Raw genomic sequence first — 230,686 nt, 5'->3', positions numbered from 1 at the left:
TCCGGCTGTAATTCAAAAAAAAGTTCTTCTGTTTCAAATTTATCCTGGTAGCGCTGAAAGAATTCCGAGAGATCCTCGGGAAGCCGCATAGTCTCCCGGTGGTAGAAGCCGGCATCGCTCAGGGCCAGGCCCACTTTGATATGGGGGAGATTTTTGGGTAGGTTGGCGGACATTTCAAAAATCTTTCACCGCAAAGACGCAGAGAACGCAAAGAAAACATTTTGTAGCAGTTTAGTTCTTTGCAAAAGTATTATTAAATCCCTCCCAACTTCCCTTTTTCAAAGGGAGGAGAAACACTTCCCCCTTTGGAAAAGGGGGATTGAGGGGGATTTTGGCTTTTATAGCGCTTTGCTTAGGCATATTTTTCAAAACCTAAAGTGTTACAAAGTTTCAAATTTAATATGTATCCTCTGCGTCCGGCTAAACTTTTTCTTTGACTAACTTGCGCACGTTTTTGGGGAAATAATCGAGGCCTTTCTGCTTTATCAACTGCTTGAGTTCAGAGTCGCTCCGATTAGTTTGCCAAAACTGGTTGAGTTTTTCTGTTTTTCCTAATTCGCCCAAGGTCTTCAGATACAGGAGCCTGGCCGTCCCATGCATGGAATGCATACGCTTTATGTATTGATACGTCTCGGCGTATTGTCCTTGTCCGGCGCGATTCCGGGCCAGATGATAGAAGACAAGGTCGTCATGCCCGAGGTCTAAAGCCAGTTCCAGGGCAGCAAACTCCTTGTCCGGCTGTTCAATTTCCCGGTAGCGGTCAGCTATATCCAGGTAATCTTGAATCGTTCCTTCATCTTTCCGAATCCGTTCCAGGGCCGGGATCAATTCCTCAGGGACCTCATTTTCTTCCTCGCCATCAAAAAGAGTCTTATAGACCAAGAGTTCCGTGCGCATAGTTCACCTCATCCAGGACAAGATTCGAACTTATAATTTTATTTTGTAACTACTCAGGTTCAAAGTTCCAAGGTTCACAGTTCAAGGTTAGAGAGCGACGAAAAATATGAAAAGCGCAAAGTAGCCAACCGTGAACCTGACAACCAGAGTACTTACTTTATTTTTAGCATGGAATGAGTATAAAGGAAAGCTACAAACTGAAAGCTGAACGCTGAGGGCCGAACGCTTATATTTAGAATGGAGGCGGCGACCGGATTTGAACCGGTGAATAACGGTTTTGCAGACCGCTGCCTTGCCACTTGGCTACGCCGCCGGAGGGGTCTCATGTTTCGAATTTAGGATTTATTTCTAACACATGGGTAGGGGTTTGACAAGGGTAAAGTAGGTGAACAGCTACGGAGAAAGGCCGTTGGGATGATTAGAGTTGAAAAATAAGGGGGGGTCACCTATAATGCCACTGATCTTCTGGCAGGTTTAGTGGAGGCAGAGAAGTTTATGTATTGGCCGGATATAATTATACTCGCAATTATAGCTTTTTTTACCGTCAAAAGTGCGATTCGCGGCATTATAAGAGAAATTTCTTCGGTTGTAGCCCTGTTAGCCGGTTTCGTCCTTGCCAGCGCTTACTATATAAGGATGGGAAATCTTCTCTCCGGGTTGATTACAAATGCCGGCATCAGGCATCTGTTAAGTTTCGCAGGCATCTTCCTCCTGGTCTATCTGATATTCATCCTGCTCGGTATGGCCGGCAAAAAGATAATGAAGATCTCATTACTGGGCTGGTTTGACCGTACGGCCGGCGCGCTCCTGGGGTTTGTCAAGGGGATCTTTATCGTCTGCTTGATATTGATACTGATTACCGTCTTTCTTCCCCAAAAGGGCCTCTTTATACAGAAATCGAAATCATATAAGTATCTGAAACACCCCATGGAGATAATGCTTTGCCTGGTTCCCCATACCCTGAAGGAAAGCTTTCGCGAAAAGCAGCAGGCCTTGTTTAAGTCATTCGATACCAAAGAAAAACAGAAAAGGGTGATAAAAGGTAATCCGCCGGCCAATAAGAAATAACCCGCTCATCCCCAATGCGTGATAATAAAAAAATCAAAGAAAACTTTTTCAGATTAGTCCAGATCATGGATCGGCTTCGTGCCCCGGAAGGCTGCCCCTGGGACCGGAAACAATCCGCAGAGACAGTAAAAAACTATCTCCTGGAAGAGACTTATGAAGTGGTAGCGGCGGTTGAGGACGATAACCCCGGTCAGGTCTGTGAAGAACTGGGCGACCTGCTCTTTCTTATTATATTCTTATCTTTGATGTATGAAGAACCGGAAGCCTTTAACATAAATGATGTGATGGAATCTATTGCAGCCAAGCTAATCCGTCGGCATCCCCATGTATTCGGCGCCGAAAGGGTTGCCGGTGCCGAAGAAGTCAGAGACCGGTGGCATAAGATCAAGCGGGAGGAGGCTAGGCAGCGAGGTGAGAATGGGTCATTTTTTGCTTCGGTGCCCCGTAATCTTCCTGCATTGCTTCGCGCCCAGCGTATCGGCGCCCGGGCCGCCCGGACCGGTTTTGACTGGGAGAATGCGGACAGCGTCTGGGAAAAACTGGATGAAGAACTGTCGGAACTAAAAGAGGCCTGCAATAGAAATAACCCGGCGCACATCAGGGATGAAATGGGCGATGTCCTTTTTACCCTTGTTAATTTAAGCAGACATCTCCATATAAATGCGGAAGAGGCCTTGCGACTTACGGTAGATAGATTTATCAGGCGATTTGATGAGATGCGGGGCACACTGGAAAAAGACGGCCGGCCGCTGGAAGAATTCACCCTGGAGGAGATGGATGCCGTCTGGGAAAAGGTCAAAAATAGCGTTTAGCGAATAGCGTATAGCGGGTAGCGAGTGGTATGATCGCTATATCCTAAACGCTAATCGCTATTCGCTATACGCTGCCTTCTTGGTCCAAACAGGGCCGTGCCGATACGCACTATGGTAGCCCCTTCCTCTATGGCTACCTCAAAATCCCCGGTCATACCCATAGATACCTCTTCAATGCGGATGTTGGGAATATTCCTGACCTGGATTTCCTCCCCCAGCTCCTTAAGACGGCGGAAATAAGGCCGCGCCTTTTCCGGGTCGGCAAAGAAAGGAGGCATGGTCATAAGCCCGCGCACAGAAAGATTGGGCAGCACGGCTACTTTCTCCAGAAAAGGCAAAAGGGCATCCGGGACAATCCCGCCCTTGTTTTCTTCTCCGCTCAAATTGACCTCAATCAGAACGGGCATAATCCGGGGAACGGCCGCTGCCCGCCGGTTAAGCTCCATGGCCAGGTTTTCGTTATCCAGAGAGTGGATGAGGTCAAAAAGCCGGACTGCATACCTGGCCTTGTTGGTCTGCAGGCGGCCGATGAAATGCCAGGATACCCCAAGGCCGACCTCTTCGATCTTGGTCCGTGCCTCCTGGATATAATTTTCTCCGAAAAGTGTAAGTCCGCAAGAAACAGCCTCTCTTATCCCAGCCGCCGGCACGGCTTTGGTAGCCGCCAGCAGCTTGACAGTAGATGGGTCGCGCCCGGTCAGGCTAGCCGCCTCATAAATCCTTTTTTGGACCGCGTCAATGTTTTCTGAAAGCATATCTTCCGTCATCCTACACGCTACTCGCTACCCTGGGCCGGATTATATCCACGGCCTGCATGGCCTCGATTAATTCAGATAAAGGCAGCCCGACCACATTGGTATATGATCCCTCTATCTTCTCTACCATGAAAGCGCCGATACCCTGGACGGCATAGGCCCCGGCCTTATCCATAGGTTCTCCCGTGACTACATAACTTGCAACCTCGGCCGTAGTCAATCTCTTTATCTTTACGCGGCTCTGAACCGCCTTTTTATATGCCGCGCCTTTCTCGTGGTGCAACAGACAGAAGGCCGTGATAACCTCGTGCCAGCGGCCGGAAAGGCGGCCCAGCATGGAAATCGCCTCTTTCTCAGTCTTTGGTTTACCCAGGACTTCATGGCCTATAATGACAATAGTGTCCGCAGCCACCACCCAGCTCTGGGGATGACTACAAGAAACCGCCCGGGCCTTGGCCTCTGCCATCTCCAGGGCATAGCGGGCCGGGTCGCCATCCACGAATGGGGCCTCTTCGACGTGGCTGACTACCACCTCAAACTTAAGCCCCAAGGTCCGCAAAAAATCCTGACGCCGGGGCGAACCCGAGGCCAGAATCACCGGGCCGGTAGTTTGAAAAGGGCTTGGGCGTTTTTTCGTGTCCATTGAGCGACCTCTACGAGGGGACATCCCTTAATATCGGCTATCTTTTGGCCTACATGGATGACATAGGCCGGCTCATTTCGCTTCCCCCGATAAGGTACCGGCGCCAGAAATGGGGCGTCGGTTTCAATGAGCAAACGATCCATAGGGACATTTTTTACCACATCCTGCAAGATGGTAGCCTTGGGAAAAGTAACAACACCGGCGATGGAGATATAGAAGCCCATATCCAGACACTTCCCGGCAAAGGTATAATCACCGGAGAAACAGTGGAATACACCGCCCACATCTTCTGCTTTTTCTTCCCTCAAGATACGGATGGTCTCATCATGGGCATCACGGTCATGGATAATCAGCGGCAGCCTTAACTCCTTTGCCAATTGTATCTGCTGCCTGAAACATATCTCCTGCTCCCGCCGCGGGGAATATTCCTTAAAAAAATCAAGTCCTATCTCACCAATGGCCACTACACGCGGATTTTTAGTCAGATGTCTTAGGCCATCGTAAGTCTCGTTGGTTACCCCTTTCGCATCATGGGGGTGTATGCCTGTAGCGGCAAATACGCCTTCATACTGTTCGGCAATAGCCACTGCCTGCCCTGAGCTGGGGAGATTAATGCCAATGGTAATTATCTGTCTGACCCGGGCCGCATGGGCCCTGGAGACTACCTGTGCCCGGTCTGAGGCAGAATCATACATGTCCAGGTGGGCGTGGGTGTCGATATACATGCGCCTTAATCCCCCATGATCCGCAAGACTACAATGCCCAGCTCGTATAGGGCATAAAGAGGCACGGCCATAAGCATCATGTTAAACACATCGGGCGTAGGAGTGGCGACAGCCGCCACAATGGTGACTATAAATATAGCGTAGCGGCGGTAGCGCTGGAAAAAGCCGGCTCCGCAGAGTCCTATCCTGCCACAGAAGACCATGCCTAAAGGCAACTCAAACATGATCCCAAAGGCCAGAATAAAGACAAAACAGAAGGTAAGGAAGCGGTCGAGGGAAATAGCCGCCTTAACGTGCGCGGTCTGATAACCAAGGAGGAATTTGACACCAAAGGGAAGGGTGACAAAATAGCAAAAGGCGGCCCCGGCATAGAATAAAAGGATGCCTGTAAGCACAAATACCAGCCCTGTTTTCCTGGTCAGCCCATAAGGTTTCGCTACAGCGCGCCAGAGCATTACCATAATAAAGGGGACAAGCGCAAAGATACTGATGGCGAAGGAAAGTTTAATCAACGCCATAAAAGGCTCGGAAACTGAAAAAAAAGCCAGTTCTTGATGGAGGTGGTCCTGGAGGGCGGCGAGTATCCGGCCGGAAAGAAAGTAAGCGCCTATGGTAGCGGCCGCCAGGGCCGTAATTATCCACAGTATGCTGCGGCGCAATACAGTTAAAAATTGTAGTAACTTTTCTTGTTCCATCAGGCCTATGCCGTTAGCCGCAGAGGAAAAAATGAAAATCTGGAAATCAAGAAATCAGAAACAAAAGATTTTTTCATGAGTTCCTGAGTTCCAAATTTTATTCTTTTTGCAGTCTTTGCGCCTTTGCGTGAAAATATGCCCCCTGCGAACGGTTTTATTTGTATTAGAGGTGCTTACGAATAAAATTGACGGCGTTTTTAAATAATATAAGCCCCTGGCCTTCTTCAGGCAGTTTCTCCCGTGTCCAGCGAGGATGGTTGGTATAATGCAGATAGGCCTCAGGATGGGGCATAAGCCCGAAGAGTCTCCCGGTAGGATCGCAAATACCGGCGATGGCATCTGTGGAACCATTAGGATTCCAGGGGTATTCCATGGTCGGCTCATCACCCTCTGCCCGTGTATATTGGAGAACCACCAACCCTTCCGTATGTAATCTTTCTAATACAGAGGCGTCCCGGGTAATGAATTTCCCCTCGCCATGCCGTACCGGTAAGTAGAGGCGGTCAACGCCCTTTGTAAGCACGCAAGGAGAATGGCTATTCACCCGTAGATAGGCCCAGCGATCTTCAAAGCGGCCGGAGTCATTATAGGTCAACGTTACCTTGCGTTCCGTATAGTGGACGTCAAAGCCAGGCAGAAGGCCCAGCTTGACCATCAACTGGAACCCGTTGCAAACGCCGAAGACAAGTTTGCCTGCATTAATAAAACGAAGCAGTTGTTCCAGAAGGCGCTCTCCGCTGTCCCGGACCATGGCGTAGCGAAAACGATTGGCACCGGCCTGGGCGGCGCCGAGATCATCTCCATCCAGGAAACCGCCGGGCAGATTCAAAAAGTGGTAGTTATCAAGGCGCTTGACACCATAAATAAGATCGCTGATATGGACAATGTCAACTTCGTCCGCACCGGCCAGGCGGCAGGCATGGGCCATCTCCATCTCACAATTTGTGCCATTGCCGGAAATAACAATAGAACGCACTTTTTTTACCATCTGTCCTCCAAAGCGAGGCCATTATAGTCCAAGGGGGTAAAAAATCAAGCTATTCAAACGTGGACTTTTCCCCACATTTTTATGGAAGCCATTGTTCCTGAGCGTAACTTGCTGGAGCAGTGGGGCACCCTTCGAGGGCGAGCAGGAAGGGGAAAACCAGCCCCGTAGAGGCTGGAAGGGGCAACCCTTCCCCACCTGCGAGTCCCGAAAGGGTCACTGCGCAAGCCGTGAAGCGAAGGAATGACGGCTTCCTTTTAGTTCGGTTCACCCAGAGCACGCGGCGCCACGTTGACAAAACTATCAGCCGTCAGCGGCCGGTTTGCGGGTGGCGTATGAAATCTTAAATCTCTACGAGGAGGACATGGATGTAACGCGGATCGATGGGGATGCGGGTATCAAGAAGGCCCATTTCTTCTTCTATGCGTTTATGGCAGACCTCAAGATAGCGGGTAATACGCCCCCGCTCTTCGGGTGCAGGAGAAAAAAACGGCCCCAGCAGGGTCTTTTCCATCTCTTCTTTTATGTCCGGTGAGAGCTTTCGCCCCTTTTCTTTGCTGCCTTCCGCCCAAAGCCTGGGGAAAAGGGTGTGGAGTTCCTCAACCGTAAGGGGCCAAAGACGCGGAGTATTACTTAATAGCTTCTGGGACACGACAGTAAACAGTATTACACTCCAGGTGAGGTCTATGGCCATCTGAATATTGCATGTGGCCAGGGGCAGGTCCTTTATCAGGCCATAATCGGTAAAGCGTTCTTTCATCAACCTGCCGATGAATCCAGCCTCTTCCAGCCTCTCCTTAGTCTCCTCCACCTCACGTAGCGCACCAAAGTCACGATAATCATCGTCTCTATCCATTCTGTCTTCGCCAAATGGGTCGTAATAGAGCGGATGCCTCCGTAATCCCCCGGCCAAAAACCATCGCCAGGGTTCATCTGCCGGAGAAAGGTCCTTCTCCACATAGCCCTTATTGACCATAAATACGGCCTTCTTCTTCAAGGCTATAGTCTGCGCATAGCCGAAGCGAAATATCTCGGTTAGGGGCGTGGCCTCAAGGAGCTGCCGGGCCTGTTCGGGTTGCCCCTGACTGATATATTCCAGGCCGATATTAAGGTAGCGGGAGGCCTTCTGGAGCCCCCGCCTAATATCCTTCATCTCATCAAAGTCAAGCACATCGGCCATGACCACATGGTTGCATACATGGGCCCACTCGCGCTTGATGCGGTCCAGAAGCTCCTGATCTCCTATGAGTTCAAGGACCTTTAGTAGAAAAGTGGGCCGTTCGGGGACAGTCAGTGGATATACAGGCGCCGGAGTTTTGGACTCAATATCGGATTCGATCAGAGATGGATGTACAACCGGCCTTACCCGGGAGGGGTCGGGTATGGAAGGCGGTTTGTATATATCCAGGGCCTCGTGAAAGGTGGGGACACCATGCTCTGCCAGTCTGGCCTGCCGCCATTTATAGGCAGCCTCTTCACTCTCCACTTCAACATCCCAGATCATGGATTCCATGAGATCAAAGTAAAGCTTTGGATTTATCTCCCGGGCAATCTCCACGATCCTACCCAGCGTCTCCTGAACGCCGGGCTTCTTAAAGCGAATAAAGTAATAATTATCCACGGTAAAGGGTGGGAAGGCGTCAATCTCTTCAAGCCTGTCTTCCTCCGTGCCGACCTTAAAGGCGTCGGCAAAATATTTAAACAGACTCACCAGTAAGGCAAATTCCACGGTATTAAGCCACGCGGCTACCTTGTCCTCGCTGCAGGCAAAGAGGAGGCGCAGCCACTCAAAAATCTTATCGGGTCTAAGGCGGTCCTTTTGCCACCAATCAATATCCAGGATAAGGTGCAGTTGCTCAGGAGTGGTCAGACTAATGAGCGGGAGGGCATCTGTGGCCCCGATCTCTTTTATCGTAAAAAATAACTCTTCCGGCGGGAAAAGGGCCATGACTTTTTCTGGGTGGCTCGTCAGCAATATCAGGGCCTGTCTTTCCTTCGCGGAGGCGCGCATTATAACGTCAATCCGATCCGGCAAAGGCAACTGATCCAGAAAACGGCCTGTTTCGCCGGCATCCAGCTTCAGCAAGTCAGCCGGTGATTTTTTTGTATATGACTGCTCTTCCATAACGTAAAAACCCTTTCGGGCCATCAGCCCTCAGCGGTCAGCATTCAGCTTAATATCTTGTTTATTATAGGTTTTTTGCTGGCGGCTGATGGCTGATAGCTAAGTGCTTATAATCTCAATAGCTAACATCGAAGGCATTCTTGATAAGTTCAAACTGCGGCTGGCCACCTGCAAATTGGATGGCCACCACGTCGAAGCGGGCTCGTTGTCTGAAAAGCCCGTTCTTATTTATAAACGCCAGGGCCGTCCTGGACAACTGTCTTTTTTTGTGGGCAGTAATAGCCTCCTTGGGATCTCCATACCTAAGGGAGCCACGGGATTTAACCTCTATGAACACCAGCGCCCCATCTTCTTCCGCAATAATGTCCACCTCTCCCATGCTGTCCCGGTAGTTTCTGGCCAAAATAACATACCCGGTTTTTTTGAGGAATGTCACGGCTAAGTCCTCTCCCTTTTTGCCGGCGAGGATCTTATCCAACCACATACTCCTTTACACCGCGAAAGCTCCGCCGGTGTATGGGGCAGCAGCCATGTTTCTTAATGGCCTGGCGGTGTTCTCTGGTGCCATAGCCCTTGTTCCGGCCAAAGTTATACACCGGATATTGCTCATGGTACTTATCCATAAGCGCATCCCGATATACCTTGGCAATGATGGAGGCCGCAGCAATAGATACGCTTCGGGAATCCCCCTGGACTATGGTTTTTTGGGGAATGACGGCGGGCATAGGCACAATGCCGTCCACCAGGAGATAATCCGGCCTGGGATTGAGCTGAGCCACGGCTATTTGCATAGCCTTAAGCGTGGCTTGAAGGATATTAATCTGATCGATCTCTTCTGACTCTACGGCGCCGATGCCTATAGATATGGCCTGGCTACGGATAAGATCATCGCAACTGGCTCGCTGGCGGGCAGAAAGGACTTTAGAGTCATTGATCCCCGTAAATTCACCGGTAGGAGGCAGAATAACAGCGGCAGCCACCACCGGTCCTGCCAGTGGCCCCCGCCCGACCTCATCTACCCCGGCTACAAACCTCACACCTTGAAGGTGAAGTTTTCTCTCCCAGAATAGACGTTCGCCTCCTTCAAATTCGGGCGAGGCAAGCTCCCACATAACTATCCCTACCTCTTTTCCTTAATGCGAGCCGCCTTTCCGGACAATTTGCGGAGATAGTAAAGTTTCGCCCGGCGTACCTGGCCGTGAGAGATGACCTCAATACGATCAATACGTGGTGAATGTAAAAGGAAAGTCCTCTCTACTCCCACGCCATAGGAAACCTTCCTCACAGTAAAGGTAGTATCAGCAAGGCCCCCGCGCATACGGATAACTATCCCCTCAAAGACCTGAATGCGCTCTTTTTCTTCGCCTTCTTTTATCTTGACGTGGACCTTTACTTTATCCCCTGGTCTAAAATCAGGCAGATCGCCCCGCATCTGTTCACGTTCAATCAGTTCCATTACATCCATAAAGTACCTCCCTATCCTCTGTCACCCAAAAATCTATCTACTATAATAGCCGCAGCGCTGCGCACAGAAAGGTGATTGTAGGTTGCGCATTTTTGCACAGGCTTTAAAACATAATCGGCTTGTTCTATTACCTCTCCGGCTAATCCCCAGGCCGTGCCGAAGATCAACAATAGCGGGCGATCACCCGCTAACAGCCTCCGCGCCTCTTCTATACCAAGCGCCGGCCCTCTTTCCCTGGCGCCTGTAGCCAGGACAACGGGTTCCTTGCCGGTTCCGGCCTGAATACTTTCCCGTGCCTGTTTGATGGAATCGCTAACCCGTACCAAATTAAGGGCATCTACCCGGTCCTTATTGTACATGCCACCCCAGCCGAAAAGCCAATGGTCAAGTACCCGCCCTATAAAAACCTGTTGTTCTTTGACCGGGGTTATAACATGGAAGGCGCCCAGATCATAAGTCTTCGCCAGCCGCGCTAAATCATGTAAGTCTAAATTGGTTACGGCTGAGGCAATAACAGAGCCCTTTTTATTATACACAGGATAGTGGACAAGCGCTATGTCCACCCGAACCTTATTTTGCATCAGCCGGCCTTCAGTTTGCGCTCTCTTTCAATCTCTTCCAGCAAACGGCGGTCCTCAACAGGAAGGGCTGTGGTCTTCAACAAATCCGGCCTCTTGAGCAGGGTATGCTTCAGGGCCTCTTTGCGGCGCCAGAGAGCGATCTTTTCATGATCTCCGGACAATAAAACAGACGGAACCTCCAATCCCTGCCATACCTGCGGCCTGGTAAACTGGGGATACTTCAGAAGGCCGTCCATAAAAGAATCTCTGGCCGCCGAATCCGGCGAACCCAGTACACCCGGCAACAGCCGGGTTATCGATTCAATAAGCACCAGTGCGGCTAATTCTCCCCCGGAAAGGACATAGTCGCCGATGGATATCTCGTCATCTACAAAATGAAGAAGCCGTTCATCAATGCCTTCATAACGCCCACAAATAATGAATAGGTGACTATGCGCGCTCATTTCTCCGGCTACGGCCTGTGTATAAAGCCGGCCTTGCGGGCTGAGCAGAACCACCCGGGTTCCGACATCTTCAGCCTTAATGGCCCGGATGGCCCGGTAGATCGGTTCGGGCTTCATCACCATCCCCTCACCACCGCCATAGGGACGATCATCCGTAATCTGATGTTTGTCTGTGGTGTAATCCCGCAGATTTATAACTCTGACGGTGACCTTGCCTTCCTTGACGGCCTTGCCCAGAATACCTTCGGCCAGGACTGAAGATGGCAGTTGTGGGAATATGGTCAAGATATCAAATATCATTCATATTCAACAAATCTTCCAGCAGGCGGATCGTCATGATCTTATTCGTCAGGTCTATATTAACCACTACGTCCTCGATAGCCGGGATAAGATATTCTTTTGATCCATTTTCGACTACATAGACGTCATTACTGCCGGTCGGAAAAATGGCCTTTATCTTTCCCAGGACAGACCCATCTTCTAATCGGACCGTCAACCCTATAATCTGGTGCCAGTAGTATTCGTCAGCCGGTAACTCTTCAAGCCACTTTCCTGGACAATAGACCTCTGAATCAATAAATGACTCCGCCTTTGTGCGGGAATCCACTCCCGATAGACCGAGAAGGATAACTTTCCCTTTCACGCCGGCAGATTCCACCCTAAGCTCTTGAAGTCCACCAGCTTTATCTTTCAACCAGACGGCTTTTAATGCCTTGAAGCTATCGGGCGATTCGGTGTAGGACAAGACCTTCAACACTCCTCTGACACCGTGAGCGCCAACTACTTTTCCGATGAGGATGTAATCCTCATCCCTTAGCCTGCTACTCAATGATCTCGAGGACTGACCTCTTCCTTAACTTGGTCGAGGCAGCGCTTAAGATAGTACGCATAGATCGGGCAGTGCGTCCCTGTTTGCCAATAACCTTTCCCAGGTCCTCCTTGGCTACCTTCAATTCGATGACGGAAGTCTGCTCGCCCTCTATCTCATTAACTTCCACTGCATCCGGATTATCGACCAAAGCGCGTGCAATATACCTGATCAATTCCTTCATCTCTCCAACCCTCCCTATCGTTAGGCTCGCTCGACGATCGTACCCTGCAAAAATATTCTATACAGTATCCGTCCAAAGTGGAAGTTATTTTTTTAACAAGCCGCCGCTGATAAGTAAGCTCCTTACTGTGTCTGTAGGCTTGGCCCCTTTCTGCAGCCAGGCGGCCAGCTTTTGCTCGTCCACCTGGACGACATGGGGCGTCTGCTTGGGGTCATAAGTGCCTATTCTATCAATAAATTTACCATCTCGCGGCGATTCTGAGTTTGCTACTACCAGACGATAAAAGGGGCTTTTTTTGTCTCCCCGCCGCGCCAATCGGATTCTAACTGCCATACTATTTTTTACCTCCTCGGTTGTTGGTTTTTACTATCCCGAAAACAGATTTTGTATATTTCTCAGTCCACCCTTTTTGAGTTTTTTCATCATCTTTTGCATGTGAACAAAGTTTTTCAGCAACTTATTTACATCTTGCACCGAGGTGCCGCTGCCCTGGGCGATGCGTCGCCTGCGGCTTCCGTTTATGATTGTATAATTGCATCGTTCCACCTTGGTCATGGAATTTATAATAGCCTCTATCCTGACCAACTCGCTCTCGTCCGGACGCAATCCTTGCAATGATTTGATCTTGTTTAGTCCGGGAATCATGCCGATAATTTGTTCCAGAGTCCCCATCTTTTTTATCTGCTGTAGTTGATCCCGGAAGTCCTCCAGGGTGAAAGACTCTTTTCTGATCTTTTTCTCAAGTTCTACGGCCTTCTTGGCATCAAGAGTGGCTTGGGCCTTCTCAATAAGAGTCAGGACATCACCCATCCCCAGTATGCGGGAGGCCATGCGATCCGGATAGAAAGGCTCTAAGGCATCTAATTTTTCACCCACTCCAACAAATTTAATCGGCTTCTGAGTAACCGCTTTTATAGACAGGGCCGCTCCTCCGCGGGCGTCGCCATCCATTTTAGTGAGAATTATACCCGTTAGCCCCAGGGTCTGGTTAAACTTCTCGGCTATATTAACCGCATCCTGACCGGTCATGGCATCGGCTACCAGAATAATTTCCGAAGGATCAATGGCCGCCTCGATGCCTTTCAGTTCATCCATGAGTACCGTATCAATGTGCAGGCGCCCTGCTGTATCTATGATGACGGTATCATAGGCCTTCTCCCTGGCCAGAGTCATAGCCCTCTGGCAAATATCCAGGGGCTTCATATCCGGCACAGACGGATAAGCGGGCATGTTCAAATCATTGGCCAATTTTTGCAACTGGTCGATAGCCGCCGGCCTATATATATCGGCCGGCACCAGATAAGGGCGCCTCCCCTTCCCCCGCAGGTGTAGGGCCAGCTTACCCGCCGTGGTGGTCTTGCCCGAACCCTGCAGACCAACCAGCATGATAGACACCGGCCATTTCCCCGAAAAATTAATGTCTTGTTTCTGCCCCCCCATCAGGGCGGTCAATTCCTCCTGAACTATCTTAATAAGGTGCTGCCCCGGGGTAAGACTGTCCAATACCTCCTGTCCGACAGCTCGTTCATGGACTGTATTGACAAAATCTTTAACGACTTTATAGTTTACATCAGCCTCTAAGAGGGCAAGGCGCACTTCACGAAGGCCGTCCTGAATATTCTGCTCTGTTAATTTGCCGTAGCCCCGAAGCTTCTTGAAAACGAGGTTAAGGCGTTCGGTTAAGCTTTCAAACAAAACACTACTCCCTGAAGATTTGAAACATAAAAAGGTATTTATAAAATTTCTTTTGACAACCGTCAAGCAAATTATGTTTACAATTTCTTCATATAATAGTAAGTCCGAATCCTAACCATCAAAAGAAAGAACAAAAAAACATTGCTAAGTAGAATAAACTTATTATAATTTTTGTTTTATGTTTTATAACGGTAATTACATACCAAAAATCATGTTGGTAGGCTTTTTAGGCCTGAGGCCTAAAGAAAGGATGATATAGCATGGCACGAGTTACGGTGGAAGATTGTTTAAAAAAGGTTAATAGTCGATTTGTCCTGGTTAATCTGGCAAAAAAAAGGGTTCAACAGCTTCGTAGCGGCGCACAGCCCCTGGTTCAATCCAGAAATAAGGAAATCGTCGTGGCCTTACGGGAGATAGCGGCAGGGAAGGTCACGCCTGAAAATGTAGATGAATTGGGAAAGGTTGAAAAAGGGCTGCAGGTAGAAGGGGAGGTTAAAGAGTAGAATAGTTATAGATATGATCAAGCGCGATTATTACGAGGCACTTAATGTTCCGCGGGATGCTTCTGAGGAGGAGATAAAAAGGAGCTATCGCCGCCTGGCTATGGAGTATCATCCAGACCGAAACCCTGGAGATAACGAGGCGGAAGAGCGTTTCAAGGAGGCGGCTGAGGCCTACGAAGTCCTTATGGATCCCCAGAAAAGGGAAATTTACAATCATTATGGACATGAAGGGCTACAGGGCGCCGGATTTAGGGGATTCAGCGGTTTTGATGATATATTTGCCAGTTTCAGCGATATATTTGAGGAATTCTTCGGCTTCGGGACTACGAGGCACGGTCGAACCGCTTCCAGACCGGGGGCCGACCTGCGCTATGATCTGAATATTTCATTTGCCGATGCAGCCTTCGGCAGAGAAACAGAGATAGAAATAAGCAGACTGGAAACCTGTTCGGCCTGCGGAGGCAGCGGGTGTAAAGAGAATTCTCGTCCCGGCACCTGTCCAACCTGCCGAGGAAGAGGGCAGGTCGTACGCGCAGAAGGTTTCTTCCGTATCAGTACCACCTGCCCGCACTGCCGCGGCGTAGGGACTATCATCACTAATCCCTGTGAAAATTGCGCCGGTAGCGGGCAGACACGAGTCAAAAAGAAAGTGGTTATTAAGATCCCCCCTGGTGTGGACACCGGATCAAGGCTTCGATTGCGGGGAGAAGGGGAAAGCGGAGAAAGAGGCGGCCCGCCCGGTGATCTTTATGTAGTTTTACATGTTGAGCCTCATGATTTTTTTGAACGGAAAGGCTATGATATTTATTGTCATGTACCTATTCCCTTCACTCAGGCGGCCTTGGGCGACAAGATCGAAGTTACTACCCTGAAAGGAACTAAAAAAGTTACTATCCCTGAGGGCATGCAATCAGGCGAAGCCATCGTCTTAAAGGGCGAAGGCATACCCTTTTTGCAAGGGCACGGGAAAGGGGATCAGATAATAGAGGTGATTGTCAACACACCGGTATCCCTTACCGCCCGTCAGAAAGAAATTTTATGCGAATTTGCCGAAATCGAGGCAGAAAAACACGCCGGTTTTTTTAAGAAAATATTCCGTAAGTAAGGTAAGGACTTTCAGGCCATGCAATCCCTAAGCCATTTTGATGCCCAGGGGAAGGCGGTTATGGTGGAGGTCGGCCATAAAGAGACCACCTATCGTTACGCCCGGGCCAGCGGTTCAGTACTGGTAAACGCCGAAACCCTACAGTTAATTAAGGAAGGGCGGGCTGATAAAGGGGATGTCCTGGGAATAGCCCGTGTGGCCGGCATCATGGCCGCCAAAAAGACCAGCGAACTCATCCCCCTCTGCCATCCAATACTCATCAGCAGTGTAAACATTACCTTTTCCCTGGATGAAACAAATAATAAGGTGTTAATCGAGGCCACAGTCAACAGCCAGGGCAAGACGGGCGTGGAGATGGAGGCCCTGACCGCCGTTTCTGTAGCCGCTCTCACCATCTACGATATGTGTAAGTCAAAGGATAGAGGAATAATCATCACGGACATCTGCCTCCAGGAAAAAGAGGGCGGGAAGAGCGGTCACTACAAGAGACCGGTCACGGGATAGGGCCGGGTGATCTGACCACACTGGAAGGCTAAAATCAGATTGGTACACGGATAACGCAGTATTACTATGAAGATACTGACTGCTGAGGTTATTGAAACACTGAAGGGCAGAGGTCTCCTGCCGTCTTTACCGGAAGGACCCCCTATTCCTTTACCTGCCGTCAATAAGGTGGAGCTATATCTCTCCTTCCACTGCAACGACCGCTGTGCGCACTGCGTTACGACCTCGGGACCGGAGAGGCAGGAGACGCTGAGTCCCGATGATGCAATAACGGTTATAAAACACGTAGCACAATTCTCTGTGTTGAGACAGCTTGACAGGCTCTTTGGAAAAGGGGAGTTTCGCTGCGCACTACCGCAGCAATTTCTAGACCTGGAGGCGAGAAAAGTACCACCCAAAAGACTGAGCGAATCGCTTAAAACCGCCTATGTGGATTGTTTACAGGGCAATGGCTGCAACTCACAATGGATTACCGGTTCTTTATCTTTTAATCTCAACTTTGGTCGGCCATCCATCCGAATAAGCGGCGGAGAATTCTTCATGTGGCCTGCCAGGACGAATGGTAAAGAACTGTCCGATAACCAGAGATTGGACTTCCAGGGACAATTGTTGAGGGAAATACGCACCTTATTGCCAGATTACGACGTATGGATCCTGACCAACGGCCGGTTTGCGGTCAGTCGGGAACATGCCGACAAAGTTATCGAGGCCTGGGCCGGACATGCAAACTCTCCAAACGCCGGAGGGAAGACACGCATCTGCATCTCTGTGGACGTATTCCACCGACCTCCGCCAGGCAGTTCCGTAGAGGAGATGTTGGACAGAATATGGGCGGCAACCCGGAAGTATGGCTTAAGCGCCCCTTTTCTGTATGGAATTCCAAATGACTGGATCGGCTACTTGGGCAGGGTATTTGGAAATTTCAAGGTGGGAAGGATGGAAAAACATACAGTTAAAAATGTATCCGGAAGTTCTTTCAACCCGGTCATGGATCTGATGGTAGATCCGTTGGATCTGGTCGGCGCCGACGGCTGCCGGGAGGTTAAGGGATTTTATCTGCGGCACAGTTCCGGGGTCTTGATCGCCAACAACATCTACATAGCCCCATCCGGCCATATGGTATATTGTTGCGCCTGTCTGGGCAGCTATGGGGATTTTGTACGTGAACCAAAACGCTGTCTGGAAAATATGGTCAGGGATCCGATCTCTTTGATGCTGCGCCGCGCCGAGACGGCCATCTCCCTTCTTAATACTGCCGTTGAGCTTGATCCTACAATCAAGGTGCTCGGCACCGGAGAATACCCCGCGGTTACCGGGTCAACCTGTTATCAGCTTATGACCGGGGAAAGACTACCCTGATGAGTTCTCCAGAACGCGCCCATATAGATGTTGCATTACTTACAAGCAGGCTTAAAACCACTCCTTTCGCACAAGGAGAGATTCAGTATCTACCAACCACCGGTTCCACAAATGATGTGGCGAGAGACCTGGCAGAAAAAGGCGCTCCGGAGGGGACCATAGTTATTGCCGAAAGCCAGACCAGGGGTCGGGGGCGTCTAGGCCGGACGTGGTATTCACCTCCCGGCGCCGGCCTCTATTTTTCTATCGTCCTCCGGCCCCGGCTCGATCCATCCGACCTCCCCAAAATTACGCTGCTGGCGGGAACAGCCATTGCCGAATCTATAGAAGAAACCACCGGCCTTCACCCAGTTATCAAGTGGCCTAACGACCTCCTGTTGGCAGGTAAAAAGGTAGCCGGCATACTGACAGAGCTTTACGGCGATATGGCCTCACCTTATGTCATCCTCGGGATTGGCATAAATATTCACACGCGCCGGGAAGATTTCCTCCCTGAATTGCAAGAAACCGCCACCTCTCTGGCCTTGTCCGGCGGGCAAAATATCTCGCGTACAAGGCTCCTGCAGGCCGTGCTTGAGCATCTGGGGAGGGGGTATGAATCATTCAAAAAGGGGGCGTTTCAGCCCATCCTGGACGCCTGGCGTAAGAGATGCGTTATTATCGGCGCCCGTGTCAGGATACTATCTGGAGAAAAAGAACTGGAAGGGACCATTGTCGATGTGGATGTGGCGGGCGCTTTGCTTCTTAGGGATCAGACCGGACAGATCCAGCGTATCTTATCCGGTGAAGTGATAAGGTGGGAAAAATAAGCTATTGCAAGCCCCGGCGCATCTTCGAACCGTAAGGGACCTGGCGACCTGAGAATTTATGAAAGAGGCGGGAGATTCTCCCGCCTCTTTTTTGCAAATATGGAGGGTATCAGGTTAGGCCAACTGGGCCATCAATTTCTCTGAGACTACATTGATGGGCGGCGCACCATCCACGGCAACTACCTTTGGCCCCGGCACCTTCTTGAAATAGTTGACTGCCGCCATGGTGCCGCTGTTGGTATCGTAATAAATATCATGCCTCTTATCAATAGCGGCCGTATCCTGGTCATCGGCCCGAGTCTTCAACTCACCCCCGCAGACCCGGCAGACCAATTTCCCATCTTTTTCTACCGGCTTGATGGCATCAATATGGACATGGTTCGGATGGTTGTTGTCATTAACGCAGAGCCTTCTGCCCATAATCCTTTCCGCAGCTGTCTTGCGGTCCAGGCCAATCTCCACGACATAGTCAAGCTTGATGCCGGCCTCATTAAGCGCCTTGTGCAGGGCCTCGGCCTGGACAACGTTACGCGGGAAGCCGTCCAGAAGCCATCCCTTTTTACAATCATCCTCCTTAAGCCGGTTGAGGATCATGGGGATGGTGATGTCATCCGGCACCAGATCTCCCCGGTCGATGTATGCCTTGGCCTTTTTCCCCAGCTCTGTGCCCCCGCCTATATTCTTTCTGAATATGGCGCCCGATTCAATGTGGGGGAGATTGTACTTCTTCTGAACAATTGCCCCCTGCGTTCCCTTGCCACTTCCATTTGGACCAAAAATTAAGATGTTCATGAAAATCCTCCTTTTGGAAAAATTATTTCTCACTTCAAAAATCCGGTAGTGTCGGTCGTCCGTTGTCAGTGGTCAATTGTGTCTGTATATCCAGATAGTTAGACGAAGCGTTGAAACGTTAGCGCCTTCGTTGCTACCTGGTAGAACCGGTTGACTTCTTTTATTTTTATAACAAACAACTGACAACAATCAATGGACACCACCAAAAATTGAAGATTTGAAAAATCACCGGTAGAACTATAGCAGAAAGTTATTGATTATTTCCAGAAGAAAATGAATATCCATTCAAAAAAATTGCCCCTCTTCTCTATCACTGGCTGGAAAGCTTTCTATACCCGTCCAGGCCTTTCCGCCTTTGTCCTTGACAATCATATCTAACTCATATAAAGCAGAAAAAGTTTTCTTAATTTCCACTTTTCTTAATGACTGAAGTGGCCGATATAGTAATAGATACAAGGGCCTTTGTGCTCTCAGGGAGGAGGATGCATGTACAAAATCCTTCATAAATATTATTTGCTTTGTCTGTCTCTTCTTCTCGTAATCACTCTGTGCTGGGGCTGCGCCGGGCTAAAGGAAAAACATCTGGCCGAACCGATGAATAGCCAGCCACAGGGCAGACTCGTTCTGTTTTTGAATGGCCCGCCGCAGACCGGTCTGAATCTCACCTTTAGCCTCAGCAGCGTTGGCGTCTTCAGCGAAGAAGGCGGTTGGGAAGAGTTGCCGCTTAAACTTCAGCCGATAAACTCCCGGGGTATAATCGGACGCCAGATCATCCTCGCGGAAAGCAAACTTGTGGCCAGGGCCTATGAAAAGCTGCGCTTTACCTTTGATCGGGCACAGGTCATTAAGGAAAATAAGGCCGCAGACCTTTCCATCCCTTCCGAAGGCCTGGAGATGGATTTTAACTTCAGGATAGTCAAAGGGCAGGATACTTCAGTTTTTATCAACTGGGATGTAGAGGGGTCTATAGCGGATAATTATCTGTTTATCCCCGCATTTGCGCTAAAGACAGAGATTCGCGGGGTAAGAAGTCAACTGGCTTATGTAACCAATGAAGGGTCAGACAATTTAACGGTTATAAACAGAGAATGGGACGAGGTCGTTTCTACCATAGCGGTAGGAAAGGCGCCATGCGGTCTGGCCGCCGGTACAAAAAAGACCAGGCTAAGGGTATATGTGGCCAATTCCGGGTCGAATAACATTACGGTCATCGATCCGACCCTAAACCAGGTCGAGCAGACCATTCCTATATCATTTGGGAGACACCCCCGGGCTATCGCCGCAGCGCAGACCCGGTCAGGCAAGGAATGTCTGTTTGTGGCCAATTATGCCTCTAACAATGTTTCCATAATAGATACGGATAATTACGAAGAGATCGAACAGGTCAGGGTAGGCGTCGGCCCTATAGCCATAATCACTGACCCCCCCACGGACACCATATATAATATGAAAGGGCTGACGGCCGGTCAGTTGAATCGCTGGAGGGATTATCGGGATCAACACCTGCATATATATGTAGCCAACAGTAAGACCAACACCGTATCCGTTATCATTTTTAACACCTCTACACTGGCCGTGCAAGACACCTATACCTTAACCGTGGGCTGGAATCCGACGGCCCTGGACGTAGATGTAGAGCGGGGTAAGGTCTATGTAGCTAACAATGCCTCTGATACGATCTCAATCATCGATGCCTTAAAAATCATGGATGGCTCCACCTCGGATGCGGTTACTACCTTGACCAATGTGGGTACGGGCGGGGTGGACATTGCGGTTGACGCTTATTTTATGCGGCTATATCTTTTAAAGAATCGCCCAGGTGAATTGCTCTTTCTTAAGACCCCGGTGGAGGACATAGCTGCATCCTTGAAGTCTATCATGACGCCCATAACAGGAGTGATCGATGTGAGTGGGGTTCACCAATCCATGGCCTTGGACCCCGAGAGTAGAAAGTTTTATGTCGTGGATCGTGAAGATGGCATAGTTCACGTTATAGATAAGACTAGCCGGCGATTGATCAAGAATATTCCCGTGGGTAGCAAGCCTTATGAGATTACGATGGTTCCTTTTTGATAGGCTGAGGATAAGGGTTGGATGTTAAACTCTTAAAGGTGATGACCAGCAAAATGCCTGCCCTACAAAGGTTGTGGAGGGTAGTTATAGCATTGGCCGTGCTTATAACTTATCCTGGCCCATCTGCCTGGGCGGTAGGTATAGGCGGCACGGCCGATATTCGTTATAACTCAACTAAACAAAAAAGGGATGGCGCCAAAATAAGCGACGGCTATACCTTTTCTCAGAATTATTATCTAAATCTGGCCGATGAAATTACGCCTGCGCTTACCTATACTCTCAATTTCCGGGCCAATCACAACAAGACTTCTACCACCCAGGACAGCTTAACCACAAAAACTTACAGCCAGGGCGCTGAGCCACAGATTGAATTCAGCCTGCATAACCCTTATTATAATGCCAGCGCCGGCTATCAACGTACAGAGACCTGGAGCGGCGCATCTTTGGCGGATGAGATACGAAAGACCGGCGATTATACCTATGCCCGCTTTGATATATCTCCACGTGATTTGCCGACCCTGGCCTTGCAGTGGGGCCATAAACGGGATTTTGATTATCTTTCGCCCACGCGCCTCGATACCACCACCGACACCTATCTTCTGAATACAAGTTATAATTACGCCCCCTTCAGGCTTTACTACAATTATTACCTTACCCAGACCACAGATGACGCCCCTTCAGGCGATATCTATCGCACCGAGAGGGAGGCGCATACACATAATGGCCGGCTGGATTACGGCCAATCATTTTTTGACGGCAAGCTTCCAATTAACGCCAGTTACCAGGCCAATTATAACCGGAATATTACGGATATTTTTTCCACAGCCGCGGTGGTTACCGTAGAGCGAACGCCTTTTCTGGGGCTTCATAAACGTGATACGGCTTCACCTCCAACGCCAACGACACTTACGCTCGAGACGCAAAATGCCCTTATCGATGGGGACAAAAGTACGGCTATAACTGCTATTGATGTTGGGGTCACTGGGTTGCCAAACACTGACCCCAACTCACATCTCTATCACAACATAGGGCTGGAATTAACCAGTACCAAATCAGTGAAGAACCTTCGCATTTACACAAACATAGCTAAGACCACCGCTTTTAGTGATACACTGACCTTTACTGTTTACTCGGGCACCACGGCATCGAACTGGACAGCGATAACCGGCGCCGCTTCTCCGGCTCCGAGCACCTCGGCGACAGAGGACGTTTATTTTTACGAGGTAAGCTTTACGCCTACGACCGCCAGATTTTTCAAGATCGTCAATACCTCAGAAACAGGTACCACTGCTAACGTATACATCACGGAGATAGAGGCCTATGGTGATGAGACGGAAAAGACCGATATTACCGACCGGTTCGACCAGGGCCTGAATTTTAACACCAGCTTGAAGGCCAGGCCTGATTTGTCGGTTTCATTCAGTTTTTACCTGACGCGCAATGATGAAGAACCATCATCCCTTCCCGAGGCGGCGAGTAATCTTTTTTCAACCATTTTCAGCAAGACCCAAAAAGGGGGGGAAGGCGCATCCAGCGGAACTACTACGCGGAGCTGGGGTCCTTCCGTTAACTGGCAGCCCTATACAAAGCTTATGACCTCTTTGCGTTTCCAAAGGCAGGACTCGTGGGATACGGAGGGGACCACCGATTCGGCATCCAATACGTACGCTTTTTCTCTTAATTCTCCGCTTCTTGATACGTTGGATGCCACATTTTCCGCGACACGCAGTGAGCAGTACAGTTTTTCCGAGAAACAGACTATAAGCGACTCCCTTCTCCTCAGTACGCTGGCTAAATTGTACGACGGCGTCAATATGGTTACAGACCTGAATTATACTACCTCAGAATCCTTTCAGACTAATCTCACTACAGATACCCTTTCTCTTAACGGTAATATAAATGCTATACTGACGCGCAGGCTAAGTGGAACATTTACGTATGGTTTTAGCTGGCCTTCGCCTGGTACGGCCTCCAACCAGCAGTCCCTGGTCTTGACTTATCGCCCCAGTGCGCTATTAAATTTTATGGCCTCGCTTCAGACTGCCGATACAGGAACTGCCCGTACTTTTGGCCAGAATTACAGTATAGATTGGCTCCCGGTTCCCGTACTTAATTTTAATCTGAGCGCCCAAGAGACGGACTCAGGGGACACAAAAAACCAGACCCTTACCTTCCAGAATAGGTGGCAGATAAACAAGTATATGGATTTTCAGTTTAATTACTCCCTTGGGCGTGTTAAATCATCGTCTGAAACGGATACCCATACCTGGGGATTATCCTTTACCGGACGGTTCTGAAAGGAGAAGGCATTATTGTTGACAGTGATACGTAAAACTGATAAAAATCAAATTTGGACAGCCGTTCTGTTGTCTTGTTTGTGCTTAACGCTTGTATTTTTGTCTGCCTGCGCGCCCGGCCGAAAGACTTATTTGCGTTCAGGCGTTGATATTCGTCAGATTACAAAGGTAGCGGTTATGCCTTTTGAGAATCTGACAAACGATCCCTATGCAGGTAAAAAGGTGCAAGATCTCATGATTACAGAACTTTTGTATAGGGGTCGTGTAGATGTTATCGAGCCCGGCGAGGTACTAAATGCTATACGGAGCGCCGGTATTACCTCCATCAGTGCCTTGCATATTGAAAATATAAAGATTATTGGACAGCGGTTGCGGGTCCCGGCGGTGGTGGTGGGTTCAGTCCATGCCTTTGGAGTGGTGCGGGGTGTTACGATATCCTATCCTGAGGTAACTATTCACTGTATTGTGGTGGAAACTACTTCGGGAGCAATTATTGCTTCGACCCAGTACACGTCGGGCGGAACCAGCTTCTGGGGCAGGCATTTCAAGGCTGAAGGGCCTACCTTGGGCGAGACAGCCGAGGATGCGGTAAAGATTATAGTAAGGAGTCTGTTTTTACCATGAAGCGACGGGGGGCTTATCACTTTATAATTTGTCTTTTACTGGCGTTCACCCTTTTTGGTTGTGCCCGTGCGCCTAAGCCGAGTTTTTATATACGCCAGGACTTTGACTTTAGCTTTATAAAAAAGGTGGCCGTATTGCCCTTTGATAATCTTACCAATGAGAAGTTCTCTTCTGAAAGGATCAGAAGACTGGTAATTAATGAACTTCTGGCCTCAGGTTTGATGGATGTGGTCGTAGCCGGCGATCTTTCGGCTACCCTTAAGGCGGTCAAAGTGGAATCGGTAACAGCACTGCCTCCGCAGCAGATCAAGGAAATTGGCAGGGCATTAAATGCACAGGCCGTTCTTACAGGCTCGGTCGAAAGGTATGAGGAACCAAAAGGTGGATCCTTTGCCGCTCCTGAAATTTCCATCTCCTTAGTTATGGCGGAGACCGACTCTGGGTCCATTGTATGGTCAGTAAGCGCTTCTACCGGTGGGGCGGGTTTTGGGACCCGCCATTTTGGGGCGCGTGCAGATACGATCAGCGAGGCCTCTGAAAAGGTAGTTAAAAAGACAATCCGGACACTGTATCCATGAGAGGTAAAATTCGAAATACGAATATCGAAATTCGAAACAAAATATTGATGGTAGGGCGGGACCTGCCCTATAGTCTCTTTAATCTAGACGCTTCTAGATAGTTATGAAACAGCCCTATGCGGAAAATACTGCCTTTTCTCTTAACCTTCCTTATTTTTTTACCCTCCTGTGCCGGACGGGCGGCATTTGATAGCGATGCCCGGCTGCCGCTGGCCCGAAAAGCTATAGCGCTGATGCCTTTTGAGAACCTTTCTGATAAGAAAGAGGCCGTGGAAACGGTTATGCCCTATATACGGCAGTGGTTTAAAGATGCCGGGGCTGAAATAGTGCCTGATGAAGTAGTAGAAAGATTTCTGTTGCGGCATGAAATTAGAAGCACCGGGCGTTTCTCAGATAAAATTATTCATAGTATGGATCGCGGGCTTGGGGCCGCTTATATTCTGCTGGGAAGCGTAAATTTATGCTCTGATGACCCGTTACTATCCATCTCTACCCGCCTGGTATCCGTGCCGGATGGGAATATTGTCTGGGGCGGATATGCCGGCCGCAGTGGGGAGGAATTTAAAACGGTCCTTGGCCTGGGTAAGATTACGACACTGGCCGGGCTCTCCCCTATAGTAATTGAGGAACTTTTTTCTCCTCTTAAGCGGTTTACACCGCCGGATAAGGCGGAACAAGAGAAATGGCGTTTCCGGGTGGCGGTAATGCCCTTTGGGAACCTGAGCCCGCGCAGGGATGCCGGGGTTATCGCCACGTACCTATTCCTTGCGGGCATAGCGCAAAAAACGGGTTGGGCGACCGTTGAATATGGCCAGGTCTGGAATACCTTGGTTTCAGAGAATTATCCGTATCGGGGAGAACTGGACTATGATACGTTGCAGGCGCTGGGCAAGAAACTTGAAGTCGATGGCATCCTGCTCGGAACAGTTGAAAAATATACCGAAGATCTGGGCGCCAAAGGACAGGTTATCCCGGAGGCAGCTATCAGCCTGCGTCTTTTATATGTTCCTAATAAGACCATCATCTGGGCGGATCGACTGGGAGCTACGGGCGAAGACGATATCTTAGTCCTGGATTGGGGGCGAATAAGAACGGCCGATAAGGTTGCCGAAAAGGTAATCAAAAAATTGGTACAGCGTTTGCCTTATATTGAGGTTAGGTAGTGTCCATCCGGAAACTACTGTTCCCGGCTTCACGCTTTCAGCGATCAGCAATTAGCTGTCAGCAAAAATCTAAGACAAACAACACATTAAGCTGAATGCTGACGGCTTAGTAAAGGGCCAAATTTGGGGAGTTAGATATGTCACTGTTTATATTGTTACGAAACTATATGATTATCGGGGTGCTTTTGTTGCTTGCGGCCTGTAGCGGGTTTATGATCTCAGGTGAAAAACCCGTGGCCTGGGTGGACGGCGTGCCGGTAACTGAGGGGGATTTAAAAGAGGCGTTAAAGATAACGCATCGCACTGAGGCCGTACGGCCGGATGAGCATCTCGACCTTATGGATTATGTTAATAAATTGATCGATGAACGCCTGATTGTCCAGGAGGCCTATCGTATGGGGCTGGATAAGGATCCATGGGTGCAAAATAAGATGCACGAATATAAACTCAGGGAATCAGTGGTACGCCTCTATAAAGAAGAGGTTCAGGACAGGGTTTGGGTAAGCGATGACGAGATGCGGCGATTTTACAATGAGCAGATGGAGGAGACGCATCTTCGCCAGCTAACGGTGGGAACTGAGGAAAAGGCCCTGAATATACGGGACCAGATCGAAGCCGGTTCTGATATGGCCGCTCTCGCCCGGGAGCATTCTATCGATATGTTTAAAGATAAGGGAGGAGACCGGGGTTTTTTACGCCGGTGGCAACTCCCGGAATCAGTTAGAGATATAGCCTTCTCTCTTAAGGCCGGCCAGATAACACCCGTAATTAAAACTCCCTCCGGCTATCAAATAATAAAAATTGAGGAGAAGAAGCCGGCACCGGAGAAAAGTTTAGAGGAGATACGGCAGGTTGCAGAAAAACATTTTCGCAAGAAGAAAGAAGAGACGCTAAGTCAGGAAGTTTTAAAGAGATATCACAAGCAGGCCGATATAGTCATAAGCGAAGATTTGTTGGCAGAATTGCCGGCTTCTATTGACGCCGCAAGGGATGAAAAGTGGGCCAAAGATGAACGGCCTATAGTAAAAATTGGAGAAGAAATATTGACGGTTGGCCAGTTTTATCAACAGCTCAAAGATATACCGGAGTCTAAACTGGTTGCGGATAATCCGCAGGCCTTAAAGAGAAAGCTTGTAGATAACTGGATCGACCGCAAACTTGTGGATATAGTTGCTTTAAATCGGCATTATGAGCAAGATGCAGATTTCGGTCGCATGCTTAAGTATTACGAAGAATACCTACTAAAGAAGTTGTTTGCCCAGAAGGTTATATACCCACAGATAAAGGTTTCAGACGAACTCCTCAGGGATTATTACGATAAACACCGTGACAAGTATCTCAAGCCGGTTCAGTACCGGATAAGGCAGATTACTGTAAGTGATGAGGCGCAGTCCCGGGCCATCCTGGAACAACTGCGCGGGGGAGCTGATTTTGCCTGGCTGGCAAAAAATAAGTCCGAAGACGGCCTGGCTGAGAAGGGAGGAGACAGGGGCTGGATTTCGGAAGATAAATTATCTTTTTTATCTAAGGCTGTTTCTGCCTTGAAGGTTGGAGAGAACAGCGATGTGCTTTCAGAGGGCGGCGCGTATTATATCGTAAAACTGGAGGCCAGGTCCGATGTTGACTACGAGGACTTTGAACAAATAAAGGACGTCGTGCAAAGGGATTATGTCAAGGAAAACTATGAGAAATTATGGACGGATTACGCCAGAGAGTTAAGACAGGATGCTGAAGTCAGGATAAATGATCCCTTTATCCGGGAATTGACAGAACGATTCCTGCCTACTGCAAAATCTTCTACTCTTGACAAGTAATGAAGGCTGATGATATGGTGCAGCGCATGAAAAATTCGAAGCACGTCCGCCTGCGGCGAAGCTGCCTTTGGTGTGGGACTCGGAAAATAAAATTTAACGCCATAGGCATTGCAGTACTTGTAGTAGCGATCGCCCTTATCGTTTTAAGTTGTGCTGAAAGTCCGGCCAGACCGCAGCGAGGGTTTGCTCCGAAGGCGTGCCTGGACTGTCATGGCAAGAAATTTGATGATCTCAAAAAACCTTATGTCCATGGTCCGGCGCTCAAAAAAGACTGCGAAGTATGCCATGACCGCCATGGCAAGATACCCATCAGGACATTCAAGAAACCGGGCGCCGCGTTGTGTTATACCTGCCATGCCGCGGAAAAACTGGGGATAAGTGAAAAAGTTGCGGTTCATACCCCTATAAAAGAAGGCAAATGCATACCCTGTCATGCCCCACACGCCGGCGACAATAAACTCTTCTTAAAAAAACAGGGTAATAGCCTTTGCTTTGATTGCCACCAAGAGGCGCTATTTAAAGGCGCTAAGGTCCATGCCCCGGTAGAAAAAGGATGCTTGACCTGCCACAGACCGCATGCCTCACCCCAGGCCGATCATCTTGTAAAACCAGAGACAGAGCTTTGCCTTGGTTGTCATAACTCAGGGAGCGCCTCTTTCCGGGCAGCGCATCAGAATTATCCGGTGGAAAAGGCGCATTGTACGGGATGCCATGACCCGCATGCCACAGCCCATCCTAAGTTACTAAGGCCTTCTATACATAAGCCTCTGGCGGAAAAAAGGTGTGGTTCCTGCCACCATCCATCTGCAGATAAAGAGCCGCTAAAGGCGGTGGCTCAGGATGGCGCTCTTTGCTATTCCTGCCACGAGCAGGTCGCCAAGCGATTTGAACAGGTCTGCCGGCATAAGCCCATACAAGAGGGTAAGTGTCTGGTCTGCCATAGTCCCCATGCCACGGATTTTGTTCCCCAGTTGGTTAAGGATGTCAACTCTCTTTGTTTTACCTGTCATAAAGAGAAGGCAGGTTCTTTGAAGGCAGGTGTGCCCCATGCGCCACTCAAAAAGCAGGGTTGTACGGCCTGTCATGATGCGCATGCCGCGGCTAATAAGCAATTGCTCAAATCGGAAAAAAAGAAGCTCTGTCTCGGGTGTCATAAGAAGACGGAGGAAGAGCTAAGCGCAGCTTATGTACATAAACCTCTCGCATCTGATCAGTGCACGGCCTGCCACAACGCCCATGGATCCAATTATAAGGGAATGCTGGGCGTATCCCCGGAAGCCCTGTGCTACAGCTGTCATAAGGAGGCCAGAGATAAATTTTATAAGGCATACGTTCATACGCCCGTGAGTAAAAAGAATTGTACAGGATGTCATAAGCCGCACGGAGCGAATTATAAGTCTCTTCTCAAGCATTCCAAGACTGATATTTGTTTCTCCTGTCATGTAGAAATGAAGAAGATAGGTATAGAAGGCAAGGGTCACCCGCCGTTTATGAGAAGAGAATGCCAGGGCTGTCATGACTCCCATGCCAGTAATTATCCTATGCAGCAGATGATCCCACCTTCTGAACTCTGTCTGAAGTGTCATAAGAATTTCGTGGCCAAAGGAAAAGATGCCCAGGCCGTACATCAACCCATAAAGGAAGGGAACTGCATTAGCTGCCATAGCCCGCACGGTACAAAGCTTGCCAGTTTGCTCCTCAACCAAACCGGCGAGCTGTGTCTGTCCTGCCATGGCCAGCTAAAGGAGGCGCTGCGTTCGGCCCGGGGGCATATGCCGGTCAAGCAAGGCAATTGTCGCGGCTGCCATCTACCCCATTACGGAGAAGAAAAAGGACTTTTGGCCAACCGTGATCCATTCCTCTGTCTCCAGTGCCATGCCGCCGATAAACCTACTAATATCAAGGCGCATCAAGGGTTGCTCCAAAATACCAGCTTATGTCTGGAGTGTCATGAACCACATATAGCCGCTAAGGGAAGTTTGTTGAAGAAAAATGAGCACAGTCCTTTTGCCAAGAGAGATTGCAGGCTGTGCCATAAATAAAATAAGTGATAAACCCCGTATTTAATATGGGACGAATGGCGAAATTTCCGCGATACCCGGAAAGCTTATGAGATGGAGAGATGTTAACAATATGAGGGTTAAGTTTGCGATATTGCCTTTGTTGGCCTTTTTTGTCTGGACACTAACAGGTGAAGCGCTGGCGGCAAGGCCTTCGGCTGATACCTGTTATAGCTGCCATAGCCAGTTAAAAAAGCAATTTGCGCAGAAAACCATACATGATCCTGTGGCCAAGGGCCAGTGCATGGCCTGTCACAATCCTCACGCCGCGAACCAGGATAAGTTTTTAAAGGATGACATAAATAAGCTCTGCTATAGTTGCCATAAAGGATTGGCACAGGAACTGGGGCGCGGGTACGTTCATTCCGTTCTTTTGCATGATAAATGCACGCGTTGTCACAGTCCCCATGCCTCTGCACACAGAAATCTACTGGCCAAAGAAGCAAATAGCTTATGCCTGGACTGCCATGAGGGCGTAAAAAAGCAGCTTGCCTTTTCCTATTCCATACCGCCCTTCCGGGAGAAAAAGTGCCTTTCTTGTCACCAGCCCCATGTCTCCAGGGAGGAAGGGTTGGTAAGGAAAAATATAAATCGTCTTTGCCAGGATTGTCATGGTATTAAGTGCAAGAGTAAGGGGGTTTCTCTGGCCTTTGCCCTCCAGAATGCCGACTGCACTAGCTGTCATAATCCCCATGCCTCAAACAAGAAAGGGGTTTTCAACCCTATAGCCCATCAGTCTTTCGTCGATCAAAAGTGTGAGGCATGCCACGATACGATTGTAGCAAATAAGCCCCTTACAACAAAGTTGACCGGCCGGACATTATGCCTTGATTGCCATGGTAATAAGAAGGATATGCTGTCTAAGATATATGTTCACGCCGGAGGAGGTAAGGCCTGCACCACCTGTCATAATCCTCATGCCTCGCAGGATAAAGGCCTTATCTGGAAGAAAGAGAAATGGCTCTGCATCTCCTGCCATGCCGACACGGACCGGCGTGAGAAGGCATCCATCGAGAAACAAAAGGGCATCCGCTGTACGGCTATCAAGGAGGGAAAATGTTCCCATTGTCATGATCCACACGCCGCAAATATGCCCCGCTACTTTAAAGGCGACGGAGTTGATATCTGTATGAGTTGCCATAAAAAAGAGCACAGCTTATCGCATCCCCTCAGGGAAAAATCTATAGATCCGCGGACTAACCAGCCGACTTATTGCACTACCTGTCACGGGATGCACACTGCTGAAAACAAATTTATGCTCTATTTCGACCGCAAAAAGGAACTGTGCATAGAGTGCCATAAAAGAGATTAAGGAGCTTGCGGTATGGCTTTGATGTTTGGCAGGATCAGGCTTTTATTAATTATCCTTGGGTCGTATAGCATTATATCGGTTTTTTTTGCACCTGATCTTTGTTTTGCCCAGCAAAAGACCCCCTTTTCCCTCCAGGTTAGTTTTACACAACTGGAAGGCATGGGCAAATTTAAGCAGATACAGGGACTTTTCTGGTCACAGGCCAAAAATAGACTGCTTGTGGCTGATACCGGCAATAACCGCCTGCTTTTCTTTGGCGACAGTGAGGGTAAATTCCGGTTCCTGTCTGAATTTAAATCCGACAAAATGGCGTTACCCATTAGCGCTGTAGAGACCAGCCGGGGGACGATTATAGTCAGCGAGCGGGGCGCTCAGGGTCTTATCAGTTATAATCCTGAGACCGGCGAGAGACGCAGCATTCTTACGGATGGATTTCCCGATGCTTCATCCTTTTGGCCTACTCGCCTGGCCTTAGATGATAAGGACAATCTCTATGTCGTGGATCAAGGGAACCAGAGAATTTACATTTTTGATGGCAATTTAACGTATAAGCTCCACATAAATCCTCCTGAACCGCCGTTCACGGGATTCTCAGCGGTAGCAGTTGCTAAGGACGGTAACATAATTGCGCTTGAGGCCCAGCGCGGTATAGTCTATCTCTTTGATAAAGAAGGGAAGATTATCCGCCAAGTTAGTAAGCGCGGGGATCTTCGCGGAGAAACTGAATTTCCGGTGGACATAGCTGTGGATGGACAGGGGCGCATTTACGTCCTGGATTCTCACCGGCATCAAATCGTACTCCTGGACCGAAACGGGAACTGGCAGGGAGAGATAGGCGAAAAGGGGTGGAAGGAGGGGAAGTTCATATTCCCTTGTCGGGTAGAAGTGGCTTCTGATTATCGGCTGTTTATAGTTGACGCCGATAATAATCGCCTACAGGTCTTTATCCCGGCCGGCCGGTCGGAGCAATAGTTAGTGTTCATCCGGAAACTACTGTTTCCGGCTTCACGCTTTCAGCGATCAGCAATTAGCTATCAGCAAAAACCTAAGACAAACAACATATTAAGCTGAACGCTGATGGCTGAGTGCTGGCTGCTCGTCCGGAATTTTTTGGTTTCCGGGTGCCAATCAGGTTAAATATAACGGTTTTCCGAGTCATAAGATAATAAACTTAGAACCCCTCACCGTGGTTTTTAGTTTGGCCACGTGAGGGGTTTTATACTAATACGGAGGACATGGAATAATGGATACGTTCAAAAAAATCGGGATGTTTGCAGTTCCACTCATTGCGGGAGGGATTTTGTTGGCTGGCGGATGTCAGAAAAAGGAAGACATAAAAACGGCGCAAGAGAAGCCGGCAATGCCTTCTGAACCGTCTATGCACGAACCTGCTCCAGACGGGCAAGCGCAGATGCCCCCGGCCATGGGAAAACAGTTCCCGAAGGAGATGCTTGAAGCTATCCAGAAGGGGGAACAAAAACCGGAGGCAAGACCGGTTACGAAAGGCCACGCACCGGTGGTTGTCCCCCGGGAGGTACAGGGCAAATGGAAGGCGGTGGTGATAGCCGTGGTTAACAAACAAACGAACGAAAAAAAGGATTATGTGGTGGGGATTAATAAGGATTTCACGCTTCCTAATAGTAAGATAAAAATTAAGGTGTTAAATTTTCTGCCTAATTTTTCCATGTCTCCCCAGGGGATAACATCACTTTCTAATGAATCCAAAAATCCGGCTGCGCAGATAATCATTTACGAAGACAATAAGAACGTTTTTGAGGGCTGGCTGTTCGAAAAGTTTCCCCAGGTACATCCTTTCCAACACAAGGTATATGCCATCGTGCTGAAGAATCAAATGCCGATTTAGATGTGTTAGCCACGAATACACACGAATGTACACAAATTATACAAATAAAACCGCTTCGATGAAGATGCTATAAAAGGGTTTCTATCTATTGAAGCTCCCCGCAGCAAGCTGCGGGGAATGCGCTCGCTATGCATGTTCGAGTTTATTTGTGTCAATTCGTGGCAAGCAGTTCTTAGTGATTGCGGTGACAGGTACGACAAGAGCCTGAAGAGGACATATTTTCGTCGTAAGCGAAGCGGAGGATGCTCGGATAGGGCGAACCGTGGGCACGGTGACAGGACAGGCACATTACCACCTCATTGCCTGACGAGACGTTCACTTCTGACGGATTTTTTGCGCGTTCGATATCCAGTCTGGCAACAGGCACAGCCGGGTTATATTCCGTATAACCGGAGAATTCCCCGTCCGGGATGGGGATGTCTGTCGGGTGTCTTAACCAGGGGCCCTTGCCCCCGATGCCGGCCGCACCGTGAAAGTTACCTGTACCGCCGCCCAGGGCATCGCTGCCATGGCATTGACCGCATAAGTAGCTTATACTTTTTGGATTACGCCAGTTATCAGACCCCTGATATTCGTTATGCTTATCAGCGGCAGTCTTGTATTCCCATTTGTAGCCGTCTTCGTTCATTTCCCTTCCGGTAACTCCAAACAGAAACCGGTAACTTGTTGCTACCGTCTTTCCATCGGACGGTTTGGCAGAGTTGTAGGCATGGTGGGCTCCCTTCATGGCTTCGCGTGGTGAGATATTGGTACGGTCGCCATGGCAGCCATATTTACCGGCACATGTGAGCCGGACGCTGGTGAAGTTCGAGGAGGGGTTGTTTAGTCCCGGCGCATTAATAGTATCCGGCCCTATATCCGTAAACCCATCCACATTATGGCCATGGCGGCTACCGTGAAGGCCGACATAATAAAAATTGCCACCGGCTAAGTCCGTCCCGGTATTGTGATAAACATAAGGGGTTGATCCGGCCTTGCCGGTATTGCCTGCCTGTATGGCCGTGTGGCACCGGGTGCAATGCCCTGAACCTTGATCATCCTGTGTGCCTTTCATAACTACGGCCTTGTAGGAGGCATGGCAGTTGTCACAATTGGTATCTAAAGCCATTGCACCGGGACTTACCCATGTGAAATAAGTCCATAGCGCAGGTATTATCAACCAGCGGGATGCCGTTTTCACTATCGTCCTTATTTATGGATTAGCCTGTTGATTAACGCTTCTATTTTCTTATCGGCATTCCGCTGTTTTTCTTTAGCGCATAGCTTTAAGTCCCCTTTTCGGCTATAAGGTTAGCTAAGTCTGCAAGACGACAGGAATAACCCCATTCGTTGTCGTACCAGCAGACGACTTTGGCCAGGTTGCCTCCCAGCACCTGTGTGAATTCGGCATCGATTATGCTTGAATGGGGATCACCCTTAAAATCAGAGGAAACCAGGAAATCCTCCGAATAAGACATGATGCCCTTCAACGGACCGTTAGCCGCGTCTTTTAGGGCCTTCCTCAGGTCATCTGTAGTGATGTTTTTTTCCAGTAGCGCCACGAAATCTACCACGGATACGGTAGGCGTAGGGACCCTTAATGAATATCCGTCGAATTTGCCTTTGAGTTCCGGTATTACAAGCGCTACGGCTTTTGCTGCTCCAGTTGAGGTGGGAATTATATTGCAGGCCGCAGCGCGCGCCCTTCGCAGGTCTTTATGCGGCAGATCGAGGATGCGTTGATCGTTGGTATAGGCATGTACAGTGGTCATAAAACCTTTAACAATGCCAAATTGACTGTTGACGACCCTTGCCGGGGGAGCGAGACAGTTAGTAGTACAAGAAGCATTAGAGATAATATGGTGGAGGACCGGGTCGTAAGCCTCCTCGTTAACTCCCATAACAATGGTGATATCTTCTTCCTTGGCCGGAGCGCTTATGATTACTTTTTTGGCCCCTGCTTCCCTGTGCATATTGGCCTTGGGCCCGGTGCGAAAGAGGCCGGTGCATTCTATAACGATGTCAACCTCGACCTCATGCCATGGTATCTGGGCTGGATCCCGTTCTGAAAAATTACGAATTCTCCAATCACCAACGACCATTTCTCCGTCGCGGATCTCTGCCGGAACATTAAATATTCCATAATTGGTATCATATTTGAGCAGGTGGACGTTGGTAGGCGCATCAAACAGATCGTTAATAGCCACTACCTGCAAATTTTCCGGGTGTCTTTCCAGTATAGCCTTTAACGCCTGGCGGCCAATGCGGCCAAACCCGTTTATACCTATTCTTGCCTTTCTCATAGCTCTTCTCCCCTTTTTAATCGTCAAAAAGTCTATATTCATAAGCAGCCAGAAGTTCGTAATCTGCTTTAAGGGCCTGATGTAGGCGGGCATTCTCAATGGCGATGGCGCTGAGGTTAGCAATGACCGTCAAAAATTCTGTTTCTTCAGGGGCAAAATCCCTGCACGTAGCGGAATAGACACGTAGTACGCCTATAGCTCGATCTTCAATCATAAGGGGTATTACCATTACCGAGGCAATGCCTTCTTCCCTTGCTTTTTCCGGATATTGGAATCGTGGATCGGTGCACGCATCACGGATAGTAACGCTCTTGCCGGCCAGGGCTTCCTGGTCAAGGCCACTTTTTTCTATTTCTACTGCACCCTTACGTAGATAGCCCTTACTCAACCCATAAGAGGCCCCTAAAAGCAGCCGTTTACCTTGCTTATCAAGGAGTCTTATAGAACAGGCCTTGGCTTCTATGGCCAAAGTAACTTGTTCCGCTATCTTTGCCAGGACCGTGGCCGGATCCAGGCTGGAATTTATTACCATGGCCACCTCGTACAGGGACCGGTAATAGTCCTTTTCTTTGCTTTTCATAAAAATGCCTCCCTCCTCTTAGTGAGCTTTTTTTCCCATAGAAATGTCCTATAATTTTGTATTATCGGGGAAAAATATCTTTTTGTAAATGTAAAGATTTGAAGTAAAGAATCTTGAAATGTGCGTCTTGTTGTTTAAGACGTGAGGACTATGATCTTAAAAAGGACAGGGTTCTTACTTATTCCTCAATCGTACCTATGGACTGAAGCGCGATCCGGGCCTCTTTAAAAAGGGGATTGACCTTAATCGCCTTTTGCCATTTTCTCCTAGCCTCGGCTATGTCACCCATTTTTTCATAAACTAGGCCCAAATGATAGTAGATTTCGTGGTCTTTTTTCATCCGGCGCTGGGCCTCTCTAAGATGGTGGATGGCCTGAGGATAATCGTTTTTGAGATAATAAATCCGCCCGATTGTCTTCCAATAGAGGCTGTTTTGGTGATCGAGTTCGAGCGCTTTTTGACATAATGTACGGGCAATTTCCAGGTCGTTTTTTAGTTCAGCATAAAGCATGCCCAACCAACTGAAGGAGAAGGCGTCAGCAGGGTTGCTCTTAACCGCCTTTTTAAATGCAGCCATGGCGTCTTTTTTTAGATTCAAGCCGAGATAAGCTTCTCCCAGGTATCGGTATATATACCCCTTGGCATCCGGGCATTGCGCTGCCTTTTGAAAATAACCAACGGCCTCCGCCCCTCTTTTTTGTTCTTGTAATAACTTCCCCATCTGAAAAAGGATGTCAAAATGATTTCCGTTCAATGAAGTCGCCTGTTGCAGGGCCAAAAAGGCCTTATCCGGTATGCCGGTTTTGAGATAGGCCAACCCCAGGTTGTATTGGGCCATAAAATTATCTTTTTCCATAGATAGGGTCTTTTCAAAACAGGAAATGGCCTTTTTATACCATTTAAGCCGGGCATGGCAAACGCCCAGGCTATTTAAGAGATTGACGTCTTGCGGATCGAGGGATAGTCCCTTTTTATATTCCATTATGGCGCCGTGGATATGGCCTGCGTTGAAGAGCGTATCCCCGCTTATATTGAGACTTACGGCGTCAAAGGCGGTAATGGTGTCCGGGCCAAAGAAATCAGTATGCACAAGCGCCTTGTAGGCGTTAAAAGCGACTTCCTTTTTTTCGTAGTCGAGCATCGGATAACCGGCCAGGCCCATAGTTACGGTCTTGCCGCAGTCTTCCTTTATCTGAGATTTCAAATTCTGTCCTGCAAGAAGGGCCTCTTCCGGGCTGATATCCGGCAGGTAAACAAAGAAGGAGTTCTCGGTACACGGCAGGATTGACTGCCCCGGCGATAAGCCGGAGTTTACCTTCTCCACAAGTTGAGCATGGTCCTCTTTGCCGTTTTGGTCATCATATCTTGCCAATATCAGGGAAAATCTCTTCGTTTTTTCCCACTTCCTTCTCAGCTTATCCGTAACCCGATGAATATGTACCGCCATTTTAAGGCTAGAGGTCTCTTCAAGCTCCCGGGAAAAACAGAGAGGATAATCGAACCTGCTTTGGGCCACGGCCAGAGTCTCTTTACCCTTCCCGATAATAAGATCATATAATTTTCCCGGCGGCAGATTCCGGCATTTTTCGTTGCTACTTATTGGATAGGACAGAAACCCTATAGCCGCCTTGATTCCATCCTTAAGGCGTCTTTTATTAAAGAGTTCAAATATGGCCAGACTTATATTACGGCCTCTCTCCTCATCACAAAAAGGCACGATCAGGGCTAAGGTCGATTTGTCTCTGCGAAACAGGCATGAAAGATCAAAGCCCTTCAGCTCATTTTTTATAGCCGGGATAATATCCGCCCAGAATCCCATTTGACGTCCCGGCTTAGGGCTCATGTTAGGGCGGCGCTTTAGTGGCCGACTGGAGAGTATTTTTATAAAAATTATCACAAAATGGGGCGGCGAGCCGGGCAGATCCGGAAAGCTCTCTGTTTCGGAGACAGGCTTAGTATCCCTGCTCTTCAGGTCTGTAGTTATAAGCTGGATAAGGGTATCTTTTAAAAGCTCCGGGGCCAGTGCGCCGCTTTCCGTATCTGTAAAATAGGTCTTATATACCTGGATTTTTTCCAGGATTAATTGGCTGAGCTTCGACCATTGGCTGGATAGCATATTTTTTTTAAATGTCCCGGGCGTATCTTTAAATATAGCTATGCCGAGAGGCTCATTTTGCCATATAAAAGGCAAGAATACTGAGTTGTTTTTTCCAAAGGGGGGTGTGGGGGGATTCTGGGGAATTGTTTCCATTTTGCTTTCGGTAATCAGGGGGCTAAGAAGATCCGGTGCACAGTTCGCAGGCAAAAGGAGTACATCTTGGGTCTGAAAGAGAAGGGTTAAGTCTTTCTTTATATACTCCTGGAAAAGGAATATATCCTGTGGTTCCAATGAAGTTATGGAGAGCCTTTTTACCATGTTGGCTTACTCCGAAAGGACTGTTTTGACGGCTTCGACAATATGGGGAATTTCTTCCGTACTCACTGTGCGCAGGTCCATGATAAATTGATCGTTTTCAATGCGGCCGATGACCGGGCGGGAAAGGCTTCGCATCCTGGCCTCCAGTTCTGTTACGGAGAATCCCTTTGGCTGGACGGCTACGGCCCGGCTGGGCAATTTCTGAAGCGGCAGGGCCCCGCCGCCTACCTGGGAGTCAACATCTATAACCTGCAACGAAAGATGATCCACGGCTACCTTCGTCAGGCGACGGTAAAGCTGCAATGCCTTTCTGTTGATCTCAGCGATGGGCATGGTCAATAAACGTAGTGTAGGTATCTGCTTGACGGCCCCTTCCTCGTCAAGGTACAGCCTTAAGGTAGCTTCCAGGCCGGCCAGCGTTAACTTATCGATTCTTAGCGCCCTATTCAGGGGATTGCTTCGGACCTGCCTGATAAATTTATCCCGGCCCAGGATGATACCGGCCTGGGGCCCTCCCAGTAACTTGTCCCCGCTGAAGGTCACTATATCTGCCCCGGCCTGGAGCGCCTCTTGGACGGTGGGCTCTTTAAGCAGCCCGTAGCGGGAAAGATCAACAAAACATCCGCTCCCCAGGTCCTCCACCACCGGAAGACCATGTCTTTTACCCAGCGCGACCAGATCTGCTAGTGGAACTTCAGAAGTGAACCCTATTATATGGAAGTTACTGGTGTGGACCTTCATTAGAAAGGCCGTATTCTCAGTTATAGCCCGTTCATAGTCTGCCGGATGGGTTCGGTTGGTCGTGCCCACTTCGACCAGCTGTGCCCCGCTTCGGGCCATTATATCCGGTATGCGGAAAGAGCCCCCTATCTCTACCAACTGCCCGCGGGAGACAATAACCTCCTTGCCTCTGGCCAGGGTATCCAGCACCAGAAGCACGGCCGCCGCGTTATTATTGACCACGAGGGCGGCCTCAGCGCCGGTTAACTGACGCAGTATCTCTTCCACATGCACATACCGGCTGCCACGCTGCCCGGCAGACAGGTCAAATTCCAGATTTGAATAACCGGCAGCGATGGCGTTCATCTGGCCAACCGCTACGTCCGCTAATAATGACCGCCCGAGGTTGGTATGGATGACCACTCCCGTGGCGTTTATAAGAGGGCGGAGACTGGGCCGGCCAGCATGGCCTAAAAATTTCTTCAACGATTCCGTGATATTGTCCAGAGAGGTATCCACATGGGATGATTGACTGTTCGCGGCCAGGAGTTGGCCGCGTATCCCTTCCAATACCTGGCGGATAGTCGATACCACCAGGCGGCGGGGATATTTTTCAAGCAATGATTGTGTCTCTGGAAGAGATAATATTTCATCCACGGAGGGGATGTTGCGCAGCGGATTATTTGTATCTTCCCTGGATGGCATGTTTTAATAGAATAGGCTTACATCGCATGTTTAATATTCTTATTTCTGTTCAAGCTGGCCGACCTTATTAACATAAGAGCTTATCCTGTCTCGATCTTCGGCTTTCAGGTCTATAAATTGTAATCCGGCCATCACTATCTTTTTATCCTTTTCCGTCCCCAGGCTTGACCATACCACCTGGCAATCCGTTTCAATAGGAAGGCTTTCGCCCGGAAGATTGAAACGGACCGCGCATCTTGTCCCCACAGACACCGGTTCATCGACTCTTACCAGTAACCCCCCGCCTCCTATGTTGACGGCATAAGCCTTGGTGAAATCCCGGCCGGATTTGAATTGAATGTCCAGGGGCTTCTCCGCCCGTTGATCCTGGCGGCCGGAAAATGCACTAATTCTAGCAGTCGTTTCGCGCAGGCGTTTTACCAAGGCCCTGAATACCATGCGCATATCCTGCGACAGTTTATTATATTCATGGTCCAGGAGATCACGGTCCACGATACCCAGAGAGACGTTCCCCCTGGCTATGGCCGAGGCGGAGCGCGGCGTTTTATCGACAAAGCTCATTTCTCCAAAGACGTCACCTTCTTTTAAGGTCTCTACGATAACCTTTTGCCCCCGGCAATATTTTGAGATTTCAACCTGGCCGGATAAAATCACATAGATCCAATCCCCGTAACTTCCTTCTTTGAATATATAGTCTCCGTCTTTAAACTGCATTTCATTCACAATGGAAAGCATTGGCTTCTTTTGCTCCTTTGAGGATTAAAGGCCAAGGCACCTATCCTTAACGTAAAAGATTATTTAGTAGCCCTATAAATGGGAATATTTCTTCGTTGAGTTGGTACGTTACTCATTTTACATAGGTATGTCAAGATGTTATCGGGCATGTTCGTTTAAAAATTGGAGATCCGGGCTTGATTCGGACTCAAAAACATACTATGCTGGCCTCAAATAGAGACATCAGACTAAACAGAACTGATAAGAGAGGCGTTTGTTGGAAATGAAGCATTTGATCCGTGCTGTCCAGATAAACGTTCCTTTTGTCCTGCTAAAGAACAAATACCTGCCGGTGGTCTTAAAGAACCGTATCAATCCGGAGATCGGTGTAGATAGCCGAGCCTTGGATGAATTTTCTCCGGCTCAGTTTACAGAGATAGCACGCCTCCTGCGTCAGGAAGACCTTTCTGTTACCCTGCATGCCCCTTTTATGGATATGGTGCCGGGTTCACCCGATCCACTTATGCGAAAAGCTACTATAAGGCGGCTACGTCAGGCATTTGAACTACTGCCGGTATTTGAGCCGCTCAGTGTGGTCTGCCACACCGGCTTTAACAGTCAAAGCTATCAAAACCAAGTTGATTCCTGGTTGGAAAGGAGTGTTGAGTCCTGGCTGCCTTTAATAGATCTGGCCCGGAGTGCAGGAACAAAGGTGATGCTGGAAAATGTTTATGAGGAAACTCCAGACCTCCACGTAGCCCTGTTGTCACAGCTTAACTCGCCCCACGCCGGCTTTTGCTTTGATATAGGGCACTGGCATGTGTTTGGCCGCACGGATATTGCGGTCTGGCTGGGAAAACTGCGGCCTTATCTGGGACAGCTTCACCTGCATGACAATTTAGGGGACACCGATTCCCATCTGGCCCTCGGTCGTGGCAATATAGATTTTAGCTCAGTTTTTTCCTGCCTGAAGAATTGTTCCCCCAGACCGATAGTTACCCTTGAACCCCATCGTGAGGAAGATGTTTTTAAGAGTGTAGAAGCCCTTAATGCTTTGTGGCCCTGGTAATAACGCCCCCTTTCCCTTCAGGCGGCAAATCAGGTCTATAAAGCCCTTGTAACACGGGATGCAATCTGGTAAGTTACGCAAGATTCGAAACTTATTTCTATGGGGCGATAGCACGGGCCGGCGCTGCATAAAATGGCACTAAACAGGGTTGAAATTGACCTCTCAGCCGTAAGGCATAATTTCAGAGAGGCAAAACGGCTGGTCAAACCAGAAGTGGCAGTTTTCCCTGTAGTAAAATCAGATGCCTATGGACATGGTCTTATTCCGGTTGCACAGGCCCTTCAAGAGCAAGGCGCTGATGGCTTCTTCGTATCCATAATGGAGGAGGCCGTAACTTTAAGGCAAGCAGGCGTCTGGGCTCCTATTATCCTGCACCTGCCGGAATCAAAGCGGGACGCATTTGAGATTGTTGAGTTCAATATCTCTCCTGTGGTCTATAACTTTGAGCTTATAGATGCCCTTTCCAGAGAATCCCAAAATAGAGACAGGGTAGCAGGCATTTACATAAAAGTTGATACGGGTATGGGGCGTCTGGGTGTAGGCATAACTGATTTGCCTGCTATCCTTTCTTACGTTCGTGGGAAGGAAGGCATCAAGGTCTTGGGGCTTATGTCGCATCTATCCTGTGCGGACAGCAGTAATGATAGGGATTACACTTTGAGTCAATTAGAACACTTTAATGAGGCTATTAATATCGGCAGGGGTTTAGGGTTTGAGCTTCCTCAAAATCATATTGCCAATTCGGCAGGGCTGATGGCCTACCCGGCGGCACGGATGAATCTGGTACGACCGGGTATCATGATCTATGGCGCATATCCCGGTAAGGACATGCAAGGCGTAGCGGCGCTAAGGCCGGTAATGACCTTTAAAAGTAAGGTGATCCAGGTTAAAAAAATACCGGCAGGCGCCTCGATTAGTTATGGCCGGAGGTACGTTACACCCGAGGCAAAGACTATTGCTGTAGTGCCGGTAGGCTATGATGCCGGATACAGCCGCTCTATTTCCAACCGGGGAGAGGTGCTGATACGTCGGAAACGGGCGCCCGTGCTCGGCACGGTGTGTATGTGTCTGACCATGATTGATGTGAGCCACATTAAAGGCGCAGCTGTAGATGATGAGGTGGTCATTTTTGGAAGACAGGGTGATCAGGTTATCTCTGTAGATGAGGTGGCGGACCGAGCCGGGACTATCAGTTATGACCTTCTCTGTGCCGTAGGCAGCCGTAATCCGCGCTTTACAGTCAATCCTTGACAACACAGTCGAACGGTTTATAAATTTAAAGACATTAATGGATTAGAGATGCGAAAAAGACTGCAACTAGTAGTTTTAAATAGTATAAAGGCCTTTTTTGATCGGCAGGGAATAGAATATAAAGATGTTCCCGGCTTTCAGCTCGAAAGGCCCAAAACAGAGACCCACGGCGATTATTCGTCGAATGTAGCCTTAGTAATGGCCGGTTCTCTCAAAAAGAGCCCGAGCGATGTTGCTCAGGCGCTGTCTGAAGAGATAGGGAAAAGCGCTGATTTTTTGTCGAAAGTAGAGGTAGCGGGCCCGGGGTTCATTAATTTTTTCGTAAAAGATAGCTGCTGGCGGGAGGCATTAGCGGAGATTGACCGGGAGCGTAAAAATTATGGGCGATCTAAAATAGGCCAGGGACGAAAAGTACAGGTGGAATTTGTCAGCGCCAACCCTACCGGCCCTCTGCATATAGGGCACGGACGAGGAGCAGCCGTAGGAGACAGCCTGGCCAATCTCCTGGATGCGGCCGGATTCCAGGTGGCAAGGGAATATTACATAAATGATATCGGCACTCAGATGGAGACCTTGGGGGCCTCTACCTATCTGCGTTACCGGGAGCTTTTAGGGGAGAAAATCGAATTCCCGGCCAACCATTATCAGGGCGATTATATAAAGGATATCGCTCAGGTCATTATTGAGCGGGAAGGTCAACGCTTTCTAAACGAATCTACAGGGCCGGCCATACCATATTTTACCCGGGAGGCACAGCAGGTTATTCTGGAGGGTATCAAGCGGGATCTTACGGATTTCAACGTCCTTCACGATCACTGGTTTAGTGAGAAGAGCCTTTTTGACACCGGTACGGTGGATAGGGCCATAGATATACTCAGAGAGAGAGACTTTCTTTATGAAGCGGAGGGGGCGTTATGGTTTAAAGCCTCGGCCCTCGGTGATGAAAAAGACCGGGTAGTGGTACGCGGGAAGGGGGCTACTACCTACTTTGCCTCAGATATTGCCTATCATCTCAATAAATTTGAGAGGGGTTTTGACCTCATAATCGATATATGGGGAGCTGACCACCACGGTTATGTCCCGCGGCTTAAAGCCGCGGTGGAGGCCCTCGGTCAGCCTAAAGAAAAGGTGCATATTATCTTGGTGCAGTTGGTAAATCTGATGCGCGGCGGCAGCCCGGTGGCTATGTCCACCCGCTCGGGTGAATTTGTTACGCTGCGGGAAGTCATCGATGAGGTAGGCAAGGACGCAGCCCGCTTCATATTCCTGACCCGGCGGTCAAACAGCCACCTGGATTTCGACCTTGACCTGGCCAAGAGCCAGAGTCAGGAAAACCCGGTTTATTATGTGCAATATGCCCATGCCCGCATATCCAGCGTTTTTGAGATGGCGGCAGAAAAAGGCATTGAGATATGGCCTGTAGCTAAAGTGGATACGTCGCTTTTGACTGCTCCGGAAGAGCTTCGCTTACTGAAACTACTCTCTTTTTATCCTGAAGTAATCGAGGACAGCGCTACAACTCTTGAGCCGCACCGCATAGCCTTTTATCTGGGCGATCTGGCCGCGGGGCTGCACAATTTTTATAATAAACACCGCATTGTAAGTGACACCGAGCCGCTTACGCAGGCTCGATTGGCCGTGATCCAGGGAGTACAGCAAGTATTGAAAAACGGCCTCAGGATACTGGGCGTCTCGGCGCCGGATAAGATGTGATGGATTTCCATCCGGAAACGCTAGGTTTCCGGATGGAGCAATCAGCACTCAGCAATCAGCGTTCAGCTTAATTTGTTGTTTATCTCAGATTCTTGCCGACGGCTGACAACTGACAACTGATCGCTGAAAGCTTATTTTCTCTGTGTGTTCCTGTAGGTTAGGTGGGGTAAATATGGCTTCTAAAGGGAAGAAAGACCGACGTATATATCAGTTTGAGATCAGCCGGGGCGGGTTAGTAACCATAGGTATAGCTGCCCTTGGCGTCCTTCTCTGGATGTTTATCTTTGGCATATGGGTAGGCCGGGATCTGTTTAGCAGTGTTAACAAAGAACTTGAGGCCATGACCTCGCCACCTGCGACTCAAAGCGGACAGCAACCTGAGGAACATAAACCCCTGACGCCGGTTACCACTCAACAAGGAGAGGCTCTTTTAGGGCAGGAGATGAACCGGGGCGGTCAACCCGTGCCAGGCCTTGAGGAGCCTGGCAACCTTCAGGCAGAAGGGGCAACGGGCGCTGGAAAAACAAGGCCATCCCCTAATGTTTTTTATACGTTACAGGTGGCCTCTCTTCGCGACGCAGCTAAGGCCGAAGAATTGAAGGCCGTGTGGGAAAAGAAAGGGTATGAGGTCTTTATTATCAAGGGTGAGATACCACGGGCCGGTGTATGGTACCGTGTACAGATCGGGCGGTTTAGTGCCGTAAGCGACGCCAATAGCGCTGCCGACCGTATAGCAGAGAAGGAAAACACTAGGCTGTTCATAACCACAGTTTCCATTCCGGCTCCCCTTGGCGAAGCTGCCAAAGCAGCAAAGGAATAATAGATGATCCGCAAAGCCCGCATATCTGATGTCGCCAATATCCATCAATTTCTTAGCACGTTTGCCAAACAAGGCGATCTATTGGGTCGATCGTTGAGCGAGCTTTACGATAACCTGCGCGATTTCTACGTTTATCAGGATGGCGACCATGGGCCGGTCATAGCTAGCTGTGCTTTGCATATCTGCTGGGAAGACCTTGCAGAGATCAGATCTCTGGCCGTAGTTGAGGATTTTCAGAGGCGTGGAATAGGGAGAAGCCTGGTGGAGGCCTGCGTCAGCGAGGCCATTACCCTGGGTATTTACAGGATATTTACCCTGACAAACCGGCCGGATTTCTTTATGCACCTTGGATTTATAAAGATTGATAAAGCGACGTTGCCGCAAAAGATCTGGAGCGATTGCATAAAATGTTACAAGTTCCCTCAATGTGATGAGGTGGCGTTGCTGTTACAGGTATAGCTATCAGCATGAAGCCGGTCCACCGTTCACTGTTGACCGTTTACCGAAAGAAAATGTCGGACAACAGTTAACGGATAACAAATAACAAACATACTGATAGCCTGAATCCGGAAACGGTAGTTTCCGGATGAAAACTAAATAGAAAATGATTATTTATTCGGTGTAAAGATGATAGGCAGTCTATTAGCCAGGGTATTTGGCACTAAAAATGAGCGGGAAGTAAATAGATTAAGCTTAACGCTCAGCCATATAAACAGTCTTGAGCCGTCCGTGCAGGCCTTGAGCGACGATGCGCTACGGGGGAAGACGGAAGAATTCAAAAGTCGCCTGGCAAACGGGGAATCTCTCGATGATCTCTTGCCGGAGGCCTTTGCCGCAGTCCGGGAAGCTTCCAGGCGGGTCCTGGGGCAGCGCCACTTTGACGTACAGATTATGGGCGGCATGGTCCTACACCAAGGTAAGATTGCGGAGATGAAAACGGGCGAAGGGAAGACTCTGGTGGCCACCTTGCCGGTCTATCTCAACGCCCTTACCGGAAGGGGCGTACACGTGGTGACCGTGAATGATTATCTGGCCAGACGCGACGCCGAATGGATGGGTGGGATTTATAAATTTCTGGGACTTTCGGTCGGGGTAATAGTACACGGGTTGAACGATGCCGAACGCAAGCAGGCCTATTTTTCGGACATTACTTATGGCACTAACAATGAATTCGGGTTTGACTATCTCCGTGATAACATGAAGTTTAGCGTCGATGATTTTGTGCAGCGTGATTTTTATTACGCCTTGGTGGACGAGGTCGATAGTATCCTTATAGATGAGGCCCGTACTCCGCTTATCATTTCCGGACCGGCGGAAGAGTCCACAGAACTTTATTATCGTGTAGATAAGATTATCCCAAAATTCCGATCAGAACAAGACTACGTGGTGGAGGAAAAGACGCGCACCGTGGTCCTGACCGAGGAGGGTGTGGCCAAGGCGGAAAAATTGCTCAAGATAGACAATCTATATGATCCTAAAAATATTGAGATATTGCACCATGTGAACCAGGCCCTGCGGGCCCATACCCTTTTCAAGAAAGACGTTGATTATATAGTCAAAGATGGCGAAGTTGTTATTGTGGATGAGTTTACGGGCCGACTCATGCCCGGTCGCCGCTACAGTGAAGGTCTGCACCAGGCCCTGGAAGCCAAGGAAGAAGTTAAAATTGAGAGTGAGAACCAGACCCTGGCCTCCGTTACCTTTCAGAATTATTTCCGCATGTATGAGAAACTGGCCGGCATGACCGGTACGGCAGATACTGAAGCGGTGGAGTTTCAGAAGATCTACAATCTTGAGGTAGTCATTATCCCCTCCAATATGCCTATGATCCGCACCGATTATCCGGATGCTATCTATAAGACAGAGAATGAAAAGTTCAAGGCTGTCTCACGTGAAATAAAAGAACTCCATGCCAAGGGGCAGCCAGTGCTGGTGGGAACTATATCGATTGAGAAATCAGAACGCTTGAGCAGCCTCTTACGCAAGGAAGGCATCAGGCATTCCGTGCTCAACGCCAAACACCATGAAAAGGAGGCGGAGATCGTGTCCCGGGCCGGGCAGCAAGGGGCCGTAACCCTCTCCACGAATATGGCCGGCCGGGGTACGGATATTGTCCTCGGCGAGGGTGTGCCTGAGTTAGGCGGGTTGCATATTGTGGGCACCGAGAGACACGAGGCCAGGCGTATTGATAATCAGCTTCGCGGCCGGGCCGGACGTCAGGGCGACCAAGGTTCTTCGCGGTTTTATCTTTCTTTAGAAGATGACCTGTTGCGCATATTCGGTTCGGAACGTATCTCCTCTATCATGGACAAACTGGGTATGGAAGAAGACCAACCCATTGAACACACCCTGGTTTCTAAAGCCATCGAAAATGCGCAAAAGAGGGTAGAGGCCCAGAATTTCGAGATCAGAAAACGTCTCCTGGAATATGACGACGTCATGAACCAGCAAAGAGAGGTTATATACAGACAGAGGCGCGAAATTTTGGGCAGCGATAACCTGCAGGAATATATCGGAGAAATGATCGAAGATATTGTTTCGGTTATGGTGGATGCCGTGGCGGACGAAAAGAGCCTGCCGGAAGAGTGGGATTTAAAGGGATTGGCTGACCGGTGTTACAGCCAGTTTTCTATTCACCTATCCTTTGCCCCTGAAGAAGTCCGTAATTTTAACCGGGGCAGCCTGGAAGATCTGCTGCTGGCCAGAGTAAAAGAGGCGTATGCAGCCAGGGAAAGAGAGTTCGGTACGGAAGCGTTTCGATCCCTGGAGCGTTTTATTACCTTACAGACCGTAGATAGTCTCTGGAAAGATCACCTGCTCAACATGGATCACCTGAAAGAGGGGATAGGACTCCGTGGTTACGGACAGAAAGACCCGTTACAGGAATATAAGAAGGAAGGGTACGAGATGTTTATGGCCATGGTGGAACGCATCAAAGAAGAAGCGGTCTCTACCCTCTTCCGCGTTCAGTTGGCCAGGGAGTCGGATTTAGAGACTTATCAGCGTCCCAAAAGGCAGGAGTTCTCTTTAACCCGTGGCGACGAAGGTGAAGAAGAGAAAGAACCTGTACGGCGGCAGGCCGAAAAAATCGGGCGCAATCAACCCTGCCCGTGCGGCAGCGGCAAAAAATATAAAAAGTGCTGTGGGAAAAAATAACCAGCAGATAAAAGGTTTTTTATTTTCGGCTACCGGGGCCTCCATCAAAAAGCCGGGGCGTTTGGACGTAGGGCTGATTTATGCCGAGAAGCCGGCCGTGGCGGCGGGCGTATTTACCAGAAATCGCGTCAAGGCTGCGCCGGTCATCATAAGTCGGGAGCGCCTGCGTCGGGGAGCGGCTCAGGCCATCCTTGTAAACAGCGGGAACGCTAATGCCTGTACCGGAGAGCAGGGGCTGGAGGATGCCCGGGAGTCAGCGCGTGTTCTGGCAAAACATTTGGAGATAAAAGAAAAACTGGCGCTGGTGGCCTCGACCGGCGTTATTGGTCAGTTCCTGCCTATGGAGAGGATTAAAGGGGCCATTCCCCGCTTGGCGCAGTCCCTTGCGCCGAACCGCCTGGCTGAGGTCAGCCGGGCTATCCTGACTACAGATAAGATGCCTAAGACAGCCTTTCGCGAAGGTAATATCGATGGCGTTCCCATCCGTATGGCGGCTATAGCCAAAGGGGCAGGGATGATTATGCCGCAGATGGCGACCATGCTCTGTTTTGTCATGACCGACGCCGCCATAAGGGCCGATGCCCTGAGGGCATCTTTGCAGTGCGCGGTTTCGCTGTCTTTTAACCGGATCACGGTAGATGGAGATATGAGCACTAACGATTCGGTGATAATCCTGACCAGTGGCGAAGCCAATAATAAGCGTATAGATATTGACGATTCTGCGGGCAGAAGCGTCTTTGAAAAGCTGCTGGGCGAGCTTCTTATAGACCTGGCCAGGATGATCGTACGGGATGGCGAGGGAGCCACAAAGCTGGTGGAGGTTCGTGTCACCGGCGCCGGCACTGTTGGCGAGGCCCGTAAGGCCGCTTACGCCGTGGCTAATTCCAGCCTGGTAAAGACAGCGCTGTTTGGGGAAGACGCTAACTGGGGGCGAATTATGGCCGCTCTGGGAAGGTCCGGTGTCCCCATGGATCCGGGGAGGGTGAGCGTTGCTATAAACACGTTCCCCCTGGTTAAAAACGGCCTGGGCTGCGGACCGGAGGCAGAAATGGCGGCTACCGGGGCTATGCGTCAGGAGGAATTTATCCTGCACATAGACATGGGCAGAGGTTCTTGTGATTTTAACGTCTGGACATGCGACCTGTCAGCGGATTATGTGCGTATAAATGCCTCATATCGCAGCTGATCCGTCTAGAAATGGGAGCCGTCATTCCTTCACTTCACGGCTTGCGCGAGTGACCCTTTCGGGACTCGCAGGCGGGGAAGGGTTGCCCCTTCCAGCCTCTAAAGGGCTGGTTTTCCCCTTCCTGCTCGCCCTCGAAGTGTGCCCCACTGCTCCAGCAAGTTACGCTCAGGAATAATGGCTTCCATAAAAATGTGGGAAAAATCCAAAATTGATTTTAATTGCAAAGGCGTCATTTTTGTGTTAAAAAGCAACGTTTTAAATACACACACCCTCTGATTAACCTTGGTGTCCGCCTCGGGCGGGGTTAACGGTGAGATGCGGGGGGTGGTGGAACTAACCAGGGAACAGGAGGAATATTATGTCTTATGTTACCATGAAACAATTATTAGAAGCCGGGGTCCACTTTGGTCACCAGACCAGGCGGTGGAATCCCAAGATGAAACCTTACATTTTTGGCACTAGAAACGGCATTTATATTATTGACCTGCAAAAGACCGTGCAATTATTCAAGACTGCTTACGATTTTATTGTGCAGGCGGCGACTGGGGGGAAACCTGTTTTATTTGTGGGGACAAAGAAACAGGCCCAGGAGTCTATTGCAGAAGAGGCCAGCCGCTGCGGTATGTTTTATGTGAACAGTCGCTGGTTGGGCGGCACCCTGACTAATTTCCAGACTATCCGTAAAAGCATCGACCGCCTTAAGACCCTGGAAGCCATGAAAGAGGATGGAAGTATCCATCGCTTTAAAAAGAAAGAAATCCTTCAAATGGAGAAGGAGATTGTTAAATTAGAAAAATCACTGGGGGGTATTAAAGAGATGGGAAAATTGCCCGGGGCCCTCTTTGTGGTTGATCCCAGGAAGGAGTATATCGCCATAACCGAGGCCCGAAAGCTGGGTATTCCTGTTGTTGCTATAGTCGATACTAATTGTGATCCCGACGGGATTGATTACCTGATACCCGGAAATGATGATGCGATAAGGGCTATCAGACTTCTTACCTCACGAATGGCCGATGCCTGCTTAGAAGGCAAGGGGCGTTTAGAGGAGGCCCTTCAGGCCGTAACTGATAAGACTGCGGCGGAGACCGAGCCGGTAGGGTTGACAGGGGATACTGGGCCACAAGAAGAATTGTTACCGGCCTCGGCAGAGGATGAAGGTTAATTTTCGAGATGTCGTAACAAGTTAGCGTCTTGGAAAAGCACGGTAAATCTCATTGAAAAATGAAAAGTACAAAATGCAAATTTTGCAATTTTAAATTTAAATTTTGTATTAAAGTTTAGTCAATCCTTTCAAGGGGCTAAACTGATACGAGATGTCTAGTTTTAAGGGGGTAAGTATAGTGGAAATTTCGGCAAATACTATAAAGGAATTACGCGATAAGACCAATGCGGGCATTATGGATTGTAAGTTAGCCCTTAAGGAATGTCAGGGAGATATGGAAAAGGCAATTGCCTACCTTCGCAAAAAGGGATTGGCCGTGGCCGTTAAACGCGCGGGCCGGGCGATGACCGAAGGATCTGTTCGGGCGTATATCCATGCCGGCGGCAAGATAGGCGTGTTGGTAGAGGTCAACTGTGAAACAGATTTTGTGGCCAAGACAGACCAATTCCAGGAATTTGTTAAGAATATAGCCATGCATGTCGCTGCGGCCAATCCGATTTATCTACGCAGAGAGGATGTCCATGCCGCGGTAATAGAAAAAGAGAAGGAGATTTACCGGGCCCAGGCTGTTGAAACCGGAAAGCCGGAGAAGATCCTGGACAAGATAGTTGAAGGGCGACTAGAAAAATATTATGGTGAAATCTGCCTCTTGGAGCAGAAATATGTACGCGATCCCGACCTTACCATTCAGGATGTCTTAAATGAGTTAATAACCAAGACCGGAGAAAACGTATCTGTTCGGCGTTTTACGCGGTATCAGCTCGGTGAAAATGGTGAATAGGTCTGATGACCCCCAAGTATAAACGAGTCTTGCTAAAATTAAGCGGTGAGGCCCTGTTGGGCGGTCAATCATTTGGCATAAGCCACGATGTCCTGACTTTTATTTCCGAAGAGATTAAAGAGATAATGGGACTGGGCGTACAACTGGCGGTGGTCATTGGCGGCGGCAATATCTTTCGGGGCATAGCCGGTGCTTCCCAGGGTATGGATAGGGCTTCTGCCGACTATATGGGCATGTTGGCTACGGTGATAAATGCCTTGGCCCTGCAGGATGCCCTGGAAAAAAAAGGCGTCCAGACCCGGGTGCAAACCGCTATTGAGATGCGGGAAGTAGCCGAACCCTACATAAGACGGCGCTCGATCCGGCATCTGGAAAAAGGAAGGGTGGTTATATTTGGAGCCGGTACCGGTAACCCCTATTTTACCACGGACACCACCGCCGCCCTCCGCGCCATGGAGATTCACGCCGATGTTATTCTTAAGGCCACGCGAGTGGACGGGGTCTATGATCGGGACCCTCTTAAAGATAAAAATGCCAGGATGTTTCGCAACTTGACCTACCTGGATGTATTGCAGAGAAAATTACGCGTTATGGATGCCACGGCTATTTCTTTAGCTATGGATCATCAAAAGCCTATAATAATCTTTAATATTCAAAAAAAGGGAAATATTAAAAAAGCTATTCTTGGAAAACCGGTCGGAACAACAGTGCAGGGCGCCGAACCATGAAGGACGAAGTCTTAAAAGATTTAAAGGCTAAAATGGAAAAGACCATTGAGGTTTTTAAACATGAGCTGGCCAGGATGCGTACCGGAAGGGCATCTGTTTCCCTCTTTGACGGCATTAAAGTGGACTATTATGGCTCCATGTTGCCGCTTAGCCAGGTGGCCTCTCTTACTGTGCCGGAACCCAGGCTTATTACTATTCAGCCCTGGGATACCAATGCCCTGGCCAATATTGAGCGGGCCATACTTAAATCAGAACTGGGGTTGACACCGGCAAATGACGGGAAAATTATACGGATAGCCATACCGCCTCTTACAGAAGAACGGCGGAAAGAGATCGTTAAATTGGTTAAAAAAACCACCGAGGAATACCGGGTTATCCTTCGGAATATACGCCGCGATGCCAATGAAGAACTTAAGGGTTTAAAAAAAGAAAAGATAATTTCAGAGGATGAAGCCTTTGCCGTGCAGGAAGAGGTACAAAAGATAACAGATAATTATATTAAAAAAGTGGAGCAGCTTTACGCTGAAAAGGAGAAAGAGATATTGGCGTTTTAATAAATAGCCATTTAAGTGTATTTTCTCTCCCTGGAAATTATCCGGTCATTCCCTAAGTTATCTCTCGATGTAGGGGTCGCAGACTTTGCCTCATTCAGATAGTCCGTTGTTAGATCCAAAAAAATTGCCCCGGCACTTAGCCATAATCATGGATGGAAATGGACGCTGGGCGAAATTGCGTTCTTTTCCCCGTATTGCCGGGCACCGGCAAGGTGTTGAATCTGTGCGCGAGGTAGTCCGGACTTGTCGGGAGATAGGGATTAAGTTTCTTACCTTATATGCCTTTTCTCAGGAAAACTGGCAACGCCCGCCAGGTGAAGTCAATGCCCTTATGGGTCTCCTTTCTGATTACTTAGAAAAAGAACTGGCGGAGATGCTCGCCAACGGGATATCGCTAAGGGCTATCGGGGAGATAAAAAGGCTCCCCCGGCCAGTTTATGAGGTCTTATTGCGTACGGTTAAACAAACAGAGTCTAATCAGGATATGGTTCTCACCCTGGCATTAAGTTACAGCGGCCGTGATGAGATCGTGCGTGCCGTGCGGGAGATCGCGCGCAGGGTAAACCAGGGTGCCCTGCTACCGGATGAAATAAGCGAAGGATATATAAGCCAGACCCTGGATACCGCCGCCGCCGGACTGCCTGATCCGGACTTCCTTATAAGAACAAGCGGAGAATACCGCTTAAGCAATTTTCTCCTCTGGCAAATGGCCTATACGGAAAATTATATCACCGACGTCTTATGGCCGGACTTTCGTAGAGAGGACCTCATAAGGGCCCTTCTGGATTACCAGGAAAGAGAGCGGCGTTTTGGCCTGACCAGTGAACAAATTAAGGGTAGCTATGCAGCACCTTAAACGTATAATAACCGCCCTGATTGCTACGCCCCTTCTAATAGCCGTTATATGGTATGGGCCCAGGTCTGTTTTTTTGTTGGTGATTTTGGCCACTGTGGCGATTAGTTTGCTGGAGTACTACGCCCTGGCCAGGAGAACCGATCTCTCCCTCCCGGTTTATTTCGGCATGTTGTTAGGCAGCCTCATCGTCCTTTCCAGTTATAATTTTTCCTTCCCCTGCACCCTGGCAGTGCTTTTTTTAATCACGGCCTTGAGTCTTGCATACTATTTGTTCAATTATGAGCCTCATCCCAGGGTCATTTATTCAATGGGCGTCTTCATTGCCGGTCTGGTATATGTGGCCTTTTCCCTATCCCACCTGGTTTTTATAAGACATCTGGCCCTGGGACGTATCTGGATTTTATTTCTTTTGGCTGTAGTCTTTGCAGGTGATGCCGGCGCTTACTGCGTAGGTGTTCCCTTGGGACGTCATAAGCTTTATCCGCGTGTAAGTCCGGGAAAGACCATAGAGGGGGCTATCGGGGGGCTGGCGGCCAGTATCGGGGCGGCCTATCTCATGAGCATCCATTTTTTCCCTTGGATAACTGTGAGACAGGTTATTTTTCTGGCCCTTTCCCTGGGAATTACCGCTCAAATTGGAGACCTTGTGGAGTCCATGTTTAAACGTTCTGCCCAGGTGAAAGATTCAGGCAAACTCTTTCCAGGGCATGGGGGGATGCTGGATCGCATAGATGGGGTTATTCTGGCCGCACCCGTCCTGTTTTATGAGCTGGTGTTTTTCATCCGGCCCTAATTTGCAGTAAAGGTATGCCACATTGAAAAGATTATCTATCCTGGGTTCTACCGGGTCCATTGGGCGCAACGTGTTGGAAGTGGCAGCGCGTTTTCCGGAACGTTTCCAGGTAGCCGGACTTTCTGCCGGCAAGAACATCGGATTGTTGATAGAACAGATTGAACGCTTTAGGCCGCGCTTGGTTTCTGTCCAGGATGAGAGACTGGCTGTGGAGTTAAAGGCCCGAATGCCAGCGGGGCTGGGCGTGGAGGTTGCTTCCGGTATAAACGGATGTAGAGAAGTGGCTACGCTGCCGGAAGTTGATATGGTTGTCTCGGCTATGGTGGGTGCCGCCGGTCTCGTGCCCACTTACGAGGCCATCTGTGCGGGGAAGAATATTGCCCTGGCCAATAAAGAGGTCCTGGTTACCGCCGGTTCGCTGATTATGAAAGCAGCCAAGGATAAGGGCGTCTCCATTAACCCTGTTGATAGTGAGCATGGCGCTATTTTCCAGTCCCTGTTAGGACACCGTAAAGAAGATGTCAGGAGGATTATACTCACAGCCTCAGGCGGACCGTTCTTGCATTATTCTTATGAGATGTTGCATAATATAACCCCGGCCGAGGCCTTAAAACATCCCAACTGGCAAATGGGCAGGAAGATAACGATTGACTCTGCCTCCTTAATGAACAAGGGACTGGAGGTTATAGAGGCTAAATGGCTTTTTGATCTCTCCGTCGAGCAGATAGTCGTGCAAATACACCCACAGAGTATAGTGCATTCTATGGTGGAGTATATAGATGGTTCTATAATTGCTCAACTGGGCATACCGGACATGCGTATTCCGATTGCCTATGCCCTTTCCGCCCCGGAGCGGATCGATATGGGGCTTCCCCGGCTGGATCTTCCATCAGTAAATAACCTGACTTTTTTAGAACCGGATATGGACAAATTTCCATGCCTGCGGCTGGCGTATGCGGCTTGTAAGCAGGGAGGGACCCTGCCCGTTGTCCTTAATGCGGCCAATGAGGTAGCGGTAGATGCCTTTCTCGAAGGCCGCATAAGATTCACGGATATTGCCCGTGTCGTGGAAGGCACGATGTATGGTTCGGAAGCCTCAGCAGTTAATTCACTGGAAGACGTCATGGCAGCGGATCATTTGGCCAGAATCCAGGCCGAAGAAGAGGTTAAAACGTATTCATGCAGAGAGCATAGGTTATAATGTAGGAGCAGCGGCTCACACGCCTGCAATGGCAAGAGGAACCCTGTTAGGCTACCGGGAAATCAAGTTAAATAAATTCTCTGTGTACTCTGTGGTTAGGTTTTGAAATACCGTGTGTAGGGAAAGAGGATAGATGACGACTGTTTTTACCGTGATAATAGTCCTGGGCGTATTGATCCTGGTGCATGAACTGGGGCATTTCTTGCTGGCCAAAGTCTTTAAGGTCAGGGTAGAAAAATTTTCTTTGGGTTTTGGCCCCAGGATATGGGGCAAGGTAGTTGGTGAAACGGAATATCGTATATCAGCCGTGCCCCTTGGTGGTTATGTTAAACTTTTTGGTGAAAACCCGGGGGAAACCGTTGAAGCCGATGAAGAGGCTAGGTCTTTTATCCATAAAAAATTGTGGCAACGGGGTCTTATTGTAGCGGCAGGGCCTTTTTCTAATCTTATTTTTGCCTTTTTCATATTTTTTGTCACTTTTATGGCCTTTGGGCAACCTACACTACCGGCGACTATAGGTGGCGTGCAAGACGGGCTGCCGGCACAGGAGGCCGGCCTTAGGCCCGGCGACCGGATCACCCACATCAATGGCCGTCACGTAAAAGAGTGGGATGAACTTGCCGGGATGGTACGCAAGGGCGGTAAACAGCCGCTGGATATTTATGCGGTGCGCGACGGCAAGGCCTTCAGGGTACAGATAACACCGGTTATAACTGCGCATCGCAACATATTTGGTGAGGAAGTTACGGTTCCGGTGATCGGGATATCGGCCTCTGATCACATTATTATGGACAGGATGAATCCCCTCGAAGCGTTTGTAGCCGGAATCGACCGGACCGGGAAAATTGTCTATATAACATATCTAAGTATAATAAAACTGGTACAGCGGATTGTGCCCATATCCACCTTGGGGGGACCTATTCTTATTGCTCAATTAGCCGGTGAGCAGGCACAGGCAGGGGTGGTTCCTCTTCTCTTCTTTGTGGCCTTATTGAGCATCAATCTGGGTGTTCTAAACTTATTGCCTATACCTATACTGGATGGTGGACATCTTCTTTTCCTGGGCATTGAGCTGGTCCTGGGGCGTCCGGTCAGCCTCAAAAAAAGAGAGATTGCTCAGCAAGTCGGGCTGGTTATTCTTATTTCCCTTATGGCCGTGGTCTTTTACAATGATATCCTTCGCCTCCTGGTAAAAGGGTGAATAGGGCAGGTAATATTTGAAGATTCTGGCTGTCGATACGTCTACTCATACCGGTAGCGTAGCCCTCACGGATAACGGAGCGGTGCTGGCTGAATACAGCCTCTTCAGCAAAGAGACGCACAGCCGGCGTTTATTGCAGGCGGTAGAGCATCTTTTGGCCCAAACCGGATTAGCCCTTAACGATATTGATGGTCTGGCCGTGACTATAGGGCCGGGCAGCTTTACAGGTATCCGGATTGGCCTGGCTACTTTCAAGGGACTGGCCCTGGCCACCGGGAAACCGGTCGTGGGCATATCAAGCCTGGATGCGCTGGCCGCAAACCTTCCCGTGGCTGACCGCCCGGTGTTTCCCGTTATTGATGCCCGAAAGAAAGAGGTTTTTACGGCTGCTTATTACCCAAATGAGGATGGCCGGCTGATAAAGACCTCCCCTGAGTTAGCCCTTTCGCCGCAGGACCTTGTCGTACGGATAAAAGAACGGGTGATACTGGTTGGAGATGGCGCCCGGTCTTACGGCGAATTCTTTGAAAAGGAGCTTGGTGACAAGGCATTCTTTGCTCCCGGCCCCTTTTCTTTTATCCGGGCTTCTAATGTGGCTTTCCTGGCGGCAGAGAAGTTTAAGGCCGGAGAGCAGGCCGATATTATTACCATGGTTCCTGCATATATCCGGCCATCCGAGGCCGAGCTAAAATGGGCCGGAAAAGATGGGGACATATCCTGATCAGCTTTAAGGCATAAAACAAATATGCTAAAATCGATGATAATCAGTTGACAAATCAGATGGTTATTTCTTATAGTGAACAAAGTCTGACGCGCAAGGGATGGTAATAAGATATGGAAGAAAAAGACAAGGCGTTGATGGCCCTTTGGATAGACAAAGATGAAGAGCTTAAGAGGGCGGCAAAAGAACATCAATCTCTGGAGAGAAAACTGGAGGAGTTTAATCAGAGGCCCTATCTAACCACAGAAGAAACCATGGAGAAGAAGCGTATTCAGAAGTTGAAACTAGCCGAGAAGGATAAAATAATGGCCATATTGGCCAAGTATCGGTAGGTGATTACTATGAAACTGACAGGCGCACAGATTTTGATCGAATGTTTGAAAAAGGAAGGCGTGGATCTGATCTTTGGATTTCCGGGTGGGGCGGTAATAGACATCTATGACGAACTCATGAAGTCTTCTATCCGTCACGTACTGGTAAGGCATGAGCAGGCTGCGGTACATGCCGCTGATGCCTATGCCCGTGTAACCGGCAAAGTGGGTGTAGTTCTCGTCACCTCCGGGCCGGGAGCTACAAACACGGTTACCGGCATTGCATCAGCTTATGGGGACTCCATCCCCGTGGTGGTTATGACCGGTCAGGTGCCTACCAAGCTCATTGGTAATGACGCCTTTCAGGAGGTGGATATCGTCGGCATTACCCGGCCATGTACTAAACACAATTATCTGGTGAAGAGTGTTAAGGATGTGGCCCAGACCGTGAGAGAGGCCTTTCACCTGGCCAGATCAGGACGGCCCGGCCCGGTGTTAATGGATTTGCCAAAGGACGTAATGGTTGATAGGACTGAATTTAAGTATCCGGAAACAATCAGTATGCGTACCTACAATCCAACCTATGGGGCACATGTGGGCCAGATAGAAAAGGCCGGCAAGTTAATCGTTCAATCCAGTCGCCCTGTGCTTTACGTCGGCGGCGGGATCATAGCCTCCAATGCGGCAGCCGAGTTGACCGGGCTGGCCACTCTCGCGCAGATACCGACTACTGCTACTTTGATGGGTTTGGGCGGGTTTCCGGGCACGCATCCGCTGTGGATGGGGATGCTGGGAATGCATGGCACCTATTGTTCGAATATGGCTGTGGCGAATTGTGACCTCCTTATCGCGGTAGGGGCCCGCTTTGACGACCGGGTTACCGGTAAGCTGGATGCCTTTGCTTCCCATGCCAAGATTATTCATATTGATATTGATCCCACCTCCATCAGCAAAAATGTCAGGGTGGATGTGCCGATAGTGGCTGACTGCAAAAACGCCCTTGGAAAGCTCGTCACTTTCCTCAAAAGGGAAAAGGATATAAACTGGAAAGAAAAACATGAAGAGTGGCTGGCCCAGGTGCGTGATTGGGATAAAAAACATCCCCTTTCCTATAAGGAAGAAAAGGGAGTGATAAAACCGCAATATGTAGTAGAAAAACTTTATGAACTCACGAAGGGCAAGGCGATTATTACCACAGAAGTCGGTCAAAACCAGATGTGGGCCGCGCAATTTTATAAGTTTGCCGAGCCGCGTTCACTTATGACCTCGGGTGGTCTGGGAGTTATGGGATATGGATTCCCGGCCGCCATCGGGGCCCAGTTGGCAGCGCCGGATCGGATAGTCATAGACATAGCCGGAGACGGTAGTATTCAGATGAACATCCAGGAGATGGCCACGGCTATGGAACAGCGGTTGCCGGTAAAAATTGCTATCCTAAATAATCAATATCTGGGTATGGTGCGCCAATGGCAAGAACTATTTTATGGAAAACGGTATGCAGCCACCTCAATGGCTACCGCACCTGATTTCGTTAAATTGGCTGAGGCTTATGGCGCGGTGGGGCTCCGGGCCACCAAACCCGAAGAGGTAGTGCCGGTTATTAAAAAGGCCTTGAAGACCCCAAACCTTGTGATTATGGAGTTTGTCATTCCGCATGAAGAAAAGGTTTATCCCATGGTGCCGGCCGGTAAGGCAACTACCGAAATGCTCTTAGTTTAACAGTGCAGAAATTCCCAATTTCGGACGCAGATGAACGTAGATTATCAAAATGTTAACTATAGAAAATATTTCCTGCGGGTATCCGCGAAAATCTGCGTCCTAGTTAAAAAAACGGGAGATTACTCATGAAACATACATTTTCGGTTCTGGTTGAAAATAAGCCCGGCGTTCTTTCGCGAGTGGCAGGGCTCTTTAGCGGCCGGGGTTTTAACATCGAGAGCCTTTGCGTGGCTGAAACTCTGGACTCGGAGTTATCCCTTATAACGTTAGTGACCCGGGGTGACGAACAAATTATTGAGCAGATCAACAAGCAGTTGAATAAATTGATCAATGTGCTCAAGGTAGTGGATGTAAGTGAAGGGGATTTTGTAGAACGGGAGATGGTTCTGGTTAAAGTTAAGGCAGAAGGAAATACTCGTGCCGAGGTTCTGCGCATGGCGGATATCTTTCGGGGCAAGATTGTGGATGTCAGCCCGAGGGAATATACTATTGAACTCACCGGTGATGAAAACAAGATAAAGGCGGTACTGGAATTGTTAAGACCGCTGGGGATAAAAGAGGTGGCCCGTACCGGAACCATTGCCATGCCACGCAGCAAAAAGATGCCGTAGTTATACTGAACGGCATTAGTTTTCATCCGGAAGCCCAAAAATTCCGGATGGAGCAATCAGCACTCAGCTATCAGCGTTCAGCTTAATATGTTGTTTGTCTTAGGTTTTTGCTGACAGCTAATCGCTGATCGCTGAAAGCGTGAAGCCGGAAACGTTAGTTTCCGGATGAACACTAGATAAGGGAGGAAGTTGGATGCGGATTTATTATGACAAAGATGCGGACCTGAAAAAGTTTAAAAACAAAAAAATAGCCGTCATCGGCTATGGCAGCCAGGGGCACGCCCAGGCCCAGAACCTGCGCGATAGCGGGCTTAACGTTATAGTGGGGCAAAGGCCGGGTTCGGCTAATTACGATCTGGCGGTAAGACATGGATTTAAACCGGTTAGCGCTTCCGAAGCCAGTAAAGAGGCGGATGTTATTCAGATACTAACCCAGGACCACATCCAGGCCATGCTTTACGAAAAGGATGTCCTGCCTCACCTTAAAAAAGGAAAAACCCTGGTTTTTTCTCATGGGTTTAATATCCACTATGGGCAGATTACGCCTTCCAAGGATATTGATGTGGTTATGGTTGCGCCTAAGGGCCCGGGACATCTCGTCCGCTCGGAGTATGAAAAAGGGGCTGGTGTTCCTGCTCTGGTGGCTATTCATCAGGACGTCAGTGGTAAGGCGATGGAAACAGCCCTGACTTACGCCAGAGGTATAGGCGCCACACGGGCCGGAGTTATCGAGACCACCTTTAAAGAAGAGACAGAGACCGATCTTTTTGGGGAGCAGGTCGTCCTCTGTGGCGGAGTAACAGAACTCGTAAAAGCCGGATTTGAGACCCTGGTCGAGGCCGGCTATCAGCCGGAGATTGCCTATTTTGAGTGTCTGCACGAGTTGAAATTAATCGTTGATCTTTTCTATCAGGGGGGTATCCGCTACATGCGCTATTCGGTCAGTGACACTGCCGAATACGGCGACTTGACCCGCGGCAAAAGAATCGTTACCGATGAGACGCGGCGGGAAATGAAGCGCATCCTTGAGGAGATACAAAACGGCTCCTTTGCCCGGGACTGGATACTGGAGAACAAGGCCAACCGGCCGGTATTCAATGCGTTACGGCGCAGGGAGGCAGAACACCCTATAGAAGAAGTCGGCGAACGCCTGCGGGCCATGATGAGCTGGCTGCAGGAAAAGAAGAAGAAATAGGCATTAGCTGATGTTGCAGCCCGGAATACCTGTGGCCAAAGAAGGTTATCCGTTCATTTTTATCGCCGCCTTTACGGCGCTGCTGGCAGCGCTATTAAATTGGGTTATCGTCTCGGTATTTTTTTGGGCGGCAGGCATCTTTATCCTGTATTTTTTCCGGGATCCGGAGAGGGTGGTCCCAGACGATCCGCGCGCCGTGGTCTCTCCGGCAGACGGCAAGGTCATACTGATTGAAAAGGTGACCGATGAACGGTTCTTACATGGGCAGGTTTTGAAGATCAGTATTTTTATGAATATCTTCAACGTCCATGTCAATCGCATACCGTATGACGGCGTGGTGGAGGAGATACGATATCAGGCCGGGCAATTTCTGGCCGCTGATCAGGCTCGGGCCAGTTTTGAGAATGAAAATAACGCTGTTTTTCTCGAGGTAGAGGATGACCGGCGCATGGTCGTCGTTCAGGTGGCCGGTGTGCTGGCCCGGCGCATTGTCTGCTGGGCGGAAAATGGCGATAAGGTAAGGAAAGGGATGCGGTTTGGCATGATCCGTTTTGGGTCACGTCTTGATATTTATCTACCTTTAAGCACCCAGATAGAAGTAGAGATAGACCAGCGCGTTGTGGCTGGTCAGACTGTTTTGGGGTATCTGACATGATTAGGAGAAGGAAAAAGAAGAGGGATAAGAGGAGACGGGGCATCTATATCCTGCCCAATCTTTTTACGACGGCCAGCCTGTTTAGCGGGTTTTATAGCATTATTTCCGCTATTGGAGGCCATTATTACACGGCCGCCGTGGCCATCCTTATCTCCTGTGTCTTTGACATGCTGGACGGCAGAATCGCCCGTTTGACCAGGACAACCAGCCGGTTTGGGCTGGAATACGATTCCCTTTCGGATCTTGTGGCCTTTGGCGTAGCCCCGGCCATTCTGGCATTTCTCTGGGCGTTGCAGCCTTATCGCCGCCTGGGCTGGCTGGCGGCCTTTCTTTATGTGGCAACGTGCGCATTGCGGCTGGCCCGGTTTAACACCCAGGTTAACAACATTGACAGCCGCTATTTTAACGGCCTTCCCTGTCCGAGCGCCGCCGCCCTGGTAGCTACGAGTGTTTTACTGCATCACGAATTATCAGGCAGTACGGGAACGTTTCAGCATCCGGGTGTGCTCATAATGATATATATCCTTTCTTATCTTATGGTCAGCACTGTACCCTATCATAGTCTTAAAAGTTCGCAACTCTTTCAGAAAAAACCTTTTCATGTCCTGGTAGCGGCCATCCTGCTCATAATGGTTATAGCTATGGAGCCCCATATCACCCTGTTTATATTGACGGCGCTCTATGTTGCTTCTGGGCCTGTCCTTTTTGTAGCCCTTTACCGCCGCCGGAAAGCGGAAAAACTCCTGGCCGAACAAGGCCAAACCCACCAGGCAGGGTAGATAATAGTGATGGGGCAGGGGGCAAAATTCAGAATACAGGACAGAAGACGTCAGAACGTTCGGCGTTCGAAACGTTCAACAACTGGATGACTCGAACAACTTGAACGTGTCGAACAGTTCGAACGCAGATGATGACTGAAAGTTATTAGTCAATAGCACAGTACAAGAGGTTAGGTTAATTTTGATTTTTCTAACTCTGCGTGGTTTGTGGTGAATAAATAACTGAGAGCCGAAGGCTAATAGCTGATTTTTTGGCAATACGGTAAGATCATGAAGGATAAGATTTTTATTTTTGATACGACCTTGCGAGATGGTGAGCAATCGCCCGGCGCCAGTATGAATATCAGCGAGAAGGTGCGCGTAGCGCATCAACTGGAAAAATTAAATGTGGATATCATAGAGGCGGGCTTTCCCGTGTCTTCCAGGGGCGATTTTGAAGCCGTAAAAGCCGTGGCCAAGGAGGTAAAAAATATCCAGGTGGCGGCCCTGGCCCGGGCCAATACCAAAGACATCGACCGGGCTGCAGAGGCCCTTAAAGCAGCCAAGTACCCATGTATCCATATATTTCTTGCCACTTCGGATATCCATCTTAAGTATAAGCTGAAAAAGAGCCGGGAAGAAGTGTTAAAAATGGCGGCAGAGGCGGTAAAGTACGCCCGGCGTTTTACGGACAGCGTGGAGTTTTCCGCCGAAGATGCCTCGCGTAGTGACCTGGACTTTGTCTGCAAGGTCTTTGCCTCGGTGATAAAGTCAGGGGCTACGGTTCTCAATTTCCCGGACACCGTCGGATATGCTGTACCGGATGAATTCGGGCAAAAGATTAAATATGTCATGGAGCATACCACGGGTATAGAGAAGGCCCGGTTAAGTGTGCATTGCCATAATGATCTCGGTCTGGCGGTAGCCAATTCCCTGTCCGCTATAGCCCATGGGGCGCGTCAGGTAGAGGTGACCATAAACGGCATAGGCGAGAGGGCCGGCAATGCCGCTTTGGAAGAAGTGGTCATGGCTATCCGGACGCGGGCGGATGCCCTGAAAGTGCAAACGGATATAGTTACCGAGCACATCTGTGCCTCCAGCCGGCTCGTTACCATGATTACCGGCATACCCGTTCAGCCCAACAAGGCCATAGTGGGGGCGAATGCCTTTGCGCACGAGGCCGGGATACATCAGGACGGTGTGTTAAAGGAACGGACCACCTACGAGATTATGAATCCCTGTGCCATTGGCTTGGCTAAGAGCAGCCTGGTGATGGGGAAACACTCCGGCCGGCATGCCTTTAAGCAGAAACTGAAAGAGCTTGGCTATAAGCTGGGAGAGGCCGACATAGACCGGGTTTTCGAAAGATTTAAGGACCTGTCAGATAAGAAGAAGACGGTCTTCGATGACGATATCGAGGCCCTGATTACGGACGAGATATTTCGAGGTAAAGATAAGTACCAATTGGTCTATCTGGGAGTAGTTACCGGAACTGAGGCTGTTCCTACGGCTACAGTTCAGATTGACATTGACGGGGAGCTTCAGCAGGAGGCCGAGTTCGGGGTTGGCCCGATTGATGCGACTTTTAATGCCATTACCAAGATAACCAGTGTTAAGGCAAAGCTGCTCCGTTTTTCGGTGAACTCCATCACCGGGGGCACGGATGCCCAGGGAGAGGTTACCGTGCGGCTGGAGGAAGATGGTCAGGTGGTTATTGGCCAAGGGGCAGATGCAGACATTATTATAGCCAGCGCCAAGGCCTATTTGAACGCCTTAAACAGACTGGAATATCTCAAGAGAAATCCGGTCAAGTCGCTTTATTAAGACTGCCAACAAGGCGCCAAGACACAAAAGAATTATCGTAACAATTTAGCGTTTTGAAAAGGCATGATAAAAAGTGCGAAGAAACATATCAAATCTGGAAATCAGGAACTCAGGGAAGTGCAAACCCAAATAAAGAGGGTCTATCTTTTCCTGATTTTCTGAGTTCCAGATTAATAGCCTTTTCTGAATGTAGGACTGTTTAACACACCTAAAGTGTTACGAATAATCTTAGTCTTGGTGTCTTAGTGGCTGAATAGTTACAAATTCCGGCTACAAAGGGCAGGTCATAACTTGATCTGTCCTTTTTATTAAAGGAAGGCGGTATAGGGATATGGGTATGACTATTACAGAGAAGATACTGGCCCAGGGGGCGGGACTGGCTGAGGTCAAACCAGGCCAGCTCATTGAGGTCCAAATCGATATGGCCTTGGGTAATGACATTACGGCCCCTCTGGCTATTGATATAGTGCGATCAGCCGGGGTTAAATCCGTATTCGACCGGGAGAAGATAGCCATGGTTCCCGATCACTTTGTGCCGAACAAGGATATAAAGGCCGCCACTCAGGTCAAAATCCTGCGCGATTTTGCCAAGGAGTTCGGCATAGTAAATTACTTTGAGCTGGGCGAGATGGGGGTTGAGCACGCCCTTTTGCCGGAAAAAGGGCTGGTTTTGCCCGGGGATATCGTTATCGGTGCGGATAGCCATACCTGCACCTATGGCGCACTGGGGGCCTTTGCCACGGGCGTGGGAAGCACCGATCTGGCGGCTGCGATGATTACCGGCAAGGTCTGGCTCAAGGTCCCGGAGTCCATGAAATTCATTTATCATGGGAAACTCCCGCCTTTTGTCTGTGGCAAGGACCTTATTTTATATACCATCGGGCAGATCGGCGTGGATGGCGCCCTTTACCGTGCCATGGAATTTACCGGAGAAGCCATAGACAATCTGCCCATGGCTGACCGTTTTACTATGGCTAATATGGCCATTGAGGCGGGCGGCAAAAACGGGATCATAGCGCCGGATAAGGGCACAGAGGCGTACGTGCGTGGCCGCAGCCGGAGAAAGCACCGGTTTTATGCCAGTGATAAAGATGCCACGTATGTCGAGACTATTGAGTACGACGTCTCAAAGATTGAGCCGCAGGTAGCTTTCCCGCATCTGCCGTCAAATACCAGGGGCATTTCCCATGTGGGAAATGTGCCCATCGATCAGGCGGTAATCGGTTCTTGCACCAATGGCCGTTTGGAGGATCTGGAGGTTGCAGCCCATGTTCTTCGAGGGCGGAAGGTTGCTCCGCATGTACGCCTGATCGTTATTCCGGCTACGCCTCTGATTTACAGGCAGGCCATGCATAAAGGGCTTTTCGATATCTTCCTGGAGGCGGGCGGCATCATAAGTCCGCCTACCTGCGGTCCTTGCTTAGGCGGGCACATGGGCATTCTGGCTAAGGGCGAACGGGCCATAGCCACAACTAACCGGAATTTCGTCGGCCGCATGGGCCATCCGGAGAGCGAGGTCTATCTGGCCAATCCGGCGGTAACCGCGGCATCGGCTGTTTTGGGCCGCATAGGCGGGCCGGAAGAACTCGGGGTAATACCAAAAGATTAACCACAGAGCACACAGAGAGATAAAAAAGAGTTAGGATTCAAAATACAGAAGGAATTAAAAAGATTGGATCCTCCGGTATCGAGTCTTCTGACTCATGAATTCTGTCTCCTACATTCTGTGGCTGAGGAGAAAAAATGAAACTAACAGGCAAGGTCTGGAAATTCGGCGATAATATTGACACCGATGTGATTATACCGGCCAGACATCTGACTACGTTTGACCCCAGAGAATTGGCCAGGCATTGTATGGAAGATAAAGATCCATCGTTTGCACAGAAAGTAAAGCCTGGGGATATTATAGTGGCCGGAAGAAACTTCGGCTGCGGGTCTTCGCGGGAGCACGCCCCCATTGCCCTTAAAGGTTGTGGCCTGAGCTGTGTGGTAGCCAGGAGCTTTGCCCGCATCTTTTTCCGGAACGCATTCAATATGGGGCTTCTAATTTTCGAATGTCCGGAAGTGGTTGACGCCGTAGAGGAAGGCGATACCATAGAGATAGATGTGGCTTCGGGGAAAATCTCTATCGCGGGGAAGGGGCTTTCATTTGCGGCCCAGCCGATTCCTCCCTTTATGCAGGAATTGCTGAGAGATGGCGGCCTCATTTCGCATATTATGAAGAAGGTGAAAAAGGCTTAATTTTTCACCGCAGAGCACGCAGAGAAAAGTTTTTAAAGTACTTTCTGCGGCTGAATCAAAAGGAGATAGATACCTATTATGGGAACCAGAAACTATAACATTGCAATTATTCCGGGGGACGGCACCGGTCCTGAGGTTGTTGCCCAAGGGATCAAAGTCCTTAAGGCGGCTGGGGACTTGTATGGCATGGCGTTCCATTTTACGGAGTTTGATTTTGGTGGAGAGCGTTATCTGCGTACCGGCGAGACCCTGCCGGATACGGCTATTGAGGAGTTAAAAGGCTTTCAGGCCATCTATCTGGGCGCTATCGGGCACCCGGGGGTCAAGCCCGGCATCCTGGAAAAGGGTATTTTACTTAAACTCCGTTTTGCCCTGGATCAGTACATAAACCTCCGGCCGGTTATCCTCTATCCGGGGGTGGATACGCCCCTTAAAGATAAAAGACCGGAGGATATTGATTTCCTGGTGGTGCGCGAAAATACGGAAGGGCTTTATGCCGGCGCCGGCGGGGTGCTGAGAAAGGGGACGCCGGATGAGGTGGCCGTACAGGAGTCCATAAATACCAGGAAGGGCGTAGAACGCTGCATCCGCTTTGCCTTTGACTCTTGCCGGCATCGCAACAAGCGCCGCAAATTGACCCTGTGCGGCAAGACAAACGTGCTTACTTTTGCCTTCGATCTATGGGAGCGGACCTTCCATGAGGTAGCTAAAGAATATCCGGATATTCAAACGGATTATGCCCATGTAGATGCTATCTGTATGTGGATGGTCAAGAACCCGGAATGGTTTGATGTCATTGTAACTGATAATATGTTTGGTGATATAATTACTGATCTGGGGGCCATGATCCAGGGCGGCATGGGCATTGCCGCAGGCGGAAACATAAATCCCGGCGGTGTATCCATGTTTGAGCCTATCGGCGGCTCAGCGCCCAAATACACCGGGAAGAATGTCATTAATCCATTGGCGGCTATAGCGGCCGGGCAGATGATGGTGGATAATCTGGGCGAAGAGAAGGCAGCGCGGGCTATAGAAATTGGCATTAAGGAGATCGTGACAAGGCTGAAGAGCCTGGCTGCCGGCAAGATGGGTTATACTACTACCGAGGTGGGCGATCTGGTTGTGTCGGCCTTGCCGAAGCCGTAAAAGCGTTTAGCCCTCAGCCGTCAGCGATCCGCAAGATAAAAAACAATAATTATCGCAACAAGTTAGCGTTTTGAAAATGGATGATAAAAAGTGCAAAGAAACATATCAAATCTGGAAATCAGGAACTCAGGGAAGTACAAACCCAAATAAAGAGGGTTTATCTTTTCCTGATTTTCTGAGTTCCAGATTAATAGCCTTTTCTGAATGTAGGACTGTTTCAAACACCTAAAGTGTTACTAATTAACTATGGAGACTTTTTTGTTTTTACTGAAAGCTGATCGCTTAGAATTATTGCAAAAGGAGTGACGACCATGGGCAAAAAGGCTAAATACAACGTAGCGGTGGCCGGGGCCACCGGGGCGGTTGGTCAGTGTATGATTAAGGTGCTGGAGGAGAGAAAATTCCCAGTGGATGAAGTTCGTCTCCTGGCCTCAGAACGGTCTGTAGGTAAGGAGTTGACCTTTCAGGGGCATAAGGTACCGGTGGACCGGTTGACCAGGGATTCCTTTAAAGGGATAGATATCGCCCTATTTTCCGCAGGGGCGGCACGGAGTTTAGAATTTGCCCCGGCGGCTGCGGCATCCGGGGCGGTGGTGGTGGATAACTCAAGCGCCTTTCGCATGGACCCGGATGTTCCCCTGGTGGTACCGGAGGTCAATCCCGGTGATGTTGGCCTGTACACGAAAAAAGGCATTATTGCCAATCCAAATTGTTCGACCATCCAGATGGTGGTGGCCCTTAAGCCAATCCATGATGTAGCCGGGATTAAACGTATCGTAGTGTCAACCTACCAGGCGGTATCCGGGACCGGGCAGAAGGCTATTGCGGAGCTGGAAGAACAAGTGCGCGCTTATGTAGCCGGAAAGGAAATGCCCCGGTCGGTATATCCGCACCAGATCGCCTTTAACTGTCTTCCGCATATCGACTCTTTCCTGCCCAATGGCTATACCAAAGAAGAAATGAAGATGGTCAACGAGACCAGAAAGATCATAGGTGATGATTCCATCCGGGTGACGGCCACTACAGTCCGCGTGCCTGTCTTCTGGGGACATTCAGAGTCTGTAAATATCGAGACGGAAAAAAAGATCACGGCGGACAACGTCAAAGAGCTTCTGAAAAAAACCCCTGGTGTAGTAGTAATTGACGATCCTGCCCAAAATCTGTATCCTTTAGCTATATATGCTGCCGGGCGTGATGAGACCTTTGTAGGCCGGATTCGCGAGGACGAGTCGATTGCCAATGGAATTAATATGTGGGTTGTCGCTGATAACATCCGTAAGGGGGCAGCTACAAATGCAGTGCAGATAGCGGAGATATTGATTGAAAAATATTTGTAGGAGGGACTGATCTTAAGTCGCCGGATAAGTTTTAGTTAGTACCCCTAGAGCGCCAAAGGAGGCATGGTTATGGCACTTCCAGCTGCGGACAAAGTTTTGGCCCAAAGGCCATCTTATGTGATCGGGAGACTTGGCAAGGGAAACAAGGTATGCCTGTTAAACTCTAAGGACATCTTAAGGGTGCTTAAAGATAAAAAGGCTATTGTTATGGCCTGTAACACGCGCATCAAACATGTCATCCCCGGGATTATGCGGGCGGCCGAAGAGTTGGACGCTGTGGTGGCTTTTGAGCTGGCCAAGAGCGAGGGCCATATAGACGGCGGTTATACCGGTCAGGACCCTGAGACCTATTTTACTACGGTTACCGGCTATGCAGAAGAGAGAAATTTTACCCGGCCTTTTTTCATCCATGGCGACCATATCACCGTCAAAAACACCTCGGATAAAGAGATCGAATCGGCCCGCCGGCTCATTGCAGCAGAACTGGCCGCCGGATACACCTCATTTGCTGTAGATGCCTCTTTTAATGAATTGCCGGATAACATCCGTATTACTGCCGAACTGGCCCGGCCCATTATTGACCAGGGTATCGGTCTTGAGGTGGAGGTGGGGGAGATAAAGTCTGCCGGCCAGGAGGCCATGTTGACCACGATGGAAGAGGCCGTAGCCTTTATTTCCGGCCTTAAGGCCACTGGTGTGCGCCCGGATATGCTGGCTATTAACAATGGCTCCAAGCATGGTAATTATCTGGAAGGAGAGAAGATATTTATCGATCTGGAGCGCACCGGTCATATCTACGAGGCCGTTAAAGGGGACGGGGTAGTAATTGCTCAGCATGGGATTACCGGCACTCCGCTGCATCTGATGGGCCGTTTTGCTGATTATGGTATTCGCAAGGGCAACGTGGGCACCCAGTGGCAGAATGTTGCCCATAAAGGACTGCCAGCCGGTCTAATGGAGGAAATGAGGGCCTGGGCCAGAGAGAATAACAAAGATATAAAGATGGCCACCAAGCCATTTAAACAAAAGATAGATAATATACCGTCCGAAAATAAGAAGATGATCGAAGATATGGCTTACGAAGAGGCCAAAGAGCTTATAACCGCATTCCGGGCGGTAGGTACGGCCTCCATAGTCATCGAAGGGCTTTCATAAAGAAGTAGTGTCCGTGGTCCGTTTTTATAGTGAACGTCATTTGTCACTGGTAAAAGAGCTCAATCTTCCAAACTCAACCAATGACTGATGACCAGTGACGGTATCAAACGGACACTACCCATGAAGAGGCATAATTGCGTATTATTGCCGGTACGGCTAAAGGACGGAACCTAGCGCCGATAAAAGGAAAAGGGATCCGGCCTACCAGCGACAAGATTCGGCAGGCTATTTTTAATATCCTGAACCAGGACTGGGATGAAGCCCGGGTGTTGGACCTCTTTGCCGGTACGGGTGCCTTGGGTGTTGAAGCCTTAAGCCGCGGGGCGTCAGAGGCAGTTTTTATTGACCACCATCCCTATGCCATTGAGACCATCAAAAAGAATCTCTTGCTCTGCGGTTTTTCCGAAAAAGGACGAGTCTTCCAGAAAAATCCGCTACATGGCCTGGGATTTCTGGAAAAGCCCGGACTCCTTTTTGATGTAATCTTTATGGACCCTCCTTACGGCCAAGGCATGGCCCGGAAAACGCTGGAGTTGCTGGCCCGGGGTAATTTAATGAAACCGGATGGGGTAGTGGTGGTGGAATGCGATAAGGCAGAGGTTTTATCTTCCCCTGCCGGTTTTCAGATACAGGATGAAAAAAGAGTTTATGGCCGAACTGCGGTCTATTTTTTTGAGAAAGAAGGAAAAAAAATTACCACAGAGAACACAGAGAAATGATTTAGGGTATTAATAAGTTCAAAGTGCAAAGTTTAAAGTTCACGGTTCAAAGTTCAGGGTTAAAAAACCGTGAACGTGGAACTCGGAACCGTGAACTTCTTTGGTTGCGGCTATGCCGCCCTGTGTACTCTGTGGTTAATCTTTTGATGTGGACGGGGGGAAGCAGGTGGGTAAGCATAGAATCGTGGGAGAGGTCGTTGCCGTCTATCCCGGGACGTTTGATCCTATAACTAACGGTCACATTGATGTAGTCAACCGGGCACTCAATATGTTTGACCGGGTTATTATTGCCGTAGCCGTAAACCCGACTAAAAAGCCCCTCTTTACAATTGAAGAACGCGTGGAGATAATCCGGGAGACTATTAATGAAAATCCACGGATAGAGATCGATACCTTTACCGGTCTCCTCGTAGATTATGTAGCCAACTGTCAGGCCAATGTTATTGTGCGCGGGCTGCGGGCTGTCTCGGATTTCGATTATGAATTTCAGATGGCCCTGATGAATCGCCGGCTCAACCGTAATATTGAAACTGTCTTTCTCATGACCGGGTTCCGCTGGATCTTTATCAGCTCTACCATGATCAGGGAAGTAGCAAGCTTGGGGGGATCAGTAGAAGGGTTAGTCCCGGATGTGGCTTGCCGCCGGTTGAAGGAGAAATTTAAGATATCCTAAATATTTTCCATCCAGAAAACCTAGGTTTTCTGGATGGAGCAGTCAGCACTCAGCTATCGGCATGAAGCCGGTCCACCGTTCACTGTTGACCGTTTACCGAAAGAAAATGTCGGACAACGGTTAACGGATAACAAACATGCTGACGGCTGACAGCGGATCTCTGAAAGCGTGAAGACGGAAACGATAGTTTCCGGATGAGCACTAACTATAAGATATCTTGTATTGCTCCAGATGCAGGTCTGAGTGGGACTGAATAGTAATTTGTTTCTTTATTTTCCGCTCAAGAAGTTCGATCTGTCTCGCTTCTTCGTTTAGAAACATCTCACTTATATCCGGATGAACGGAGATAGTGACACCCGGGGCTATTACATCAGCGGATTCTCTTTCAATCTTTCTGAATATCTCATAACAGATAGTTCGTCTTGATTTCAGAAATCCCTCGCCGTCACAGTAGAAGCAAGGTTCACAAAGAAGCCGGCCCAGGCTTTCCCGTGTCCTTTTGCGTGTCATTTCAATCAATCCTAACTCGGACATTTTCAATATAGTGGTCTTGCTTTTGTCTTTGCGGAGGGCTTCACGCAGGGCATTAAAGACCTCTTCACGATGCTTTTCCCTTTTCATATCAATAAAATCGATGATGATTAAGCCTCCTATATTACGCAGTCGCAGCTGATAGGCAACCTCTTTTACTGCCTCCAGATTGGTTTTGAGGATGGTTTCTTCCAGGTTTCTTTTTCCCACAAAACGTCCGGTGTTAATGTCGATAGCCGTCAGGGCCTCCGTCATTTCGATTACTATATAACCGCCGGATTTCAGCCAGACCTTTTTTTCCAGTGCCCGGGCCATTTCTACTTCAATACCATAGGCATCGAAGATGGGCGTGATGTTTGTATAAAGCTCTATAGAGGGTTTCAGATGGGAAGCAAATGTTTCCATGAAAGTAAGCACTCTCTGGTGCTCTTCCGGTGAATCAATAATCAAGCGATCTACTTCCTTTGCGAAGAGATCACGTGCGGCCCTCAGGGTAATATCCAGATCTTCGTATATGAGCGAGGGAACCGATGCGGAAGCGGTCCTTTTCTGAAGATTACCCCACATTCTAATTAGAAAATCCATCTCGACCTGTAGCTTGGCGACATCCACACCCTCGCTGGCTGTACGGGCTATAAAACCGACGCCAGCCGGATTAACGGCCTCAATGATGTCTTTGAGGCGTTTTCGCTCCTCCTCGTCTTCGATACGACGGGATACGCCGACATGCTCGGTCATGGGCATGAGCACTAAATTACGGCCGGCCAAGGTAACATAGGAAGTCAGCCGGGCCCCCTTGGTCCCTAAAGGCTCTTTGGATGCCTGGACTATTATATCTTGACCTTCGTGTAAAAGGTCTTCGATGTTCAACGAGGCCGGCGGGTGATATTCTGTATCTTTTTCCGGCAATTCTCCCGCCGTTTCACTCTCTGTATCTCGAGAAAGCATCATCATCTCGTACTCGGTTACCTGATTATAGATATCGGCTGCATGGATAAAGGCTGTCCGCTCCAGCCCTATATCCACAAAGGCAGCCTGCATCCCCGGCAAGACCCGAGTAACCCGGCCTTTATATATGTTACCGATAATACTTTTTTCCAGGCTGCGTTCCACATAGAACTCGACAACTAGGCCGCCTTCCAACAGGGCAACGCGGGTCTCATAAGGTGAGGCATTTATAATGAGTTCTGCAGGCATAAAGAATTTCCTTCCGCTACGGGATTATCCGGCAATTTCAGTATATGAAGATTCTTTAGTTCTTCTTCGGAAAGATTGAAGATAGACTCCACTATTTCTGTCGGCTTAGCCCCGACTTTTTGATGGTTCGCTAGGGATAGGGCGATAGTCCGGGCATCGATATATTGCAGGGTCTTCACCAGCGGTTTTATATCCACCCGCCGTGTGCTATCTTTTCTTTTCTGTTCTATCGGGAAGCTTTCCGCTGAGAGGAAGCGCTGTATCGGACCGGTCGTAAAGACGGCATTATCTGACCGTATCCGGTAATAGCTTGTTTCGGCAGTGGCAATTGTAAGCGCTTTTCCCGCGCCGTAGATAATAAGGCCCTCCGGCATCTCTTTTTGCAGACGAGAAGCCAGATCGTCCGGTCTAATCGGCCCCACCGTCGTTACGTCTGCATATTCAGCCACACTCTCCGTCCCAACCGGCAGGGCAGAGCTAAAAGACATCTTCGGCATGGGATGAAATCCCTTAGAATAGGCCGGATTAATGCCGGCCCTCTTCAGCGCCCGGCTGAAAATGCGCGTTATTTCCAGATGGCTAAGGAACCGCGCCAGTTCCAGTTTACCGTAGTAAATCCTTATGCGCGTTGTCTCTGTGGATTCCAGGCGTTTTGACGGGGTGAAACTATCCTGAAACGGCTCTGCAAGCCGGAGAACTCTCCCTTTCCCGTCGCAGACGCCGCAAAGGACACACCCATCCTTCCGGCAATCCGCTGTTGTTTCACCATGGACAGCCTTCTCTTTTTCTTTTATCAGGAATTCCTTATCTACGAGAGAGTCTATATGTTCCCAGGGCAATATTTCGTTAATGCCCCGTTTTCTTATATAAGATTCCAGCTCCAGGCCGGTTTCGGCTGCGGCCTGTTGCCAGAGAGAAAACCGGAATTGATCTCCCCAGCCATCGAGCCGGCAACCAAGCCGGTATGCGCGTTCTATAAGGGCTGCCAACCGGCGGTCACCCCTGGAGAAGACGCCCTCCAGCAAACTTTGCCGCGGGTCATGCCACTTGACCTGAATCCTCCGGTTTTGCAGGGCGTTTTTGATATAATCCAGCCGCTGCCAGCTCTCTTCGATGCCTATCTGGGCCTCCCATTGGAACGGGGTATGCGCCTTGGGGACAAAGGTAGAGATGCCCACGTTGACCTGGCAGCGCCTGCCGGTGTGGCGACCACAGGCCAACACCCGTTTGGCCAAGTCAGCTATGCCATCGAGATCTTCATAAGTTTCGGTCGGTAGCCCAATCATGAAATAGAGTTTTAAAAGGTTCCACCCGGCCTGAAACGCCTCCCTGGCCGTGGCCAGGAGGTCTTCTTCCGAGATATCCTTATTAATGACGGCCCTAAGCCTGGCGGTGCCGGACTCCGGGGCAAGTGTAAAACCTGTTTTACGGACCCGTTTTATCTCGGCCATGATCTCAGGGGTAAGGGTTCCCACGCGCAGGGAGGGAAGAGATATGGCCACCTGTTCACTGGAATAGCGATTCATAAGGGCCTTTATAAGCGCCTCCAGATTTACATAATCTCCCGTGCTGAGCGAGAGAAGGGAAAGCTCCTCATGGCCGGTGGCAGCTAGGGTCTCTTCGGCGATCCGGAGAATAGTCTTAGGATGCCTTTCGCGGACAGGGCGGTAGGTAATGCCCGCCTGGCAGAAACGGCAGCCGCGCGCACAGCCGCGTGATATCTCCAGGCTGATACGGTCATGGACCGGTTTTGTATGCGGGATCACGGGTCTCACAGGATACCGGGCCTGGTCGAGATCGCTCACTATCCGGCGTGAGACTTTTGCATAGCCCGCCCTGAGTGATTCGATAGCACAGATATTTCCTTCCGGGCCATAGGACATCTTGAAATAAGACGGTATATAGACGCCTTCAATCCGGGCCAATAATTCTAAAAGCTTATCTTTGCCATCTGCGCCTTCTTTCCAGCGGGAATAAGCATCGGCTATTTCAATTATGGCCTCCTCACCATCACCGATCAGGATGGCATCAAAGAAATCGGCCACCGGTTCTGGATTTACCGCGCATGACCCGCCGGCGATGACCAGTGGATAATTTTCATCTCTCTCCCGGGCATAGAAGGGGATGCCGGCTGTGTCTAATACGGTAAGCACATTCGTATAACAAAGCTCATAGGGCAGCGTGAACCCTAAGATGTCGAATTCCCGGAGCGGCCTTTGTGATTCAAGAGAAAGTAACGGATAATCCTCGCGGCGGAGCAGTTCCTCCAGATCAAGGTCCGGGGCAAAGGCCCGTTCGGCCAGGAAGTCCGCATGGTTGTTTACGATGTGATAAAGGATGGATAATCCCAGGTGGGACATGCCTATTTCATACAGATCCGGAAAGATAAGGGCCAGGCGCACCCTGGCCTTCTGCCAGTCTTTGCGGACGGCATTTATCTCAGTGCCCAGGTAACGGCCGGGTTTTCTCACCTGTGTCAGGAAGGGGTAGGACAAATCAGGATTCCTTTTTAATAGCTATCAGCGGTCAGCCAGCAGCTTAGGGCTGATAACTGAAAGCTTATATTAAATTTTTTATTTAGCTCTGCGCTCTTTGCGCCTTTGCGGTGAATGTTGTGATAAGGTATCAGAAAATGGCCGGTTTAGCAACAAAATGCACTGAGGGCTGGTGGTGGGGGGTTAAGGGGGATTTGAAAGAACCGGAGGAAGTGCCTGAACATGCATAGCGAGCGCATTCCCCGCTATTTGCGGCGGGGTTAGCGAGCGAATACGATGCATTTTACCTTGCATACGGAGATTCCCCGCAGCTTGCTGCGGGGAGCTTCAATAGTTCTCCTTTGCAGAGCTGAAAGCTGATAGCTGACGGCTGATTGCTTAGTTTTTTGAGGTGTGGCAGACATTACAGCCGCTCAGGGCCGTCGAAAGTGTGGCGCTCTTATAATCCCAGCGGATCATCTTGTAATTCGGCGATCCATGGGCACGGTGACAGGAAAGGCAGATAACCATGCTTGTGCTGTCAACGGTTGAAGTCGATGTCGATGGCGTGGACAGTGCTACCGGCGTTGTAGTCGAGTAACTTGTATAATCATCGTATTCTGATCCGGCGTAGCCGCCTTCTACCCCACTAAATGCAAAATCCGTAGGGTGCCTGAACCACGGCGAAGAAGAACCAACCTGTGTGGAACCTCCGAGATTTGCGTGCCCGTGAAAATTTCCGTGACAGGTGCCGCATAAGTAACTGATGCCGTCCGTCGTGGTTCCGGGTGTGGCCCCGCCCTTGTATCCATTGTGATGGGTGGAATCGGCCGTCTGTTCCCATTTATAACCAGTAGCATTTAACTCTACACCGTTTACGCCCCTTAGAAACCGGTAACTTTTGCCTGTACTGGTGCCATCTATGGCGCTGTCATCAGCATGATGCGCCCCTTTCATGGCCTCTACGACGGTATCCGCCGTTGCACCTTGGGTGCGATCGCCATGACAGCCATACACACCGGCGCAGTTAAGCTGAGTGGCCCATGAGGCCGGCCCGGTTCCGTAGCCACTGGGCGTGCCAGCACTTGCCTTGAAGCCCGGAGGTGCATCCATCGGCGAGCCTTCCTGAGCCTTAATTCCATACACATTGTGACCATATTTATCGCCAGTATTCACAGCCCAATAAAAATTACCCCCCGCCAGAGGAGAAGCAGGGGCGGCGCTATTCAGAACTACGGGGGTATTACTTACAATGGTATTGGCCGTACTGGAAAAATGACAACCAACGCAGTCATAAGACAGCAGACACGGGTTTGGGCTGGAATCCCCTGTCAACCCGCCGCTCCCGGAAGAATATTCCTGGGCCATGGACGCGCCGCCCTGGCTGTTGTGCATGGTATGACAGTTGTAACAGACGCCGGTGACCTTGGCGTGGGATAGATTTGGGATTACTACGATCAATGCCGCAATATATATAATGATTATTTGTAGTATTTTTACGTTATGCCGCTTGAGTTCCATGGAACGGACCGTCTCTTGAATATTTATTTTAAAATTTCCCAAACCCTATATAGAGCGATAATCTTGCCATTGTCTCCCCTCTTTAGATAGGTTTGAACCAGCTTGTGTCGTGCTGATGGCACACATAGCACGGATTGGAGCCCTTGTGGCCGCTGTCGATGGTGTGACAGCGCTGGCAGACCGTGAACCAGCCGTCTCGATCATTCCAGGTATCAAAGGTCACGACGCTTGAGCCGTTTATTTCCTTGCGGATGAGCATGCGGTTGGGGCTGCCATGGGCCTCGTGGCAATCAGTACAGGAAAGGACATAATTCTTGTCTGCTGTGTAGGGAGCCTTTCTTTTCGTGGCGTCCATACTGGCATCGGCCTGCCCGTGCGGGGATGTAGTCCAGTTCGGGCTCCTGATGTACGGCTGTGCACCGACGGTTGCGAACTGGGATTTCTGCGAGCTTGTCATCTGGCCGGTGCTGTAAGAGGCATTGTGGCAGTCCGTACAAAACGTCACATAATCCGGCATATTGGATCCGTCCAAGGTAACCGTACCGTCAGGCTCATAGGTCGTTGCGGAACCGGAAGAGTAAGGGGCCTGATAGACGTAGTTGCTCATCCGTTCGTTCGTGGCGGCGCCGTACACATTCCAGTCACCGTCATGCGTGGTGGGCCGGGATAGCGGAGACGTGCCTGCGCTCCCCGACGGGTAGCTATGCCTCTGCGCCCTGTGCGGATTGTGGCACCCGGAGCACGGATTCACCTTGGGGTTTGTGGCGCCGAATCCCCACTTGCTCTTCAAAAACGTTCTCACTGCCGTCAGCTGATGCGAAGAGCCCGTGGTGGAGCCGCAGGTTGATTGGGGCACGCCGCCTTCTGTGATAAAGCTGAACGCCTGTGCGATGCTGCTTGGACAGGTAAGACTGGTGTCCCCTCCGAATTTGTAACTGAAGGTGTATTGGTTGGGCATGCCTACCTGGCTGGAACTGCCGGCGTGGCAGCTGAGACAGAGCCCGGTATCCTGATCAGTATACAGGGTGGTGAAGACCAGCCATTTATCAGGCCCGCCGGTAGGGTCTGGTTCCACACCCTCAATACTGGCGTGCTGCTCATGGCAGTGGGCGCAGTGCCCCTTGGTATAGACGGAGGAAGTGCTCGTTCGGCTTACACCGTAAGAGGTATTCCCGTGGGCTGAATCAAGATAAGTCCCGGCATATACCGGATTTGTGGTCAAGAAGATACATATTGCAAGTGTGATTAAGGTATCTTTCATCTGATTAGATAAAGCCCCTCAGAGTTTGAACCTTACCATTTATTTTATCGGCAGATTGTGCCTATAACATTAGTTTTAAAAATGTTTTTCCAAAATCCATTTGAACCGGTCATTACTTTTTGCCTTGAGCCTTCCAGCTTTCAGCTTTGAACTATCACCCAGCTCTTATTTGCCTGCTTCCCCTTCCGTGCCGGTTTCCATGCGTTCACTCTTTTTAGGCTCTGTCTCGCTTATCGGCACCGGCGGTATGGATGTTACGCCCTTACTTTCTACGGCTCCGGCCGGCTCCGGCGCCTTAACCTGTTCTCCGGGGACCTCGACCCCTTCCGGCCCTACCGGTTCTACTTCCTCTGCCGCTTTTTCCGGTAAAACCTGCTCTATAACCTGTAACACCTGCACACGGTTATTAAACAAATCGGCTATAAAAACCCGACCGGTTTCATCCACCGTGATGTCCTTGGGATATTGCAGCCATCCCTCTCCCCATCCTAAGCCGCCAAATTCAAATATAAACCCGCCCTTGCGGTCATAAGCCGTCACCACATGGCGCATGTAATCGACGATAAAAAAAATCCCGGTCCGTTTGTCCAGCCCGATGCCCTGCGGCCGGCTCATCTTGCCGGTGCTGCCGCCCTTCTGACCGAATTTAAAGAGGAAATTACGGTCGGCATCATAGACATAGACATGGCTGGTCTCTTCACTTAACAGATATAAGCGGTCGTCCGGGCCGATCAGGACATCATTGACCGCCACCCTCTTCTTCTGGCCTTCCCCCTCTTCCTCCTGAAAAAAAGTCCCCTGAAAATTACCGAAACTGTCCAGGATGACGACTGCCGGGCTGTAAGTGCCGATAACAAATATTTCCCCGCGGCTATTTTCAGCTAATCGATACGGGATAAATTCCTCCGCCCCTATAAACCCGCTAAAATATATGTCCCGCATCCATTTAAGACAAGGGTCAAAGAGCGAGATACGGCCGCGCCGGTTATTCGGTCCCGCCCCCTGCGCTACCCATAGATAGCCGCGGGCGTCTATCATCACCCCCTGCGGGCTCTCAATGCCGTAGTTCTTATCTAATGTAAATAAGGGGAAAAAACTGGCATTGTAGATCAAAATGCGGCCCCGGCCTTCAATAATATAAACCTCGCGCTTAACAGGGTCCACATAGACATAAGAGGGATAGGAAATAAATTTTCCCTCTTCGTCCTGTGTAATCTGGCCTACATAGACTATCTTGTCCTTTGGAAAAGGTCCGGCCTGGGCGTAACTAAGAGAGGAAGAAAAATGAGGGATAAAAAAGAGAAAATTTAGCCACAAGGACACAAAGACACAAAGAAAAAGATAATTCTCGCTTTTTCTGGAGGCATTCATTCCCTTGTGTCCTGTCCCCCTGTAGCCGTCCGTCTCTGACGGGCAAGAAGGCTGATAGCTGACGGCAGATTAGTGTTCATCCGAAAACTACCGTTTCCGAATGAAAGCTCTCAGCGGTCAGCATTCAGCCGTCAGCATGTTTGTTATCCGTTAACCGTTGTTCGACATTTTCTTTCGGTAAACGGTCAACAGTGAACGGTGGACCGGCTTCATGCCGATAGCTGAATGCTGACCGCTCCATCCGAAAATTTTGACTTTTCGGATGGGAACTAATTAATATTCTTTTTGAGGTACCCTGTCAAGCTTCGTCCGCATAGCCACAAATACCACGCCTATGGCCAGCGCTATAAGACAAAGATCGGCAAGGGCCAGCACATAGTTTCCCGTGACCAGGTAACCGTCCTTCTTAAGTAAAAGATAAAAAAGCGAAAAGATGGTGGTAATCATCATGAATGAGGCCGGGATCAGGGTGATAAGGCCGACTTTTTTACCCTGGCGCATAAACCAGATACTAACCGCTATAAGCGTCAGCCCGGCCAGGAGCTGGTTGGCCGTGCCAAAAACCGGCCACAGGATAAAAAACGCCTGTTTATAGGCCAGGGCATACATTATGACCACGGACAGTCCGGCATTAAAGAGATACGACCTTAAAAGCCGGGGGACTCGCTTAAATATAACCCCCCATAACTCCTCGAAAAGATAGCGGTTCAACCGCACCGCCGTATCCAGGGTAGTGGCCAGGAATCCCTCTACCAGCAGGATACCGAAGATAGTCCCCAGATAAACCGGCATGTTTAGAGAACCATGCATGATCCGGCCGGTGGCCAGGGCAAAGGCCAGCACGGGGTTGCTGCGCGCGCCGGGGTCATCCGGGAAGACGATGCGTAGATAATCGCTATGGGTCAGGCTGCTGGCTACCACCACCAGGACAATGACCGCCAGAAGTCCTTCCAGCAGCATAGCGCCATAGCCTATCTTTTTAGCGTCACTCTCAGAGGCGCACTGTTTGGAAGTGGTGCCGCCGCACACCAGGGCATGAAACCCGGATATGGCCCCGCAGGCCACGGTGATGAAAAGAACCGGCCACATCAAACCAAGTTTTGCTGCGCCCATCTCCACGTTTATTAACGGCGCGCCGACGGCCAGGCCTGAAAACCCTCCTATGGCGATAGCCACGGTAAGAAGCACGATCCCGGCATAAAGGATGAAAGAGTTAATATAGTCCCGTGGCTGAAGGATGATCCAGACCGGAACTCCCGCGGCTACCAGGGCATACAAGGAAAGAATGAGCATCCAGTGGTCAGGCGAAAGGCTCAAAGGATATTTAAAGCCTGTCAGCACGGAAAAAAGGCATACGGAAGAGGCCAATACGGCAGCCAGGCCTGGCTTAATCTTTTTCTTATAAAGCAGATACCCGATTGCAGGGGCCATGAAGGTAATAACGATAACTGAGGTAGAGGCAATACCCCCGATAGCCCCTTGCACCGTCCCTGTTCCTGCATCCGTCACCGTGCGCAGAATGGTCTGGTTTTTATCCAACCCGATCACATCAAGGTCAACTACCGAGGTCAAGGCCGTGGCCGTGAGTCTGAGAAAGGCGCCGGTCACCAGGAAGACCATAGTAAGAGTAAAAAGAATAAACAGCACAAAACCGGCATTACCCATGGATATGCGGGCCACTTCCGCCATAGAGCGCCCCTTTTCGCGCATACTGACAAAGAGGGCCGTATAATCATGCACGGCGCCGAAGAAAACTGTACCGGCCACGATCCATACCCAGGCCGGGGCAAAACCATAAACTAAGGCCACCACCGGGCCGATAACAGGGCCGGCCCCGGCTATGGAGGCGAAATGATGGGAGAATACAACGGAAGGTTTTGTAGGCACATAGTCTATACCGTTATAATAGGCAACTGCCGGCGGCTCATTTTCATCGCTGGCGCCAAGAATGCGTTCAATGCGTCCGGCATAGAACCTGTAAGCCAGAAAAAAAGCTATAAGACTGATTAGAAGATAAAATAAGACGTTCACCCGTGCCTTGCCCCCCTTTAAAATGGGTTATCCTGTTTCAAAAATGCGTACAAGATAGCCCTAACTTCCCTTTTTGCCAATATAAAATTGATTTTCTCCTTTCACCGCAAAGGCGCAAAGGGCGCAAAGAAAAAAAACATATTTTTAGGTTCTTTCTCATTTCAAGTGGGTAATCCAAACATCTCCGAGCGATTCTATTGTCTGTCATCCCCGAATGCCTTTATCCCCGATACAGGCACTCGGGGACGGATACGGGTTTAAAAACCAGATTCCCGCTCAAAAGCGTTGCGGGAATGACAAAAAATGGAGTTTTGTAAGAGGCTCACTTAAATGAATCTGGAAATCAAGAAATCAGGAATAGAACGCATTTTTCTTCATGAGTTTCTGAGTTCCAAATCTAAGAACCTGTAGCATTTCGGGCTGTTGAAAGCTAGCAGATATTTCAGTCCACCGGCATCCTTACCGATAATAAACGATATGTATGCCCCAGGAGTTGGCCACAGGAACATGCTAAGGTTATTGGCACATATAGGTATAATCCTCCTCCTGTCACTGGCTAGTTTTAATTGCAGCCCTTCAGACGAGAGGGCCAATCCCATTGCAGGCCCATCAGCGAAGGCCGATGAGAATAATCCCCCCTCGTCCCCCTTTAGTAAGGGGGGGAATATGTTAGGTTCCCCTTTGGGAAAGGGGGATACAGGGGGATTTTCAAATGAAATATCCAAACGTGACGGAAAACAATCCAAGGCCGACAGCAAACTCCGCATACGTCTGAGGCGCGATGCGAAGGGAAAGTATTCCTGGGAGATAACTGGTGATGATGTAAGGCAAATAATAGATGCGGACCGGCGATTGAGGAAAAAAATCGGGACCGGCGGGGGGGAGGATTAACCATAGAGCACACAGAGAAAATAAGAATATCAATAAATTGAGAGTTTCTTGCAAAAGCCTCCATTCTGTCATTCCCGTAGCGATTCTGAGCGGTAATCTGGTTCTAACTGCCTTAAAAACCATATCCCCGATAGAGGCATTCGGGGATGACAAGCAGTTTTGCAAGCGCCTCTCTTGTGTCATTTTAGTTGGTTGAGAGAGTATTCTTAAATCTCTCCCAACCTCCCTTTTCAAAGGGAGGAGAGACACTTCCCCCTTCGGAAAAGGGGGATTGAGGGGGATTTTAGCGTTTAGCCGTCAGTAAAAAATAAGACAAACAACAGCTTAAGCTGAAAGCTGATAGCTGACTGCTGACCGCTGCATCCAGTAAACCGGAGTTTTCGGATGTAAATTAACTACGCTCCTTCTCTAAGAAATGCACCGGGCAGGAAGACCTGAACTGACAGTAATCCAGGGGATGGGGACAGGCCGGCGGCTTTGTCTTGATGGGTTCCTGGTATTTCTGACAAAAGTATTCGTTGTCACCTGAAAATCCCCCCTCGCCCCCCTTTGTTAAAGGGGGGATTTTAGCTTGCCCATTTAGCAAAAGGGGGGTTTTAGTTTGTCCCTTTACTAACGGGGGGATCTTATTACTTCCCCCTTTGGAAAAGGGGGATACAGGGGGATTTTCGGCATCCTTTGATTCATTCCAGTCAATGCAGCGGCCCGGGCAGGCAACAATGGCCTCGTTGATCTTGTCTTCCGGATACGTCTCTAAATCCAGTATCTGGGCATACCCGAGATTTTCATCGACCCTGAAGACCTCCGGGCATATCTCCTCACATGCGCCGCAGGCCTTGCATTCCTTCGGGTCTATATAAAGACGTTTCGGCATGTCCATTACAAAAAATTTCACCGCAGAGCGCGCGGAGAACGCAGAGAAAAATTATATCTTCCTTTGCGTCCTCCGCGTCTTTGCGGTGAAAAATCCTATTCTGTCTCCTGTTTTCCTAGAAGCTCAGCGTCAGGCTGTGGTCGATCTGATAGACGTCATCCGTGTTGTAATTGTTAGCGCTCGCACCCTTGAAGAAGTCGCCCGTCCACAGGTAGCCGAAGTGCAACTCATAGGCCAGATTGCTCATGATCTGGTACTTCAGGCCCAAATCAAACTCGGTGCCGAACTTGTCGTCCTGGTAGAGAGTGCTGTTGACCTTGTCCGCATAGGCCACGGCCAGGGCGCCGTGCAGGGCCAACTGGGGATTGACCTGGTAGTCGGCATAGAGCCAATAGACCTGTGAACCTGTTGCGGTATCGTTTGCGCCACCGTCAGTTCCCGGGAGGCCAAACTGTTCCCCGGTGGTATTGGAATAACCGGCCTTCCTCGTCGTATCCATGAGCGAAGAATTCAGGATGTTGCCGTATGGACCATAGACGATATAGAGCGGCTGGAAGTCCAGGCCGGAGGCCGGACCTACGTCATAGTCGCTGTCGCTGTCATTGTCATCGCCGGAGGTAAAGGCCGTGGCCACACCGACCGTGAGCGCTTCCTTTTTCATGCCGAGGTTGACATAGTAACCCCAGCCGCCCCGGTCGATGTCCTGCGTGGCGCCATAGTAATCTGTATAGTCGCCGTCATTGAGCATGAGTTCGCCCTCGAAGAACCAGGTGTTGGTCGGGTCATTGGCCGTCAGGCCGAAGACGTAGTCATATTGATCGGCCTTCCAGGTAGTACCGGTAGCAGACCCACTCCGGTCACGGACGTAGTTGATGCCCGCGCCGATGGAGTAACAAGGCTGGGCATAGCTGAGGACCAGCGAATAGCGGTCGATGTCCTCATCCGCAGCGTTGTTGCCGGAGGTAGCGCTGTTTTCCTGCCGTTTCTCCATGAAGGCGTTCAGACCGAAGCCGTTCCACAGCGGCGAGGTATATTCGATGTGGTCCAGACACATCTCGGTGTTGGCCCAGCCCGTAAAATAGGTGTAATTGCCGGCCATGCGGCCCACCATAAGGGTACCATTAGGCGTGGCCCATTCGATGTAAGCAGCATCCCAACTGATGTTGGTGGCATCAGCTCCAAAGGCGTCCACTCCTACCTCACCGGCACAGGAACAAGCGCCGCTGGTCTTACTGCTTCCCCACATCTGGTTGTTAAAAATGCCGATGGCGGTATGGAGTTTCAGGTTGTCGGTTATCTTGAATACCGGCTCGATGCACAGGAAATGATCCCACCAGGCCTCCGGGCTGCCGTAATTGCCGGGAAAATCGCCTGGATCAGTGTAATCAGCGTCCGCTGGCGAAGAATTATCAACAGCGGCTGGTACGGATGATCCATCCCACGGCGTAACCATACCCTGATTAGCATTGCTCTGATAGAAACCCCGCACCTGGTAGTAACCGCTGATGCTTACCTCCACGGCCATAGCCGGCAGCGCCATAGCGGCCACGAACAGGGCGACAGCTATAATTATTAGACCTTTCTTCATATCTTTCCTTTCTCCTTTCTCCGTTTTTGTGTTTTCACCGCAGAGCACGCAGAGAAAAAAATTTTATCCGTGTCTCCGTGTCGTTGTGGCTAAAAGTCCTTTCTCTGGCCATTGACTACTGACTCTTCTATTAACGGATTTTTCCGCCCCAGCCACGTCGCGGCAGGGATGCCGCTCCTACGGTTTGATAGCTTTCAGCTTTCTGGCTTTCGACTAACGATTACCTCCTTTCCTGCGACGGTCTCTTATCACAAAACAAATGCGGATGACAACAGAAATGTGTCATTCTGTTGTGTTACTTCTCGGCACCTGCGGTTTCGGAGTTAAACGGCCAGACGATGTGATGCTGCGATTGGTTGCTACATGCGTTAAAGACTTTCGGAAATCTCCTCCATAAATGCGGTAAGGTCCTTAATGGCGGTGGGAATGCTTTTATAGAGAATGTATTGAGTCATTGAGGACAGGCGTAGGGTGGGCTTTGCCCACCATCATTGGCGGCGCAGCGTGGTTTTGGTGGGCGGAGCCCACCCTACATAGCTGATGCCCCAGATTATCTCTGCTTGACAAGATCGCCTGATTTATTGAATAATTATCGTACTAAAATACATTCTAAGCTCAGAGAGCACCGCTTACCGGTCGCTCTCTTTGACTATGCCGGATAAAGTCCAGTAATGGCAACATACGAGAAATTACTTGCGCGCATCCTGAGTGGCCGGGCAAATGCCAATATTAATTTTGATGAGCTACGCAACCTTTTAATCCGCCTGGGCTTTCAGGAGCGGGTCCGTGGCAGCCACCATATCTTTGTGAGACCCGGTGTCGAGGAATTGATCAATCTTCAGCGCGAGGGCAAAACGGCAAAATCCTATCAGGTCCGGCAGGTTCGCGCGGTAATTACGCGGTACAAGCTTGGAGGCGATGAGTGATGCACAAGTACGAGATCATAATTTACTGGAGTGAAGAGGATCAGGTTTTTGTTGCGGAAGTCCCCGAGCTTCCGGGGTGTACTGCACACGGGCGTTCGCCGGATGTCGCTTTAACCAATTGTCAAGAGGCGATCGGCCTCTGGTTGGACACTGCGAAGGAGTTCGGCAGGCAGATCCCGGAGCCCAAGGGTCGACGACTCCAATATGCCTGATACCTATCAGACGTAGGGTGGGCCTTGCCCACCATCATTGGCGGCGTAGCGTGTTTCGGTGGGCGGAGCCCACCCTACTCCGCGTGCTCTGCGGTGAATAAGTGGTGAACAAAAAAACCGGCCCTGGAATTACTCCAGGGCCGGTTTTTTATTTACTAACCAGGCCAGATGCCCGGCCTGCAAAATGTCAGTCAGTCAATGGTTTGTTACTTTCTTTCACCCTTTCACCGCAAAGGCGCAAAGAACGCAAAGTAAATATGCTTTTTTCTCTGTGTTCTCTGCGGTGAAAAGTCTTACCCATCACTTGTCACTCAGTACTCATCACTTAGAAACTGAGGGTCAGGCTGTGGTCGATCTGATAGACGTCATCAGTCCTGACCGAAGCCGAACCGACCTTAAAGTAGTCGCCGGTCCACAGGTAGCCCATATGTAGCTCATAGGCCAGGTTGCTCATGATCTGGTACTTCAGACCGAGGTCTAACTCCTTGCCGAACTCATCATCGACACCAGAAGTGGTCTTTTCCGCGTATGCTACACCCAGAGCGCCGTGCACGGCCAACTCCGGGTTGACCACGTAGTCGGCAGAGATCAAATAGACCTGAGCGCCGGTATTTTGCATGCCGGTATCAAGCGTCATAGCGGCACCATAGCCGCCGGTCTGGCTGGTCAGGATATTGCTGTACGGACCGGTCGCGATGTAGAGCGGCATGAAGTCCAGGCCGAAGGGCGTGCCCCGTTCGTCGTCAGTAGTAGCAGCGCTGTTATCGTCGCCGGAGCAGAAGGCCGTGGCCAGACAGGCCGTAAGTGGGCCCTTTCTCATGCCGGCCGCGGCATAGTAGCCCAGACCATCATAGTCATAATCCGTGCCGCTATCGGAATCATATTCACCGTCCCGGTACTGAAGTTCGCCCTCGAAGAAGAAGGTGTTCGTGGGGTCGTTCAACTTCAGGCAGAAATTATGGTTGATCTTGTCAATCCTTGCAGTAGCGTCAGATTGCCGGTCACGGTACCAGTCCGGGGCATAGCCGACGTACAGGCCGGGGCAGGCATACTGCAGGATGGCGAAATAACGGTCATGATCCTTATCCGCTTCATCCGTGCCAACACTGCCTTCTACCCGTTTTTCGTGGCCGAGGACCACGTTGAAGCCGCTATAATTCGGTGACACATAGACGATGCGGTCGGCATCCAGCTCGGTGTTCCCGAAGGGCAGAAAGAATGTGTAGTTACCGGCCATGCGACCGACCTTCAAGGTGCCCTTGGGGGTGGCCCACTCGATGTAGGCGCGGTTGAAGATAATGTTGTCCGCGGCAGTATTAAAACTCGACGGAGTAAGATCGTTATCTGCCACAGCGCCGGAAGTATTGGTGCTTCCCCACATCTGGTTGTTAAACATAGAGACGCGGGTTACCAGCTTCAGATTGTCGGCCACTTTAAAGACCGGGTTCAACTGGAGCATGTGATCCCACCAGGCCTCCGGGTCGTCGGCATTGTAAGCACCATGCTCAGCGCCCGCATCCCAAGGTGTTACCATGCCGCTGTCGGCATTGCTCTGATAGAAGCCGCGCACCCTGTAGAAACCGCTCAGGCTCATATCCACGGCCATAGCCGGGAGCACCATAGCGGCCACAAACAGGGCAGCAGCTATAATAATTAGACCTTTCTTCATATCTTTCCTTTCTCCTTTATCCGTTTTGTTTAGCTGTCAGCATTCAGCTTTCAGCTATCAGCCTTTACTTCTGTATTCTGTCTTCTGACTACTGATTATTGACTGACTTTCATTTACTTGCAGGCCGGGCGTCTCGCCCGATTACGTTTCAGCTTTCAGATCCACCTCCTTTCATTTAGTCATTGGTCACTTGTCACTGGTCAATTGGAAGATATTAAAAACCACTGACTAATGACCATTGACCATACCAAGCAATGACCGTGCCATGCTAGCGTATAGCGTATAGCGAATAGCGAATAGTGTGAAATTATTCATGTTTTTGAACTTTGAACTTTGAACCTTAAATTTTAAACTTCCCGCCCTCTGTGGCAAAAAAGGCACACAAGGATCGGTAAAGGACACAACATCAGTGAATCCCTCTTCACCCTTGTAGCATCTCTTAGCAAAATAAATCCGGGGCTGTCAAACAAAAAAGCCAGCGATAAGGATCGCAGCAAGATGTTGCTCCTGCATTAAATTAAATACCCCAGTTCAATGAGGAAGTGCAACACTTGGAGAAATGGCCTTATGGCTGGTACTCTGGGTGGATATGGGAAAAAAATACAGGCACATCAGTCTTGAAGAGAGGGACAGGATAGCGGAGATGAAGTCGTTGGGGCACACGGTGACAGAGATAGCTGAGGCGTTGGGGCGCTCAAAGAGCATCCTGTCGAGGGAGTTGAGGAGGAACGCTACGCCTGCATACAAAGTGTACCTGTCGCACAGGGCTCACGAGCGTGCAATTACGAGGAAGCAAGAGGCAGGCAGCCGACCGAGGCTCAAGAATGAGCAGGTTGTCTCGTATGTTCGCAGTAAGCTCAAGCAGGGTTTGTCCCCCGAGCTCATAGCGGGAAGAATACGACTGGAACATTCAGGGCTCGGCATAAGCCACGAGGCCATCTATCAGTACATCTACCATCCGAAGACAGAAGGGAGGGCTGAACTGATAGGACACCTTGTGCGGGGGCACCGCAAACGCAAAACCAAGGGGATAGGCAGAAGGGAGCGTAAAACCAAGATTCCCAACCGTATCCCGATAGAGGAGAGGCCTATCTCGGTAGAGAACCGGAGTCGGTTTGGTCATTGGGAAGGTGACTCGCTGGTATCGAGGAAAAGCCTTGCGGCCCTGAACTCACTGGTGGAGCGCAAAAGCAGGCTTCTGTTTTTGACAAAACTTAAGAGGAAGTCGGCAGAGCTGACTTCGGATACCGTGATACGAAGGCTTCATGAGCTCCCCGAGAAAGCTAGACGCACGCTGACGCTGGACAACGGGACCGAGAATGCTCAGCATGAGGTGATCACAGATGCCATAGGCATGCAGTGCTATTTCGCTCGTCCTTATGCTTCGTGGCAGAGGGGAACCAACGAAAGCGTCAATGGTCTGGTCAGGCGGTACTTCCCAAAGGGTACTGACTTTAGTAAGATAACGGATGAACAGGTGGCAATGGTCGAATCAATCATTAACAACAGGCCCAGAAAATGCCTGGGCTACAAAACACCGCTTGAGGTCGCTTCTACTTTTGTTGCACTTCGACCTTGAATGTGGGATAATAAAAAACTACCGTGCGTTCTTTGCGCCTTGGCGGTGAAAGGGGTTTTAGCGTGAATCTTTTCACGATTACTTTTTTTGTTTAAGATTTTTTTGTTTTCCCCCGATACAAGTAAACACAGCACTATAACATTCTAAAAACAGGGAGGTTTACAGGCATGAAGAAAGGCATCAAAAGGTTTTTGGGGTACAGGTTCTGGTTTGTAGCGGCCGTGTTAGCCGGTATAGCTTTCGTTATCCCGGCGGCCTGGGCCGAGGACGGGGTGACAGACAGCGAGGTGGTCATTGGACAGTGTGCGGCCCTGGAAGGGCCGGCAGCCGGGCTGGGGACGGGCATGAACGTGGGTATGAAGGCCTGTCTGGATGAGGTCAATGCCAAAGGCGGCATCAATGGACGCAAGATAAAGTTTATAGCCAGCAACGACGGTTATGAACCGGACAAGACGGTGGATTGCACCCTTAACATGATCGAAAACGAAAAGGTCTTTGCCTTGGCCGGCTATGTGGGGACGCCGACTGGCAAGGCCGCCCTGCCTATCGTGCAGGAGATGAAGGTTCCCCTGGTGGGACTCTTTACCGGCGCCGGACTACTCCGGAACCCGGTCTCGCGGTATATCATTAATATCCGGGCCTCTTATGACGATGAGACCGAGGCCCTGGTGGAGAGGATAACCAGCGACCTGGGAATAAAGGACATAGCGGTATTTTACCAGGATGACGCCTTCGGGCTGGCCGGTCTGAGTGGGACGGAAAAGGCCCTTAAAAAACGCGGTTTGAAACTGGCTGGTACGGGGACTTTTGCCCGCAATACCGAGGCGGTCAAGGGAGGCCTGGCCTCCATAATGGCGGCAAAGCCGGGGGCGGTGGTTATGGTCGGCCCTTATAAACCGATCGCAGCCTTTGTGAAAGAGGCCAAGACCGCCGGGTTTAATCCGGTTCTGGCTACCATTTCCTTTGTCGGCACCGAGAATCTGATAAAGGAGTCAGGCGATGCGGCCAATGGGATCATTATCTCCCAGGTAGTCCCTTCTCCGGATGATACCTCTGTGCCCGTAGTCCGGGACTTCCAGGCCGCGCTCAAAAAGTCCTTCCCCAATGAGGCGCCCTCCTATGTCAGATTGGAAGGGTATGTAACCGCCAGGGTGCTTACTACAGCCTTAGAAAAGGCCGGTGCGGTCCTTACCCGGGAAGGGTTGATCGACACTATTGAGTCTATGTCCAATACGGACATCGGCGGTCTGAGTGTATCTTTTAGCAAGGATAACCATCAGGGATTGAACAAGGTCTATATGACCCAGGTGGGTGGCGGAAAGGCCAAGCCAGTGGCCAAGGTGGCTAAACCATAAGTAAGCTGTCAGCTATCAGCATTCAGCTTTCAGTTTGCTCCTGGGGGAGGCGCTCCTACGGAGGTTAAAGCGGCCGCCTGGCCCCATTCCGTAGGAGCAGCATCCCGGCTGCGACGCATGGCTGAACGCTGAAAGCTGATCTTTAAGGAGACAAATATGACCATTAAAAGGAAACTCTTCCTGCTGGTAGCCCTGCTCCTCGTGGCCGTGGCTGGGGTGGGCACGGTGGGTTTTTTTGCCGTGCGCATGGTGAGCGGCAAAATCTACTATCTGACCCGGGAGTCGTCACCCCTCCAGGTAAAGATGGTCAATCTCCAGCAGGGGTTTGAAAAGGTGGCGGCCAACTTTACGCAGATGGCCCTGACCACTTCAGCGGCGGAACTTGCCGCGATTCGTAAGGATACGGATAAGGCATTATCCCAGGTCAATGCCACAGTTCAAGACCTGACCAAATTAAAGGCGGGTATCGATGAGAAGGTGGTCGAGGACATAGAAAAAGCCTATAAACAATTGACTATTATGGGCGAAGAAAGGCTGCAATGTATGAATAAGGTGGCTGCGGCCAATGAGCAGCTCCGGTCGGGCATTGCCGGGGTGGTCGGGGAGGTCGGAAGGCTCGATGCCGCCATGCAAAGAATGCAAAAAGAGAGTTATGCCTCGGTTGAAAAATCCAAAGAGGCGAGCCTGAAGGCCAATACCCTCATTAAGCGAATGCTGGTAATTCAAGATAGGTTAAGCAGCGCCAGGGCATTGATCATGCAGATAGATACGGTGTTCAATCGCTTCAAGCTGAACCCGCTTAAAGATAAGATGCGGGCTGAGGTGGATAGGATGCGGGCTGAGGCGGACGGCATAGAAATGGCCATTGGAAAGGGTGGATTGGCCGGTCAGCTAAAGGAATTCGTTGAGGAAATAGAAAAGGGATTTTCGGGGGATGCCGGACTCCTCGCCGCCCGAGCCAGCATAATCGCTGATCCAACGTCTGATGCGCTCAGCCAGGCGTATGAGAAAAAAAGCGGAGAGATGACAAAGAAAATTGAGGGGCTCGGCAACAAACTTGCCGGCGAAATAGATAAATTAGATCTGGTTGTTCCCCAGGAAAACCAGAAGATGGGCAACTCCATTCGTCTGGTTACCTCGGTAGGGCACATATCAGGAGCCAGCGCAAATATAGCCATTCTGGCCCGAACCATAGAAAGTACCTCCAAACAGATTATGTTGGCCGGTTCTGCTGACGAGGCAGGCAATCTGAGGACCAGGCTGGAGGGACAGTTTGCGGCAGTGGCGAGAGAGCTGGGCGGTATTAGAAACGGCCTTGGTTCCATAAGGGCCGGGGCTCAGGCGGCAACGGTAAAGAATGTTGAATCGGCTTTTGCCGGCATGCGGGGGTTATTGTTGAGCAAAGACGGCATTCTGGATCAGATCTTAAAGAATCTGGCCACCCAGGCCCGTTCTGCCCAGATATTCAGCGAAGCGAAAAAGTTGATTGAAAGGATTGGCCAGGCCAGCGCCGAGAAGACGCGCTCGGCTGAAGCCGGCCAGGAGAAGGCGGTGGAGGCCGTGGAAAAGGTGGCAGCCATGACCACTACGGCCCTGGCCATTGCCGGTATCATCTCCATAGCTTTCGGCATTATTGTGGGTGGCTGGATCAGCCGGTCCATTAATACCTATTTAGAAAGGGTTATTTCCGGATTGAACGATTCTTCGGGACAGGTGTCCTCTGCCGCCGGAGAGGTCTCCGGGGCCTCGCAACAACTGGCCGAAGGGGCTTCGGAACAGGCCGCAGCCCTGGAACAGACCTCGGCCTCTCTCGAAGAGATAACGAGCATGACCAGGCAAAATGCGGACAATGCCCAACAGGCCAACATGCTCATGGAAGAGTCAAGGCAGGTCGTAGAAAAGGCCAATAGTTCCATGTCCCAGATGAGTACCTCTATGCACAACATTTCTGCTGCCGGTGAGGAAATCGGTAAAATTATCAAGACCATCGATGGCATCGCTTTTCAGACCAACCTCCTGGCGCTCAATGCCGCAGTCGAGGCGGCGCGGGCCGGCGAGGCCGGTATGGGATTTGCCGTAGTGGCGGAGGAGGTAAGGAATCTGGCTAAGCGGGCGGCCGAAGCGGCAAAGAATACCAGCAACCTGATTGAAGATGTGATTCAAAAGATAGCAGAGGGTTCCGGCCTGGTCAGCGGGACGGAAGCTGACTTCCGGGAAGTGGCTACCAGCGCCAAAAAGGTCGCTAATCTGGTGGCAGAGATAGCGGCCGCCTCCCGCGAGCAAAGCCAGGGAATGGATCAGATAAGCAATGCCTTGGGTCAAATGGATCAGGTAGTGCAAAAGAATGCGGCCAATGCCGAGGAGACCGCTTCTGCCTCCGAAGAATTGAACGCCCAGGCCCATACCTTGCAAGATTATGTAGATCAACTGTCCGAATTGGTTGGCGGAAAGAATATAAAGACCATGGAGGGGGGCCAGGAGCCGGACGATTCTCCCAGGGCATCATTTGTTAAGAAATTGCACGGCATACGTAAGCTGAATTCCGGCGCATGATTGTTTAAAGTAAAACGAGACTAAGGAGGAAACCATGTTTAAAGGAATTTTGGAACGATCAGGCCGGGTTCTGATGATCTCCCTGATCACCGGGCTGTTTCTGGCCAACACCCTGTCTGTTTCCCTGGCCGGGGCCGATGCGGTGAAGATTGGTTTGAACTATCCTGCAACCGGGCCGTATGCGATTGAGGGTCTGGATCAGTTACGTGCCGCGGAACTCGCTGCGGAGGAGATTAATGCGGCCGGGGGCATCCTGGGAAAGCAGATAGAGCTTGTAAAACGCGACTCCATGTCAAAATCGGATATCACCACCAAAAACGTTACCGAGTTGATCGATCAGGAAGGCGTGAAGATGGTATTCGGTGGGTCTTCAAGCGCTGTAGCCATAGCCGCGGCCAAGGTGTGCCAGGAAAAAGGCATCCCATTCTTTGGGACCCTCACCTATTCCAATGAGACTACATGCGAAGAAGGGCATCGCCATACCTTCCGCGAGTGCTACGACGCGTGGATGGGGGCCAAGGCCATATCCAAATACTTAAAGGAAAATTTTGCGGGAAAGAAATATTTTTACATTACCGCTGACTACACCTGGGGTTGGACTACCGAGACCTCTGTGAGAAAACTCAGCGGCACCGAGGACACATCAGTGCACAAAGGGGTGAAGACCCCGTTTCCAGGGGCCACACTGGAGCATTTTACCAAGGCCCTCAACATCGCCCGGATGATAAAGCCCGATGTCCTGGTATTGGTCCTTTTTGGCCGGGACATGTCCTCAGCCATCCAGATTGCGACAACCATGGGACTGAAAAAGGATTGCCAGATAGTAGTCCCGAATCTCACCCTGGGCATGGCCGAGGCCGGCGGTCCCAAGGTCATGGAGGGCGTGATTGGATCTGTTCCCTGGACCTGGAAGATTCCATACAAGCACAATTACCAAAGGGGAAAAGAGTTTGTAGAGAAGTTTGCCGCTAAATACGGCCGTTATCCCAGCACTTCGGGCGCTTCGGCCTATACAATTCTATACGAATACAAGGGAGCCGCGGAGAGGGCCAAAGGCTTTGATTCACCCGGGGTGATCAAGGCGCTCGAGGGTCACGAGTACACGCTATTGAAGGATAAGCAGATATGGCGCGACTTTGATCACCAGTCCGTGCAAACGGTCTATGCGGTCAGATGCAATCCGGAAGCGGTGGTGGTCGAAGACAAGTACAAATTGGATTATTTTGAGATACTGAGCAGCCTGCCGGGTGAAGAGGCGGCGCGCAGCCGCGAGGACTGGAACGCAGCGCGGCAGGCCGCAGGCAAACCAACCAGTTTGGAGCGCCTGCCGGGGGAATAGACTATTAAGAAATTTCGCCCCAACCGAGTGTCGGGTAGCCAGCGCTTAGCCGGTCTGGCTACCCGACAACCATTATTTAGCAAGTGAGAATTATACTCAACAGGTCATTTGAGCCGCCGCAAAAACTATCCCCTGACCATGCGCCCCCTATTAGAAATGTTTCAGGGTAGGCTTTCTCGCGCCGGCAAGTATTTCAGGAAAACAGGCGCGGGAACATGCCCCGAATCCCGCTGACTACTATCTCTACGGCAATGACGGCCAGGATAAGTCCCATGACCCGGGTCAGGATATTTACCCCGGACCTGCCCAGCACCCGCGCCATGGAAACCGATCGGGAAAAGATAACATAAGATATAAGACTGGTCAGCAGACTGGATAGTATTATAAGAAGCTTGGGCGTCCAGCCTTCGTGTTCGCTGCCAAGCACCATGACCGTAGTGATGGCCCCGGGGCCGCTCAACATGGGGATGGCCAGGGGGACGATCGCGATATCTTCCTTTTCCATGCCTTCTTTCTCCTCTTCCGGGCTGGTGCGGATGAGGGCGGGTTTGACCTGGAGCATCTGAAGGGCCACCATGAAGAGGATGATGCCGCCGGCTATGCGGAAGGCGGGGACGGTTATGCCAAAAAAACGGAGGATATAATGACCCCCGAAGGTAAAGGCAGCCAGGACAACGAAACAGGTCGTGCAGGCCTTAAGGGCCGTAGCCCGGCGCTTTTCCGGGGCATCTCCCTCCGTCATGGTAATGAAGACAGATATGTTGGCCAGGGGATTGACGATGACAAAGATGGAGACGAAGCTGGCTATAAAGAATTTGGCAAGGGCAGAGATGTCCATTTGTTGTATGATAGCCTTATTTTCTTAAAATCTCAAATCTGAAATTTCAAATCTCAAATCCCGGGTCGTCATTTCCCGGTAAGACCATTAAAACGAAAGTGAATAGCGCTTCATTTTATCCTTGACAAAGATACCGCCTAACTATTATGATTGTCCTTCAATTGTTGTCTTTTCGAAGACGTAAAAAATAAACTAAATAATATGGAGGACAGAAGAAGATGGCAGATGTATACGTAATAGGTCATAAGAGTCCGGATACGGATACGGTATGTTCGGCAATCGCTTACGCCAAGATAAAGGGCTATACCCCGGCCACCCTGGGGTCGATCAACGAGGAGACCGCATTTGTGCTCAAGACGTTCGGTGTGCCTGTGCCGGGGGAACTGGGCAGCGCCGAGGGCAAGAAGCTTGTGCTGGTGGACCATAACGAGGCCAGCCAGTCTCCGGATGACGTCGCTAAAGCGGAAATCATTGAGATTATCGATCATCACAAGATGAATTTTTCCAATCCCAACCCTATTGCCATTCTGGTAGAGCCGGTAGGCAGCACGGCCACCATTCTGGCCAAGAAATACAAGGATGTCGTGGCCAAGGATAAGGCTTTGGCCGGTATCCTGCTGGGTGCGCTCCTTTCCGATACCGTAGTCTTTAAGTCGCCCACCACCACCCAGGAAGACAAGGACGTGGCTGCCGTACTGGCTAAGATAGCCGGTATCGACGACATGACGAAGTTTGGCATTGATGTGAAGAAGGCCAAGGCCAATATAGCGGATAAGTCGATTAAAGACGTTATCTTTGCCGACTATAAGAATTTTGATTTTGCCGGCAAAAAAGTCGGCATCGGCCAGACCGAGGTCGTGGATCTGACCGATGTTTACAACCGCGCCTCCGAGGTCACGAAATTCCTGAACGATCTGAAGGCCAAAGAGGGCTATGAGATGGTCATCTTTGTCGCCACGGATATCATAAAGGAAGGCTCCGAGCTGTACTTTGCAGGCGACAAGGCCAAGATTGAAAAGGCCTTTAATACCAAGGTAGAGGGCGCTTCAGTATATATCCCCGGCCTTATGTCCCGTAAGAAACAGGTCGTGCCGGTAGTAGAAAAGGTATTCTAAATCGGCGTCAGAAGCTATTGGGTAAAGGGATGCCCCGGAAAGGGCATCCCTTTACTTGTTTTTATGGTCGCAGACGTAGGGTGGGCTTTGCCCACCATCATTGGCGACGCAGCGTGGTTTCGGTGGGCGGAGCCCACCCTACATGACTCGCTAATCGCTATGCGCTAAACGCTAATAATTATGGATGCATCTAAATTCAGGATATTTCTCATGCGATTGATGCTGTCCGGTATCTTCGCCATCGTCTTTTCACGCCTTTTTTCTTTCCTGCGAAAAGGCCCTTGGGCTGTAGTGGGGATGACCGCAGCCCTGCTGGGTCTTGTCTACCTGCTTGACTATGCCCGCAAGGGCAAAGACAAGTAGCCATCAGCTATCAGCCTTCAGCTCTCAGCTATGAGCCTATCAGGTTCACATCCTTTTGTGTGTTTTTACCACTCATCTACTCAACCAGTTGACTACATAATATGTGTCCTTTACGCCTTTGCGGTGAGGGAAAAATCTTGCCTAACCTTCCGATTATTGTTACATTGCTGGCTTAAGTCAGACTTTGACCAAGAGATGGGCGGTGAACATTTGCGGTATTATCCCATAAACCTGGATATTAAGGACAAACAATGCCTGGTAATCGGCGGCGGTAAGGTTGCGGAAAGGAAGGTCGAGACCCTGCTTTCCTGCGGCGCCAGGGTCAGGGTCATAAGTCCGGAACTTACTCCTTATCTCCAGGGATTGGCCGGAGAAAAGAGAATAACACATACGGCACGGGGCTATCAGACTGGAGACTTGAACGGGGTGTTTTTAGTGGTGGCCTGCACAGACGACCCGGGCATTAATACAGCAGTCAGCAGCGCGGCACAGGAGAAAAATATCCTCTGTAATATTGTGGACAAGCCGAACCTGTGTAATTTCATAGTTCCTTCTATGGTGGCAAGAGGCGATCTCTTGATTGCCATCTCCACCGCGGGCAAAAGCCCGGCCCTGGCGAAAAAACTGCGCCGGGAGTTGGAAGATGCCTATGGCCGGGAATATGCCGATTTTCTCAGGCTTATGGGGGCCGTCAGGCCTAGGGTGCTGGCTATGGGCCGGCCGCAGTCTGAAAACGAGGCCATTTTCAACCGGCTGGTCTATTCAGATCTCCTGGACTGGATTCGGGACGGCGACCGGGTACGCATTGACCGCTTTTTACAAGAAGTCCTGGGACCGGAATTTGGGCTTTCAAATCTTAAGGTAGAGCTGAAAGCTGAACGCTGATAGCTGAAAGCTAAGAAATGAACGTCATCCTTTTTAAACTGACCTTATTGTTATACCTGGCGGCTACGGCGGGTTACCTGGTCTATATAATCTCTCAACAAAGGCCGGCCGCCCGGGTAGCCATGGGCGTGGCCATCGCCGGCTTCTTTCTCCATACCGCCACCATCGTAGTCCGCTATTATGAGGCGGGTTACGCCCCGGTAACGAACCTGCACGAGTCTCTCTCGTTTTTTGCCTGGGCGCTGGTAGGCAGTTACCTCTACATTCACCAGCGGTACAAGGTGAAGAATCTGGGCGCCTTTGCTGCGCCGATAGCCGCCCTTTCCATGATCGCCTCTTCCACCCTTCCCAAGAAAATAATAGCCTTACCCCCGGTGCTCAAAAGCTATTGGCTGCCTGTTCATGCTACAGTTTATTTTTTTGCCTACGGAATTCTGGCCGTGGCTGCCTGTGCCGGTATCATGTATTTGATTCAGGAACGCCAGATCAAGAAAAAGAAGCTCGGGGCCTTTTATCAGCGCCTGCCCTCTTTGGAGGTTCTGGATGCCATAAATTACCGCTGCCTGACCATCGGTTTTCCGCTTCTGACCGTAGGCATACTAACCGGCTCGCTCTGGGCCGAGCAGGCCTGGGGTGCGCATTGGCAGTGGGATCCCAAGGAAACCTGGTCTCTAGTCACCTGGCTTTTTTATGCGGCTCTTCTCCATGAACGCCTGACCGTAGGCTGGCGGGGGAGACGGGCGGCCATCATGGCCATCATCGGCCTGGGGGCATTGCTTTTTACATTCCTCGGGGTTTCGCTGCTGCTCAAAGGATTACATACTTATGCCGGATGGGGCGTCTAATCTGAGTATAGTTCTGATCGGTCTCAATCATGAGACAGCGCCGGTTGAGATCAGGGAACGCCTGACTTTCGGCGGCGACCGGGAACTGCCTTTTACCCTGATACGCAGGATGCCATTCATCAGGGAATTCATATTTCTTTCCACATGCAACCGTGTAGAAGTCCTGATGACCACCCCTGATCCGGCGAATGCGGAAATGGAGATAAAAAAGGTCTTTACCGAGTCAAACGGCATCTCTCTCGGCGACTTTGAACGCTGCCTGTACATTTATCATGAAGAAGAGGCCGCCAAGCATTTGTTCCGGGTGGCGGCCAGCCTGGATTCCATGGTTTTAGGCGAACCACAGATACTCGGCCAGATCAAAGACGCCTACCGCCAGGCCACAGACCTGAAGACCTCCGGTGTCATACTCAACCGCCTCCTGCACAAGACCTTTTCTGTGGCCAAGCGTGTGCGCACCGAGACCGGCATTTGCAGCCATGCAGTTTCGATAAGTTTTGCGGCGGTCGAACTGGCCCGGAAGATATTTGCGGATTTGAAAGGGAAGCGGGCCATGTTGATCGGAGCCGGCGAGATGGCCGAACTGGCCGCTGAGCACCTTATTTCCAACGGCGTGGCAGAAATCGTAGTGGCCAACCGGACTTTGGAACGGGCTATAGATCTGGCGCAAAAGTTTAAGGGCCGGGCTATTTCCCTGGATGAGGTATATGACCAACTGTCAAATGTGGACATCATAATAAGCTCCACCGGTGCGCCGGGGCTGGTAATTAATTATGATAATGTAAAGGGCGTCATGCGGGCCCGTAAGAACCGGCCGTTGTTCCTTATTGATATTGCCGTTCCCAGGGATATTGACCCGCGCACCAATGAGATAGATAATGTTTATCTCTATGATATAGACGACTTGAAGGGGATCGTAGAGCTGAATAAGGCCGAAAGGCAAAAGGAAGCCCTGCGGGCTGAAAGGATTGTCGAAGAAGAGGTCATTAAATTTAAGTATTGGCTCCAGGCGCTGGATATTACACCCATAATAGTATCCTTACGTGAAAAGGCAGAGCAGATCAGGCTCAAAGAGTGCCAGAAGACCCTTTCCAATATGGGTTCCCTGACCCCGGAACAGGAAAAGGCCGTTCATGTCCTGACCGCCTCTATCATCAACAAGATGCTCCACGATCCTATCACTTATCTCAAAGGGAAAAGCGGCCGTGAGCATAAGGATATCTATCTTGATTTTGCCCGCCGGATATTTAACCTTAATGGTGAACCGGCAGATACGGATGAGTAACGGGTTGGAGGGAAGGAAGGAAGTATAATTAAGGTCATTTGTCACTGGTAAAAGTTGCTCGATCTTTCACACTTAACATGACTGATGACTAATGACCAGTGACGTCGCCTGTAGATATGGCGAGGAGGGAGATTAATAACATGGCGGATATAATCGATATAGAAGAAAGATTAAAATATGAGAAGAAGAAAAAGGATGAGATAGAGAGGATAAAAAAGGTCTCCTTGCTCAAAAAGTTCATCGAATGTACCCAATGCATGCTTAAGTGCGCCAAATGCGGTGTACAAATGGATCTGCCGGAAGCGGTGAATCGGGATATCAGTATCCCCTTCCGCTTCTGCTCGAATTGCCAGGAAGAATATGAGGAATATATAAAACGCCAGCTCGGGCAGGGAACTCCTTCTTATTACTGGTACAATGAAAAATGGATGGATATCTGGCGGCACTGGATAGAGTATCAAAATGCCGTATTAGGCTACAAAGAAACCGAAGAGTTCAAACGACTCCTCAGAGAACTGCAGGTCGATAAGTAGCCGGCTTGAAAAGCCGTTTTCTGAAAACCATTATAGTCCGGGGATGCCACAAAACTCGCCGGAATCTCAAATGCCAAAATCCAAATGTCTGAATACCAAAGTTGATGGTCTCGTAAAAAGTAAAATTTTACCGCAGAGATCGCCGAGAATGCTGAGATAACATATTGAATAGTTTACGGTTTTTCTCTGCGCACTCTGCGTGCTCAACGGTGAAAAGGCTTTTTTACGAATTGATCAACTTTTGTAACTTCTTAAAATGGTATATCGTCATCCGGCCCCGGGCCGAGTTCAGGTCCAGTATCTGTCGTTAAATCCGCCGAGGGCGTGGCCGTCGTTCCCTCACCTGATCCGGGCTGACGTCCGGCCGGGCCGAGCATCTGCATATTGCCGGCTATAATCTCAGTAGCCCATCTCTTGTTGCCGTCTTTATCATCCCAGGAACGTGTCTGCAGGCGGCCTTCGATATAGACCTGTTTCCCTTTAGCCAGGTATTCCCCACATATCTCCGCCAGCCTCCCATAAGCTACAATTCTGTGCCATTCAGTGCGTTGTTCCCGCTGTCCTTCCTTATTGGTGCGATTTTCTGTGGTGGCCAGGCGGAAGTTAGTCACTGCCAAACCCCCCGGCGTATAACGCACCTCGGGATCGGCCCCAAGATTACCTACCAGGATAACTTTGTTGATACCTGCCATTTTGTCCTCCTTTTATGGCTATCAGCATTCAGCTTTCAGCCTTCAGCTAAAAATAGAAAGATTCCTCATACCGCTGACATCTGACTGCTAATAACTTAATGTATGGTTTTTCCAAAGCGCTTCCAGCGGACACCGAAGTTTTCACTATCCCACGACCAGTAAACGATAAACGCCTTTCCCTTGACATCCTTCAGGTTAACAGGCCCCCAAAACCTGCTGTCATAGCTCTGATCCCGATTATCTCCCATAACGAAGATAGAGTTTTTGGGGACGATATAAGGGCCAAAGTTATCGCGTGGTCCGCCTATGGCGGAGGATAACACATCGCCGTCGGTGTGCATGGTATAGTTATCCGGCATGGGCTGTCCATTTATATGAACCTTTTTGTTTATAATCTGGACGCAATCGCCCTCCGTCCCAACGACCCGCTTTATAAAGTCCTTGTCGCGATCAACCGGGTAGATAAAAACCACCACATCGCTCCGCTCCGGCTTCTCCAGCGGGATAAGAGTGCTGCCGGTGAACGGGTTCTTTATCCCATAGATAAACTTGTTTACCAATATATGGTCTCCTATGAGGAGATTGGGTTTCATGGAGCCGGAAGGTATTTTGAATGCCTGTACTACAAACGTCCGGATTAACATGGCCAGGACAAAGGCAATAACAATAGCCTCAACGTATTCCCTGGTCGTGGCCTTCCAATCTTTTTTAGTGTCGCTTTTTACCTTCTGCAAACGAATCCTCCTTGTAAATTAGCTGTCAGCATTCAGCTATCAGCTTTCAGCTAAAAATGGAAGATTTCCATCCTGCTGACTGCTGACCGCTGATAGCTGAATGCTTTTCTATTCTACACCTTCAACACAGACAGAAACGCCTCCTGCGGAATTTCCACCTGGCCGACCTGTTTCATCCTCTTTTTACCTTCTTTTTGTTTTTCGAGCAACTTTCTCTTTCGGGTTATGTCGCCGCCGTAGCACTTGGCCGTAACATTTTTGCGCAGAGGCACGACGCGTTCGCGGGCAATGACTTGGCTGCCTATAGCGGCCTGGATGATGACCTCAAACATCTGGCGCGGAATAACCTCTTTCAGCTTCTCGGCTAACTGCCTGCCACGGTGGTAGGCCCGGTCATTATGGGTAATAGTAGAAAGGGCATCCACCGGAAGCTTATTAATAAGGATATCCAGCTTGACCAGCGGTGACGGCCTGAAATCCAGAAATGCGTAATCGAGAGAGGCATAGCCGCTGGTTACGGACTTCAGCCGATCGTAAAAGTCAAGCACCATCTCGCTAAAGGGGATTTCATAAGAAAGTAGTACCCGGGTTTCAGTGATAAACTTGAGATCCTTTTGAATCCCTCTTTTGCCTTCACAAAGCGTGATCACCCCTCCTACGTATTCAGCCGGGGTATAGATATCCGCCCGTATAAAAGGCTCCTCAATGGTCTCGATATCCTGTGCCGGCGGTAACTTGCTGGGATTGTCCACCATCTTTACCTGCCCCTTTTTATCTGTGACGCGATAAACCACGGAAGGGGCGGTGCTGATCAGAGAAAGGCCGTATTCGCGTTCCAGCCTTTCCTGTACAATCTCCATGTGTAAAAGTCCGAGAAAGCCGCATCGAAAACCAAACCCCAGCGCCAATGAGGTCTCCGGCTCGTAACTAAAAGAGGAGTCGTTTAACCAGAGCTTCTCCATGGCCTCCCGGAGCGTGTCATATTGGCCGGGATCTGTTGGAAAGAGTCCGCAAAAGACCATGGGTTTTACTACCTTGAATCCCGGCAGGGCGCTGGATGTCGGCCGCTGGGTCCCGGTGATGGTGTCACCGATTTTGGTATCACGCACCCCCTTGATGCCGGCCATGATGAATCCTACTTCGCCGGCCTTGAGTTCCGGAATCTCTCCGGCGTAGGGCATAAAAATACCGACCTTGGCCACCTCATAGACCTTATCGGTGGCCATGATCTTTATTATATCGCCTTTTTTAACTGTACCCTCGTACACCCGTACGAGAACGACTGCGCCTTGGTAGGAATCAAACCAGGAATCAAAGATGAGGGCCTTAAGAGGGGCCGCAGGATCGCCCTCAGGCGGCGGGATGCGTTTTACAATGGCCTCCAGTATCTCGACGGTGCCTATGCCCTCTTTGGCGCTGGCCAGAATGGCGTCCTTACAGTCGAGGCCGATTATATTTTCTATTTCCTCTTTAACTCTTTCCGGTTCGGCGCTGGGCAGGTCAATCTTGTTTAAGACCGGTATAATTTCCAAGTTGTTATCCAGCGCAAGATAGACATTGGCCAGGGTCTGGGCCTCCACTCCCTGACTGGCATCAACGACCAATAAGGCCCCCTCACAGGCTGAGAGGCTACGGGATACCTCATAAGTAAAGTCCACGTGGCCCGGTGTATCTATCAGGTTCAGCATGTAGGTCTTCCCGTCTTTGGCCTGATAATTCAGACGCACTGTCTGGGCCTTGATGGTTATGCCCCTTTCCCTTTCCAGATCCATCTTGTCCAGGAACTGAGAAACCATTTCCCGGGCGGAGACTGCGCCTGTATATTCCAGCAGCCTGTCCGCCAAGGTGGATTTGCCATGGTCGATGTGGGCGATAATGCAGAAGTTGCGTATGTTATCTATAGTAAATGTCATTAGCCGTTAGTCAATAGTCACTGGTAAAAGTCAGTTTCTCACGCAAAGGCGCAAAGACCGCGAAGAAAAATGAAAATCTGGAAATCAAGAAATCAGGAGTAAAAGATTTTTCCATGAGTTCCTGAGTTCCAAATTTTATTCTTTTTGCGTCCTTGGCGGCTTTGCGTGATATTTTGAACTTTTTACGAGTTCATCAATTTTGACTCTTTATTAAAAACAGCGGCGGCCGCACCGATAATCCCGGCTGCGTCCTTCAATGTCCAGGGGAGAACAGGCGCCTCCGGCCTTGTTCCAGGCATAACCCGCCGGGCATACTCCGTGCGCAAAGGCCCTATAAAAAGATCCCAGGCATCGGAAACGCCTCCGCCAATAATAATAACATCGAGGCAGAGCAGATTCATTACGCTGGCTATGGCCACACCAAGGGTCTTACCCAACTCGGCAAAAAGCTCCAAGGCCCACGGATCTCCCTGCCCGGCTAGATCTGCGATGAGACGGGCGGAAAGCGCGTCCGGATCAGAAGCCATCCTTTGCGCTAACAAGCCCTTTTTCCCTTTTCCAAGACCCTCGCGTGCCATGCGGATGAGGCCGGTAGCCGAGGCCACAGTCTCCAGGCAGCCATAATTACCGCAGTTACACCGGGCTCCATGCCGGTCGATAGTCACATGCCCTATCTCTCCGGCCGTGCCGCACCCGTGCCATATCTCATTGCGGAGTATTAGTCCTCCTCCTACGCCGGTGCCCAGTGTTATACACAAAAAATTTTCGTATCCACGGCCGGTGCCCCGCCACTTTTCTCCAAAGGCGATAAGATCGGCATCGTTATCCACCAGAACAGACCGCCCCAGCCGGTCCTCCATTATTTCGGCCAACGGGATATAGTCCCAACCCGGCAAATTAGGTGAGAAACGGACTACACCTTTTATATGATCTACAGCGCCGGCTATACCTACTCCGATACCGGCAACCGGTTCCGGCGCCTCCTCGATTACCCCGGAGACGGCTGATACTATCCGGTCAATAAGTGTATGCGGCCCCAGGTGACTTTCAGACGCAAATTTTTTAATAATACCATATTGTCCGGTTTCATCAACTACAGCCAGACGAAAATGGGTCCCGCCAATATCCACGCCTACGGCATAGGGCATAATAATGTCTCCCATGGCATTAGCCCCCAGGTCCGGGGTTAAGCATATCATCCTGAAATTTCAGGGAAAATAGCACGAAGCCAAAAGAATGGTCAAGGGGATTTATTGTGACAATTAACTGGATAGGGCAGACCCCGTTTTCTTTTTAGGCAAGTCAAAATAGAAAGAGGCCCCCTTGCCTTTTTCAGACTCCACCCATACCCTTCCACCGTGGGCACGCACAATCCTGTCAACGATGGCCAGTCCCAACCCGGTTCCGTCCTCGGCCTTTGTCTCTTTTAACCGGTAGAACATCTCAAATATCTTCCGGTGATATTGAGGATCAATCCCGCTGCCGTTATCCCTTACATAAAATCGATGAAAATCACCTCTGTCTTCGTATCCGATGTCGATTCTGGGGTTCTTAGTGTTACCCATGTACTTAGTAGCATTAGCCAGCAGGTTTTCAAAGACCTGATAGAGCTTGGCCTGATCAGCGTTGATAACGGGAAGGCCGGGAGGGACCACGACTTCTATCCCCTTTTCCCTCATTCTGTATTGAAGGTTTGAGATAACCTCTGTTACAATATCCAGGGCGGAGACATCCTCAAATCTAGAGGCCACCCGGCCAATTTTTGACAAGGCCAGGAGGTCGGAGATCAACATCTCCATCCGGCAGGCGCTGGACTTGATCCGCTCAAGATAATTCCGGCCCTTGTCCCCTAATTTTTCCTGATAGTTCTTGAGCAGCCGGGCAGCAAATCCCTGAATGGAAATTATGGGGGTTTTCAGGTCATGGGAAACCATATGGATAAAGTTCTTAAGCTCTTCATTTATCTTGCGGAGTTGTTCTTCTGCTCGCTTTTGTTCGGTAATATCCACAATATTGCCCAATATAGCCGGCCTTCCCTTATACTCTATGCGGGTGTTTCTCCGATTGATCCAAATGGTCTCTCCATCCTTTGTCAGGCCCCTGGCCTCATATTCCGGGGGCGCTTCTTCTCCAGCCAGCCTCTTTAGTCTTATTTGATTGATCAAGGGCCTGTCCTCAGGATGGACCAGCCTCCAGCTCTCTATTTCTAGCAGCGCCTCTCTCGGATACCGATATATCTCGGCAAACCGGTGGTTGGCAAATACAATCTTCCCGTCCTGGTCGATATATATGCCCGTTAAGGAATTTTCGACCAGCGTAGCGTACTTTTCTTCGCTCTCCCGCAGTTCATCCTCGGCCCGCCGGCGCTCGGTGATGTCTTCGAAAACCCTCAAAAATACCTTCTTATTATCCTGCATCATCCCGGTATAGGTTATCAGAAAGGTCCTTCCACCCAGTATCCCTTCGACCTCAACCGAGCGGGTTTCTCCTACGTGGATACCTTGTTTCACCGGACAATCCTCACACGTTTCCCCGCCCTCTCTATAGACAGCAGGGCACGTCTTGCCAATCGCATCGTTACCCAGGACCGCCTTCAGTTTCTCGCTTAAGTAAACTATACGGCCCTCTTCATCCACGACATCCATCCCAAAAGGGATGGTCTTAATAATAGCCTCGCTAAGCTCATGGGCCTTGCGGAGTCGCCCCTCGACCCGCTGCGTCTCCGTGATTTGGCGGACGAGCGGCCGGAACAGGGCCAGGTAAAGCACCGGAAAGGTCACAACGGCCAACAAAATGGCATCCAGAAAAGCAACCAGATTCGGGGATAAAGGCGGCAGGAGGGCGAGAAAGAACATCACCAATGTCTCGGCTACGAGTATGGAGCCGATTACAATAATCAAAAAGCGAACGGCAATAGCCGGCCCTTTCATCGCCTTCCCGACCGGTTGTTGCAGATGAGGCGCGGCATTCTGCGCATCCGAGCCTGATTTGATTTTATCTATCCCTTTCATTCTTTCGCCACAAGGAAATCATGACCTGATTTCCACCAGGATTCATATTATTTCATTATAACATTAAATACATACAAGTTTCTAACCTTTCTATTAAGTTGTCTATTTACCCCGGGCATTTTTGATGCTTTCGTAAAAAACCGACAAAATTAACACTAATTGACCGCCTGTCTGTGATTATGGTACAAGAGACAATAAAAAATAACCACAGAGGGCACAGAGAAAAAGAATTTTAAATTTTAAAAACTCTGTGTGCTCTGTGGTTGAGGGGTAAAAAGTGGGAATCGGGGATGTCTGCAAGGATGAACATAACGCCACAAGTAAGGGTTGTGTCTTACTTGTGGCCACCCTGGCCTCGTTTCTTACACCCTTTATAGGCTCTTCGGTCAATATCGCCCTTCCCTCCATCGGCAAAGAATTTCACATGGATGCCGTCCTGTTGAGTTGGATTTCCACCTCTTTTCTTCTATCTGCCGCAATGTTTCTGGTCCCTTTTGGAAGAGTGGCCGACATCTACGGGAGAAAAAGGGTCTTTTTGTCCGGCATCTCGATCTATACCCTTTCCTGTCTTTTCTCCGCACTTTCGCCCTCTGCCGGGGTACTCATTGCCTCCCGGGTCATGCAAGGGATCGGGAGTTCCATGATATTTGGCACGGGAGTGGCCATACTTACCTCGGTGTTTCCGGCGGGGGAAAGGGGAAGGGCGCTGGGCATAAACGTTGCCGCTGTTTATTTAGGCCTCTCTCTCGGGCCTTTTATTGGCGGGGCCATAACCGAGCACTTTGGCTGGAGGGCCATCTTCCTGGCTAATATACCCCTGGGCCTGCTTGTAATTCTTCTTGTTATCGGGAAAATAAAGGGAGAATGGGCCGAGGCCAGAGGAGAAAAATTAGATATTATAGGCTCTATAATCTATGGTCTTTCACTTATGGCCGTAATGTATGGGTTTTCCCAGTCTTCCGCCTCCGGTGCGGCGCTTATCGGGATGGGTCTCTTTGGGGCCATTACATTTCTTAAGTGGGAGACGAAGGCAGGGAGTCCTCTTCTTGAGATAAATCTTTTCCGGGCTAACCGGGTCTTCGCCTTATCTAACCTGGCAGCCCTCATTAACTATAGCGCAACCTTTGGTGTAGCCTTCCTTTTGAGCCTTTACCTCCAGTATATCAGGGGGCTGAGTCCTCAAAATGCCGGGCTTATTATGGTAGCCCAGCCCATTGTGATGACTGTTTTTTCACCGGTTGCCGGACGCCTTTCCGACCGCATGGAGCCGCGCGTGGTGGCCTCAACAGGAATGGCGTTGATCGCCATCGGGCTTTCCTTTTTTATTTTTTTAAACGAAAAAACGGCCATGGCATTAATTGTAGCCGATTTGGGCCTCCTGGGCCTGGGTTTTGCCCTTTTCTCATCTCCCAACACCAATGCCATTATGAGTTCCGTTTCAAGGAAGTTTTATGGCGTGGCGTCAGGGATTGTCGCTACCATGCGCATGACCGGACAGATGCTCAGCATGGGTGTCGTCATGCTGCTTTTCGCCGCCCACATCGGAAGGGTCCCGATTACACCTCCGTGCTATCCGCTTTTTCTGAAAAGTGTGAAGTCCGCCTTTATCATCTTTTCCGCCCTCTGCTTCGCCGGCATATTTGCCTCCCTGGCCAGAGGGAAGCTGCGCTGAATCCTTTTGTCATCCACTTGCCTGCGCCGATCAAGATGATTTTCCTGAAGACGTGCTATATTCCATGCCTGCTAAAAACAAAAAAGGCCCGATTATGCAATCGAGCCTTTTTATCTTTTGGCTCCCCGGGCCGGATTCGAACCAGCGACCAAGTGGTTAACAGCCACTCGCTCTACCTGCTGAGCTACCGGGGAATAGATAAAAAATGTTTATAACAAAGTTAGGCCGCTCCGTCAATGCCTTTGTTCTGCACTATTCGGGCCCACCGCGACAACCACGTATTTTTCGGGTTGAATGTATGTTCTGGCCACTCTCAACACGTTGTCAACGGTAATTTTTTCTATTTGGTCCAGATAGGTTTTTGTAAAATCAAAACCGAGTCTGTAGCGTTCGTTTAGGGCCATGTCCATGGCCTGGGCGGCGTTGGTCTGGAGGCCGATCTCCGTACTTCCGATTATATACCGCTTGGCCCGGTCCAGTTCCGCCGGGTCGATTATCTCATCCCGCACCCGGTTCAGCTCCCGCCACATACTGTTAACAGCCGCATCTTTCTTTTCCGGGCTTGTCGCTATATATACGCCGAAGGCGCCCGTTTCTATCCCTTCCGTAGAAAAGGCCGAGAGGCTATAGGCCAGGCTTTCCTTATCCCGAAGCCTGGCAAAGAGACGCCCGCCCTGCCCGGAAAGTACGTTATTCAAGACATCCAGGGCGGCCCTATCCGGATGAGAAAGGGTAACACCCCGAAAGCCGATGGCGATATGCACCTGCTGTTTGGACTTTAAAATGGAGGCAGTTTTGGGACTCGCGACAGGCCTGGGAAGCGCAATCCTGACATCCCTAAAGCCCGGGTTCTTCCAACGGGAAAGCAGCCTTTCTACCTCTGACTTTACACTGGATGCCTCTACGTCACCCACTATCGCCAGGACAAGATTACCGGGGATGACATAGCGCTGGTAGCCCTCTTTAATTTTTTTTGTTGAGAGCTTCTTAATAGTCTCCGGGCTTCCGAGGGGATTCATACTGTACGGATAACCGGTAAAAAGCAGCTTGTTGAAGTTGAGAAAGGTAATAGCCGGGAGACTGTCTTCCTGCTGTTTTAGTTGCGCCAGCAACACCGGACGCACTTTTTCCAGCTCCTTCGGGCTAAAGTCCGGCTCAAGCATGACCTCGGTCAGGATATCAAGCCCACGGGAAAAGAAACGGGATAGAAAGGTAGCGCTCAGTCCGAAGGTATTCTTACCCGAGAAGCCATTGATGCTACCGGCCATGCCTTCAATCTCGGCGGCTATCTCCTGGGCGCCTCTTCGCTTCGTTCCTTTTGTCCATAACTGAGCCAGGGCATTAAACAGGCCATTATCGGCCGCAGTTTCATATCGCAGTCCGCCCAGGAAAACGGCGTGCATGGAGACCGTAGGCACGTTTCGCTCTTCCTTCACCAGGAGGGTGATGCCGTTTGAAAGGATGAATTTCTGTGCCCCGGATATCTCCACCTTCCGGCTGGCGTATAATTTTTTTGCCTCTTCATCTGCCGCACGGGATAGGTGGGCTGCCTCTTCCATAGAAAAAGGCATCGTCGCCTCCTTTGGAACCAGGAGTCCTAAGGTAAGGCGTTCCGGATGGAGATATTTCGCCGCTACCCGCCGTATATCTTCAGGTGTGACGGCTGCCACCTTCTTTAGATAACTCGCCTGTTCACGATAGTCACCGGCCATGGTCTCAAAATACCCGAGTTTGCGGGCCTGCCCCTGTACCCTTTCCTGGGCATAAATAAAACCTGACTCTATATTCAGCTTGGCCTTATTGAGTTCGTCCTCTGTAACGTGGTCATACCGAAGGCGATAAATTTCACGTAATGCGGCTTCGGCTGCCTGCTTACTCTTTTCCGCATCCAGACTACAGGCGACTTCGAACAGGCCGGGACCCATGGGCGTAAAGGCGTAGGCGCCTATGTCGTGTACCAGTGTCTTTTGGTCTCTCAGCTCCCGGTAGAGCCGGGAACTTTCACCCTCTCCGAGGATGCTCGCCAGCACATCCAGGGCCACACTATCAGGGTCATTAAAACCGGGTATAGGGAAACACATATTAAGGTGCGACTCGTTGATCTCATCCTCAAGCAAGACCGTGCGCACTTCATTCTGCGGCGGTTCCTCAAGGGAAACGGATTCAGGGGCTGCGCCTTTCATGCCGGAAAATGCCCGTTTAATCCGTGAGATACAATCAGCGGTCTCTAGGTCCCCCACCACGACTACCGTGAGGTTAGAAGGCGTGTAGCGCTTTTTCATATAGGCCAGAATAGAGTCTCTTGTGAGGGGCTGGACGGTTTTGGGAAAACCGATTACCGGCCTCCGGTATGGAGAAACCGTGTACGCCTTTGCCATAACCGCTTCAAAGAGTTTTACGGAAGGCTGGTCCTGGCGCATGCGGATTTCTTCCAGGACCACCATTTTTTCCCGTTCGATCTCTAACTGGTCAAATGATGAGTGAAGGACGGCATCAGAAAGTATGTCCAGTCCTACATCGAAAAATTTACTGCCTATAGCTACGTGATAGACGGTGTAATCCAGAGAGGTGTAGGCATTTATATCCCCGCCCACCGCCTCAATCGCCCTGGCTATCTCTCCGGGCTCGCGCTTGGCCGTTCCTTTAAAGATCATGTGCTCTATGAAGTGGGTAATGCCGGCCTCGTTATCCGTCTCGTAAACACTTCCGGCCTTCACCCAGACCTGAATGGCCGCGACCGGGGCGGCATGGTTTTCTTTGATGATTACTGTAAGGCCGTTATCAAGCTGAAAGCGATAAGGGTTGGGAAAGGCCTCTTCAGCCTGGATGACCGGGATGGTTATAAAAATAAAGGACAGTAGAATTAAGGATAGTAAGGAGGTTATAATGCGTTTGTGATAAGGTTTCATAGGTAAAATCCCTTCTATAATCTTATAGTTAGTGTTCATCCGGAAACTACCGTTCCCGGCCTACGGTCGGCCCAAGGCCGGCTTCACGCTTTCAGCCATCAGCGTGTTTGTTATCCGTTAACCGTTAGCCGTTGTCCGACATTTTCTTTCGGTTAACGGTCAACAGTGAACGGTGGACCGGCTTTATGCTGAACGCTGATTGCCCATTTTTATTAGTGACAAATGACCATTGACAAGTGACATTCACTATCGTTTAAAATATTCCTTAATGGCTGCTTTGTTAAATTCGTTCTTTGTTATACCGTAGCATTCTTTAGCAGCCATCACACGCCGTAAGGACTCTTCGAGGCGCATCCGCCCCTCTCTGTCCTTCTCTACAAATGCCCTTACCGCTTCAAATGCCCGTACAATCTTTTCTTTTTCATGACAGATAAGAATTATATCCGTTCCGGCCATAAGGGACAGCGTTGCCGACTCTTCCAGGCTGAAATGCCTTTCGATAGCTCCCATCTCCAGATCATCACTAATGACCAAGCCGTCAAATCCCATCTTATAACGCAGGATGTCCATAAGGAAGTTCCGGGACAGGGTCGCCGGCAGATCGGGATCGACATCCGGATAAATCACATGGGCCGTCATAACAGCCGCTACCCGGGCGACGATGGCTTTTTGGAAAGGTACAAGTTCTCTTTTCTCCAGTTCGGATAAAGGCGTATCCATAACCGGCAGGTCCTGGTGCGGGTCCAGTTTCACCCCGCCTATGCCCGGAAAGTGCTTGGCTGTGGCCAGAATGCCTTCTTTTTGCAAGCCTTCAATTATAATGCCGCCCAGGTGCCCCACCAACTCCGGGTCACTTCCGAATACCCGCCCCTCCATAATGCGGTCAGTCCCCGGCACGTCGAGGTCCATGACCGGGGCAAAATTCATGTTACAGCCGATGAGATTCAACTCTCTGGCTGTTATGTCGGCAAACCGGCGGGCCTCTGCGGCTGGATCGGCTGCCCTGGCGATGCCTGCCGCCCCGGGAAACTGGGTAAAAGGCGGCTTTAGCCTGGCCACCGGCCCGCCTTCCTGGTCGATGGAAATGAGGGGTAGGGGCAACCCTCTATCCCGACAGGCCTTTTTCAGGTCTTGACAGAGCCTGGCCACTTGCAGCGGATCAGCCACATTTCGCCTGAAGAGGATAAAATTGCCGATGCCGTATCTATAGATCAGTTCCTGCGTCTCCACGTCCAGGTCGGTTCCCGGGAAGCCGATCATAAAAAGCTGTCCCAATGATTCGATTGGATTATTCCTCACTTTATCCGCACCACATAGCGTATTTGCAGTACCATACCCAAGCTCTCTATATTCTGTCAATTAATTAAAAATATTAAAGTTTTCAGACAGTTTGCCGATACACTTAACAAGTGAAAAAGTGTCTGCAAAAGAATAAAAAATTAAAGTTTTCTCCATAGTTACCGATAAGTGAATTAAAGGTGAGAACTATCCCCTTGGCCTCAGGTTCACAAGGACGTGAGAGGCAAGAAGGCAGGTGAAGCTAAAACGATAAGGATAGGCTCCTAAAATAAAAGTAAAAGGCTCATTGAATCCTAGGAAAGGGAGGGCAGTGACCCCCCGGTGCCCAAGTTGGACGCCATGGTGCCGGAGGCGAGCCCAGTGGCGTAACCGGCCCTTCTCTTTATGGCCAAAAATTAGAAAGGAGGGGATGACTTTGAGTACAGATATGAAAAATATGGAGAAAGGGGTGATAATCATGAGAAGGGCAGGTATGTTTAAAACTAGCTGTTTGGCGGTTCTATTGAGCGTATTTCTGGCCTTGGTACCGGTCGGGTATGCCCTGGCAACCGTCACAGGTGCCTGCGTAAACTGCCATACCATGCACAACAGCCAGGGTGGTACGGAAATGCAGTTAAAGGCTGGGGAGACAGACCCCCAGGGAAACCTGGTGCGCGGTACCTGTGTTGGTTGTCACGGAAGCGATCCGGCAGGGGCAAGCAACATTGTTACCAATATTCCCCAGGTGTGGCACAGCGACGGTAATGACCTGGCCGGCGGCAATTTTAAGTACGTCGTAGATACTGGCGATGCCTACGGACACAACGTCGAGGGCGTCGTGGCCGCAGACGGCACATTAACGAACACACCCCCGGGCTATGCAGCTGCTATGGATCCTGCAAGCACGGATTACGCTACCGCCAGCCGGCTGACCTGTGCCGGGCAAAATGGTTGCCATGGCAACCGGGATAATTCCGGCAATTATGCCGGTGTAAGTGGAGCCCACCATGGCAGTGACGCCGTCCTTAAGTTTGGCGGTATCGTCGAAGGTTCTCAAGGGGCTTCTGTAGCCACCAGTTACCGTTTCCTCTACAAAGTACAGGGCGGAGAGGACACCGATTGGCAGGACACGGTTGGTGCCGCTGACCACAATGAGTATAAAGGTGCAATCTATGCCGCCAGAACCACCATGGCCTGGGCGGATGTCAATACCATAAGCGAGCTCTGTGCCGAGTGCCATGGTAGTTTCCATATGTCAGGCGCTACCGGTATTGGTACAGCCAGCCCCTGGACAAGACATCCAACTGATGTGCTCATACCTAATAGCGGTGAATATGCAAGCATCTCGACTACTTATAATCCTACGGTTCCGGTGGGGCGGACTACAATCCCCAATGCGGCGAGCGGGACAGTGGCAGCCGGCACTGATATCGTTACGTGCCTCTCCTGTCACCGGGCCCATGCCAGCGGCTATGCGGATATTCTGAGATGGGATTATAGCACTATGATAGCGAACGGAGGCTCCCTTAGCACAGGGTGCTTTGTCTGCCATACCACCAAGGATGACGGTAGTTAATCTTGGTTGTAAAGATAAGATAATTAACCCGGGCGGGATGGGTATCTATACCCATCCCGCCTTGTTTTTGCCCCTTATATCTTTTAAGTTTTACCGTTGAACCGGCTACCCGACATAATCTTATCTCCCTTGATTTCTCCGGAAGAACGCTATGGGCCACTTTCGGGTGCTGGCAACACACTCCCTTCCCTCGGGATTCTCTCTCGGGCCTCATGCCTTAGAAAGGCGCGTTATCCGGTCACCGTGAGCGAAGCCTGTTCCAAGTGTTTGCCCCTAAAAAACATCTGATACGTCATCTCATCAGGCCCCAAATATCTGTGTATATCGGCTACCACTATTACTATAACACCCGGCCGTCCGACTGGCTGAGGCGATCAAAGCCATTGGCTTGAATATTATTACCATCATCGGAGGGCTACATTTAACACCAGTCCCTGAAGAAACAATGAACCTCTCCTCCTGTTTGGATATCGGAGTTATGGGGAACGAGACGAAACTGTAGTCGAAGCAATTAGTTAGTAAGGTTCAAGAGGTGAGGTGCCAATAATCAACAAGGCCCTAATTTATCACAAACCCCCTATTAAATGCTTGACATGGTTTATTCGTAATGCTAACATCGCTTGCGTTGAATCACTATTCATCCCTTGTGGAGGGCGCTATATGTTTCATAAAAAAGAACTATTTGTTGTATTTGCGGTTCTGGCCATAGGCCTTATGGCAGCGGTTTTGTATTATAACGGTCCTGTTGGTAATGCCATTGCTGCAGAGGCGTCCCTGTCCAACAGCGATTGCGTGAAGTGCCACCCGCAACAGCCGGAGACTATTGCCTCTAAAGGGGCCAAACACAAGACGGCTATTGGTTGTTTGGATTGCCACACCGAGCATCCGCCGCTGGGAACACAGTCTATCCCAAAATGTGCTATGTGCCATGCCGGTAAACCTCACTATGAATTGCCCGAATGCGCTTCCTGCCATGCGGATACCCATGCCCCGTTAGATATCAAGATGGGCGAGAAGACTACGCCGGTATGTCTCACCTGCCATCCACAGCAGGGAAATGAGATGGCGATTTCTCCAAGCAAACATGCCCTATTAGATTGCTCAAAGTGTCACCCGGCGCACAGACAGTACCTCGATTGTTTAAAGTGCCACGACCCGCATACCAAAGATATGACCTTTGAGACCTGTAAGACCTGTCATCCACCGCATAAACCCCTGGATATCAAATATGGCATGGATACACCCTCAGAGACCTGTGCGGCGTGCCACTATGATGCCTATGACAACTTGAAGGCCAACACTACAAAACATCATGATCTATCCTGTGCCTATTGCCATCGCGATAAACACAAGGTAGTTCCGCCCTGCGAGGCATGTCATGGAAAACCACATGCATCCGGTATCCATGCAAAATATACGGAATGCGGCAAGTGTCATGGCGCTGCGCACACCCTGATGAAATAGGCCGTTTGGGCTGATACGTAAGCGATAAGGGGCGCCCCAAGGCGCCCCTCCAAGGTTTAGTTATGAGAGGTGGACAATGAAAAGATTGCTGGTAGCCTTTGGGGGGTTAGTATTACTGCTTATCGCAGTTATTTGGGGTTGCGCGGAGCAGCGTGTAGTAACGGTACCGGCCCCGGGGACTATTTCGGGAGAAAGCACCATAACTATTATGCCGGCCCCGGCGGAGGCGCCAGCGGTAGTGGCAGCGCCGGCTAAGGCCAAGGCCAAGATAGCGCCGCTGTATGAAAGGGAGATATCGCCCCTAAAGACAGAGCAGTGCGGTCAGTGCCATTTGTATTATTACAATACCATCCGCAATGAAGGCGGAAAGCACCAGATCGATTGCACCAAATGTCATGAGAAATACCACGTGTACCGTCCGGACAAGGTCAAATACGAAGACATTATGCCTAAATGCAACACCTGTCACGGACTGGCTCACGGTGATAAACTGGCTAACTGCGCTGCCTGCCACGCCAACCCACATGCGCCGACGGGCAAGATGGCCGGCCCGGACATGGATGCCGGATGTTCCACCTGTCACGGCAAGGTAGCCGACGAGCTTAAGACCCATAAGAGTAAACATACAGACGTGGCGTGTTCCGACTGCCATACCGTGCACCGTCATATTCCGGTTTGTGCCGATTGTCATTCACCGCATACACCGACCCAGACCAATGCCGAGTGCTTAAGCTGCCACCCGGTGCACATGCCACTGGTGATCACGTATCCGCTCGAAACACCACGCGATACCTGTGGGGCATGCCATCCCAAGGCCCTGCAGGATCTCCAGAAGAGCCAGTCCAAGCACGATCAACTAAGTTGTGCCAAATGCCATCCCAAACATCGGGATATTATCCAGTGCGAGGCCTGCCATGGCCAGCCGCATAGTCCGACTTTGCTTAAGGGCTTCAAAAAGTGTGGTGACTGCCATAATACTGCCCACGCTATGCCCAGGTAAGGGTAATATCAGGAGATAAACCTGGAAAGGCGACCATTAGGTCGCCTTTCTTTTTGGGATGGTGTCAACCGTAAGCAGTGGAGGCTATAAAATCCTTGACAAGCGGGGGACAGGGATGTTAATGAATGGACTGTTTTTGGGTAGTCTTTACAGGATTTCCGTTAGTTATGACACCTTAATAACCCTCTGAGATACAATGACATGAAGCCGGAAAACAGCCTCCCAGCGCCACCCGAAAAAAAACAACCTTTCTGGAAATCTCTCGCTTCAGTTAACCTCACCATATTCTTACTTATATTTCTCGCGGTAAGCTCTATTGTCGGGACGCTTATCCCTCAAAATGAGCCTCCCGCCATGTATGTTCAGCGGTATGGGTATGGCACTTACCAGCTTTTGGATTCGTTGTCTCTGCTGGACCTCTATCATTCGGGGTGGTTTAGACTCCTTCTCCTTCTCCTGGCGCTGAACCTGATTGTCTGTACTACGGACAGGCTCCGGCATGTCTGGGATATTGTTTTCCCAAAAGAAAAGAGGCTTAACGAAAACGCTGTCCTGGCCAGTCCAGGGACGAGGGCCTTAAAATATAAAGCGAACCCTTCCGTGGTTAAGGCCGCGCTCTTGCCCATTCTTTCAGGTAGGCTGGGCGATCTGAACGAGACTACCACCGGCTCAACAACAATTCTCTGGCGGGAAAAGGGAAGATTATCCCGTCTCGGGGTCTATGTCGTGCATCTTAGCGTCGTTATTTTCTATATTGCCGGGATAGCGAGCTCTCTGGGCGGGTTCATGACCAGCATTAATCTGCCGGAAGGGGCGGTGGTGGAACAGGTTCCCCTGCCTAATACTAACGTAGGCTATAATCTGGGCTTTGCCCTCCGCGTTGATAAGTTTGAGGCCCAGTTTTATCCCACCGGCGAACCAAGGGATTACCGCAGCGACATAACCATTATCGAAAACGGGAAGCCGGTTTTGAACGGCAACATCCGGGTCAACCAGCCCCTTACGTACAGAGGTATCACTTTTTATCAGGCCTCTTACGGTCGCTTCCCAAAGACGATTGAACTTAATCTGGTTGATAAAAGCAGCGGGAAAATCATTCCGCTTTCTGTTCCATTCGGCCAGGAGGCCATTTTGCCTGATGGGCTGGGTACTCTTCGTTCATTACGGGTTGAGCCGAATGTGATGGATATGGGCCCCGCGGTTCAGATGCTGTTGACCAGACCCGATGGAGGACAAACCGACCTTTGGATATTCAAAAACAACCCGGACTTTGGACGGGCCAAGAAATTACCGTACCGATTTCTCGTAACCGAGGTAAGGGAAGGTTTCTACACCGGCCTCCAGGTAGCCAAGGAACCGGGCATCCTCTTTGTCTGGGCCGGCAGTATATTAATGGTATTGGGAATTGCCGTGACCTTTTTCATGTCACACCGTAAGATATGGGCTGTGCTGGAGAAAAAAGGCGAGGGGACAACGGTTACCATCGGCGGCCAGACAAATAAAAACAAACTGGGGCTGGAAGAAAGGCTTGATAATCTCTACCTGCGACTCCAGAAAGCCGATATAAAATAAAAGGGGAAACGGACGGCCATGCTGAGTTCGAAAATTCTCGCTGTCGTAACGTTCAGCTATCTTGCGGCAGTGATATTTTATCTGAGCGCCCTGATCTTTAAGACAAAAATCGGCCAGAGGATCGCTTCGGTTGTCACTATAGGCACCTTTGTTGCACATACCGCTGCTATTATTTTACGCTGGGTTGAATCCCACAACCTCGGGATCGGCCATGCCCCATTTGCCAATTTTTATGAGTCCCTGGTCTTCTTTGCCTGGGCAATAATTTTGATCCATTTTATTGCTGAATATAAGTATAAACTCGCCCACGCAGGCGTGTTCACCGTACCTTTTGCCTTCCTTGGTCTGGCCTACGCCTCGTTTTCACCGACTATTTCAAGCCGCATTGAACCGCTTGTCCCGGCCTTGCAGAGCAACTGGCTCATTGCCCATGTCATCACCTGCTTTATTGGTTATGGCGCATTCGCTGTTTCCTGTGGCCTGAGCATAGCATACCTGTTTAAAAGATCCGATGACAAAAAAGACCTGGATACCCTTAACTATCGGGTGATTGTCTTTGGTTTTCTGTTTCTTACCGCCGGCATCGCAACCGGTTCCATCTGGGCACACTCGGCCTGGGGGGCCTACTGGCAATGGGACCCTAAAGAAACCTGGTCTCTGATTACGTGGTTCGTCTATGCGATCATTCTTCATGTCCGTCTGCGCGGGTGGCATGGCAAAAAGATCGCCCTGCTCTCCATTGGCGGCTTTGTATCAGTGCTCTTTACGTATTTTGGCGTCAATTTCCTTCTCTCCGGCCTGCACAGCTATATAAATTAAATAAATCTACGCGGAGTAAGTCATTCCATCCTATCGCTCCCGCCCCGGGGGCAGACGCCGCCAGGTCGGCCGAAGACGGAGGACGCCACCTTCCCTTTGAGCCAGAGGCCGATGGGCGAAAATGGCGGGACAAAAGATTCTTTATCTGCTACGATAAACAATCATGGAATCCCCTTGGTGTGTGAGCGTTAAGGAGGCACTTGCCCATGCTTGAGCGACTTGAGATCGCCAAGTGCTGGCTCCCCCGTTATACCGGAATGCCCCTCGATCTTTTCGGCGACTATATCCTTCTGACCAACTTCCGGTACTACCTCACGAACTTTGCCGAAAAGTTCAAATGCGACATATACGGGGACAACAAGCCGATGCAGGCTGCGACCAACAGCAGCGGTCTGACGATCGTCCACTTCGGCATCGGAACGGCCAACGTTGCGACCATAACGGATTTGCTCAGCGCCCGCCACCCCAAGGGAGCGTTGTTTCTCGGCAAATGCGGAGGGTTGAAGAAGTCGACCGAGATTGGCAACTTCATCCTCCCAATCGCGGCCATAAGGGGCGAAGGCACCAGCAACGACTATTTCCCGCCTGAAGTGCCTGCGCTTCCGTCCTTCAAGCTACATAAGTTCGTCTCTGAAAAGATTTTGGAGCACGGGCATGAATACCGGACCGGGGTAGTTTACACGACAAATCGTCGCCTGTGGGAACACGACCAGCGTTTCCAGGATCGGCTTAAGCAAATGACCTGTATAGCCATTGATATGGAAACAGCGACGTTCTTCATTGTGGGCCACTATAACGAGATCGCCCGGGGCGCACTCCTCCTTGTATCTGACCTTCCGCTTACACCTGAGGGGGTCAAGACAGAGGAATTGGACGAACGCGTGACTGCGCAGTGGTCCGAAATGCACCTCCAGATTGGGATTGAAGCGATGATGGAGATTGGAGAAAAGGGTGAGCAGATCAAACACTTCAGATACTGACGTCTCCAGGCAGCCGCCTTCTCCACGCCTTGCCTTCAAATAGTTGCCGCAGCAAATCTCCTTGACCATCCATTTCTTTTCGTGATATTCCTTGCCAGGTTCATTTAATCCTAATAAACAGGCTGGCTGATTTCTGCCGGATTTATAGTAAACGAGCCGTTCAGGTAATTAAACCAGGGAAATAGATGGCCAAAGAGCAGGGCGCCAGAGAGAAAGGGGCTTGAGCTATCAGTAAAATAATAAGTTATAATTTTATAGACGTTCACTATCTAAATTATAATATGATCACTAAGATATACGAGTTTTGATGATAAAAGTGGAATCTATATAAGATTCGCCGCCGTACTGAGGGGTAACGAATATGACCGAGAATGCAGTAATACTCGAGTCACTGTTGACGGATTCATCTCGCATTGGCAGAGAAGCAGCAAAGAGACGCAGCCTGTTTGACCAGATCTCTGTCTCAAAAGCTGAGGTCGAGGGTTTCTTGGCAGACGGATGGGTGCTGGACAGAGAACTTAAGCGTAAAACTTGCCTCAAGCGAGCACGACCATTTGATACGCAGTTAGAGAATCGGCTTTGGCTGCTTCTTTACCTTATGGGGTATCATGAACTTAATGCGGGCCGGAACTTCACAGTCAGGATCGACCGGAAGGGCGCTGATCCGATACGAAAACAAATTGATGTTTTCGCCAAAGATGAAGAAACAGTAATTGTTGCCGAATGCAAAGCATCCGAGAGCCTTAAACGGAGAAGCCTTCAGAAGGACATCGAGGAGTTTGCCAATCTTAAGGGATACTTGGCAGACTCCATCAAAAAACACTATGGCGCTGACTTCAAGCCAAAGATTATCTGGCTTTTCGTAACACAGAACATAATCTGGTCGAAGCAGGATAAGGATCGGGCCGCCGGTGAAAACATCCGTATTATAACAGAACGTGAGTTGCGGTATTACTTACAGATTGCCGATCATCTCAGAAAAGCTGCACGGTTTCAGTTCCTCGCCGAGTTTCTCAAAGACCAGAAAATCCCAGAACTCCAGAACCAGAAGCTTCCGGCAATCCGTGGAACGCTTGGCGGTCACAAGTTCTTCTGTTTTGTTACCACTCCGAAGCAGCTTCTCAAGATAGCCTTCGTAAACCACAGATCACTGAATGATCCTGATGGTGCGCCAACATACCAACGACTTGTGAATCGGTCTCGAATGCACCAGATCGGCAAGTATCTTCTTGGCGGAGGTTTCTTCCCGACGAACATACTTGTCAATTTTACACGGAAGGTGCGTTTCGATACTGTGGCAAAAGATGATTCGGCCGAGGTTACATATGGGTACCTATATTTGCCGGACCGTTACCGGTCAGTGTGGATCATTGACGGCCAGCATAGATTGTATGGGTATGCCCCGCTTGATGAGAAATATCTGAATCAGAACATCGTAGTTATAGCCTTTGAGGGCCTCAGCCCGGCACAAGAGGCGAACCTCTTCGTTACGATCAACCACGAGCAGAAGTCTGTGCCAAAAACACTTCTTGACGATCTCGAGGGAGAACTCAAGTGGGGTTCGGATGTCCCCGTGGAGCGTGTTGGCGCAATCAGTGCGAGACTGATCGGCATTCTTAATGCCGATATCGGTGAGCCTCTATATGGTCGAGTGACCCAGCAAGGGATTACTGCAACCGAAAAAACATGCTTAACAGTGCCGGCGCTCAAGGATGGCCTGCGGCGCTCTGGTTTACTTGGGCGAGCGATTCTTAAACAAAAGGAGTATGCGCCAGGACCTCTCTCTGGTGTCTCCGACAGCGAGACACTGGATCACGCCCGCAGTGTCCTAAACCAGTACTTTAGCCTAATACGGTCCAGCAACCACAGTCAATGGGAGATGGGGCGGCAAGGCTTCCTCTGCACCAATGTCGCCCTTCAGGCGTACCTGCAACTTCTTGCGTCTCTCATTTCCTATATGGAGCCAAACAAAGGGCTCATGGCAAGAGAGCTGTCGCCAGAGGAGCTTGTCTTAGAGATCGAGGAATATCTTGATCCGATCCTGAGATGGCTGCAGGGAGCATCCCCCACTGCTATGGAACAGGAGTTCAAGGTTCAATTTGGATCAGGTGGTCCACGTGAATATTACTTCCGTCTCTGCAGGATAGTAAGACAGCAGTTCTCGGATTTCGAGCCTGAAGGCATGGGAGAATGGGAACAAGAGCAATCAACTGAGCTGATCGACACTGCGGACCACAGACTGAAGGAATTGAATGTCCTTGTTCAAAAATACATATTTGATAAGTTCAAAGAGCAGTATGGAACCGAGAAGGATGCTTACTGGCACAAAGGTGTTCTGGACAAGAACATCAAGACTCGTGCCTACGAGAAGTCGCTCGACGATGAAGACGAAGACCGACTGCCCTTGGAGAACTATCTGGATTTTATCGAGTACAAGAAAATAGTAGAAAACAAGCTCCATTGGCCCCTTTTTAAGCCAGTTTTTGATATCCCCGATCCTAACGAAAAGGGCTACTCAAAAAACGTGCGGTGGATGGAAAGAGTAAACGAGTTGCGAAGAATACCGGCCCACCCTACGGAGAGCCGTCACTACAAGAGCGAGGACTTCGAGTACCTTGATTACATTTACGGCGAATTCACTCAGAGACTGGCGACCATTAAAGGAGGCGCCGAAGAATGACTGTGGACACCCGGCAGCGTGTGAAACCATTCTTAAAATGGGCGGGAGGCAAGAGGTGGCTTGTGTCTGACCACCGTACGGTTTTTCCTAAGTCATACAACCGGTATTTCGAGCCGTTTTTGGGTAGTGGGGCTGTCTTTTTCGGCCTATGCCCTAGTCATGCTTATCTCAGCGATGCGAATCACGACCTTATTGAGACATACTACGCAATACGGGACGACTGGCGATTGGTATGGGAGAGACTTCTATGGCATCGGCAGCGTCACAGTAAGGAACACTACTACCGGATCCGCACCAGCAAGCCGAGAACTGCTGCTTCTCGTGCGGCCAGATTTATCTACTTAAACAGGACTTGTTTCAATGGCCTCTATCGTGTGAATAGGCAAGGCGTTTTCAACGTGCCAAAAGGAACCAAGGATACTGTCACATTCCCCGATGATGATTTCTCAACGGTCGCGAATGCGTTACGGTCTGCGCATTTAGTCTGTGGTGACTTTGAAGAAGTGCTGTATGAAGCAGGTGCAGGTGACTTCGTTTACGTAGATCCTCCATACACGGTCCAGCACAACCAGAACAATTTCATTAAGTACAATGAACGCCTTTTTTGCTGGGAAGACCAGGAACGCCTTGCGGCTGCTGTTGGCGAAGCCTCCAGGCGGGGGGCTTTGGTCCTCGTGTCAAATGCGGACTCGCCCAGCATCAAGAGGCTCTATTCCGCTGCGGAATGGAACTATGCCGTGCTGCGTCGGCACAGCGTGCTGGCAGCAGTAGTTTGCAAGCGCCAAATCACGACTGAATTGGCAATTGCGAACTACGACCTAGACGGAGGGTGCGCCGAGCCGTCCTTAAGTAATTGAAGCTCCATCGACAGGCGGGAAGAGGGGAGATGATCATAAAATTCTTCTATTGAAACGTTCGTAGAAGGTATGGACTTTAAGACGATATGAGTCGTAAGCTTAATATGAAATTTATTGAATCTGAAACATTGGAACTTAAAAAATCTACTTCTGAGATTAAAGAGGCGATCATATCTATAGCGGCAATTCTCAATAAACATCAACACGGAGAATTATTTTTTGGAATTAAAAACAATGGCATTGTAGCCGGTCAGAACGTAACGGAAAAAACAATCCGTGATGTATCAAAATCCATTGCAGACCATATTGAACCCAAAATCTATCCTCACATAAACCGTATCGAAATAGACGGCAAGGCATGTATTAAAGTCCGGTTTAAGGGTAACGATATTCCCTATTTTGCATATGGCAGGGCATATATAAGGGTGGCGGATGAAGACCGGCAATTAAGCGCTAAAGAACTCGAAGGGCTGATTCTCGGAAAGAATAAGGATAAATTAAGATGGGATACCGAAATTTGCAAAGAAGCAAAGATCACAGACATAAGCGCAACTAAAGTCAAATCTTTTTTGAAAGGTTCAGTGCTGAAATATGACACTGTACGCAATGCGCTTGAAAAATTAAAGCTCATGTCTGACGGTAAGCCCCTCAATGCAGCCGTAATCTTATTTGCCAAAAAACCGCAGGCATTTTTCCCCAATGCCCGTCTCAGATGCGCTGTTTTCGGCACAACAGACACATCGTTTACCATTGATATGCAGGATTTTGAAGGAGATCTCTTCTACCTGATCGAAAAAGCCGAAGGATACATCCTGAAAAATATTCATATCGGCATGAAGCTGGAAGGGTTAAGAAGGGTAGATGTGCCTGAAATTGACAAGGCGGCTTTCAGAGAAGCAATAATCAATGCCTTCTGCCATAGGGATTACCGGGAGTTTGATTCTGTTAACATCGCTGTTTTTAAAGATCGTGTTGAAATAAGGAGCCCGGGGCTGCTTTATGGTGGGCTGACCATAGAGACCATCAGGACAAAGATGGTCTCAGAAAGAAGAAACGAGCTGATTGCAGAGATGCTTCATCGTGTTCATTTCATAGAGAAATGGGGCAGGGGTATCAAGCTTATGCTCTCAAAAGAACCTGATACTGAATTCAGCGAGGTAGGGACAAAGTTTATTACTACTTTTAAGCGTAGGAGTTATTTTGAGGGCAAGAAAGGATTTGAAAAGTTGGGTGAAAAAGGGGTAGAAGATATTACCCAGAAAACTACCCAGAAAACTACCCAGAAAATCATAGAAGCTATTACTAAGAAATCAGATATTACTCAAAAAGAACTTGCAACGGTTATAGGGATAACCGAAGACGGAGTAAAATACCATATAACCAGACTTAGGAAAAAAGGAGTTCTCAAGCGCATCGGCCCGGACAAGGGTGGCTATTGGGAAGTGGTGAAAAAATGAAATGACATTTCCTAAACTGGAACTACCTGAAAAATATCCTGGAGGCAATGACCGGTATTGAAACGTTCGTAGAAGGTATGGACTTTAAGACGATATGAGCGATAAATTAAACATCCTTAACCTGTTTTCAACCCTGAACAATAAGAAGGTTCGCTATCTCGTCGCCGGTGGAGTGGCTGTCAATCTTTATGGGATTGAACGAGCCACAGGCGATATAGATATCGTTGTTCATCTGGAGCGGCATAATCTTGAAAAGTTTGTGGAGGTCATGAAGGAGTTAGGCTTCAGGCCCAAAATTCCGGTGAAACTTGAAGATCTGTGCAGTAAGGAGATGAGGGACAAGTGGGTTCGTGAAAAGGGGATGAAGGTTTTCAGCGTTTATGACCCGCAGAATCCATATTTCCTATTGGATGTATTTGTAGAGGAACCGTTTGACTTTGATAAGGTTTATGGAGAACGGAAAAATATCAAGGCTGGAAATGTGAGGATTCCACTTGTCCCTATAAAACGGCTTATTGAGATGAAGAAGAAGGTCGGCAGACCTCAAGATATTGCCGATGTCTATTATCTTAGAAAGATAGAAAAGGAGTGGGGTGATGAATAAAACGCCACTGTTATATTATAGGACGATAGAGCAGATAAAAGAGTACCGGAAGCGGCCGGCTCTTCAAAAGATCAAGTGGCTTGAGGCGCAAATGGAGTTTTTCTATTATGCCATGCCTGATAGGGCCAAGAAGATCAGGGATCGTATGCGCGCAGAAAAAAAGACCGCAACCCTTTAATAGATAGACTCACTCGGGAGGGACACCGGGACATTCTTGAAAATTATCACTTTTAGAACAACAGGCATTTCTCGTCTGCTGTGATCCGCAGAAGAGGTTGTTACAGGAAAGATAATACCGCGAGATACGGGCTTCTGAAAGGCGGTTCTATCAAAAAATCAGCGAGATATATGCTCAATGCAGCATTGACTGTAGCCCACTGACCCCCGAACTTCAATCCCGGTACAAGGTCAAAGAGATTGGGTGTTTGGCTCCTTATGACGGCCGGCCAAATTAACTGGATTTTCGGCGGAAATTCTGGTAAGAGGTAACTTCCGTCTCCGGGCACGATGATGAGGAAACAGTGAAGATACCCGACACGGAAAAACCAAAAAGGAGAAACCAATGGCATCCGAACGCAGGGAAACGCGGCTGAAACAGAAGGCCGAATGGGAAGTGAAGTTGCAGAAGCGTCTGGCGCTTCTTGCGGAGAAGGGGGCGGACAAGAAAAAGATCGCGCGCGATGTGCTCGTCAAGGGATTGAAGGCAAAGATCAAGGAATCGCAGGCCCGTTTGCGGGCGATCGACGCCACGGAGAAGCGAACGGCGGAGTTGGCCACGATCAAGGCGGAGCGCTTGGCAAGGCCCAAGGAAGAGACCTCCAAGGCAAAGAAAGTCGCCGCGCCGCCCCCCGAAGCCAAGCCCAAGAAGAAAAAGAAGAAGGAAGAGGGCGCAGCGCCTCAGCAGGCTTAGCCCTTTTTCCCCACACCGCGCAGCGATATTCCCCGCCGCGAGCAGCGGGGAATGCGCTCGCTATGCATGTTCAAAGCTTTCTTACATGGAAAGCACGTTCAGGACGACCTTTAGGTTGCACGGATGGAGAAAGGTTATGAAGAGGGTTGCACCGGTGAGGCATGCGGGAAAGGTCCCGGACATGAGCAATCCACAATCCGCCGTTGACTGAACGCTGTTTTTTGTGTACAATACGAAACACCAAACGGGCCTGACGGCCCGATTTTTTTTGTTTTACAACCATCTTTTTGGGAATTCATCAGTTTTAGGAAGGCAAGAATGATCAACGCATCGAATGTCGCCCTCGCCTACGGCAAGAGGGTTATTTTTAAGGACGTCAACATCAAATTCACCCCCGGCAACTGTTACGGCCTGATCGGCGCCAACGGCGCCGGCAAGTCCACCTTTCTCCAGATCCTCGCCGGCGAAATAGAACCGGACAAGGGAGAAATTACGGTCGGGGCCGGCGAGCGGATTGCGGTGCTGCGGCAGGACCATTTCGCCTTTGACGAGGAAACGGTCTTCCATACCGTCATCATGGGGCACCGAAGGCTCTACCAACTGATGGCCGAGCGGGAGGCGCTCTACGCCAAGCCCGATCTCTCGGAAGCGGACGGCCTTCGCTGTGGGGAGGTCGAGGGCGAATTCGCGGCGATGAACGGCTATGACATTGAATCCGAGGTGGCGGTGCTGCTCAACGGTCTCGGCATTCATGAGGATCTGCGCCAGAAGAAGATGAAGGAGCTCGATGGCGGCGACAAAGTGCGAGTGCTGCTCGCGCAGGCCTTGTTCGGTAACCCGGACATCCTTCTGCTTGACGAGCCGACCAACAATCTGGACCAGCAATCCATCGCCTGGCTGGAGAATTTCCTTTTCCGATTTCAGAACACGACCATTATCGTTTCCCATGACCGCCATTTCCTGAATCAGGTCTGCACCCATATGGCGGATATCGACTTCGGCCGCATCCAGGTGTATGTTGGGAACTACGACTTCTGGTACGAGGCCAGCCAGTTGATTCTCAAGCAGAGGCAGAATGAGAACAAAAAGGCCACGGCCCGGGCCGACGAGCTCAAGGCGTTCATCCAGCGTTTCAGCTCCAACGCCTCCAAGGCGAAGCAGGCCACCTCGCGGAAAAAACTGTTGGAAAAGCTCACCATCGAGGACATGCCGGTCTCGTCGCGGAAATACCCCTATGTGGTGTTCAAGCCCGGGCGGCCCTGCGGCGACATCATCCTCGAGATCAAGGACCTCTGCAAGGAGGTGGACGGGGTCACGGCCTTGCACAATTTAACCCTCACCGTCAACAAGGGGGACAAAATCGCCTTTGTCGGCGACAGCACCCTGGCCAGGACGACCCTTTTCCAGATCCTGACCGGGGAAATGGCGCCGGACAGCGGCAGCTTCCGCTGGGGCCAGACCATCTCCACCGCCTATTTTCCTAAGGAGAACAGCGACTACTTCGCCCATGACCTGAACCTGATCGAATGGCTCCGCCAGTTTGCGCCCATCACCGAGGGCGAGAACTTCGTCCGCGGGTTTCTCGGCCGGATGCTCTTCTCCGGCGAAGAGGCGCTCAAGCAGGTCGGCGTCCTTTCCGGCGGCGAGCGGGTCCGCTGTATGCTGGCGCGGATGATGCTGGCCGACGCCAACGCTCTCATCTTCGATGAGCCGACCAATCACCTGGACCTTGAATCGATCACCGCCCTCAACAACGGCCTCATCGCCTTCCCTGAGGTGGTGCTTTTCGCTTCCCATGATCACCAGTCCGTCGCCACAGTGGCGAACCGGATCATCGAGATTACGCCGACCGGAATCATAGATCGGATGACAAATTATGACGATTATCTGGAAGACGGGGAGGTGACGAGGCTCAGAGGTGATCTCTGCCAGGCAATGGCGAGCTGAATCTCTAGCCCTCCCTCCAAAATCGGAGAGATATCCAATCACCGGGGAGAATAAGTAATGTCCGGAAAAGAGGCCGGCGACGGCCGGGGAGTTGCCCGGCGGCTGAACAAAAAGGAAATCAACGCCTGCCCTATGACCAAATGGCGTGGACCGGTTCACGTCATCCGCACTGCCGGGGAGCTGGCCGATGCGGTCCGGCATTTGGCAAAGGAAACCCTGCTAGGGTTGGACACGGAAACCAGGCCTGCCTTCAAAAAGGGAGAGAGTTACCCGCCGTCACTGCTGCAGCTCGCAGGCGAACAGGAGGTTTTCATTTTCCAGTTGCAGTACCTCGGCCTGCCCAAACCGCTCCGCCGCCTCTTGGCGCAGCCCGAGATCACCAAGGCCGGCGTCGCTCTGACGTATGATATCCGGGAATTGCAGGAACTAGCCCCCTTCCAGCCGGCACGGTGCGTGGACCTCGACAGGATGGCCAGAGAAGCGGGTCTTCTAAATCAGGGCTTGCGGGGACTTGCCGCCGTTCTGCTGGGGCTACGCATTTCCAAGGCAGCCCAGACTTCCAATTGGGCACGAAGCACACTGACCCCGCCGCAAATTCGATATGCGGCCACCGATGCCTGGCTGGGCCGGATACTCTTTCAAAAACTCCTGCAGATCAGGGATTCAGGAGATTCGGCAGGCTCCTAGCGTTTTTTCTCATCCTTCTTGGCTCTTTTCGCGGCCTTTTTTTCCTTCAGGGTCTTGGCCGGTTCCTTCTTGGTTTTCTTTTTGCTGTCCATGCCTTTGGTCATGCTTTTTCACCTCCCGGGGTCAGGTTTGGAATTTCATCCAGGAGCCTGCCGTTCAGCTTTCAAATATCTTGTTCTTTCGCGACCTTAGCTAGAAGCTGGTTTCTTGTCAACAGAAAACAGTTTCAAGGTCGGTTTTTGATCGCTTAAAGGTTCAATCCTCTTTGGCACCCCCGATGTTGAGATAAGATGTAAGGCGGAGACGGGAACGCACCATCACCTACCGGGTCGAGCTTTGTCTTCGCTATGCGGCCCAATCCGCCGTTGACTGAACGTTGATCTTTGTGTATACTACGAAACACCAAACGGGCCTGACGGCCCGATTTTTTTTGTTTTACAACCATCTTTTTCGGGGTTTATAGCGTGAACAAGGAACATCAGAGAGAGGTTGACCGACGGCGCACTTTCGGCATCATCAGCCATCCTGACGCCGGGAAAACCACCCTTACGGAAAAATTGCTCCTCTTCGGTGGGGCCATTCAGCTGGCCGGGGCCGTGAAGGCCCGAAAGGCTGCCCGTCATGCTACCAGCGACTGGATGTCCATCGAGAGGGAGCGCGGCATATCAGTTACCACTTCGGTGATGAAATTCAACTACCGTGATTTCGAGATAAACCTGCTTGACACCCCCGGACACCAGGATTTTTCTGAAGACACGTACAGGGTCCTCACGGCGGTGGATAGCGCCCTCATGGTGATAGACAGCGCAAAGGGCGTGGAACCGCAGACGGAAAGACTGATGGAGGTCTGCCGACTGCGTAATACCCCGATCATAACCTTCATCAACAAGCTGGACCGGGACGGGATGTCCCCCCTGGATGTGCTTGCGGACATCGAAGACAAGCTCCAGATTGAGTGTACGCCGCTCTCCTGGCCGATTGGAGGGGGCAAGCGCTTCAAAGGAGTGTATGACTTCTACCGTAAGAAACTGCGTCTTTTTACCCCGGGGCAAGAGACTAGGATTCAGGACGGGGTAACGGTCACCGACCTGGCCGATAGTCTGCTCGATGAAATCCTCGGCACCCAGGCTGATGACCTGCGCCGAGACGTGGAGTTGATCGAGGGCGCGGCAAACCCCTTTGAACACGGGCACTATCTGAAAGGGAGCCAGACCCCGGTGTTTTTTGGGAGCGCTATCAATAATTTTGGCGTCAAGGAGCTGCTTGACGCCTTCGTAGAGATGGCGCCCGCCCCCGGGCCGAGGGCCGCCGTCTCGCGTGAAGTCCACCCCTACGAAGAACCATTTTCGGGGTTCGTTTTCAAGATACAAGCAAACATGGACCCGGCGCATCGAGACCGCATTGCCTTTCTCCGAATAGTTTCAGGCAAATTCACGCGCGGGATGAAAGTCCGCCACAACCGGACCGGTAGAGAGGTAGCCCTGGCCAATGCCACTATTTTTATGGCTCAGGACCGCATGAATGTGGAAGAGGCTTACCCCGGAGACATCATCGGCATCCACAATCATGGAACCATCAAGATCGGGGATACCTTCAGCGAGAAGGAACCCCTCAAGTTCACAGGCATTCCAAATTTTGCCCCGGAACACTTCCGGCGGGTGCGCCTGAAGAACCCCATCAAGGCCAAACAACTGCAAAAAGGCCTGACGCAGTTGGCGGAAGAGGGGGCGGTTCAGGTCTTTCGGCCGATTCAGGGAAACGACTACATCCTGGGAGCAGTGGGGATTCTACAATTCGACGTAACCGTCGCACGCCTCAAAGGCGAATACGGTGTAGATGCGGTCTATGAACCGGTAGAATACACGACGGCGCGATGGGTCAGCTGCCGGGACAAGAAAATAATGGAAGGGTTTCAAAAGAAACACCTGCTCAACATGGCGCATGATGCAGAAGGACACCTGGCCTACCTGGCGCCCAGCGAGTGGCGACTTGGTTTTGTGATGGAAGACTGGCCTGATATTGTCTTCCTCAAGACCCGCGAACACAACTGACAGGTGAATTGAAGCTTCCCGCAGTCCGCCTGGGGCGGACGGGGAATCTCCGTATGCAAGGTAAAATGCATCGTATTCGCTCGCTATGCATGTTCAAATTGTAAGTGCACCATTTGATGTCTGCCTGCGGCGGGTGGAATTCGAGTTGGCCTGGCCATTCTTTACATAGAAGAAAAGCGTCCCAGGCGCATCAAACCGTGCCTGTCGGGGCATGCCCGGCCCTCTTTTTCATTGTTCAAGATTCCATTATCGCACTTATTCAATGTAGTCAATAAAGCCCCCATGGTGTTCCCCTGGATTTTGTTAACGCCTCCTGTCGAGATTCTAATTCTTGCTCGTGTGACATTGGAAGCAGCCGCCGGTTCCTCCACCGTCGGCCTGGATAGTCGCGTAGTCCCATCGAAGCATGTCAGGATAGGGGCTGGCGTGGGCCCTATGGCAGGAGAGACACATGACCATGTCCGTGCCTATGGTTACCGTGTCACTGACCGCGGCGAGTGTGGGTCGGGCTACGGGGACGATGGGGTCATACGTCGCGGTGCCGGTGGCGGCACCGAAAGCGTCGGCGTATTCACCGGACGCCGGTATCTTACGATCTACGGGGTGTCGTATCCAGGCCCCTCCCTGTCTCTTGATGTGGAAATTTCCGTGACAGCCACAGCAGAAGGCCGTGGCCGTGTTCCCTGCTATGGAGACGAAACCACCAGTCCCGCTGGCGACCTGCTTACCCAGGTACTCATTATGGTCACTGGCACTGCTGGTGTATTGCCAGTCGCCATCCTCTATGCCTGCGACTCCGTACTGGTAACCGCTGAAATGGCCCGACAGAAACCGGTACCATCCCTCTGCAGCGCTATCCGCCACCCCATCTGTAACACTGGTATGATGCCAACTCTTGATTTGACTGAACTTGTTGAAGCCGGATACCATATGGCAGCCGGTGCAGCCGGATCGCCCGTTCAGGTAGCCATGAATGGGCTCGAATTCGGAAGAAGTCTGAAAAGGAAGATGGAGATTGCTATGGCAAACGTTTGTGCCACAGCCGCCGCCTACGTACGCTTCCCCGGGGGCGCTCATCAGGACGTCATCGGGATTAGCCGGAAACACGTTGTGCCCGTTCCCGTCGCTTACCGTTACCCAATAGAAATTCCCGCCGGCGAGACCTTGACTGCCGTAGGAGGGCTGGCCGGTATTATTGACAATAGGAGCGCCGGTTACCGGATCTTTCCAGGTCGCGCCGTCGGTGGCAGAATGGCAGCCCACACAGTCGCCTACCAGTAGTTGGCCGTAGGGGCCTCCGGGCGCTACCGGAAGTCCCCCCTGACTGTTGTGCATGGTGTGGCAGTTGGCACATGGTCCCGTCACTCTGGCGGAAGCGGCGGGTGGGAGCGATAGGATCAGGACAAGGGAAAAGATTAAAGTCGCCGCGAATGTGAGTGCCTTTTGCCGGGGTATCTTGATGCCTGATTTCGTCCGGTCCTTGGGCATGACCATAATGCTACTCCTGAGGCGGCCTGCGGATGCTGCTTTACACGGTAAAGCTGACGACGTCGATGAATCGTAGCTAATGCAAATGGAGTGCCAATGGCATGGACATTACCGAAAGACGCTAACATGTTGTTATTACGTTGTCAATGGAAATGATGGCTAAGACGATTACCGCGACAGAGGGAGAAAGGGATTGGACCAGTGGAAAAACAATTCCACTAAAAGAGAACAATTGTTCCCATGCCACACCCCCTTATGATGCTACCTGTTTGGATTCAGGCACATTTGTCAGATTGTCCGCGGGCCTTTTCTCCGGCGACACCCCAAAGCGGAACCTGAGCTGACGCTGCACCCGGACCATAGTGCGAAAAACAGCCGGTGCATTGCTTTTTTGTATGGACGGGCGTTACATAGAGATATAGTGTTTTCTAGTCTTCGGCCGATGAAAAAAGGCTCGGTCTCGATCACTTCGAAGGCGGCTCCTCGCAGGGTACAAAATATGTGCTGTCCTGTTTTGGCGAGAAGGCGTTACCTTTCCTATGCAGAAACCAGCCGGGATCAAGCTCGTCGGCCGAAACTGGTGGGGGGATTGCAGGCCTTTAGACGTGTATCAAACGAGCTTGTTTCTAAGGCAATCCCTTGGTTACTCTTCAGACGAAGTCTTACGAGAACATTTTTTTTACCCAGCTCCCTTCAACTTTTGTCTCAGGTTTCTGGCTTGCCATCACTTTTTCAACCTTGTCGACCAAACGGGTGAGTTGCTCGTCCTTGACGACGTATTCTTTTGCGCCCAGAGAAAAACCCCGTTCTATGTCGGCAATCTTGTCCGCAGTCGTAGCCATAATGACGGGTATCTTGCGCAATTCAGGATGAATCTTTAAAGAGCGAAGGACCTGCCAACCGTCCATCCCCGGCATATTCACATCCAGGATAATGAGATCCGGCTTCTTTTCCCTGGCAATACTCAGCCCTTCTTTGCCGTCGAGGGCACTGATAACTTGAAACCCTGCCTTTTCCAGTGCCAACCTGAACTTGGCTTGAACCAACTTTGAATCATCGGCTAACAAGATCGTTATGTCCATTTTTTCCTCTTTTCCTCCTTTTCCGTCCATGTGCGTACGTTCGTGTAGAGCGTTCATAGTGCCCCCACTCTTCTGTGTTTTTTCTTGAACATGCATAGCGAGCGCATTTCCCGCAGCTTGCTGCGGGGAGCTTCAATATTGGATAGCTACTCCTGTAATATTCCTGCAAGCAAGTTTTTGATCCGGGTATTTCCCTTCGAAGACCTTATACCTGACTAAGTGGGGGCGCTCATTAGTTTAACAGATCGGCACGTATGGCTAATAACAAAAGAGCCTGAAATAAATACGGACTTTGAATATGGATGACCGAGAATACAGCTTTTATTTTACCCCACGTCCGTCCCCGTAAACTGAGATAGAAAAAACCCCCTTTTCGTTTAAGTAAGTCCTCCCATTAGCCGAAAAGCCATAATGAACCATTAGAAATGTAAGACTGCGAGAATTCAATGGCTGATGCGTATTCTCCATGTCAGGAACAGGCAGAAGGCATTATTAAGTTGCGTGGCGAGATAGGCGTCCACCATCTTGACGACTTATATGAGTGCCTGAAGGATCGGTTTGTGCTGGAGCAGGATCTGACTATAGACTGTCAGGAAGTCGTGCAGATGGATACAGCGGCTATACAGGTACTGATAGCCTTCAAAAAATCTCTTACCGAAGGTCACAGGCTGACCATTAAAAATATACCGCCCGACTTGGAAAAGGTTTGGGAAATAATCGGGGTCAAACAGATGATCCTGAAAGAATAGGTGGACGCCATATGGAAAAACATGTCCTGGTAGTTGATGATTCACCCACTCTGCGCGCCAGCATCTCTTTTTGCCTGAACAACGCCGGATATAGGGTATCCGAGGCTGTGAACGGCAAGGACGGGCTCGTCAGGCTGCAAGAGATGGAGTCCCAAAAAAAGCCGCCGGCGTTGATTATCTCAGACGTGAATATGCCCGAAATGGACGGCATAACCTTTATAAAAGAAGTCAAAAAAACAAACTGGAAGTTTATCCCGATTCTTGTTCTGACCACCGAATCACAAGAGGCGCAGAAATTGAGAGGAAAGTCTGCCGGAGCCGCCGGCTGGCTCTTGAAACCTTTCCGGCCGGAACAACTCCTCTGGGTCGTAAGAAAGTTTGTTCGTTGAGAATAGACTATGGAACAGGACGAGCTTTTACAGATATATTTTTCAGAAGCGGAAGAATTGTTGCAAAACATGGAACACGGCCTGATGACCTTAGAATCCGATCCGCAAAATCAGTCCGTTATTAACGAGGTCTTCCGGGCGATGCACACTATGAAGAGCAGCTCGGCTATGGTCGGCTTTACCCAGCTCTCTGAACACGCCCATCTCCTGGAAAACCTCATGGAAAGGATACGCAGCAAACAACTGCCTATAACCCAAAACCTGGTCTCCTTTCTCCTGGAAAACCATGATGTTATAAAATCGGCGGTGGAAAATGCTTCCCAGGGAAAGCCGGACGCAGGGCTGGATGCCTTTTCGTCCATGGCCGAAAAAGTAAAACGGTTCATGGGCCTAGCCGCAGAACAAGAAGAAGGCCGGGCAACTGCGCCGATAACTACCGGCATGTCCGGCGGCCAGAAGGAATCCTCCAAGGGATCTTATTACGAGATTGATATGCGCTTTCGCAAGGACATCTTCCAGACCGGACAGGATCCGCTGATGCTGCTGTATGAACTGGGAGATTTGGCTGAGATAATATCCGTAGAGACAGACCTGTCTTCTCTGCCGCCATTTCTGGAGATGGACCCCTTTCAGCTTTACCTTGCCTGGCGGCTCCTGATCAAAACCGACCGGCCCCTGCCCACCATAGAAAAGGTATTCGTCTTTGTCCAGGAAGATGAATTAAACCAGGTTTCCATAAGAGACGTATCATCACATTTTCGGGACGGGGTGGACACCAGAATGGCTGACAAGCCGCTGGGAGAGATATTAATTGATCAAAAACTGGTCAGCGAGCAGGAAATACAAGAAGTCCTCACCCAGCAGAAAAAGGTTGGGGAGGCTTTATTAGAAAAGGGCAAAATCTCTCCGGATGAACTAAACAAGATCGTTGACCTCCAGGAAAAAAGCCGGACGGTCCTGCGTAAGTCCACGGTACGCGTAGATACAGATAAGCTCGACCAGCTCGCAAATATGGTGGAAGAAATGACCATACAAATGGCGCGAATCTCCGCCATCCTGGGGAATTTGCCGCCGGATGTCACCAGAAAATTGGGCGGTGAGCCGGATATCCTGAACAGGATCGGCCGGGAGGTGCAGGAACAGGTTATGCGTCTTCGCATGTTTCCTATCGAAGGCACATTTCAAAGGTTTCAAAGAATGGCCCGGGACCTGGCCCGGGAGCACCATAAGCAGGTTAAGATTGTCCTGGGTGGAGGAGAAACGGAACTGGACAAAGATGTTATTGAACAGATAAACGACCCCTTAAAGCACCTGATACGCAATTGCATTGACCACGGGATCGAAGTCCCTGAGGAGAGGAAACGGTCGGGCAAATCCCCGGAGGGAATCATCAGCCTTAATGCTTACCAGCAGGAAGGCAAGATATACATTGAAATTAAGGATGATGGCCGGGGTATCGACGCCGAAGCAGTGCGGCGAAAGGCTATAGAAAAGGGCCTGATTAAAGAAAACGACCAGCCCTTGCCTGAAGAGATTTACAAGTTCCTATTTATCCCCGGATTTTCCACTGCTAAAGAGATCAGTTCCATATCCGGCCGCGGGGTAGGGATGGACGTAGTACAGAATAACATTCAGCAATTGGGAGGGATGATCGATGTCTTTTCCGAAAAAGGCAAAGGAGCTACCTTCGTCATAAAGCTCCCTTTAACCCTGGCGGTTATTGATGGTATGTATGTTGGCATAGGGGACGATATTTTTGTCATACCCTTGCTAACCGTTCTAAGCACAGCCAAGCTTGAAAAAGGCAACTTAAAGACCATTGAAGGCAAGGGTGAGGTAATACGTTTGGGGGACTCATGCGTGCCGCTCATCCGCCTGGATAGAGTCCTGGGTATAGACCGCCGGCAGACAGATACAGAACCATTGGTCGTTTTTGTAAGTAGCGAAAAAAAGATCCTGGGCCTGGTTGTGGACGAAATACTCGATCACCAGCAGGTCGTAATTAAAAACCTGGAGAAAAATTTCTGTAGAATTTCCGGGATTGCCGGGGGCGCTATTATGCCCGATGGCAGCGTAGCCCTTGTTCTGGACGTGTATGGTCTGGATCATCTATTTTTTGATCGAGGCCGGGTCCATGAACCAGTCCATTGAAACAAAAAAAAGGGGGGGTATTCCCATGCTTAAGTTCCTTCAATCCTACATAAACAAAAATTTGCGCTTCAAGATCCTGATCACGCTAATCTTGACCTCGGCGCTTTTTACGGGTGTCCTTATATACATTGGCGTTAATAGTCATAGAGAGGATGTCCTGAATAAAGTGACGCGGTTTGAACTGGAACTGGCGGACATGACGCACGCGGGGATAAAACACCCCATGGCCATCGGTAATATGGACGCGGTCAGGGAACAACTAAGGGACATCAAAACGGCCATGAAGGGGGTAGAGGTTTATATAACGGATGCCGACCAGACCGTAGTCTATGCCAGTCATGAAGAAACAGTTGGGGCCAAGCTCGGGGATCTATTAGCGGATACCGAACTCACAAAAAACCTGAGCAATATACTTTCTACCGGCGTTGATCCCAAACGGCCATTCCTGCAGACTATAAATGGCGAACCATATAACCTTATTTTTCATCCCATTCTTAATGAACCGGCTTGTTACAACTGCCATGCCCCGGCCAAAAGGGTGCTGGGCTCTCTGGTGGTGCGTCAATCCGTAGCCGCTGATTATGCCTCTATTGCCTCTCTTAGAAACCGGTATATCATGGCCGGAGCGCTGGGAGTCATATCTTTGGTTGTAATCCTTAACTATCTGATAACCCGCCTCATCACGCGGCGCATCCACTATCTGGCCGATAAGGCAAAACAGGTAGCGGAAGGAGACGTAGATGTAAATATCGAGGTGAGGGGCGAAGACTCCATAGAGACGTTGAATAAAAACTTCAATATCATGCTGCGACACCTGCGCGACAGGATAGAATATGCGAACAGTCTGAAGCTCGGGATCAGCGATCCATTCTTCGTTGTCGATCCGGATCTTACCATAACCTATATGAACGATGCCGCTGCGGCCACAACCGGATACCAAAGAGAAGAAGTGGAAGGCAAAGTAAAGTGCTGGAACGTCTTCAACAGCAACATCTGCAAGACCGACTGCGGATTAAAAAGAAGCATGGAAACAGGCCAGGCGGGGGGAAGGGTGTATTGTGAAATCACTAACCGTCATGGGGAAACTATTCCTATAGAGGCCAGTGCCGCCGTTCTTAAAGACTCCAGCGGCAAGGTACTGGGAGGTTTCAAGATATTCCATGACATTACCGCCAGGGTCGAGGCAGAAAAGATTCTCAAAGAAACAGCCGCTAAGGAAGAGGAGCAAAGGCGGTATCTGGAAGGACGGGTGGACAATCTGCTCAATGTCCTGGACAAGGCCGCCGGGGGAGATCTCACGGCCAGAGTAGAGTCCATAGGTAAAAAAGACCTCATGGACAGGCTGGCAGACAAGGTCAACGAGATGTTCGAGAAGATTGGCTCGCTCATAAAGCAGACAAAAAGGACTGCGGAAATTGTGGCCCGGGGGACAAATCAGATCTCCGCGGGTAATCAGGACCTGTCGCAGCGGACTCAGGAGCAGGCGGCCACTATAGAAGAAGCCGGCGCCACCCTCGAACAAATGACCGCCAATGTCAGCCAGAACGCTGCCAATACCATGAAGGTCAACCAGTTGGCTCAGGAATCCGTGACCCTGGCGCAGGAAGGAACATCAGTAGTGAAAGAGACGGTCCATGCCATGACTGAGGTGTGGACCGCCAGCAAAAAAATTGTAGAAATTATGGACCTGGTTAACGAGATCACCTTTCAGACCAATCTCCTGGCCCTTAATGCCGCGGTGGAGGCCGCCCGGGCCGGTGAACACGGCCGCGGTTTTGCGGTGGTAGCCACGGAAATACGCAATCTTTCCAAGAGAAGCGGGGAGGCAGCTAAAGATATACAGAATCTCATCCATGACAGTATGGCTAAGATTGAAGAAAGCCATAAGTTAGTCGGTCAAACCGGCAGCAGTCTGGAAAAGATAACCGGATGCATCACTGCCGTGTCCGAGGCCGTTTCTGAGGTCTCGGCGGCTACTCAGGAACAATCACGCAGTATTGAGCAAGTGAATCAGGCTGTTACCGATATGGGGGATGTTGTACAGCAAAATGCCGCTCTGGTTGAACAATTAGCAGGCGCTAGTCAAACGCTGGCGGCTAAGGCCGCGCTCCTGAAAAAGTTAACCAAGGAATTTTCTGTGGCCGGGGCAGATGAAGATTCCATAGAGGAAGAGACGTTGACTCCGGCAACCCTCACCGGGAGAGAAAAAAGGGGGACTATGCCCCCGGTAAAAAGGCCTTTACGTCAAGATATGTTGCAAAAGGCCGTGCTTAAAGAGATATCCCCGGAAGAAGCAGATCTCAACATGGAGGAAGGTTTTGAAGAATTCTAAGGAGCCAAAGTCCACATGGAAGAACAGTATATAACCTTTTATCTTGATGACGAAGAATACGGGATAGAAATTAATAAGATAAGAGAAATCATCGGCTATCGCCGTTTTACCCGGGTACCCGGGGTTAAAGATATTGTAAAGGGGATGGTTAACTTGCGCGGTGTTATATTTCCCATCTTTGACTTGAGGCTCAAGTTTAATCTGCCACCAAAGGAATACAACAAATTTTCCGTTATATTTGTCCTGGAAATCGCGGGGCGTATCATGGGCATTATCGTAGACACTACCTCAGACGTCATCTCGCTCAGCCCGGCAGAAATCTTGCTTACACCCAGGCTTTCTCCTTCCATACGGACGGAATATATAAAAGCCGTGGCCCAACAGGGTGACCGTTTAATCATCTTACTGGATCTGGAACGAATTCTGGATGAAAAGGAATTGGAAGAACTGGATGCAACCGCTTAAGGACGGCCGTGATCTTTCTGAAGAAAACGACGCGGGTCATGCCACGGGCAGATTCGCACGCCCAGGCGTATCTTCGACCGAGGCGAACTTCAAGCCCCTCCAAAAACTAATAGAAGAAAAAACAGGTATCTTTTTGCCTGAACATAAGGAGATGTTATTCACATCCAGATTAAACAGCCGTTTTAAATCCTTAGGGCTGAAATCGATCGATGCCTATACTCAATATCTGCGGCATGCCCCGGATGCTGAGAACGAACTGGCCAGGGCCGTTGATTGTTTAACTACTCACACCACGCATTTCTACAGAGAAAAACACCATTTCGAATTCCTAAATGATGTAGTTTTCCCCCACCTTCTGCAAGAAGGAGAAAAAAACGGTGTCAGAAGATTAGCTGTCTGGTGCGCCGGCTGCTCTACCGGTGAAGAGGTATATACCGTAGCCATTACTACGAACACGTTCTGGGGGCAGTACCCGTCCTGGAAAATAAAAATTATGGCCACGGATATAAGCCGGGAGATTTTAGAAGTGGCGCGCACAGGTATTTACCCGCATAGTATAAAAAAAGACATTCCTAACCTGTATTTGAGGAGCTTTTTTACAGAGATCACCTCGGATGGTCTCCGCTGCCTTCAGGTTAAGCCGATACTTGAGAATATGATTTCCTTTGAAGAACACAACCTTATGGATGGGATCCCATCGCTATTTCCCTTTGACATCATTTTTTGCCGCAACGTGCTGATCTACATGGGAAAAGAGGCGAAAAAAGATATCTTGAATACATTTTACAGGGCGCTGAGGGACGATGGTTTTCTTTTTCTGGGACATTCCGAGTCCTTGATTGGATTAAATGATAAATTTTATCCTATGGGAAGGACTATATACCAGAAAATTCCCGAAGCATAACAATGTATCGTACTTATCATCCCAAATTAAATAAAACGGTCATAATTTTGATGCCCGGAGAATATTATGCCACGGCTAATGGAGAAGTAATATCTACGATGGTGGGTTCCTGTATAGCTACATGCATCTTTGACGAAGAACATAAGATCGGAGGCATGAATCATTTTATGCTCCCCGGTGTAGTCGGGCCCAAAAACCTGCTCCTGACCGAGGCCGGCCGTTATGGAATGTTCGCTATGGAGTTACTGATCGGCGAGCTGATAAAAATGGGTGGGAACAGAAAAAAATTCAAGGCAAAAATTTTTGGCGGGGGCTATGTCATAAAATTCAGAAGATCAGATGGAAATGTCCCGCAGGCCAATATTGATTTTGCAAAGAAATTTTTAGAGCTGGAAGGTATTCCACTATTAGCTGAGGATGTAGGCGGCGATAACGGCCGAAAAATATTATTTTTTACGCATACCAATAAAGTTCTTGTCAGGCGTATAGGCTCCAGGGAGGCCATGGCCCCAGTGCAAAAGGCAGAAGAACAATACAAGTCCCGGGTTTTGAGAAAACGGCTTGATGAATCCGGGTTAACACTCTTCGAGTAATAACGGAAGGCGGCGGGTAGAACTTTATGAAGAAAATAAAGGTCCTGATAGTTGATGATTCGGCCCTCTTCAGACGTTTTCTTTGTGACCTTCTTGCTCAGGATCAAACGCTTTCTGTAGTCGGGACTGCTGCCGATGCCCATGAGGCCGGCGATAAAGCCGTCAGCCTGAGGCCTGATGTCCTTACTCTCGATGTAGAAATGCCGGGGATAAGCGGCATCGATTTTCTTCGGAAACTTATGCAAACCAATCCCTTGCCGGTGGTAATGGTAAGTTCTTATACTGAAGAAAATGACCTCCTGACTATCGAGGCCTTAGAGGCCGGCGCAGTGGACTTTGTTTTAAAACCGGTTAACGGCGGGACCCGGGATAAAGAGAATTTTGCCGGAGAGGTTGTGCAGAAGGTAAAAACAGCCGCCCTGAGCCGGATAAAAAAAACTAGCGGGCTGGATCAGATACAAAAAAAAGAGATATCCCTTCAATACGAAAAACGGCTTTTTTTCAGGCAACTGGTGGCCATAGGGGCCTCAACCGGCGGCACGCGGGCTGTTTATGAGGTATTACGTATCTTGCCTCCGGATACACCGGGTATAGCCGTCGTTCAGCACATGCCGCTCAAATTTACCCGTCTTTTCGCCCAGCGCATGAATGAGCTATGTCCCCTGTCCGTTAAGGAGGCCGAAGATATGGATTATATTCAGCCCGGACATGTCCTCATAGCCCCGGGCGACAGACATATGGGGATAGAAGGCAACGAATCAGGCTACCGCATCCGACTCTTAGACGGGCCGCCGGTCAACTTTTACAGACCTTCTATCGATATATTCTTTCAATCCGTGGCTGAAATCGCCGGGAATAAGGCGGTCGGGGTCATATTAACAGGCATGGGGACCGACGGGGCAAAGGGCCTCTTGGCCATGCGCAGAAATGGCGCCTATACCATTGCGCAGGATAAAGAGACTTCTTTAATATTTGGCATGCCGGGTGCAGCCATAAAGCTGGGCGCTACCTGTGAGATAGCGCCGATACATAGGATACCGGAGTCCATATTGGCCGGTTTGTCCACAGGAGCAATCTGATGGCCAGGGTCTTGGTTATAGATGATAGCCGCCTGATGGTGGAGTTTGCAAAGAGCATCTTGGTAAAAACCGGCCACGAGGTATTTACGGCCCCGGACGGACCTTCTGGAATAGAAATAGCCAGGGCGGAAAAGCCCCAGGTGATTCTTTTAGATGTAATAATGCCGGGGATAGATGGTTATGAAACCTGCAGCCGGTTAAAGAACGACGAGGACACTAAGGACATGGCCATCGTAATGTTGACATCAAAGGCCGAGCCGGCCGATAAGATCAAGGGATTGGCCCTGGGGGCGGTGGATTATGTTACCAAACCTTTTGATGCCGGGGAACTGATTGCACGGGTGAATACCCAGGTCAAATTGCAAGAGCTGTACAATGCCCTACAGGAAAGAAATCGTCAACTGGAAGAGATGGCCATCCGCGACGGGTTAACCACCCTTTACAATCATCGATATTTTCAGGAACAACTGGCTACGGAATTTGCGAAGTCAATACGTTACGGCGATGCATTGACTTGCATTATCATAGACATTGACCACTTCAAGCAATTTAATGACACATACGGACATCAGACCGGAGACGCCATCCTTTCCGAGATGGGCAGGCTGTTAAGGCAGTTAACCCGTTCCGGCGATGTGCCGGCACGTTACGGCGGCGAAGAATTTGCTGTTTTGCTCCTCAGGTGCGATAGAACTACGGGCCGGTCCTGCGCGGAACGGTTAAGAAAGGCGGTGGAAGATCATGAATTCAGATTCCAGGATAACACCTTTCGGGTTACGGTTAGCGTAGGCGCAGCCAGTTCTCCGGATGAACGGATATCCCTGGCCAAGGAACTACTGGAAGGGGCAGACAAGGCCCTGTATGCAGCCAAGAGGGGCGGACGTAACAAGGCCGAGTTTTTCTGATTACATCGTTGCGACTTAACACTTCCACTTTTCCGCTTTTTGTATTACACTAAATAAAATGAATTCGTAAAAAAGCCTTTTCACCGCTGAGTACGCAGAGCCCGCAGAGAAAAACTTTAAACTGTTCATATGTTATCTCAGCGTTCTCGGCGACCTCTGCGGTAATTTTGACTTTTTGCGAGGTCATCAAAAAATACTAAATCTTTTTGCCTGTATCACAATGTAACTTTCCCAGGAGTGAGGAAGTCATGAATCGTACACCAATTACCAGAGAAGGTTATGAGCAGCTGCGTCGCGAGTTAGAAAAATTGGAGAAAATCGAAAGACCCTCCGTAGTCAGGGCCATTGAAGAGGCGCGCGGCCACGGAGACCTTTCTGAAAATGCCGAATATACAGCAGCCAAGGAAAGGCAATCTCTCGTCGAGGGCAAGATACGGGATTTGCATTATAAGCTTGCCACCTCAGAGATCGTTGATTGTAATAACCTGAATTGTGATCGCGTTGTTTTTGGAGTCGTTGTGGCCTTAACTGACCTGGAATCGGGAGAAACAGTAAAATATCAGTTGGTTGGTCCGCATGAATCGGATGCCTCCAGTGGCCGGATCTCGGTCATTGCCCCACTCGGGCGGGCGCTTATTGGGAAAGAACCGGGAGATGAGATTCAGGTAAAGACGCCCGGGGGACTTCGTAATTTTGAAATTATGGATATTATGCCTGCGTGGCCAGCTTCATAATATCTCCGGGAGAGCGACCATGGAAGATTACAAAAAGATACTGTTTGGGACCGATTTTTCTGAAAATGCGGATATAGCCTTTGAGCACGCTATCAACTTGGCGGGTAAATATAAGGCCCGGTTATATATCGTGCACGTGATCAATATAGCCCCTATGGCCACCTATGAACCTTATATGCCGGTAATCGATTTCTCTGATTTCAGCCGTAATGTCGAGGCCCGGCTACAAAAGGACTATATCCCGCGCATTCCCCCGTCCATCACTGCCGAGCCAAAAGTCCTTTCCGGTTACCCGGCCGTTGAAATGGCCAATTTTGTGGATCAGGAGGGGGTTGACCTTATTGTCGTTGGGGCCCATGGTGAATCCGGCTTGGTCTATACGCTTTTTGGCAGCGTAGCTGACCGGCTTGTACGCAAGGCCCGATGCTCAGTACTTGTGGTCCGATCGTCTTTTGTTGCCCATAGTCAAGAATAAATAAAGGCCAAGACCAAAGGTAATTAGTTCTGCCAGGATAGCGCCTGTAGATATAGCCCGTTGAACCCCGATATATTGTGACAGACTCCCTGAAAGCAGGCTTCCCACCCCGGCATCATTCCCAGAAATACAATACTGTAAAGCCCCATAATCCGGCCTCTCCTGTCATCCGGGGCATTAAGCTGGACATAGGCGTTGGCAGTGGTGAGAAAGCCCACCATGGTCATGCCCGCCAGAAAAAGCAGGAACAACGCAAGATAATACCGGTTGCACAGGGAAAAGGCCCAAATAAGGGCTCCAAAGAGGAGGGCGTTACTCCAGAGATAAAGCAACTTGTTTCTTTGCCCGGCTATAGTAGCTATCATGATCGCTCCGATTAAGGCGCCCAGGCCCATAGCGGAGAAAAGAAAACCCAGCCCCTTAGGACCTACCTTAAGGATGTCACGGGCAAATATAGGTAGCAACACCGTATAAGGCAGGACAAATACACTGAAGGTGGCCACCAGCAAAAGTAGCATGCGTATCTCTTTCTGCCCGTGGATGTAATATGCCATATCCTTTATACTACCCTTTTTTTTAAAACCTACCATGTCCGTCTGTTGTACGTTTCGCATACGTAACAGGCTGACGATTACAGCCAGGAAACTGAGGCCATTAATTAGAAAGCATATTTCAACCCCGAAGTAGGCAATGACGAAGCCTGCTATGCCCGGGCCGATAAGTCTGGCCGCGTTGAATATAGAAGAATTCAGACCAATGGCATTAGTCAGGTCTTCCCGGCCGACCAACTCTATAAGGAACGATTGACGGGCGGGGAGATCAAAGGCCATAACCGTACCCATGAAGAAGGCCAATAAGACCACGTGCCAGGTCTTAATCAGGTTAAGGGTGACCAGGAAGGCTAAGCTGAAGGCGAGACACATCGCTACTGTCTGGGTAGCAAGTACAATACGGCGCTTACTCTTACGGTCAGCCACACTTCCACCCCAGAAGGAAAAGAGCATGGTGGGTAAATATCCGAAGGTCCCCACCAGTCCCAGGGCAAAGGCAGAGTTACTGAGCTGCAAGACCAGCCATCCCTGAGCCACAGACTGCATCCAACTGCCGATAAGAGAGGTCAACTGTCCAAAAAAGAAAAGACGGAAGTTACGATGCCGCAAGGCCCTGAAGGTTCTGTTTTTCACCATTGCAAGCTCTTATTTTTGCATTATTTACCTTTTTACGCTACAATCCACTTCATAAAAAGGTATTGTATATTAAACAAAAAGCAGACTCTAAGGAACAGTTTTATTTCTATAGCAACCTATGGATAAGAAATACAGAATAGAAAGAGACCCCCTGGGCGAAAAGATGATCCCCGAAGACGCCTATTATGGGGTCCAGACCCGGCGCGCGATAGAAAACTTTCCCATAAGCGGGCTAACCATGCATCCTCTTATGGCCGAGGCCACTGTTATGATTAAAGTGGCGGCGGCCGAGACTAATATGGCGCTGGGCGGGCTTAAGGCGGCAATCGGAGAGGCCGTTATTCAGGCCGCCCGTGAGGTGCTGGAGGGGAAAATTACCGGGCAGTTCGTGGTTGATGTCTATCAAGCCGGCGCCGGAACGTCCTACAACATGAATATAAATGAGGTCCTGGCTAACAGAGCCCTTGAGATTTTAGGCAAAAAACGGGGGGACTATACAGTAATTCATCCTAACGATCATGTAAATATGGGGCAGTCAACAAACGATGTATTCCCTACGGCCATGAGGTTGGCCGCCTTAAAGGCAGTGGCGGGCCTCTATCCCGTGGGTATGAATCTGGCACAGGCCCTGAAAGATAAAGGAGAAGAATTTTACCCCATCATCAAGGCCGGACGCACGCACCTTCAAGATGCCGTTCCCATGCGTTTAGGCCATGAGTTCCGTGCCTATGGCCAGACCGTGGAGGATGACTTCGAGCGGCTGCGCCATGCGGCAAAGGAACTGGAATATCTGGGCATAGGGGCCACGGCAATAGGGGCAGGCACAAATACCCTGCCCGGCTATCGGGAGATGGTGATAGAGAAGCTCTCTATCTTAACCCGGCTTGACTTAAAACCCAAAAAAGACCTGTTTGAAGCGACCCAGAATATGAATGTATTTGCCTCGATCGCCTCTCAATTAAAACTTGTCGCGCTGGATGTTGGCCGTATTGCCAATGATCTCCGGTTGCTGAGCTCCGGCCCCCGCACCGGCCTGGCCGAGATTACACTACCCGCCGTCCAGCCGGGATCGTCCATAATGGCCGGTAAAATCAACCCGGTCATAGCAGAGATGATGAATATGGTCTGTTTTCAGGTGATCGGTAACGAGACAACCGTGGCTATGGCCGTTCAGGCCGGCCAATTGGAACTAAATGTTATGATGCCCGTCATCATTCATAATATATTGACGTCTATCCAGATCCTGCAGAACGCCCTCTCTATTTTTACCGAACGCTGTGTGCAAGGAATAACCGCCAATCCTGAGACCTGCCGCCGTTATGCCGAGATGAGCACGGCCCTGGCCACGCTCCTGAATTCATACATAGGCTATGAAAAGGCGGCGGCCCTGGCCAAAGAGGCCTTTGTCCGGAACATGCCCATAAAAGACCTGGCGAGAGAAAAGGGCATCCTTACTGATGAAGAGATAGAGGAGATTTTTAGATCGGCGCCGGCTTAACCCGTGTGGTTAATTTTTGATGGTTTCGTAAAAAAGCCTTTTCACTGCTGAGCACACAGAGTCCGTAACCCGCAACGTAGGGGCGCTGCTTGCTGCGCCCTTATTGGGCAGGGCAAGCCCTGCCCCTACGCCAACCTCGGCGACCTCTGCGGTAAAATTTACTTTTCGCGAGTTTATCAGGATTTGGGTTTCAATACCATCTGGCTTCTGACTTCTCTGACGCCTTTTACGCCGTGTGCAATCTGGACGGCACGATCGATTTGATCATTACTATCCACGAAACCACTCAGGATAACCACTCCACGGAAGGTTTCCACGCTTATGGCAAAGGATTTGAGTACCAGATCCTTTGCCAGCAAGGCCTTAACCTTGGCTGTAATCACCGAATCATCCAGATATTCGCCGGTGCTTTCCCTGGTTGAACTGGCGGCACAACCCAGGGCTGCGGCGAATACGATCAATAAAAATAATGTGGTAATTTTCTTGTGCAGAGACATTGGAATAACCCCCCTTTTTTCCCTAAGTATGGTCAAAAACACGGCCACAGAGGCACAAAAGTCAGAAGAATGACAAAGTTCAGGGTTCAAGGTTAAAAACGTGAACGTGGAACCCGGAACCGTGAACCTTGAACCTAGAACTTGTTATAGGGGAGAGATAGTAAGCAGCTTATCCCCAACCTGTACGGCCTGCCCCAGTTTAACAAAAACCTGATCGATCTTCCCCTCAACTTGAGATTCTATGGGATTTTGCATCTTCATGGCCTCCAGTACAATGACAAGCTCTCCTTTTTTCACTTCCTGACCGGCCTTGACCGGTATCTGGCATACATTGCTGGCAAAAGGCGCCCGCATATCTCCCACCTTGGCCAGTGAGGCAATCTCTTCCTTACTCAATTTTGCTGCCGTCTCCACCCCGGCCTTTTTTTCTTCCTCGAGCAGGAAGACCTCAGAGTGGTGGTCCACAAAGAGGTAAAGGGTCTGCTTACCATTTTCGGAGCGATACGAAGGCCCGATTTCAATCACATGCGACTTGCCTGTATAGTCCACGAAATCAAGGTGTTCACCAGGGTTAAACCCCCCTTTCCGGAACCAGATTTGTGGAGGAAGGACATAGGCTTGGCCATATTCCTCCTCAAACTTGAGGAAATCAACGGCGTCGTTTGGATGCTGCAAATAAAGCACCATTTCTTCTCTGGTCACCGATCGGCCCAGGCGCTCTACGAGTGTGGCCTCCTCTTTTTCCAGATCAATGTCTTCTATTTTGGCCACCCCGCCCTGCTCTTTCAGAATTTTTTCCCAGTCCGGGCCGAAGACCTTGCTGTAAATTTCTTCGGAAGGTCGATAAAACGGGAATGGTCCATATTTGCCCAGGAGGAGGTTCTTCAGGTCACCGCTGGCGTTCTCATACCGTTCACCCGAGAGCACATTATTGACGGCTGTGGTCCACAGGATCTGAGAGCCGGGAGTAACACTCCACCAGTTGCCTAACTCAATCTGAACACGCGGCAATTCCTCGCGCAGAATCTTTGGCATGAGATGGAGGAATTCCCCCTTGACCGCCTGCTCAAAGCTGCTGCCGGTGGCCCCGCCCGGCAGTTTATGCACCTGTACGGTGGAGTCAAATCCCTTGAACTGGGACTCAAAATCCGCATAGGCGCCCCGCTCCGGCCGCAGCGCCTCGGAGGTCTCAATAACGGCGTCGGTGCTTACGCCCTCAGCCCGGATACCATGGGCCTCCATGGTCTGGATAACACTTAAAACCGGCGGCGGGCCATAAAATCCGGTAAAGGCATGATCGGCGGCATCGACGATCTCGGCCCCGGAAAGGATGGCTGCTGCAATACGCGGCACGTCGTTGCTGTCTGTATTGTGACCGTGGTAATGGATTAACAGGTCCGGGAACCTCTGTTTAATGGATGCCACCAGTTCACCGATACGCTTAGGCGTCCCCAGGCCGCCGTGATTCTTGATGCACAGGATGATGTCCTCGCCGGTAACGTCCAATATCTCCCGCACCTTACCTACATAAAATTCATCTGTGTGTTCCGGCCCCGTAGAGAAACAAATAGATGGCTCCAGTATTTTTCCGGCCTTTTTGACCTCTTCAAATACCGGAACCATGTTGGGAATATAGTTTAAAAAGTCGAAGACGCGCCAGACCTCCACATATTTGGCAAATTCCCTTACCGTCAGTCGGATGGCATTCTCCGGATACGGCCGGTATCCGAATAGGTTGACGCCCCGGCACAGGGTCTGGAATAAAGTATTCGGCATCTCACGCCTGAGGAGTTCCAGTTTAAGAAAGGGGTTCACCTGTTTGCGCAGCATATCCACGTGCACTGAGGCCCCGCCGGTTATCTCCAGGGAGAAATATCCGGCCGCATCCCGTGGTTTGGCCGCTAATAAGTCCGTATGTAGCAAGATGCGGTTCTTAAAGTCAGATTGCGATAAGTCGCGGGCTGTATTAGTGATAAAATATCCTTTAGCCTTTTTTAGACGCCTGAGGATATCTTTAGTGTCCATTCCCGGGCGAATGTGTTCCATCTTATTATCCCTTCCTTCTGTAAAGCGAATTATGCAGCAAAGGGATTGAAACCCTTATGGTGAATAGTGGCGATCAGCCTGGCCAGTTTGGCTACCTCACGGTCTTCTTCTTTATATACAAAAAGATCGGGCTTCAGGTCCAGATAACTGGTGTTGAATATACCTTTCTGGAAATCAGACTCATTAACGATGTTGAGATAAAAGGGGATCGTGGTCCTGGGACCCACGATAGCAAAACCCTTCAAGGCCCGGCGCATGCGCTCCACGGCCTCCTTCCAGGTAAAACCATGCACCGTCAATTTGACCAGCAGCGAATCATAGACCTGCGGGATGACATAACCCTGATAGGCAATGCCGTCCAACCTTATGCCGGCCCCCCCCGGAGAATTATAAACCGTTATAGTCCTGCCGCCTTCCGGCAAGAAATTATTTTTGGGATCCTCGGCGTTGATACGCATCTCGATGGCATGACCCCGGATGTGGACATCTTCCTGGGAGAATTTGAGCTTTTTCCCGGATGCAATGTCAATTTGGGCCCGGACAATGTCCATACCGGTGACCATTTCCGTGACCGTGTGTTCGACCTGCAGGCGGGTATTCATCTCCAAAAAGTAGAAATGCCCGGCCTCGTCCACCAGAAACTCCACGGTACCGGCGTTCACATAATTGGCTTCTTGCGCCACCTTGATGGCCGCAGTACAGATATTATCCAGAAGGGTCTGGTCAGCAATGAGGGCCGGCGCTATCTCCACCAATTTCTGGTTGCGCCGCTGTATAGAACAATCCCGCGTGCCCATGTGAATAATATGGCCGAAACTATCGGCCAGTACCTGAACCTCGATATGCTTCGGATTTATTACACCTTTTTCCAGATAGAGGCGGGCGTCATTAAATGCGGCCTTGGCCTCGGCCCGGGCCAGCGGCATCTGATCTATCAGTTCTTTGGGGTTATTTACCTTACGAATCCCCCGGCCGCCGCCGCCCGCCGTGGCCTTGAGCATCAACGGAAAGCTGTGTTCCTGGGCAAAGGCCAGGGCCCTTTCCTCCCCTTCCTGTCCATAGGGAAGGTTTTCACTGCCTGGGATGACCGGAACACCGGCGCTTTCGGCGATGGTCCGGGCGATGACCTTGTTGCCCAGGGCATGAATAACCTTTGCGGGCGGGCCGATGAAAATAAGTCCGGCATCCTCACATGCCTTGGGAAAATCAGGGTTCTCCGCCAAAAAACCATAACCGGGATGGATGCCGTCGGCCCCGGCCTTACGGGCGGCCCAGATCATTTTATCGATATTCAGGTAGTCCTTGCGCGGTCCCTCGCCGATCCAGATAGCCTCATCAGCCGCGCGTATATGGCGCGCCTCTTTATCCGGAGTTTCATAGACCCCGACCGCTGTTAACCCCTGCTCCTGCACCGCACGCAGAATCCGTAGCGCAATCTCCCCGCGATTAGCAATAAGAATCTTTTTCACTTAACCCGCTCACCTTCCTCATATTTTTGCATAAAAAATCTTTATATCACACTTTTCCTGGGAATCAAACAGAAAAAATGCCTTTCCAGTAAGTATTCCAGCATGGAATAATTACAATTAATTACAAATAGATATGATATGCTATCACATGAGAATGCCACATAAAGTTATACTGATACCCCATTCTATATTGGCAAAAAACAACAAAAATTATTATTATTTAAAGATAATTCGCTTATAATGGCATATATATTTCATATTTTTGGAAATTATCGTTAATAATCCATTAAAATCAAAATTGCATTTTTAGAGGCATCTGCTAATTATTAGCACTCGCTTGAGGTGAGTGCTAATAAAAGGGGCCATAGCCATATTCGGCTTTGCACAAGGAGGTGATAGGGCGCACTCAGACTTTATTGACTTTGCTAAATTATTAGAGAACTTCTATCTTAAACAAATAAAATAGGAGAGAGAAGGGAGACAGAAGATATGAAGATCAGACCATTGCAGGACAGAATCGTAGTCAAACGTTTGGAGGAAGAAGGGAAGACCAAAGGCGGGATAATTATCCCGGACACGGCCAAGGAGAAACCCATCGAAGGGAAGGTAATTGCCGTGGGCAATGGCAAGGTAATGGAGAATGGAACGAGGGTGCCGCTTGAAGTAAAGGCGGGGGATCGCATCTTATTCGGTAAGTACTCTGGTACAGAAGTGAAAATCGATGGTGAAGAACACCTCATTATGCGCGAAGACGATGTGCTGGGTGTTATAGAAAAATAAGGCGCATCAAAAAACCAAATATTAATAACAGCAAATTCAAGGAGGTTATCATGCCAGCAAAAGAGATAAAATATGATGTCAAGGCCAGAGAGGCTTTGTTGCGGGGTATAAATACCCTGGCCGATGCAGTAAAAGTAACCTTGGGACCGAAGGGACGCAACGTTATCATAGAGAAAAGCTTTGGTTCACCCACGATCACCAAGGATGGTGTTACGGTAGCCAAGGAAATCGAGCTTACCGATAGATTTGAGAATATGGGCGCGCAGATGGTAAAGGAGGTTGCCTCCAAGACCAGTGACGTAGCCGGGGACGGCACGACCACCGCTACCATCCTGGCCCAGGCCGTTTACGCTGAGGGTTCAAAGCTCGTGGCCGCCGGAAACAACCCCATGGCTATTAAACGCGGTATCGACAAGGCAGTTGAGGCGGTAGTGGATGAACTCAAAAAAATCAGTAAGCCGACCAAGGACCAGAAGGAAATTGCCCAGGTCGGGACGATCTCTGCTAATAATGATTCCACTATCGGCAATATAATCGCCGAAGCCATGGAGAAGGTCGGTAAAGAAGGCGTAATCACGGTTGAAGAAGCTAAAAGCATGGAGACCACCCTGGATGTGGTCGAAGGTATGCAGTTCGATCGCGGTTATATTTCACCTTATTTTGTTACCGACCCGGAAAAGATGGAGGCAGTCTTAAGCGATCCCTACATCTTGCTCAACGAGAAAAAAATAAGCAATATGAAAGACTTATTGCCGGTACTGGAGCAGATTGCCAAGATGGGCAGACCCCTCCTCATTCTGTCTGAGGATGTGGAAGGCGAGGCCTTGGCCACATTGGTTGTGAACAAACTCCGTGGCACCTTACAGTGTGCCGCGGTCAAGGCCCCTGGCTTTGGCGACAGAAGAAAGGCCATGCTGGAGGATATAGCCATCCTGACCGGCGGGCAGGTTGTCTCTGAAGATTTGGGCATCAAGTTGGAAAATATCTCCTTAAAAGACCTCGGAACGGCTAAACGTATTACTATAGACAAAGACAATACAACTATAGTCGATGGCGGCGGTGAGCGGTCAGCATTGGAAGGACGGGTAAAACAGATTCGCACCCAGATTGAAGAGACTACATCCGACTACGACCGTGAGAAGCTACAGGAGCGCTTGGCTAAGCTAATCGGCGGTGTGGCGGTAATAAATGTAGGCGCGGCCACTGAAACGGAGATGAAAGAAAAGAAGGCACGTGTGGAAGATGCTCTGAATGCTACCAGGGCTGCCGTGGAGGAAGGGATAGTGCCCGGCGGCGGTGTGGCTTTTATCCGTTGCATACCGGCCTTGACCAAGCTAAAACTCCATGGTGACGAGCAGCTCGGCGTTAATCTGATCAAACGTGCTTTGGAGGAACCCGTGCGTCAGATTGCGAACAATGCGGGTTTTGAAGGATCCGTGGTGGTCGACCGTGTTAAAAATGAGAAGGATTCAGTGGGATTCAATGCGGAAACAGGTGAGTTTGAAGATCTGATTAAGGCTGGTGTCATTGACCCGACTAAAGTAACGCGTTTTGCCCTGCAGAATGCGGCCAGTGTAGCCGGCCTCTTGCTTACAACCGAAGCCATGGTGGCGGAGAAACCGGAAGAAAGGGAATCCAAAATGCCTCCAATGCCCCCGGGTGGCGGTATGGGCGGTATGTACTAACATACGGAACCCGGTATCGAAAAGAAAAACCCCGGTCATCTCCAGGTGGCCGGGGTTTTTGCTTTTCTTAAAGGGGAAGATGTGTTAAAAATACAGAATGAAGAAGCAAGCAGGCTGACTGAAATTTACTTTTGAGGTCCTGTATGGATATAAGACTCTTCACCAGCACATTTATTGCCATCTTTCTTGCTGAATTAGGTGATAAGACTCAACTGGCGACCTTTTCACTGGCTGCTTCCAGTGAGAAGCGCTGGGCTATTTTCCTGGGGGCTTCCCTGGCCCTTATTGCATCCACTTTAATAGGGGTAACGGTCGGCGGGTTTGTCATGAACATTGTTCCGCCGGAGTACATCCGAATGGGTGCGGGCCTCCTGTTTATTTTATTAGGCATAGCTATGATCATGGGAAAACTTTAACTGTGGACACAGTCCCCCGAAAAGCAGTCCTTACTTCTAAAGAAAAAATGGTAATCCAGGTCCTGCAGGATGGAATTCCTCCGGCAGAGAGACCCTTTCAGATACTGGCTGAAAGGGCCGGCCTGCCTGAAGAAGAATTTTTGGCATGTGTAAAAAACCTTTGCAACGAAGGGTGCATACGCCGCTTTGGCGCTACACTGCAGCACCAGATCTCCGGATATGCCGCCAACGCCATGATCGCCTGGCATGTAGAAGAAGGGAAGATAGAAAAGGCAGGCCGGATCATGGCCTCCTTTAAGAATGTAACCCACTGCTATCAACGCCGGACAATCCCCGGGTGGCCCTATAACATTTATACCATGGTGCACGGCCAAACCGACGCCGAATGTCATGCTGTGGCCCGGGAAATAGCAGAAAAGACCGGCATAACCGATTATCAGATACTATTCAGTGAAAAAGAATTAAAAAGATCTAATATCAGCTACTTCAGGGAGGAACAGGTGTGAAAAGAGAGCGTTCCCAGGCCTATTTCGCGAAGGCAAAGGATGTTATCCCCGGAGGCGTAAACAGTCCGGTTCGCGCCTGCCGTTCCGTCGGATGCGATCCCCTTTTTATAGCCAGGGCCTCTGGTTCTAAAATATACGACGTCGATGGCAATGTCTTCATCGACTGTGTTGGTTCCTGGGGGCCAATGATCCTAGGCCATGCCCACCCTGAAGTCACCGCCGCTTTAAGAAAGGCGCTCGAAAACGGGACCAGCTTTGGCGCCCCAACGCCCCTCGAAGTTGAACTGGCTGAATTACTCATAGAGGCCGTTCCCTCACTGGAAATGGTTCGACTGACCAGTTCCGGCACTGAAGCCACCATGAGCGCCATCCGTTTAGCCAGGGCTTATACCGGGCGTAAGAAGATCATTAAATGCGATGGTTGTTATCATGGGCATGGAGACGCATTTCTCGTCAAGGCCGGCTCCGGTGTCGCCACTCTGGGCATACCGGGCAGCCCGGGCGTGCCGGAAGAGATTGCCGGCCATACTATATCCATTCCATATAACGATGCCGATGCCTTGGCCAAGGTTCTGGAAAAGGAAGGCGGGCAGGTGGCCTGTTTTATTATTGAGCCTGTACCCGGTAACATGGGCGTGGTCCTACCCCGCGAGGGATATTTAAGAACAGTAAGGGAACTCACAGAAAAACACGGCGTCCTGCTTATTTTCGATGAGGTGATCAGTGGATTCCGAATGTCTTTGGGTGGCGCACAGTCCTGCTATGGTATTTTCCCGGACTTAACCTGTCTGGGCAAGATTATCGGGGGCGGGCTGCCCGTGGGGGCCTACGGTGGTCGTAAAGACATCATGTTACGGATTGCCCCGGAGGGAGATGTCTATCAGGCCGGGACCCTCTCCGGCAATCCTCTGGCTGTAACTGCCGGCATAGCTACATTAAAAATACTTTCCCAAAAAGGCGTTTATGAAGATCTGGAGGGAAAAGGCGCATACCTGGAGAAAACTATCGATGGGCTTATCCAGCGCTATTCCATCCCGGCCCGGGTCAACCGTGCAGGCTCCCTCATGACCATATTTTTTACAAAAGATGATGTAGTTGACTTTAAGTCTGCACTGACCAGCGATACAAATTGCTTTGCCGGGTTCTATCGGGGCATGCTGGAAAAGGGTGTCTATCTGCCCCCCTCACAGTTTGAGGCCATATTCATCTCGCTCGCGCATACAAAGGAAGATATTGATAGAATATTGGATGCCGCGGAGAAATACTTTAAGGTTTTATGAATCGCTATTCAAAAAAATGTTGACTTTACCGGGGCGCTATGATACCAAGTAACTTGTTTTTGCCTTGTTATTTGAAATAGTCCCCGGCAGTCAACTGTGCAGGCTGTCCAATGAAGGAAGACGTAAAGAGGCTTTTTAGGCTGATTGGAGACGTTAGCACTATCGGCATAGCCGTAGCCGCTTCCGTATTCGTCGGTTTCTTTATAGGCTACGCATTGGATGAGTATGTGTTCGGCGGACGCACGAAACCATGGCTAACCCTTATTTTTCTTATTTTAGGAGTCGTAGCCGGGTTTCGGAATCTGGTGCAGCTGGCCAGGCGGAAGGATCTATAACGACCATGTCAGATTTTTGGCGTTCGACACAATTAATAAAAAAAGTACAGGTTCCCAGTCTGATATTGTGTCTAATTCTAACTATCTTCGGGGTCATCTTTGTCTCGATAGATTTCGCCTTGGGTATACTGGTCGGGGGAATAATAGCCGGTTTTAATTTTTACTGGCTTCAGACGGCGCTCCGGAAGATATTTGATCAACAGGTCGTTTTTGGCCATAAGGCCATTTACTACGTCAAGTACTATCTGCGCCTGATCATTATCGGGGGCGTCCTTTATGAACTGATAATGAATAAGATGGTACATCCTTTAGGGCTGATTACCGGACTTTCGGTAGTTGTTATTAATATTATGGTAATTGCTTTCACAGAATTGTGGAAGATCATCAGGACAAAGGAGGCAACTTAATCCATGGAACATCCAATCCTGTTTATCAACCTATTACTGGAACTGTTTCATCTGCCGGTACATGGTGGGCATGGCCTATTGCCCAAGATAATCGCACCGCATGTAACGAATGCCTGGTTCGTCATGCTCGTACTGATCCTCTCTGCCAAGCTCTTTGTTGGTAAAATCCAAATGATCCCCGGCAAGGGGCAAAATTTTTTTGAGGCTGTAATTTCCGGCATAGAAGGCTTTGCGGCTGAGAATATGGGTGAAGAAGGGGCAAAGCTAATGCTTCCTATGATTGCTACATTGGGAATTTACATCTTTATAGCTAATCTTATCGGGCTGTTCCCCGGATTTATGTCCCCAACCGCCAATGTAAATACGACCCTATCACTGGCCCTTATTGTATTTATAACCACTCATATTTTAGGGGTCAAATTCCACGGGGTAAAGTATGTCAAACATTTTATGGGCCCGGTTAGCTGGCTGGCACCCCTTATGCTTCCTATAGAGCTTATAGGACACTTTGCACGCATTCTGTCGCTGTCCATACGACTCTTTGGCAATATCATGGCTAAGGAAGTATTGCTCGGGCTACTCTTCCTGCTGGCAGGCGCATTTTTGGGGCCGTTGCCAATAATGGCCCTGGGTGTATTTGTCTGCTTCGTGCAGGCCTTTGTTTTTGTGCTCTTGTCTATACTCTATTTTACAGGGGCCATGGAACACGCTCATTAAAATGATAACCTTTTGGAAGAAGGCAGTATATAAACTCTTACATAGAAAGGGGGGATATTAGAGATGAAAAAGGCGCTATTGGTATCTTTACTCGTGATTCTCACCATGGGCGTGGCTTCTGTTGCTTTTGGTCAGGAGACGGCTGACGCCAAGACGGCGGGGTTAGACTTCTTCATTTGGACGGTCATAGCCTCGGGTAGTTGTATCGCCGTTGCCGCTTTTGGTGGCGCTCTTGGACAAAGTGCGGCCATTAAGGCAGCCTGCGAGGGTATAGCCCGCAACCCGGAAGCCTCCGGCAAGATCACGGTTACCATGATTATCGGTTTGGCACTGATCGAGTCCTTGGTTATCTATGCCTTGGTTATTTGTTTGATCATGCTCTTTGCCAACCCGGCGACCAGTAAGGTATTGGCCTTAATGGGTCTGGCTTAAGAAGGTTTTTTTCTTTTAAAAACCGGGGTTGTATTTTTTTACAGCCCCGGTTTTTGTTTCTAGTAAAATAACGCCCCGGAGTTACCTCCGCGCATGAAATATATAAAGATTCCGCCTGCCACCATTTACAGGCTGTCCAGGTACAGCCGAAAATTAAGCCTATTGTCAAGAGAGGGACTGGAGGTCGTATCATCAGAGAAACTGGCCGCCGAGTGCGGTGTTAACTCGGCTCAGTTGCGTAAAGATCTGGCATACTTTGGTGAATTTGGTGTAAGAGGGGTAGGTTATTATACAGGGCATTTGTTACAGCATATAAGAAACATCCTGGGTCTGGAAAAAGAATGGCGGCTTGGCCTTTTTGGCGTGGGAAATCTAGGTCAGGCATTGCTCCACTATCCAAATTTTATTAACCAGGGATACCGGTTCGTTGCCGCCTTTGACGTCGATCCTGGTAAGATAGGGCAGACCTTAGTGTCTGGATTAGAGATCTCAGATATGAAAGATATTACCGAAGTCGTGAGTCGAGAACCTTTCGAGATCGGCGTCATAACTACACCGGCTGGCGGGGCGCAACAAGTCGTTGAACTGGCTATTGAGGCCGGGGTAAAAGGGATTTTAAACTTCGCCCCCGTTATCCTCCGGGTACCTGGAGATGTTGTTGTTGAATATGTTGATTTTACTTTAAGATTAGACTCACTATCTTATTATCTATCTAACAGGGGCTAACACCTTTCGTAAAAACTGGCCGGTATATGACCGCTTCAGGCGGGAAATCTCTTCCGGAGTGCCGGAGCCTACCACCCGGCCGCCTTCGTCACCGCCTTCCGGTCCCAGATCAATGATATAATCAGCCGTCTTGATCACGTCCATATTGTGCTCAATAATAACCACCGTATTACCCGCTTCGACCAGTCTATTAAGCACCTCAAGCAGCTTGTGTACGTCTGCCGGATGTAATCCGGTTGTAGGTTCGTCCAGGATATAGAGGGTCCGTCCGGTGCTACGCCCGGATAGTTCCCTAGCCAACTTGACCCGCTGGGCCTCACCACCGGAAAGTGTGGTTGCTGACTGCCCAAGGTGAACATAGCCCAGACCAACTTCACGCAGCACCTTCAACCTGGACTTTATAGCCGGTATATTCTGAAAAAACAGATAGGCTTCGTCCACGGTCATGTCCAAGACATCGGCTATGGTTTTGTCTTTATATCTTATCTCCAGGGTCTCCCGGTTATAACGCTTACCGCGGCAGTTCTCACAGGTCACATACACATCCGGCAAAAAATGCATCTCTATTTTAATCAGGCCGTCGCCGTCACAGGCCTCACAGCGGCCGCCTTTAACGTTAAAACTGAACCTCCCGGCCTTGTAGCCCCGTGCCCTGGCCTCTGGTGTACGGGCAAAAAGCTCACGTATCGGCGCAAAAAGTCCGGTGTAAGTAGCCGGATTGGACCGCGGAGTACGCCCGATAGGGCTTTGATCCAGGTCGATAACCTTGTCTATAAACTGTAATCCGTCAATCTTTTCTACACGTCCCGCTCTTTCCTTTGAATGGTACAACCTCTGTGCCAACGCCTTGTACAAGGTATCGATAACCAGGGTGGACTTTCCTGAGCCGGATACGCCGGTGACACACACCATCTGCCCCAGGGGAATTTTTACCGTAATATTTTTCAAGTTATTTTGAGAAGCCCCTACCGCCGTAATATACCCGTGCGCCAAGGTGCGCCTCTTGGCCGGTATGGGAATGGCTAGCCGGCCGGATAAATACTGCCCGGTAAGGGATGCCCCGGCATGTAGCAGTTCTGCCGGCGTCCCGGCAAAAATCACTTCGCCGCCATGCTGGCCTGCCCCCGGCCCCATGTCGATAACATAGTCGGCAGAGCAAATTGTTTCAGGATCGTGTTCAACCACCAGCACCGTATTGCCCGTATCCCGCAGTCTTTTCAATGTAGCCAGAAGCCGGGCATGATCGCGCTGATGCAGGCCGATACTCGGCTCGTCCAGTACGTAAAGGACTCCCACCATCTGCGAACCGATTTGTGTGGCCAGACGGATGCGCTGGCCTTCGCCGCCGGACAAAGTAGCCGATGTCCGGTTTAAGGTCAGGTAATCCAACCCTACCTCTTTAAGAAAAGACAGGCGACTGTTTATCTCCCTTAATATGCGCCTGGCAATCCCGAATTCCTTTTCCGTAAGCGGCAGACGTTCAAATACCTGTATAGCCGTTTTAATGTCCAGATTCACTATCTGATCTATAGTCCAGGGACCAACCCGTACCGAAAGGGCCTCTTTCCGGAGCTTGGCTCCCTTACAAACCGGGCAGGGTTGTTTGTTCATATATTGCTCAATCTCCTCCCGGGCTGACCGGGAGGACGTCTCACGGTAACGACGTTCAAGCTGCGGAATTATCCCTTCGAATGGTTGTCTATAGAAGTGACGGCGTCCGTCCTTATCATAAGAGAATGATATCTCCTCCCCATTAGAGCCATAAAGCAAGATTTTTTTGGCCTGATCGGGAAGGGCCTTGAAAGGGGTGTGGATGTCAAAGTGATAATGTCCGGACACCGATTCCAGTATTTGTATAAAATGAACGCCGTGCCGGTGCGACCAAGGGGCGATGGCGCCTTCACGGAGCGACAGATTGGGGTTGGGAATAATCAAATCGGGATCGCAAAATTGACGGGCGCCCAGTCCGTCACAGGCCGGACAGGCCCCGCGGGGATTGTTAAAAGAAAAAAGCTGCGGGGTCAATTCCGGCAGACTGATCCCACAATAGATACAGGCCTGTTTCTGGCTAAAAAATATTTCCTCCTCTTCGTTCACCTGCACCAAGGCGATACCTTCAGATAGTTTAGTGGCAAGGTCGAGAGAATCGGCCAACCTTCTCTCGAGGCCTGGCCGGATAACAAGACGGTCAATTACCGCCTCAATAGTATGCCGCTTGTGCTTATCAAGGACTGGACTTTTTTCCAGGCTTAAAATCTGGCCATCGACCCTGGCCCGGACAAAGCCCTCTTTCCTGAGCCGCTGCCAGACGTTTTGATGCTCTCCCTTTTTCTGCACTACTATCGGGGCCATGATTATTATCCGGCCTCCTTCGCTTAGCCGCATAATGGAATCAACCATTTGATCAATGGTCTGAGTCTGGATCTCGCGGCCGCACTGGTAACAAACAGGCCGGCCAATGCGGGCAAAAAGGAGCCGCAAATAGTCATAAATTTCCGTTACTGTGCCTACTGTAGAACGAGGGTTTTTACTGACTGTCTTTTGCTCGATGGCAATAGCCGGAGAAAGGCCCTCAATGGATTCGACATCCGGTTTATCCATCTGCTCCAGAAATTGCCGGGCATAAGCCGACAGGGATTCTACATAACGACGTTGCCCTTCGGCGTAGATGGTATCAAAGGCCAGGGTGGACTTGCCGGAACCGCTTAGGCCCGTTATAACGGTGAGCTTATCGCGGGGGATGGTAACGTCTATGTTCTTGAGATTATGTTGCTTAGCGCCCCTTATGATTATATTCTCAGAAGCCATATATGCCTTTACATACTATTTGCAGATGAACGCAGATTGTCACGACGTTAAATATGACGCTCTCGTAACAATTAAAATGTTACCGCGAGCTCGCGGAGAACGCTGAGATAACATATTGGATGTCTCACAATCTTTCTCTGCGGACTCTGCGTTCTCAGCGGTGAAAAAGCGTTTCTGCGGATATCGACGAAAATCTGCGTCCTAATTTAGTTGCGATGTCCAGCCATCCGGGCGGCTAACCTGAGCGCGGCCAGAAGGCTGGATGGATCGGCCTTTCCGCTGCCCGCCAGGTCATAAGCCGTTCCGTGATCTACAGAAGTGCGAATAATGGGCAACCCTAAGGTTATGTTTACCCCGTCCTTGAAATGTAATAGTTTTAAAGGGATAAGGGCCTGATCATGATACATGGCGATGACCGCAGCGAACTCTCCCTGGCTGGCTCTATAAAATACAGTGTCAGCCGGAAACGGCCCGGCGGCATCTATCCCCAACCTCTTAGCGGCATCAATAGCAGGGGCGATTATTCTGACCTCCTCATCCCCAAAGAGACCTCCTTCTCCGGCATGCGGATTCAAGGCCGCAACGGCAAGCCGGGGTTGTTCCAGACCAAAATACCGGCGCAATGCCGAATCCGTAACTATCAGGTTTTCCAGTATCTTTTCCCGGGTCAACCGGGTTGCCACGTCCCGGAGGGGCAGATGGATGGTTACCGGCACTACTTTTAGCCTGTCGCCCGCCAGCATCATGGCGTACTCTTTCTCACCTGTTTTTTCTGCCAGGAGCTCTGTATGGCCCGGGTATTCATACCCCGCCATGTGCATGGCCTCTTTATTAATGGGGGCGGTGGTTATAGCCTGGACGCGGCCGGAGAGGGCCAGCTCAATAGCCCGCAGGATATAATTAACCATAGCGGCGCCCGTTCGGGCAGTCGGCCGGCCATAAACACACTGTGCGGAATCCAGCCCAGAAACTGGAAGGAGAAAGATTTTTTCAGGTCGATCGCCCTGTCGAAAGGTGCGCCCGATTTGCTCAATATCGGCCTCCTTTATTACGCTTATGTCTAAAGAGACGCCTGTAGTCTTAACCGCCCGTTCCATGATAGCCCGATCCCCCACCACAACAGGCCGGCAATAGGTATATACCTCATGTAAGGCGAGAGAACGGGCGATAATTTCTGGACCGATCCCCACCGGACAACCCATAGTCAAGGCAATAACGGGTAGCGTCAGCTTCTTAACTCCTTAATGGTTTTGAATATATCAATTTAAAAAATCAGATGCTTAATGTCAATGTCCGTTTCTACTCTTGTCAAGCCCTATAAAGCATAAGTTGACAAGTGTTCGCCTTTATTCTAACGTGAGCATCTGATTTTTGTCTATAAACAGGGAGATCCTATGTATAAAACGCAGCTCGTGTTTACCCGGGATGTAATCCAGAAGAGGATCAAGGAGTTAGGGAAAGAAATCTCCAGGGACTACGCCGGCCGTGAACTGGTATTAATCGGTGTATTAAACGGCGCTTTTGTTTTTATGGCTGACTTGATGCGTTCTCTGGATATCCCGGTTCAGGTTGACTTTGTACGTTTGGCCAGCTATGGCTCCAAAACAGAATCCACCGGCGAGGTCAGGTTCACCAAAGATATCGAGCTGCCTATTACCGATAAAAATGTCCTGGTGGTGGAAGACATTATAGATACCGGTCATACGCTGAGTTATTTTAACGACATAATAGCCCTTCATAAACCGCGTTCAATCAAGGTTTGCGCCCTCATAAGTAAGACCGGACGACGAAAAACACCCATTGTTATAGACTACGTGGGCTTTGAAATGGAAAGAGGTTTCCTGGTAGGGTATGGCCTGGATTACAACGAGAATTATCGTCACCTGCCGGATATTTGTTCCATTACCATGAGCTAGTTTCCATCCGGAAATCCAAGGATTCCGGATGGAGCAATCAGCAATCAGCGTTCAGCTTAACGTGTTGTTTGTCTTAGTTTTTGCTGAAAGCTGAATGCCGACAGATGAAAGCGTGAATAGACCGGATAGACGAAAAGGTGTTGCAATTCACTATGCTATTAGTTAAATTTTCCAAAAACACACCTTATTCTGCCTCATAACTTATGAGAAAAACAATTCATCATAGCTGGTGTCGCCTGCTTGTTATTTTTGTGGTCCTGTCCGTGTTTCTTACGCCATCTCTGGAGGCCAAGGATATAAAGTTAACCGATGTCATTGTAAACAACTCAAGCAATGAACTGCTGGCCTTTTTTAACGTTCGAAACTGCTTCGATAGCGATACCAGGAAGGCCCTTATGAATGGCCTTGCGATAAGACTTACCTTGAATATCCGTCTTTACCAGGTCTATCATCTTTGGCCGGACTCCCTCCTGGCCTCGCTGGATATGGAGCACAGTATTCGCTATGATGCGCTGAAGGAGGAGTTCTTTGTTGATTTAGATGGTAAGAAGCTTAGATTTAGGGAAGCGGCCAGGGCCCAGCAAGCGGTAAGCGAAATAACCGGGATACCGGTTATTGCCTTAAAGAAACTCACCCCAAACAATCTCTACCAGCTCCAGATAAGGGCCATCCTTGAGAAAGAGCCTACTTCCTCTGCATTTCATTATATAATCTCTTTGTTTTCTTTTTGGGATTCGGAGACAGATAATTATAGCGTAGAGTTTAAATACTAAAATAATGACTGAAACACCGGATATTCAGAGCAAGGAAAGGAAAAGACAGAAACGGGAAAGACTGATTATTCTGATTACGCTGGTCTTGATTATCGGGCTGGCCTTTCTGGGCATCAAGGTCTTACATCTTTCTCCGTCCAGGGTTTTTGGCGGGAATATCCTCCTTTTTGCCGTCATAAATATCAACCTTATCCTCATTCTTCTTCTCATTTTTTTGGTTCTAAGGAGTGTGGTCAAGCTTATCTTTGAACGGCGTCACAACATACTGGGGGCTAAGCTGCGCACCAGGCTGGTTGTGGCTTTTGTCTTGTTTGCCCTGCTGCCGACCACCTTTCTCTTTTTTATTTCATTGCAGTTCATAAATACGAGCATTGATTATTGGTTTAATGTACGCGTAGAAAAGTCTCTCGAGGACTCTTTAGAAGTAGGGCGTACATTTTATAAACAGGTCGAGGAAAATGTAATTACCCATGCCGACCGGATGAGCAGAGAAATCACCCGGTCCGGGTTGATGTCTGAAGCGGCCCGGGGCGAGCTCACCCGTTATCTGCGGGCCAGGCCGGAAGAGTTTCACCTTGATACTGTGGAGGTTGTTCTCCCTTCGTATGAAGAATTAGCCGGTTACCGGCGGCCGGGTGTAGGAATGTTTGAACTGGCACAAATTTCCTCAAAAACATTGAGACGCTGTCTCAATGGCGAAAGGGGTATTGTCGATACCTTTACCTCCGCTGATGGTGATTTAGTGAGGGGATTTGACCCTATTTTTTCATCTGCCGATGGGAATGATGTTATCGGTATCCTGGCCGTCGGTATTTTTGTCCCGGCCGGCCTTACCGACAAGATGAAGAATATAGCCGGGGGCATTGAAAACTATAAGCAGTTAAAGCTCCTTAAAAATCCGATCAAGATCAGCTTAATTATTATTCTTTTGATCATCAGTCTGATTATCGTTTTTTCCGCGACTTGGTTTGGCTTTTACCTGGCCAGAGGCATTACCGTCCCTATTCAGCATTTAGCCGAAGGGACGCGTCGCATTGCCGGAGGCGACCTTGATTTTACTATCGACGTCCGGTCAGAAGATGAGGTCGGAACCTTGGTGGAGTCGTTTAACAAGATGACCGCTGACCTCAAGAGAAGTCACTCCGAGTTGGAAAGGGCCGGCGAAGAACTCCAAAAGAGTTATCTGGAGTTGGAACAAAGGCGGCGCTACACGGAAATAATCCTGAGGAATGTGGCGGCCGGTGTCGTTTCCATTGATAATGACGGCCGCATCAGCACCATGAATAAATTTGCCGAGGAATTGTTCGGGTTACGCCACGGAGACGTTGTCGGCAAGACCTATCACGAATTGGCTACGCCGGGGCAATTAGCTATAATTAATGCCCTGTTGGAGGAAGCCCGGCGGGCCAAGAAAGGTTCCGTACAAAAGTCGGTTCGAATTACGGCCGGCAACAGGGGACTTTCCCTCCTCATTAACGCCACGGTTTTGAAAGATGACGTCGGGAATAATATTGGCATGGTCATTGTTTTTGATGACCTGACTCAATTAGAAAAGGTCCAGCGGATGGCGGCCTGGCGTGAAGTGGCCAGGCGCATAGCGCATGAAGTAAAGAACCCTTTGACCCCGATACAATTATCGGCCCAGAGATTGCGTAAGAGATATATTGAGAAGTTGGCCGATGACAGCAAGGTGCTCGATGACTGTACCAGGACCATCATTAACCAGGTAGAGGAATTGAAACGACTGGTCGATGAATTTTCGCTTTTTGCCCGCCTGCCGGCGACAAATCCAGCCCTGAATAATTTAGAAGGCGTTGTTGAGGAAAGCATAACCCTATATCGGGATAGTCATAAAGATATCGACTTTGTCACCAGGGTGCATCAACCTATTCCCCAATTTTACTTCGACCGCGAGCAGATCAAACGGGTCATGATCAATCTCTTTGATAATGCGCTTGCCGCTATGGAGGGTCATGGTAAAATTGAGACAGATCTTTTTTATGACAGTTCTAATCCGCCTATGGTAAGGATTGAAGTCAGTGATACCGGTAAGGGGATCGCCCCCGGAGACAGAGAGAGGCTATTTGAACCTTATTTTTCAACTAAGAAAGGTGGGACGGGTCTGGGATTGAGTATTGTAAGCACTATTATCTCGGATCACAATGGTTATATAAGGGTGCAGGACAATGAACCCAATGGGGCCAGGTTTGTTATTGAACTGCCCTTGCAGGTATGAAAGGACGTATGGGTTCGGGATATGGCCAAACGCATATTGATAGTTGATGATGAAGTTAGCATCCTGGATTCCCTGGGCGGGATACTGGAGGACGAGGGATTTGAGCCTGTCCGGGCGCAAAATGGCGAGGATGCTCTGGGCCGGTTAAGCGAGACAGCGCCGGATTTAGTGCTTTTAGACGTGTGGATGCCTCCGGGCATAGATGGGCTGGAAGTGCTCAGAAGGATCAAGCTCGATTATCCATTTCTCCCCGTAGTGATAATGTCCGGCCATGGCACGGTGGAGACGGCAGTCAAGGCGACTAAGCTGGGGGCGCATGATTTTATTGAAAAACCGCTTTCCCTGGAAAAAGTCGTTCTAACTATAAATAATACGCTTGATTTCAGCCGGTTAGAAGAGGAAAACCTTCTTTTACGCCAGCGGGTAGGGCGTAAACCGGAACTCACCGGGCAAAGCGAGGCGATGCTGGAGTTAAAGAGGCAGATTGTCCTGGTGGCGCCTACTTCGGCCTGGGTATTGATAAAGGGGGAAAACGGGGTAGGCAAGGAGTTGGTATCTCATGCCATACACAGGCAGAGCAAGCGAGCGTCCCGGCCTCTGATCGAGGTAAACTGCGCGGCCATCCCTGAAGAACTTATTGAAAGCGAGCTTTTCGGGCATGAAAAGGGCTCCTTTACAGGCGCTACCAACATGAGGCGCGGCAAGTTTGACCTGGCCAACGAAGGCACACTCTTCCTGGATGAGATCGGCGATATGAGTCTTAAGACCCAGGCCAAGATACTGCGCATCCTGCAGGAGCAAAAATTTGAACGGGTAGGCGGGACAAAGACCATAAATGTTGATGTGCGGGTCATCGCCGCATCGAACAAGAACCTTGAGGAAGAGATTAACAAAGGGAATTTTCGTGAGGATCTTTACCACCGATTAAATGTAGTGCCGATCGAAGTCCCCCCGCTAAGGGAGCGGTTGAGCGATATTCCCCTTTTAGTTAAGGAGTTTTTGTCTGAATTCGCTTCGGATGGCGGGTTAAAGCACAAAGAAATAAGCGATGGCGCCCTGCAATTGCTCGCTGCCTATCATTGGCCCGGAAATGTCAGGGAGTTAAGGAATGTTGTGGAAAGATTGGTGATTATGTCCCCGGGCGCACTTATTACAGAGAAGGACGTCCCTTCTTCGATACGGGGGACTAAAGCGGTAGAAAAGAAGACAGGCGATATGTTTGCGTTCGGGACGTTTAAGGATGCCAAGGCCCATTTTGAGCGCGAGTTTATATTGCATAAACTGGCTGAAAATGACGGCAATATCTCCCAGACGGCTGAAAAGATAGGTCTGGAGAGAAGCCACCTCCACCGCAAGATGAAGGCCTTAGGCATGGACAGTGTAAAGTCCGGGCAATAAAAATAATTTGAAATATGGGCAGTTAGTGACTATATTGATAAGCATAAGAGATTTTGGTAACAATTTAGCGCTTTAAAAAATGCGCTAAATCTCATTGCAACATGGAAAATGTAAAATTTCGGACAAAAACCATCAACATTTTGAATTTTGCACTTTGAATCTTGCATTTTGAACTGAAGTTTAGCCAGTTTTTCAAAAGGCTAAACTGATACAGATTTTGTATAAGACCTGGTAATTTTAAGATGGGAAACGACAAAGAATATAATAATGTTCCTGACCAGAAGGAATTAGAAAAGGAGCTGGCGGAGTATCTGTCCAAAAAATATGGGGATAAGGTGCGTATTCTCTCGCCGGTCGTCCTTCCCAAACCGGGCTCGTCTGAATCCGGGGGCAATAAGACCTTAAGGGGTAGGGATATTATCCTGAATTTTAATATCAAACCCAAAGAGCTTGAGGCCTACCTGGATGAATATATAATCAAACAGGAGGAGGCCAAGGCTATCCTGGCTACCAAGGTCTGCACCCACTTCAGCCGTATTAAGTATGCGCTGGAGCATAAGAGAGATACGGAGGTGGGGCAGATCAAGAATAACATCATTATGATCGGGCCTACCGGTGTAGGGAAGACCTATATGATAAAGCTGATCGCCGGGAAGCTCGGCGTGCCTTTTGTTAAGGGCGATGCGACTAAGTTCAGCGAGACCGGTTACGTGGGCGGTGATGTGGAAGACTTGGTTCGTGACCTTGTGCAGGAGGCGGGCGGGGATATGGAGCTGGCCCGGTATGGTATTATTTATATCGATGAGATAGATAAAATTGCTTCCAGCGCCCACCATTTAGGCCCGGATGTCTCACGCACCGGGGTTCAGCGCGCCCTTCTGAAGCCGATGGAAGAAACAGACGTAGATCTCCGGGTTCCCCACGATCCTATCGCCCAGCTTGAGGCTATAGAGCGTTATCGGAAGACCGGCAAACGGGAAAAAAGGACGGTTAACACCAGGAATATCCTTTTCATAGTGAGTGGCGCCTTTAACGATCTGGCGGATGTTATCAAGAAGCGCCTGACTGATCAGGGAATCGGTTTCGGCGCGCCTATTACTTCCAAGAGTGACAGGGTCGATTATTTGCGCCATGTTAAGGCGGAAGACCTTATTGAATGCGGGTTCGAGTCAGAGTTTGTGGGCCGATTGCCTGTAGTAGCGGTTTTCGAGGAATTACACGTGGAGGACCTGTACAATATCCTCAAAAACCCGCGCTGCCCGGTGACAAAAGGTAAAAAGCACGATTTTAAGGCCTACGGTATAGACATAACATTTGAAGATGAGGCATTACATATTCTGGCTGAGAAGGCCTATGCAGAGAAGACGGGGGCGCGGGGATTGTCCAGAGTCGTAGAACAGATCCTTTTAGGATTTGAAAAAACCTTGCCTTCAACCTCGATTCGTTCCCTGGTTGTCACCCCGGAGATGGTTAAGAACCCGGTTGCGGAGTTGGATCGTTTGCTTGCCAGCCCGGATGATCCGGTCTATAGCGAACGTTACCGTCAGGCCCGGGAGAGAGAATTAAATATTATAAAATCAACCATAGTGAAACGTCAAAAAGAAATCTTTGACAACCGTGGGCTGTCTGTCACCCCGTTCAGACTGCGGTATCTGGCCGAGTTATGTTTGACCAAGGATATTGATATACAAGCCTCTGTGGAAGAGCTTATATTTATAGCTGAGGAAATAAAAGATTATGAAGCCTCTTTTCTGGATAAATATGGCGTAAAGATCATCTTTGAAGATGAGGCTATCGACCAGATAATCGGACAGGCCTGGCAGGAAGGCAGCACGGCTTATGTTGTTTGTAACAACCTGACCGAATCATACAGGTATGCCTTGAGAATAATTCAGGATAGGACCGGGCAAAACGTTTTTCATCTTCCCACCGAGGCGGTGTCCACCCCGGAAGGATTTATCAGCCATCTGATCAAGGAGTCCCTTGATAATTCTTTTGGTAATTCCTCAAAATAGGTCAAAAAATACAGGAGACAGAGGCCAGAATACTGATAACTGAAGGCTGAAAGCCAATTTTTTAAAACGAAGGAGCATTTAGAAAAATATGATCGGTATATCTAAACTTTATTGCGGTACGGTGGAGCCGTCTGACGCCTTGCGCTATGGCAGACACTCCGGGAAGCTGCCCTCGCACCTTCTCCAGTTTTCGGCAGACAAAAAGCCGGTGGTGGTCTGGAATGCCACCCGGCGTTGTAACTTAAAGTGTGTGCATTGTTATGCCCAGGCGGACAGTGTGGGCGCACCGGATGAACTCTCCACGGCCGAAGGGAAGAAACTGATCGATGATCTAAGCCAGTTCGGCAGTCCGGTCCTTCTTTTCTCCGGCGGCGAGCCTTTTATGCGTCCGGATCTGCCTGAGCTTGCGGCTTACGCCGTGGAAAAAGGCATGCGGGCCGTAGTTTCTACAAACGGCACGCTTATCGGCAAAGACATGGCCAAGGTATTGAAGAAGATCGGCCTCTCTTATGTGGGTATAAGTCTTGATGGTATGGAAGAGGTCAATGACCATTTTCGTGGGGTTAAGGGGGCCTTTGCCGGGGCCATGAGGGGTATTAGAAATTGTCGGGAAGCTGGTATTAAGGTAGGGTTAAGGTTTACCATAAATAAACTTAATGCCGCCGAGATACCGGCCATTTTTGACCTGTTAGAACAGGAAGAAGTCCCGCGGATCTGTTTTTATCATTTGGTTTATGCGGGCCGGGGCAGTAAGCTGGTCGAAGAAGACCTTGCTCACGAAGAAACCCGGCGGGTAGTGGATATTATCATCGATCGTACCGCCGACTTGCACCGTCGAGGTAAGCCCAAAGAGGTGCTGACGGTGGACAATCATGCCGACGGGCCTTATGTCTATCTGCGTATGGTAAAGGAGAATTCACCCCGGGCTGCCGAGGTCCTGGAATTACTTGAAATGAACGAGGGGAATAACTCCGGCCGGGGTATCGGCTGTGTAAGCTGGGACGGGAGCGTCCATGCGGATCAATTCTGGAGGCATTACTCATTTGGCAATGTCCGCCAACGTCCGTTTAGCGAGATCTGGACGGACTTATCCAATCCGCTTATGGCGGCCCTTAAGAATAAGAAGGCCCATGTCAATGGCCGCTGCGCCCGGTGTAAGTGGTTGGATATCTGTGCCGGTAATTTCCGGGTAAGGGCTGAGGCCGTCACCGGGGATATCTGGGCGCCGGACCCGGCCTGTTATCTGACGGATAAAGAAATCGGGATTGCCGAGGAGGCTTAGAGATGCTGTTTCCGGATTATCGCCCGCGCCGCATGCGTCAGAATGAAAATTTCCGCGCCCTGATTCGCGAGACGCATCTTGCGCCGGATCAACTTGTCTATCCCCTTTTCGTCGTGCCGGGGAAAAAGGTCAGGAAAGGGATTCCTTCCATGCCCGGTTGTTTTCAACTTTCCCCGGATCAGTTGAAGGCTGAAATAAAAGAGATAAAGGACGCCGGGATCAGGTCTGTTCTCCTTTTCGGCATCCCGGAAAAGAAGGACGAGATAGCCTCCCAGGCCTATGCCAAAGACGGTATTGTGCAAAGGGCGATAGCCGAGATAAAGTCATCTGATAAAGACCTTCTGGTTATTACGGACGTCTGCCTCTGTGAATACATGAGTCACGGCCACTGCGGATTTGTCTCCGGGGGTAAGATTGAAAACGATGCGACACTGGAGATACTGGGCAGGGTAGCCCTTTCCCATGCCCGGGCCGGCGCGGACATGGTTGCCCCTTCGGATATGATGGACGGCCGGGTGGCTGAGATCCGTGAGACCCTGGATGAAGCCGGTTTTGAACACATACCCATTATGTCATACGCGGTCAAGTACGCCTCCGGTTTTTACGGGCCGTTCCGCGAGGCGGCGGAGTGCGCTCCACAGTTCGGCGACCGGCGTTCGTATCAGATGGACCCGGCCAACAGCCGCGAGGCCGTGCGCGAGGCCACCCTGGATATGGAGGAAGGGGCTGACATCCTCATGGTTAAGCCGGCCCTGCCTTACCTGGATATCATCTCTCGTTTGCGGGAGGAATTCGACCATCCCATCGCCGCTTATCACGTCAGCGGCGAGTATGCCATGGTAAAGGCGGCGGCCAAGATGGGCTGGCTGGATGAAGAGCGGGTCATGATGGAATGTCTTCTGAGTATCCGGAGGGCCGGAGCAGATATTATTATTACTTATTACGCCAAGGAAGCAGCGAGGTTGCTGACCAGATGAAACCGAACCATCCCCATCCCCATCCCCACCACTCTCAGGGCCATACATCCGGGCAGGATGTGCCGCCCCTTCGTCTTGTAGCCTGGGAATTGACCAGAAATTGCAACCTCTCCTGTGTCCACTGCCGGGCCGCAGCCACCCGCGGGCCGTATGACAATGAATTGACAACCGAAGAATGCAAGGGGATTATCGATGATATCGCCGCCCATGCCCAGCCGGTTATGATTATGACCGGTGGTGAGCCTCTCCTGCGCGAGGATATCTTTGAACTGGCAAGCTATGGTACAGACAAAGGCCTGCGTATGGTGATGGCCACTAACGGCACCCTCATCACCCCGGAAGTGGCCGGAAAAATGGTAGATGCGGGGATAAAGAGGATTAGTATAAGCATTGACGGGGCGACGGCTGAAAGTCATGATAAATTTCGTCAGGTCGAAGGGGCCCTTAAGGGGGCGCTTCAGGGGATTGAAGAGGCCAAAAAAGCAGGTCTGGAATTCCAGGTCAACACCACTATTACCGGGATCAACCTCAAGGAACTGCCGGCTATACAGGAACTCACCGTATCACTTGGGGCAGTAGCCCACCATATCTTTCTCCTGGTACCTACCGGCCGTGGTAAGGATCTGGCTGACCAAGCCCTTTCCGCCGCTGAATACGAAGAGACCCTGAAGTGGTTTTATGAGCAAAAGGATAAGGTTCCTCTGCATCTCAAGGCCACTTGTGCCCCGCACTATTATCGCATCCTTAGGCAGCGGGCCAAAGCGGAAGGAAAAGAGGTTACCTTCCAGTCCCACGGGCTGGATGCCGTGACCCGCGGATGTCTGGGAGGCGTCGGCTTCTGCTTTGTCTCACACCGGGGAGATGTCCAGCCCTGCGGTTATTTAGAGATAAACTGCGGATCGGTGCGCGAGATGCCCCTTTCCCGCATCTGGCGGGAATCACCGGTATTTCTTAACCTGCGTAATCCGAAGATGTACAAGGGCAAGTGCGGTATCTGTGAATATCATCGTTTCTGCGGCGGATGCCGGGCACGGGCCCATGAGATGTCCGGTGATTACCTGGCCGAGGAACCTCTCTGTACATATCAACCCTTAAAAATGCGGGCGCCGGCGAAGGAAAGTCATTAGCTTTCAGCTATCAGTCACTAACCGTCGGGTGTCAAACGCTCAAGTCCGTTTTGAACTTTGGGCTTTGACCGTTGGGATTTAACAAAATGGATGCTACAGACCGGGCCATTTTAAACGAGATACAATCCCATTTCCCGATTGAATCCCGCCCCTATGCGACTATAGGAGAGCGGCTCCAACTCACAGAGACAGAAGTTTTAGACCGGATTAGACGTTTGCAGGATAGGGGCATAATACGCCGTCTGGGGGCAAATTTTGATTCCCGCCGCCTGGGTTACATGACTACTCTCTGCGGGGCCAAGGTCCCACCGGAAAGACTGGATGAGTTCATAAGGGTGGTAAATTCTTATCCTGGGGTAACCCACAACTACTTACGCAGGCACGCCTTCAATGTCTGGTTTACCTTTATCGCTGAGTCTTCAGAGGCTATTGAGAGGCAGATTGGAGAGATAACCGAGAAGACCGGCGTTAAGGTTTACGACTTCCCCGCCGTTCGTTTATTCAAAATCAAGGCTGAGTTTAAAGTTTAAAAGTATTATTAAGCCAGGGTTGATGAATTTGTAAAAAAGCCTTTTCACCGTTGAGCACGCAGAGTCCGCAGAGAAAAACTGCAAACTATTCAATATGTTATCTCGGCGTTCTCAGCGATCTCTGCGGTAAAATGTTACTTTTTACGAAGCCGTCAGGGTTGAATCCGAGAACCGTTGAGGTGGCAATGTCCCATCTGCTCGGAGAGGAGATAGCATGAAGAGGATTGCCAAATTGCTCTTTGAGGCCGGGATGCTGAAAAAGACGCCGCGTACCGGCTTCCGTTTTCTGGGTTCCGGGCAGGAATCGGTGGCAGATCATTCCTACCGGGTCATTCTCATCGGATATGTGCTGGCCGGGATTTCACCGGGTGTCGATCGATCTAAGGTAATGGAGTTATGTCTCTTCCACGATCTGGTTGAGGCCCGCACCGGGGACCTGAATTATGTTTACAAGGACTATGCTACGGTGGACTCGGCCAAGGCGGTCGCTGCTCTGACCAAGGACCTCGATTTTGGGGAGGACATCGCCGGATTAATAACAGAGTTCAAATCCGGCCATACCGAAGAGGCGAAATTAGCCAGGGATGCCGATCAGTTAGACCTCATTCTTGAGCTTAAAGAGCAGCATGACCTTGGGAATAAGTTTGCCCGGGAGTGGCTTGCACACGTAGTCAAACGGATCACCACACCGGCCGGCCAGGAGCTTGCCGGGGAGATATTGGAGACCGATTTCTGCTCCTGGTGGTTTGATAAGTACCGGGGGAGATAAAGAAAGTGGAGATCAGGAGGTAGGATCCATTAGCACACCCTCATGTAATAAGTGCGGGACATGCATGAGCGTCTGCCCTATTTACCAGGTGACAGGCATGGAGGGTTATGCGCCACGGGGTAAATTGAGTCTTATCGAGGCGAACCGGGAAGGCAGGTTACCGTTTTCTGACCGCTTTGAAGAATTGCTCTCCTACTGTCTCCTTTGCGGGGCCTGTACAACTGTCTGTCCCGCCGGGGTAAATGCGGATGCCTCCATACAGAAAGCGCGGGCAAGGTTGGTCGAAGAGAAGGGGCTCCCGGCGGGGAAACGGTATTTTTTCCATTACCTTCTGGATTCTGAGCATCTTTTGCCTTTTATATTAAAAGGCAGTTCCCTGATCCAGGGCCTCCTTTGCAAAAGAATCCCGGAAGACAGCGGCCTTCATTGTCGATTTCCGATTCCTCTGTTGACCGGAAGGTCATGGCTGCCGCCATTGGCGCCGACCTTTTTTCTGGATAATGACCTGCCCCAGGAAACAAGCGCCCCGGCTAAGGCGGCTTACTTTACAGGGTGCATCACAAATTATCTCTTTCCTAACGTAGGGAAGGCTACCCTGAATATTTTTGACTTTCTCGGAGAGCCTGTATGGGCGCCCAAGAAGCAGAAATGCTGTGGGTTCCCGGCCTTTTGTGCCGGGGATGAAGAGACGGCGCGTTCCCTGGCCAGAGCCAATATATCTGCATTTATGGATGGACGGTTCGATTACATCGTTACGACCTGTGCCTCCTGCAGCTCCCATCTAAGATTTAATTACCCCAGGCTCCTGGCTGATGACCCGGTTTTCGCAGAAAAAGCGGCGGAATTTTCGGCAAAAGTGACGGATATATCGGTCTTTTTGTTCCATAACAAGGGTTTTTCCCGGCAGCTATCGGACCTCACGCCGAAAACCAGCAGCCTGAAGGTGACGTATCATGATCCCTGCCATTTTCGGTTTAGAGAAAAGATATTCGAGGAGCCGCGTCTGCTCATCAAGTCGCTGCCCGGAGTTGATTTTCGCGAACCGGCAGGCGGAGCCGCATGTTGTGGGCACGGCGGGTTGTTTAATATAACTCATTATGACCTGTCCCAGGAGATTTTTGATAAAAGGATGGCCGGGTTTAGAGAGACGGGAGCAGATACCTTAGTCACCAGTTGTATGGGTTGCCTGTTACAGTGGAAGGAGGGTCTGGTTAGGCATGGGCTTAATGCGCAGGCCATGCATCTGGTGGAGTTATTCGATATGTTTTTATCAAAATGAGCCGCCTATTTCGGGGATAGACATTTTCCTTGACATGCAATCTCTATTTTGTTACACACAAGCTGAACTGTGATTCAGTGGGTGACTGTGAAAGATAACCACAGAGTGCACAGAGAAAGCTAAATAGTTTTCATCCGGAGACCGCCGTTTCCGAATGAAAACTCTCAGCCGTCAGCAAAAAATAAGACAAACAACATATTAAGCTGATAGCTGACTGCCGACCGCTCCATCCAGAAAACCAGGGTTTTCGGATGGAGATTAGTTAATCTTTTGGCAATAAGTTATTGTTAGTCAGGAGGAAAGAGATGAAAAACAGGGGCATTCTGCTGATGATAGTCATGGCTGTTTTTATAATAGCTACTTGTGCTTACGCCCAGGAGGAAGTGCTGAAACTGGAGCATAAGGCCTTTGAAAAACGACAGAGGCCGGGCGTAACATTCCTGCATGCCCAACACTTTGCTACCATTGAGTGTACGGCGTGCCATCATTTTTATGTAAATGGACAGAACGTCTGGGATGAGTCGCGGGAGACGAATTGTGCGGCCTGCCATGGCTTGGAGGCCGAAGGTAAGAAAATGGGCCTTATGAAGGCGTTTCACGAGAACTGCGTAGGTTGCCACCGGGAGACCAAACCGGCAGCAGGCAAGTCACTCCCTGTGATGTGTGGCGAATGTCACAAAAAATAAATATGTAGATGTAGTTTTTTAAAAACGGGAAGTTTATAAACTTCCCGTTTTTTCTTTTGCGGAGCGTATTATTAATGACGGCTCGGTAACAAGTCAATTTCTCACGCAAGGGCGCAAAGACCGCGAAGGAAAAATGAAAATCTGGAAATCAATAAATCAGTAATAAAAGATTTTTTCATGAGTTTATGAGTTCCAAATTTTATTTTTTTTGCGTCCTTGGCGGCTTTGCGTGATATTTTGGATGTTGTTTTTTATCTTGACAAAGAGTGTGTTTAGGTATATCCAATCCCGTAATTTGCTGGAAGGAGAGAGTGAACCAATATGAGCCCAGGTAGCTTTTCTGGCGGTATTTGCTTGTCTGCTTCAGACGCAGGCGCAAACAAACCCTTCGAACGTATCATCCCCTCCGGTGTTGTAACTATCCCTCTCAGGCAGGATCTCGGCGGAATTTGCAATGCCAAGGTCAAAAAGGGTGATGAGGTCAAGGTCGGACAGGTAATCGGTGAAAGCGCAGGTCCGGAAGGCGCCTCTATCCATGCCACGGTTTCCGGTAAAGTAGCCGATGTAATAAAGGCCTATCCCCATTTTTCAGGGGGATTCGTCCCGGCTGTGCTCATAGAATCCGATGGCAAGGATGAGTGGGTGGGACTGGAGGGCAGCGCGGACCCAATGGCCGCCATACAACAGGCGGGAATTGTTGATTTTGATATAAAGCCGGTACCGCTTGCGGCCAAGCTCAATGAGGCAAAGTCTCGCCGGGCTAACGCCCTTATTGTGAATGCCATGGACATAGAGCCGGTACTCTCGAGCCGGTCACGTCTGTTGTCTGAAAGGGTTCAGGAGGTGGCCTGCGGGATAGACACTATAAAAAACATAATCGGCGCAGCATCGGTGTATGTCGCCGTCGATAAAGGCGCGTCTCAGGCCATGTCCGCTGTCGGTTCCGCCTGCGGTGGTGCGGCTACCGTAGTGGGGTTGAACCCTAAGTATCCCCAGGCTGTTGACCTCTTACTGGTAAAGTCGATACTGGGTAAAGAGGTGCCCTGTACAGAGGCCTATTGTGTGGCCGATATAGGGGCCCTGGTCCTGAGCGTCGAGACGGTGGCGGCGGTGGGCCGGGCTATGGCGGATAAAAAGCCGGTGGTGGACAGGTTCATAACCATTACCGGCGCCAACGGGACCGGCGCCAAAAATGTCCAGGTAAGGATAGGCACGCCGATTAAGGAAGTTCTGGGGCACTGTGGAATTTCCGTGGAAGGGATGGGCAAGGTTATAGCCGGCGGCCCCATGATGGGCACGGCTATCGCCAATACCGACATGCCGGTGACCAAAGAGTTGCTCGGTATTTTCGTACAAAATGAAAAAGACATCACAAAATCTGAAGCGGCCGTCTGTATAAAATGTGGTTTTTGTGTGGACGTTTGTCCAATGCAGCTCATGCCCTTCCTTATCTCGGGCTTGTCTGAATCGGCCAACTACACTATGGCTCAGGGATATGAGATTTTTACCTGTATAGAGTGTGGTTGCTGCGCCTATGTGTGTCCGGTAAGGATACCCATGGTGCAATGGATAAAATTCGGCAAGGCACAAATTCTAGCGCAAAGGAGTAGCGAATGAAAGCCCCGGAACTTGTTGTATCCGCAACGCCGCATATCCATAGCGGCAATTCCGTTCAAAAGATGATGCTTAATATAATTATCGCCCTGCTCCCGGCTGTAGCTATCGGTATTTATTTCTATGGCATGGGTGCCTTAGTGGTAGCGGCCGTTTCCGTAGTTTCGGCAGCGGCCTGGGAGGCTATCCTGCAGAAGATATTAGGGCGGCAACTTGCCCTTAGTAATCTTACTGCAATGGCAAGCGGTCTGGTTTTCGCTGCAATCCTCCCGCCCACACTCCCCTGGTGGATGATAACCATTGCCACGCTCATCATGATACTCCTTGGCAAGGAGATTTACGGGGGGTTGGGAAACAACCCATTCAACGGGGTATTGGTAGCCTATGTGGCTTTAAAAATCTCTTACCCGGAGGCCATGATTACCTGGACGCCGCCGGCCGGTGATATCATGACCGAGCTGCCCCCCCTCCAGGTCTTAAGGGATGAAGGGGTCGGGGTTATCTGGGAATACTTTACTTTGAAAGACCTCCTCATTGGCAAGGTAGCCGGTACTGTAGGTGAAGGGTGCAAGATTGCGTTACTGATAGGCGGCCTGTTCCTTCTTTTAAGGCGGAATTTTTCCTGGCATATCCCGGCCGGTTTCCTGACGGGTATCGTCATCTTATCGGGTATTTTGTGGATGGCCAATGCCGAAAAGTACGCCAGCCCGCTTTTCCATCTACTGACCGGTGGCAGCCTTTTAGCGGCCTTTTTTCTGGCTACCGATTCCACTACCTCGCCGGTTACGCCGGGCGGTAAACTTCTGTTCGGACTGCTAGGCGGTATGCTTGCGGTGGTCATCAGGGCCTGGGCCCAGTGGGAGGATGGGGCCTATTTCGCTGTTTTCATGGCCGGTACGTTGACTCCGCTCTTAGATAAGATCAGACCAAGGGTTTACGGGAGGGTAAAAGCCAGTGCAACTTCGTGAAATTATCAAGATGATCGTAGTTTTGACGCTTATGGCCGCTGTCTGCGGCGGCGGGTTGTCTTTGGTAAAGATGGCCACGGCCGAGCAAATTACCTACCAAAAGATTAAGAACATCAAGGAACCGGCGCTGAAGAAGGTGCTGACCGGTTATGATAATGATCCGGTCACAGACCGGAAGGACATCGTGACCGGCAAAGACAAAAAAGGGAAAGACATTATAACCACGTTTTTCTTTGCCAAGAGCGGAGGAAAAGTTATCTCTGTGGCGTTCGAGACTTCTGCCGGTGGATTTCACGGAGATGTCGGTGTTATGGTGGCGGTAAACCCTGCTACCGACAAACTGGACGGCTGTGCCATTACCACTCAGACCGAGACGCCGGGTGTCGGTACCAGGGTGGCGGATGACCCGTCCTTCTGTGCTCAGTTCAAAGACAAGTCTGTATCGGAAAATTTCGGACTTACTTCGGCCGGCGGTGTGGTACAGGGCCTGAGCGGGGCCACGGTGTCATCGACCGGTGTTAGTAATGCGATGAAGGCCGGTATAGAAGTGTATAAAAAATACAAGTCCCAGTTGGGTGTATAATCTATAAGGAGGGTTCATAGATGGCGTCGCGTTACGTATCGGAATTTACCAAAGGCCTCTGGAAAGAGATACCGCCATTTCGTTTTGTTCTGGGTCTCTGCTCCACAATGGCCGTGACCACGGATGTGGCCAATGGCATCGGGCTGGGGGCCGGGGTCATTTTCGTGACCACCATGGGGAATGTCTTTATCTCCATGCTGAGGAAGATTATCCCGGATAAGGTAAGGATAGCGGTCTTTATCGCCATCATTGCCAGCGCGGTCATCATAGTGGAACTGGTGATGCAGGCCTATTTCTATCCGCTTTTCCTGGTGCTCGGTATCTGGATACCTCTTATAGTGGTTAACTGAATACCCCTTGGACGGGCGGAGGCCTTCGCCCGCAAAGAGTCGGTCGGACTCTCTTTAGTTGATGGACTGGGAATGGGGTTGGGGTTTACCATGTCACTGACTGTAGTGTCGACTATCCGTGAGATACTGGGCAAGGGATCATGGTTCGGTATCCCGCTGATGCCCGAGGGTTATCCGGGCATGCCGTACCTTCTCAAGCCGCCGGGCGCCTTTGCCCTCCTGGGAATCCTGCTCGGGATCATGAACTTTATATCCCTGAAGATGGAAGCCAAGAAGTAATCTGAAAGGAGAGGTCGTATTATGGAACAAAGCTGGTTCATGTTTATACTTTCAGCTATCATTATAAATAACATCCTCTTGATAAGGTTCCTGGGTAACTGTCCGTTCCTGGGGGTTACCACGGCCATGGACAGCGCCATCGGCATGTCGGCCGCCTGTATATTCGTCAACGTCCTGTCCGGGGTTCTCTGCTGGATATTTCAGAAGGCGGTACTGGATACCCTGGGCCTGGAATATCTCCAGACCCTGGCCTTTATCCTGATCATCGCCGGGTTGGTCCAGTTTGTAGAGATGGTCCTTCAGAAGATGTCGCCTGGGCTATATCGTGCCCTGGGTATCTACCTGCCGCTCATTACTACCAACTGCATGATTTTTGGTGTGGCCGTGCTGAATATCCAGGAAGACTATGATTTTATGCATACAGTGGTGTATTCCATTGCTACGGCGGTGGGTTTCAGCGTGGCCATGGTGATCATGGCCGGCATCAGGGAACGGATGCGGATCGCACATATACCGAAGCTGTTGGACGGGGTGCCGCTTGGCCTGATTACGGCCGGGATGATAGGCCTTTCCTTTTTCGGACTGGCCGGCGTAGGTTGATGGATTTACGTTTACCAGGAACAAAATGAAATAAGAGGGTGGTATGTTATGGGACCGACAATTACGGCAATCGTAGCTATGGGGGCACTGGGATTGGGGCTGAGTGTAGTGCTGGGGGTGGCCGCCAAGGTCTTTTACATCTACGTTGACCCCCGGATAGGGGCGGTTACGGATGTCCTGCCCGGCGCTAATTGCGGCGGCTGTGGTTATGCGGGATGTAGCGACTGCGCAGCGGCTATTGTGGAAGGCAGAGCCCCGGTCAATGCCTGTAAGGCCGGCGGCGCCGGTACGGCCGCGGCCGTGGCTCAGGTGTTAGGTGTTTCAGCGGCGGTCGGAGAGCGCGAGGTCGCCAGGATCTTCTGTAAAGGTGACAGTGCCAAGGCCGAACGAAAGTTTAAATACATGGGGATTAATGACTGCCGGGCGGCCATGCTGATCTCCGGCGGTGATAAATCTTGTAGTTACGGGTGCCTGGGGCTGGGCACATGCGTGGCCAATTGCCCGTTTGGGGCGCTCAGCATGGGGGAAGACGGCCTGCCCAAAGTAGATGATGAAAAATGTACGGCCTGCGGGACGTGTGTCAAGGTGTGTCCGCGGCATATCCCTAAGGTGGTTCCGGTATCGCAGAAAGCGGCTAGTCTGTGCTCTTCGCATGATGTCGGCAAGCTGGTCAAGGAGATCTGCGATGCCGGCTGTCTGGGCTGCGGCCTGTGCAAGAAGGCGTGTCCGGAAAAGGCGATTGAGATCGTGAAATTCCTTTCCGTAGTGGATGCCAAAAAGTGCACCGGATGCGGGGCATGCTTTGAGAAGTGCCCGACCGGTATTATTCAAAGCTTAGTTTTCACCGTAGTATGAGGAGGCGTTGAATGTCTCAGAAGATATTGATAGCGATGGATGAGTCGGAATATTCCACGAAGGCGGTGCGGTATGTGGCTGATACCGTGAATCCAAAGGCCGTGGAGATAACCCTTTTTAGCGTGTTGCCGGAGGCGCCGGGCACCGGCCTGGAAAAAGAGCCGTCGCTGATTCCCCTTTTTCAGAGCCGGGTAACCGAGTTAAAAGGTCTTACGGAAGAGAAGCGCAAGATAATGGAATCCGCTACGGCTTCAGCCAGGAAGATTCTGGAGGGAGCAGGGATACCGGATAACAAGATAGGCGTCAAGATCCAGGTAAAGAAGGTCGGTATAGCCCGGGACATCATGTTTGAGGCCCAGGAAGGAAAGTATAGTGCCATTGTCGTCGGGCGAAGAGGTGTTTCTGCCATAAAGGAGTTTATGTTCGGCAGCATTTCGAACAAGGTGGTAAGCTTCGCACGAAACTGCACGGTCTGGGTTGTGGATTAAAAATGTCTCGTATTCGCGAAGAAGAAGGCGAAGTAATCGCCGTTGAAGGCAAGCAGGCCAAGGTCAGGATCAAGTGCAGTCCGGCCTGTGACAGTTGCTCAAGCCACAAGACGTGCGGGCTGCTTGGTGAAGGCGAGATGGTGCTTACGGCATTAAATAGCGTAGGGGCCTCCAAGGGTGAGAGGGTGCGCGTCTCACTCAAGGTGGAGGGGGAAGTAAAGGCGTCTTTTATCTTATATCTTGTTCCTCTGGTTGGTCTGGTAGCCGGGGCGCTGATAGGTTATTACACGCAGTTTTTGGGCGATAAGGATATTTCAGGGGCCGTTTTTAGTCTTTTATTTGTGGCGCTTACCTTCATCGGCATAAAATATTATGCCCACATCAAATATAGCGGAGATCAGTCCTACAATCCAATAATTACAAAGGTAGTGGCTTAGTAGCTGGAAAGCCATAAGATTCTGTAGAGGATACTGGAGGGGAATACTTATGACTCGAGGAAAGTTGTCGTCGCTTTTTTTGCTGATATGTCTAATCGTGTTTCCATCGGTTGCGCTGGCCTCTGAGGCCGGGCACGGTGGGATTAATTTAGGAGAGGTGCTGCCTCTTTATAGCGCCATACCATTTGCGGGCATGCTCCTTTCCATCGCCCTTATGCCGCTTTTCCTGCCCAAGTTCTGGCATCATCACTTCGGCAAGGTCTCCGCTTTCTGGGCGGTGCTGGTGGCTATTCCAATGGTTATCGCCTATACGGGTACGGCCGTGTATGAATTTATGCATGTGATAGTGGCGGATTATGTGCCCTTTATCATCCTGCTCTGGGCGCTGTTTACCGTCTCAGGTGGTATCCTCCTCAAAGGTTCGCTAAGGGGCACGCCGGTAGTAAATACGGTCATGCTCATCATAGGCACGGCGCTGGCCTCGTGGATGGGCACTACGGGAGCGGCCATGCTTATGATACGGCCGTTCCTCCGCGCCAATAACTACCGCAAGAACCGGAGCTTTATGGTCGTATTCTTTATCTTCCTGGTGGCCAATGTCGGCGGGGCCTTAACCCCGCTTGGCGACCCGCCGCTCTTCCTCGGATTTCTGCACGGTGTCCCTTTCACCTGGACCTTCAATATATTGCCGCAGATGCTGACCGTAGCCGCTATAGTCCTGGGGATATATTTCGTGGTTGACACCTATATGTACAAAAAGGAAGGGATAACCGCGCCTGTGGATGAGGGCGTCAAGGAGCCCCTGGGGTTGGACGGGGCCTTGAATTTCCTCTTTCTGGCCGGTATCATTGGGGCAGTGCTGATGAGCGGCCTGGTGGACTGGGGTTCCATTAATATGTTCGGCATACACCGGTCTGTGGCTGACCTGGCCCGGGATGGTATCCTGATCGTTATGGGGGCGCTTTCGCTGGTAACTACCTCTAAAAAGGTCAGGGAAGACAACGACTTCTCATGGGCCCCGATCCTGGAAGTAGCGTATCTCTTTGCCGGTATATTTGTCAGCATGGTGCCTTGCCTTCTGATCCTGAAGGCAGGAACCAAGGGACAACTGGCCTTCCTTATCGAGGCGGTGAAGGAACCGGCCCACTATTTCTGGGCCTCGGGCATCCTCTCCAGCTTTCTGGACAATGCCCCGACCTATTTGACATTCTTCAGCACGGCGCTCGGCAGTTACTATCCGGGCATGCCGGAGGCACAGGCGGTGCCGAAGCTTATCGCAGAGAATGCTATTTATCTTAAGGCCATTTCCTGCGGTTCGGTCTTTATGGGGGCCAACACCTATATTGGCAACGCCCCGAACTTTATGGTAAGATCTATTGCTGAGGAGGCCGGTACGCCAATGCCCAGCTTCTTTGGATATATGATTAAGTATTCCATCCCGGTATTGTGTACAACATTTGTGGTTATAACCTATATCTTCTTCATTTAAGGAGGGCTCTATGAAAAAGGTTCTGTTTGCGACTAAATTCAGGGAATTGGCCTTTGACGCCCTGGAGTCCCTTCTGGATTTGAAGGCGGCCGGGCTTAAGGAGGTAATCCTTACCTACATAATTCCACGTGAGGAAGTGGCCTTTGTGCCTTACGGGGGCTACATGAAGGATGAAGAGGAGCGCCTCAGGGAGCAGGCCCGGATCCGGTTTGAAGACTGGCAGGAGGCCCTTTCCAAGGCGGGTGTAGATAGTAAAATCCGCATCGAGGTCGGTGAGCCGGTTCCAAAGCTGGTCAGAATTGCTGAAAAGGAGAAGGTCAACCTGATTGTAGCCGGACGGAAAAAACGGACGGCCCTGGAAAGGGTTTATGTAGGCTCGCATACCCTGGACCTGTTACGCCGGAGTACGGCTATCCCGGTCCTCATAAGCAAGTATATGGTTCATTGTGATATGGAGGGACAATGTGTAAGGCGTGTTAATGAACATCCCTTCCAGCGGCCCTTGTTTGCTACCGACTGGTCGAAGCCTTCAAAGAATGCCCTTGAATTTATCACAACCCTGAAGGGTGCCGTGGATAAGGTGGATGTGGCCCATATCATTGGGGTTAAGATATCCAAGAATCTCGATAAAAGTGAGCTGAATCGTATCGAAAAGGAGAGTAAAGAGAGGCTGGACAAATACTGCGCGACACTGAAGAAGGCGGGGATCAAGGCCGAACCCCATTTGACTGCCGGGCGTACTGCCGGCGAGATTATACGGCTTTCCCGGGAGTTGAACTCCACCATGATTGTACAGGGAACGACAGGGAAGGATCGCGTTAAGGAGTTTTTTGTCGGTAGCGTCTCACACCGCATAGCTGAGGCATCTGAGCTTCCGACGCTGTTGGTGCCGTAAGTCCGATACCCCCTCACCCTAACCGTTCGGTTTCCATAACGTAGGGGCGCCGCTTGCTGCGCCCTTGTTGGGCAGGGCAAGCCCTGCCCCTACGGCGAGATGCTCTCTCCCGCAAAAGGGGGGGAGAGGGGATTATCGATTATTCCCCCCTTGCCCGCCTACGGCGGGCCGAGGACAGATGGGAGGGGATGTAGAGGAGGGTGAAATAGCAATAAAAAACGCCAGCTCATTCTACATGAACTGGCGTTTTTGTTTTTGATATATCGATAAGTTGCTTCTTAGGCCGTCTTCCAACCCTTAGAAGCGAATTTCTTATTCCCGCTGGTTATTATTACCATAGCCTCCACATTCGGCAATGCCTCTACAAGCCGCATGCCTTTTTCTATGCCTTCAACAAAGACGGTGGTAGAAAGCGCATCGGCCTCCATAACCGTGGGAGCGGTGATGCTTACACTGGCCAGACCCCTGGGAGACCGGCCGGTATGCGTATCAATAATGTGGTGGTAGAGCTTTTCCCGATCAAAGTAAACCTCATAGTTACCGGACGTGGCCACCGCGCCATTGTTTAATGCTATTGTTTGAAGATATGGTTTTTGCTTCCTGGGATCGGTGATGCCGATCTTCCAGGACTTATTCGGACCGTTCCCGCCTATAGCCCGGATATCTCCACCGGCATTGATCAGTGCATACTGTACGCCCATTTTTTTCAGGGTATTGGCAGCTTCGTCAACGATGTAACCTTTGGCAATGCCATCAAGGGTGATGCCCATGCCTTCTTTCAGAAAGTGGATACCTTGTTTATTAAACTGTATCTTATCGGCATCAACCAGGGACAATTTTTCTTGGACTTTTTCTGATGACGGCGCATGTCCGGTTCTGGCAAACGCTTCTTTATAGAGGTCAACAAGGGGTTGGACTGTTATGTCAAAAGAACCCTGACTCAGGAAATGAAAGTAGGAAGCCTTGCTCATAACCTGTGCTAATTCCGGACAGATATCCTTAAGCTGCCCCTTATGGTTTAACCAGGATACCGGGGTGCTGTTAGAGTAGCGGTCAAATACCTTGACCAGTTTCTCCATCCGTGCAAAGCCCTTTTCCACGGCCTCAAGGGCCTTGTCCTGAGATGGATGCAGCACGGTTATATTGACAAAAGTGCCCATAAGGGGAATAGTCCTGCTGACCTGATTAAGACCGTTAGAAAGTTTGGCCTCGGATGATGTTGGAAAAACATTGGGAACGGCCATACCTAGGCCGAGCATGCCTATAATCTTAAGACAATCCCTACGGCTGGTTAAGGCCTGTGGTCCATTTTTAATGCCAGTTTTATCCATTCTAACCTCTCCTTTCCGGACTCCGGTTAAAAATCTTCACCAGTGTTTTCATAGACCATAACCATTCATTAGTCAAGGGTTTTCTGTGGCGTAATGGATAATTATTAATAGAGCAAAATGCCCGGTATTACAGCCCTGATTTGTGGATGGTTTATTGTGGGCTTGACTGGGGAGGGAAATACATTTAATGTATAATTTATAACTATTGCAACCGGTTATAAAAACAAATAACGGGGGGTTGGGGGATAATGAAAATATTTATTATGATAATCGCCTCTTTCTTATTTTTTACTTACGGTATGGGCTTGTTGTTTACCTTACAAACAGCGCAGGCGGCAAAGGGCAAGGCTACCTATGTGGGGATGGCAAGGTGTAAAGAGTGTCACCCTAAAGAGGTAGAGACATACTTAACGTGGAAGTACTCCAAGAATTTTCGAATTATCCAGATGAGAAAGAAAGACCGTGATCCGAATTGCCTTCGCTGCCATACTACAGGTTTTGGACAGCCGGGCGGTTTTTGCAGTGTGGAAAAAACACCGGATATGGCAAATAAACAGTGTGAATCCTGCCATGGCCCGGCCAGCCTGCATCTTAAGGCCCCAACGAAAGAGGAACATCAGAGGACTTTGACCATTCCTAAAAATCTCTGCACTACCTGTCATAGCGGACATAGACATCCAGGGTGGTACTGATTTATAGGCAATGTCGCCGGGCATCAGCCATTAGTCATTGGTCAACTGTAAAGGATTGGCCGCTTTTAACGGTGGGAAATGACCGTTGACAAATGACGTTCACTACAGAAAGAAGGTCTGAATGGTGCATCTCAAAGAAAAACTAAGGGCTTTCCTCCTCTTGAGCAGTCTTCGGCTCAAGGTTATGTTGGGTATAGGGCTGATCTTGCTTGTAGGCATGGGCACCTTTACATACATAGATGTCATATCGCACCGTAAGGATTTCCTGGACGAAGAGGAGAGGAAGGCCGCAGAAACAAGTGATACCGTCATGAAGAGTGTTGAATATCCGATGCTCGACGGCGAGATGGAGCAGGTTCAGAGCATATTAGAGCGTCTGCGTGTATTACGGGATATTGACGTTGTGCATCTGTGTGATACCAAAGGTGTTATACGCTATAGTGGTGTGGCAAAAGGCAACATAGGGAGGGTGACGGAATCCCGTATTACTCTGGAGGCCTTACGCACCGGTAAGCTGACCAAGGGGCTGGAGGTGCGGCGGGTGGAACATCCGGCGGAGGCGGAGAAAATCCTCCGCTATGCCCTGCCCATACCTAATGAAAAGACGTGTTTTAAATGCCATGGAGAAGAGCCAGGGATCCTGGGGGTTTTGACGGTTGGTTATAAATGGACTCGTATTGAAGAAATGGTCGCTGGCCATCTGCGTCGCGACCTCTTTTATTTTATTATCTCTATTACCCTCATAGGCTTTTTTTTAAATAAGTGGCTCACAAAATCCATTACCCGCCCGATATCCGTGCTCACGGCGTGGACCGACGAGGTCAGCCGCGGCAACCTGGACGTTAAGCTTGATTTAGGCAAGAAGGTAAGGTGCTGGGAAATGGAAAATTGTGATAAGAAAGAATGCCCTGCCTATGGGCGCACCGATGTGATGTGCTGGTTTATTGACGGCACCCTCTGTAAGGGCCAGCCTATGGGGAAGTTCCCGGACAAGCTTGATGAGTGCCGTGAATGTCAAGTCTATAAGGAGCACGTGGGGGATGAGATAGTTCAGTTGGGTGATTCTTTTTGCCACATGGTCTCGGAATTAAAGAGATCCAGGGAGGCATTAAGCCGCGCGTACGAAAGGAACCTGCAGGCGGAAAGGTTAGCCACTATCGGCAAGGGCGCCGCCCATATTGCGCATGAGATCAAGAATCCCCTTATGCTCATCGGCGGTTTTTCCAAACAGGTCTTTGAGTCCCTGGGGCACGAAGACCCGAACAGGAAAAAATTGCAGATCGTAACCGACGAGATAAGGCGGCTGGAGAGCTTGCTTGTCGATGTATCAGATTTTGCGAGAATGGCCCAGCCCCAGAAGAGCATACAGAATATCAATGAGGTGGCGTTGGATGTTTATAACTTGATGTCCGGAGAACTTCAAAAACAGGGGATAGAATTTACCAAATCACTTCGGCCTGATATTCCGTCCAGTTCTTTTGATCCCCGGCAGCTTAAGCAGATCCTTATCAATCTGGCCAAGAATGCGGTCGAGGCCATGCCCCATGGCGGCAAGCTGGACATTGCCACGGATATGGAGGGTCAGATAATTAAGATCACGGTTACAGATACCGGTAAGGGGATTCCCGGTGAAAATCTCCAGGATATATTTAACCCGTTTTTTACCACAAAACCCAAAGGGACAGGGCTGGGGCTGGCTATTTCGCGGAAGATAATCGAGGACCACGGTGGGTCTGTCGAAATAAAGAGTAAGGTAGGAGAAGGCACCACCTGCATCGTTAACTTGCCGATCACATCCTAAGAGTGGGCTTTTGCCTTGACAGGGGGAAATGACAACTGATAGCATAAATAATAAAGGTAGTTGTCTCAACATCCCAGAGTCATGGAGGCGGTCATGAAAGAAATTAAGAAGATTTTGTGTCCGGTTGATTTTTCAGAGAGTTCAAAAAAAATCGTTCCTTATGCCGTTAGCCTTGCTGAGAAGTTTAATGCTAAACTATATCTTGTTTATGTGGTGAGGGGGTTGGGGCATTTTTCCGGCTTTTACATCCCACATGCCTCGATAGCTAACTTTGAAGCAGAGGTGTCTCGGGGCGCCGAGAAGAACATGCAGAACTTTGTGAAAGAGCACCTGGAGGGTTTTAAAAATTTAGAAACCCGTGTACTGATTGGGGATGTCGGTGAGGAGATAAATAAATTAGTCACGACAGAAAGGATTGATCTGATAGTCATGGGCACCCACGGACGGAAGGGGCTGGACAAGGCCATTTTTGGAAGCGTGGCCGAACAGGTTGTAAAATCAGCTCCCTGTCCGGTTATGACCGTAAATCCATATAAAGTTTAAGAGTAACTACTCGGGTTGTCAGGTTCACGGTTCACGGTTGGCTACGTTGCGCTTTTCATATCAATCTTCATCGCTCTCTAACCTTGAACCGTGAACCTTGGAACTTTGAACTCTTTGTATCAGTTCTTCATGTCTCTGATAAATTTATTTATTCGTTCCTTGTCATGATCGCTTAAATTTTCAAATTCTATTCCCATTCCTGCCCGGGGATGCCCGGTGTCTTTTCCCGGGGGACTGGTCGTGGACCAGACGACCACTCCATGCGTCTCAATGGGCTTATTATGGTCACCGGGCAGATAAAATTTTATCTCAACGACTGTCCCTACAGGGGCAGGCCTGTCGGTTTCGATAAAGATGCCCCCTTCATTCAGGTTTTGGCTGAGGCTGGTAAAAATATCCGTTGGGGTTGAGTAATAGATCTCAAGCCTGACCGCCTTCCTGGAGACTTGCCTTCTTTCTTTTTTGTTCATTTAACTCTATGCCCTCTTTCTGGTATTGGATAGTTTTCGTCCGGAAACCAAAAAATTCCGGACGAGCTATCAGCATGAAGCCGGTCCACCGTTCACTGTTGACCGTTTACCGAAAGAAAATGTCGGACAACGGTTAACGGATAACGGATAACAAACATGCTGACAGCTAATCGCTGATCGCTGAAAGCGTGAAGTTCGCCTCGGCGAATCTGCCTGTGGCACGACCGGAAACGGTAGTTTCCGGATGAGCACTGGATATCTTATCGGGAATTAACCCCTTTTTCCTAAATTTAGGCAGAGAGAGGATTGCAATCTTGAATGAAATATGTATGATGGGATAAAACTAAAGTACCTTTCATCTATGTTGCTCGAACTTACCATCCAGGATTTTGCCCTGATCGCTAACCTTAAGATTTCGTTTGGCCCGGGGCTGAACATCCTCTCCGGCGAAACCGGCGCAGGCAAGTCTATTATCATCCAGGCCATCCAGCTCGTTCTGGGTGGACGGGGAGGCCCGCACCTGATACGCACCGGTAAGGAGGAGGCCAGGATAGAGGCTTATTTTGAGTATCCGGAAGACAGCCGGGTGGCTCAGAAGCTAACAGACATTGGCATAGACAAAGATGAGGTCCTGATTATCCGGCGGACTGTTTCCCGTACCGGCAAAGGCCGGGTTTTTATTAACGGAACGGCCGCTACCCTGCAGATGGCAGCACAGCTTGCCACTGAACTGATTTCCATCGCCGGGCAGCATGAGTATCAAATCCTCTTGCGTCCCCAAAATCATCTGCTTCTTTTGGATGCCTTCGGGGGATTGACATATCTTCGCCTGGGGGTACAGAAGGATTACCGAAAGTGGCAGGAGCTTCGTGAACAGCGCCGCCAACTGATTGAACAGCAAAACACCGCGGCTGCGCGTAAAGATCTTTTAGCCTTTCAGTTGCAAGAGATAAAAAATGCGAATTTACGGATTGGTGAAGAAGAGGAGCTTATTCAGGAGAAGTCTTTGTTGGCTTCGGCGGAAAAACTGCGCGAGTGGGCCCAGCGCGCCTATGATTTACTGTATGCCTCATCCGGTGCGGCGACAGAGAAGCTCAGCGAGTCCAGGACACTGGGTCAATCATTGGCCGGGATCGATGGTTCCCTGGCCCCGCTTGTGGAGGCCCTGGACACCGCCTTTTTTCAGGTAGAGGATATAGCCTTACGATTGAGAGATTATCTGCAGAAGATTAACAGTGACCCGGGGAGACTGGAGACCCTTGAAGATAGATTGCAGGAGCTGTCCCGGCTTAAGAAGAAATACGACGGAGACATCCAGAAAATCTTGGCCCTGAGCGCTGAGATAGAACAGGAACTGGCCGGTTTAGAAGGAAGGCAAGAGGAACTTGCCGGTCTCGAGGCATCCGTAGCCAGGGCCGAAGAAGAAGTCATCCGGCGGGCGCTGGATTTGTCGGCCAAGCGAAAGGCCGCGGCTTCACAATTGGCAGAGGCAGTCTGCCGGGAGCTGGAATCGCTCCACATGCCTCGTACCAGATTTATGGTTGATTTCAGTCCGCTTAAGGAAGAGGTAGGGGATATACTTTCAGAAAATGGTATCGATGAAGTTCAATTTCTCATTGCCCCGAATATCGGCGAAGATTTGAAACCACTGGCGCAGATTGCCTCCGGAGGAGAGCTTTCCCGTATCACGCTGGCCCTGAAGAGCGTCCTTACAGAAAGGGATGGGGTGGAAACTACCATTTTTGACGAGGTTGACGCCGGTATAGGCGGCGCCGTAGCCGAGGTACTGGGACGCAAGCTGGGGGACCTGGCCGGCCGCCATCAGGTTATCTGTATCACCCATCTGCCACAGATTGCCTGTTTTGCAGACAGGCATTACGGGGTAGATAAGGTGCAAAAGGGATCCCGCACTGAAACCATAGTCAAAGAACTCTCAGGGGAGGAGCGCGTGCAAGAGATAGCGCGGATGTTGGGTGGTGTAGAGATTTCCGAAAAGACCAGGGCGCATGCCCGGGAAATGATAGAGCGGCGAAGGAGATAGGGTTTTTGACCAAGGTAAAGGCCCTGGCCCTCTTTTCCGGTGGCCTGGATAGCATATTGGTCTGTAAGTTAATGGAACAGCAGAGGATAGAGGTCGAGGCCTTACATTTTGTCTCTCCTTTCTTTGGCCGCAGGAAGGATCGGGAGTCATATCCTGAAGAGGTCTGGAGACGGTATGGAATAAGGCTTTCTGTAATAGATGTCGGGGGAAGTTTTATAGAGGTCTTAAGAAATCCACCTCACGGCTATGGACGCTGTTTTAACCCTTGTGTGGACTGTAAGATCCTGCTGCTGACAAGGGCCAGGAGGGAACTGGCTTCGCGAGGGGCCTCGTTTCTGGTGAGCGGTGAGGTCCTGGGGCAGCGGCCCATGTCCCAACGCCGGGATACACTCCGCATAGTAGAAAGGGATGCCTCGGTTACGGGCCTGCTCTTGCGTCCGCTTAGCGCATTAAAGCTTCTGCCTACCAGTGTGGAAGAAGAGGGATTGGTGGATCGCACCAGGCTTCTGGGCATAAGCGGCCGGGGGCGCAAAGAACAGATGGCCCTGGCCCGTGAGCTGGGCATCCATGACTACCCTGCACCGGCCGGCGGGTGTGTACTCACTGACCCGGCTTTATCCCGGCGGATTAAGAATCTTTTTGGGGCCATGCCGGTGATTACGGAAAACGCCTGCCTTCTCATGCAAGTCGGACGACATTTTCTTCTCCCCGGGAAGAGTTGGCTGGTTGTGGGTAGAAACGAGGCCGAGAATAAAGAAATTAAAGGCCTTTTTCAACCGGGTGATCTGTTAATGAATATAACCGGTGGAGCAGGGCCGACCGGTCTGGTACGCGGGGCCGCTCCCTGTTCCGACAGGTCTCAGGCCGCCGGTATTGTGGCTGGTTATAGCCGGTTAAGGGGAGAACCAGAGGTGCAGGTTTCAATCTGCGGGGATGGTTGCGAAACGATAAAGGCCGTGCCTGCGCCATCTGATGCGCTGCATTTATATCGGCTATAGAGGCATGTCCTCCAAAAAAGAGAGGTTTTGCCTGATCTCCGCAGGGATGACGGCAATTTTATAATAAGCGCCCTCTTTTTTAGACCGGCCAACGAAGAGGAGGCCATGCGACCGCAGGAGACCCAGGGGGGAGGCCGGTTTTCTTTTATCCCAGAAGTATCCGTCGGTTTCTTCACTACCAAAGAGGTCAGTCAGTTTGTCATAAGGGTAAATCCCGCCATGGGTGTAAACTATGTTTAAGGCCTTTACCGCGGGCATAGATAGTGCGGCTAACCTCTCCATAATTCTGTTTAAAATTTTGAGGCTGGAGAGATTCTCCGCAATAATTTTAATGTTCTTTCTTTTTGTGTTTTCCTGCGGGAGATCAAGATGTTTCTGAATGGCGGTCACCCACAGGGCCGGTATATTATTCAGCGCGGTGGTAAGCGAAGTATGCGGGCTAACAGGTTTTTGCTCAATATTTTCACACCAAACTTTCTCAAGTTCCCAGGTGACGGTATCAACCACCTCTGCGGTAATGACCTGGCGGTGATCCCAGTTAGGGTCACCGATTAGCCCTTCAACTGTTTTCCTGCGCGGGTTGCCGGATAAGGTCTCTGTCTGTAGAATTTGCGTCATTTCTTCTATCTGTTCCAGTGTCCTGGTTAAAGCGGTTAGCTCTGTTTTTGTCCTCTTACCCTGCTCCAGGAAGTAAACAAGCCCTTGCAGCATGACATTTACTTCAGCCAGCCTTTGAGCCAGGGTGGTTGAGGTATCCTCCCCCGCCTTCTTAATAGCCATGATAAACCGCAGGTTGTTGTCGATCACGGTCATTATTTTTTCTTTTAGCTTTTGCCTTGTAATATGATCTTCCTGGAGCAGAGGGTGCCCGTTGAATCCCAGGATATCTATAAGACGATTGAAATCATAGAGACCTATCGACGACTTTTTGAAGATGGCCAGGAGAGCAGCCAATCTATCCCGTTCTTTTTTGCGTTTGCTGCGGGCGCACTGGAGGGGCGTCAGCCCGTCCAGTGCCGGGATTCTTTCATGAACCCAGTGCACCTCAAAGTAGCTTTTAAAGAATTCAGGCGGCAGATGGGGAGATAGGTGGTCAGGGAAGAGGGGTGAGGGGGGATTAATTTCATTGTTCTTTGTCTGCCGCAGGCGGATGGGTGTTTCATAGGTGGTTATCCGGTAGCGTAGATTTGACCCGGCAACTTTTAATAGAATTTTTTGTCCCATAGCGGCGTGTGTTTTGGTTACACATTCCAGAATAAGTCTTTTGCGGCTCAGGGTTATAATCCCTAATAGGGTTTGACCGTCATCGCTTATCAGATGTGTCCTGTCCGGTCCTGACTGCCGGCGGGTTATGCCACAGGTCATGGCATAGGCAGGTTCGACATCCGCCAGAGGCGGACTTCTTCGACCTGGGCGAACCGGGTTGTGTATCCAAAGGATATTGGTTGCCCCATCCCCCTTTTTTTCTAATACCTTGAAATCAGGTCGGGCCTTTAATGCCTCGATGAAATTTTCCGAATCCAGGACGTCGAAGATAACCTTGCAGATGAGGATTGGGTCCCGGTCCCCGCCGGTAGCTGTAAGCGGCATTGTGTACTCTTGCCTTTCGCAGATTAATATTTTAAATTAGGTTGTCAGGTTCACGGTTCAGGGTTAGCTACTTTGCGCCTTTCATATCAACCTCCGTCGCTCTCTAACCTTCAACCGTGAACCCTGGAACTTTGAACTTGGGTAGTTACTGTTAACTTATGCCAGATATGGGCACATGGCAAGCATATTTTGTAAGAGGTTTTTAATCTGCTTGTGGCCGGGGTAATCATCTGTCATAATAAGACAAAAAACGGGCTGGATTGATGGGCATCAAGACGTTACCGTATTCTCCCCTTCGCCGGAAACTACTTTTCTGGTTTCTTCTCCTCTCCATTATTCCCCTAATTATTGTCGGGGCGATGGCCTATTTTAGCGCCCGGAGCGCCCTGCAAAAAGAGATCGGCGAACAGTTGCAGGCTACGGCGCGCAATACCATCCAGAGCATCGATCACATAATCTTTGAGCGCATGGTGGACGTCAGGACACTGGCGCCGTCGCCTACCATCACGTTTGCACTTGAGAATAATAAAAAAGAAGAATTAACCCGCTTTCTGAACCAGCAGACGCTGGATCACCGGCTTTATGATTTCTTTCTTGTTTTCGATAAACAAGGCCGCCTTCTGGCCACAAATACCATAGACAGGCTTGGCCGCCCTATCCCCTCCCGGACGCTTTCTACGATACAAGGGCATAATTTTAGAGAAGAAGCCTGGTTTAAAAGGGCGCCCGTGCAGGGCCTGGTGGTCGGAGATTGGGACATCTCGCCTATCGGGGATGCCATTTATGGCGATGGCGGATATGGTTTAAATATAGCTGGCCCTGTTATTTCTACATCTCAGTCCTATAGCCTGGCCGGGCTGACCCGCAAGCTCCTTTCCAGACCCATACCAGGGGCCGGACAACCCAGGATCATCGGTTTCTTGCTGGCCCGCCTTTCGTGGCAGCCGTTTCAACGGGTGATGGAGAATGTGCATAGGAATTTTTTACAATCAGGAATGGGTTCCAATTGCGTTTTCCTGACAACGGCTGACGGCGACAGAGTAATCGGCGATGCCGAAATAAAACTGGTAGGCAAAAGCCTGAAACGCGATGGCATCAGCATTGATTCGGGCAAGAGTTTGACTGATACCTACGGGCTTTTACGCTATTCCAGGGGTGGCCTGGTTAAAACCGCAGCTTATGCCGGCTCGGCAGGGTTTGAGGATTTTAAGGGACTCGGGTGGAAATTATTCATCGAAGCTAATGAGAAAGAGTTCTTTGGCCGGATCCGTACACTTAGATATTGGTTTGCGGGCATTATGCTCCTGGTTGGCGGGGTCATTGTGTTTACTACAATTAGGGTGGGCCGGAGCATTGCCAGGCCCATTCTGACCATAACTAATGCCTCTAAAGCGATTGCGGAAGGGCAATTTGGAGAGCGGGTCAGTGTCCCGTCGCGAGACGAGATCGGTGAGTTGGCGGAAAATTTTAATCAGATGGCCCGCAGCCTCGGCGAGTTTAAAAGGCAGGCGGAGGAACATCATCAGACCCTTGAAAACCGTGTAGAAGAGAGGACGCGCGAGCTGGAAAAGTCAGAGGAGCGCTACCGAACCCTTTATGATTTTTCTCTTAATTTGGGATCCATACTTGATTTCCAGGATGTCCTGGGTGTTATCTTAGACCGCATTTGCCGTTTCATAAAGGCACAGGCCGGTTTCATTGTTTCAGTTGACCCTGAAGGCCAGACAAATATCGTGGCCAGGACTTCAACACTGGATGAAAAAGTCGAGGAGTTAAAAGAGAGGTTTATGTCTGCCTCAGCCTTTCAAGCAGCCCTTAAAGACGGGAAAACAGTTATTTATCCCAAGGGGCTGTCTGAGTTGGACATGTATGTTACCGGCAAGAAGATTCATTCCCTTATTGCGGTGCCGCTTGTCTGTAAGAGTAAGGTTATGGGGATGCTCTGTATCTTCAATAAAGAAGGAGAAGAGGATTTTACAGGGGATGACAAGGCATTTTTGGATGGTCTGGCCTCACCCCTGGCCATATCTCTTGAGAATACCAGGTTGTACGAGGAGCTGCACCGGGCCTTTGAAGAGCTTAAGTCCACACAGGATCAGCTGGTGGTATCAGAGAAATTTAAGGCCCTGGGACAGATGGCTTCGGGCATAGCCCATGATTTTAATAACGTTATCATGTCTATTTTAGGCAACGCCCAGATATTGTTATTACAAATCGACGAACCCGATCTACGGGAAAGGCTCAAGGCCATAGAAAAGGGGGCCAGGGCGTCCTCGGATACGATTAAGCGGTTGCAGGAATTTACACGTATTCGCAAGGACGAAGACTTTGGCCCTATCAATATTAATGAACTTATCCAGGATGTGGTCCAGCTTACCCGTCCCAACTGGAAAGAAAAGCCGCTGATGGAAGGTATAAATATCGATCTGGAGACGGAGTTAGGTGAGATAGGGCCTGTAATGGGCAATCCCTCGGCGCTTAAGGACGTCTTTACCAATCTCATTTTCAATGCAGTGGATGCGATGACCACTGGCGGGAAGATAACGATCCGAACCGGCATACATAATGAGCGAATAGAAATTCGCTTTGCAGATACCGGCTGCGGCTTGTCCGCGGAGGTTAAGGAGAAGATATTCGACCCCTTTTTTACCACCAAGGGGAAGAAAGGCATGGGCCTGGGTCTGAGCGTTTCTTATGGCACCATAACCAGGCATGGCGGGGAGATAGAAGTAGAAAGCGAAGAAGGCCGGGGGACAGAATTTGTTCTCCATTTCCCCATCGCCAAATTAAAAGGACAAGCAAGGGCCGATGTCTCCGCTGATTTTTCTATGAAGCAGGCAGATATCCTGATTGTGGATGACGATGAGGAGATTTTGATAGTGTTGGATAAACTCCTGGGCCGCGTTGGCCACCGGGTAGTTACGGCCACAAATGGCGAATCAGGTATAGAGCTTTTTCAGAAAGGCCGGTTTGATCTGCTTATGACCGACCTGGGTATGCCCGGCATGTCCGGGCGGGTTTTAACCAGAAAGATAAAGGACCTACGGCCTGATATACCAACTATAATGATCACCGGCTGGGGAGCGCAGTTTGACACTGAGACCCTAAAGGGCGATGGCGTGGACTTTCTCGTAACCAAGCCCTTTGATTATGAGAAGATAATGCGGGTAATACAGGACGCCTTGGCTAATTAGTGCTCATCCGAAAACTGCCGTTTCCGGATTCGCGCTTACAGCGATCAGCCTTCAGCCGTCAGCATGTTTGTTAACCGTTAACCGTTGTCCGACATTTTCTTTCGGTAAACGGTCAACAGTGAACGGTGGACCGGCTTCACGCTGATAGCTGAGTGCTGACTGCTCTATCCGGAATTTTTAGGTTCCCGGATGGAAACTAATTAATTTGTGGTCATCTTGATAAGTTCTTGGAGCTCTTCAGTTAATATCTTTAGCCTGGCGCTGATTGTCTCCTTCTCTTCCAGGCGGCCTTCACTTTTACTGTAGAGTTTGTTTTTTAGTTTGCGTATCTCCATCTCGATACGATTCAGATCGGGCATTACCTGTAACGCCTCAGTCTTGACGGTTTCAGCCTGTGCGGCTACAGGTGAAAGCTCTACGGTTTCCAGCCATTTTGGAGCCCTGGCCTCCAGCCAGAAGGTGCGCTCGATAGCCTTCACAAATTCCAGGCTGACGTCCTCTTCGCCGTGGACAACAAAGACCTTCAGGCGGGGATTGCTGAAGTTCCCAAGCCATTCCAGAAGCTCCCTTTGATCCGCATGGGCTGAAAAACCGCCCAAAGTGTGGATGTTGGCCTTTATGGCGATCTCTTCTCCGAAAAGTTTGATCTTTTGCGCCCCGTCGATGATCTGCCGCCCTGGTGTCCCCTGGGCCTGATAGCCGACGAAAACGATGTGAGCGCCAGGATGCCACAGGTTGTTTCGTAAGTGGTGTTTGATTCGGCCGGCGTCACACATGCCGCTGGCGGCGATAATAATGGCTGGTCCCTCACTCTGATTTATGCCCCGGGACTCTTCGGTCGTGCGCGTAAAAGAGAGGGTGGGCAAGGCCAGCGGATGATCTCCTCTTCCCAGAAGGACATGGGTTTGGTCATTCAGGAACTCCGTATTATTGCGGAAGACCTCGGTAGCGGAGATGGCCAGGGGGCTGTCTATATAAATGGGTATTTCGGGCAGCAGCCCTTCGTGGTAAAAGCGGCTCAGGATGTAAATCAGTTCCTGGGTGCGTTCCACGGCAAAGGCCGGAATAATGACCTTCTCATGATTCTTTACGGCTTCCTGGATGGCATGCAAAAGTTCACGATGTGTCTTTTCCTTGCTCTTGTGCAGACGGTCGCCGTAGGTGGATTCCATGAAAAGAAAATCTGCTTCCTGGATGGCGGTCGGGTCGGAGACAAGCATTTGCTCTTTCTGGCCTATGTCACCGGAGAAGACCACCTTCATGGGTGGCGACACGCTATGATCCCAGATTTCGATGAAGGCTGATCCCAGAATATGTCCGGCGTCCAGAAATCGGGCGCTAAGTTGCGGGGTAAGCTGGATGAGTTCACCGTAATCTATCGGTTTGAATAGGCGCATACTGGCTTCGGCATCTCTCACAGTATAGAGTGGGGCAGGGGGTAGGCCCTTCTTCCCCCTTCTTTTATTACGCTTGTGTTCCCACTCTGCTTCTGTCTCCTGAATATGGGCGCTGTCCCGCAACATAATACCGCAAAGTTCATTCGTGGCCCTGGTAGTGATAATCTGGCCTTTGAACCCTTCTTTCACCAGTTTTGGTACCAGACCGCTATGGTCGATGTGCGCATGGGTAAGGAGGAGATAGTCGATATCTCCCGGCGGATAATGAAATGTGCGGTTCCTCTTCTGTATCTCCTGGCTGCCCTGGAACATGCCGCAATCTATGAGGATGTGGATATCATTGCTCTCCAGGAGGAATGATGAACCGGTAACGGTGCGTGCCGCACCCAGGCAGGTTACTTTCATGGGAGTATCCCCTTTCGCGTGAGTTGCTGCTCTTTATTACTATTTTTTATGGATGATTTTCAAGGGAATAGTGAATTCATTAGATAAAAGCCGCTTGCCTTTTTAGCCTCTTTAAGGCAGGTTATTATTATGAACCGCTGGCTGTCTTTTTTGATCTTCTTCTCGGTATTCTCGCTTAGTTACGGCGGCGTTCATTTTTATCTCTACAGACGCATCCGGTCCCATACAAATTTCCCGCATGCTTTTTATAAGGTATTAGCCGTTTTTTTCGGCATCATGGTGATCTCTCCGGTAGTGTGCCGGATGTTTGCCTGGAAAAGGTTTTTTGTCTTTGGTTATGTGCTGACCCATATTTCTTCTCTCTGGATAGGCTTTATTTTTTATTTCTTCCTGGTAAGTCTAATCTTTGATTTTGGAGGGTTGGCTTATGGTCTTTTAACCCGGGGGTTATCCAGGCAGAGGCAGGACCCCTTGCCCAGGAACTGCGGTTTGTTCATTATGACTATCATCATTCCCTTAGCTATATGCACCTATGCCTATTACGAGGCCCTTAATATCCGGGTGACAAATGTCTCCATCCCTACTCCGAAGCTGCCGGAAGGAATTAAAGAGCTGGTCATCGCCCAGATTTCAGATGCCCATCTGGGAGTCATTATCGGTGAGGTGAGGCTTAAAAAGATAACCGGGTTGCTTCGCAAGATTAATCCGGACATGATTGTTTCAACCGGCGACTTGGTGGATCAGGAGGTAGATAATATAGACCATCTGGCGGGCGAGCTTAGGTCCTTGACCCCGCCCCTGGGGAAATATGCGGTAATGGGTAATCATGAGTTTTATGCCGGCGTGGAAAAGTCTTCTGAATTTATAAAGAAGGCCGGGTTTAGGTTATTGAGAGGGGAGCGCATCAATGTAAGGGGAATAATTAACATAGTTGGGATCGACGACCCGGCTGGCAGGCCTTTTGGGGGCAAGGGAGAAACCGGGGCGGTGTCATTGGTGGCCCGGTGCGATCCGGGGTTATTCACACTTTTTCTCTTTCACCGTCCGCCTAATTCGGAAGATTACGTAACTAATTTGCCCATAGACCTCCAACTATCCGGCCACACGCATGGCGGGCAGCTTTATCCATTTGGCTTTGTCACAAGGATTTTCTTTCCGCTCAAGACCGGACTTTATGTGCTAAACGGCCGGAGGCTCTACGTCAGCCGTGGAGTCGGCACCTGGGGGCCTCCTCTGAGATTCCTGACTCCACCGGAGATTGTGGTGGTTAGATTGACCCGGGGGCCTTTTCACCAAAGATCAGGGCAGTGAATACGTATATCTCGGCCCCGCTGCGCCAGCAATCCCTATCCAGACCGGCCTTGTAACAGGTATGTTCGAGAAAGGTAATTTTATCCCAGTTCTGTTCGGTAGCCACCTGGGGGAGTAAAACACCGCGATTAAACCCTCTGATAATATAGAGTCCATGCTTTCCTACTTCTATTTGGTCGATATTATCGATCTTTCTTAGAGGCGATAGCACCGATATCTCGATGTCGATACCAGGGAGTTCGTCGGCCGTAAGCGGCGCAAACCGCGGATCCTTAAAGGCAGCAGAATAGGCCATTTCACGCACTGTTTGATGAAGTGGTTGAGCGGAAGAAAATATGCCGATACAACCCCGAAGGCGCCCCTGTTTATGGAGGGTGATAAATGCCCCGTGAGGGGCATGGATCTCACCGCCGGCGGGCAGGGCTGTCTTTTCTCCGGCGCCCATCAGGTTTTTTGTGATCTCTTCCCTCGCTACCTGGAGGAGAATCCTCTTTTCTTCCGGGGTCAGACTGAACTCTTTCATGGTGGGTTATTATACATCAATCAGGATAAAATTGGGCTATTTTTTGTAGTTGCCACACCACGATAATTTTATTAAAGTCGTTTTGGTTTCTGCGAGGCTGGATTTAGCCATGCGCCACTTTTTGCTGATTATTTTAACATGTATAATTTTTAGCACATCGGGCTGTATGACTACGGCCTATCGGTTGGCAACAGACGAACGAACGGTTTGTTGTTGTGTCGATGATACGGTCATTGCAACCAGGATACGCAAGAGCTTCATCGATGACCCTATACTAAGTGTCTTTGACATCAAGGTCATGGTTCACAAGGGGCATGTGGTCTTAGCCGGAATTATTAAATCCGGCTCCCAGGTTAAACGCGCTACTTTTCTGGCGCGGAGAGCGCCTGGGGTGCGGGAGGTGAAAACTTACTTTTTGCCCGGACGTAAACCGGGGCATTCCCTTAATGGCTTTATTGACGATTGCCTGATTACGAGCCGGATCAATACGAAGCTTATCGGTGACCCTAATCTCCGGGTTTTTCAGATAGATGTCTATACGGTTTGCGGGCATGTGGTTATGGCGGGGATAGTAAACAGCAAAGAACGCGCCGGTCTGGCTATAAAATATGCTTATGGAGTCTCGGGGGTGCGCAAAGTCCAGTCTTTTATCATGGTCGGTAAGGGAGACAGCCTTTTTTAAGTGTGTTGTAACTGCTCAGGTTCAAAGTTCCAAGGTTCACGGTTGGCTCTAAATGGAGGGAAGATGAGATGATTGAACGGTACACACGACCGGAAATGGCCCTTATATGGTCGCTGGAAAATAAATACCGCGCCTGGTTAAGGGTGGAGATATTGGCCTGCGAGGCCTGGTCCAAACTGGGGGTTATCCCTAAGGAGGCCTTGCAGGTAATAAAGAAGAAGGCATCTTTTTCTGTAGCTCGCATAGACGAGATAGAAAAAGAGACGAGGCACGACGTTATAGCCTTTTTAACCAACGTGGCCGAGAATGTCGGGCCGGAGGCCCGGTTTATCCACTGGGGGCTGACCTCATCGGATATCCTGGACACGAGTATGGCCCTTCTTCTTAAAGAGGCGGCGGACCTTATTATTGAGGATGTGCATAAGCTGCTCTCGGTTATCAAAAGGCGGGCCTTGGAACACAAGGATACAGTTATGATCGGCCGGTCGCACGGCATTCATGCCGAGCCCATTACTTTCGGCCTGAAACTGGCCATCTGGCATGATGAGATGCGGCGTAACCTGGCCCGCTTAAAGGAGGCCAGAGAGACCATTGCCTACGGGAAGCTTTCCGGCGCAGTGGGTACTTTTGCCAATATCGACCCGGAGGTAGAGGCCTATGTCTGCCGGAAGTCCGGTCTCAACCCGGCCCCGGCTTCGTCACAGATTATCCAGCGTGATCGCTACGCCCACTTCTTTAACACCCTGGCCGTCCTGGCCGGTTCCTTAGAAAAGATTGCGGTTGAGATCAGGCATCTTCAGAGGACAGAGGTCCTGGAAGCCGAGGAATATTTCAGCGCCGGACAGAAAGGCTCTTCGGCCATGCCCCATAAACGCAACCCTATCAATTCTGAAAACATCTGCGGGTTGGCGCGATTGGTACGTTCCTATGCCGTAGCCGCTATGGAGAATATCCCTCTCTGGCATGAGAGAGATATAAGCCATTCTTCAGTGGAACGGGTTATTGCCCCGGATGCCACTATACTGGTTGATTTTATGCTGCATCGCGCTACAAACCTCCTTGATCGTCTGATTATTTATCCCGAACGGATGGCTGAGAACCTGCGGAAGACAGGCGGACTGATATTTTCGCAGCAGGTCCTTCTCCTTTTGACGCAAAAGGGTGTAAGCCGGGAAGAGGCATACCGCATAGTGCAAAGAAATGCTATGCAGGCCTGGGAGAGGAGAGGGGATTTTAAGAAACTCCTTCTGAAGGATAAAGATCTGGCGCGTTATATAAGCAGAGCAGAACTTGAGCAGACTTTTGATCTCAGGCATCATCTGAAACATGTGGATACTATATTCAAGCGGGTGTTTGGGTAGCCATCAGCCTTCAGCTTTAGGCTTCTGCTGACAGCTGAAAGCCGATAGCTGATAGCTCAAAATTGGAGAAACACATGGATAATGAAAAAGAGCGTCTTAAGGCCATCCTTATTGAAAAATCTTACCAAAAACGGAAAGTTGTCCTTACTTCCGGCCGGGAGAGTGATTTTTATATAGATTGCAAACAGACTACGCTTTCGGCGGAAGGGGCTTATTTAGTGGGAAAGGTGATGTTTGAACGTATCCGTAAGGCCCCGGTGAAGGTTCAGGGCGTTGCGGGAATGACCTTAGGCGCTGATCCGATGGTTGCGGCCATAGCCGTGGCCAGTTATATGGCCGGGAATCCCATCCATGCCCTTATCATCCGTAAGGAACCCAAGAAGCATGGAACAGCTTCCTGGATTGAGGGTAAAAATAACTTACCAGTAGGGGCCGCAGTGACTATAGTAGAAGACGTGGTAACGACCGGCGGCACACTCCTTAAGGCCATAGAGAGGGCCGAGGCCGAGGGATTCAAGGTCGTCCAGGTATTGGCCCTGGTTGATCGTAACGAAGGTGGAAGGGAATTACTTAAAGAGAAAGGCTATGACCTTGAGGCTGTTTTTGTGCGTGAAGATTTGGTAAAATAGTGTTCATCCGGAAACTACCGTTTCCGGATTCAGGCTTTTAGCGATCAGCCATCAGCCGTCAGAAAAAATCTGAGATAAACAACATCTTAAGCTGAACGCTGATAGCTGACTGCTGAGTGCTCCATCCGGAATTTTTGGGTTTCCGGATGGGAACTATTTAGGAGGACGACGGATGCCAATCTATGAATTTCGCTGTCTGGATTGCCAGCATATCTTTGAGCTCCTGGCGTTAAATAAAGAGGACCGGATTGAAGCCAAGTGTCCCAAATGCGGATGTAATTCCTTCGAGAGAGTTATGAGCCGCTCTAATTATACTATGGGCGGCGGCCGGTCTGGAGCAGGTTCCAGTGGTACGAGCGTGAATAACCGTTCTTGCGCGGGAGGCAGTTGCACGACTATCGACATTCCTGGACCATCCAAATAGCTTGCGGAGGTCAAATCTAGATAACAGATGGCGGGCGGGTCTAGGTGTTCTCTATTCCTTTCGATCCGGTTGCATACCCAGGGTATCTGCAAAATATTTATTCATATCAGCTTCGATCGATTCGGAAAAATATTCCTCCGGCAATACAAAAACATCTTCTGCCGCGTCCTGAGTTATACCCGGATGGCGTCTTTCCAGGTCCTGGATCAGGCGGTCCTGCTCTCTCAACCGGCACATCATTTTGTGCGCCGCACGTAAGAAATCAAAATGTTTGAGGGTCTGACGGATGGAGACCTTTACCTCCTCATTATCCCAGGGTTTGGTAAAAAATCGGTAAACCTCGCCCTCGTTGATGGCCCTGAGGACCGTCGGGGTATCGCTCTGCCCGGTAAGAATAATACGGGCGATGGCCGGGTATTTTTCCTTGACCACCTTCAACAGCTCAAAACCGTTCATTTCAGGCATCCCGATGTCGGAAATGATAAGGTCAACCGGCATGGTCTCCAAAATGTCCAGGGCCTCTGCGGCGCTGCCTGCGCTGAGTATCGCATATTCCTCATTGCGCAGGGTCCTTTCCAGACTCCTCAGCACATTGGCCTCATCATCTACAAGCAAAACGGTATGCGTATAATTTCCCATCGGGCACTTCCGTATTGTCAAAAATTTCACCGCAGAGACGCAAAGAAAGTATACAGGAGTCAGGATGTCTCGATTCTTTCATCTTTCTTCTGTTTTCCGACTCCTGATCCCCTGTATTCTGACTCCTGTCTTCTATCTTCCATTTTCGGAGTAAGGACATAAAAACTTTAATAAGACGGCTGTCCGCAATAAAAAATATAATGAACGAAATGGGATGGTTTGCTCGTTTATCTCTTTTAATGGATTATTTTTTTAGGCCGATATGAATTTAAGAAGCAGGTGAAGTTGTAACCGGGCGATATAGCGCCGATACAATCTTTCAAGGGAATATACGATGAAGAAAGAAGATAAAAATTTTCTATATCTGTCGGATAAAACAGCGTGGATCGGTGTGGGGCTAGGGTTACTCTTTTGGTTCGTTGAAGCCGCTATCCATTCTCTTGTATTACACGAGGGCACTCTTATCCAACAAATCTTTAGGCCGGCAACACATGAACTTTGGATGCGCAGCTTAGTCACGCTTATGTTCATTACGTTTGGCGGCTATGCCCAATCCACTATCAGTAGCCGCAAACGGACCAATGAGATACTGCGCGAAAGCGAAGAAAAGCTCGCCGGTATTGTAGATTCGGTGACGGATCAGATGATTATGATAGACGACCGATTTAATATCGTGTGGACCAATAATATAGCGAAGAATTTATCCGGATCAGACATGGCCGGCAAAAAATGCCATGTTGTTTACCATGGGCGCGATGCCTTATGCGAATCATGTATAGTCAAGAAGGTTTTTGAGGATGGCCGGGTCCACGAATTTGAAACGCAAATTATGGGGGCCGATGGTAAACGACATATCTTCTGGGGCACGGCCAGTGTTGCCGCACGGCATGAAGACGGCCGTCCCCGGATGGTAGTTGAGTTTCTACGCGATATTACTGAACGCAAAAAGGCCGAGGAGGAGTTGAAGAGGTACCAAAGTCAGCTCGAAAGCATGGTGGAAGAGCGCACCGCCGAACTAACAGCGGCTAACGAAGAGCTTCAACAGGAAATTACCGAACGCAGACAGATGGAAGAAGAATTATTACGGATTAAAATAAGCCTGGAGGAAGCAAACCAGCAGCTTAAACAGAATCAGGCCCAACTGGTGCAGTCGGAGAAGATGGCCTCCATCGGCCAACTGGCCGCCGGCGTGGCCCATGAGATCAATAACCCGGTGGGATTCATCAACAGCAACCTGACCACACTGGATGAGTACCGGCAGGACCTGAACACACTCATCAACAACTTCCTGAAACTTGAACAGTTGGCGGTCGGGAATCCGGCTCTATCCCATGACCAGGACTTAGCCGGCACCTTAGAGGCCATCCGGAACTCGAAAGAGAAAATGGACATGGACTTTGTCCTCGGCGACTTTGATAAGGTCATCGCCGAGTCCAAGGAGGGAATGGATCGGATCAAGAAAATCGTGCAGGATTTAAAGGACTTTTCGCACGTGGACCAGGCCGAACTGAACTGGGCGGATTTAAATAAGGGCATGGAGAGTACCTTGAACATCGTCCGGAACGAGCTCAAGTACAAGGCCACGGTGAAGAAGGACTATGGGGGCATACCGGAGGTTTACTGCTACCCCCAGCAGATCAATCAGGTCTTTATGAACATCCTGGTCAATGCCGCCCATGCCATTGAGGATAAGGGTGAGATAAAGATAAGCACGGCGTATCTGGATGGCGCTGAGCCGATGGTGGAGGTCCGCATAAGTGATACCGGGAAGGGTATTCCCCCGGAGAACCTGCCTAGGATATTCGATCCCTTTTTTACTACCAAACCGGTGGGGAAAGGGACGGGGCTTGGTCTCAGTATGGTTTACAGCATCGTCAAGAAACACGACGGCGAGATCAAAGTGGAAAGCGAGGTAGGTAAAGGGACCACTTTCATCGTTACATTGCCCGTCAATGGGCCAAAAGGCAGTGAAACGCCAGAGGGCGATCCGGATCATGCTGGATAACGAACGAAAGCTCTTCAAGCTAATGAATGAAGACACAAGGGATCTCTTTCAGAACGTGGTGGAACAATACTGGGATTTCTCCTGGTCGCTCTGGGAAACGGACCGGCTCATCCTGGCCACAAAAAAGCTTAGTACCTCTTATCTCGAAACCGTCCTTTATCCGAGGATTATAGAATGGTTTCAGTTTGTGGATAGCGATGAGCGCCTCGATCAGTTTGTAACCGAAGACGGCCTCTGTATGGCATTCCCATTGCGGTATGAGCGCGAACTTGTGGGGGCTCTAGTCCTCGGCCCGATAGCAGAAGAGGAAAACCTAACGAACGCGCAGGCTACAGGGAAACCGCTGGCCGGCGTGACCGAACTGATATTGCGGACTAATCTGAAACAGGCCCTCATGATTGACGCTCAGAGTCAGATTATGGCCTTCTCATATGAAGAGGCAGTGCAGAAAAACAAGGAATTAGAAGAGAGCGAAAGGCGTTACCGGGATCTGTCGGAAAGCCTGGAGGTAAAGGTAGAGGAAAAAAAGGCGGAACTGAAAGAGGCCTATGTGAAATTGCTCCAGGCAGACAAGATGGCCTCCATCGGGCAACTGGCCGCGGGCGTGGCCCACGAAATCAATAACCCCCTGGCCTTCATTAAAAGCAACATAAATACTTCATTTCAAATGACCGGTGAGCTCATAGAAAAAATTGAAACCTGTAAGGCCATAAGCGCAGACCTGGACGGCGACGCCGACCTCCGCCTCAACCCTTTGAAAGAAATTTTTGCGGGACAGGCTGGAGACAACCTGAATATGCTGCTGGGAGATTTTCAGGGCCTGGTCTCCGAAACTCTGGACGGAATAGCCAGGGTACAGAAGATCATCGCGGATCTAAAAGAATTTTCGCATGTAGATGACGCAACGGTAAGTTTACTTGATATCCATAAATCTCTGGACGCAACGCTCAGTGTCCTGGCGCATAAGCTGCGGGCAGGTATTAAGATCGTCCGCCGCTATGGGGATAATATTCCGCTTGTTAAATGCCATCCTCATCAGATTTCCCAGGTCTTTATGAATGTTATCCTCAATGCCATACAGGCTATTAAGGACAAGGGAGAGATAACCATTGGTACCATCTTTGTAAATGGGACGGTAAAAATAGAGATAAGCGATACCGGTTGCGGCATTCCGCCGGATCATCTTACCCGCATCTTCGACCCGTTTTTTACCACCAAGCCGGTCGGTCAGGGCACAGGAACCGGCTTAAGTGTATGTTACGAGGTAATCAAGGCCCACGGGGGAACTATTGAGACCTCAAGCGAAGTAGGCAGAGGGACGGCGATTACGATAATGTTACCGGCGTAAGCTATTTGGATATAAAAGAGGATAGATGACATGGAGGATAACACCATACTCATCGTAGATGACGAGGCCAACATCTTGCAGGCTTTGAGGCGAGTCTTCCGCCGGGAGCCTTACCGGGTGCTTACGGCCTCCAGCGGCGCAGAAGGGATCGAGATACTGGAAAAAGAGCATGTTGACCTCATCATATCCGACCAGAAGATGCCGGAGATATCCGGGACACAGTTTCTGGCCAGGGCCAAGGAACTGTATCCAGAGACGATTCGTATCATCCTGAGTGGATACACAGACGTCAATTCCATTACCGAGGCCATCAATGTCGGCAATGTTTATAAGTTCATTTTAAAGCCGTGGGAAGATGAGGTCCTGAGAACCACTATTAGGGAATCCCTGGATATTGCGCGTCTGCAAAGGGAAAACAAGGCGCTGTCCGAAACCATTAAGAAACAGAACGAGGAACTTAAGTATCTTAATAAGAATCTGGGGAAAGAAGTGGAAAACAGGATAGCCGAAATTAAATTGCAGAATGAGGCCCTGAAACTGGCACGGGACATCCTGGAAAGTCTCCCTATAGCAGTGCTCGGTACGGATAACGAAGGGTCTATAGTCCTGGTAAATAGTCTGGCCCGGGGTTACTTTGAGCCGGAAGGCCAGGCACTCCTTGGTTCTAACTTAAGGCATCATTTTGGCAAGGAACTGATAGGGATTATTGCTGATGCCATAAATTCTGAAGAGCAGAAAGAGGGGCAATATAAACATACAGATGGTAGCAGTTTTGACGTGTACTGTATCCCGCTTTCCAGAGGTAATTTTGAAGTGCCCCGTTCTGGAACGGTGATTTCGTTTTTAAATCGGCCACGAAGTCACTAAGACACAAAGTTAAAAATTTCGAAATTCGAAACTAATCTGACATCTTAGGGCCGTAGTGGCTAAACAACTACTCGAAAATTTAAAAGATAAGGTTTCACGATGGAAGACACAACCAGAACCATCCTGCTGGTAGATGATGAAGAAAATATCCTTTCTGCCTTGCAGCGCCTTTTACGGCGGGAAAATTATAATGTCATAACGAACGCCAGTCCTGAGAAGGCTCTTGAGATCCTAAAGCACGAACCTGTCTCTCTCATCATATCTGACCAGAGAATGCCGGAGATGGACGGCACTGAATTTCTGGAAAAGGCCAGAGAGATCCAGCCAGAGGCCATACGCATTATATTGACCGGATATGCGGACATAAACGCAGCCATGGCCGCCATAAACCAGGGACAGGTCTATCGCTTTATAACCAAGCCGTGGAACGACCTTGATCTTAAGGCAAACATAAAGCAGGCTATCGATTTCTACCACCTGCGCCGGGAAAACCAGAGGCTCTTTGAGCTGACGGTCCAGCAAAACGCCGATCTTAAAGAGCTAAACGAAAACCTGGAAAGAAAGGTGGAGGAGCGGACTCAGGAAATAAGCCGCCTCTATAAAGAACTTCAGTCGAGTTATTTCAAGACCATTCGCATCTTCATGGATCTTATGCAGATGTACGACCCTGCCTTGGGGGGCCATGCCAAGAGGGTAGCCGTCCTCTCCCGGCTTTTGGCCGAAAAGTGCGACTTACGGGGAGAGGAACTGGACGTAGTAGAGGCTGCGGGATCCCTCCATGACATAGGCCTGATCGGTATCCCGCGAGAGATAATCAGAAAGAAGGGTTCGGAGCGGACCGCAGCAGAAAAGGCCCTTTATGAGCAACACCCGGCCTTAGGTTATGCGATACTCAATTCCGTACCCAAATTGGATCAGGTCAGTATATTGGTCAAATCACATCATGAGCGGTTTGACGGCGCCGGGTATCCGGACAGGCTGAAGAAGGAAGAGATACCCTTGGGGGCCCGCGTCATAGCCGTGGCCAATGTCTATGATCATCTTTCGGCCCGCAAGGATATATCGAGAGAGGATGTGCTGCATCGCTTACGTAACTTAGCCGGTGGTGAACTGGATCCCTCTGTGGTTTCTGCGGCCATAGAGGCATTTTCAGCGATCAAGAAGGCAGACAGGGGAGAGGTGGCGGTTACCCTTGCGGATCTGCGACCGGATATGGTTCTGGCCCGGGAGTTAAAGACGCATTCCGGCCGGTTGCTTATGCCGAAGGATGCCGTTCTTAAAGAAGCGTATCTGGAAAAGGTCAAGAAATTTCATGAGATAGACCCCATAGTGGGGTGGATTTATGTGTACAGATAGAAAGCTCATAGCTCATGGCTCATGGCTGATGGCAATGGCAAACCACAAAGCCATTCACGAATTCCTTCGTGCCTTTGTGGCAAATTTGGTTCCGGCTTGTTCGGATTTAGGGATTGATTATGTCTAAACGAAAAATTATCAAGGGTGTAAAAATAGACGAGGTCCGGCCAGGATCGGTGGTAGGTAAAGACATGCTAAATCCCCAGGGGCAGATGATCCTGGCAAAGGACGCCAAACTGACCCCGGACATCATAGATAGACTCAAGAGGTTAGGTATTAGCAGTATTCCCATCGAAGTGGAAGAGGAGGTGGCCCGTGTTGACCCAAAGGCCCTGGAAGAAAAAATGCAAAGGGTGGACACCTTAATTGAGAGGAAATTCTGCCGGGCCTCTCCTGATAACCGCACCATGATGGGCCTAAAAGAGATATTCAGGGAGTTTATGAAGGGAAATATCAGCAATGGATCGTGAAGAGATCAGGGCGAAGATAAAAGAGACCTCTGAGGTGGCCACTATCTCCGCAGTGGCCTTCCAGACCGCACAGCTCCTTAGAAATCCAGATGTAGCCGTTAATAAGGTCACGGAGATCGTCAGCCTCGATCAGTCATTAACTGCAAAGATACTCCGCCTTGTCAACTCATCGTTTTACGGCTTTCAGGGACGGATCAGTTCTCTTTCACAGGCTGTGGTCCTTTTGGGTTTAAATACAGTGCGGAATGTTATCCTTTCGGTTTCCGTGCTCAAGGCGTTTTCCGGTGATAAGGGGTGTAAGGTCTTTGATGCAGGCAAGTTCTGGGGACATTCGGTAGGTACGGCCTTTGTCGCCAAAAATCTGGCCGAACATGTCAAGTTTAAAGAGCCTGAAGATGCCTTTATTGGCGGCCTGTTGCATGACATAGGCCGGGTTTTTATAGTCCAGTTTCTGCGGCCGGAGGCGGAAAAAATCTTAGATCTTATGATTAAAGAAGATATACCTATGCGGGAGGCCGAGGAAAAGGTATTAGATACGGATCATGCCTGGATAGGTTATGTGATGGCCAAGAACTGGCATTTCCCGCCTGCACTCTGTTCCGCTATATGCCTTCATCATGCCCCAAACGGCAAGGATGAGGAGTTTCTTCTTGCCTCGATCATTCATCTGGCGGATATAATCTGCCGGGGGATGGATCTCGGGTGCGGTGGTGATGACTTTGTCCCTGATGTCAGCCCGGCCGCCTGGCGGGAACTTTCCATGTCCCTGGAAGATGTAAAGGTCCTAATGCAAAAAACAGGTGAAAACCTCTACCAGATCGAGGAATTTCTGGCGATTCTGCGTTCGTAACATTCTAAGTCTTCAGGCAATTGTATGGGTAATAAGTAGTCTGTCATTCCCGCGAAAGCGGGAATCCAGAGAAAAAAGACTGGATTCCGGGTCAAGCCCGGAATGACAATAATACATGAAGATAGGACATTAATATTACAGGTATCAATAAATATTTTCTCTGTGTGCTCTGTGGTTAATCTTTTGAATATGAATGGTCGGGGCGAGAGGATTTGAACCTCCGACCCCCTGCTCCCAAAGCAGGTGCGCTACCGGGCTGCGCCACGCCCCGAACCCTAAAAACGTTCGGATGAATTATTAACACGGGGTATCTTACAACGCAAGGGCTAATTGTTATCAGTTTTGTTATCTCCGCCCCTTTTGCCGCTTAAATCCTCTTAAGTTCCGCCCTGATATCCTTACTGTCAATCAGTATCTCTACATATCCGCCATTTTTCAGCATCCCTGGATTTATAATCATAGTCCGGCCTATGGTGTCCTGGCCTGCGGCCTCGTGAATATGGCCGGTGATACATGCCTGGGGCTGGTGCTCCTCAATGAAGGAGCGCACGGCCTTGCTTCCTACATGGTGGCCACCAGCAACCACATCCACGCTGGTATTAAAGGGAGGAGCGTGGGCAACGAAGATTTTCAGGGCTGCATCTTTAACCTTTGCAAACCCCTGGTAAATGAAGTTCTCGATCTCTTCTTCGCTATATTCGATAGGTGTGTTAAACGGCGTATAATTGGAACCGCCCACACCAAAAATGCCTACATTCTCTATCAAAAACCCGTTGGCGTGAAGGTTTAGATGGAGTTCTGTCAGGTAATCCTGTACTGCCTTCTGGTCAAAATTACCCGCCTGGGCATAAACCTTAGGGTTATATCTTCGGATGTTTTCCAAGACCGCTTTGGCCTTATCTATCCCACCCACATTTGTTAGGTCGCCGGTGATAACGACACAGTCAGCGCGGGAGAGGTCTTTAATTTTTTCTATATTTTCCGTGCGTTCGTGGATATCGCCGAAGGCTATGATATGCATGACAATTACTTGGTTTTTATCCGAAAACTGTCGTTTCCGAATTCAAGCTTTCAGCGATCAGCTGTCAGCCGTCAGCAAAAAAAGAGAAACAGCATCTTAAGCTGAATGCCGATAGCTGAGCGCTGATTGCTCCATCCGGAGTTTTGGGGTTTTCGGATGGAAATTACTTAATGAAGTCCGTAACGTAAGCGTTCGTCTCTCTTTCCTCTCCCAGGGTCGAGACAGGTGAGTCTCCATAATTATGTCCCGGCCAGATGATGGTTTCGTCCGGCAACGGCAAAATCCGCTCTTTTATGGATTGGAGCAGAGTCTCAAATGAGCCGCCAGGCAGGTCAGTTCGCCCCACCGCTCCCACAAACAGGGTATCCCCGGTAAAAAGATTCCCTTCGCCATAAAGACAGACAGCCCCTGGAGTATGTCCGGGCGTGTGGATAGCTTTGAGCGCAGCATTCCCCACGGTTATTGCATCTCCATCTTTAATACGGATATCCGCAGGGGGGGCCGGATTAAACCCCATCTGGCGGTAAAACATCTGAATCTTCGGGTCGGAAAAGAGATCGTCATCCAGCTCGTGCATGACTATCTGCGCCCCGGTTAACTCCTTTATGCGCCTGTTCCCGCAGGTGTGGTCAGGGTGGCCATGCGTATTGACCACATATTGGATTTCAAGCCCAAGGTCTTTTGCGGCCTGTACAACTTCATCTTCATTCCCGGCCGGATCGATGAAAAGCGCCTTTTTAGTTTGAGGACAGCCGACTATATAACAGCAGACCGCCATGTGACCGACTATCATCTGCTTAATAATCATGCCCGGGCTCCTGACCTTCGGCGCCTTCCTTGCCCTGTCCTTTTACATAGGTGGCGGCGCTTATACCGGCCACACAACCTTCGCCCACCGCCTTGGCCATCTGGAAGGGTAGCCCGCAGATGTCCCCGGCCGCAAATATGCCCGGCACGTTTGTCGCCTGCCTTTTATCCGTTACTATGAATTGATAGGATTCGGGATCCAGTGCTATATCAAGATTAAGCGTCAGCTCCAAAATTCCTTTGGCCCCCAATTCGACAAAAAGGCCGTTTAAGGAGAGGGTGCGGGTGTCTGTCAACACGATTTCTTTAAGCTCATCTTCTCCCTTGAGTTCCTTAATCCAATTGCCTTCCAGGAGTTTAACTGCGCTTTCTTTAATCCGGCGTTCCAGGGATGGGACGACAGAGAGTTGTTTACAAATCAGATAGACCGTTGACGCATACTTAAGGAGGGTAAGGGCGCCAGTGGCGGCAGCCGAACCGTTTCCGATAACGGCCACCACTTGGTTGCGGAAGAAGTTGGCATCACAATCGACGCAGTAGCTTATCCCCCGCCCTAACAATTCTTTCTCCCCCTTGAGTCCCAACTTCTTGCGAGCCGCGCCCGTGGCCAGAATAAGGGCCTGGGTCTGTATTTCTTTGCCGCTTTCACTTTTGACAACAAAGGACCGATCGGCCTTTTCCAACTCCAGGGCGTCTTCTCCCAGGAGATGGGCGCCGAAGGCCTCCGCCTGCTTTTTCCCCGTCTCAAGCAGCTCAGCGCCGCTGGTATTAAGAACTGAACAATAGTTTTCAATATGGGCAGCGGCAAAAAGACTGCTCTTGTCCAATCTTCCCATGACCAAAACAGAGACCTTGCGCCTCGCCGCATGTATAGCCGCTTGCAGTCCGGCCGGGCCTGTTCCCAGGATAACAATATCGTAATTAAGCGGTGTCACACACAACCTCCCTGACAATTTTTTCACCGCAAAGGCGCAAAGTACGCAAAGAAAGGGCATTTTTTGTAATAATTTAGATTTTTGAAAGCCTGTCGTGAATGCGATGCGTTGTAAAACCTAAAGTGTTACCACTTATATGAATGAATCTGGAAATCAAGAAATCAGGAATAGAACAGTATTTTTCTCCATGAGTTCCTGAGTTCCAAATTTAAGAATCTGCAGCATTTCAGTCTCTTGAAAGCTGAGATAATCCAATGTCTTCAAGTAGCTAAAATGTTACCATTTTTTATTTTTAAAAACCTATTTCTCTGCGTACTCTGCGGCTTTGCGTGAATAGCTAATCCCTATCTTCCTTTTCCGTATCAGCCGTTGCAGTCTCCGGTTCACCCGGGATACGATAGCCTTCATCAATCCATTTACCGAGATCGATCAGTTTGCAGCGCTCGGAACAAAAGGGACGGAAAGGATTCCCTTCCCATGAAGTTGATTTATGACAGACCGGGCATTTGATCTTCACTATACTATCCAGACGGCCAGGTTCTCAGCGGAGGCCAGAATCTTACTGGAAACGCTTCCCATAAAAAATTCCCGGGTCTTAGACACCCCTTTCCTGGCCATAACAATCGTACCAAAATCCCTCCGCTGCGCTTCACGAAGAATCTCTCTGGCTACGTTGGTTGGCCCCTTTTTGATTTTATATTTGATTTGTTTTCCCGGAAGGCCCGCGTCCTGCAGCATCTTTTTCGCCTGTTCAAAGATTGCGTATATGTCTTCGGCCTCCTTTTCCATCCACAGATCTTCTACATCCGACAGATCAACCTCTTCCTCTTCAGCGCTGAAAAAACCAAGCCCGGGCAGGACATGATAAAGTGTGACTTCTATGCCGGGCAGGCCATCGATCATGAAACCCAGGTGATCGACGGCTTTCAGAGATGCATCTGAGGCGTCCATCGGCAGCAGGATCTTATTGGAGGTTATCTTCCCGTCTATCACCCAGACAGGCCGGGTTTGCAGCGCTTGTACAACCTTTGTGGATATACTCCCCATGATAGCCGATTCCAACTTGGATAGACCGCGGCGTCCAACGACTACAGCGTCATAATTTCCTTTTTCGGCCTCAAAGATAATATCCCTGGCTAATCCTATTTTTTTCTCCACGATTTGAGTATTAATGACTTCTTCGCCAAGACCCGCCCTCATAAGAATAGCCCTTCCTTTATCCATGACGGCCCGGGCCTTGCGTCTGTGAATATCCATCAATTGCTTGGCCTTCTGGCTTAACACCTGCCAGTCGCCGTACCCTTCTCCTTTCTCAGTGAGAACAGGTGGCAGTGGGGGAAGAACGTAAAAAAGGGTTGCCCGGATACTGGAATCCTTACCGAAGAGATGCCCGATATAGGCTATAGATTTTTCCGAATGTATGGAACCATCAGTGGCCACGAGTATTTTTTTGTCCATGAAGCGGATCTCCCTTCATCTTGGATTTCTACCGCCGGTTTCATTCCTTTGCCGCCGGTTTTCCGCCAAGGATTGTCTCAACATAGGGCAGGGCATCCTCAAAAGTGATGTCCTTATTAAACCCGGGACAATTTTGTTGAATTATCAGAAAACTGGCCTGATCAAGGAGGCTGGGGACAAAAGGCCATTCACGGCAACGCCCGGGCTTAAACGCATGTATGGAACATTGCCCATCCCAGAATATGCAGTGGTTATTCACTACCTTCATCTGGACGTGGGGGCCTTTGGAGACGCAATATCTTTCCAGAAATCCGCTTTCAGGAAGACCCAGGCCGGAGGCGATACGGCGAACATCGACCGGAGTCAGGCATATAGTATTCTCGCCATAACAGCAGTCATTACACATCTGACAGGTAAATAATATTTCTTCTGAATTCACAGGGATCCCTTTCTATACAGAGCGACATAATCCTTTGCGAATATTAATGTTTCTTGTCATTCCGGGCTTGACCCGGAATCCAGTTTATCTGTTTTCTTGGTTCGCGTACGGTGAACCCACAATAAGCAAAGGTAGCGCAGTTCTACCTGATTGGCAAGAATTTTGTTCTTCGGGGATGCCCGAGTAGTATCTCTGGGAAAGTTTTTATGCGGGGGCCTTGAAATAGCCTTTTCCTGTCTTTCGGAAGATAGAAAATTCCAGATGGTGTTCTGCCAGTCTTTCCCGGGCGACACCGCCGGCGCTTTCATCTATAGCCAGCGCCATACCGCAGTCTGAACTGATTTCACGCGGGACGGGTATGAGTTCACAGGGGATATCTTCTTTTTTGAGCGCCTTCTCCGCCTTGAGGACATAGTGGATGGAGTCAAAGATAAAGATAATTTTTGCGTCACTGTAACTACTCAGGTTGTCAGGTCCACGGTTCACGGTTGGTTGCCTTGCTCTCTTCATATTTCTTGAGATAGTTGATAAATCCACGAATGGCACAACACGTGTTCGTCCGGCCTGTTCGTAGACATCTTTTTAAGGTTCACCGTTCACCGTTCTGGGTTTCGTTAACCCTGAACCCCTGAACCTTGAACCGTGAACCTGAGTACTTACTTTCCGTTTATAATCTGCGGCTTATCTCATCCATCGCCCTTATGGCCTGGTCAACTTCCTCCAACGTATTGAAATAACCGAGGGAAAGACGGACAGTGCCGTTCGGGAACGTACCGATGGTCTTGTGGGCTATAGGAGCGCACTGCAACCCACCGCGGGTCATTATACCATATTTCCTGTCGAGAATAAGACATACTTCAGAGGGACTTTTATCCTCAATATTCAAAGAGACAATACCCGTCTTTTTATCGGCAGCCCGGGGGCCATAAATTTTTACGCCCTTGATACCGCTTAGCCCCTCCATCATCTGCCGGATGAGTTGCAATTCGTGGGCCCGGATGTGTTCAATCCCTTGCTCCTGGATGAATCTTATTCCGGTATTCAATCCGACGATGCCCAAGGTATTGGGCGTGCCGCTTTCATAACGGTCCGGAAGAAAATCAGGATGCGCCCAAGACTCAGAACGGCTTCCGGTTCCACCCCTCTTAAGGGGGTTTAGACGAATATCTTTTGACAGACAGAGTCCGCCGATGCCCGTGGGACCCAGAAGTGATTTATGGCCGGTAAAGGCCAGAAAATCGACCCGAGCCTCCTGCATATCAATGGGTATTACGCCGGCGCTCTGCGCCGTATCTACAAGAAAAAAGGCGTCCCCCTTGATTTCACCCACCGCTTCAATCGGAAGTATAGTCCCTGTCACGTTAGAGGCATGGTTGACCGCAACGAGTCTTGTCTCCGGCCGCAGGGCCTTTCGGATATTCTCCGGGTCAAGCCTTCCCTGATTGTCACAGGAAACTACAGTAAAATCTACATCGCGGGACTCCTTGAGATATTGCAGCGGCCGCATAACCGAGTTATGTTCCATAGAGGTGGTAACTACGTGGTCGCCGGGTTGGAGGAGACCCAAAAGGACGAGGTTCAGGGATTCCGTGACATTGGCCGTAAAGATGACCTGTTCGGAAGAAGGACAATTGAAAAAACCCGCTACGCTCTCGCGGGCCTCAAAGACAGCCCTCCCCGCCTCTATGGCGTATCTGTGTGCCGAACGTCCCGGACTTCCCGAAGTATTGGTAAGGAATGACGAGATGGCCTCGACTACCGCTTTCGGTTTAGGGAAAGACGTAGCGGCCTGATCACAGTAAATAGGCATCATGTTTTATGGGAAAATGACCTTATCGGCCTTGGCCATGGTTTCCAGGATGGAAAACATGTTGGAAATAGTGCCGACAGCCAGTTTTTCTTTCAGGTGATAATAATCCAGGCAGGTGCCACAGACCAGAATTTCCATACCGTTCGCCGCCAGGTCTTTTAATATCGGAAGTACCTCTGAACCTTCTATAGCTAAATATACTCCACGGTTGTAGAAGATCAACTTGTTTGGTTTTTCATCCACGCTGGACAAGGTCTTGAGCAGGGCCTGAACGAGTATCTTGCCCAGGGCTGCATCTCCGGCGCCCATTTGATCCGATTTAAAGACAAAGGCGGTCTCCTTTTTTGAGGGCATCTTCTGTTGGCCCGGCTGACAGGTCAAAAAATTGGGAGGCATTGTACCGGTTGTCTTACTCTCTTCTTTTTTTTCGATGGCGAGATAGAAAACCCCCTCCTTTTCTTCAACAGAGACCTTACATCCCTGGCTCTCCGCAAAGCGGGTAACATTTCCTTTAGCGGCTTCGTTATCAACTATAACTATTATTGAGCCTGTGGATATCTCTTCCAGGGCCTGCTTGGTGCGAAGAACCGGCTGAGGACAGGCCAGCCCCCGACAGTCAATGGGTTGCACTACAATCTCCTTCATACTTGCAAGTTATATTTCACCGCAAAGGCGCAAAGAAGAGAACTATACATTTTTCTTGGCATTCTTTGTGTCCTGGCGGTGAATAATCCAAAAGTACTCTAACCAAAACGGTCGCGTAGTCAAATAAAAAATGCCGATCTATTGTCTATTTTTGATGGGTTTTAGTTATACGGCTTCTTCGCTTCGCTGGCTTCCATATACAACATGAGCGTGCAATTGCCCGCAGGCCGCCGAGATATCGGCGCCCTTACTCTGACGGATCATCGTTGTGTAATGGTTTTTAATCAGTATTTGCTGAAAGGCGAGGATCTTTTCCGGTGGCGGGGGCTTGAACTCTGAACCCGGGTAGGCATTAAACGGGATAAGATTGATTTTAGCCCGGCTATCCCTTAATAGCTTGGCTAAGGCCCGGGCCTGCTCCGGGGAATCATTGACCCCGTTTATAAGAAGATACTCGAAGGTTATCATACGCCGCTGCGGCAGGGGAAAGCGCCGGCAGGCCTCGATTAATACCTCCAGGGGATAAGTCCGGTTGATGGGCATGAGAAAACTGCGAGTCTCATTATCCGGGGCGTGGAGAGAGACAGCCAGATTTACCGTGATATCCTTACCCAGCTTTTCCATCTGGGGTACAAGCCCGCACGTGGATACGGTGACCCTCCGGCTGGAAAAGCCGCAGCCCTTGTCTGCAAGGAGTATCTGCAGGCTCTTCAGAACATTTTCATAGTTGGCTAAGGGCTCGCCCATGCCCATAAAGACCAGATTGGTCAGCTTCTCCCCGGGGAGAAGCGTCCTTTGGACCGCCAAGACCTGACTTACAATCTCCGGGGCCTTTAGGTTACGTTTAAATCCGCCCCTTCCGGTAAGACAAAACCGGCATCCCATGGCGCAGCCTGCCTGGGATGACAGGCACAACGTGTAATGCCCTTTTTCCGGGATGAGAACACTCTCAATATGGTTGCCGTCTGAAAGCGCAAAGAGAAATTTTTGTGTGCCGTCCTGCGATCTTTCAATCTCTTTGGTATGAAGGTGGCTGATATAAGAAAACTCTAATAGTTTTTCCCGCAGTTCCTTCCCGAGATCGGTCATCTGGTCAAAGGACGTTACATCGCTGCGCCAAAGCCAGCGGAAGATCTGTCCGGCACGGAAACGCTCCAGGCCAGCAGATAAAACCCAGCTCTCTAATTCGGGTAGGGTCATATCTCGTAAGTCGATTTTTGTTGCTTCTATACTTGGCATCATTTTCTTGCAGCAGATTCTCCCGCTACCCAGCCGGTGGTGAAGGCCATCTGTAGGTTATAACCGCCGGTCTTGGCCTGGAGGTCTATAATCTCACCGCAAAAGTAGAGTCCCCGGATCTTTTTTGATTCCATGGTAACGGGATTGATCTCCCTCGTCAACACCCCGCCTGCGGTCACAATAGCCTCTTCAAGGGGCCGGACACCGGTTAAGGTAAGCCGCCAATCGTGCAGGAAATCTGCCAACTTGCGCCGCTCTTCTATGGTAATCTCTGCGCCTTTTTTCTCTCCCGGAATAGCAAGCAGATTTGGAACAATAGCTGCCAGCCGTTGGGGAAGCAGCGCTAACAGGATATTTTTGAACTGTCTTTTCCCCTGACTATGGAATTCTCTTATCAATCTGGCATCCAGGGTCCTGGCATCCAGGGCTGGTTTCAGACAGAGGGCGATCTCTATCCGGCCCTTATCCATGTGATCCACCACCACCCGGCTCAGGCTCAGGATGATCGGGCCCGAGATGCCGAAATGGGTAAAAAGCATCTCTCCGAACTCTTCGCCGATCTTTTTCTCACGGGCATAGACAGAGGCCCGGACATTTTTAAGAGCCAGCCCCTGGAGTTTTTTAACACAAGGTTCTTTTATCAAAAGAGGCACGAGATAGGGCCTAATAGGGACTATGGTGTGCCCTAACTCCTGAGCCATCCGAAACCCATCCCCGGTGGAACCGGTTTGGGGATACGAGGCCCCGCCCGTAGCCAGTATGACCCGGTCGGCGGCGAGATAGCCGCAACTCGTGTCTAATCCAACTAACCGGTTATTCTCCATCCGGATATGCTTCACCGCACAGTTTTTAATGATGGATACGTCGTGTTCTTTGGTGAATCGCAATAGGGCGCTGACCACATCAAGGGCGCGGTTGGAGGCCGGAAAGACGCGCTGTCCGCGTTCCACCACCGTCGGCACACCCCATCTGTCTAAGAAGTCTATGAGATCGCCGTGGAAAAACCGATTGAAGGCATTGATCAAAAAGCGGCTATCTGGTGTAAAGTTGGCTACATAATCGTTGATAGCGCCGATATTGGTAACATTGCAGCGTCCCTTGCCTGTGATGCCCAGTTTTAGGCCAAGCCGCGGCATTTTTTCCAGCAAGGTTACACTGGCCCCACAAGCCGCCGCTCTGCCTGCGGCCATAAGACCCGAGGCCCCGCCGCCAATGACTAAGACCTTTACTGGCACTTTATGCCCAACACCTGTTTGGATATTTAGACTTAGGATTTGAGTATTGTTTCGAATTTTCCGCCGTGGGCGGATCGGCCTCTGTCGGACGCGCTTCGGATTTTATGATTTGGCCACTTTCATGGTGCGCAATTTGGCCAGTTCCCAGGCATAGTCATACAGATGGAGACCCTTACTGCTGGCAATGATCTCTCCGTCTTCCACGCCAATCTCCTGGGCCATATACTCTTTGAGCATCTGTATGGCCGCCAAGTTGGCCGGAAAGCCGTTCCACAGGTCCCAGGAGCGGAAATAGACCATGAAATGGAGTTTGCCGTAGCGGATACGCGTATCAATACCGCGCAAACAGGGAGGGTCATTGAGGTATATGGTAGAGGGGTCGCCCACGGTCATATAGGCCTGATTGGTGCCGTGGCCGTCCTCTTTATACATACGAATGACTTCTTGGATCTGCGGTTCCAGATATTGACCGTATGTATATTCTTCGTTTGGCCTGCGGGCCGAGGTCATGAGGTAAGGGAGATATTCCTCTACATAGCCCGGCGCTACAGGATTTGGTATGCCTAGGGACGGCGGGATGTCTGGAATAAGGGGCCGCACGCCGGGATATTTTATACGCACCACCACAAAGTCAAACTCCAGCCGCTTTTGCCCTTCGTAACTGCCGCGTTCGATAGTATAGGTGTGTCCCTTTTCTATGATGTGATAGACACATTGGAACCAGGCATCGGGCAGGTCCCGGGCCTCAATATTTTCCATGCGCAGTCCTTGGTTCATTTTGGCGCTCATTTCTGAAAAAATATCTTTGCCGCCAGGAGTAGCAAGACGACGGCAAATATCTTCTTGAAGGTACTTGTAGAAACGTTTTGCAATAGTCTTGCTCCGACTTGGGCGCCTAAAATTCCACCCAGGCCAAGCAGGGCTCCTACCTTGAAATCCACGTGCTGAAACTTACTATGGGCAAACACCGCTGAGAGGGAAATAACCAGTATGGCCGCGAAAGAAGTCCCCACCGCCTCCTGAGCTGAAAAGCCGATGAAGATCAGGAGCGGAACTATAATAAAACCCCCGCCCAATCCGGTAAAACTGGCCGCTATACCCACTATTATCCCGGCCATTATAAATAAAATAAAGTTGCTGTAGGTGGGGTTGAACGTCATGACACCTGGTAATTTAGCCAAAGAGCACCCATTAGTCAATTGTTTTCCCTTGATGCCGTAAGGTGAAGGGTTGCTTATCCGGTTCTGTCAAAATTTACGCGGCAAGGGGTGAGGCATGAAGGCTATTTGCCCCTGCTCCAGAAAATACTCATCTGTCATGCCGGCGATAAAGTCGCGCGCTACTTCGGCCGGCTCTGTTTCTTCCTGGTAGGATGGGATCATCCCCTCTAAAAAGTCTTTAAAGATGCCTGATTCTTGGTTGTTGTCCAGGATATCCTTTAGATATTTTGCAAAGAGATCGTCGTAGAGGCGTTTGATTTTTGCCGCCTGGGTCTTTATCGCCGGATTTCGATATATCCTTTCGATGTTAAAATCTTTCATTTCCTTCAGGGTATCGGCCACTTCCGGACTGAAGGCAACAAAATTTTTCCCCATACTCGACAGCAGAATATCTTCTACTAAGTTATAGACTATCGAGCCGTTTGTATCACCCAATCTTTTTTTACAGCGCTCAGGAATATCTTCACGCCGGATAAGATTAAGTCGGATGGCATCTTCTACATCCCGCCCTATATAACTGATGGTGTCTGCCATGCGCACTACGCATCCTTCCATGGTCATGGGGATAAGTTCTGTCCTAGGATTTTTTTTCTTAGTCTCCATCTCCTGTTCTAACGCAGAGAATGTCTTTTTCTTCTGCGGGGCAAGACGGGCGTTGTGCACTTCACCATCATGGCATAATATGCCGTCTAGAACCTGTAAGGATAGGTTCCATCCGCAGCCTTTACGTTCAATTTTTTCCAGGAAACGCACGCTCTGGATGTTGTGCTGGAACGCACCTATACCGTGCCTTACACATATTTCAGAGAGATAACCCTCCCCGTCATGGCCAAAAGGAGGATGCCCGATGTCATGGCCCAGGGCTATAGCCTCAATAAGGTCCTCGTTCAGTCCCAGATACCGGCCAATAGTCCGGCCTACCTTTGACACTAATTGGACGTGGAGGACGCGGTGCGTAATATGGTCATTTTTGATGAGAGAGAAGACTTGTGTCTTATCAATATAGCGGGTGTAGGCCTGGGAGTGCAGGATGCGATCGGCATCGACTGAAAATTCCTGTCTATGGCCATGGAGTAAGCGTTCTTCCGGTTGTCGGCGCACTGCTTCAGCGCTGAATGTAGCATAGGATGAGAGATGTTGCCGCTCTCGCGCATTTAATCTCTCTTTTAACAATATAAGTTCGTTAGCCATATTGGCATTAATATAAACGATAGGTCAAATTGAGCAAATATTTTTATGGTAAGGGGGGTGATCTGTTTAGATTGATCGTGGATATTTAAATGTTACCAGACTGGGGCGGGGAGAAGATAAAAAATCGTTTCGCAGCTACGAAGGTCTTCTTATAGTAAGGCTTTTCCAAGGAAGAAATGGTTACACTCCTGTCTCTCCGGGCGGCATGGATCATCTTGCCTTCACCTATGTAAATTCCAGTATGCCCAATTTGCCCTGACGATGGAGACCGCCTAAAAAACAGGACATCGCCTATTCGGAGCTTTGACCAGTCAAATTTATTTGTCACCAGCATGCCTACTTTTATTTGTTCCCGGCTGGAGCGGGGTAAGTGTACGCCGAATTTAGCAAAGACCTTTTGTACAAATCCGGAACAGTCAATGCCACTTAACCCCGACACACCGCCCAGCCTGTAAGGAGCGCCTAACAGTTGCTTTGCCGTTGTCAGCAGCAGGTTGGCAAAACGCTTGCAGTAGCCTTCTTCTATGGGCTTATCTGTGTGCGAGAGGCCTGTTGGCTCGGGGCTGACCGCCTTTAAAGAAATGGGGTCAACCCGGGAAGATACGGGATTTGGGGAGGGTTTTGAACTGCCGCCAGAATTCAGGGAGTCTGCTATAGAGTTCTTACCCTCCGTATCTTCCTGAGACTTGTTCTGAACATTATTGCCATCAAGGGGTTTAAGGAGATAATCCCCATTTTCCAGGGGGATGACCTTCATAAGGGGCTTGCGATCGGGGACAAAATTTTCTTTTTGAACTATGCTAGACGCCTTAGTGCCCGAGACGTTGGAGGCGATATGTCTTTTTAGTCTTTTCCGTGCATGGCGAGATTTTGATTTCTTGCTGGAAGTCTTCTTATGAGCTACTATCTTTTTGGCTTTAGCCTTAACAATCAGTGGCCTCTTAGTTTTAGCAAGGCCGTCAGATGCAGGGAATACCAGGCAGAGACTAATAACGGAAAGAATCACTACAATAAAGCGGATAAATGAGAACTTAGCTTTTCTCTTGGCTATGCTTTCCTGCCATGGAAAGCTCATTTGTACCTCCATGTTCGACTTTACATTTAGCTTCTATTTATACTTATCGAGCTTTAAAGAAATTACTTTAGGATAATTTAGGAAGTTTCTTTTTAATATCTGATTCTTACCGGATAGTCAAGGGAAATGTGAAAAGCTGTCAGCACTCAGCTATCGGCATAAAGCCGGTCCACCGTTCACTGTTGACCGTTTACCGAAAGAAAATGTCGGACAACGGTTAAACGGATAACAAACATGCTGACAGATGATGGCTGATCGTTGAAAGCGTGAAGTTCGCCCCGGCGAATCTGCCTATGGCACGGACGGCCTAGGGACGGATGAACACTAAATTGTTTGAAAAGTGGAGGTGACTCTGTTATACTGATGGCGCTTTGGTATTTATAACTTATTGAAATTACAATAAAAGGAGTAATAATGGCCTCTTTTTCCTTTAAACTTGCGACATCTATAAGATTTGGGGTCGGAGTGATTGACGAACTGCCGGATGCCGTCAAAAAACTAAAGGGGACTAAGCCGCTTTTAGTTGCTGATCCGTCCCTGCGCAAGGCCGGTTTATTAAACAACCTGGAAGAACCGCTCAAGAAAACAGGCATTTCGTATGCACTGTTTGAAGAGGTCGATCCTGAACCGGGTCTGAAACTGGCTGACCGGGCCACGGAGATGGCCCGCAAAAACGGGTGCGATTGTGTTATCGGGTCCGGCGGCGGCTCGGCTATGGACATTGCCAAGGCAGCGGCTGTTCTTCTGACAAACAAGGGGAAAGCGGTCGATTATGTCGGGCTTAATAAGGTGGAAAAGCCGGGTGTCCCCAAGATCATGGTGCCCACTACGGCCGGGACCGGCAGCGAGGTCACGTTTACGGCGGTCTTCATCAATGAAAAGACCAAGTCTAAGGGGGGGATAAACGCTGATTTCCTTTATCCGGAACTGGCTATTCTCGACCCGGCGTTGACTGCCTCTGTGCCTCCTTTAGTGACCGCCTATACGGGCATTGATGCCTTTACCCACGCCCTCGAGGCATTTGTCTCGCGAGCCGCCCAACCTTTCTCCGATCTCTGGGCCCTGGAAGGAATAAGGCTTATCAGTGGAAGTCTGCGGCGGGCTTACTGCCAGGGTGATGACCTGGAGGCCAGAAGCGATATGCTCCTCGGCAGTCTCTACGGCGGGCTGGCCCTGGCCACGGCCGGGGTAGGGCTGGTCCATGCCATGGCCTATCCTCTGGGGGGGCTATACCGGATACCGCACGGCCTGGCCAACGCGGTGCTGTTACCTTATGTAATGGTCTATAATCTGGTCGGAGACCTTCCGAAGTTCGCTGCCATCAACGAAGTCATGGGAGAAGATGTATCACACGGCTCACTGCGCGAGACGGCCGAGATGGCCTGCGAGGCAGTGCGCCTCCTGTGCGCGGATGTGGGCATTCCGGAGTCTCTTAAAGACCTTAACATCCCTGAAAAAGATATACCGAAGATGGCCAAGATTGCCATGACCGTGGCCAGGCCTATTGCCAATAACCCGCGCACCGTGACTGTGGACGAAGTGATCGCACTTTATGAGATGGCCTATGAAGGGCTCGATTAAAGGCCCTAAGGAAAGGAGACTGACCAATGCCTGGATATGAAGTCTTTGGCAAAGAAGAACGGAGACAGATAATGGACGTCCTGAAAACAGGCGTCCTCTTTCGATATGAGTTTCCTAATGAACGCAAGGGCATCTACAAAGTCAAAGAATTTGAAGAGGCCTTTGCCCGCTACTGTGGCGTAGCCCATGCTCAGGCCGTCTCCTCCGGGACGGCGGCCCTGAAGGTGGCTATGGCCGCCCTAGGTATCGGCGCCGGCGACGAGGTCATAACCCAGGGATTTACCTTTGTGGCCACCTGGGAGGCCATCTTTGCCATCGGCGCTATACCGGTGTTCGCAGAGATAGACGAGACCCTGAATATGGACCCGGCAGATGTGGAGAAAAAAATAACCCCGCGCACCAGGGCCATTATCCCTGTGCACATGTTAGGGGCGCAGGCCAGGATTGAAGAGATCGTGGCTATCGCCCGCCGCCATAACCTGAAGGTGATAGAAGATACCGCCCAAGCCGCCGGGGGCCGGATAAATGGCAAACATGTGGGCGCCTTCGGCGATATGGGCACGTTTTCCTTTGATCCGGTTAAGACCATCACCACCGGCGAAGGCGGTATGGTCATTACCAATGACGCCGGCCTCTACTGCAGGGCCTGCGAATACCACGATCACGGCCATGATCATGTGCCCAATCCCGGCGGGAGGGGCGGGGAAGGGCGGAGTTTTATCGGTTTGAACTACCGTATGATGGAACTCCAGGGAGCCATCGGCCTGGCCCAATTGGCAAAGCTCGACAGCATCATTGCCCGGCAGAGGAAAAACAAGGCCCGTATAAAGAAGGCCCTTAAGAAAATTAAAGGGATAACCTTCCGCAGGCTCATCGATGAGGCCGGGGATACGGCTACTTTTCTGGCCTTTTTCCTGCCGGATGCAGAAAAGGCACGGGCCTTTAATACCGTTCTCAAAGAAAACGGCGCCGGGGCCATCTATTTTGCCGAAAATACGTGGCATTACTACCCGAAATGGGAGCATCTCCTGGCCGGTTCCACGCTGGCGGCGAACGGCTGGCCGTTCCAGCATAAAGAAGCCGGCCGTGACCTTAAATACCGGCCTGATGCCCTACCCCAGTCGGCAAGGATCGTGGAACGGTGCCTGGTCTATCCCATCCCGGTAAAGATGCCTAAAGAGCGCCTGGCCCAGATTCTTGGCGCTATTGAAAAGGCTGCTAAAGTCCTATGAAACGCGCATCCGCCAGCGGCGGACAAAGGACAATGAAAATAATCCCCCCTCACCCCCCTTTAGTAAAGGGGGGGACATCCATTAAGTCCCCCTTTGGAAAAGGGGGATACAGGGGGATTTTCGGGTGAAAATCGTGGCCATAATTCCGGCCCGCTACCCATCGACGCGCTTCCCCGGGAAGCCCCTGGCCGACATCTTTGGAAAGCCCATGATCCAGCATGTCTATGAGCGGGCCAAACAGGTGCAGGAAGTGGCCAAGGTGGTCGCGGCTACGGATGATGAACGCATCTATGATGCTGTGCTCGGGTTTGGCGGCGAGGCGGTCATGACTGCTGTCGGCCACCCCTCCGGCACAGACCGGATCGCTGAGGCCGCGGATAAGTTATCCCTGGCCGATGAGGACATCGTCGTCAATATCCAGGGCGATCAGCCTTTGTTCCCGCCTGAGATTATCAAAGACCTCACCGCGCCCCTCTTGGGCGATAAAGCCATCCCCATGTCCACCCTTATCTATAAGATCGTGCGGCCTGAGGAGCTTACCGATCCCAATCACGTAAAGACCGTATTTGACCGGGATGGTTATGCCCTTTATTTTTCCAGGGCCACCATCCCGTTTTTTCGCGGAGAAGGCGCGCCACCTGACTACTACAAGCACCTCGGTTTCTATGCGTACCGCAAGAGTTTCCTCACGCGCTTTGTCGCACTGCCCGTGGGGGTCTGGGAGGCATCTGAAAGGCTGGAACAGCTCCGCGCCCTCGAACACGGCTACCGGATTAAGGTCGTTCTGACCCCGCACGATTCCATCGAGGTGGATACCCCCGCGGATTTAGAGCGGGTCAGAGAGGTGATGTTGGCAGAGAGCCGATAAAGGTGGATTCGTTAAAAAGCCTTTTCACCGCTGAGTACGCAGAGCCCACAGAGAAAAACTTTAAACTGTTTAATATGTTATCTCGGCGTTCTCGGCGACCTCTGCGGTAATTTTGACTTTTTACAAGATCATGAAGGTTTAAGGTTTAATGTTGCGCAATTAGTCATTTCTGCCCTGATAGTTTCATAACATATTCCCAGGTATTAACCCCTGACGGCAAGATAGCATTCAGCGCCCCTGAAAGAGCAGAAGTTTTCTCTTCAAGCTCCTGAATCTTTTCGTTCGCTGCCTCAGGAAATCCCTTGAATATTGCCACGGATAACCTTTCAATCTGTCTCAATTGCTGTCCCAGCCCATTACTGATTAAGTTTAGATGATCCACCAATACCTGGCACACAAAGGTATTGCAGACCGGAGACCTGTATTCGTTTAAGAAACAACCGGTGGAGGTCAGGTATCCGCATCCTTTCCCTCTGGTCAGGGGATATTTTGTGGCCCTCAGGATAGAGATATCTGATGCGATGCTGTTGACCTTGATTTCGGTGATGCGTGGAGTCTGATCTATACAGCAATCCCGTTCCTCCTCATTTTCCACACAATAGCCCACACATACGGACACAGTGTAGCGGTCAAAGAATTCCCTGAGAATCCGCTCGGTCCTCAGATATTGCTCTATAAGTAATACCTTGTCGATAGCCACGGAAGATTTATATCTTTGCTTTATTCGGGCATTTTCCTTAAATACTATCATGAAAAGTTAAAGATTGAACGATATGTTTTTATATTGAGTCGGTCGAGGTAAAAGCAGTATATTATAATTATAAATGAGAATATACTGGAACGGTTGTTTAACGGCATAGCTATGCAGGTGGGTATGGAAAAACACCATAGCTGTATCAACACAGCGGTCGCCATTAGATATTTTGAAGACTACGCTCCGGGGCTTGTAGATAAGCTGCTTCAACAGCTAGGCCCGGAAGTGGATAACCTTCCGGATGGCAAAGACTTCCTCATGGACCCGAACAACTGGGTATCCAGCCATGTATTGATTAATATGTATGGAAATGCCAAACGGCTCCTGGGCGATGATGTTATATTCAAGATCGGCTTTGATTCGGTGATCAAAAAACGTCTGGGATACATACAAAAAATCCTTTTTTCCGTCCTTGGAAGCCCAAAACAGGCTATCAGTAATATCCAGGCCTTAAATGATAAGTTTAACCTGAGTAAGACCATTCGCACAGTCAAACTAACTAATAAAGAAGCCCTCCTGCAGCTACGCTGGTTCCATAATGTTCCCCTTTCCGAAGACTTCTGTTCAGTAAATAAGGGCACATACACTGCCCTCCCTGTCATCTGGGGTCTGCCGCCAGCACGTCTTGAAGAGACCAGGTGCTTTTTTAAGGGTGACGAGTATTGCGAATACCACATAACATGGAGAAAGAAATCTCTTCTTAAAGAGTATTTTTTCAAGGCCAACCTCGCACGGCAGGTTCTGGAAAACAGCATCAGCGAGCTGGAA

At 50.0% G+C, this 230,686-nt stretch carries 213 protein-coding genes, 3 tRNA genes and 1 pseudogene (2 of these 217 only partly in view); 141 read left to right on the top strand and 76 right to left on the bottom strand.

Features of this window, described 5'->3' with window-relative positions:
- From RDU59_03220 to RDU59_03210, 3 genes are all read right to left on the bottom strand, one after another.
- Positions 1-173: the start of a hypothetical protein gene (locus RDU59_03220; protein MDQ7837487.1), read on the bottom strand. The gene continues 1,009 nt to the left of window position 1, outside the view; the window shows 173 of its 1,182 coding nt (coding positions 1-173); its start codon is at positions 171-173; its stop codon lies beyond the left edge, outside the window.
- 247 nt (positions 174-420) lie between these two features.
- Entirely contained in the window at positions 421-897 is a 477-nt protein-coding gene (locus RDU59_03215) for a hypothetical protein (protein ID MDQ7837486.1), read from the bottom strand.
- A gap of 238 nt (positions 898-1,135) precedes the next feature.
- A tRNA-Cys gene (locus tag RDU59_03210) sits at positions 1,136-1,210 on the bottom strand.
- A gap of 182 nt (positions 1,211-1,392) precedes the next feature.
- Between RDU59_03210 and RDU59_03205 the strand changes: the two genes are divergently transcribed.
- Both RDU59_03205 and mazG read left to right on the top strand, forming a co-directional pair.
- Positions 1,393-1,965, top strand: a complete 573-nt coding sequence (locus RDU59_03205) for a CvpA family protein (protein MDQ7837485.1) — start codon at positions 1,393-1,395, stop codon at positions 1,963-1,965.
- A 14-nt stretch (positions 1,966-1,979) separates the two neighbouring features.
- A complete protein-coding gene (gene mazG, locus RDU59_03200) occupies positions 1,980-2,777 on the top strand; it encodes a nucleoside triphosphate pyrophosphohydrolase (GenBank protein ID MDQ7837484.1) in 798 nt (265 codons plus the stop codon).
- A 50-nt stretch (positions 2,778-2,827) separates the two neighbouring features.
- Here the strand turns inward: mazG and RDU59_03195 are convergent, their stop codons facing one another.
- The 15 genes from RDU59_03195 to ffh all read right to left on the bottom strand — a co-directional run bounded on the left by RDU59_03195 (position 2,828) and on the right by ffh (position 13,941).
- Positions 2,828-3,532, bottom strand: a complete 705-nt coding sequence (locus RDU59_03195; GenBank protein MDQ7837483.1) for a YggS family pyridoxal phosphate-dependent enzyme — start codon at positions 3,530-3,532, stop codon at positions 2,828-2,830.
- A 13-nt stretch (positions 3,533-3,545) separates the two neighbouring features.
- Positions 3,546-4,175: a Maf family protein gene (locus tag RDU59_03190; GenBank protein MDQ7837482.1), complete on the bottom strand. Its 630-nt coding sequence runs from the start codon at positions 4,173-4,175 to the stop codon at positions 3,546-3,548.
- On the bottom strand, positions 4,127-4,900 hold the full coding sequence (locus RDU59_03185; protein ID MDQ7837481.1) for a TatD family hydrolase: 774 nt from the start codon (positions 4,898-4,900) through the stop codon (positions 4,127-4,129). The genes RDU59_03190 and RDU59_03185 overlap by 49 nt, the downstream gene beginning before the upstream one ends.
- A 5-nt stretch (positions 4,901-4,905) precedes the next feature.
- Complete coding sequence (locus RDU59_03180) at positions 4,906-5,595, bottom strand: twin-arginine translocase subunit TatC (protein ID MDQ7837480.1); 690 nt, start codon at positions 5,593-5,595, stop codon at positions 4,906-4,908.
- 163 nt (positions 5,596-5,758) lie between these two features.
- A complete protein-coding gene (locus RDU59_03175; GenBank protein ID MDQ7837479.1) occupies positions 5,759-6,583 on the bottom strand; it encodes a phosphoribosylformylglycinamidine synthase subunit PurQ in 825 nt (274 codons plus the stop codon).
- Positions 6,584-6,923: 340 nt separating this feature from the next.
- A complete protein-coding gene (locus RDU59_03170; protein MDQ7837478.1) occupies positions 6,924-8,729 on the bottom strand; it encodes a DUF6178 family protein in 1,806 nt (601 codons plus the stop codon).
- 91 nt (positions 8,730-8,820) lie between these two features.
- Positions 8,821-9,183 carry a YraN family protein gene (locus RDU59_03165; protein MDQ7837477.1) on the bottom strand — a complete coding sequence of 121 codons (363 nt, stop codon included), beginning with the start codon at positions 9,181-9,183 and terminating at the stop codon, positions 8,821-8,823.
- Positions 9,176-9,817 carry a ribonuclease HII gene (locus RDU59_03160; protein MDQ7837476.1) on the bottom strand — a complete coding sequence of 214 codons (642 nt, stop codon included), beginning with the start codon at positions 9,815-9,817 and terminating at the stop codon, positions 9,176-9,178. Before RDU59_03160 ends, RDU59_03165 begins: the two co-directional genes overlap by 8 nt.
- Positions 9,818-9,825: 8 nt before the next feature.
- On the bottom strand, positions 9,826-10,170 hold the full coding sequence (gene rplS, locus RDU59_03155; GenBank protein ID MDQ7837475.1) for a 50S ribosomal protein L19: 345 nt from the start codon (positions 10,168-10,170) through the stop codon (positions 9,826-9,828).
- A gap of 11 nt (positions 10,171-10,181) precedes the next feature.
- Positions 10,182-10,751, bottom strand: coding sequence for an RNA methyltransferase (locus RDU59_03150; protein MDQ7837474.1), 570 nt, complete (start codon positions 10,749-10,751; stop codon positions 10,182-10,184).
- The gene (trmD, locus tag RDU59_03145) at positions 10,751-11,494 is read right to left on the bottom strand and encodes a tRNA (guanosine(37)-N1)-methyltransferase TrmD (protein ID MDQ7837473.1); all 744 of its coding nucleotides are present in this window, start codon (positions 11,492-11,494) and stop codon (positions 10,751-10,753) included. The genes RDU59_03150 and trmD overlap by 1 nt, the downstream gene beginning before the upstream one ends.
- Positions 11,484-12,023, bottom strand: coding sequence for a ribosome maturation factor RimM (gene rimM, locus RDU59_03140; GenBank protein MDQ7837472.1), 540 nt, complete (start codon positions 12,021-12,023; stop codon positions 11,484-11,486). The genes trmD and rimM overlap by 11 nt, the downstream gene beginning before the upstream one ends.
- A complete protein-coding gene (locus tag RDU59_03135; GenBank protein MDQ7837471.1) occupies positions 12,016-12,246 on the bottom strand; it encodes a KH domain-containing protein in 231 nt (76 codons plus the stop codon). Before RDU59_03135 ends, rimM begins: the two co-directional genes overlap by 8 nt.
- Before the next feature lie 84 nt (positions 12,247-12,330).
- Positions 12,331-12,579 carry a 30S ribosomal protein S16 gene (gene rpsP, locus RDU59_03130; protein MDQ7837470.1) on the bottom strand — a complete coding sequence of 83 codons (249 nt, stop codon included), beginning with the start codon at positions 12,577-12,579 and terminating at the stop codon, positions 12,331-12,333.
- A gap of 33 nt (positions 12,580-12,612) precedes the next feature.
- On the bottom strand, positions 12,613-13,941 hold the full coding sequence (gene ffh / locus RDU59_03125; protein MDQ7837469.1) for a signal recognition particle protein: 1,329 nt from the start codon (positions 13,939-13,941) through the stop codon (positions 12,613-12,615).
- 260 nt (positions 13,942-14,201) lie between these two features.
- On the opposite strand from ffh, the gene rpoZ reads away from it, so the two are divergent.
- The 5 genes from rpoZ to RDU59_03100 all read left to right on the top strand — a co-directional run bounded on the left by rpoZ (position 14,202) and on the right by RDU59_03100 (position 18,221).
- On the top strand, positions 14,202-14,444 hold the full coding sequence (rpoZ, locus tag RDU59_03120; protein ID MDQ7837468.1) for a DNA-directed RNA polymerase subunit omega: 243 nt from the start codon (positions 14,202-14,204) through the stop codon (positions 14,442-14,444).
- A 13-nt stretch (positions 14,445-14,457) separates the two neighbouring features.
- Positions 14,458-15,549: a molecular chaperone DnaJ gene (gene dnaJ / locus RDU59_03115; GenBank protein ID MDQ7837467.1), complete on the top strand. Its 1,092-nt coding sequence runs from the start codon at positions 14,458-14,460 to the stop codon at positions 15,547-15,549.
- 18 nt (positions 15,550-15,567) lie between these two features.
- Positions 15,568-16,053, top strand: coding sequence for a cyclic pyranopterin monophosphate synthase MoaC (moaC, locus tag RDU59_03110; GenBank protein MDQ7837466.1), 486 nt, complete (start codon positions 15,568-15,570; stop codon positions 16,051-16,053).
- A gap of 66 nt (positions 16,054-16,119) precedes the next feature.
- On the top strand, positions 16,120-17,412 hold the full coding sequence (locus RDU59_03105) for a radical SAM protein (GenBank protein MDQ7837465.1): 1,293 nt from the start codon (positions 16,120-16,122) through the stop codon (positions 17,410-17,412).
- The gene (locus RDU59_03100; GenBank protein MDQ7837464.1) at positions 17,412-18,221 is read left to right on the top strand and encodes a biotin--[acetyl-CoA-carboxylase] ligase; all 810 of its coding nucleotides are present in this window, start codon (positions 17,412-17,414) and stop codon (positions 18,219-18,221) included. The genes RDU59_03105 and RDU59_03100 overlap by 1 nt, the downstream gene beginning before the upstream one ends.
- A 114-nt stretch (positions 18,222-18,335) precedes the next feature.
- On the opposite strand, the gene RDU59_03095 is transcribed toward RDU59_03100, so the two are convergent.
- Entirely contained in the window at positions 18,336-19,013 is a 678-nt protein-coding gene (locus RDU59_03095) for an adenylate kinase (protein MDQ7837463.1), read from the bottom strand.
- A gap of 285 nt (positions 19,014-19,298) precedes the next feature.
- A complete protein-coding gene (locus tag RDU59_03090; protein MDQ7837462.1) occupies positions 19,299-19,427 on the bottom strand; it encodes a hypothetical protein in 129 nt (42 codons plus the stop codon).
- 72 nt (positions 19,428-19,499) lie between these two features.
- On the opposite strand from RDU59_03090, the gene RDU59_03085 reads away from it, so the two are divergent.
- The 10 genes from RDU59_03085 to RDU59_03040 all read left to right on the top strand — a co-directional run bounded on the left by RDU59_03085 (position 19,500) and on the right by RDU59_03040 (position 32,798).
- A complete protein-coding gene (locus RDU59_03085; protein MDQ7837461.1) occupies positions 19,500-21,086 on the top strand; it encodes a YncE family protein in 1,587 nt (528 codons plus the stop codon).
- A 53-nt stretch (positions 21,087-21,139) separates the two neighbouring features.
- Complete coding sequence (locus RDU59_03080) at positions 21,140-23,383, top strand: hypothetical protein (protein MDQ7837460.1); 2,244 nt, start codon at positions 21,140-21,142, stop codon at positions 23,381-23,383.
- A gap of 177 nt (positions 23,384-23,560) precedes the next feature.
- On the top strand, positions 23,561-24,007 hold the full coding sequence (locus tag RDU59_03075; protein MDQ7837459.1) for a hypothetical protein: 447 nt from the start codon (positions 23,561-23,563) through the stop codon (positions 24,005-24,007).
- The gene (locus tag RDU59_03070) at positions 24,004-24,585 is read left to right on the top strand and encodes a hypothetical protein (GenBank protein MDQ7837458.1); all 582 of its coding nucleotides are present in this window, start codon (positions 24,004-24,006) and stop codon (positions 24,583-24,585) included. Before RDU59_03075 ends, RDU59_03070 begins: the two co-directional genes overlap by 4 nt.
- Before the next feature lie 116 nt (positions 24,586-24,701).
- A complete protein-coding gene (locus RDU59_03065) occupies positions 24,702-25,748 on the top strand; it encodes a hypothetical protein (protein ID MDQ7837457.1) in 1,047 nt (348 codons plus the stop codon).
- 137 nt (positions 25,749-25,885) lie between these two features.
- Positions 25,886-27,562 carry a peptidyl-prolyl cis-trans isomerase gene (locus RDU59_03060; GenBank protein MDQ7837456.1) on the top strand — a complete coding sequence of 559 codons (1,677 nt, stop codon included), beginning with the start codon at positions 25,886-25,888 and terminating at the stop codon, positions 27,560-27,562.
- A gap of 26 nt (positions 27,563-27,588) precedes the next feature.
- On the top strand, positions 27,589-29,604 hold the full coding sequence (locus RDU59_03055) for a cytochrome c3 family protein (GenBank protein ID MDQ7837455.1): 2,016 nt from the start codon (positions 27,589-27,591) through the stop codon (positions 29,602-29,604).
- A 91-nt stretch (positions 29,605-29,695) separates the two neighbouring features.
- Positions 29,696-30,934 carry a cytochrome c3 family protein gene (locus RDU59_03050; protein ID MDQ7837454.1) on the top strand — a complete coding sequence of 413 codons (1,239 nt, stop codon included), beginning with the start codon at positions 29,696-29,698 and terminating at the stop codon, positions 30,932-30,934.
- Between the two features lie 12 nt (positions 30,935-30,946).
- The gene (locus RDU59_03045) at positions 30,947-31,906 is read left to right on the top strand and encodes an NHL repeat-containing protein (GenBank protein ID MDQ7837453.1); all 960 of its coding nucleotides are present in this window, start codon (positions 30,947-30,949) and stop codon (positions 31,904-31,906) included.
- Between the two features lie 271 nt (positions 31,907-32,177).
- Positions 32,178-32,798 (top strand): DUF2155 domain-containing protein, encoded by a 621-nt coding sequence (locus RDU59_03040; GenBank protein ID MDQ7837452.1) that lies wholly within the window; start codon positions 32,178-32,180, stop codon positions 32,796-32,798.
- 172 nt (positions 32,799-32,970) lie between these two features.
- Here the strand turns inward: RDU59_03040 and RDU59_03035 are convergent, their stop codons facing one another.
- From RDU59_03035 to RDU59_03010, 6 genes are all read right to left on the bottom strand, one after another.
- Positions 32,971-33,906, bottom strand: a complete 936-nt coding sequence (locus tag RDU59_03035; GenBank protein MDQ7837451.1) for a cytochrome c3 family protein — start codon at positions 33,904-33,906, stop codon at positions 32,971-32,973.
- Between the two features lie 157 nt (positions 33,907-34,063).
- A complete protein-coding gene (gene gap, locus RDU59_03030; GenBank protein MDQ7837450.1) occupies positions 34,064-35,080 on the bottom strand; it encodes a type I glyceraldehyde-3-phosphate dehydrogenase in 1,017 nt (338 codons plus the stop codon).
- A gap of 16 nt (positions 35,081-35,096) precedes the next feature.
- Entirely contained in the window at positions 35,097-35,660 is a 564-nt protein-coding gene (locus RDU59_03025) for a GAF domain-containing protein (protein ID MDQ7837449.1), read from the bottom strand.
- Positions 35,661-35,838: 178 nt separating this feature from the next.
- The gene (locus RDU59_03020) at positions 35,839-38,076 is read right to left on the bottom strand and encodes a tetratricopeptide repeat protein (GenBank protein MDQ7837448.1); all 2,238 of its coding nucleotides are present in this window, start codon (positions 38,074-38,076) and stop codon (positions 35,839-35,841) included.
- 6 nt (positions 38,077-38,082) lie between these two features.
- Positions 38,083-39,501 (bottom strand): L-seryl-tRNA(Sec) selenium transferase, encoded by a 1,419-nt coding sequence (gene selA, locus RDU59_03015; GenBank protein ID MDQ7837447.1) that lies wholly within the window; start codon positions 39,499-39,501, stop codon positions 38,083-38,085.
- A gap of 39 nt (positions 39,502-39,540) precedes the next feature.
- Complete coding sequence (locus tag RDU59_03010) at positions 39,541-40,236, bottom strand: cyclic nucleotide-binding domain-containing protein (GenBank protein MDQ7837446.1); 696 nt, start codon at positions 40,234-40,236, stop codon at positions 39,541-39,543.
- Positions 40,237-40,498: 262 nt separating this feature from the next.
- Between RDU59_03010 and RDU59_03005 the strand changes: the two genes are divergently transcribed.
- The 30 genes from RDU59_03005 to coaD all read left to right on the top strand — a co-directional run bounded on the left by RDU59_03005 (position 40,499) and on the right by coaD (position 71,751).
- Positions 40,499-41,284, top strand: a complete 786-nt coding sequence (locus RDU59_03005) for a sugar phosphate isomerase/epimerase (protein MDQ7837445.1) — start codon at positions 40,499-40,501, stop codon at positions 41,282-41,284.
- 132 nt (positions 41,285-41,416) lie between these two features.
- Entirely contained in the window at positions 41,417-42,535 is a 1,119-nt protein-coding gene (alr, locus tag RDU59_03000) for an alanine racemase (protein ID MDQ7837444.1), read from the top strand.
- 48 nt (positions 42,536-42,583) lie between these two features.
- Positions 42,584-44,248, top strand: a complete 1,665-nt coding sequence (gene argS, locus RDU59_02995; protein ID MDQ7837443.1) for an arginine--tRNA ligase — start codon at positions 42,584-42,586, stop codon at positions 44,246-44,248.
- 172 nt (positions 44,249-44,420) lie between these two features.
- On the top strand, positions 44,421-45,068 hold the full coding sequence (locus tag RDU59_02990) for an SPOR domain-containing protein (GenBank protein MDQ7837442.1): 648 nt from the start codon (positions 44,421-44,423) through the stop codon (positions 45,066-45,068).
- Between the two features lie 3 nt (positions 45,069-45,071).
- Entirely contained in the window at positions 45,072-45,527 is a 456-nt protein-coding gene (locus RDU59_02985) for an N-acetyltransferase (protein MDQ7837441.1), read from the top strand.
- Positions 45,528-45,695: 168 nt separating this feature from the next.
- A complete protein-coding gene (gene secA, locus RDU59_02980; GenBank protein MDQ7837440.1) occupies positions 45,696-48,224 on the top strand; it encodes a preprotein translocase subunit SecA in 2,529 nt (842 codons plus the stop codon).
- Between the two features lie 7 nt (positions 48,225-48,231).
- Positions 48,232-49,410: a bifunctional glutamate N-acetyltransferase/amino-acid acetyltransferase ArgJ gene (gene argJ, locus RDU59_02975; GenBank protein MDQ7837439.1), complete on the top strand. Its 1,179-nt coding sequence runs from the start codon at positions 48,232-48,234 to the stop codon at positions 49,408-49,410.
- 358 nt (positions 49,411-49,768) lie between these two features.
- Positions 49,769-50,572 (top strand): 30S ribosomal protein S2, encoded by an 804-nt coding sequence (gene rpsB / locus RDU59_02970; protein ID MDQ7837438.1) that lies wholly within the window; start codon positions 49,769-49,771, stop codon positions 50,570-50,572.
- Positions 50,573-50,723: 151 nt separating this feature from the next.
- On the top strand, positions 50,724-51,353 hold the full coding sequence (gene tsf / locus RDU59_02965; GenBank protein MDQ7837437.1) for a translation elongation factor Ts: 630 nt from the start codon (positions 50,724-50,726) through the stop codon (positions 51,351-51,353).
- A gap of 2 nt (positions 51,354-51,355) precedes the next feature.
- A complete protein-coding gene (gene pyrH / locus RDU59_02960; GenBank protein MDQ7837436.1) occupies positions 51,356-52,081 on the top strand; it encodes a UMP kinase in 726 nt (241 codons plus the stop codon).
- Positions 52,078-52,635, top strand: coding sequence for a ribosome recycling factor (gene frr / locus RDU59_02955; GenBank protein MDQ7837435.1), 558 nt, complete (start codon positions 52,078-52,080; stop codon positions 52,633-52,635). Before pyrH ends, frr begins: the two co-directional genes overlap by 4 nt.
- A gap of 85 nt (positions 52,636-52,720) precedes the next feature.
- Positions 52,721-53,491, top strand: coding sequence for an isoprenyl transferase (locus RDU59_02950; protein MDQ7837434.1), 771 nt, complete (start codon positions 52,721-52,723; stop codon positions 53,489-53,491).
- Positions 53,478-54,284 carry a phosphatidate cytidylyltransferase gene (locus RDU59_02945; GenBank protein ID MDQ7837433.1) on the top strand — a complete coding sequence of 269 codons (807 nt, stop codon included), beginning with the start codon at positions 53,478-53,480 and terminating at the stop codon, positions 54,282-54,284. The genes RDU59_02950 and RDU59_02945 overlap by 14 nt, the downstream gene beginning before the upstream one ends.
- A 22-nt stretch (positions 54,285-54,306) precedes the next feature.
- Complete coding sequence (locus RDU59_02940) at positions 54,307-55,485, top strand: 1-deoxy-D-xylulose-5-phosphate reductoisomerase (protein ID MDQ7837432.1); 1,179 nt, start codon at positions 54,307-54,309, stop codon at positions 55,483-55,485.
- A 133-nt stretch (positions 55,486-55,618) separates the two neighbouring features.
- Positions 55,619-56,686 (top strand): RIP metalloprotease RseP, encoded by a 1,068-nt coding sequence (gene rseP / locus RDU59_02935; protein MDQ7837431.1) that lies wholly within the window; start codon positions 55,619-55,621, stop codon positions 56,684-56,686.
- 16 nt (positions 56,687-56,702) lie between these two features.
- Positions 56,703-57,407 carry a tRNA (adenosine(37)-N6)-threonylcarbamoyltransferase complex dimerization subunit type 1 TsaB gene (gene tsaB, locus RDU59_02930; GenBank protein ID MDQ7837430.1) on the top strand — a complete coding sequence of 235 codons (705 nt, stop codon included), beginning with the start codon at positions 56,703-56,705 and terminating at the stop codon, positions 57,405-57,407.
- Between the two features lie 113 nt (positions 57,408-57,520).
- On the top strand, positions 57,521-57,739 hold the full coding sequence (locus RDU59_02925) for a DUF465 domain-containing protein (GenBank protein MDQ7837429.1): 219 nt from the start codon (positions 57,521-57,523) through the stop codon (positions 57,737-57,739).
- Positions 57,740-57,748: 9 nt separating this feature from the next.
- Entirely contained in the window at positions 57,749-59,437 is a 1,689-nt protein-coding gene (gene ilvB, locus RDU59_02920) for a biosynthetic-type acetolactate synthase large subunit (GenBank protein MDQ7837428.1), read from the top strand.
- 125 nt (positions 59,438-59,562) lie between these two features.
- Positions 59,563-60,048, top strand: a complete 486-nt coding sequence (gene ilvN, locus RDU59_02915; protein MDQ7837427.1) for an acetolactate synthase small subunit — start codon at positions 59,563-59,565, stop codon at positions 60,046-60,048.
- 193 nt (positions 60,049-60,241) lie between these two features.
- Positions 60,242-61,243, top strand: a complete 1,002-nt coding sequence (gene ilvC / locus RDU59_02910; protein ID MDQ7837426.1) for a ketol-acid reductoisomerase — start codon at positions 60,242-60,244, stop codon at positions 61,241-61,243.
- Between the two features lie 31 nt (positions 61,244-61,274).
- The gene (locus tag RDU59_02905; protein MDQ7837425.1) at positions 61,275-61,898 is read left to right on the top strand and encodes a phosphatidylserine decarboxylase family protein; all 624 of its coding nucleotides are present in this window, start codon (positions 61,275-61,277) and stop codon (positions 61,896-61,898) included.
- Positions 61,895-62,677, top strand: a complete 783-nt coding sequence (gene pssA / locus RDU59_02900) for a CDP-diacylglycerol--serine O-phosphatidyltransferase (protein ID MDQ7837424.1) — start codon at positions 61,895-61,897, stop codon at positions 62,675-62,677. The genes RDU59_02905 and pssA overlap by 4 nt, the downstream gene beginning before the upstream one ends.
- 270 nt (positions 62,678-62,947) lie before the next feature.
- Positions 62,948-64,480 (top strand): 2-isopropylmalate synthase, encoded by a 1,533-nt coding sequence (locus tag RDU59_02895; GenBank protein MDQ7837423.1) that lies wholly within the window; start codon positions 62,948-62,950, stop codon positions 64,478-64,480.
- 331 nt (positions 64,481-64,811) lie between these two features.
- On the top strand, positions 64,812-66,089 hold the full coding sequence (gene leuC / locus RDU59_02890) for a 3-isopropylmalate dehydratase large subunit (protein ID MDQ7837422.1): 1,278 nt from the start codon (positions 64,812-64,814) through the stop codon (positions 66,087-66,089).
- 134 nt (positions 66,090-66,223) lie between these two features.
- Complete coding sequence (locus tag RDU59_02885; protein ID MDQ7837421.1) at positions 66,224-66,721, top strand: 3-isopropylmalate dehydratase small subunit; 498 nt, start codon at positions 66,224-66,226, stop codon at positions 66,719-66,721.
- 78 nt (positions 66,722-66,799) lie between these two features.
- Positions 66,800-67,867: a 3-isopropylmalate dehydrogenase gene (locus RDU59_02880; GenBank protein MDQ7837420.1), complete on the top strand. Its 1,068-nt coding sequence runs from the start codon at positions 66,800-66,802 to the stop codon at positions 67,865-67,867.
- A 311-nt stretch (positions 67,868-68,178) separates the two neighbouring features.
- Positions 68,179-69,204: an aspartate-semialdehyde dehydrogenase gene (locus tag RDU59_02875; protein MDQ7837419.1), complete on the top strand. Its 1,026-nt coding sequence runs from the start codon at positions 68,179-68,181 to the stop codon at positions 69,202-69,204.
- A 69-nt stretch (positions 69,205-69,273) separates the two neighbouring features.
- On the top strand, positions 69,274-70,359 hold the full coding sequence (locus RDU59_02870) for a class II fructose-bisphosphate aldolase (protein ID MDQ7837418.1): 1,086 nt from the start codon (positions 69,274-69,276) through the stop codon (positions 70,357-70,359).
- 134 nt (positions 70,360-70,493) lie between these two features.
- Complete coding sequence (gene rsmD / locus RDU59_02865; GenBank protein ID MDQ7837417.1) at positions 70,494-71,078, top strand: 16S rRNA (guanine(966)-N(2))-methyltransferase RsmD; 585 nt, start codon at positions 70,494-70,496, stop codon at positions 71,076-71,078.
- 166 nt (positions 71,079-71,244) lie between these two features.
- Positions 71,245-71,751 (top strand): pantetheine-phosphate adenylyltransferase, encoded by a 507-nt coding sequence (gene coaD / locus RDU59_02860; GenBank protein MDQ7837416.1) that lies wholly within the window; start codon positions 71,245-71,247, stop codon positions 71,749-71,751.
- A 201-nt stretch (positions 71,752-71,952) separates the two neighbouring features.
- On the opposite strand, the gene RDU59_02855 is transcribed toward coaD, so the two are convergent.
- The 6 genes from RDU59_02855 to RDU59_02830 all read right to left on the bottom strand — a co-directional run bounded on the left by RDU59_02855 (position 71,953) and on the right by RDU59_02830 (position 82,137).
- Positions 71,953-73,479: an Rne/Rng family ribonuclease gene (locus RDU59_02855; GenBank protein MDQ7837415.1), complete on the bottom strand. Its 1,527-nt coding sequence runs from the start codon at positions 73,477-73,479 to the stop codon at positions 71,953-71,955.
- Entirely contained in the window at positions 73,458-75,974 is a 2,517-nt protein-coding gene (locus RDU59_02850) for a TIGR03960 family B12-binding radical SAM protein (GenBank protein ID MDQ7837414.1), read from the bottom strand. Before RDU59_02850 ends, RDU59_02855 begins: the two co-directional genes overlap by 22 nt.
- Positions 75,975-76,352: 378 nt before the next feature.
- A complete protein-coding gene (locus tag RDU59_02845) occupies positions 76,353-77,474 on the bottom strand; it encodes a cytochrome c3 family protein (protein ID MDQ7837413.1) in 1,122 nt (373 codons plus the stop codon).
- A gap of 82 nt (positions 77,475-77,556) precedes the next feature.
- Positions 77,557-78,735: a hypothetical protein gene (locus tag RDU59_02840; GenBank protein ID MDQ7837412.1), complete on the bottom strand. Its 1,179-nt coding sequence runs from the start codon at positions 78,733-78,735 to the stop codon at positions 77,557-77,559.
- A 165-nt stretch (positions 78,736-78,900) separates the two neighbouring features.
- On the bottom strand, positions 78,901-80,106 hold the full coding sequence (locus RDU59_02835; GenBank protein MDQ7837411.1) for an NHL repeat-containing protein: 1,206 nt from the start codon (positions 80,104-80,106) through the stop codon (positions 78,901-78,903).
- 273 nt (positions 80,107-80,379) lie between these two features.
- Complete coding sequence (locus RDU59_02830; protein ID MDQ7837410.1) at positions 80,380-82,137, bottom strand: carbon starvation CstA family protein; 1,758 nt, start codon at positions 82,135-82,137, stop codon at positions 80,380-80,382.
- A gap of 507 nt (positions 82,138-82,644) precedes the next feature.
- On the opposite strand from RDU59_02830, the gene RDU59_02825 reads away from it, so the two are divergent.
- Positions 82,645-83,028 (top strand): hypothetical protein, encoded by a 384-nt coding sequence (locus RDU59_02825; GenBank protein ID MDQ7837409.1) that lies wholly within the window; start codon positions 82,645-82,647, stop codon positions 83,026-83,028.
- A gap of 391 nt (positions 83,029-83,419) precedes the next feature.
- Here RDU59_02825 and RDU59_02820 read toward each other — a convergent pair whose 3' ends face one another.
- Entirely contained in the window at positions 83,420-83,908 is a 489-nt protein-coding gene (locus RDU59_02820) for a ferredoxin (GenBank protein ID MDQ7837408.1), read from the bottom strand.
- A 109-nt stretch (positions 83,909-84,017) separates the two neighbouring features.
- Entirely contained in the window at positions 84,018-85,490 is a 1,473-nt protein-coding gene (locus RDU59_02815) for a hypothetical protein (GenBank protein ID MDQ7837407.1), read from the bottom strand.
- 671 nt (positions 85,491-86,161) lie between these two features.
- Here RDU59_02815 and RDU59_02810 point away from each other — a divergent pair.
- Both RDU59_02810 and RDU59_02805 read left to right on the top strand, forming a co-directional pair.
- Positions 86,162-86,416 carry a type II toxin-antitoxin system HicA family toxin gene (locus RDU59_02810; GenBank protein MDQ7837406.1) on the top strand — a complete coding sequence of 85 codons (255 nt, stop codon included), beginning with the start codon at positions 86,162-86,164 and terminating at the stop codon, positions 86,414-86,416.
- Positions 86,416-86,628: a type II toxin-antitoxin system HicB family antitoxin gene (locus tag RDU59_02805; GenBank protein ID MDQ7837405.1), complete on the top strand. Its 213-nt coding sequence runs from the start codon at positions 86,416-86,418 to the stop codon at positions 86,626-86,628. Before RDU59_02810 ends, RDU59_02805 begins: the two co-directional genes overlap by 1 nt.
- A 325-nt stretch (positions 86,629-86,953) precedes the next feature.
- Here the strand turns inward: RDU59_02805 and RDU59_02800 are convergent, their stop codons facing one another.
- Complete coding sequence (locus RDU59_02800) at positions 86,954-88,297, bottom strand: hypothetical protein (protein ID MDQ7837404.1); 1,344 nt, start codon at positions 88,295-88,297, stop codon at positions 86,954-86,956.
- 559 nt (positions 88,298-88,856) lie between these two features.
- Between RDU59_02800 and RDU59_02795 the strand changes: the two genes are divergently transcribed.
- The 4 genes from RDU59_02795 (at position 88,857) to RDU59_02780 (ending at position 95,123) form a co-directional block, all read left to right on the top strand.
- Positions 88,857-89,876, top strand: a complete 1,020-nt coding sequence (locus RDU59_02795) for an IS30 family transposase (GenBank protein ID MDQ7837403.1) — start codon at positions 88,857-88,859, stop codon at positions 89,874-89,876.
- 167 nt (positions 89,877-90,043) lie between these two features.
- Entirely contained in the window at positions 90,044-91,231 is a 1,188-nt protein-coding gene (locus RDU59_02790) for an ABC transporter substrate-binding protein (GenBank protein MDQ7837402.1), read from the top strand.
- Positions 91,232-91,387: 156 nt separating this feature from the next.
- Entirely contained in the window at positions 91,388-93,784 is a 2,397-nt protein-coding gene (locus RDU59_02785; GenBank protein MDQ7837401.1) for a methyl-accepting chemotaxis protein, read from the top strand.
- Positions 93,785-93,818: 34 nt separating this feature from the next.
- Positions 93,819-95,123: a substrate-binding protein gene (locus RDU59_02780; GenBank protein MDQ7837400.1), complete on the top strand. Its 1,305-nt coding sequence runs from the start codon at positions 93,819-93,821 to the stop codon at positions 95,121-95,123.
- A 193-nt stretch (positions 95,124-95,316) separates the two neighbouring features.
- On the opposite strand, the gene RDU59_02775 is transcribed toward RDU59_02780, so the two are convergent.
- Positions 95,317-95,961: a MarC family protein gene (locus RDU59_02775; protein MDQ7837399.1), complete on the bottom strand. Its 645-nt coding sequence runs from the start codon at positions 95,959-95,961 to the stop codon at positions 95,317-95,319.
- Positions 95,962-96,179: 218 nt separating this feature from the next.
- Here RDU59_02775 and RDU59_02770 point away from each other — a divergent pair, with 218 nt between their 5' ends.
- From RDU59_02770 to RDU59_02745, 6 genes are all read left to right on the top strand, one after another.
- Complete coding sequence (locus RDU59_02770; GenBank protein ID MDQ7837398.1) at positions 96,180-97,076, top strand: manganese-dependent inorganic pyrophosphatase; 897 nt, start codon at positions 96,180-96,182, stop codon at positions 97,074-97,076.
- A gap of 210 nt (positions 97,077-97,286) precedes the next feature.
- On the top strand, positions 97,287-97,439 hold the full coding sequence (locus RDU59_02765; GenBank protein ID MDQ7837397.1) for a hypothetical protein: 153 nt from the start codon (positions 97,287-97,289) through the stop codon (positions 97,437-97,439).
- A 195-nt stretch (positions 97,440-97,634) separates the two neighbouring features.
- On the top strand, positions 97,635-98,324 hold the full coding sequence (locus tag RDU59_02760) for a bifunctional precorrin-2 dehydrogenase/sirohydrochlorin ferrochelatase (protein MDQ7837396.1): 690 nt from the start codon (positions 97,635-97,637) through the stop codon (positions 98,322-98,324).
- A 17-nt stretch (positions 98,325-98,341) separates the two neighbouring features.
- Positions 98,342-99,169, top strand: a complete 828-nt coding sequence (gene ccsB / locus RDU59_02755; GenBank protein MDQ7837395.1) for a c-type cytochrome biogenesis protein CcsB — start codon at positions 98,342-98,344, stop codon at positions 99,167-99,169.
- Positions 99,150-100,454, top strand: coding sequence for a glutamyl-tRNA reductase (hemA, locus tag RDU59_02750; protein ID MDQ7837394.1), 1,305 nt, complete (start codon positions 99,150-99,152; stop codon positions 100,452-100,454). Before ccsB ends, hemA begins: the two co-directional genes overlap by 20 nt.
- 140 nt (positions 100,455-100,594) lie before the next feature.
- Entirely contained in the window at positions 100,595-100,987 is a 393-nt protein-coding gene (locus tag RDU59_02745; GenBank protein ID MDQ7837393.1) for a hypothetical protein, read from the top strand.
- 251 nt (positions 100,988-101,238) lie between these two features.
- On the opposite strand, the gene RDU59_02740 is transcribed toward RDU59_02745, so the two are convergent.
- The 5 genes from RDU59_02740 to RDU59_02720 all read right to left on the bottom strand — a co-directional run bounded on the left by RDU59_02740 (position 101,239) and on the right by RDU59_02720 (position 107,337).
- On the bottom strand, positions 101,239-101,679 hold the full coding sequence (locus RDU59_02740) for a single-stranded DNA-binding protein (protein ID MDQ7837392.1): 441 nt from the start codon (positions 101,677-101,679) through the stop codon (positions 101,239-101,241).
- Between the two features lie 95 nt (positions 101,680-101,774).
- On the bottom strand, positions 101,775-102,413 hold the full coding sequence (gene lepB / locus RDU59_02735) for a signal peptidase I (GenBank protein MDQ7837391.1): 639 nt from the start codon (positions 102,411-102,413) through the stop codon (positions 101,775-101,777).
- Positions 102,414-102,526: 113 nt separating this feature from the next.
- On the bottom strand, positions 102,527-104,326 hold the full coding sequence (gene lepA, locus RDU59_02730; GenBank protein MDQ7837390.1) for a translation elongation factor 4: 1,800 nt from the start codon (positions 104,324-104,326) through the stop codon (positions 102,527-102,529).
- 182 nt (positions 104,327-104,508) lie between these two features.
- A complete protein-coding gene (locus tag RDU59_02725; GenBank protein MDQ7837389.1) occupies positions 104,509-105,489 on the bottom strand; it encodes an ROK family protein in 981 nt (326 codons plus the stop codon).
- 99 nt (positions 105,490-105,588) lie between these two features.
- A complete protein-coding gene (locus RDU59_02720; GenBank protein ID MDQ7837388.1) occupies positions 105,589-107,337 on the bottom strand; it encodes a PAS domain S-box protein in 1,749 nt (582 codons plus the stop codon).
- A 277-nt stretch (positions 107,338-107,614) separates the two neighbouring features.
- Here RDU59_02720 and RDU59_02715 point away from each other — a divergent pair, with 277 nt between their 5' ends.
- The gene (locus RDU59_02715; protein ID MDQ7837387.1) at positions 107,615-109,009 is read left to right on the top strand and encodes an MFS transporter; all 1,395 of its coding nucleotides are present in this window, start codon (positions 107,615-107,617) and stop codon (positions 109,007-109,009) included.
- Between the two features lie 118 nt (positions 109,010-109,127).
- Here RDU59_02715 and RDU59_02710 read toward each other — a convergent pair.
- The 3 genes from RDU59_02710 to nagZ all read right to left on the bottom strand — a co-directional run bounded on the left by RDU59_02710 (position 109,128) and on the right by nagZ (position 113,217).
- A tRNA-Asn gene (locus RDU59_02710) sits at positions 109,128-109,203 on the bottom strand.
- A gap of 39 nt (positions 109,204-109,242) precedes the next feature.
- Complete coding sequence (locus RDU59_02705) at positions 109,243-111,957, bottom strand: pitrilysin family protein (GenBank protein ID MDQ7837386.1); 2,715 nt, start codon at positions 111,955-111,957, stop codon at positions 109,243-109,245.
- A gap of 207 nt (positions 111,958-112,164) precedes the next feature.
- Complete coding sequence (gene nagZ, locus RDU59_02700; protein ID MDQ7837385.1) at positions 112,165-113,217, bottom strand: beta-N-acetylhexosaminidase; 1,053 nt, start codon at positions 113,215-113,217, stop codon at positions 112,165-112,167.
- Positions 113,218-113,632: 415 nt separating this feature from the next.
- Between nagZ and RDU59_02695 the strand changes: the two genes are divergently transcribed.
- The 5 genes from RDU59_02695 (at position 113,633) to RDU59_02675 (ending at position 119,627) form a co-directional block, all read left to right on the top strand.
- Entirely contained in the window at positions 113,633-114,772 is a 1,140-nt protein-coding gene (locus RDU59_02695; GenBank protein ID MDQ7837384.1) for a cytochrome c3 family protein, read from the top strand.
- A gap of 660 nt (positions 114,773-115,432) precedes the next feature.
- Positions 115,433-116,236, top strand: coding sequence for a cytochrome C (locus RDU59_02690; GenBank protein ID MDQ7837383.1), 804 nt, complete (start codon positions 115,433-115,435; stop codon positions 116,234-116,236).
- Between the two features lie 76 nt (positions 116,237-116,312).
- Positions 116,313-117,236 carry a cytochrome C gene (locus tag RDU59_02685; protein ID MDQ7837382.1) on the top strand — a complete coding sequence of 308 codons (924 nt, stop codon included), beginning with the start codon at positions 116,313-116,315 and terminating at the stop codon, positions 117,234-117,236.
- Positions 117,237-117,437: 201 nt separating this feature from the next.
- Positions 117,438-118,808, top strand: a complete 1,371-nt coding sequence (locus tag RDU59_02680; protein MDQ7837381.1) for a cytochrome c biogenesis protein ResB — start codon at positions 117,438-117,440, stop codon at positions 118,806-118,808.
- Positions 118,809-118,826: 18 nt separating this feature from the next.
- On the top strand, positions 118,827-119,627 hold the full coding sequence (locus RDU59_02675; GenBank protein ID MDQ7837380.1) for a cytochrome c biogenesis protein: 801 nt from the start codon (positions 118,827-118,829) through the stop codon (positions 119,625-119,627).
- 20 nt (positions 119,628-119,647) lie between these two features.
- On the opposite strand, the gene RDU59_02670 is transcribed toward RDU59_02675, so the two are convergent.
- Entirely contained in the window at positions 119,648-119,788 is a 141-nt protein-coding gene (locus RDU59_02670) for a hypothetical protein (protein MDQ7837379.1), read from the bottom strand.
- A gap of 45 nt (positions 119,789-119,833) precedes the next feature.
- On the opposite strand from RDU59_02670, the gene RDU59_02665 reads away from it, so the two are divergent.
- From RDU59_02665 to RDU59_02620, 10 genes are all read left to right on the top strand, one after another.
- A complete protein-coding gene (locus RDU59_02665) occupies positions 119,834-120,607 on the top strand; it encodes an AMP nucleosidase (protein ID MDQ7837378.1) in 774 nt (257 codons plus the stop codon).
- Positions 120,608-120,968: 361 nt separating this feature from the next.
- Complete coding sequence (locus tag RDU59_02660) at positions 120,969-123,287, top strand: DGQHR domain-containing protein (protein MDQ7837377.1); 2,319 nt, start codon at positions 120,969-120,971, stop codon at positions 123,285-123,287.
- Positions 123,284-124,144 (top strand): Dam family site-specific DNA-(adenine-N6)-methyltransferase, encoded by an 861-nt coding sequence (locus RDU59_02655; GenBank protein MDQ7837376.1) that lies wholly within the window; start codon positions 123,284-123,286, stop codon positions 124,142-124,144. The genes RDU59_02660 and RDU59_02655 overlap by 4 nt, the downstream gene beginning before the upstream one ends.
- 104 nt (positions 124,145-124,248) lie before the next feature.
- Entirely contained in the window at positions 124,249-125,601 is a 1,353-nt protein-coding gene (locus RDU59_02650) for an ATP-binding protein (GenBank protein MDQ7837375.1), read from the top strand.
- A 94-nt stretch (positions 125,602-125,695) separates the two neighbouring features.
- Positions 125,696-126,205: a hypothetical protein gene (locus RDU59_02645; protein ID MDQ7837374.1), complete on the top strand. Its 510-nt coding sequence runs from the start codon at positions 125,696-125,698 to the stop codon at positions 126,203-126,205.
- Positions 126,198-126,383 carry a hypothetical protein gene (locus RDU59_02640; GenBank protein MDQ7837373.1) on the top strand — a complete coding sequence of 62 codons (186 nt, stop codon included), beginning with the start codon at positions 126,198-126,200 and terminating at the stop codon, positions 126,381-126,383. Before RDU59_02645 ends, RDU59_02640 begins: the two co-directional genes overlap by 8 nt.
- 384 nt (positions 126,384-126,767) lie before the next feature.
- A complete protein-coding gene (locus RDU59_02635) occupies positions 126,768-127,115 on the top strand; it encodes a hypothetical protein (GenBank protein MDQ7837372.1) in 348 nt (115 codons plus the stop codon).
- Positions 127,116-127,433: 318 nt separating this feature from the next.
- Positions 127,434-129,062, top strand: coding sequence for an ATP-binding cassette domain-containing protein (locus RDU59_02630; protein ID MDQ7837371.1), 1,629 nt, complete (start codon positions 127,434-127,436; stop codon positions 129,060-129,062).
- A 57-nt stretch (positions 129,063-129,119) separates the two neighbouring features.
- A complete protein-coding gene (locus tag RDU59_02625) occupies positions 129,120-129,749 on the top strand; it encodes a 3'-5' exonuclease (GenBank protein MDQ7837370.1) in 630 nt (209 codons plus the stop codon).
- Between the two features lie 464 nt (positions 129,750-130,213).
- A complete protein-coding gene (locus RDU59_02620; GenBank protein ID MDQ7837369.1) occupies positions 130,214-131,800 on the top strand; it encodes a peptide chain release factor 3 in 1,587 nt (528 codons plus the stop codon).
- A 324-nt stretch (positions 131,801-132,124) separates the two neighbouring features.
- On the opposite strand, the gene RDU59_02615 is transcribed toward RDU59_02620, so the two are convergent.
- Positions 132,125-133,294: a cytochrome c3 family protein gene (locus RDU59_02615; protein ID MDQ7837368.1), complete on the bottom strand. Its 1,170-nt coding sequence runs from the start codon at positions 133,292-133,294 to the stop codon at positions 132,125-132,127.
- Between the two features lie 656 nt (positions 133,295-133,950).
- The gene (locus RDU59_02610; GenBank protein ID MDQ7837367.1) at positions 133,951-134,427 is read right to left on the bottom strand and encodes a response regulator; all 477 of its coding nucleotides are present in this window, start codon (positions 134,425-134,427) and stop codon (positions 133,951-133,953) included.
- 389 nt (positions 134,428-134,816) lie between these two features.
- Here RDU59_02610 and RDU59_02605 point away from each other — a divergent pair, with 389 nt between their 5' ends.
- The 11 genes from RDU59_02605 (at position 134,817) to RDU59_02555 (ending at position 145,146) form a co-directional block, all read left to right on the top strand.
- A complete protein-coding gene (locus RDU59_02605; GenBank protein MDQ7837366.1) occupies positions 134,817-135,119 on the top strand; it encodes an STAS domain-containing protein in 303 nt (100 codons plus the stop codon).
- Positions 135,120-135,130: 11 nt separating this feature from the next.
- A complete protein-coding gene (locus RDU59_02600) occupies positions 135,131-135,508 on the top strand; it encodes a response regulator (protein ID MDQ7837365.1) in 378 nt (125 codons plus the stop codon).
- Positions 135,509-135,517: 9 nt separating this feature from the next.
- Positions 135,518-137,659 carry a chemotaxis protein CheA gene (locus tag RDU59_02595; GenBank protein ID MDQ7837364.1) on the top strand — a complete coding sequence of 714 codons (2,142 nt, stop codon included), beginning with the start codon at positions 135,518-135,520 and terminating at the stop codon, positions 137,657-137,659.
- A 25-nt stretch (positions 137,660-137,684) separates the two neighbouring features.
- A complete protein-coding gene (locus tag RDU59_02590; protein MDQ7837363.1) occupies positions 137,685-139,991 on the top strand; it encodes a methyl-accepting chemotaxis protein in 2,307 nt (768 codons plus the stop codon).
- Between the two features lie 15 nt (positions 139,992-140,006).
- Entirely contained in the window at positions 140,007-140,456 is a 450-nt protein-coding gene (locus tag RDU59_02585; protein ID MDQ7837362.1) for a chemotaxis protein CheW, read from the top strand.
- Positions 140,443-141,360, top strand: coding sequence for a protein-glutamate O-methyltransferase CheR (locus RDU59_02580; GenBank protein MDQ7837361.1), 918 nt, complete (start codon positions 140,443-140,445; stop codon positions 141,358-141,360). The genes RDU59_02585 and RDU59_02580 overlap by 14 nt, the downstream gene beginning before the upstream one ends.
- A gap of 2 nt (positions 141,361-141,362) precedes the next feature.
- Complete coding sequence (locus RDU59_02575) at positions 141,363-141,953, top strand: chemotaxis protein CheD (protein MDQ7837360.1); 591 nt, start codon at positions 141,363-141,365, stop codon at positions 141,951-141,953.
- A 26-nt stretch (positions 141,954-141,979) separates the two neighbouring features.
- On the top strand, positions 141,980-143,032 hold the full coding sequence (locus tag RDU59_02570) for a chemotaxis response regulator protein-glutamate methylesterase (protein ID MDQ7837359.1): 1,053 nt from the start codon (positions 141,980-141,982) through the stop codon (positions 143,030-143,032).
- Complete coding sequence (locus RDU59_02565; protein ID MDQ7837358.1) at positions 143,032-143,937, top strand: diguanylate cyclase; 906 nt, start codon at positions 143,032-143,034, stop codon at positions 143,935-143,937. The genes RDU59_02570 and RDU59_02565 overlap by 1 nt, the downstream gene beginning before the upstream one ends.
- Before the next feature lie 248 nt (positions 143,938-144,185).
- Entirely contained in the window at positions 144,186-144,671 is a 486-nt protein-coding gene (greA, locus tag RDU59_02560; GenBank protein ID MDQ7837357.1) for a transcription elongation factor GreA, read from the top strand.
- A gap of 19 nt (positions 144,672-144,690) precedes the next feature.
- Complete coding sequence (locus tag RDU59_02555; GenBank protein MDQ7837356.1) at positions 144,691-145,146, top strand: universal stress protein; 456 nt, start codon at positions 144,691-144,693, stop codon at positions 145,144-145,146.
- A 23-nt stretch (positions 145,147-145,169) separates the two neighbouring features.
- Here the strand turns inward: RDU59_02555 and RDU59_02550 are convergent, their stop codons facing one another.
- Positions 145,170-146,333, bottom strand: a complete 1,164-nt coding sequence (locus RDU59_02550) for an MFS transporter (protein MDQ7837355.1) — start codon at positions 146,331-146,333, stop codon at positions 145,170-145,172.
- A 118-nt stretch (positions 146,334-146,451) separates the two neighbouring features.
- Here RDU59_02550 and RDU59_02545 point away from each other — a divergent pair, with 118 nt between their 5' ends.
- Positions 146,452-147,831, top strand: coding sequence for an aspartate ammonia-lyase (locus RDU59_02545; protein ID MDQ7837354.1), 1,380 nt, complete (start codon positions 146,452-146,454; stop codon positions 147,829-147,831).
- Between the two features lie 176 nt (positions 147,832-148,007).
- On the opposite strand, the gene RDU59_02540 is transcribed toward RDU59_02545, so the two are convergent.
- The 3 genes from RDU59_02540 to RDU59_02530 all read right to left on the bottom strand — a co-directional run bounded on the left by RDU59_02540 (position 148,008) and on the right by RDU59_02530 (position 151,843).
- Positions 148,008-148,328 (bottom strand): BON domain-containing protein, encoded by a 321-nt coding sequence (locus RDU59_02540; GenBank protein MDQ7837353.1) that lies wholly within the window; start codon positions 148,326-148,328, stop codon positions 148,008-148,010.
- Positions 148,329-148,472: 144 nt separating this feature from the next.
- Positions 148,473-150,374, bottom strand: a complete 1,902-nt coding sequence (locus RDU59_02535) for a biotin/lipoyl-containing protein (GenBank protein MDQ7837352.1) — start codon at positions 150,372-150,374, stop codon at positions 148,473-148,475.
- 29 nt (positions 150,375-150,403) lie between these two features.
- Complete coding sequence (locus RDU59_02530) at positions 150,404-151,843, bottom strand: biotin carboxylase N-terminal domain-containing protein (protein MDQ7837351.1); 1,440 nt, start codon at positions 151,841-151,843, stop codon at positions 150,404-150,406.
- Positions 151,844-152,332: 489 nt separating this feature from the next.
- On the opposite strand from RDU59_02530, the gene groES reads away from it, so the two are divergent.
- The 10 genes from groES to RDU59_02480 all read left to right on the top strand — a co-directional run bounded on the left by groES (position 152,333) and on the right by RDU59_02480 (position 159,127).
- Positions 152,333-152,623, top strand: a complete 291-nt coding sequence (gene groES / locus RDU59_02525) for a co-chaperone GroES (protein MDQ7837350.1) — start codon at positions 152,333-152,335, stop codon at positions 152,621-152,623.
- Positions 152,624-152,673: 50 nt separating this feature from the next.
- Complete coding sequence (groL, locus tag RDU59_02520; GenBank protein ID MDQ7837349.1) at positions 152,674-154,308, top strand: chaperonin GroEL; 1,635 nt, start codon at positions 152,674-152,676, stop codon at positions 154,306-154,308.
- A 143-nt stretch (positions 154,309-154,451) separates the two neighbouring features.
- Complete coding sequence (locus RDU59_02515; GenBank protein MDQ7837348.1) at positions 154,452-154,724, top strand: TMEM165/GDT1 family protein; 273 nt, start codon at positions 154,452-154,454, stop codon at positions 154,722-154,724.
- A 2-nt stretch (positions 154,725-154,726) separates the two neighbouring features.
- Positions 154,727-155,230, top strand: coding sequence for an Lrp/AsnC family transcriptional regulator (locus RDU59_02510; protein ID MDQ7837347.1), 504 nt, complete (start codon positions 154,727-154,729; stop codon positions 155,228-155,230).
- The gene (hemL, locus tag RDU59_02505; protein MDQ7837346.1) at positions 155,227-156,510 is read left to right on the top strand and encodes a glutamate-1-semialdehyde 2,1-aminomutase; all 1,284 of its coding nucleotides are present in this window, start codon (positions 155,227-155,229) and stop codon (positions 156,508-156,510) included. Before RDU59_02510 ends, hemL begins: the two co-directional genes overlap by 4 nt.
- Positions 156,511-156,620: 110 nt before the next feature.
- Complete coding sequence (locus RDU59_02500; GenBank protein ID MDQ7837345.1) at positions 156,621-156,845, top strand: AtpZ/AtpI family protein; 225 nt, start codon at positions 156,621-156,623, stop codon at positions 156,843-156,845.
- Positions 156,846-156,850: 5 nt separating this feature from the next.
- A complete protein-coding gene (locus RDU59_02495; GenBank protein MDQ7837344.1) occupies positions 156,851-157,252 on the top strand; it encodes an ATP synthase subunit I in 402 nt (133 codons plus the stop codon).
- A gap of 3 nt (positions 157,253-157,255) precedes the next feature.
- Positions 157,256-157,969 carry a F0F1 ATP synthase subunit A gene (atpB, locus tag RDU59_02490; GenBank protein ID MDQ7837343.1) on the top strand — a complete coding sequence of 238 codons (714 nt, stop codon included), beginning with the start codon at positions 157,256-157,258 and terminating at the stop codon, positions 157,967-157,969.
- A gap of 63 nt (positions 157,970-158,032) precedes the next feature.
- Positions 158,033-158,401 carry an ATP synthase F0 subunit C gene (gene atpE / locus RDU59_02485; GenBank protein MDQ7837342.1) on the top strand — a complete coding sequence of 123 codons (369 nt, stop codon included), beginning with the start codon at positions 158,033-158,035 and terminating at the stop codon, positions 158,399-158,401.
- Positions 158,402-158,494: 93 nt separating this feature from the next.
- On the top strand, positions 158,495-159,127 hold the full coding sequence (locus RDU59_02480) for a redox-sensing transcriptional repressor Rex (protein MDQ7837341.1): 633 nt from the start codon (positions 158,495-158,497) through the stop codon (positions 159,125-159,127).
- On the opposite strand, the gene uvrA is transcribed toward RDU59_02480, so the two are convergent.
- Together uvrA and pdxA are read right to left on the bottom strand one after the other, a co-directional pair.
- A complete protein-coding gene (gene uvrA, locus RDU59_02475; protein ID MDQ7837340.1) occupies positions 159,110-161,935 on the bottom strand; it encodes an excinuclease ABC subunit UvrA in 2,826 nt (941 codons plus the stop codon). The genes RDU59_02480 and uvrA overlap by 18 nt on opposite strands.
- Positions 161,936-162,141: 206 nt before the next feature.
- Positions 162,142-163,137 carry a 4-hydroxythreonine-4-phosphate dehydrogenase PdxA gene (pdxA, locus tag RDU59_02470; protein ID MDQ7837339.1) on the bottom strand — a complete coding sequence of 332 codons (996 nt, stop codon included), beginning with the start codon at positions 163,135-163,137 and terminating at the stop codon, positions 162,142-162,144.
- 192 nt (positions 163,138-163,329) lie between these two features.
- Here pdxA and hpt point away from each other — a divergent pair, with 192 nt between their 5' ends.
- From hpt to RDU59_02360, 22 genes and pseudogenes are all read left to right on the top strand, one after another.
- Positions 163,330-163,851: a hypoxanthine phosphoribosyltransferase gene (gene hpt, locus RDU59_02465; GenBank protein ID MDQ7837338.1), complete on the top strand. Its 522-nt coding sequence runs from the start codon at positions 163,330-163,332 to the stop codon at positions 163,849-163,851.
- Positions 163,852-164,054: 203 nt separating this feature from the next.
- Positions 164,055-164,624 (top strand): DUF4390 domain-containing protein, encoded by a 570-nt coding sequence (locus RDU59_02460; GenBank protein ID MDQ7837337.1) that lies wholly within the window; start codon positions 164,055-164,057, stop codon positions 164,622-164,624.
- A gap of 4 nt (positions 164,625-164,628) precedes the next feature.
- Positions 164,629-166,860, top strand: coding sequence for an ATP-binding protein (locus RDU59_02455; GenBank protein MDQ7837336.1), 2,232 nt, complete (start codon positions 164,629-164,631; stop codon positions 166,858-166,860).
- Between the two features lie 21 nt (positions 166,861-166,881).
- Positions 166,882-168,258 (top strand): sigma-54 dependent transcriptional regulator, encoded by a 1,377-nt coding sequence (locus RDU59_02450; GenBank protein MDQ7837335.1) that lies wholly within the window; start codon positions 166,882-166,884, stop codon positions 168,256-168,258.
- Between the two features lie 242 nt (positions 168,259-168,500).
- Positions 168,501-170,273: an AAA family ATPase gene (locus RDU59_02445; GenBank protein MDQ7837334.1), complete on the top strand. Its 1,773-nt coding sequence runs from the start codon at positions 168,501-168,503 to the stop codon at positions 170,271-170,273.
- 88 nt (positions 170,274-170,361) lie between these two features.
- Complete coding sequence (gene ahbC, locus RDU59_02440; GenBank protein ID MDQ7837333.1) at positions 170,362-171,555, top strand: 12,18-didecarboxysiroheme deacetylase; 1,194 nt, start codon at positions 170,362-170,364, stop codon at positions 171,553-171,555.
- A gap of 2 nt (positions 171,556-171,557) precedes the next feature.
- Positions 171,558-172,532 carry a porphobilinogen synthase gene (gene hemB / locus RDU59_02435; protein ID MDQ7837332.1) on the top strand — a complete coding sequence of 325 codons (975 nt, stop codon included), beginning with the start codon at positions 171,558-171,560 and terminating at the stop codon, positions 172,530-172,532.
- Positions 172,529-173,659 carry a heme b synthase gene (gene ahbD, locus RDU59_02430; protein ID MDQ7837331.1) on the top strand — a complete coding sequence of 377 codons (1,131 nt, stop codon included), beginning with the start codon at positions 172,529-172,531 and terminating at the stop codon, positions 173,657-173,659. The genes hemB and ahbD overlap by 4 nt, the downstream gene beginning before the upstream one ends.
- Before the next feature lie 86 nt (positions 173,660-173,745).
- Positions 173,746-174,189, top strand: a complete 444-nt coding sequence (locus RDU59_02425) for an AsnC family transcriptional regulator (GenBank protein ID MDQ7837330.1) — start codon at positions 173,746-173,748, stop codon at positions 174,187-174,189.
- Positions 174,190-174,403: 214 nt separating this feature from the next.
- The gene (locus tag RDU59_02420; protein ID MDQ7837329.1) at positions 174,404-174,958 is read left to right on the top strand and encodes an HD domain-containing protein; all 555 of its coding nucleotides are present in this window, start codon (positions 174,404-174,406) and stop codon (positions 174,956-174,958) included.
- Positions 174,894-176,237: a (Fe-S)-binding protein gene (locus RDU59_02415; GenBank protein ID MDQ7837328.1), complete on the top strand. Its 1,344-nt coding sequence runs from the start codon at positions 174,894-174,896 to the stop codon at positions 176,235-176,237. Before RDU59_02420 ends, RDU59_02415 begins: the two co-directional genes overlap by 65 nt.
- Before the next feature lie 305 nt (positions 176,238-176,542).
- Complete coding sequence (locus RDU59_02410; protein MDQ7837327.1) at positions 176,543-176,923, top strand: cytochrome c3 family protein; 381 nt, start codon at positions 176,543-176,545, stop codon at positions 176,921-176,923.
- 321 nt (positions 176,924-177,244) lie between these two features.
- Positions 177,245-178,540, top strand: a complete 1,296-nt coding sequence (locus RDU59_02405; protein ID MDQ7837326.1) for an RnfABCDGE type electron transport complex subunit C — start codon at positions 177,245-177,247, stop codon at positions 178,538-178,540.
- Positions 178,537-179,505, top strand: coding sequence for an RnfABCDGE type electron transport complex subunit D (locus tag RDU59_02400; protein ID MDQ7837325.1), 969 nt, complete (start codon positions 178,537-178,539; stop codon positions 179,503-179,505). The genes RDU59_02405 and RDU59_02400 overlap by 4 nt, the downstream gene beginning before the upstream one ends.
- The gene (locus RDU59_02395; GenBank protein MDQ7837324.1) at positions 179,492-180,088 is read left to right on the top strand and encodes an RnfABCDGE type electron transport complex subunit G; all 597 of its coding nucleotides are present in this window, start codon (positions 179,492-179,494) and stop codon (positions 180,086-180,088) included. The genes RDU59_02400 and RDU59_02395 overlap by 14 nt, the downstream gene beginning before the upstream one ends.
- A gap of 20 nt (positions 180,089-180,108) precedes the next feature.
- A pseudogene (gene rsxE, locus RDU59_02390) lies at positions 180,109-180,717 on the top strand (electron transport complex subunit RsxE).
- A gap of 21 nt (positions 180,718-180,738) precedes the next feature.
- Complete coding sequence (locus RDU59_02385) at positions 180,739-181,317, top strand: RnfABCDGE type electron transport complex subunit A (protein MDQ7837323.1); 579 nt, start codon at positions 180,739-180,741, stop codon at positions 181,315-181,317.
- 48 nt (positions 181,318-181,365) lie between these two features.
- On the top strand, positions 181,366-182,172 hold the full coding sequence (locus RDU59_02380; protein MDQ7837322.1) for an RnfABCDGE type electron transport complex subunit B: 807 nt from the start codon (positions 181,366-181,368) through the stop codon (positions 182,170-182,172).
- Between the two features lie 11 nt (positions 182,173-182,183).
- Positions 182,184-182,660, top strand: a complete 477-nt coding sequence (locus RDU59_02375) for a universal stress protein (GenBank protein MDQ7837321.1) — start codon at positions 182,184-182,186, stop codon at positions 182,658-182,660.
- Between the two features lie 2 nt (positions 182,661-182,662).
- Positions 182,663-183,097, top strand: coding sequence for a SoxR reducing system RseC family protein (locus tag RDU59_02370; protein MDQ7837320.1), 435 nt, complete (start codon positions 182,663-182,665; stop codon positions 183,095-183,097).
- A gap of 49 nt (positions 183,098-183,146) precedes the next feature.
- A complete protein-coding gene (locus tag RDU59_02365; protein ID MDQ7837319.1) occupies positions 183,147-184,586 on the top strand; it encodes a sodium:proton antiporter in 1,440 nt (479 codons plus the stop codon).
- Between the two features lie 10 nt (positions 184,587-184,596).
- Positions 184,597-185,481: a universal stress protein gene (locus tag RDU59_02360; GenBank protein MDQ7837318.1), complete on the top strand. Its 885-nt coding sequence runs from the start codon at positions 184,597-184,599 to the stop codon at positions 185,479-185,481.
- 278 nt (positions 185,482-185,759) lie between these two features.
- Here RDU59_02360 and RDU59_02355 read toward each other — a convergent pair whose 3' ends face one another.
- Complete coding sequence (locus tag RDU59_02355; protein ID MDQ7837317.1) at positions 185,760-186,812, bottom strand: FAD:protein FMN transferase; 1,053 nt, start codon at positions 186,810-186,812, stop codon at positions 185,760-185,762.
- 248 nt (positions 186,813-187,060) lie between these two features.
- Between RDU59_02355 and RDU59_02350 the strand changes: the two genes are divergently transcribed.
- The 3 genes from RDU59_02350 to RDU59_02340 all read left to right on the top strand — a co-directional run bounded on the left by RDU59_02350 (position 187,061) and on the right by RDU59_02340 (position 189,848).
- Positions 187,061-187,504 (top strand): cytochrome c family protein, encoded by a 444-nt coding sequence (locus tag RDU59_02350; protein MDQ7837316.1) that lies wholly within the window; start codon positions 187,061-187,063, stop codon positions 187,502-187,504.
- A 121-nt stretch (positions 187,505-187,625) separates the two neighbouring features.
- Entirely contained in the window at positions 187,626-189,305 is a 1,680-nt protein-coding gene (locus RDU59_02345) for an ATP-binding protein (protein MDQ7837315.1), read from the top strand.
- Positions 189,306-189,398: 93 nt separating this feature from the next.
- On the top strand, positions 189,399-189,848 hold the full coding sequence (locus tag RDU59_02340) for a universal stress protein (protein MDQ7837314.1): 450 nt from the start codon (positions 189,399-189,401) through the stop codon (positions 189,846-189,848).
- Between the two features lie 119 nt (positions 189,849-189,967).
- Here the strand turns inward: RDU59_02340 and RDU59_02335 are convergent, their stop codons facing one another.
- On the bottom strand, positions 189,968-190,318 hold the full coding sequence (locus RDU59_02335) for a TIGR02266 family protein (protein MDQ7837313.1): 351 nt from the start codon (positions 190,316-190,318) through the stop codon (positions 189,968-189,970).
- Positions 190,319-190,643: 325 nt separating this feature from the next.
- Here RDU59_02335 and recN point away from each other — a divergent pair, with 325 nt between their 5' ends.
- Entirely contained in the window at positions 190,644-192,359 is a 1,716-nt protein-coding gene (gene recN / locus RDU59_02330; protein ID MDQ7837312.1) for a DNA repair protein RecN, read from the top strand.
- A gap of 5 nt (positions 192,360-192,364) precedes the next feature.
- The gene (locus RDU59_02325; protein MDQ7837311.1) at positions 192,365-193,357 is read left to right on the top strand and encodes a thiamine biosynthesis protein; all 993 of its coding nucleotides are present in this window, start codon (positions 192,365-192,367) and stop codon (positions 193,355-193,357) included.
- Here the strand turns inward: RDU59_02325 and RDU59_02320 are convergent.
- The gene (locus RDU59_02320; protein ID MDQ7837310.1) at positions 193,352-194,947 is read right to left on the bottom strand and encodes a hypothetical protein; all 1,596 of its coding nucleotides are present in this window, start codon (positions 194,945-194,947) and stop codon (positions 193,352-193,354) included. The two genes, RDU59_02325 and RDU59_02320, sit on opposite strands and share 6 nt — an antisense overlap.
- A 263-nt stretch (positions 194,948-195,210) precedes the next feature.
- Here RDU59_02320 and RDU59_02315 point away from each other — a divergent pair, with 263 nt between their 5' ends.
- The gene (locus RDU59_02315) at positions 195,211-198,141 is read left to right on the top strand and encodes a response regulator (protein MDQ7837309.1); all 2,931 of its coding nucleotides are present in this window, start codon (positions 195,211-195,213) and stop codon (positions 198,139-198,141) included.
- Positions 198,142-198,341: 200 nt separating this feature from the next.
- Here the strand turns inward: RDU59_02315 and RDU59_02310 are convergent, their stop codons facing one another.
- Positions 198,342-199,943 carry an MBL fold metallo-hydrolase gene (locus RDU59_02310; GenBank protein ID MDQ7837308.1) on the bottom strand — a complete coding sequence of 534 codons (1,602 nt, stop codon included), beginning with the start codon at positions 199,941-199,943 and terminating at the stop codon, positions 198,342-198,344.
- Between the two features lie 129 nt (positions 199,944-200,072).
- On the opposite strand from RDU59_02310, the gene RDU59_02305 reads away from it, so the two are divergent.
- On the top strand, positions 200,073-201,254 hold the full coding sequence (locus tag RDU59_02305; protein MDQ7837307.1) for a metallophosphoesterase: 1,182 nt from the start codon (positions 200,073-200,075) through the stop codon (positions 201,252-201,254).
- Here RDU59_02305 and amrA read toward each other — a convergent pair.
- Entirely contained in the window at positions 201,211-201,777 is a 567-nt protein-coding gene (amrA, locus tag RDU59_02300; protein MDQ7837306.1) for an AmmeMemoRadiSam system protein A, read from the bottom strand. The two genes, RDU59_02305 and amrA, sit on opposite strands and share 44 nt — an antisense overlap.
- A gap of 109 nt (positions 201,778-201,886) precedes the next feature.
- On the opposite strand from amrA, the gene RDU59_02295 reads away from it, so the two are divergent.
- From RDU59_02295 to RDU59_02280, 4 genes are all read left to right on the top strand, one after another.
- Entirely contained in the window at positions 201,887-202,459 is a 573-nt protein-coding gene (locus RDU59_02295; protein MDQ7837305.1) for a BON domain-containing protein, read from the top strand.
- A gap of 68 nt (positions 202,460-202,527) precedes the next feature.
- Positions 202,528-203,820, top strand: coding sequence for an adenylosuccinate lyase (gene purB / locus RDU59_02290; GenBank protein ID MDQ7837304.1), 1,293 nt, complete (start codon positions 202,528-202,530; stop codon positions 203,818-203,820).
- Between the two features lie 74 nt (positions 203,821-203,894).
- The gene (pyrE, locus tag RDU59_02285) at positions 203,895-204,449 is read left to right on the top strand and encodes an orotate phosphoribosyltransferase (protein ID MDQ7837303.1); all 555 of its coding nucleotides are present in this window, start codon (positions 203,895-203,897) and stop codon (positions 204,447-204,449) included.
- 172 nt (positions 204,450-204,621) lie between these two features.
- A complete protein-coding gene (locus RDU59_02280) occupies positions 204,622-204,873 on the top strand; it encodes a zinc ribbon domain-containing protein (GenBank protein ID MDQ7837302.1) in 252 nt (83 codons plus the stop codon).
- 51 nt (positions 204,874-204,924) lie between these two features.
- On the opposite strand, the gene RDU59_02275 is transcribed toward RDU59_02280, so the two are convergent.
- Complete coding sequence (locus tag RDU59_02275; GenBank protein ID MDQ7837301.1) at positions 204,925-205,512, bottom strand: response regulator; 588 nt, start codon at positions 205,510-205,512, stop codon at positions 204,925-204,927.
- Between the two features lie 334 nt (positions 205,513-205,846).
- On the opposite strand from RDU59_02275, the gene RDU59_02270 reads away from it, so the two are divergent.
- The 6 genes from RDU59_02270 (at position 205,847) to RDU59_02245 (ending at position 212,408) form a co-directional block, all read left to right on the top strand.
- Complete coding sequence (locus RDU59_02270; protein MDQ7837300.1) at positions 205,847-207,517, top strand: ATP-binding protein; 1,671 nt, start codon at positions 205,847-205,849, stop codon at positions 207,515-207,517.
- Positions 207,507-208,865 (top strand): ATP-binding protein, encoded by a 1,359-nt coding sequence (locus tag RDU59_02265; GenBank protein ID MDQ7837299.1) that lies wholly within the window; start codon positions 207,507-207,509, stop codon positions 208,863-208,865. The genes RDU59_02270 and RDU59_02265 overlap by 11 nt, the downstream gene beginning before the upstream one ends.
- 30 nt (positions 208,866-208,895) lie before the next feature.
- Positions 208,896-209,732, top strand: a complete 837-nt coding sequence (locus tag RDU59_02260; GenBank protein ID MDQ7837298.1) for a response regulator — start codon at positions 208,896-208,898, stop codon at positions 209,730-209,732.
- A gap of 99 nt (positions 209,733-209,831) precedes the next feature.
- Positions 209,832-211,088 (top strand): response regulator, encoded by a 1,257-nt coding sequence (locus RDU59_02255; protein MDQ7837297.1) that lies wholly within the window; start codon positions 209,832-209,834, stop codon positions 211,086-211,088.
- Positions 211,089-211,207: 119 nt separating this feature from the next.
- The gene (locus tag RDU59_02250; GenBank protein MDQ7837296.1) at positions 211,208-211,558 is read left to right on the top strand and encodes a hypothetical protein; all 351 of its coding nucleotides are present in this window, start codon (positions 211,208-211,210) and stop codon (positions 211,556-211,558) included.
- Positions 211,548-212,408 (top strand): HDOD domain-containing protein, encoded by an 861-nt coding sequence (locus RDU59_02245; protein ID MDQ7837295.1) that lies wholly within the window; start codon positions 211,548-211,550, stop codon positions 212,406-212,408. Before RDU59_02250 ends, RDU59_02245 begins: the two co-directional genes overlap by 11 nt.
- 194 nt (positions 212,409-212,602) lie before the next feature.
- On the opposite strand, the gene RDU59_02240 is transcribed toward RDU59_02245, so the two are convergent.
- The 16 genes from RDU59_02240 to RDU59_02165 all read right to left on the bottom strand — a co-directional run bounded on the left by RDU59_02240 (position 212,603) and on the right by RDU59_02165 (position 225,483).
- A tRNA-Pro gene (locus RDU59_02240) sits at positions 212,603-212,679 on the bottom strand.
- 96 nt (positions 212,680-212,775) lie between these two features.
- Complete coding sequence (locus RDU59_02235) at positions 212,776-213,429, bottom strand: metallophosphoesterase (protein ID MDQ7837294.1); 654 nt, start codon at positions 213,427-213,429, stop codon at positions 212,776-212,778.
- 163 nt (positions 213,430-213,592) lie between these two features.
- On the bottom strand, positions 213,593-214,237 hold the full coding sequence (locus tag RDU59_02230) for an MBL fold metallo-hydrolase (protein MDQ7837293.1): 645 nt from the start codon (positions 214,235-214,237) through the stop codon (positions 213,593-213,595).
- Positions 214,227-215,171 carry an FAD-dependent oxidoreductase gene (locus tag RDU59_02225; protein ID MDQ7837292.1) on the bottom strand — a complete coding sequence of 315 codons (945 nt, stop codon included), beginning with the start codon at positions 215,169-215,171 and terminating at the stop codon, positions 214,227-214,229. The genes RDU59_02230 and RDU59_02225 overlap by 11 nt, the downstream gene beginning before the upstream one ends.
- Before the next feature lie 337 nt (positions 215,172-215,508).
- The gene (locus RDU59_02220) at positions 215,509-215,700 is read right to left on the bottom strand and encodes a DNA gyrase inhibitor YacG (GenBank protein ID MDQ7837291.1); all 192 of its coding nucleotides are present in this window, start codon (positions 215,698-215,700) and stop codon (positions 215,509-215,511) included.
- Positions 215,688-216,629, bottom strand: a complete 942-nt coding sequence (locus RDU59_02215; protein MDQ7837290.1) for a universal stress protein — start codon at positions 216,627-216,629, stop codon at positions 215,688-215,690. The genes RDU59_02220 and RDU59_02215 overlap by 13 nt, the downstream gene beginning before the upstream one ends.
- A 40-nt stretch (positions 216,630-216,669) precedes the next feature.
- A complete protein-coding gene (locus RDU59_02210; protein MDQ7837289.1) occupies positions 216,670-217,068 on the bottom strand; it encodes a YkgJ family cysteine cluster protein in 399 nt (132 codons plus the stop codon).
- A 204-nt stretch (positions 217,069-217,272) separates the two neighbouring features.
- The gene (locus RDU59_02205; protein ID MDQ7837288.1) at positions 217,273-217,554 is read right to left on the bottom strand and encodes a DUF3343 domain-containing protein; all 282 of its coding nucleotides are present in this window, start codon (positions 217,552-217,554) and stop codon (positions 217,273-217,275) included.
- A gap of 181 nt (positions 217,555-217,735) precedes the next feature.
- Positions 217,736-218,881 carry an aminotransferase class V-fold PLP-dependent enzyme gene (locus RDU59_02200; protein ID MDQ7837287.1) on the bottom strand — a complete coding sequence of 382 codons (1,146 nt, stop codon included), beginning with the start codon at positions 218,879-218,881 and terminating at the stop codon, positions 217,736-217,738.
- A 3-nt stretch (positions 218,882-218,884) separates the two neighbouring features.
- Positions 218,885-219,508, bottom strand: a complete 624-nt coding sequence (gene yedF, locus RDU59_02195) for a sulfurtransferase-like selenium metabolism protein YedF (GenBank protein ID MDQ7837286.1) — start codon at positions 219,506-219,508, stop codon at positions 218,885-218,887.
- Between the two features lie 180 nt (positions 219,509-219,688).
- Positions 219,689-220,753: a 23S rRNA (adenine(2503)-C(2))-methyltransferase RlmN gene (gene rlmN, locus RDU59_02190; GenBank protein MDQ7837285.1), complete on the bottom strand. Its 1,065-nt coding sequence runs from the start codon at positions 220,751-220,753 to the stop codon at positions 219,689-219,691.
- An 8-nt stretch (positions 220,754-220,761) separates the two neighbouring features.
- Positions 220,762-221,997, bottom strand: coding sequence for an NAD(P)/FAD-dependent oxidoreductase (locus tag RDU59_02185; protein MDQ7837284.1), 1,236 nt, complete (start codon positions 221,995-221,997; stop codon positions 220,762-220,764).
- 102 nt (positions 221,998-222,099) lie between these two features.
- A complete protein-coding gene (locus RDU59_02180) occupies positions 222,100-222,762 on the bottom strand; it encodes a thymidylate synthase (protein MDQ7837283.1) in 663 nt (220 codons plus the stop codon).
- Positions 222,763-222,782: 20 nt separating this feature from the next.
- The gene (locus tag RDU59_02175) at positions 222,783-223,178 is read right to left on the bottom strand and encodes a sulfite exporter TauE/SafE family protein (protein MDQ7837282.1); all 396 of its coding nucleotides are present in this window, start codon (positions 223,176-223,178) and stop codon (positions 222,783-222,785) included.
- A 66-nt stretch (positions 223,179-223,244) separates the two neighbouring features.
- Positions 223,245-224,408 carry an HD domain-containing protein gene (locus tag RDU59_02170; GenBank protein MDQ7837281.1) on the bottom strand — a complete coding sequence of 388 codons (1,164 nt, stop codon included), beginning with the start codon at positions 224,406-224,408 and terminating at the stop codon, positions 223,245-223,247.
- Between the two features lie 85 nt (positions 224,409-224,493).
- Positions 224,494-225,483 (bottom strand): C40 family peptidase, encoded by a 990-nt coding sequence (locus RDU59_02165; protein MDQ7837280.1) that lies wholly within the window; start codon positions 225,481-225,483, stop codon positions 224,494-224,496.
- A gap of 414 nt (positions 225,484-225,897) precedes the next feature.
- On the opposite strand from RDU59_02165, the gene RDU59_02160 reads away from it, so the two are divergent.
- From RDU59_02160 to kdsB, 3 genes are all read left to right on the top strand, one after another.
- Complete coding sequence (locus RDU59_02160; GenBank protein MDQ7837279.1) at positions 225,898-227,064, top strand: iron-containing alcohol dehydrogenase; 1,167 nt, start codon at positions 225,898-225,900, stop codon at positions 227,062-227,064.
- Positions 227,065-227,090: 26 nt separating this feature from the next.
- The gene (locus tag RDU59_02155) at positions 227,091-228,296 is read left to right on the top strand and encodes a DegT/DnrJ/EryC1/StrS family aminotransferase (GenBank protein MDQ7837278.1); all 1,206 of its coding nucleotides are present in this window, start codon (positions 227,091-227,093) and stop codon (positions 228,294-228,296) included.
- 124 nt (positions 228,297-228,420) lie between these two features.
- Positions 228,421-229,164, top strand: coding sequence for a 3-deoxy-manno-octulosonate cytidylyltransferase (gene kdsB / locus RDU59_02150; GenBank protein MDQ7837277.1), 744 nt, complete (start codon positions 228,421-228,423; stop codon positions 229,162-229,164).
- A 163-nt stretch (positions 229,165-229,327) separates the two neighbouring features.
- Here kdsB and RDU59_02145 read toward each other — a convergent pair whose 3' ends face one another.
- Positions 229,328-229,864 (bottom strand): hypothetical protein, encoded by a 537-nt coding sequence (locus RDU59_02145; GenBank protein ID MDQ7837276.1) that lies wholly within the window; start codon positions 229,862-229,864, stop codon positions 229,328-229,330.
- Positions 229,865-230,008: 144 nt separating this feature from the next.
- Here RDU59_02145 and RDU59_02140 point away from each other — a divergent pair, with 144 nt between their 5' ends.
- Positions 230,009-230,686, top strand: the 5' portion of a protein-coding gene (locus RDU59_02140; protein MDQ7837275.1) for a response regulator. Its footprint extends 2,097 nt past the window's final position; 678 of the gene's 2,775 nt are visible here — the first part of the coding sequence; its start codon is at positions 230,009-230,011; the stop codon falls past the right edge of the window.

This window comes from Thermodesulfobacteriota bacterium (assembly GCA_031082315.1).
Classification (GTDB): Bacteria; Desulfobacterota; QYQD01; order QYQD01; family QYQD01; genus QYQD01.
The sequence above is the reverse complement of the archived record's forward strand: the minus strand, read 5'-3'. Positions and strand labels throughout refer to the sequence as shown.

What these genes read in the sequence shown, in the direction of transcription:
- RDU59_03215 (MDQ7837486.1), bottom strand. Translation starts at nt 897, where the DNA reads ATGCGCACGGAACTCTTGGTCTATAAGACTCTTTTTGATGGCGAGGAA.
- RDU59_03205 (MDQ7837485.1), top strand. Translation starts at nt 1,393, where the DNA reads ATGTATTGGCCGGATATAATTATACTCGCAATTATAGCTTTTTTTACC.
- mazG (MDQ7837484.1), top strand. Translation starts at nt 1,980, where the DNA reads ATGCGTGATAATAAAAAAATCAAAGAAAACTTTTTCAGATTAGTCCAG.
- RDU59_03195 (MDQ7837483.1), bottom strand. Translation starts at nt 3,532, where the DNA reads ATGCTTTCAGAAAACATTGACGCGGTCCAAAAAAGGATTTATGAGGCG.
- RDU59_03190 (MDQ7837482.1), bottom strand. Translation starts at nt 4,175, where the DNA reads ATGGACACGAAAAAACGCCCAAGCCCTTTTCAAACTACCGGCCCGGTG.
- RDU59_03185 (MDQ7837481.1), bottom strand. Translation starts at nt 4,900, where the DNA reads ATGTATATCGACACCCACGCCCACCTGGACATGTATGATTCTGCCTCA.
- RDU59_03180 (MDQ7837480.1), bottom strand. Translation starts at nt 5,595, where the DNA reads ATGGAACAAGAAAAGTTACTACAATTTTTAACTGTATTGCGCCGCAGC.
- RDU59_03175 (MDQ7837479.1), bottom strand. Translation starts at nt 6,583, where the DNA reads ATGGTAAAAAAAGTGCGTTCTATTGTTATTTCCGGCAATGGCACAAAT.
- RDU59_03170 (MDQ7837478.1), bottom strand. Translation starts at nt 8,729, where the DNA reads ATGGCCCGAAAGGGTTTTTACGTTATGGAAGAGCAGTCATATACAAAA.
- RDU59_03160 (MDQ7837476.1), bottom strand. Translation starts at nt 9,817, where the DNA reads ATGTGGGAGCTTGCCTCGCCCGAATTTGAAGGAGGCGAACGTCTATTC.
- rplS (MDQ7837475.1), bottom strand. Translation starts at nt 10,170, where the DNA reads ATGGATGTAATGGAACTGATTGAACGTGAACAGATGCGGGGCGATCTG.
- RDU59_03150 (MDQ7837474.1), bottom strand. Translation starts at nt 10,751, where the DNA reads ATGCAAAATAAGGTTCGGGTGGACATAGCGCTTGTCCACTATCCTGTG.
- trmD (MDQ7837473.1), bottom strand. Translation starts at nt 11,494, where the DNA reads ATGATATTTGATATCTTGACCATATTCCCACAACTGCCATCTTCAGTC.
- RDU59_03135 (MDQ7837471.1), bottom strand. Translation starts at nt 12,246, where the DNA reads ATGAAGGAATTGATCAGGTATATTGCACGCGCTTTGGTCGATAATCCG.
- rpsP (MDQ7837470.1), bottom strand. Translation starts at nt 12,579, where the DNA reads ATGGCAGTTAGAATCCGATTGGCGCGGCGGGGAGACAAAAAAAGCCCC.
- rpoZ (MDQ7837468.1), top strand. Translation starts at nt 14,202, where the DNA reads ATGGCACGAGTTACGGTGGAAGATTGTTTAAAAAAGGTTAATAGTCGA.
- dnaJ (MDQ7837467.1), top strand. Translation starts at nt 14,458, where the DNA reads ATGATCAAGCGCGATTATTACGAGGCACTTAATGTTCCGCGGGATGCT.
- moaC (MDQ7837466.1), top strand. Translation starts at nt 15,568, where the DNA reads ATGCAATCCCTAAGCCATTTTGATGCCCAGGGGAAGGCGGTTATGGTG.
- RDU59_03105 (MDQ7837465.1), top strand. Translation starts at nt 16,120, where the DNA reads ATGAAGATACTGACTGCTGAGGTTATTGAAACACTGAAGGGCAGAGGT.
- RDU59_03100 (MDQ7837464.1), top strand. Translation starts at nt 17,412, where the DNA reads ATGAGTTCTCCAGAACGCGCCCATATAGATGTTGCATTACTTACAAGC.
- RDU59_03095 (MDQ7837463.1), bottom strand. Translation starts at nt 19,013, where the DNA reads ATGAACATCTTAATTTTTGGTCCAAATGGAAGTGGCAAGGGAACGCAG.
- RDU59_03085 (MDQ7837461.1), top strand. Translation starts at nt 19,500, where the DNA reads ATGTACAAAATCCTTCATAAATATTATTTGCTTTGTCTGTCTCTTCTT.
- RDU59_03080 (MDQ7837460.1), top strand. Translation starts at nt 21,140, where the DNA reads ATGCCTGCCCTACAAAGGTTGTGGAGGGTAGTTATAGCATTGGCCGTG.
- RDU59_03075 (MDQ7837459.1), top strand. Translation starts at nt 23,561, where the DNA reads ATGCCTTTTGAGAATCTGACAAACGATCCCTATGCAGGTAAAAAGGTG.
- RDU59_03070 (MDQ7837458.1), top strand. Translation starts at nt 24,004, where the DNA reads ATGAAGCGACGGGGGGCTTATCACTTTATAATTTGTCTTTTACTGGCG.
- RDU59_03065 (MDQ7837457.1), top strand. Translation starts at nt 24,702, where the DNA reads ATGCGGAAAATACTGCCTTTTCTCTTAACCTTCCTTATTTTTTTACCC.
- RDU59_03060 (MDQ7837456.1), top strand. Translation starts at nt 25,886, where the DNA reads ATGTCACTGTTTATATTGTTACGAAACTATATGATTATCGGGGTGCTT.
- RDU59_03055 (MDQ7837455.1), top strand. Translation starts at nt 27,589, where the DNA reads ATGAAAAATTCGAAGCACGTCCGCCTGCGGCGAAGCTGCCTTTGGTGT.
- RDU59_03050 (MDQ7837454.1), top strand. Translation starts at nt 29,696, where the DNA reads ATGAGGGTTAAGTTTGCGATATTGCCTTTGTTGGCCTTTTTTGTCTGG.
- RDU59_03045 (MDQ7837453.1), top strand. Translation starts at nt 30,947, where the DNA reads ATGGCTTTGATGTTTGGCAGGATCAGGCTTTTATTAATTATCCTTGGG.
- RDU59_03040 (MDQ7837452.1), top strand. Translation starts at nt 32,178, where the DNA reads ATGGATACGTTCAAAAAAATCGGGATGTTTGCAGTTCCACTCATTGCG.
- RDU59_03035 (MDQ7837451.1), bottom strand. Translation starts at nt 33,906, where the DNA reads ATGGCTTTAGATACCAATTGTGACAACTGCCATGCCTCCTACAAGGCC.
- gap (MDQ7837450.1), bottom strand. Translation starts at nt 35,080, where the DNA reads ATGAGAAAGGCAAGAATAGGTATAAACGGGTTTGGCCGCATTGGCCGC.
- RDU59_03025 (MDQ7837449.1), bottom strand. Translation starts at nt 35,660, where the DNA reads ATGAAAAGCAAAGAAAAGGACTATTACCGGTCCCTGTACGAGGTGGCC.
- RDU59_03020 (MDQ7837448.1), bottom strand. Translation starts at nt 38,076, where the DNA reads ATGGTAAAAAGGCTCTCCATAACTTCATTGGAACCACAGGATATATTC.
- selA (MDQ7837447.1), bottom strand. Translation starts at nt 39,501, where the DNA reads ATGCCATCCAGGGAAGATACAAATAATCCGCTGCGCAACATCCCCTCC.
- RDU59_03010 (MDQ7837446.1), bottom strand. Translation starts at nt 40,236, where the DNA reads ATGCTTTCCATTGTGAATGAAATGCAGTTTAAAGACGGAGACTATATA.
- RDU59_03005 (MDQ7837445.1), top strand. Translation starts at nt 40,499, where the DNA reads ATGAAGCATTTGATCCGTGCTGTCCAGATAAACGTTCCTTTTGTCCTG.
- alr (MDQ7837444.1), top strand. Translation starts at nt 41,417, where the DNA reads ATGGCACTAAACAGGGTTGAAATTGACCTCTCAGCCGTAAGGCATAAT.
- argS (MDQ7837443.1), top strand. Translation starts at nt 42,584, where the DNA reads ATGCGAAAAAGACTGCAACTAGTAGTTTTAAATAGTATAAAGGCCTTT.
- RDU59_02990 (MDQ7837442.1), top strand. Translation starts at nt 44,421, where the DNA reads ATGGCTTCTAAAGGGAAGAAAGACCGACGTATATATCAGTTTGAGATC.
- RDU59_02985 (MDQ7837441.1), top strand. Translation starts at nt 45,072, where the DNA reads ATGATCCGCAAAGCCCGCATATCTGATGTCGCCAATATCCATCAATTT.
- secA (MDQ7837440.1), top strand. Translation starts at nt 45,696, where the DNA reads ATGATAGGCAGTCTATTAGCCAGGGTATTTGGCACTAAAAATGAGCGG.
- rpsB (MDQ7837438.1), top strand. Translation starts at nt 49,769, where the DNA reads ATGTCTTATGTTACCATGAAACAATTATTAGAAGCCGGGGTCCACTTT.
- tsf (MDQ7837437.1), top strand. Translation starts at nt 50,724, where the DNA reads ATGTCTAGTTTTAAGGGGGTAAGTATAGTGGAAATTTCGGCAAATACT.
- frr (MDQ7837435.1), top strand. Translation starts at nt 52,078, where the DNA reads ATGAAGGACGAAGTCTTAAAAGATTTAAAGGCTAAAATGGAAAAGACC.
- RDU59_02945 (MDQ7837433.1), top strand. Translation starts at nt 53,478, where the DNA reads ATGCAGCACCTTAAACGTATAATAACCGCCCTGATTGCTACGCCCCTT.
- rseP (MDQ7837431.1), top strand. Translation starts at nt 55,619, where the DNA reads ATGACGACTGTTTTTACCGTGATAATAGTCCTGGGCGTATTGATCCTG.
- RDU59_02925 (MDQ7837429.1), top strand. Translation starts at nt 57,521, where the DNA reads ATGGAAGAAAAAGACAAGGCGTTGATGGCCCTTTGGATAGACAAAGAT.
- ilvB (MDQ7837428.1), top strand. Translation starts at nt 57,749, where the DNA reads ATGAAACTGACAGGCGCACAGATTTTGATCGAATGTTTGAAAAAGGAA.
- ilvN (MDQ7837427.1), top strand. Translation starts at nt 59,563, where the DNA reads ATGAAACATACATTTTCGGTTCTGGTTGAAAATAAGCCCGGCGTTCTT.
- ilvC (MDQ7837426.1), top strand. Translation starts at nt 60,242, where the DNA reads ATGCGGATTTATTATGACAAAGATGCGGACCTGAAAAAGTTTAAAAAC.
- pssA (MDQ7837424.1), top strand. Translation starts at nt 61,895, where the DNA reads ATGATTAGGAGAAGGAAAAAGAAGAGGGATAAGAGGAGACGGGGCATC.
- RDU59_02895 (MDQ7837423.1), top strand. Translation starts at nt 62,948, where the DNA reads ATGAAGGATAAGATTTTTATTTTTGATACGACCTTGCGAGATGGTGAG.
- leuC (MDQ7837422.1), top strand. Translation starts at nt 64,812, where the DNA reads ATGGGTATGACTATTACAGAGAAGATACTGGCCCAGGGGGCGGGACTG.
- RDU59_02885 (MDQ7837421.1), top strand. Translation starts at nt 66,224, where the DNA reads ATGAAACTAACAGGCAAGGTCTGGAAATTCGGCGATAATATTGACACC.
- RDU59_02880 (MDQ7837420.1), top strand. Translation starts at nt 66,800, where the DNA reads ATGGGAACCAGAAACTATAACATTGCAATTATTCCGGGGGACGGCACC.
- RDU59_02875 (MDQ7837419.1), top strand. Translation starts at nt 68,179, where the DNA reads ATGGGCAAAAAGGCTAAATACAACGTAGCGGTGGCCGGGGCCACCGGG.
- RDU59_02870 (MDQ7837418.1), top strand. Translation starts at nt 69,274, where the DNA reads ATGGCACTTCCAGCTGCGGACAAAGTTTTGGCCCAAAGGCCATCTTAT.
- RDU59_02855 (MDQ7837415.1), bottom strand. Translation starts at nt 73,479, where the DNA reads ATGCCTGCAGAACTCATTATAAATGCCTCACCTTATGAGACCCGCGTT.
- RDU59_02845 (MDQ7837413.1), bottom strand. Translation starts at nt 77,474, where the DNA reads ATGGAACTCAAGCGGCATAACGTAAAAATACTACAAATAATCATTATA.
- RDU59_02840 (MDQ7837412.1), bottom strand. Translation starts at nt 78,735, where the DNA reads ATGAAAGATACCTTAATCACACTTGCAATATGTATCTTCTTGACCACA.
- RDU59_02835 (MDQ7837411.1), bottom strand. Translation starts at nt 80,106, where the DNA reads ATGAATGCCTCCAGAAAAAGCGAGAATTATCTTTTTCTTTGTGTCTTT.
- RDU59_02825 (MDQ7837409.1), top strand. Translation starts at nt 82,645, where the DNA reads ATGCTAAGGTTATTGGCACATATAGGTATAATCCTCCTCCTGTCACTG.
- RDU59_02820 (MDQ7837408.1), bottom strand. Translation starts at nt 83,908, where the DNA reads ATGGACATGCCGAAACGTCTTTATATAGACCCGAAGGAATGCAAGGCC.
- RDU59_02815 (MDQ7837407.1), bottom strand. Translation starts at nt 85,490, where the DNA reads ATGAAGAAAGGTCTAATAATTATAGCTGTCGCCCTGTTCGTGGCCGCT.
- RDU59_02810 (MDQ7837406.1), top strand. Translation starts at nt 86,162, where the DNA reads ATGGCAACATACGAGAAATTACTTGCGCGCATCCTGAGTGGCCGGGCA.
- RDU59_02805 (MDQ7837405.1), top strand. Translation starts at nt 86,416, where the DNA reads ATGCACAAGTACGAGATCATAATTTACTGGAGTGAAGAGGATCAGGTT.
- RDU59_02800 (MDQ7837404.1), bottom strand. Translation starts at nt 88,297, where the DNA reads ATGAAGAAAGGTCTAATTATTATAGCTGCTGCCCTGTTTGTGGCCGCT.
- RDU59_02795 (MDQ7837403.1), top strand. Translation starts at nt 88,857, where the DNA reads ATGGCCTTATGGCTGGTACTCTGGGTGGATATGGGAAAAAAATACAGG.
- RDU59_02790 (MDQ7837402.1), top strand. Translation starts at nt 90,044, where the DNA reads ATGAAGAAAGGCATCAAAAGGTTTTTGGGGTACAGGTTCTGGTTTGTA.
- RDU59_02785 (MDQ7837401.1), top strand. Translation starts at nt 91,388, where the DNA reads ATGACCATTAAAAGGAAACTCTTCCTGCTGGTAGCCCTGCTCCTCGTG.
- RDU59_02780 (MDQ7837400.1), top strand. Translation starts at nt 93,819, where the DNA reads ATGTTTAAAGGAATTTTGGAACGATCAGGCCGGGTTCTGATGATCTCC.
- RDU59_02775 (MDQ7837399.1), bottom strand. Translation starts at nt 95,961, where the DNA reads ATGGACATCTCTGCCCTTGCCAAATTCTTTATAGCCAGCTTCGTCTCC.
- RDU59_02770 (MDQ7837398.1), top strand. Translation starts at nt 96,180, where the DNA reads ATGGCAGATGTATACGTAATAGGTCATAAGAGTCCGGATACGGATACG.
- RDU59_02765 (MDQ7837397.1), top strand. Translation starts at nt 97,287, where the DNA reads ATGCGATTGATGCTGTCCGGTATCTTCGCCATCGTCTTTTCACGCCTT.
- RDU59_02760 (MDQ7837396.1), top strand. Translation starts at nt 97,635, where the DNA reads ATGGGCGGTGAACATTTGCGGTATTATCCCATAAACCTGGATATTAAG.
- ccsB (MDQ7837395.1), top strand. Translation starts at nt 98,342, where the DNA reads ATGAACGTCATCCTTTTTAAACTGACCTTATTGTTATACCTGGCGGCT.
- hemA (MDQ7837394.1), top strand. Translation starts at nt 99,150, where the DNA reads ATGCCGGATGGGGCGTCTAATCTGAGTATAGTTCTGATCGGTCTCAAT.
- RDU59_02745 (MDQ7837393.1), top strand. Translation starts at nt 100,595, where the DNA reads ATGGCGGATATAATCGATATAGAAGAAAGATTAAAATATGAGAAGAAG.
- RDU59_02740 (MDQ7837392.1), bottom strand. Translation starts at nt 101,679, where the DNA reads ATGGCAGGTATCAACAAAGTTATCCTGGTAGGTAATCTTGGGGCCGAT.
- lepA (MDQ7837390.1), bottom strand. Translation starts at nt 104,326, where the DNA reads ATGACATTTACTATAGATAACATACGCAACTTCTGCATTATCGCCCAC.
- RDU59_02725 (MDQ7837389.1), bottom strand. Translation starts at nt 105,489, where the DNA reads ATGGGAGACATTATTATGCCCTATGCCGTAGGCGTGGATATTGGCGGG.
- RDU59_02720 (MDQ7837388.1), bottom strand. Translation starts at nt 107,337, where the DNA reads ATGAAAGGGATAGATAAAATCAAATCAGGCTCGGATGCGCAGAATGCC.
- RDU59_02705 (MDQ7837386.1), bottom strand. Translation starts at nt 111,957, where the DNA reads ATGAACACTAACTATAAGATTATAGAAGGGATTTTACCTATGAAACCT.
- RDU59_02690 (MDQ7837383.1), top strand. Translation starts at nt 115,433, where the DNA reads ATGTTTCATAAAAAAGAACTATTTGTTGTATTTGCGGTTCTGGCCATA.
- RDU59_02685 (MDQ7837382.1), top strand. Translation starts at nt 116,313, where the DNA reads ATGAAAAGATTGCTGGTAGCCTTTGGGGGGTTAGTATTACTGCTTATC.
- RDU59_02680 (MDQ7837381.1), top strand. Translation starts at nt 117,438, where the DNA reads ATGAAGCCGGAAAACAGCCTCCCAGCGCCACCCGAAAAAAAACAACCT.
- RDU59_02675 (MDQ7837380.1), top strand. Translation starts at nt 118,827, where the DNA reads ATGCTGAGTTCGAAAATTCTCGCTGTCGTAACGTTCAGCTATCTTGCG.
- RDU59_02665 (MDQ7837378.1), top strand. Translation starts at nt 119,834, where the DNA reads ATGCTTGAGCGACTTGAGATCGCCAAGTGCTGGCTCCCCCGTTATACC.
- RDU59_02660 (MDQ7837377.1), top strand. Translation starts at nt 120,969, where the DNA reads ATGACCGAGAATGCAGTAATACTCGAGTCACTGTTGACGGATTCATCT.
- RDU59_02655 (MDQ7837376.1), top strand. Translation starts at nt 123,284, where the DNA reads ATGACTGTGGACACCCGGCAGCGTGTGAAACCATTCTTAAAATGGGCG.
- RDU59_02650 (MDQ7837375.1), top strand. Translation starts at nt 124,249, where the DNA reads ATGAAATTTATTGAATCTGAAACATTGGAACTTAAAAAATCTACTTCT.
- RDU59_02645 (MDQ7837374.1), top strand. Translation starts at nt 125,696, where the DNA reads ATGAGCGATAAATTAAACATCCTTAACCTGTTTTCAACCCTGAACAAT.
- RDU59_02640 (MDQ7837373.1), top strand. Translation starts at nt 126,198, where the DNA reads ATGAATAAAACGCCACTGTTATATTATAGGACGATAGAGCAGATAAAA.
- RDU59_02635 (MDQ7837372.1), top strand. Translation starts at nt 126,768, where the DNA reads ATGGCATCCGAACGCAGGGAAACGCGGCTGAAACAGAAGGCCGAATGG.
- RDU59_02630 (MDQ7837371.1), top strand. Translation starts at nt 127,434, where the DNA reads ATGATCAACGCATCGAATGTCGCCCTCGCCTACGGCAAGAGGGTTATT.
- RDU59_02625 (MDQ7837370.1), top strand. Translation starts at nt 129,120, where the DNA reads ATGTCCGGAAAAGAGGCCGGCGACGGCCGGGGAGTTGCCCGGCGGCTG.
- RDU59_02615 (MDQ7837368.1), bottom strand. Translation starts at nt 133,294, where the DNA reads ATGGTCATGCCCAAGGACCGGACGAAATCAGGCATCAAGATACCCCGG.
- RDU59_02610 (MDQ7837367.1), bottom strand. Translation starts at nt 134,427, where the DNA reads ATGAACGCTCTACACGAACGTACGCACATGGACGGAAAAGGAGGAAAA.
- RDU59_02605 (MDQ7837366.1), top strand. Translation starts at nt 134,817, where the DNA reads ATGGCTGATGCGTATTCTCCATGTCAGGAACAGGCAGAAGGCATTATT.
- RDU59_02600 (MDQ7837365.1), top strand. Translation starts at nt 135,131, where the DNA reads ATGGAAAAACATGTCCTGGTAGTTGATGATTCACCCACTCTGCGCGCC.
- RDU59_02595 (MDQ7837364.1), top strand. Translation starts at nt 135,518, where the DNA reads ATGGAACAGGACGAGCTTTTACAGATATATTTTTCAGAAGCGGAAGAA.
- RDU59_02590 (MDQ7837363.1), top strand. Translation starts at nt 137,685, where the DNA reads ATGCTTAAGTTCCTTCAATCCTACATAAACAAAAATTTGCGCTTCAAG.
- RDU59_02585 (MDQ7837362.1), top strand. Translation starts at nt 140,007, where the DNA reads ATGGAAGAACAGTATATAACCTTTTATCTTGATGACGAAGAATACGGG.
- RDU59_02580 (MDQ7837361.1), top strand. Translation starts at nt 140,443, where the DNA reads ATGCAACCGCTTAAGGACGGCCGTGATCTTTCTGAAGAAAACGACGCG.
- RDU59_02575 (MDQ7837360.1), top strand. Translation starts at nt 141,363, where the DNA reads ATGTATCGTACTTATCATCCCAAATTAAATAAAACGGTCATAATTTTG.
- RDU59_02570 (MDQ7837359.1), top strand. Translation starts at nt 141,980, where the DNA reads ATGAAGAAAATAAAGGTCCTGATAGTTGATGATTCGGCCCTCTTCAGA.
- RDU59_02565 (MDQ7837358.1), top strand. Translation starts at nt 143,032, where the DNA reads ATGGCCAGGGTCTTGGTTATAGATGATAGCCGCCTGATGGTGGAGTTT.
- greA (MDQ7837357.1), top strand. Translation starts at nt 144,186, where the DNA reads ATGAATCGTACACCAATTACCAGAGAAGGTTATGAGCAGCTGCGTCGC.
- RDU59_02555 (MDQ7837356.1), top strand. Translation starts at nt 144,691, where the DNA reads ATGGAAGATTACAAAAAGATACTGTTTGGGACCGATTTTTCTGAAAAT.
- RDU59_02550 (MDQ7837355.1), bottom strand. Translation starts at nt 146,333, where the DNA reads ATGGTGAAAAACAGAACCTTCAGGGCCTTGCGGCATCGTAACTTCCGT.
- RDU59_02545 (MDQ7837354.1), top strand. Translation starts at nt 146,452, where the DNA reads ATGGATAAGAAATACAGAATAGAAAGAGACCCCCTGGGCGAAAAGATG.
- RDU59_02540 (MDQ7837353.1), bottom strand. Translation starts at nt 148,328, where the DNA reads ATGTCTCTGCACAAGAAAATTACCACATTATTTTTATTGATCGTATTC.
- RDU59_02535 (MDQ7837352.1), bottom strand. Translation starts at nt 150,374, where the DNA reads ATGGAACACATTCGCCCGGGAATGGACACTAAAGATATCCTCAGGCGT.
- groES (MDQ7837350.1), top strand. Translation starts at nt 152,333, where the DNA reads ATGAAGATCAGACCATTGCAGGACAGAATCGTAGTCAAACGTTTGGAG.
- groL (MDQ7837349.1), top strand. Translation starts at nt 152,674, where the DNA reads ATGCCAGCAAAAGAGATAAAATATGATGTCAAGGCCAGAGAGGCTTTG.
- RDU59_02515 (MDQ7837348.1), top strand. Translation starts at nt 154,452, where the DNA reads ATGGATATAAGACTCTTCACCAGCACATTTATTGCCATCTTTCTTGCT.
- RDU59_02500 (MDQ7837345.1), top strand. Translation starts at nt 156,621, where the DNA reads ATGAAGGAAGACGTAAAGAGGCTTTTTAGGCTGATTGGAGACGTTAGC.
- RDU59_02495 (MDQ7837344.1), top strand. Translation starts at nt 156,851, where the DNA reads ATGTCAGATTTTTGGCGTTCGACACAATTAATAAAAAAAGTACAGGTT.
- atpB (MDQ7837343.1), top strand. Translation starts at nt 157,256, where the DNA reads ATGGAACATCCAATCCTGTTTATCAACCTATTACTGGAACTGTTTCAT.
- atpE (MDQ7837342.1), top strand. Translation starts at nt 158,033, where the DNA reads ATGAAAAAGGCGCTATTGGTATCTTTACTCGTGATTCTCACCATGGGC.
- RDU59_02480 (MDQ7837341.1), top strand. Translation starts at nt 158,495, where the DNA reads ATGAAATATATAAAGATTCCGCCTGCCACCATTTACAGGCTGTCCAGG.
- uvrA (MDQ7837340.1), bottom strand. Translation starts at nt 161,935, where the DNA reads ATGGCTTCTGAGAATATAATCATAAGGGGCGCTAAGCAACATAATCTC.
- pdxA (MDQ7837339.1), bottom strand. Translation starts at nt 163,137, where the DNA reads ATGGGTTGTCCGGTGGGGATCGGTCCAGAAATTATCGCCCGTTCTCTC.
- hpt (MDQ7837338.1), top strand. Translation starts at nt 163,330, where the DNA reads ATGTATAAAACGCAGCTCGTGTTTACCCGGGATGTAATCCAGAAGAGG.
- RDU59_02460 (MDQ7837337.1), top strand. Translation starts at nt 164,055, where the DNA reads ATGAGAAAAACAATTCATCATAGCTGGTGTCGCCTGCTTGTTATTTTT.
- RDU59_02455 (MDQ7837336.1), top strand. Translation starts at nt 164,629, where the DNA reads ATGACTGAAACACCGGATATTCAGAGCAAGGAAAGGAAAAGACAGAAA.
- RDU59_02450 (MDQ7837335.1), top strand. Translation starts at nt 166,882, where the DNA reads ATGGCCAAACGCATATTGATAGTTGATGATGAAGTTAGCATCCTGGAT.
- RDU59_02445 (MDQ7837334.1), top strand. Translation starts at nt 168,501, where the DNA reads ATGGGAAACGACAAAGAATATAATAATGTTCCTGACCAGAAGGAATTA.
- ahbC (MDQ7837333.1), top strand. Translation starts at nt 170,362, where the DNA reads ATGATCGGTATATCTAAACTTTATTGCGGTACGGTGGAGCCGTCTGAC.
- hemB (MDQ7837332.1), top strand. Translation starts at nt 171,558, where the DNA reads ATGCTGTTTCCGGATTATCGCCCGCGCCGCATGCGTCAGAATGAAAAT.
- ahbD (MDQ7837331.1), top strand. Translation starts at nt 172,529, where the DNA reads ATGAAACCGAACCATCCCCATCCCCATCCCCACCACTCTCAGGGCCAT.
- RDU59_02425 (MDQ7837330.1), top strand. Translation starts at nt 173,746, where the DNA reads ATGGATGCTACAGACCGGGCCATTTTAAACGAGATACAATCCCATTTC.
- RDU59_02420 (MDQ7837329.1), top strand. Translation starts at nt 174,404, where the DNA reads ATGAAGAGGATTGCCAAATTGCTCTTTGAGGCCGGGATGCTGAAAAAG.
- RDU59_02410 (MDQ7837327.1), top strand. Translation starts at nt 176,543, where the DNA reads ATGAAAAACAGGGGCATTCTGCTGATGATAGTCATGGCTGTTTTTATA.
- RDU59_02405 (MDQ7837326.1), top strand. Translation starts at nt 177,245, where the DNA reads ATGAGCCCAGGTAGCTTTTCTGGCGGTATTTGCTTGTCTGCTTCAGAC.
- RDU59_02400 (MDQ7837325.1), top strand. Translation starts at nt 178,537, where the DNA reads ATGAAAGCCCCGGAACTTGTTGTATCCGCAACGCCGCATATCCATAGC.
- RDU59_02385 (MDQ7837323.1), top strand. Translation starts at nt 180,739, where the DNA reads ATGGAACAAAGCTGGTTCATGTTTATACTTTCAGCTATCATTATAAAT.
- RDU59_02380 (MDQ7837322.1), top strand. Translation starts at nt 181,366, where the DNA reads ATGGGACCGACAATTACGGCAATCGTAGCTATGGGGGCACTGGGATTG.
- RDU59_02375 (MDQ7837321.1), top strand. Translation starts at nt 182,184, where the DNA reads ATGTCTCAGAAGATATTGATAGCGATGGATGAGTCGGAATATTCCACG.
- RDU59_02370 (MDQ7837320.1), top strand. Translation starts at nt 182,663, where the DNA reads ATGTCTCGTATTCGCGAAGAAGAAGGCGAAGTAATCGCCGTTGAAGGC.
- RDU59_02365 (MDQ7837319.1), top strand. Translation starts at nt 183,147, where the DNA reads ATGACTCGAGGAAAGTTGTCGTCGCTTTTTTTGCTGATATGTCTAATC.
- RDU59_02360 (MDQ7837318.1), top strand. Translation starts at nt 184,597, where the DNA reads ATGAAAAAGGTTCTGTTTGCGACTAAATTCAGGGAATTGGCCTTTGAC.
- RDU59_02355 (MDQ7837317.1), bottom strand. Translation starts at nt 186,812, where the DNA reads ATGGATAAAACTGGCATTAAAAATGGACCACAGGCCTTAACCAGCCGT.
- RDU59_02350 (MDQ7837316.1), top strand. Translation starts at nt 187,061, where the DNA reads ATGAAAATATTTATTATGATAATCGCCTCTTTCTTATTTTTTACTTAC.
- RDU59_02345 (MDQ7837315.1), top strand. Translation starts at nt 187,626, where the DNA reads ATGGTGCATCTCAAAGAAAAACTAAGGGCTTTCCTCCTCTTGAGCAGT.
- RDU59_02340 (MDQ7837314.1), top strand. Translation starts at nt 189,399, where the DNA reads ATGAAAGAAATTAAGAAGATTTTGTGTCCGGTTGATTTTTCAGAGAGT.
- RDU59_02335 (MDQ7837313.1), bottom strand. Translation starts at nt 190,318, where the DNA reads ATGAACAAAAAAGAAAGAAGGCAAGTCTCCAGGAAGGCGGTCAGGCTT.
- recN (MDQ7837312.1), top strand. Translation starts at nt 190,644, where the DNA reads ATGTATGATGGGATAAAACTAAAGTACCTTTCATCTATGTTGCTCGAA.
- RDU59_02320 (MDQ7837310.1), bottom strand. Translation starts at nt 194,947, where the DNA reads ATGCCGCTTACAGCTACCGGCGGGGACCGGGACCCAATCCTCATCTGC.
- RDU59_02315 (MDQ7837309.1), top strand. Translation starts at nt 195,211, where the DNA reads ATGGGCATCAAGACGTTACCGTATTCTCCCCTTCGCCGGAAACTACTT.
- RDU59_02310 (MDQ7837308.1), bottom strand. Translation starts at nt 199,943, where the DNA reads ATGAAAGTAACCTGCCTGGGTGCGGCACGCACCGTTACCGGTTCATCA.
- RDU59_02305 (MDQ7837307.1), top strand. Translation starts at nt 200,073, where the DNA reads ATGAACCGCTGGCTGTCTTTTTTGATCTTCTTCTCGGTATTCTCGCTT.
- amrA (MDQ7837306.1), bottom strand. Translation starts at nt 201,777, where the DNA reads ATGAAAGAGTTCAGTCTGACCCCGGAAGAAAAGAGGATTCTCCTCCAG.
- RDU59_02295 (MDQ7837305.1), top strand. Translation starts at nt 201,887, where the DNA reads ATGCGCCACTTTTTGCTGATTATTTTAACATGTATAATTTTTAGCACA.
- purB (MDQ7837304.1), top strand. Translation starts at nt 202,528, where the DNA reads ATGATTGAACGGTACACACGACCGGAAATGGCCCTTATATGGTCGCTG.
- pyrE (MDQ7837303.1), top strand. Translation starts at nt 203,895, where the DNA reads ATGGATAATGAAAAAGAGCGTCTTAAGGCCATCCTTATTGAAAAATCT.
- RDU59_02280 (MDQ7837302.1), top strand. Translation starts at nt 204,622, where the DNA reads ATGCCAATCTATGAATTTCGCTGTCTGGATTGCCAGCATATCTTTGAG.
- RDU59_02275 (MDQ7837301.1), bottom strand. Translation starts at nt 205,512, where the DNA reads ATGGGAAATTATACGCATACCGTTTTGCTTGTAGATGATGAGGCCAAT.
- RDU59_02270 (MDQ7837300.1), top strand. Translation starts at nt 205,847, where the DNA reads ATGAAGAAAGAAGATAAAAATTTTCTATATCTGTCGGATAAAACAGCG.
- RDU59_02265 (MDQ7837299.1), top strand. Translation starts at nt 207,507, where the DNA reads ATGCTGGATAACGAACGAAAGCTCTTCAAGCTAATGAATGAAGACACA.
- RDU59_02260 (MDQ7837298.1), top strand. Translation starts at nt 208,896, where the DNA reads ATGGAGGATAACACCATACTCATCGTAGATGACGAGGCCAACATCTTG.
- RDU59_02255 (MDQ7837297.1), top strand. Translation starts at nt 209,832, where the DNA reads ATGGAAGACACAACCAGAACCATCCTGCTGGTAGATGATGAAGAAAAT.
- RDU59_02250 (MDQ7837296.1), top strand. Translation starts at nt 211,208, where the DNA reads ATGTCTAAACGAAAAATTATCAAGGGTGTAAAAATAGACGAGGTCCGG.
- RDU59_02245 (MDQ7837295.1), top strand. Translation starts at nt 211,548, where the DNA reads ATGGATCGTGAAGAGATCAGGGCGAAGATAAAAGAGACCTCTGAGGTG.
- RDU59_02235 (MDQ7837294.1), bottom strand. Translation starts at nt 213,429, where the DNA reads ATGCATATCATAGCCTTCGGCGATATCCACGAACGCACGGAAAATATA.
- RDU59_02230 (MDQ7837293.1), bottom strand. Translation starts at nt 214,237, where the DNA reads ATGATTATTAAGCAGATGATAGTCGGTCACATGGCGGTCTGCTGTTAT.
- RDU59_02215 (MDQ7837290.1), bottom strand. Translation starts at nt 216,629, where the DNA reads ATGGACAAAAAAATACTCGTGGCCACTGATGGTTCCATACATTCGGAA.
- RDU59_02200 (MDQ7837287.1), bottom strand. Translation starts at nt 218,881, where the DNA reads ATGATGCCTATTTACTGTGATCAGGCCGCTACGTCTTTCCCTAAACCG.
- RDU59_02170 (MDQ7837281.1), bottom strand. Translation starts at nt 224,408, where the DNA reads ATGGCTAACGAACTTATATTGTTAAAAGAGAGATTAAATGCGCGAGAG.
- RDU59_02165 (MDQ7837280.1), bottom strand. Translation starts at nt 225,483, where the DNA reads ATGAGCTTTCCATGGCAGGAAAGCATAGCCAAGAGAAAAGCTAAGTTC.
- RDU59_02160 (MDQ7837279.1), top strand. Translation starts at nt 225,898, where the DNA reads ATGGCCTCTTTTTCCTTTAAACTTGCGACATCTATAAGATTTGGGGTC.
- RDU59_02155 (MDQ7837278.1), top strand. Translation starts at nt 227,091, where the DNA reads ATGCCTGGATATGAAGTCTTTGGCAAAGAAGAACGGAGACAGATAATG.